A 161653-nucleotide genomic window follows, 5' to 3' on the forward strand; every position below is an offset into this window, starting at 1 on the left:
CCCCCGCCCCTGATGCCGACCGAGGACGAGATCGACGTGTCGACGCGCGCCGATCTCGACCGCTGGGAACGCGACGAGGGGATCGGGTTCGTCGGCCGCGACGGGCCGCGCCTGTTCCCGGTGACCCACGACGAGGCGACGCGGCGCCTCGACCACTTCCTCGCGCACCGCCTCCGCGACTTCGGCCCGTACGAGGACGCGATGCTGCGCGGCGACCCGTACATGGCGCACTCGATGCTGTCGGCGAGCCTGAACCTCGGCCTCCTCGACCCGCTCGACGTGGTCCGCCGGGCCGAGAGGGCGTACCGCGACGAGGGCGCGCCACTGTCCAGTGTGGAGGGTTTCTGCCGCCAGATCATGGGGTGGCGCGACTACGTGTGGCACTGCTACTGGCATTTCGGCGAACGCTATCCGCGCACGAACGCACTCGCCGCGCGGCGGTCGCTGCCGTCGTGGTTCTGGGACCTCGACGCCGACCACGTGAGCGCGGCCTGCCTCGGCGACGTGCTCGCCGGCGTGCGCGACCGGGGCTGGGTGCACCACATCCCGCGGCTCATGGTGCTGGGGAACCTGGCCCTGCAACGGGGCTGGGACCCGGCCGCGGTCACCGAGTGGTTCACACGGTCCTTTGTGGACGGTTACCCGTGGGTGATGGTCCCGAACGTGGTCGGCATGAGCCAGTACGCCGACGGCGGGCGCATGACCACCAAGCCGTACGCGGCCGGCGGCGCCTACATCAACCGGATGAGCGACTACTGCCGCGGCTGCCCGTACGACCCGAAGCACCGAACCGGCGACGACGCGTGCCCGTACACGGCGGGGTACTGGGCCTTCCTGCACCGCAACCGCGACGCGCTGACCGGCAACCACCGCATGCGGCAACCGCTGGCCGGGCTCGACCGCCTCCACGACCTCGACGAGGTGGTGGCGGCCGAGAAGCGCCGCCGCGTCTACTGATGCGGGCCGGGCCTACCGGTGCGGGCCGAGGTGGCTGCGTTCGCCGTCGTGGTCGAGGATGCACAGGATCTCGGCCGGGCCTCCGGTGGCGCCGAACGCGTGCGGCACCATCGTCGAGAACTCGGCGGCCTCGCCGGCCCGCACCAGGATCGTGCGCTCGGCCAGCCGCAGCACCACGGTTCCCGACAGCACCGTGAACCAGTCGCGCCCCGGATGCACCCGGAGATCGGTCGGCACCGGGCGGGTGACCCGCAGCTTCGCCACCGTCATGCCCGCCGGGGCGCCCTCGCGCGACAGCAGCCACGTGGTGATCCCGCGCTGCTCGTTGTGGTGCGGGCGGATCACCACGTCCTCGTCGCGACCGGACTCGACCAGCTGGTCGAGGCTCGTACCCAGCGCCCGGGCGATCGGGGCCAACTGGTCGAGCGCGATGCGGCGGTGCCCGGTCTCGATGCGGCTGAGCGTCGACGGGCTGAGGTAGCTGCGCGCCGCGAGCTCGTCCAGCGACCAGCCGCGGGCCACCCGCAGGCTCCGGATGCGCTGGCGGACCAGCGCGTCGAGCTCCCCGTCTTGCGTCATACGCAAGATGCTATGCCGACGGCGCAAGACAGCGCTAGCGTCGTGGCATGGGACACGACCACGGGCACAGCCACGACGCCAGCCACGACGCCAGCCACGGCGCCGGCCACGGGCACGCCTTCGCCGACATGCTCGACCTCGACGCCGAGGTCCTCCACGACCACCATCACGAGGTGATCGCCTGGGCCGGGTCGCTCGTCGGGGCCCGGCCGCGGATCGTCGACCTCGGCGCGGGCACCGGCACCGGGACGCTCGCCCTGGCCCGCCACCTGCCCGACGCCCACCTGACCGCCGTCGACCTCGACGCCGACCTGCTCGCCCGCGTCGACCGGCGCGCCGCGGACGCCGGCGTGGCCGACCGCGTCCGCACGGTGCGGGCCGACCTCGACAGCGACTGGCCCGACCTGGGCCCCGTCGACCTCGTGTGGGCCTCCGCGTCGATGCACCACCTCGCCGACCCGGGCCGCACGCTGACCCAGGTGCACACCGTCCTGCGGCCGGGCGGCGCCGTCCTGATCACCGAGCTGGACTCGTTCCCCCGCTTCCTCACCGACCCGGCCGGCGTCGCCCTCGAGGACCGCTGCCACGCCGAACTCGCCCGCCGGCGGCTGGAGCACGGGATGCACATGGGCCTGAACTGGGGCACCCTCCTCAAGGCCGCGGGCTTCGAGGTCGAGTCGGAGCGCCGCTTCGACATCGAACTGCGCCCGCCGTTGCCCGCCCAGGCCGTCCGCTACGCCCGGGTCTCCCTGCAGCGGATGCGCCACGGCCTCGCCGACCACCTGGGCCCGGACGACCTGGACGCCCTGGACCGCCTGTCCACGACGGTGGCCGAGCCCGACCTGACCGTGCGCACGGTCCGCACCGCATGGGCCGCCCGCCGCCCCTGACCGGCCCCGACCGCCTGCCCGGTCACATTTCCCGGGGCACGCCCGTCCCAGGGTCCGTGTACACCACGATCACCATCATCGCCGCCATGTTCACCGGCACCGCGGCCGTCACGTACCTCATCGGTCACGAGTACCCGAAGACGCAGGCCGACCTGAAGCGGATCCCGCGGTCGTGGGTGCCGGTGCTCGGCTCGCTGCTGGCGGCCGGCGCGGTGGGGCTGGTCGCCGGGTTCGCGGTGCCGCCGCTCGGGGTGCTCGCGGCGGCCGGCCTGGTGCTGTACTTCGTCGGCGCGATCGTGGCGCACCTGCGGGTCGGGTCGCGGCGGCTGGTCGGACCGGCCGTGTTCCTCGCGACCGAGGTGGCCGCGCTCGCCGTCAACCTCACGAGGTAGCGGGCCATGAAACCACGGTGATACCGGCGCGATCCGGGCCGGTCGCACAGTCGTCGGCATGACACACGCGGCCATCGAGGTGACCGGTCTCCGCCGGTCCTTCGGAACCCAGGTGGTGCTCGACGGCATCGACCTGCGGATAACCGAAGGCACCATCTTCTCCCTGCTCGGCCCCAACGGGGCCGGCAAGACCACCCTCGTCCAGATCCTGTCCACGCTCATCCGGGCCGACTCGGGCACGGCGCGCGTCGCCGGACACGACGTCGTCCGCGACGCCGACCGCGTCCGCGCGGCCATCGGGGTCACCGGGCAGTTCTCCGCCGTGGACAACTTCCTCACCGGCGAGGAGAACCTCCTCCTCATGGCCGACCTCAACCACCTCGGCCGCGCCGAGGGACGGCGTCGGGCGGCGGACCTGCTCGACCGGTTCGACCTCGCCGATGCGGCGCGGAAGGGCGCCGTCACCTACTCCGGCGGCATGCGCCGCAAGCTCGACCTGGCCATGGGCCTCATGGGCGACCCCCGCGTCATCTTCCTCGACGAGCCGACCACCGGCCTGGACCCGCGCAGCCGCCGCGACATGTGGCAGATCGTCCGCGACCTGGTGGCGACGGGCGTGACCGTGTTCCTCACCACCCAGTACCTCGACGAGGCCGACCACCTCGCCGACCGGATCGCGCTGCTCGACCACGGCCGGCTGGTCGCCGAGGGCACCCCGGCCGAGCTGAAGAGCCGGATTCCGGGCGGGCACGTCGAGCTGCGGTTCGCCGACGACGACGCGCTCGTGGACGCCGCGGTGGCCCTCGACGTCGACCCGGGCGACGCGCGGGAACTGGTGCTGCGGGTGCCGTCCGACGGCAGCGTCCGCTCGCTCAAGGCCGTGCTCGACCGGCTCGACGCCGCCGCCGTCGAGGTCGACGGGCTGACCGTGCGCACCCCGGACCTCGACGACGTGTTCTTCGCCGTGACAGGAAAGGCCCGCCCGGAACTGGAGACGACCCGATGAGCACCACGACCTATGCCATCCGCGACTCGGCCACGATGCTGCGCCGGCAGCTCAAGCACCTGTCGCGCAACCTCTCGCTGATCCTGCTCCTGCTCGCCGTGCCGATCATCTTCCTGCTCGTGTTCGTGTTCGTGCTCGGCGACACCCTCGGCAACGGCCTCGGCGGCGGTTCGGGCGGCCGCAGCGCCTACGCCAACTACGTGGCGCCCGGAATCCTGCTCATCACGATCACCGGTGCTGTGCAGGGAACGGCGATCGGCGTGGCGATGGACATGACCGAGGGCATCATCGCCCGCTTCCGCACGATGGCGATCGCCCGGGTGTCGGTGCTGACCGGGCACGTGCTCGGCAGCATGCTGATGACCCTGGCGCAGCTGGCGGTCGTGGTCGGCGTGGCGCTGCTCGTCGGGTTCCGGCCCACGGCGTCGGCCGTCGAGTGGCTGGCGACGCTGGGGCTGCTCGCGGTCACCACGTTCGCGCTGGTCTGGTTCACCGTGGCGTTGGGACTGTCGGCGAAGAGTGTCGAGGTGGCGAGCAACACCCCGATGCCGCTCATGCTGCTGCCGTTCTTCGGCAGCGCGTTCGTTCCGACCGACTCGATGCCGACGGGCCTGCGGCTGTTCGCCGAGCACCAGCCGTTCACCCCGATCATGGAGACGCTGCGCGGCCTGCTCCTCGGCACGGCGATCGGTGCCAGCGGCTGGGTCGCGCTCGGGTGGTGCGCCGTGATCGCGCTGGTCGGGTACCTGTGGTCGAAGCGGCTCTACAACCGCGACCGCACCCGCTGACCGAGCAGGTCCAGCGCCGCGGCGCGCAGCCCGTCGCGGTCGAGGCCGGCGTACGAGGACACCGCGTCCCCGTACGCCGGTCCGTCGGCGCGTTCGGCGTCGGCGCGCGCGGCCGCCGCCGACATGGTCGGCTGGAAGTTGCGCAGGAACCGGAAGCGCTCGGCCAGCGCGATCATCCGGACCGCCGACCGCGGATCGCGCTCCAGGTCGGCCATGCCGACCGCGAGCAGCAGCGTGCCGCAGGCCGCCTGCTCCACCAGGAACGGCGGCGGGTTGACCGGCGGGTCGGTCAGCATCCGCGTGAGCCGGTCGGGCAGCGCGTCGGCGGTCTCGCGGGTCAGGTCTCCGTGCCCGTGCCGCGCGTGCGCGACGACCGCCGCCGACCGGGCCTCCACCAGCCACGGGTCCAGCTCGACCGGGATCGGCGGGGCGGCGGCCGCGCTGCCGCTGCGCACCAGGTCGAGAACCCGCCGCCACAGCCGCAGGCCGGCGTCGACCTCGCCGCGGGCGAGCAGCAACTCGGCCCGCAGCGCGAGGTCGTAGCCCATCGACCGGGCCTCGTCCTCGCTGATCGTGTGCTGGGGCAGCCCGTCGAGCCACCGCTCGGCCTCGTCGGTGTCGCCGACCTGCAGGTTGGCCAGGACCAGCCAGGCGCGGCTGCCGAACGCGTCGGTCCAGGCGCCGAGCCGCTCGAGCACCGGCATCGAGGCGGTGAGGTGGTCGCGGGCCTCCGCGCCGAGCTCCACCTGCAGGCACAGCTCGGCCGCCCGGCTGTGGAGGAGCGCCCGCAGCCACGGCACCTCGCGGTCGGCGAGCACGTCGAGCGACCGCCGGGCCGCCTTCAGCGCCGCGTCGACGTCGCCCGCGGCCTCCCAGTGGTAGGTGGCCAGCGCGTTCGCGGCGGCCGCGACCAGCGGCTCGGTGCTGTCGCACAGCCGGGCCATCTCCGCCGCGTCGGCGAGCACGCCCAGCACCCAGCCGCCCGCGCGGACCACGGTGTCGGGCGGGGCAGTTCCGAGCCGGCGCAGCGCGACCGTCGCGCGGATGGGCCGCGTCCCCAGGTTGCCGTACGTGTACACCACGGCCATCGACAGCGCGGTGCGCGTCGCCTCGACCAGCTCCGGCTCCGGCCGGTAGTGCGACAGCGGCCAGGAGGTGTCGTTCACCAGCGCCGTCAGCCGGAGGTAGTTGCTCTCGACGGCCCACAGGCTGCTGAGCACCGCGGTGGCCGCCGCCACGGTCGGCACGTCGTCGCGGGCCAGCGCCAACCGCACCGCCAGCACCAGGTTCTCCTGCTCCGCCCGGATCGCGGCGGCCGGTCCGTACGGGTCCGGGCCGTGCAGGTCGGCGTGCCGGGCGACGCCGAGGTCGCGGGCCCACCCGAGGAACGCGGTGGTCACCGCGTCGGTCTCCCCCGCGGCGTCGAGCCGCGCGGCGCTGAACTCCCGGACCGTCTCGAGCATGCGCATCCGGGTGCCCGACGGGGTGTCGAAGACCTTGACCAGCGAGTGGTCGACCAGGTGCTCCAGGACGGCCAGCGGGTCGTCGTCGCCGAGCAGGCGGCGGGCGGCCGCGGCGGTGAACCCGTCGACGAACACCGACAGGGCCCGCATCGCCCGCTGGCCGGCCGGGTCGAGCAGGTTCCAGCTCCAGTCGACCACCGCGTGCAGCGTGTGGTGGCGCTCCGGCAGGTCGCGCGGGCCGCCGCGCAGGACGCCGAACCGGTCGTCCAACCGCTTCGCGAGCTCGGCCGCCGACATCGTCCGCACCCGGGCGGCCGCGAGCTCGACGGCGAGCGGCAGTCCGTCGAGGTGCCGGCACACCTCCTCGACGGCGTCGGTGGGCAGGTCGACGCCCGGCCGGGCCGCCCGCGCCCGCTGGCCGAACAGCTCGACGCTCGTCGCGAGGCTCAGCTCCGGCAGGTGGTGCACCGACTCCGACGACAGGCCCAGCGGCGTGCGGCTTGTGGTGAGGACCCGCAGCTCCGCGGTCATCGACACCAGCGACCGGACCAGGTCGGCGACCCCGGCGACGACGTGCTCGCAGTTGTCGAGCACCAGCAGCGCCGGACCGGCCGCGAGCGCCGCCGCGAGGTCGGCGATCCCGCCGGGGGTGCGCCGGCCGCCGACGCTGAGCGCCGCGGCGACCTCCCGCTCCACGTCGTCGTCGGCCGTGATGCCCGCCAGCTGCACGACCGTGACCGTCGGCACCCCGGACCGGCGCGCGACCACGTTGGCGAGGCGGGTCTTGCCGAGCCCGCCGGGCCCGACGACCGAGGTCACCCGGGACGTGCGCAGCAGCGCCTCCACCGCGGCGACGTCCCCGTCGCGGCCGAGCAGCGGGTTCGGCTCGTGCGCCACCCCGTGCCGCACGGCCGGTGCCGCTCCGCGCAGCAGCCGCCGGTGCTCGTCCCGCACCGCCGGACCGGGGTCGGTGCCGAGCTCGTCGCGCAGGCTCCGCCGGTACGCGTCGTAGCGGGCCAGCGCCGTGGCCGGGCCGACCGTCGCCGCCTCGCACCGCAGCAGCTCGACCAGGACCTCCTCGTCGCGGGGCCGCTCCGCGGCGAGCCCGGCCAACGGCTCCACCGCCTCGGCCGGTCGGCCCAGACGGGCGAGGGCCAGGGCGCGGGCGCGCACGAGCGTCCCGTGGACACCGCGGCGTCCGGACCGCAACGCGCCGACCGGGCCCCCGTCGGCGGACCCCGCGCCGTCCCACAGGCCGAGGCCCGCCTCGGCGTGCGAGAGCGCGGCGGCGTGGTCGCCGGCCCGCGAACACCGGGCGGCCGCGGTGGCGCGCAGCTGGATGGCCGAGCTGTCGACCTCGTCGTCGGCCAGCGCCAGCCGGTACCCGGTCGGCGTACGGACGATGACGTCGGCGCCGAGCTGCGCACGGGCCCGGGAGACGAGCAGCTGCAGGGCCTTGGGCGGGTTCTCCGGCCGCCCGTCGGGCCACAGCGCCTCGATGAGCCGTCCGGTGCCGCAGCCGGTGCGCAGGTCGGCGGCGAGCATCGCGATGAGACCCCGCAGCCGCGGGCCGGCGAGGTCCCGACCGCGGAACGACACCCGGGACAGCAGCACGAGGTCGGGCGTCACGCCATCAGCGTATAGAGCGTCACGGGGTCCAGAAGTCGGCCGGGATGCCGTCGACGTTGGCGGCGGCCTTCTCAAGCTGCTCGACCATCGGCAGGAGCGCGACCGAGGCGGGATGGCCCTCGGCCGCCATCGCCCGGATCACCCCGGCCTGCCGGCGGGCGCGCTCGGGGATCGCCGTGGCGAACACGTGACGGTCGCCGTCGTAGCCGTAGGCGTCGAGGAACAGGTGGACGCGGCGCCGCGGCCGGTTGTCGTTGGTGAGGGGCACCCACAGCATCATCGAGAACGCGAGGTCGGACTCCCGCGGAGACGGGCTGGCGATGTCCCAGTCGACGAAGCCGACCAGGCGGTCTCCGTCCATGACGGCGTTGTACGGTGACGCGTCCTGGTGGCCGACGACCCAGCCGGGCTGCAGCGTGGTACCGGTGAACCACCGCGCGTCGGCCGGCGGCTCGAAGTCGGCGGTGAGGTCGTGTACCCGGCGCATCCACTCGCCCACCTGCACCAGCGTCGAGTCGGCGTAGACCCAGGCGGGCCACGCCTCGGGGACGCCGAGGGTCTCGCCGGGCAGGTAGGTGAGCATCTCGCGCCCCCGCTCGTCGAAGCCGAGCGCCCGCGGCGCGCCCTCGAAGCCGTGCTTCTCCAGGTGCCGCAGCAGCGCGTGCACCGACGGCGTCCACGGGGCGGCGGGCTTGTGGACGACGTCACCGATCCGCACGGCACCCGTGGTCCTGCCGCCGGGCAGGGTCTCCTCATGCATGCGTGGTGTCTACAGCGCCCGCACCGTCCGACAACACCGAATATCCGGGTTCCTGCCGGCTTTCCGACAGCGGCTCCGACAGCGGGTCAGGCCGCCAGCGACACCGCGAGCGCGACCGCCACGACGCCGGACGCCAGCGCGAGCACCACTGCGACCATCAGGGTGACCCGCTGGCGCGGGCTGAGGACCCACTTCTCCATGAGGACACCGGTGGTGGGCTCGCCGGCGGTCAGCGGGGCGAGGGCCATGAACGTGTCGTCGAGGTCGGAGCCCGCCGGAAGCAGGGTGCCGTCGTCGGACATCAGCACGGGCGCGGCGCGTCCGATGATCACCGGTTCGTCCCCCATGAAACGACCGTAACCGACACTCGCGTGCTAAGGAAGCGGCGGCCGGGGCGCGACGCCCCGGCCGCCCAGACCAGTCGGATCAGCGCGGTCAGGCGACCGCGGACGCGTCGGGCGCCGTGGTGACCGGTACCCCGCCCGTCATCTCGAGGACGAAGTCGCCGACCTCCTCGTTGCCGAGCCGCGTGTACACGCCGGGGAACCCGGTCGCGCCGCAGCCGAAGCCCCAGCTGGTGATGCCCAGCTGGATGAAGTCCGGCGAACCGGTGGCCTTGAAGAACAGCGGCCCACCGCTGTCGCCCTGGCAGCTGTCGCGGTTGGTCAGACCGGCGCACAGCATGGTCTCGTCGACGTCCACGTCGACCGCCCCGTACGCCGTGCGGCACTCCGGCCGCGACACGATCGGCACCTTGGCCTGCTGCATGCGGTCGGGGAAGTTGCTGACACCGCTACCGGCGCCCGGACCGACCGGCTGCGCGATCGTGTTGCCCCACCCGGTGACCGTCGGCCGGGTACCCGGCCGCTCCAGGGTGTCGGTGCCCGGGGTCACCAGGAGCACCGGGGTGACCGTCGTGACCGGAGCGGACAGCGCGATGATGGCGACGTCGTGCGAGAACGTGTCCGGGTTCCACTGTGGATGGATGGCCACGCCGAAGGCCTCGCGCCGCTCACCCTGGCTGCTGGTGAGCACCGTACGACCCACGACCACCCGCAGGTCCTCCAGCGGAACCTGGTCGGGCTCGTCGCCGAAGAACTCGACGCAGTGGGCGGCGGTGAGCACGTACCACGGCGAGATCAGGCTGCCGCCGCAGAACTGACGCTGGTAGTCGTTCGTTCCGCCCGGCTCGTACAGGAGCGCGGCCTGGAACGGGTAGACGCCGTCGGACACCGGCGTGCCGCCGACGATCCGGCTCGACGGTCCCGATCCCGGGATGCGCTCGAGGCCCTTGGGTCCGGTCTTGATCGGCAGGCGCTTCTCGGCGGCCTGGGCGGGCAGGCTCGGCACCAGAACCATGGCCCCGACGGCCAGGGCGGCGACGAGTGTTGCCGTGATACGTCCTCGCATGGGCGGCTCCCCCAGATATGTGGATATTGCAGCGGAATCACCATGCCACGGACGCGGTGATCGACGTCGATTCGACAACCCCATCGACACCCTTGCATTGCGTAGTCGCTGCCCGGAGATCAAGCCACTGCGCGGAGATCCGGACGTGGACCGTCCGGATCCGGCGGTACGGTGCCCGTCATGGCTATCGCACGGTTCCCGAGTCTCGTCATCGACTGCGCCGACCCCGCCGAGCTCGCGAGGTTCTACGGGACGCTGCTCGACTGGAAGGTCGAGTCCTCGTCCGACGACTGGGCCGAGGTCCGCGCGGACTACGGCCAATGCATCTGCTTCCAGCAGGTGGCCGACTACAGCCCGCCGACGTGGCCGACCCAGTCGGCTCCCCAGCAGATGCACCTCGACGTGGTCGTCGACGACCTCGACACCGCCGAGGCGGCGGTGCTCCAGCTCGGCGCGACCAAGCACGACCACCAGCCGGGCACGTCGTTCCGGGTCTTCCTCGACCCGGCCGGCCACCCGTTCTGCCTCTGCGTGTCCTGACCCGTTTGCCGCGGTCGGCAACGGGCAGTACCCGGCATGAGGCTGCCGGTCGAGTACGTCCTGCCCCTGCGGTGGTCCGAGGACACGGGCCTGCCCGAGCTGACCGCCTACCTGCGGTGGTTGTGCGGCAGGGTCGACGTCACCGTCGTCGACGGGTCGCACGCCGGGCTCTTCGACCGGCACGCCCGCGCGTTCGCCGGGCTGGCCCGGCACGTGCCGCCCGACGCCGACCTCGGCTTCGCCAACGGCAAGGTCGACGGCGTCACCACCGGGCTGCGGATCGCCCGCCACGAGACCGTCGTGATCGCCGACGACCCTTCCACCGCATGGGCGGTTACGCCGGCGACGTGCTGTTCGAGAACCTCGAGCTGATCCGCACCGTGCGGGCGCACGGCGGGCGCGAGGCCCGGCCGGTGGACCTGTTCGTGCGGCGGATCCCCGGCTCGCCGGAGCGGTTCTGGAACCAGCGGGTACGCCAGGCCTACGACGACCTCGCCCAACCGGCCCGCCTCGCGGCCGTGCTGGCGCTGCTGCCGGTCAGCGTCGCGGCGGGGGTCGCGGCCGTGCGGCACGACCGGCGCTGGTGGTCGGTGCCCGCCGGGCTCGCGGTGGCGGCGGTGGTCGCGGCCGAGGTCGGTCGGCGGCGGGGCGGTGGACGCGTCTTCCCGCGCACCGGCGCGGTGTTCGCACCGGTGTGGCTGGCGGAGCGGGCCGTCTGCGGATGGCTCGCGGTCGGCACCCGGCTGACCCCGGCGCGTGGCGCGGGTCACGCCGCGGTGTGGTCACGGCGGGCTTCCCGCCGGCATCTCATGCGCGGAAGGGAGCCGACGCATGAACCTCGCACTGTGGATCGCCACCGGGCTGCTGGCCACGATCCTCCTCATCAGCACCTCGAAGATGGTCGTTCCCCGGGAGCGCATCGCCGCCGTCGGGCACGCCGGCGAGTGGGTGCTGGACTTCAGCCCGGGCGCGCTGCGGGCCATCGGGACCCTGGAACTCCTCGCCGCGGCCGGGCTGATCCTGCCGGCGGTGCTCGACATCGCGCCGGTGCTGGTGCCGGTGACCGCGGTCTGCGTGGCGCTGCTGTTCGCCGGCGCGGTGACGATGCGCCTGCGCCGGGGCGAGCGGGTGACGATCGTCGCGGACCTGGTGTACCTGGCCCTCGCCGTGTTCGTGGCGTGGGGCCGGTTCGGTCCCGAGCCGTTCGGCGGCTGACGCTGTTACCGTCGGTGGGCATGCGGGTCGCGGTGGTCGGTGGGGGCGTGGTCGGGCTGTCGACGGCCGTGGGGCTGGTCGACCGCGACGTCGAGGTGGCCGTCTACGAGCGGGGCACCCCGATGGGCGAACGATCGGCCGGCGAGACCCGGATCTTCCGCCTCGCGCACGCCTACCCCGAGCTGGTCGACCTCGCCGCGCGGGCGCGCCCGGCGTTCGAGGCGTGGAGCGGGCGGGCCGGCGCGCCGCTCGTCGACCACGTCGGCACGGTGGTCAGCGGCGACGACGCCGGCGCGCGGGCGGCCGCGATGGCCGCGGCCGGCGCCGACCACGAGGTGGTCGAGCCGGGGTCGCCGGTGCTGCGCCTGCCCGGCGCGGTCGTCGGTCCGGCGCTCGTCGACCCGGCCGGCGGGGTCATCCGCGTCGACCGGGTCGCCGCGTTCCTCACCGGCGCGGTCGGCGACCGGGTGCGGCGGGCGCACGTGCACGGCATCGAGGAGACCGCCGACGGCGTGCGGATCCGGGCCGGCGACACGGTCGACGTCGTCGACGCGGTGGTGATCTGCGCCGGTGCCGGCACGTCGGCGCTGGCGGCCACGGTCGGCCTCTACACGCCGCCATTGCTGGAGCACCACGTCCGGTTCAGCTTCCCGGTGCGCGCCGGCGGCCCCTTCCAGAGCTGGATCACGTCGGCCACCTACCAGCACGCGTCGACGCCCGGCACCTGGACCGTCGGCGCGCAGGTGACCCGGGCCGCGGTCGCCTGGGAGGTCGGGCCGGAGGCGGCGGAGAACGCGTCACGCGCCGTGGTGACCGCCTACGTCGCCGAGAACCTGCCCGCCATCGAGCCCCGCGTGGTCGGCCGGCTGTACTGCACCCACGACCCCGACCTCGGCGACGGCTTCCGCTTCCTGCGCCAGGGCCGGATCCTCGCGGTGTACGGGGGCAACCTGTTCAAGTTCGCCCCGGTGCTCGGCACCATGCTGGCGCGGGCGGTCGTCGACGGTGACACCCCGGAGGCCACCGGTCAGCTGCGACCGGTCCCATGACGAGAGGAACCCATGGCGTACCGCACGCTCGCGCACGGACAGCGCGCGCAGATCCACCTCGGCGGCCCCGCGACAGCGCGGGCCGACCTGCTGTTCGAGACCGACGAGCTGCTGCTCGAAGCGCCGAACTGGTCACCGAAAGGGTTGTTCCTCAACGGGAACGGCCGGCTGTGGCGCCTGGACCCCGACGCGCCGGAGCTCGAACCGATCGGGTTCGACGGCCTGCCCGACATCAACAACGACCACGTGCTCGACCCGGACGGCGAGCACATCTACCTGTCCGCCAACGACGGGCACATCTACCGCGGCGCGCTCACCGGCGGTGCCGTCGAACGCGTCACGCCCGACGACGGCCACTGGCACTTCCTGCACGGCGTCTCGCCCGACGGCAAGCGCCTGGCCTACGTGGAGCTGACGGACTTCAGCGACCCGGGCCGGCTCGCCGTCCTCGAACCGCCGGGTCGACCGTCCATCATGGACACCGGCCCGAAGCACATCGACGGACCCGAGTGGTCGCCCGACGGCGCCTGGATCTACTTCAACACCGAGGGCTTCACGGACAGGCCCGGGCACGCCCAGCTGGCCCGCGTTCCCGATGCGGGTGGACCGGCGCAGCGGCTGGTCGCGAGCGACACCGTCGACTGGTTCCCCCACCTGTCGCCCGACTCGCGGTACGCGTCGTACATCGCGTTCCCCGCCGGAACGCTCGGCCACCCCGCCGACCTCGACGTCGAGGTGCGCGTGGTCGCGACGTCGGACTGGGCGACCCCGCTGCAGAACTACCCGCTGTTCGGCGGCCAGGGGACGATCAACGTGAACAGCTGGTCACCGGACAGCACGCGGTTCGCGTTCGTGTCCTACCCGCGCGCGTGAGCCGGCGCGCGGACTCAGCCCACCCGCGCGCGTGAGCCGGGCCAGACGCCCGCGTCGACGAGCGTGAGCACGAGCGCCGCGATGTTCCACGCGTCGTCGGCACCGTTGTGGTGCCGGCCCTCCAGCGGCAGCCCCGCGTGCGCGAGCGCGCGGGCCATGCCCATGGGCCGCCGGAGGTTGTGCGCCTCGGCGTAGCGCGCCTTCGCGTTGACGTGCCGCGGCGCGAACGGGTACGGCACGCCGGCCGCGGCGCACTGCCGCTCGAACTGCTTGCGGTCGTAGTCGCCCCAGCTGGCCCACCGCCGCGACCCGGCCCCGTACCGGTCGACCAGCAGCGCGCACGCCTCGGCGAAGCCGACGCCGGTGTCGACCTGCTCCTGGGTGAGGCCGGTCAGCTCCGTGCAGAACGCGCTGACCCGCGACCGTCGCGGCCGCACCAGGATGTCGGCGCGCTCCACCCGGGTGTGCGCGTGGACGTCGACGACGCACAGCCCGATCTGGATGATCTCGTTGACCTGCCCGGCCGGCGGCGTGCCGTCCCAGCACGTCGCCTCCACGTCGATGACGGTGAGGTAGCGGTCGGTTCCGGACATGCGCCGCAGCCTATCGGCGTCGCGTCAGCGCCGCGTCGTAGTTTCCGCGGGCGCGGTGGACGTTCGGCAGGTTCTCGGTGGTCCACGTGGCCAGGTGGGCGAAGAGCGGGCCGAGGCTCCGGCCGAGGTCGCTGATCTCGTACTCCACCCGGGGCGGCACCTCCGGGTGGTAGGTCCGCGTCACCAGTCCGTCGCGTTCGAGCTGGCGCAGGCGCTGGGTGAGCACCTTCGGCGTGATCGTGGTGATGCGGCGCTCGAGCTCGACGAAGCGCTGCCGCCCGTACTCGTTGAGCACCCACAGGATCGGGGTGGTCCAGCGACTGAAGACGATGTCGACGACCGGCGCGATCGGGCACGCCTCCTCCGGGTCCACCATGGATAGTCACTTTCCCCTAGGTACCTACTGTCTTGGGGATAGTAGCGTCGCCGACCATGTACGTGATCTCAGGAGCAACAGGAAACGTGGGACGGCCGCTCGTGCGGGCGCTCGCCGCATCGGGTGCGTCGGTGCGGGCCGTGTCGCGGACCGCGCCGCCGACCCTGCCGGACGGCGTCACCCACCACCGCGCCGACCTGACCGACCCGGAGAGCCTGCGGCCGGTGGTGGCCGGCGCCGAGGCGGTCTTCCTGCTGGTGTCCGGCGCCGGCGCGCACCTCGACGCGCCGGCGATCCTCGACGTCATCAAGGCCGGCGGCGCGCGGCGGGTGGTGCTGCTCTCCTCGCAGGCGGCCGGCACGCGGCCCGGGTCGCCGTCGCACGCGCCGCTGCGCGCGTGGGAGGACACCGTGCGGGGTTCGGGTCTGGACGCGGTGATGCTGCGCCCGGGCGGGTTCGCGTCGAACGCGTTCGCGTGGGCCGACGCCGTGCGACGCACGCGCACGGTCACCGCGCCGTTCGGCGACGTCGGCCTGCCCGTGGTCGATCCCGACGACATCGCCGCGGTCGCGGCGGAGGTGCTGCGTGACGGGTGGCACGCCGGCCGGGTCTACGAGCTGACCGGTCCGCAGCCGTGTACGCCCCGGCAGCGGGCCGCGGCGATCGGCGCGGCGCTGGGCGAGCCGGTGCGGTTCGTGGAGCAGACGCCCGCCGAGGCCCGCGCGCAGCTCCTGACGTTCATGCCCGAGCCGGTCGCCGACGGCACGCTGGCGATCCTGGGTTCGCCGACACCGGAAGAGGTGCGGGTGAGCCCACACGTGGCGGAGATCCTCGGGCGGCCGGCGCTTCCCTTCACCGGCTGGGCGGAGCGCAACGTCGAGGCCTTCCGCTAGGTGTGTCACATTCCGGCCGCGGGCGGCATCGTACTGGCATGACCAAGGCCGCGACCGACGCGTTCGTCACCCATCGCAACCTGCTGTTCACCGTCGCCTACGAGATGCTCGGCTCGGCCGCCGACGCCGAGGACGTGCTGCAGGAGACGTGGTTGCGGTGGGTCGGCGTCGATCTCGACGAGGTGCGCGACCAGCGGGCCTACCTGGTGCGGATCACCACCCGCCTGGCGCTGACCCGGCTCCGGACGCTGCGCCGCCGCAGGGAGTCCTACATCGGGCCGTGGCTGCCCGAGCCGCTGCTGACCTCGCCCGACGTGGCCGAGGACGTCGAACTGGCCGACAGCGTGTCGATGGCGATGCTGCTGGTGCTGGAGACGCTCGGCCCGACCGAGCGGGCGGTGTTCGTCCTGCGGGAGGTCTTCGACCTGCCGTACGAGGAGATCGCGGCCACGGTCGCCCGGAGCGCGGCGACCGTGCGCCAGATCGCCCACCGGGCCCGCGCGCACGTCGCCGCGCGCCGGCCGCGTGGAAGCGTCTCGCCGGCACAGGCGCGGGCGGCGCTGGAGGCGTTCCAGCGGGCGACGGAGACCGGCGACCTGCGGCACCTGCTCGACATTCTGGCGCCCGACGTCGTCCTGCTCGGAGACGGCGGCGGGGTGGTGCAGGCCGTGCAGCGGCCGATCGTCGGCGCCGACAAGGTGTCGCGGCTGCTGCTGGCCGGGTTCGGCAAGGTCGCCGGGCTGGCGACGATCGAGCCGGCGCAGGTCAACGGCTGGCCGGCGCTGATCCTGCGGATGGGCGGCGCGATCGACACCGTGCTCGCGGTTCGCATCGACGACGGTCGCATCTCCGGGTTGTACGCGGTCCGCAACCCGGAGAAGCTGTCCCGGATCGGCACTGAGACGGCCGTCAGCCGCTGATCACCGGAGCGACACCGTGACACCGTGTTCGGCGAACAGGCCCAGCAGGGCGTCGAGGGTGACCGCCGGTCCCAGCCGGCGCCGGTCGTAGCCGTCGACCAGGTGGGCGCGGGCGACCGCGGAGTCGTGCCACACGAGCGTGAACGGGTCCCCGCCCAGGCAGTCGTCGAGGGCGTCGAGGTTCCAGCCGAAGTAGCCGCCGGGACCGTCGACCGCCTCGCCGAGCGCGCAGTAGAACCCCTCCACGTCGGTGACGTACCGGCCGTCGAGGTCGTAGGTCGTGCCGGGTGGACGGTCGGTGCCGCCCGTCCAGTGCCCCAGCGCCACCCCGGCCCAGTGGTGACGAAGGTTCCGGTCGTACCCGGCCCACAGGTTCGGCTCGGTGGGCCGACCGGCCCGCCACCTGTCCAGGATCCCCGCCAGCCCGGCCGGCAGCGGCTCCCTCGGTACACTGTGGACGGTCACGTCGAGCAGTCCGGCGCCGGCACCCGACGGCCCGGCCGCAACGACCGTGCCGGCGACCTCTGCGTCGATCACCCGGTTCGCCGACCCGTCGCCGGCGACGAGATGGACCTCCGCGCGCAGATACCGCCGGTGCGGGCTCACCCCGTCGATCGCCTTGCGCAGATGGGGTTCCGGCCGGCAGCCGAGCAGCCGCACCGTCGGCACCGGTGCCGGTGCCTGTTCGCGGAACACCCCGGTGACGTCGTGGCAGGTGCCGTAGGGCGTGTCATCGGGCGCGAGGAGCGCGAACCGCGGGATACCGGAGGGCCGGGCCACCGCGTCGGTGCGGTCGTCGACGACCAAGAACCCGTCGAGGTCGAGGTCGACGGTGCCGGGCACGGTCGCGCTGGGCCGCCGGCCGAGCACCGTGACGTCGGCGAGGACCTCTCCCGCGAACACCGACGGGTCACCGACCACGAGGTCCCCGAGCCACCCGTCCACGGCGAGCGGACCCTCCGGCACACAGCCGACGAGCGTGAAGCGTTCCCGTGCCCGCGGCGGCAGGTCGACGAACAGCCCCTCGATGTCGAGGCACAGCCCGAGGCTTACGTCGCCCTCGAAGAAGCGGCCGGCGCCCAGGTCGCCGGTGAGCAGCCACCTCGGCGCCTCGGCGTGGTCCCAGGCCCATCGACGCATGGACGGACTCTAGCGTCAGGAGATGGCGTACCGCCGGCCTCCGTTGTCGCCGGACACCGCGGGACCGTCACGCGGGGATCCGCGGCGCGAGCTGCACGGGGGTGAGGCCCGCCGGGACGTCGAGCGGGGTCGGCCGGCACACCAGGCCGGCGCCCGCGCACGTCCAGACGTGCCGGAAGTCGTTGCCCGCGAGCATGGCGGCCGTGACGCCGTCGCGCCAGATGAGGTCGACCACCGGACCCGGCAGGCCGGTGACCGGCTCGAACCCGGCCCGCCCGCTGAGCATCGCCGGTAGCGGCGCGACGTACACCGCCCCGAACGGACCAGGCACCGCGGTGTACCGGCCACCCGGCGACACGGCCGCCCAGCGCCCGCGCAGGGCCACGTCGTCGACGACCACCCCGAAGCCGCACCGCAGCGCCGGGCCGACCGGCCGGAAGAGGTCGGGCACCCGCAGGATGCAGTCGAGCGTTCCGTCGCGCTGGTGGATGACCACCTCGCCGTTCGCGGCGCCGAGGTAGGTCCCCTCGAACGGGCTCGGCGTCTGCAGGTACGGCCGGCCGGGCATCCAGCGGTCGTACCGCCAGTGGCCGCCGTCGTCGCGCACGCTGACGAGGGCGGTGACCGCGTCCCAGTTGACGATGCGCACGTGCGCCGGCAGGTCGGCGGCCGACGCCCGCGTCGCGTCGGGAAGCGACCGCACGGCGACGCCGCCCGCGGTACCCGGCGGTCGGGAGTCGACGAGCACCTGCGTACCCGTGCCGTCGACCCAGAACTCCCCCGGGCCCAGGTCGAAGACGTCGCCGCCCCGCAGGTACAGGACGTTGCCCCGCTTGACCACCCACCCCGACGGCACCTTGACCGCGGCGCTCACCGGTCCGCCCGGGGGCAGCGGGGTCGCGGCGCCCTCCCGGTCGACGAGCACCGGGGTGCGCGTGGCCGCCCGCGGCGCGTCGTACACGACGTCGGTGGGGCGGCCGGTGGGCTCGGCCGGCGGCGGCCCGGTCTCCTCGGCCGGCGCCGTCGGCACCGCCAGCCGGTAGTGGACGCCCGTGCCGTCGGCCGGCCGCAGGATCGCGGCGCCCAGGCCGGCGAGCAGCACCGCGGCGGCGGCCAACACGGTGAACCGGCCCAGGACCGGACGCACCCCGTACCGCGGCCCCGCCAGCACCTCGCCGTCGAGGTCGGCGTAGACGGTGACCGCGCCCACGCGGTGACGGCTGAACGGACGCGTCCAGGGCCGACCGGTGCTCAAGAGGATCTCGCGCTCGCGCCCCGGCGACAGGTGCAGGTGTTCCGGCTCGGTCGGTACCGGCCCGGCCGACGACCAGTCGTCGACGGCGAACAGCCGCATCCGTGCCGCGACGGGACCGTCGTTGCGCACGCGCAGGGTCACGACGCTGGCGGGCGGCCGCCCCGTCGTGACCGCGTCGACCACGGTCATCGACACGGCGGTCATCGACAAGGTAGGGCCGCCGACGGCGCGCACGCCACCGGAGACCGTGAGATCGTCTGGGGACATCGGGCCCACCCCCGACCTCACCATACGCCGGTTCACCGGTCGTCACGCCCGGCGAATGATCTCCACCAGCATCATCCGTGGCCGCGTGGCGGTGTTCGGGGCGGCGGCGTGCAGGGTCCGCGGGTGCATGAGCACCGCGTCGCCCGCGTCGCCGGTCAACTCGCGCAGCGCCACGCCGGGGCCGGCGTCGGCGGCGACGGGGCGGCCCGCCCACAGGTCGCGCAGCCAGGGATGCGCGTCGGCGAGGGCGGTGCGCACGTCCGCCGGGCGCCAGGTCCCGGTGGCGGCGATGTGTCCGTTCACCAGCCGATGGGACCCGGTGAGCACGGCCGTTCCACCCCCGTGCTCCGCCACGGGCGCGAGGAACACGAACACCGTGACGCCGGGCAGGTCGTGGTCGGGTCCGAAGGAGTCGAGGTGCCACCCGGCGGTGGGCGCGCTCCACCGCGTGTCGGGGTCGGGGAACGTGAGGAGCGGCAGCCCCCACCGGTCCGGCGGCTGCCAGCCACCCGCGCCGAACAGGTCGTCGAGGGCGGCCCGGACGTCGTCGGAGGCCATGGCGGCGAACGTGCCCGACCGGCGCAGCGCCTGCAGCCGCCGGGGTGTGCCGGGCGGCCAGGTCTCCGGGCGGTGCGGGTCGATCCCGCGCTCGGCGGACAGGAACTTCCAGAAGCCGTCGTGCATCGCGGCGACGGACTCGCCGGGCACCGCACCCGGTAGGCGCACCACGCCGTGGCGCTCGAACTCCTCACGCTGGGACAGGGTGAGCATGCGTGTCTCCCTCCGGCCCCCGGGGAACACCGGCCGGAGCGAGGCCGCCCGAGCCGGGCCACCACGAGGGCGACTCGACTTCGGGTGCATCGACAGCTGCCCGAACGTCCGACCACCGTAGAACACCGGCCACGGCCGCACACCGCCATTTACGCCGGCGGCGACCCTCCCGGCGCGGCGAGCGCCGCCACCAGCTCGTAGACGTTGCCATCGGGTCCGCGGAAGTGCTGCCAGGTCGGGCCGGGCCCACCCACCAGCTCGACGCCCGCCGCCCGGAGCCCGGCCACCGCGGCGGGCAGGTCGCGCACCGTGAACCCGGCCACCGGGCCGGTGTCGAAGTGGGCCTTGCCCGGGTACGCGGGGTCGAAGACTTCGACGTTGTTGCCGTCGGGCAGCGTGAACACCCAGAAGCCGGGCTCGGTGTGCGTCGCGCGCAGTCCGAGCACGTTCGCGTAGAAGTTGGCCAGCGCGCGGGCGTGGGGGGTGCGGGTGCCGAGCCATCCCAGTGCCATGACGTCCATGGCAACCATCGAACACCAGCGGCTTGCTGTTGGGAAGATATCTTCCTAACATGGCGTGCATGCCTCCCCGCAAGCCCGGAACGCTACTGCCGATCGAGGTGGAGATCCTGACCACCGCCCTCGCCGTGCACCGCGCCGGCCGGTCGACGTTCCACGGGTTCGGGCTCGCGCAGGCCATGCGGGAGCAGCGCGGGTCGCGGTCGCTGACCGCGCACGGCACGCTCTACAAGGCCCTCGGCCGGCTCGAGGAACTGGGCCTGCTCGCCTCCACCTGGGAGGACGGGCCGGCCGCCGAGGGGCGGCCCCGGCGCCGCCTGTACGAGCTCACCGGCAGGGGTGTCCAGGTCGCCGACCGGGCCCGTGCCGACCTGGCCGCCGGCCGGGTTCCGCGCTTCGCGCCGGGGGCGGCATGAGGCCGGGCCGCATGACGCCGGAGCGGGCCGCCGACCTCACCACCCGGTGGGTCCGGTGGTACACGCGGCGGCTGCCCGCACCGGTCGCCGAACGGCGGATCGACGAGATCCGCGCCGACCTGCACGACCACATCGCCCACGAACGGGCGTGCGGCACCAGCGACCGGCGCACCGCGCTGAGCGTCCTGTCGCGGCTGGTCCGCGGCGTGGCCGCGGACACCGTCTGGCGCCACCGCGTCCGACCCTGGATCGGAGACCTCATGAAGACCATCGCCATCGCCGTGGTCGTGATCGCCATCGGCGTCGCGGCCATGGCCTACGCGCAGGAGGACGACTCGCCGGGCCTCGGGATGATCGGCCTGGTGCTGATCCTCGGCTCGATCGGTGTCACCGCGCGCAGCGTCTACCGGCGGCGCAAGGGTGCCGGTCGCCGGTGAGTCACCGGACGGCGGCGACGGCCTCCACCTCGACGAGCTGGTCGCGGTAGCCGAGAACGGTGACGCCGAGCAGCGTGCTGGGCGCGTCGTGGTCGCCGAAGTGGCGGCGTACGACGTCCCACGCGGTGACCAGGTCGTCGCGGTCGCGCGTGGCGACGTACACCGTCGACTTGACGACGTCGGCGAGCCCGACGCCGGCCGACGCCAGCGCGACCCGCAGGTTGACCATCACCTGCTCGGCCTGGCCGGCCACGTCGCCGACCGCGACGGTGTCGCCGTTGGCGTCGAGAGGGCAGGCGCCGGCGGTGAACACGAGGCGCCGCACGTCGTCGGCCACGGCGGCGTAGGCGTAGGGCGCCGTGTCGGTGAGCTCTTCCACCCGGATCAGGTCGACGGTCATCGGCGCATGATCGCAGACCCGGTCACCGGACCGCGAGCGCATTCCTGACGGCCGTGAGCGCGGCCAGCGGGTCCCCTGCCTTCGCCACGGCGCGACCGATGACGACGTGGCTCGCCCCGGCACCCACCGCGGCCACCGCCTCGGCGGGTGTCGCCACCCCCGGCGTGACGACGAGCGGATCCGGCCCGAGGACGGCCCGCAGCGACGGGGCGGAACGCGCGGCGGCGACCACACCGTGGCAGCCGGCGCGGTGCGCCAGCCGGGCCAGCCGCAGCGTCTGCTCCCCCACCGTGGCGTCGACACCGACCGCCGCGAGGTCGGCGTCACCGAGGCTGGTCACGACCGTCAACGCGAGCACCCGCAGCCCCGGGACGTCGGCGGCCGCGCCGACCGCGGCGTCGAGGACCGCCGGTCCGCCCGTGGCGTGCACGGTGACCATGGACACACCCAGCCGGCCGGCGGCGCGGACCGCTGCCGCGACGGACGCGGGGATCTCGAACAACTTGAGGTCGAGGAAGACCTCCTTCCCCTTGCCCACCAACGTGTTCACGACGGCCGGACCGGCGGACGTCAACAGCTCCAGGCCGACCTTGTACGACGGCGCCGCGTCACCCAGCCGGTCTACCACCGCCACCGCGTCGGCGGCGTTGTCGAAGTCGAGCGCCACGATGACGGCGCTCACGCCCGGACCGCCGCCTCCAGCCCGGCCCTGGTGAGCGCCGGCCGCAGCACCAGGGACTCGGCGGCCAGGTTCGCTGCCCCGCCCTGTTCGCGGTCGATGGCGCAGACGACCAGGTCGACGACGGCGCCGGCCGCGCGCAGGTCGCGGCACGAGGCCAGGAGCGCGCCTCCGGTGGTCACCACGTCTTCGACCACGACGACCCGGCGGCCCGCGACGGCGCCGCCCTCGGCGAGCTTCGCGGTGCCGTACTCCTTGGCCTGCTTGCGGACGAAGACCGTCGGCAGGCCGGTCAGCTGCGACATGACCGTGGCGATCGGGATGCCGCCCAGCTCCATGCCGGCGAGCACGTCGCATTCGTCGGGCAGCAGCGCGACCATCGCCTCCGCGACGTCGCGCAGCAGGGCCGGCTGCGCCTCGAACAGGTACTTGTCGAAGTACTCGTGGCTCACCTGGCCCGACCGCAACCGGAACGTGCCGGTGAGGTGGCAGGCCTCGTAGACCCGGCGGGCGAGGGCGCTCACCAGTCGAGCGGTTTCGCGGCGAGGCGGGTGTCGTACCACGACCGGACCGCGGCGACACTGTCCGCGGGCAACGGTTCCGCGACGGCGCGCAGGCTCGACTCCAGCTGCGCGACCGACTTGGTGCCCGGGATCACCGTGCTCACCGCGTCGTAGGCCAGCAGGAACCGCAACGCGCCCTCGACCGGACCGACCCCGGCGGGCAGCAGCGCCCGGAACTCCTCGACGAGCGCGGCCCGCACCGCGATGTCCTCGCGCGACCACCGCGCGCGGACGTCGGTGAACTGGCTGTCGGCGGTGTAACGCCCCGACAGCCACCCGGACTCCAACGGCACCTTGATGATGGTGCCGACACCCTTGTCGCGCGCCCGGCCCATCGCCGCCCACGGCTCCTGGTACAGCGCCGACAACCGGACCTCCAGCGCCGTCGACGCGCTGGTCTCCAGCACCGTGTCGATGTCGGCGCCCCGGTCGACGGACGAGCCGTAGGCGCGGATGGTACCCTTGTCGACCAGCCGCTGCAGCACCTCGTAATGGTCGCCGCGCGAACCGTCGAGGATCTCCGGCGGCGGGTTGTGCAGCACGACGACGTCGACGTGGTCGACGTTCATCCGGCGGGCGCTGCGCTCGACGGACGCCTCGATCGCGTCGGCCGACCAGTTGGTCTCCCCCTCCGGGGTGTAGCCGAACTTGGTGCAGATCACCGGCCTGCGGTCCGTTGTGGACAGCGCGCGGCCGATGTTCACCTCGCTGGCGCCGTCGGCGTACCCGGGCGCGGTGTCGATGAACGCCACTCCCGCGTCGAGAGCGGCGTGCACGATGCGCACCGCCTCGGCCTCGTCGGGCCCGTCGGGCCAGTTCGCCGACCGGCCCAGCTGCCAGGCGCCCAGCCCGATGGCGCTCACGTCGATACCGGTCGAACCGAACGGTCTGCTCTCCACGGCACCACCCTATCGACGCCGGGGTGCGCCGGTGCCGGCGAGGTCAGCTCCGCAATTCGTTCACCGCAACCAGTTCCGCCGCTGGTTCCGCCGCTGGTTCCGCCGCTAGTTCCGCCGCGACCGCGTCGGCGCCCAGGGCGACCATCCACGACAGCGGCGCGTCGGGCAGGAACGCGGTCATCACCGCCGTCAGTTCGGCGCGCTGCGCGTCGGACAGCGACGGCGCGCCGGCCGCGAGCCGCCGGACGGTCTCGCGGTACATCATCAGGTAGCGGCGCTGGTCGGCCAGCATTCCGACGTCGCCCGGCCCGCCGTGGCCGGGGAGCAGCCGGAAGCCGGCCAGCGCGGCGGTGAGCGTGTCGAGCGCCTCCAGCCACTCCCCCGTATGGCCGTCGGCGGTGTACGGGTGCGTGCCGTGGAAGGCGAGGTCGCCGATGAACGCCACGTCGCCGAGCGTCAGGTAGGAGTCGGCGTGGCTCTCGGCGGCGCCCACGACGCGCAGCGTGAAGCGCAGGCCGCCCAGGTCGACGGCGTCGCCGTCGGCGAGACGGTGGTCGGGGACGCGGTGCCGGTCGGGCCACTCGGCGCCGTACACCGGTTGCCACTGCTCGCGTTTGGCGTCGGCGATCGCGGCGATCGTGTCGGCGACGTCGGCCGAGGCGTAGACGGGAACGTCGTCGCCGGCCAGCGTCGGCAGCCCGTTGAAGTGGTCGGGGTGCGCGTGCGTGACGAACACGCCGAGCAGCGGCTTGCGCAGGGCCGCCAGGCGGGCGGCGAGCGCGTTCACGTCGGACTGCAGCAGGTTGGCGTCGACCAGCACGACGCCCTCGTCGGCCTCGACGAGGTAGCTGTTGACGAGCAGACCCGCCTCGGCGGCGGTGTAGGTGTGGATTCGCACGTCTCCGACGCTAGAACCGATACGGGGCGCCGGACAGAAGGCACTTCGCGGTGCCCATGGTTCTCAGCCCAGCGCCAGCCACGTGACGCCGGCGGCGCGCAACCGGCCGGCCGCCGTGCCGTCGTCGTCGGCCCGGCCGGTGGCGGCGCGCACGAGGATCATCGGGTCACCGGTCCAGGACCCCGTCGGGACGAGCAGGCCGGTCACCACGGCGAGCGCGCCGCCGTCCGTCCACGGTGGACGGTCGAGCGCGTCGGCGAGGTCGAGCCCGTGCACCACCAGTTCCACGACGCGCGTCACCATGAAGTCGGCCAGCCGCATCGCGTCTCCGTGGCGGGTGCGCACCACGCGGTCCGGATCCTCCCGCGCCACCGCGGCGTGGGCGTCGCGCCAGGTCCGCCCGAAGCGGGCGGCGAGCGCCGCACCCGATCCGGCCCGCGCCGCGGCGGAGACGGCGCCGTCGATGCGTTCGCTGTTCGTCGCCGGCGAGAACCGGACGTCGGGACGGTAGTAGCCGGCCGCGTCGGTGTCGGCGGTGGGCGGCGCCGGCTCCGCCAGCATGAGGATGACGCGGTCGGTGGCCATGCCCACGTGGGCCAGCAACGCGCGGACCGTCCACGGTGGACACCGGGTCGGCCGGTCGTACCCGGCCTCGGTCACCGACTCCAGGGCCGCGGAGAGGTTGGCCGCCTCCGCGGCGAGCGCCGTGTTCTCACGCATGCTGCCGGTCCGCGGGACACCCGGCGTCGTCGTTCACGACCCCACGCTATCCGTTCGGCGGGCGTCCGCCGCGGCGAGGGCGGCGCGCATCGCCGCGCGCTCCGCCTCGTCCCACGGGCCCGAGTGGGTGAGCGGGATCTCGGTCATGAACCGCCGTTCCGGCTGGGGGATCCGCGCGGCGACCAGGTCGGGGTCGGTGGCCGCCGCCGCGTACAGGGCCGGCCCGTCGGCGTAGAACAGGTCGAGGACCACCAGCCGCCCGTCGGCGGCGCGCATCACGTTGGCCGGGTTGGTGTCCAGCGGTCCGCACCATGGAAGGTCGCGCCGCGCCCGCTCGTGGACCCGGTGCACGACACCGACGAGGTCGGCCACCTCCGGGGTCCGCTCCCCGATCGCCCGGTGGAACGCGGCGGCCTCGTCCGCCGGCACCGGCCGCAGCCACTCCAGCACCTGGAGGTCGCCGCCCCCGGCGAGCCGCCGGTGCTCGAACAGCACCGGAACCTGACGGGTGTGCGCCGCCTCCCGGTACAGCGCCGCCGAGTACGGCCCGGTCGGGTCGAACGGGCTGATCCGCGCGACGGTGGCGCCGTCGGGCGAACGCAGGGCGACCGCCCAGTCGCCGGCGCCGCACGGCGTCCAGCCGTCGTCGCGGAGGGCGTGCTCGACGTCCCGGTGGGTCCGTGTCTCCGCCATGCGCGTCACCCCGGTTCGCCCGGCGTTTCCCTCGGCATGGCGCGGCTGTTGTACAGGTACCGGCCGTCGTCGATGAAGACAAGCTGGGGGTGCACGCCCTCGTCGGGTTCGGCGCCGACGAAGCGGTCGTCGCCGAGCGGGACGTACCGGGCGGTCTTCGGCTCCTCGCCGATCTCGACGAACATGCCCTTCGGAATCGTGGTGACGTCGAGGCCGCCGTCGGCGGCGACAATCTCGTACGTGCCGGCCGGCGAGGAGTAGCGGCCCACGTAGGCGGCCGGGTCGACGGGCACCGGCTCGGCCGGCGGCCGCACCCGCGGCGGCAGCCGGAGGTCGGCGGACTCGGCCAGCACCGCGGCGAGCACGTCGTCGATGAGCGCGCCACCCGCGCCGCCGTTGACGGTCACCGCCACCACCACGTCGCGGTCGGGCACGACGCGCCAGCACGTGCCCTGGCCGATCGTCCCGCCGTCGTGGCCGACGACCGGCACGCCGTCCCACTCGAACAGCATGAAACCGAGTCCCCACCGGGCCGTGTAGCGCTCGCCCAGCCACGGCAGCGTGACCTGCGGTTCGCACATCGCCGCGAACGTACCGGCGGGAAGGACCCGGGTGCCGTCGGCGGCGACGCCGTCGGCGAGGAACATGCGGCCGAAGCGCACCAGCTCGCGCGGTGCCGCGCAGGGCGTGGCACCGGCCGGCGCGTTCGAGCGCGGGATCTGCCACTGCGACGTGACGCGCTGCGGACCACCGTTCGTGCCGGGCAGGTGCCCGACCGCGGCCCGGAACAGGATCGCCTCCTCCGCGAACAACGCCATGTGGGTGGCACCGAGCGGACCGATGAGCCGCTCGCGCAGCACCGACTCCCAGGTGCCGCCGCGCAGCCTCGAGACGAGCGCGCCGAGGACGTTGTACCCCGCGTTGCAGTACGAGAACAGCTCGCCCGGCGGGTGCACCTGCCGGGCACCGGTGCGCATGAACGCGAGCAGCCGGTCGACCGCGTCGTCGCCGCGGCCGGTGTCCTCGAACAGGTCGCCGTCGAACCCGCCGGTGTGCGACAGCAGCTGGCGCACGGTGACCGACGCGCTCGCCGCGGCGTCGAGCACGCCGAACTCCGGCAGGTACCGGCGCACCGGCGCGTCCAGGTCGACGAGCCCCTCGTCGACGAGCTGCATCACCAGCGCCGCGGTCCACACCTTGGTGACCGAGCCGATCTGGAACAGCGTGTCCGTGGTGGTACCGACGCCGGTGCCACGGTTGACCACCCCGGTCGCCGCCTCCACGAGCACGTCACCGACGCCGACCGCGATCGCGGCGCCGGGAACGTCGTGACGGGTGGCGGCCCCGTCGAGCCAGCGCTGGAGGTTCGGAAGGGCAGACATGTCAGCCAACGGTACCGTCGACAGCGTGAAGATCGTCGAAGTCCGCCGGTTCCCGGTCAAGTCGATGCGCGGCGAGGTGGTGCCGTCCGCGGAGATCGGTGCGCGCGGCCTCGCCGGTGACCGGTGGTGGGCGGTCCGCGACCCCGACGGGAAACTCGGCAGCGGCAAGAGCACCCGGCGGTTCCGGCGGATGCCGGGGCTCTTCGGGTTCCGCGCGTACGCGGCGGACCCGGCTCCGATAGTCGAGCTCCCCGACGGCAGGCGCTTCGCCGCCGACGACCCGGCCGGCCACCGCGCGGTCGGCGAGGTGCTCGGTCGCACGGTGACCCTCGCGCCGGAGACCGCGGTCAGCCACTACGACGAGGGACCGGTCAGCCTGCTCACCACGGCGTCGGTGCGCGCCCTCGAAGCCCTCACCGGCGGAGACGTGGAACCGCTCCGGTTCCGGGCGAACCTGCTGATCGACGTCCCCGGCGACGGGTTCCCGGAGGACGACTGGCCCGGGCGCCGGCTGCGCGTCGGCGCGGAGGCGGTGCTGCGGATCGTCCGTCCGCTCACCCGGTGCGTGATGATCGACATGGCCCAGGGACCGGCGCGCGAGCGCAACGACCTCCTCAGGACGCTCGCCCGGCACCACGACCTGACGCTGGGCGTCTTCGCCACGGTGGAGCGGCCCGGCCGGGTCGCCGTCGACGACACGTGCGCATGGGAGGTCGGTCGGGACGGTCGATGAGCCGCCGGTGTCGGGGTGCGGACGGGCGCGGTGCCGCAGCTGCTCGGCCCGCGCGGACGCGCCCTCGGCTACCGGGTCGCGCGGCTGGAGACAGCGGTGTTCATGCGCGAAGCGCAGGCGCTGTACCGGTCGCTGGGTTTCCGGGAGCGGCCCGTGTTCGAGGGCTCCGAGGCCGGCCTGTCCGGCCTCGACGCGCTGATGCTCTACATGGAGCTGCGGCTCAGCGCACCGCCTCCAGCAGCGCGGTGAGCCGGGCGCGGGTGTGCGGGTCGTCGAGGGTCTCGCGGATCCACGCCTCCGAGCCGGCCCGGTCAGGGTTGCGGGCGTTCGGCTGCAGCCAGTCGGTGGCGGCGGCCTCCGTGATGTGTCCCAGCTGGGCGATGAGCATCGAGAAGCGACCCGGCCGGTCGACGGCCGCCGGCCCACCCGCGCCGGTGTAGGCCGACACCAGCGCCCGCGCGCGGCCGGGGTCGGAGCGCCCGAACTCGAACAGCACGCACCCGAGCTCCTGGTGCGGGTCGGCCGGGCCGCTGTTCTCCCAGTCGATCACGCACAGCCCGCCGTCGGCGGTGGGCAGGACGTTGTCGGCCCACAGGTCGCAGTGACAGGCCCGCAGGTCCGCCGGCGGCTCCAGCCACGACTCCATCGCGACCAGTTCGTCGCGCAGCTCCGCGAGCCGCCCGGCGAACGGCGCGCCCTCCGCGCGCAGCCGCGCCACCAGCCGGTCCCAGCCGTCGGCACCCAGCGGCTCGGTGTACCAGGGGTGCACCGGACCGTCGGCCGGAAAGTCGACCCGATGGATGGCGGCCACCGCGGCACCCACCGCTTCCGGGTCCAGCAGCGGGTCGGGCCGGCCGAGGTCGACCCACCCGTACACCCGCACCTGCCGGTCACCGAGCCGGGCGAAGATCCGCCCGTCGGTGGTCCGGCGCACCGGCGGCACGGGCACGCCCGCGGCGTGGGCCGCCTCGTGGAACCGGGTCGACGCGTCGACCTCGCCCTCGTCGGTCTCCCGGAAGGGGACCTTCACCGCCCAGCGGCCGTCGGCCGTGACCAGCCGCCACACCTCACCCTGTTTGCCCTTGGCGACCGGACCGTCGGACAGCGCCACCGCCCGGCCGAGCCCGAAGCGGTCGGCCACCTCGGCGGCCAGTGGGGCGGTCACCGCGACCCCTCGGCGTAGGGGCCCTCCCCCAGCGCGTGGTCGAGCCGGTTGAGGACCTCGGCCACCGTGAACTCCCAGCCGACCAGGCGGTCTCCCGTCCAGTTGATGCCGACGAGGTACCCGTCACCGGCGAGGTCGGGCAGCGCCCGCTCGCGCCACACGTCCAACGGCATGGAGACCGCGCGCAGGCCGCCGCCCCACGTGTCGGCGGCCCGCCGCGCCCTCGCCTCCGAGGACCAGTACGGGAACGCCCGCTGGCCGCCACCGGTCTCCGGCGCCGGGCTGCCCCCGTCGTCGCCGACCCACCACACCTGACGGTGCTCGGCGACCTCGCGGAAGAACGCGGCGGCCTGGCTCCCACTCTGGCTCACGAACGGTGACGCTAGCGCGGTCGTGGGTCATGCTGTCAGGGTGGGTGGCGCCGTCATCGAGCTGGGCCTCGCCGAACCGTGGGAGGACGAACCACCTCCCCCGCGGCGCTGGCCGCCACGGCTTCCGCGCTGGCTGCTGCCCGCGGTGGTCACCGCCGCGACGCTCCTGACGCTGGGCGCGGCCGCCGCGCCGAAGCGGTGGGACCCGGTCCTGTCGCAGCGCGACCCGAACACGGCGCTGCGCTTCGCGTCCGACGACACCGCGTTCCTCACCACCCAGCGCATCCGCAGCGGCCGCCTGCAGGCCTTCCGACCCGGCCGGTCCGCTCCACTGTGGACGGTCAACTTCCCGAACGGGTTCCCGTCGCCGTACCTCGTCGGCGACCCCGGCCTGGTGACGGTGTCGGTGTTCGACTCCGACCCCGACGGACAGGGCGCCCGCGACGCCGTACAGGGGCGCGACGCCCGCACCGGCCGGCTGCTGTGGACCCGCACCGGCCGCGACGTGCTCGTCGTCGGCGCCGACACGACCGTCCTGGTCGACCGTGGCTCCGACCGCGTCGCGCCGGCCGGAGCCACGGTGGGCACGCCGGCCCAGACGATCGAGGCCGTCGACCGGCGCACCGGCGAGACCCGGTGGAGCCGGGTCGTCGACGCCGCAACGGTGGTCCGCACGCGCGAGGCGTCCGACGGCCGTCCCGACGCCGTCGTCGAGCTCGCCACCGACGGGCGGCTGCGGATCAGCGACCCGTCTACCGGCGACCCCATCCGCGAGCACCGGCTCGCGCTCACCGGCACACCGCTCAACGTCGAGGTCAAGGGCGGGCTCGCGATCGTCTTCCAGCAGCGGAGCGAGCTCGACGACCTGACCGTCGCCTACGACCTCGCGACCGGCGTGGAACGCTGGCGCCACAACTCCCGGTTCTCCACCTTCTGCGGCGACCGCTACCTGTGCACGGCGACGCCCGAGCAGATGATGGTCGCCGACCTGGCCGCCGGCGAGATCCGGTACCGGGGCCGCGGCGACCGCTTCCTGGTACGCGGCGACCGCCTGGTCGTGTCGTGGCCGGCCGTCCGGCCCCGGTCGGGCGCCACCGAGGTCCGCGACCTGCGCACCGGCCGGAGGCTGCACACCTACCCGGGCTGGGCCTACGCCGGCTCCGACCGCACCGGCACCCTGCTCAGCCAGGAGACCTCCGGCGGGGGCCTGATGCTCGCCGCGCTCGACGTGGCCACCGGCCGGTTCAGCGTGATCGGGCGCGACACCCGGTGGACCGGCACGGCCACCTGCGTCCGGGGGGTCCGCTACGTCGGGTGCACGGGGCTCAACGGCGTCCGGATCTGGCCGCTGCCCCGCTGACCCCGTCCCAGAAGGCGGCGTACCGCCCGTCGGCCCGGAGCAGATCGTCGTGGTGACCGTCGGCCACGATGCGGCCGCCGTCGAGGAGGACCACCCGGTCGGCGCGGGTCGCGGACCGGACCCGGTGCGCCACCATCACCACGGTGCGGCCGGCCAGCAGACGCTCGACGCCGTCGTGCACGGCCGCCTCGTTGACCGGGTCCAGGGCCGACGTCACCTCGTCGAGCAGCACGATCGGCGCGTCCTTCAGCAGGGCCCGCGCGATCGACACCCGTTGGCGCTCGCCGCCCGAGAGCAGCGTGCCGCCCTCGCCGACGGCCGTGTCCCAGCCGTCGGGGAGGCGCTCGAGCACCTCGTCGAGGCCGGCGGCGGACGCCGCCGCGCGGACCTCGGCGTCGGTGGCGCCGGGACGCCCGAGGCGCACGTTCTCCGCGATCGTGCCGTCGAACAGGTACACGTCCTGGAAGACGATCGCGACGCGGTCCATCAGGTCCGCCGACGCCATCGCCCGGACGTCGACCCCGCCGACGCGCACCGCGCCCGCGGACACGTCGTGGAACCTCGCGACCAGCCGCAGCAGCGTGGACTTGCCGGCACCCGACGGGCCCACCACCGCGAGCCGCTGGCCCTGCGGCACCCGCAGCGTGAGGCCGTCGACCACGGTGCCGAAGGAGACCGCGTCGAACTCCAGGTCGTGGGCCACCGGCCGCACCGGGTCGGCCGGCTCCGGCAGCGGCGCGGTGCGCAGCACCGCGTCGAGGCGGGTCAGCTCGGTGCGGGCGCCGCGCAGGCGGCCGGCGAGGTCGGTCAGCGACAGCAGCGGGTCGGCGCACCGGGCGGCCAGCACCAGCACCGCCAGCACCTCGGCCGCGCCGACCCGGCCGTCGAGGGCCAGGTAGGCGCCCAGGGCGAGCAGCGCCGTGAATCCCGCCTGGACGGTCAGCGTCAGCCCGACGACGCCGGGCAGCGCCGACAGCGTCGAACGGCGGGACGCCCGCTCGACGTCGCGCAGCGCGCCGTCGAGGAGCGCGAACCGCTCCCCGGTGCGGCCGCCGGCCCGCAGCACCGGCTGGGCCTGCACGTACTCGATCACGCGGGCGGTGGCCTCCCGGTCGCGGTCGGCGCGGTCGGCGTCGGTCGCCGCCGTCGCGCGTCCCGAATGGACCTGCACCGCCGCGACCACCGGCACCGCGACGGCCGCCGCGAGACCCAGCCGCCAGTCGAACGCGGCCATGACCGCGACGATCGTCAGCGGGGTCACCGACGCGGAGACCAACGGGCCCAGCAGGTGCGCGATCACGCCCATCGCCTGCAGCACGCCGCGGCCGGCCAGCACCGACACCTCGCCGACCCGGCCGGCCGTGTACCAGCCGACCGGCAGCCGGGCCAGGTGGTCGCCGAGCCGGTGGTAGACGCCGCGCAGCAGCGTGGTGCCGACGCGGAAGCCGAGCAGGTCGGCCCCGTAGCGCAGGACCGCCGAGACCGACACCGCGGCCCCGAACGCGGCCAGCCACGGCCACGCGTCACCCGGCGTGCCACCGAGCAGCGCCCGGAGCACGGGCACCAGCAGCGCGTACGACAGCCCCTCGGCGACCGCGGCGACCGTCATCAGCGCCAGGGCGCGCCGCACCGGCCGGGCGAAGCCCGGCCCCAGCACGCGCAGCAGCAGGCGGATCACCGTGCCGCTCCGTGCAGGTGGGTCCGCCACAGCGCGGCGAACCGGCCGTCGCGGGCGATCAGGTCGTCGGGCCGGCCGCGCTCGACGACCGCGCCGTCCTCCAGTACCACCACCGTGTCGGCGCCGACGACCGTCTCCAGGCGGTGCGCGATCACCAGCACGGTGCGGCCGCCCGACAGCACGGACCGCACCGCCCGTTCGGTGACCGGGTCGGCGAACGCGGTCGCCTCGTCGAGCACGAGCACGGGGGTGTCGGCGAGCAGCGCCCGCGCGACCGAGATCCGCTGCGCCTCGCCGCCCGACAGCGTGACCCCGTCACCGAGGACCGAGTCGTAGCCGTGCTGCAGCGCGAGGATCCGGTCGTGGATGCCGGCCGCGGTCGCGGCGCGCACGACGTCGGCCCGGCCGCTGTGCGGCACGGCGAGCGCGATGTTGTCGGCGACCGACGCGCGCAGCAGCCGCACGTCCTGGAACACGAACGAGATCGTGCGGTACAGGTCGCGCTCGTCGACCTCGCGCAGGTCGACGCCGCCGAGCAGGATCCGGCCGGCGGTCGGGTCGAAGAACCGCGGCAGCAGCCGCACCAGCGTCGACTTCCCGCTGCCCGACGCCCCGACCAGCGCGGTGACCGTGCCGGGTTCGAGGGTCAGGTCGACGCCGCGCAGCACCTCCCGGCCGGAGTCGTAGGAGAACCGGACGCCGCGCAGCTCCACGCGGTGCCCGTCGGGCGCGGTCGGCCGGTCGGGGCGCGGCAGCGGCGGCACCGCGAGCACGTCGCGAATCCTGCCCACCGCGCGGCTGGCGGCCTGAACGTCGTCGAAGCCGTGGCCGAGCGCCGCCACCGGCGCGGTCAGGCCCAGCCCGAGCAGGATGAACGGCACCAGGTCCGCCGGGGGCAGGCTTCCGTCGGTGACCAGCACAGCGCCGCCGGTCAGCACGACCAGGAGCACGACCGGCGGCGACAGGGCGACCTGCATGCCCGCCGCGATCCCGGAGATCCCGCCGACCCACCGGACGAACGTGCCGACGAACCCGTCGACGGCCACGCGGTAGCGGCGGTGCGCCCGGTCGGCGCCACCGAACGCCTTGACCACCGCGATGCCCTGGACGAACTCCACGACCGAGGTCGCGACGGCGCCCATGGCCGCGTCGACGTCGCGCTGCTCCCGCGCCCGGGCCGGGGTCAGCATCAACGGGACCAGCGCCACGGCCACCAGCACCGGCGCGAGCGTCACCAGCGTCAGCCGCCAGTCGACGGTGACCAGGTACCCCAGCGACACCAGCGGAACGACGAACGCCGACACGAGCTCGCCCGGCGTGTGCGCGATGAACGGGTGCACCGCGCTCACATCCTCGCCGACCACCGTCGCCAGCTCGCCGGTGCGCCGCCGGGAGTACCACCCGAGCGGCACCCGCCCGAGCCGCCGCGCCAGCGTCCGCCGGAACGCGAGCTGCACCCGCCCGTCGAGCACGTGTGCCGTGCCGGACGCCGCGCCCGCGCACACCAGCCGGACGAGCAGGCCCACGGCGCCGGCGGCCACGGCCGTGCGCACGCGGGTCCCGTCGAGGGGGCCGGGCGCCAGCATCGCGCGTCCCAGCTCGACCACCGCCAGCAACGGAACGAGGCCCGCGACGCCCGCGACCACCTGGAGCACGACGACGGCCGCGAACCGCGGCAGGAAGGGCCTGAGCGTCATCAGTCGCCCACCGCCCGGCGCAGCGCCGCGCACAGCTCGGCGATCTGACGCTGCGAGATCTCCGCCGACAGGATCGCCTGCGACCCGTGGAACGTGCCCGCCCACTGGTGCAGCTCCACCGGCACGCCCGACTGCAGCAGCCGCAGCGCGTACAGGATGTCCTCGTCGCGGTTGGTGCACAGCTCCGCCGTGGTGACGTAGGCCGGCGGCAGGCCGGACAGGTCGACGGCCCGCGCCGGCGCCGCGTACGGCGACACGGGCGCGCCGTCGGCGGTCGGCCCGAGGTAGTACCGCCACAACGCCGCGACCTTGGCGGTGTTCATCCAGGGCGTGTCGGTGAACGTGCGCGCCGACCACGTCTCCATGCGGTCGTCCAGGGCGGGCTGGCTCAACAGCTGGAACCGGATCGGCGGGCCCTGCTCGTTGCGGGCCAGCAGCGCGAGCGCGGCCGCGATGCCGCCACCGGCGCTGTGCCCGCCGACCGCGATCCGGTCGGGGTCGACGCCCAGATCGGCGGCGTTCTCCGCGACCCACGTGAGCACCGCGTACGCGTCGTCGAGGCCGGCCGGGAACGGGTTCTCGGGTGCCAGCCGGTACCCGACCGAGACCACCGTGACGCCCGACCCGTCGGCCAGCCGCGCCGCCCACGGGTGCTCGGTGTCGAGGTCACCCATGACGAACCCGCCGCCGTGCAGCCACACGACCGCGCCCCGCGCGTCGTGCGGGCGGTAGATCCGCACCGGCACGTCCGGGTCGGCGGGCACGGTGCGGTCCTCGACCTTCAGGGTGGACAGGTCGGGCGCCGGCACCGACCCGGCCAGCGCCCGGAACTGGGTCCGCGCGGCGACCGGATCGGACAGGTCGGTGTGCGGGAACAGCACGGCGAACGCTTCGAGTTCGGGATCCATGCCGACCATCCTGGCCGGTCCGTTCCCGGCGGTCAGCCGACATCCGTCGCGCATCGCCGGGCGTTCGCGCGACGTTCGTCGCCTATCCTCGGTGCCATGGAGGCACTGGCCGAGCGGCTGTCGCAGCTCGACTCGCAGGCCGAGGGCGCGATCCGGGTCGTGATGTTCTACGACACGCTGATGCGCCGGCGGGTCGACCTGCCCGCGCTCACCCGGGCGTCGGCGGGCCTGGCCGAGTGCGTCGCCGGGGTGCGCCTGCACGGCACCGGCCGCGAGATCCGCATGTCACCCGACGGCCGCCCGGCACCGGCGGCCCCCGCGTCGACCAGCGCACCGGTGACCCTCGACGACGAGGAGATCGGCACCGTGTGGCTGGAGCGGCCGGGCGTGGCCCGCCCGCTCGACGAGATGGTCGTCGACCGGCTCGCGATCGCCGTCGCCGCCGTCGTCGAGCGGTACGGCCCGGCCCGGTCGACGATGGCCGACCCCGCCCTGGTCGAGCTGGTCGTGAGCGCCGACAGCGACGAGGCGGCCCGGGCCCGGGCGCTGCGGCTGCTCGGGTTCCCGGCCGACGTGCCGGTGCGCGCCGTCGCCGTGCGGTCCGCGCGCCCGCTCGACCGGGTCGCCACCCTGGTCTGCCCGGCCCGGGTGGTGAAGGCCGCGCCGCTCGCCGACGTCGGCGTCATCCTCGCCACCTCCCTCGACCCGGCCGCGTTCCCGGCCGACGTCCACGCCGGCATCGGCACCGCCGGCCCGCCCGACCGGTCGTGGCGGGAGGCGCGCACCGCGCTGCGGTTCGCCGGTGACCGGGAGCCGGTCGTGCACTTCGACGCGCTGGGTGCCCTGGCCCTGCTGGCGTACGTCCCCCCGGACCTTGCCCGCGACAACCCCGACGTGACCGCGATCGCCCGGCTGGGCGGCGACGACCTGCGGACCCTCGACGTCTACTGCGCGGCCGGGTCGCTGCGCCGCGCCGCCGACCTGCTGCACCTGCACCACAGCAGCGTCGCCCGCCGGATCGAACAGCTCGGCCGGGCGCTGGGCGTGGACCTCACCGGGCCGGACGGCATCATGCGGGCGCGGATCGCCCTCGCGGTGTGGCACCTCGTCTCGTGAGGTGTCTCAGCACTTCTTCAGGTGCTTCAGCAGGAACTCGGCCGCGTCGGCGTGGGCGCGGTGCTGGTTCTCGCTGCGCCCGAACACGTGCCCCTCGTCGGGGTAGATGTCGTAGCGGACGCCGATCCCGCGGCCCCGCAGCCGGGCGACGATCTGGTCGCTCTCCGGCCGCGGAACCCGCGGGTCGTTGGCGCCCTGGATCAGGAACAGCGGGGCCCGGATCCGGTCGGCGTGGGTGAACGGCGACCGCCCGGTCAGGAACTCCGTGTCGGTGTCCGGGTCGCCGACCATGATCGCGACCTGGGTGCGCCAGGTCGGCGGTTGGGACCGCGTGAACGTCACCAGGTTGCTCGGCGCGCACCAGGCCACCGCGGCGGCCCAGTCGTGCTCCGGCAGCCGCGACACGCAGCTGAGCACCGCGAAGCCGCCGTACGAGCGGCCGAGCAGCCCGAGGCGGCCCACCCACGGCTGGTCCTTGAGGTACCGGGCGGCGTCGTCGAGGTCGGAGAGGTCGATGCCGCCCCAGTCGCGGTGGACCGCGCGCTGGTAGGCCAGCCCGTACCCGCTGGAACCGCGGATGTTCGGGGCGAGCACGGCCACACCCCGGCTGGCGAGGTACTGGAACAGCCCGTCGTTGGAGTACGTGGGCCGCTCCTGGGTGGGCGGTCCGCCGTGGATCGCGACGACGACGGGCACCTCGTCGCCGGGTGACGGCGGTCGGTACAGGTACGCGGGGACCGTGGTGCCGTCGCGGGCCGGGTACCGCACCAGCACCGGCTCGACGAACACCGACGCGTCGACGGCCGGGCGGGCGTCGGTGAGCCAGGCCTGTTCACCGGAGTCCAGGTCGACCGACAGGACGTTCCACGGCACCGTCGGCGTCGACATCCGGACGACGACCCGCCGGCCGTCGGCCGTCAGGCGCAGCTGCGCGGCGTGGCCCGGCGGCAGCGCCGGCACCGGCCGGTCGCGGCCGGTCGCCAGGTCACGCACCTTCAGCTGGGACGCGCCGTCGACGTTGACCAGCCAGGCCAGCGTGCTCCCGTCGCGCGACAGCGCCACCTCCTCGACGTCCCACACAGGTTGGTCGATCCACGTCAGCTCGCGGGTGGCGACGTCGAGCACCGCGAGACCGGCCAGGTCGCGGCCGAGGTCGGTCAGGACCAGCACCCCGTCGCCGCCCGGCAGCCACGGCCCGATCTGGAACGTGGCCGCGGTGTCCTCCGGCGTCAGCCGCTCGATCCGGCCGTCGTCGACGTGCACGACGTGGACCACGCGGTCGGTCGTGGCGCCGCGCCACTCGGTGACGGTCAGCCGGGTGCCGTCGGGCGACCAGTGACCCGCGTAGACCCGCCCACCGCGGTCGAAGACCCGGCGGACCTCGCCCGACACCAGGTCGCGGACGAGAACGTCCTGGTCGGCCGGGTTCCGGTCGTTGCCGGCGTAGGCGAGCAGCTTGCCGTCGGGCGAGAACGGGTCACCGATCGCCGGGTGGAACGCCGACCCGGGCGCGTCGGTGAGCGCCGTCCGGACGCCGGTCTCCACATCGACCAGGTACAGCTGGTACGCCTCGTTGCCGCCGGTGTCGGCGATGTGCAGCAGCGACCGGCCGTCGGGATGCCACGAGACCGCCCGCGCCGTCGAACCGGAGTAGGACGTCAGGTACCGGGGGCCGCCACCGGACATCGGCCGCACCGCGAGGTTGAACTGGCCCAACGCGTCGTCGACGTACGCGAAGAACCGGCCGTCGGGCGACACGGCGAGGGTGTCCTTGAACCGCACCGTCGGCTCGAAGTCACTCAACACCAGATCGGTCCCCATCTACTGATGATGACAGCCCGAGCACGGAGCGGAAGCAATCCGGAAGGAGTGCTTTGTCGGGTTGCGGATCCGTCGACCCCGCTCGCCGCCGTGGCGGTGCCGCGGCCACGGCCACGGCCGAGGCCGAGTCGGCGCGGAGGGGGCGGCGTGGGCGGCGTCCCGGGAACCTGACGAGGCGCTACTAGGCTCTCGACGTGACTTCGAGGGAGATCGAGGCGGCGGCGGACCGCCTGATGACCGCCGCCGCCGGTGCACGCCTTCCGGCGGTGGAGGCCCTCCTCGCCCTCGGCGTCGACGATCCCGACGCGCGGCAGGAGATCGTCGACGCCGTCTGCGCGTGGTTCCAGTCCGACGATCCGGGCTCCGACGATCCGGGCTCCGACGAGCGCCGGGCGGCGCTGCGCCTGCTCGCCGACCGGCTGCGCGGCGACGACCCGTGGGAGGAGATCGGCCTGGACCTCTCCGGGGCGACGCTGGTCGACGCCGACCTCAGCGGCTGCCGGCTCGACGGGTCCACGTTCGCCGACGCCCGGTTCCACGGCACCACGGCGTTCGACGGCGCCACCTTCGACGACGACACCGCGTTCCACCGCGCCGTCTTCCACGGCGACGCGACCTTCACCCGCGCCCGGTTCGACGGCGACGCCGAGTTCGGCCGCACCCGGTTCCGCGGCCGGGCCGACTTCAGCGGCGCCGCGTTCGCCGGCGCGGCGTGGTTCGGCCGCGGCGCCCACACCTGGTGGGACGACGACGAGGACTGGGACACCGTCGAGGAGATCGTCCCGGCGCCCTGGGACGAGCTCAACGAGGACGACCCGGAGTGGCCGGTCGCGGTGCTCATCGAGGACTACCAGGACTGGGAGGAGGGCGGCGACGGCGCCCGGTTCGCCGGCGACGTCTCGTTCCGCGACGCGCGCTTCGACGGTCCCGCCTGGTTCTACTACGCCCGGTTCGGCGCGACCGCGACCTTCGCCGGCGCCTGGTTCGCCGGCCGGACCCACCTCGACCAGCCCGCGGTCGACCTCGCCGGCGCCCGCTGGGGCGGCGACACCGACGACGGCGAGACCGTGTGGCCGCTCGGCTGGACCACCGACCTGTCCGGTGACGTGGTGCCCGACGCGTCCGTGCTCCCGTACGCCCGGCAGCCGCTCCCCGACGGGCTGGCGGTCCTCGACCGGCTCGGCGACGACCGGCCCGAGCTGCGCCAGCGGATCCTGGTCACGATGTGCGCGTTCCTGCGGGTCCCGGTGCCGTTCGACCTGCGCGCCACCGCCCGCACCCCGGCGCAGGAGGACCTGCTGCGCGTCCGGCGGGACGTACAGCGGACCATCGCCGCGCGGCTACGCCCCGGCGACCGGTTCTGGCCCGACATGAACCTGTGGCTGTGCGGCGCCACCCTCGTCGACCTGGACTTCAGCGGCTGCCAGGCCGGCTACGTCGACTTCGACGGCGCCCAGTTCCACGGCACCACGCGGTTCGACGGCAGCCGGCTCGACCGGATCTCGTTCACCGAGAGCGGGCGGTCCGGACACGCCACCTTCCACGGCGACGTCGTGTTCGCCACCGGCCGGCCCGAGCACGTGGTGGTGCACGGGTCCGTCAGCTGACCGCCGCCGCGCCGAGGACCCACGGGCGGGTCTGCGCGATGAAGTCAGACGGGAAGCCGGCGGTGAAGCCGGTCGACGCCGCCAGCCGGTCGGCCAGCTCGGGCGGGAGCGTCACCGTCGTGCAGCCGAGGTTGTCGCGGAGCTGGTCGACGGTGCGGGCACCGATCATCGGCAGGACGCCGGCGCGCCGCCGGGTCCACGCGAGAGCCACCTGGGCCGGCGTGGCACCGAGCTCGGCGGCGACCTCGTCGACGACCCGGGCCACCCGCAGGTCGTCGGCGCCGATCGCGGTGGGGCCCAGCCGCCCGGTCCCGCCTCGCGTGTACTTGCCGGACAGCACGCCGCCGCCGAGCGGGCTCCACGCGGTCACCGCGAGACCGTAGGACTCTGCCATCGGCAGCAGCTCCCGTTCGGCGTCGCGGTTGACCAGGCTGTACGGGACCTGGAGACCGGCGAACGGGGTCCAGCCGCGCCACTCGGCCAGCGTGTTGCCCCGGGAGACGACCCAGGCCGGCGTGTCGGAGACGCCGACGTAGAGGACCTTGCCGGCGGTGACCGCGTCGTCGAGGGCCCGCATCGTCTCCTCGACCGGGGTGTGCGGGTCCCAGATGTGCACCCAGTAGATGTCGAGATGGTCCGTGCGCAGCCGGCACAGGCTCGTCTCCAGGGACAGGCGCAGGTTCTTGCGGTGGTTGCCGCCGCCGTTCGGATCGGCCGCGTCGCGGGTCACCGAGTATTTGGACGCGACGACGAAGCGGTCGCGGCGACCGGCCAGCAGCTCGCCGAGGATCTCCTCGCTGGCGCCGCCCCGGTAGTTGATCGCGGTGTCGACGACGTTGCCGCCGGCCTCGGCGTAGGCGTCGAGGATGCGGCGGCACTCCTCGAGCGGGGCGCCGACGCCGCCCTGCTCGCCGAACGTCATCGCGCCGAGCACCAGCTCGGAGACCCGCAGCCCGGTCCGGCCGAACGTCGTGTACCGCATGCTCATGCGAACGAGTCCGCGACGTGGGCGGCCAGCTCCTCGGCGGAGACGTCGCGCAGGTGCCGGTTCACGGCCCACCGGTGGCCGGACGGGTCGAGGAACTGCGCGGTGCGGTCGCCCCGGAACGCGTCGTGCGGGGGCTCGAACGCGGTCGCCCCGGCGGCGGTCGCGCGGTCCCAGACCGCGTCGACGTCGGCGACCTCGGGATCGTCCACCACGAGATGGACGGCGATCTGTGTCATGCCCCGACCATACAACGTGTCTGGTCACGGCGTCCAGACTGCCCATACGGTAGGCTGCGCCGGTGACCGCCCGCCGCGACGCCCTCCACCAACCCGCCGCCGAGCTGCGCGAACGCATCCTCGAAGCACTCCGCGACCTGCTCCGCGAGCGCACCTTCGACAGCCTCAGCGTGGCCGAGATCATCGCGGCGGCCGGCGTGTCGCGGGCGAGCTTCTACTTCTACTTCCCGGGCAAGCAGGCGGCGCTGGCCGAACTGGTGCGCCGCGCGGTCGGCGCCGGCCACGAGGCCGCCCGGCCGTGGGTGGAGACGCGTGCCGACCCGCGCGAGGCGCTCCGCCTCGGTGTCGACGCCGGTGCCGGCCTGTGGCTCGACAACGCCCCGGTGCTGCGGGCGATCGTGGAGAGCTGGGCGTCCGACCCGCAGCTGCGGGAGCTGTGGCTGGCACAGATGCAGACCTTCACCGACGCGGCGGTCGCCCGCATCGAGGCCGACCCCGCGGTGACGGCCCGCGTCGACCTCCCGGCCCTGGCGGCGTCGCTGACCTGGACCGGCGAGCGGCTGTACTACCTGGCCGCGTGCGGCGTCCCGCCGTTCGACGACCGCGCGGTGCTGGTCGACACGCTGACCCACCTGTGGGTGTCGGCGCTGTACGGCTGAGTCAGGGACGCCCGAGGAGCGCCCGTTCGACCCGGGCCAGGACATCGTCGAACGGCCGCGACGCGACGACCGGTACCCCGTACCGGCGGGCGGCGGCGGTCAGCCACGCGTCGTGGAGCGCGCTCACCCGGGCCCGCTCCCGTTGGGGGCCGGCGGCGGGCTCGCGGTCGAGGAGATTCCCGACGATGCGGTCCTCGTCGGGCTCGCTGATGACGACCGCGCGGGCGCCGGCGAGGCCGTCGACGAGGTCGAGGGTGAGGTGGTCGCCCTCGATGACCGCGGGCGCGCGGAACTCGAGATGATCGGCGATCACCGCCCGGAACCCGGGTGCGAGCGCGGCCGCGACGGCAACCGCGTGGGCGACGATCTGCTCCGGGGTCCCGCCGGCGGGCCAGGTGTGCAGGTGCGGGTGGGTCTGCGGCGTGGTCAACGCGGTGAGCGCGGTCACCAGGTCGTCGGTCTCGATCAGGGGAACGCCGAGGCGGACCGCGAGCGGCCGCGCGACGCACGACTTGCCGACGCCCGAGGCGCCGCAGATCACCGTCACCGTCGAGCCATCCATCGCCGCCCATTCTGGCGGACCGTCACTCACACCGGTGAGCAAGGACGCAGCGACCGGCCGCCCTCGGACCGGTCCGAGGGCGGCGCACCTATGCTCGGGGGTCTGCCCGGGGCCCGAGCATCGGGCTTCAGCGGAGAAAGGGTGCAAAAAGACGGCATGGAGCCCGACGACGACGAGGAGCGGCCGACCGACGGCCCGGACGCCTGGCAACTGGCCGGCCTGCCCGGTGGGCTGCTCCAGGCGAGCTACCTCACCAGCCGCTTCTCCGCCCAGTACCGGCTGATCGTCGACGTGCTGCTCGGGGAGCAGGAGCACACGCTCACCGGGGTCGCGGCCACCGACCTGCCCGACCTGCTGCGCCGGCGCCTGAAGACCCTCGGCGTCGACCAGGGGCTGCTCGACGACCCCGCGTTCCGGCTCAAGGAGCGGATGGGAAGCCTCGAACGGTGGGGCGTGGTCTACCGGTTCCAGGACAAGGCCGTGCGGGACGCGGAGTTCGTGCTCGACCGCGACCGGTACCAGCTCACCGAGACCGTCGCCGAGTTGCACCGGGCGATCACGTCCCTCGGCGACGACACCGCCGCCGCGGCCGCCGCGACGCTCGCCCCCGGCATCCTCACCGCGAACCTCACGCTGCTGCGCGACAGCGCCGAGACCGACCCGGCCGGGGCGGCGGCCGCCTGGTCGGTGATCGCGACGACGCACCAGTCGATGGTGAAGGCCGCCGCCGGCTGGCAGGCGCGGCTGGCCGGTGCCCTCGCCGGCGCGCCGACCCAGGAGAAGATCACGACCGTCCAGGACACGCTGCGGCGCTACGTCGACATGTGGGGTGCGGGCATCGACACCCACTCCGAGGCGATCACGGCGCTCGCGGCGCGGCTCGCCGGCCTGCCGGCACCCGTGTGGCGGCGCATCGCCGTGCACACGCTCGGCGCGAACGCCGACGACGCGGCGATCGACAGCCTCGTCGAGACCCACGTGAACACGCTGTCGACGCTGCGGCGCTGGTTCGACGGCCCCGACTGCCAGGCCCGCCGGCTGCGCCGGCAGATGCGCGACACGATCGGTCCGTTGCTGCGCGGCCAGCGGACGATCGCGGCCGTCGGTGGTCACGTGTCGCGACGGGCGGAGCTGGTCGACCTGGCCAGCCGGCTGGAGTCGGCACCCGACGACGACGCGGCGTGGCGCCTCTGGTGCGCGTCCACCGGGCTGTTCGCGGCCCGGCACCTGCCGGGCGCCGGCAACCCGCCGGCGGGCAACGCCGGTGCGGTGTCGTTCTGGGACGCCGACCCCGTGCCCGTCGAGGCCCGCCTGCGCAAGCAGGGCCCGAAGGCGACCACCGGCTCCGCCGCGCGGATCCCCGACCGGGCCGGCGCGAAGCGGGCCGCGCGGCACCGGGCGGCCGAGGTGGCGGCGCGGGCCGCGGTGACCGAGGCGGCCGTGCTCGCGCGGTCGGGGCAGCCGCTGTCGCGGTGGCAGGACCTCACCTCCGACGAGCTGCAGATGCTGCTCGTGCTGCTCGGTGCGGTCGCGGCCGCGCGGCCCGACCGCGCCGGCCGGCGGTCGGCCACCACGGGGGACGCGCGCTGGCTGGTCCGCAGCGACCCACCCGCGGACGGGGCACCGGCCGCGGTCGTGCGCACCCCGGACGGCCGGCTGGTGCACCCCGATGTCGTGCTGCATGTAACGCCCGCGGGGAGCACCGCGGGGAGTCGCGCGTGAGCACCTCGGCCTCGGCGCGCGAGGCGCAGCAGGCGTTCCTCGGGCTGCTCGCCGAGCCGCTCGTCACGCCGTACATCAACCGGGTGCTGCACCGGCACGTCCTGCGGCACCAGCGGCAGATCGCCGAACACGCGCGCCGGGCCGGGTACCGGATCCAGCGGGTCGGCCGCGCCGTGCGGCTGATCCGGGTGCCCGTCGCCGGTGCGGTCACCGCGCCACCGCGGCCGGCGGACGCGCCCGGTCGCCGGTTGCTGTCGCTGGTCTGCTGCCTGGCCGCCTGCTGTGAGGACGTCTCGGGGACCGTGACGCTGCAGCGGCTGTCCGACATGGTCCGCGACCTCACCTCGGCGCGCGGGGTCACGGTCACCGGGTACGACCCCGAGCAGAAGCCGCAGCGCCGCCTGCTGCGCGACGCCGCCGCCCTGCTGGCCGGATGGGGCGTGCTGCGCCGGCGGACGACCGACGAGAAGATGCTCAACGACTGGACCGAGGACGGTGCCGGCCCCGGCGCCGGCTACGAGGTCGACCGCGACGCGCTGCTGCTCATGACCAGCCCCGACGTGCTCGCCGCCGCGCTGCACCCGCCGGAGGCCGACGCCGAGCAGCTGGCCGCCACCCGCACCCAGCGGCAGCTGCGCGCCCTGCTGGAGACGCCGGCCGTCGAGTACGCCGAGCTGACCGACGCCGACGCCGACGCGCTGCGGCAGGCCCGCGGGCTGCGCAGCGCCGACCTGGCGCAGCTGACCGGCGGCACCGTCGAAGCCCGCACCGAAGGGCTCGTCCTCGTGCTGCCCGACGACCCCGACCGCCTGCCGACCGTGGCCGACTGGCCGCGCGCCCGCGCCGCCGACTGGGTGGCGCTGCTGATGGCCGACCTCGCCGGCCGGCACGGCACCCGCACGCCGACCGGCTCGGTGGTGCTCACCGACGCGCAGGTCGACGACGTCGTCGACGACCTCACCGGATGGCGCGGGGAGTACATGTCCAAGGAGCAGCGCACGGTGCCGGGCACGGTCCGCGCCGACGCGGAGACGATCCTCACCGAGCTCGGCCTGCTGCGGATCGGCGACGACCGCTCCTGGACGCTGTCGCCGGTGGCCGGCCGCTACCGCGACCCCGACGTCACGCTCGTAGAACCTGTGGAGCCCACCCGATGAAGACGCCCGGCCCGACCGCCACCGACGAGCAGCTCGCCGCCTGGCGCGACGCGGTGAGCACCGCCGGGCTGCCCGAGCCGGCCCGCGACCGCTGGCAGGTGCTCCGGGCCGGCGTCGTGGGGCTCTGGGAGTTCGACGTCGCCGAGTACTGGTTCGCCGACGGGCGGGCCCAGTTCGTCGGGCAGAACCAGTCGGGCAAGTCGACGCTGATGGCGCTCACGACGCTGCTGATGCTCGCCGGCAGCCTCGACCGCAAGTACGTCGACACGTTCGGCCACTCCGACAAGGAGTACCGGTACTACGTCGAGCCGGTGGCCGACGACCGCGACCGCCGCGACGCGACGGCGTCGACCAACCGGGGCTGGGCGTGGGTCGAGTACGGCCGGGTCGGGCCGCTGGGACCCGAGTTCTTCACGACGCTGCTCTACGCGCAGACCAAGCGCGGCGTGTCGCAGATGACCCGGTCGTGGGTGGTCTGCCAGGGCGCGGCCCGGGTCCGCGCGGGCCTGGACCTCGCCGCCGGCCAGGCGGTGACCGAGCCGCGCGACCTCGAAGGCGTCGCCGGCGTGACCGTCTACGCCAAGGGACGCCCGTACTCCGACCGCCTCGCCACCGACCTGTTCGGCTTCGACGACACCGACCGGTACGCCACGGTCATCGAGATGCTGAAGGTGCTGCGGACCCCGCACCTGGGCCAGAAGCTCGACCCCGACTGGTTCACCTCGCAGATCCGCTCGGCGCTGCCGCCGGTGGCGAAGAACGAGGTCGCCGAGCTGGCCGAGGGCTGGCAGCAGCTCGAACAGCTGGCCCGCGACCGCGACTCGGCCGAGGAGGCCCGCAAGGCGATCACCGTCTACCTGACCCGGGCGTGGCGGCCCTGGGCCGACGCCGTGCTGCGGCTGCGCGCCGACACGCTGCTCGCCGCCGACGCCGCCGTCGACGGTGCCCGGGCCGACCTCGACGCGTCGGCCGCGGCCCTGGACTCGGCCCGGGAACGCCTCGACGAGGAGACCCGCACCACCCGCGACCTGGAGCAGGCGCTCGACCGGACCCGCAACGAGCTGATGCAGCTGCTCCGGTCTGCGGCGTACACGAGCGCGGTCGAGCGCGCCAACGACGCGCGCCGCCTGCGCGCCGAGGCCACCGCGGCACGCGAGCGCGCCGACCGGGCCGCCGTCCACCTGACCCGAACCCGGGAGGACCTCGACACGGCCGCGGCCGACCGTGAACGCGCCGCGGGCGACCTCGACGCGGCCGACCGGGACCTGGACGCCGCCGCCGCCCGCACCGTGACCACCGCGACGGCGGCCGCGCTGGGCCACCAGGAGCAGGGAGACCAGGTCGCCACCTGGGCCGCGGCCGGCGACGTCGACCGGTTCGACGCGGCGATCACGGCCCGCCGCGGCCAGGTCAACACGCTGCGGCGGTCGATCCGGGCGGCGGCCACCGCCGTCGCCGCCTGGCAGACGCTGGACGACCTGGCCCAGCGGGCCCGGGAGCAGCTCGACGAGCGCACCGCGGCGGCGCGGACCACCGAGGCCGACCTCGGCCGGGCCCTGCAGACCCTGTCGGACGACCTCGAACGCTGGGCGGTGGCCGTCGGTGCCGACGCCGCTCCCCCGGTGCCGACCCGCGACGCGTGGATCGCCGCGGTCACGGCACAGGCCGGCGCGCCCCGGCCGCGGCAGGTGCTGTCGGGCCTGCTGAACCGGGAATGGCTGGAACCGGCCGTCGCGCCGCTCACGGTACGCGCGGCCGAGCTCCGCGCCGAGGCGAAGACCGCCGCGACCGCCGCTGCCGCCGCCGACGAGGACGCCGACCTGCTGGAGCGGGCCGACGACCCGGTACCCGATGCGCCGGTGCGCTGGGGTCGCCGGGAACGGCCACCCTTCCCGGGTGCCGCCGGTGCTCCGCTGTGGAGGCTCGTCGACCCGGTGCACGGGCTCGACCCGGAGGTGCTCGACCGGGTCGAGGCCGCGCTGGCAGCGGCGGGCCTGCTCGACGCGTGGGTCTCCCCCGACGGCGGCTGGCTGGCCCACCGCGACGGCGACGAGGCCGTGGTCGTACCGGGCGCGGCGCCGATCGCCGTGGCGGCCGGCGCCGCGCCGACGACCGCCTCGACCGCGACGGCGGCCGCCGGCGCGGGACCTGCCACGGCGGCCACCCTCACGCGCGTCCTCCAACCGGCAGCCGACGCGGGTGAGCTGGCGACGGCCGTGACCCGGATCCTCGGCGGCATCGGGTGGGGCGACGCCCCGGACCCGCCGACGGCACTGGCCGCCGACGGGCGCTGGCGCACACCCACGGCGGCCGGGCGGGCCGGTGCGGCACCGCACGGTGCGGAGCTGATCGGCACGGCCGCGCGGGCGGCGGCCCGGCGCCGGCGGATCGCCGACCTGCGCGCGCAGGCCGCGCAGCTGCGGGCCGGGTCGGCGCGGCTGGGCGCGGAGGCCCAGACGGTCACCGTGCGGATCGCCGACCTGCGGGCCGCGGCCGACCGGGCGCCGACGGACGCCGACGTGGTCGCGGCCGGTGCCGCCCACGCCGCGGCGACCGCGGAGGCCGACCGGGCGGACGGCGCGTACACGCGGGCGCGGCGGCAGGAACAGGAGGCGCGGCGGCGGTCGGACGCGGCGACCGGGGAGGTCACGCGGTACGCCGCCGAGCACCGGCTGCCGGTCGGTGACGACCACCTCGACGGGCTCGGCGCGGCGCTCGACGAGGCCGCGGCCGCGTCGGGCGGGTTGCGGCTCGCGCTCCACGGGCATCGCGCGGCCGCGTCGGCGGTCGCGGCCGCGGCGCGGCGGGTGTCCGTCGAGGAGGGGCGGGTCCGGGACGCCGGGCGCGCGGCCGACCGGGAGACGCGGGCCGCCACCGCCGCCGAGGACAACGCCACGCTGGCGGAGCGGTCGGTGGATACCGACACGCAGAAGTTGTTCGCCGACGCGGAGCGGTTGAACCGGCAGGTGGAGGAGTTCGGGCCGTCGATCTCGGCGTCGAAGCGGGAAGGGCTCGCGCGGTCGGGGCTCGTCGGGCAGGCGACGTCGGTGTGGGAGCGGTGCCGCGACGACCTCGCGGCGGCCATCGCCCGGCGCGGTGCCGCCGCGGCGTCGTGGTGGGTTCCGGTCGACGCGGGACTGGCCGCCTCGCGGGGCCTGGCCGGACCCGACGGCCGCGACCTCGACGCGGCGCTCGCGTTCGCGCGGTCCGCGGCCGACGGGTTGAAGCCGCCGGCATGGCCGGACGGGCTCGACGAGAAGGCGAAGCGGGCCGAGGCGGCGCTGTCGCGCATGCTCGGCGGGACGCTGGTCGACCTGCGGTCGGTGCTGGAGACGTCCGGCGGCCGGTCGGTGATCACGACCGAGGCCGACGAGCAGCACCCGTTGCCGTCGGTGACGCTGATCGTCGACGCGTCGGGGACCCAGCACGACCCGGCCGACGCGGTGCGGCACCTGCAGGCGCTGGTCGAGGAGCTGTCGCGCACCCACGACGAGAAGCTGCACCGGATGTACACCGAACTGCTGTCCTCGACGTTCATCGACCACCTCGCCGACCGGATGAAGAAGGTCATCCGGCTCCTCGACGTGGTCAACGACGTGCTGCGGCGGCACCCGACCGGCGCGAACAGGACGACGCTGCGGCTGCGCCGCGTACCGGCCGAGGGGCAGGGGCCCGGATTCCGCATCCTCAAGGCGCTGCAGGAGGGGTCGATCGAGTCCGACAGCGCCCAGCAGCAGATCCAGCTGTTCCTCGGCGCGCGGCTGCGCGAGGCGCAGGACGCCGGCCTCGTCGGCACCGAGGACTGGACCGACCGGCTGGCCGAACTGCTGGACTACCGCACCTGGTTCGACGTCGTCGCCCAGTACAAGGTCGGCGACGGCGACGACGAGACCCGGTGGCGCGACCTGACGAAGAAGGTCCACGGCGTCGACTCCGGCGGCGGCAAGGTGGTGACACTGCTGCAGCCGTTGCTGGCGACGCTCGTCGCGCTGTACTCGGAGTCTCCTGATTCGCCGCGGCCGTTGTGGCTCGACGAGGCGTTCGAGGGCGTCGACCCGGCCAACCGGGCCACCATGATGCGCATGCTCACCGACTTCGACCTCGACTTCCTGCTCGCCGGTCCGGCGCCGCTGGTCGCCGTGGCGCAGGTGCCGGCGGCCGCGGTGTGGGTCATCACCCGGGCACCGGCACCGGTCGCGGGCGTCGACCTGTCGCTGATGCTGTGGGCCGGACGGACGCTGGAGCAGGTGCCCGTCGGCGACTACGCTTCCCGCGTGCTGACGCCGCGCCGCCCCGCCGAGGACACGGGTCCGGACCTCTTCACCACGATCACCGAACCGGTGTGACCGCCGCGGTCGACCGCTGGGCGGCGCTGCCCGGACCGCGGAAGCTGCTGACCGCGGCCCGGCACCTGTTGCAGGAGCGGCGTTCCGGGCCCGGGGTGACCGTGCGCGTCGACCTGGCCCTGGGCCGCCTGCGCGCGGCGCTGGGGCGGGCCGGCGACGACCTGCTCGACCTGCTGACCCGTACCGGTGGCCCGGTCGAGGACGTCCGCGCGCGCCGCGGCGCCGCCCGACCTGACAGCCGCCCGGTGCGGTGGATCCGCTCACCGGGCACGTATGAACATCATTCTCCGCTGATGATGTTCGTACGCGCCCGGTGACGGGTGGCGCACGAGGGACGCCGCGGTGGTCGTGGTCGGCAGCGACCCGGACGAGCGCCGACCTCGGCCGTAGCCAGCAGGGCGCTCATCGCCGGGTCAGCCGAACGGTGACTCGCGCGGCGGCGCCGGTACCCGGGCGGACACCCCGCCGTTGTGCCCGGCGGTCTGCGCGGGACCCAGCTTGTTCAGCTCCAGCGAGAACGCCTCCGCCGTCGCGCCCAGCTGGTGCTGCACCGCCTGCATGGTCGCGAGGATGCTGCGCGCCCACGCGGTGAGCCGTTCGGTCTCCTCGCGGTCGGGGCTGTACGACTCGCCCGCCCGCTGGCGGTAGGCCTGCCCGGCCCGGTCGGCGTCGCGGCGGGCCTGGGAGACGATGCTCTCGCCCTGGGTGCGGGCGTCGGCCTGCACGTGCCGGGCCTGCGCCTGCGCCTCGGCGATCAGCTGGTCGGCGTAGGCCTGCGCCCGGGCCATCACGGCGACGGCCTCGGCCGGAACGGCGTCGGCCTGCGCCGGGCGGCCGTGCTCGGTGTCGATGCCCCGGGAGCGGTAGTAGTCGCGCAGGCGCTGGATCTCGTTCTGCGCGTCGGCGTAGGCCCGCCCCCACCGCTCGAGCTCCTCGGCCACCTGCGAGCGCATGTGGTCGACGTCCTCGGGACGGTAGCCGCGCCGGCCGAGGCCGGTCTCGCGCAACGGCATGCGGCGGACCTCGTCGGGAGACATCGGCCGCCAGTGGTTCGGTGTCGTCATAGGGCCGAGACCTCCCTGGTCCTGGTTGTGGTCGCGCGGTAGGGCTCCGCCTCGAAGTCCTCGGTGCGGATCCGGTCGGCCGGAATACCCGCGGCGGTGAGCCGGGCCACGGCGTCACTGACCATCGAGTCGGGACCGCAGGCGTAGACGTCGTGGTCGAGCCAGTTGTGGTGGCGCAGCGCCGCCTCCGTGACCATGCCCCGCTCGCCGGGGTGGTACGGGTCGTGCGAGAGCACCGGCACGACGGTCAGCCAGGGCAGCTGCTGCTCCATGCGGCCGAGCGCGGGCGCGTCGTACAGGTCGGCCGCGGTACGGGCGCCGGTGAACAGCGTGACGCGGCGCGGCTGCTCGGCCGCGGCCAGCTGCTCCAGGATCGCCTTGAGCGGCGCGAGCCCCGTGCCGCCGGCCAGGAGGAGCAGGTGCCGTCCGCTGTCGCGGTCGAGCGTCAGGCGGGCGCCGACCGGTGCGCCGAGCCGCAGCGTGTCGCCGGTGCCGACGCTGTTGACCAGCGCGTTGCTGACCTGTCCGCCCGGCACCGCCTTGATGTGCAGGTCGAGGGTGCCGTCGGCGCGCGGGGCGTTGGCGATCGAGTAGGTGCGCCAGAGCCGGGGACGGATCGACGTCTCCACCGCCATCGACTGGCCGGCCCGGTAGGTGTACGCGGGCTCCGGACGCAGCCGCAGCAGCGCGATGTCGTAGCCGCGCCGTTCGTGCGCGACGACCTCGGCCTGCCACCACGGCGGGCTGACGCCCTCGGCGGCCTTCGCGGCGTCGCCCATCACGGTGGCCACGACGGTGTACGCGGCGGTCCAGTCGGCGGCCAGCTCGGGGGTCCAGTCGGCGCCGAGGAACTGCTGGAGGGTCGCGAGCAGCGCCTCGCCGACGAACGGGTAGTGCTCCGCGCGCACCTGGAAGCGGCGGTGGTCGCGGCCGAGCTGCTGGATGACGGGCGTCACGTCGGTGAGGTCGTCCACCTCCGAGACGATGCGGCCGAGCGCCGCGACCAGCCGGTCGGACTGGGTCGCCATGGAGACCGGGAACATGTCCCGCAGCTCCGGGTGGGCGAGGAACAGCCGGGCGTAGAAGAACTGCGGGACCTGCGTCCCGTACGCCGCGACCGTCGCCCAACTGGCCCGCAGCCGTTCGGTATCCATCAGCTGGCCTTCTGAACGGAGAACATCCGCGGGATTCTTGCGGCAAATCCGGCATCGATCAAGGACACGATGCGCGAAATTCGCCCTCATTCAAGCGCAATACCAACATAAGCCCACGTCAACCCGCTCCCGCGGCCCACGGACCAGCCACAACCCCCGACCGTGTGACCTTCATCACCGCATGTAACTGTTTCGATCACGAGCGCCGCAGCGATACAGCGCGAACCGCAGACTTGCGTACATGCTGCTGCGACCGGCCGACGAGCTGCTCGAACGGGCGGCCGCGATCCTCGCCGACGAACGGGCGCGCCTCGCCCCGCTGCTGCCGCCCCACGAGCTCGCGCTCACCGGCGGCAGCTCGGTGCCCGGCGCGCTCACGAAGGGCGACGTCGACCTGCACCTGCGGGTCGACCCGGCGCACTTCGCGACGACCGTCGCCGCGGCGCGCCGGGTCTACCGGGTCGTGCTCCCCGACATCTGGACCGGCACGCTCGCCACGTTCGAGGTGCCCGGTGCCGCGCTGCCGACCGGCGTCGCGGTGACGCCGGTCGGCTCCGAGCACGACGTGCGGTTCCGGGTCTGCTGGCGGCTCCTGTCGACCCGGGCCGACCTGCTCGCGGAGTACAACGCCATGAAGCGGGCCGCCGGCGCCGACTACGAGGTCCGTAAGAGCGCCTTCTTCGACCGGCTCGTCGCGATGAGCTGATCGGCCAGCCAGCGCACCGCGTCGCCGCTGCCGGCGAACGCGCCCGTCAGGTGGTCGGTGGTGGGCACGTCGGTCCAGGTGACGTCGGCGCCGAGGGCCAGGTAGGCGCCGTGCAGCCGGCGACCGACGGCGTACGGCACGATCTCGTCGTCGGGCACGTGGTACAGGTACACCGCCACCCCGGGGCGGCGCTGGCCGTTGCGTTCGCGTTCCAGCAGGACGCTCCAGGCCGGGTCCTCCCAGGCGTTGTCGCGGCCGGTGTGGTGGCGCAGCGGCTCGGGGTGCTCGACGATCAGGCCCACCACGTCGCGCTGGGCGGCCAGGTCGGCGGCCCGGCGGCCGTCGGCGGTGAGCACCGCGTCGAGGGCCGGGTCGCGGTGGGCGTGCGCCAGCCCGACGACCACGGCCAGCCCGAGGCCGGAGAACGGTCCGCCGTCGATCGCCTCGGCGACGGCCCGCAGGTCGGCCGGCACGCCGCCGGCGGCGACGCCGCGCACGTCGAGGTCGGGCGCGTAGCCGGGCTGCAGTTCCGCGGCCCAGCACGCGTTGCGGCCGCCCTCGGAGTAGCCCCACAGCAGAACGGGCGCGTCGCGGTCGAGGTCCGCGGTCAGGCCGCGGGCCGCCCGCACGATGTCGAGCATCGCGTGACCGCCGGGGAGGCCGGCGCCGTATGTGTGCGGGCCGGGCATGCCGTGGCCGTCGCCGTCGGTGACCGCGACCGCCCAGCCCCGGGCCAGCAGCGGGTCGAGCAGCGCCACCTCGGCCTCCCGGCCGTGCAGCATCAGGTGACCGGGTGCGGCGTCGCGGCTGAGCCCGTGCACGCCGACGCCGTAGCTGACGATCGGCCGCGGGCCGGGTCCGGGCCGCGCCGTGGCCGGCACGAGCACGGTTCCGGACACCGCGATCGCCTGGCCGCGGGCGCCGGTCGAGGCGTAGACGACCTGGTGCGCGTCGACCGCGGTCTCCAGCGCCAGCGTGACGCGGCGGGCGCGCAGCAGCCCGCCGGGCGGGCCGGGGTCGGCGACGGGCGCGTAGAAGGGGTCCTCACTGGGAATCATCGGTCGCTCTCTTTCACTGTCGGGGGGAGGTGAGCAGGGCGGTCAGCACGGCGAGAACGGCGAGCCCGCCCGCGATCGCGAACGCCGGGTGGAAGCCGGCCAGCAGCGCCTCGTTCATCGACGCGGCCGTCGGCGCGCGGTCCTCGGTGACCCGGGCGGCGACGGCGGCCAGCGCCGCGACGCCGAGCGTGCCGCCGACGGCCTGGAACGTGCTCAGCAACCCGGAGGCGATGCCGGCGTCGGGTTCGGCCACGTCGGTCATCGCCGCGGCCGCGTTCGCGACGAACGTGACGCCGACGCCGGCGCCCAGCCCGACGAGGCAGGGCAGCAGCAGCGCGACGTAGGAGGTGTCCCGGTCGAGGAGCACCAGGGCCAGCGCGGCGACGGCGGTGGCGGCGGTTCCGCCGAGCACGAGCGTCCGCGGTCCCACCTTCTGCACCAGACGGCGGGTGAGCACCGCGAACAGCAGCACCCCGACGCCGAGCGGCAGGAACCGCAGCCCGGCCTCGACCGGCCGCTGGCCGAGGACGTCCTGCAACGCGCGGCTGAGCAGGAAGAACGACGGGTACAGGCAGGCGAACAGCAGCCCGGCGACGACGTACGCGCCGAGCCGCACCCGGTGCCGCAGGAGCCCGAGCGGCAGCATCGGCTCGTCCACCCGCAGTTCGATCACGACGAACGCCGCGAGCAACGCGACGGCGGCGACCAGCGCGACCACCGACCACGGCTCGCCCCAGCCGTCGGTGCCGGCGCGGATGACCCCGTAGACCAGCGCCGTGAGCCCGGCGGTGCCGACGAGCGCTCCGGGCACGTCGACGCGGCGCCGCACCCCGGTCGACTCCGGCAGCACCCGCGGCGCGGCGGCCAGCAGGACCACCCCGATCGGCACGTTGACCAGGAACACCCAGCGCCACGACGCGGCCTGGGTCAGCAGCCCGCCCAGCACGAGGCCGAGGGTGATGCCGAGCCCGGCCATCGCACCGTAGGCGACCATCGCCCGGGTGCGCTGGCGGCCCAGCGGATAGAGCGTGGTGATCATCGACAGCGTGGTCGGTGTGGCCAGCGCCGCCCCGACGCCCTGGCCGACGCGGGCGGCGAGCACGAGCGCGGGGTCACCGGCCAGCCCACCGACCAGCGAGGACAGCGTGAACAGGCCGATGCCGGCCAGGAGCGTCTTCCGCCGCCCGATGAGGTCGCCGGTGCGACCGCCGACGAGCAGCAGGCCCGCGTAGGCGAGCGTGTAGGCGTCGATCATCCAGGCCAGCCCGGCGTTCGACAGGTCCAGGTCGCGCTGGATCGCCGGCAGGGCGAGGTTCACGATCGTCACGTCGAGCGTCGCCATGAGTTGGGCGACGCAGATGAGCGGAATGGCGAAGGCGCTGAGTCGCCGGGTAGGCGTCAGCGCGTCGACGGTTGTCACGAGGTCCTCCGTGGTTCAGGTGCGGTGCACCGACCACGGCGTTCCATCCCGTTCCACGGAGCCCGTTGTCCAGAACCCGACGCCCACCCCAGCCCTGCCCCACCGCCAACCAGCACCTCTCCTACCGCTCGCGGTGGCGCCGTTGTCGAGGCCCGCGCCGATCTTGCACTTGTGGCCGCTCTTATTTGCGGAAATGTCATGTTTTGAGGGCGGCCACAACTGCAAGATCGACGGAGAGGGGCGGCGTCAGCACCACCGGGGCGCTGACCGCACACGTCGGCGGGGCGCCGTGCGCCCACCCCGCCGCCCCGCCGTCCCACCGCCGCCCCACCGCCGACCGGTCCGCCGCCTGCCCCGCCGCCTGCCCCGCCGCCTGCCAGCCCCTGCCGCTCCCCGACGCCGCCTGTCCGCCCCCCAACCCTCCGCCGGCGATCTTGGAAACCTCTACATCGAAATCGATGCACAGCTGTCCAAGATCGCGGCGGAGGGAGCAGCGGGCGGGCGGCGTCGGGGAGCGGTAGGGGGGGCCGAGCGGCGGGCGGCCACGAACGGCCGCGGGCGGGCGGCGCAGGCGAGCGGCGCAGGCGAGCGGCGCAGGGTGATGGTGTCAAGCCGGGCGGTAGCTGCAGCGGACGCCCGTCGTGACGTGGGAGCGCAGCTCCTCGGCGATCACCGGGTCGCACCGGCCGACGCGGTCGAGCGCGCGGCGGATCGCCTTGCCGACCGACACCCGTGCCCGCTCCGTACCGCCGGCGAACTCACGGGTGCGCCCCCGCAGGCCGGTGGACGCGGCCAGCTCGTCGAGCAGCCAGGCACGCTCGTCGCGCAGGCGCTCGGCCCGCAGCAGGTCGTTGGCCTGCTCCAGCGCGTCGATCTCCGCCTGTAGGTGCGCCAGCCGGCGCTGGTAGGCGCGCCGGGCCACCTCGTCGAGGACCGGCTGGGCCGAGGCGGCGGCCTGCTCCGCGGTCACCCCTCCGGCGACGCGGTCGAGGGCCGCGCGACCGACCGCGAGCTCGACGGCCGGGATCTCCGCTCCCGGGTTGGCGATGAGCACCGCGAGGTACGCCATGCCGACGCTGTCGGGCACGACGGCCGCCCGCCGGCCCAGCTCGATCCGCCACCGGCCGCCGTGCCGCCGGCAGGTGACCGCCCGCGCCGGCGGCTGCGCGGCCGCCGGGTGCGTGGCGGCCGGGACCGCGTCGGGCAGCGCCATTCCCAGGTCGGATGCCTCCTGGCGGGCGGTACCCAGCTCGCGGCGCGCCTCGGCGGCGTCGCCGGGACCGGACCGCCGCGCCAGCGCCTGGGCCAGCCGGCTCCGGCTCAACGCGACCGCCGGGAAGTGACCCAGCGCCCAGTTGTCCCGGACGGCGGCCCGCAGGTGGCGCACGGCCACGTCGAGGTCGCCGGTCGTCAGGGCGGCCACGCCGAGCGCGTGCCGGGTCGACCCGAAGCAGGTCACGCCGAGGCTCGCGACCATCGGCAGGTGCGCGAACGGGGCGAGCAGCCGGTACGCCGAGGCCGCCGTGCCGGCGTCGTCGAGGGCGGCCGCCGCCTCGACCGCGCCGTACATCGTGACGAGCCAGCTGCTCGACCGGGGCAGCGCGCCCAGGTCGTCCCCCACGAGGCGCGCGAGCGCACCGGTCGCCTGCCGCCGGTCCCCCGACAGCGCGCAGACGGCCGCGAGCGCCGCGAGGTGCGAGTTGTCGACGGCGCTGAACGTGGGCGAGTGGACCTGGTGCGTGAGCATCGGGATCAGCTCGGCCGACCGGCCCTGGAACCAGCGCAGCGCGATGAGGTGCGCGCCGTACCAGCCCGTGACGTCGACGTCGCCGGCGCGGTGGCCCTGCTCGGCACACGCGACCGCCAACGCCTCCGCCTCGGCGAAGGCGCCCTCGCGCAGCCGCAGCATCACGGTGACCGCCCGCTCGACGAACCGGATCGCGAGGTGCTCGGCCCGCGCCAGCTCCGCCTGCAGGTCGGCCAGGGCTCGTTCGGCGTGCGGGTGGGCGGTGAGCAGCAGGTCGACGGCGTGCCAGAGCAGGCCGGTGAGCTGGTCGGAGCGCCGCTTCGTGACGAGGCTCTGCGCGATCAGGTCGCGGCTGAGGGCCAGCCTCCGTTCGCCGTGCTCGGGGCCGAGCAGGCAGTGGTGGGCGAGGCTCAGCGCCTCGGCGAGGGCGACCGGGTCGCCCGCGGCGCGCGCCTCGTCGAGGCGGCCGAGCACGTCGTCGGAGGTGCCGGCGCGGTAGTCGGTCTCGGCGGCGAGCCGCACGCGCAACCGCAGCGCCAGCGTCGACGCGGGGTCGACCACCGACAGGGCGTACCGCAGGCGGCTCTCCACCAGCGCCGCGGCGGTCGCGCTGCGCTGCTCGTGCACCCACATGCCGCCGAAGCCGAGCGCGGCGAGGCCGGTGCGCTCGGCGTCGCCGTCGGCGTCCGCGGCGCGGAAGGCCGCGTCGAACCGGACGCGGCTCGCGGCAAGATCTCCGTGGACCTCGAGCGCGCGCACCGCACCGGCCAGTGTGGACAGCTGGCTGACCTGCGGCAGCGTGTCGGCGTGGACCATGCACGGATAGTGCCATCACATTCACCGGCGCGCCCCGTCATGATCACGACAGGACGGGCACGCAACCGGTTGCGACCGTCGCTGGTCGCGGACAAATGGGCTGCGCGTTGATCCGTTCCAGGGCAGGCTGGCCGGAATGGACGATCCCGTCGCGTATGTGCGCAAGCTCCTCCGGGGCCTCCCGGTCCCCTGGTACCTGTGCGGTGGCTGGTCCGTCGACGCCTGGCTCGGCCGGCGCACGCGCGACCACTTCGACGTCGACATCGCGGTCCTCCACCACGACCAGGCCGCCGTGTTCCGGCACCTCGAGGGCTGGGCGCTGGTGGGACACGACCCGAACGTGCCCGACGACACGTCCGAGCCGTGGACCGGCCGGCACCTCGACATGCCCGCCCACGTCCACGTGCCGACCGCGGCGAGCCCGCTCGCGCAGCCCGGCACGGTGCGGCACAGCGCGGTCGAGTTCGAGTTCCTGTTCAACGAGCGGGCCGGCGACGACCTGGTGCTCGGTCACGGAGTCACGGTGCCGGTGGCGCTGGCGGTGAGCGAGACCCCGACGGGCGTGCCGGCGTTCACGCCGGAGGTCGTGCTGTTCTACAAGGGCGTCGACCACGTCCGTCCACGCGACCAGGCCGACTTCGACGCGCTGGCGCCCACGCTCGGCCCGGAGCGGCGGTCGTGGCTGCACGACGCGCTGCGCCGCACCGACCCGGGTCATCCGTGGCTCGCGCCTATCGCAGAATGAATGACATGGATCCCGTTGACCTCGACCCGTTCCCGGTGGTGTGGGAGCGCTGGAGCGTCCTCGCCGCGGTCGACGCGGCCGCTACCCGGGGTGAGGACCACAACCCCGACGGCGCCAGCGGCACCTACTACTTCCCCGACGTCGTCGGCCTGGGCTCGTACGACCACGGCGGCTCGTGGGCGCAGCTCGTTCCGGTCGACGACGGCCGGGCCGTCCTGTTCGGGTACGACCGCGACTACACGCGGCCGGAGCCCACGGCCGGCGACGCCGCGCCGGAATGGGCGCGGGCGGTGGTCGACGACCCCCGCGTGTGGGAGGAGACCAAGTACCACCTGCACCGCGACCGCCAGGCCCCGCGCTACCTGTACTGGTACGACGGCGCCTCCTGGTTCCGCGAGCGGGCCGACGGGGACGACGGCCGCATCGACGAGGTGTTCGACGCCGAGCAGACGCCCCTCGTCCTCCACGACCTGCTCACCCAGGACCTCGAGTACGACCCGGCCGACGACGACGAGGACGACGAGGTCCGCGCGGCCATCGGGCGGCTGGTGGACGCCGCACACGCCCGTCGCGTCGACGCCGCCGCCGTGGCCGCGTTCCTCGGGCGCGCCGACGTCGACGTGGCACCGGCCGTCGCGATGGCGCGGCGGCTGGGGATCGCCGCAGCCCCTTGATCCACGCGGGCGGAGCGCGCAGTCTGGGGTGACCCCGACCGAAGGGCACCGCCATGCCAACCGTCGAAACAGTCAAGGGACCCGTCGAGGTCGACGCGCTCGGCCCGACGCTCATGCACGAGCACGTGTTCGTCGTGTCGACCGAGCACCTCAACAACTACGGCACCGGCTCGTGGTGGGACGAGGAGACCCGCGTCGCCGACGCCGTCGCGAAGCTGAACTCGGTGCGCGCCAAGGGGATCAGCACGATCGTCGACCCCACGGTGTGGGGGCTGGGCCGGTACATCCCGCGCATCCAGCGCATCGCCGCACAGGTCGACGTGAACATCGTCGTCGCCACCGGGCTGTACGCGTACGAGGAGCTGCCGCACCAGTACGAGCACCGCGGTCCCGGTCTGCTGCTCGACATTCCCGAGCCGATGGTCACCGACTTCACCCGCGACATCGTCGACGGGATCGCCGACACCGGCGTGAAGGCCGCGTTCCTCAAGTGCTGCGTCGACGCGGCCGGGCTGACCCACGGCGTCGAGCGGATCGCGCGGGCGGTGGCCCGCACGAGCGTCGACACGGGTGCGCCGATCACCGTGCACACGTCGTCGCCGGCGCAGAGCGGCCGGCTGGCCGTCGACCTGTTCCGCAAGGAGGGGGTGGACCTCACGAAGGTCGTCGTCGGGCACGCCGGTGACAGCAACGACCTGGACTACCTGATGGAGCTCGCCGACACGGGTGCCACGCTCGGCATGGACCGGTTCGGGCTCGACCTGTACAACCCGACCGCCGACCGGGTCCGCACCATCGCCGCGCTCGCCGACCGCGGCTACGCCGACCGGATGGTGCTCTCCCACGACGCGTCCTGTTACATCGACTACTTCGGCGACATGCACGACGCCGTGCACGAGGCGGCCGCGCCGAACTGGCACTACGAGCACATCAGCGACGACGTGCTGCCGGCGCTGCGCGAGGCGGGCGTCACCGAGGCGCAGGTGCGGCAGATGCTCGTCGACAACCCGCGCCGGTACTTCTCGTGACGTCGCCGTTCGACACCACCGGAACCACCGTCGGCTCCGACGGGATCCGGCGCTACGACGGGCTTCCCGGCAGTCTCGTGGAGCTGTTGCGCGGGGCGGTAGCGCGCAGTGCCGGCAGCGGGGCCGGGCGCGAGGCCGTCGTCGAGCTCGGCGGCGTCCGCCTCACGTTTCAAGAGCTGTGGGACGCGGCGGCGCGCGTTTCCGGTGGGTTGCGCTCGGCGGGCGTGCGGGGCGGCGACCGGGTGGCGATCCGGCTCGGCAACGGCGCCGACTGGGTGGTGGCGTTCTTCGGGACCGTGCTCGCCGGCGCGATCGTGGTGCCGGTCAACACGCGCTTCTCCGACGAGGAGGTGGCGTACGTCGTCGGTGACAGCGGCGCCGCGTTCACGTTCGTCCCGGGAGAGCCGCTGCCGGACGGCGAGCCGTACGTCGCCGACGACCCGGCGCCCGACGACCCGGCCGCGATCTTCTATACGAGTGGTACCACCGGTTTCCCGAAGGGCGCGGTGACCACGCACGCCAACTTCCTGTCCAACTGCGAGACCTGCCGGCGGGTGCTGGGCCTGGAGCGGCACGAGCCGATCCGCACGCTCGTGTCGGTGCCGCTGTTCCACGTGACCGGCTGCAACAGCCAACTGCTCGTGGCGGTGTACCTCGGCGGCACCACGGTGGTGATGCCGCAGTTCGAGGTGAACGCGTTCCTCGACGCGATCGCGGCCGAGCGCATCGACATCCTCACGACGGTGCCGGCCATCTACTGGCTGGCGATCAGCCAGCCGCGCTTCGCCGACGTCGACGTGTCGGGGGTGCGCAACCTCTCCTACGGCGGCGCGCCGATCGCGCCCGACCTCGTGGGCCGGCTCGTGAAAGCCTTCCCCCGGGCCCGGGTCGGCAACGGGTTCGGGCTCACCGAGACCTCGAGCGTCACGTCGTACCTGCCGCACGCGTACGTCGAGCACGCCGACTCCGTCGGCTTCGCCGCGCCCGTCTGCGACGTGCGCATCGACTCGCCGTCGCCGGACGGGGTCGGCGAACTGCTGGTGCGCGGTCCGAACATCGTCGCCGGTTACTGGAACAAGCCGGCCGAGACGGCGGAGGCGTTCGTCGACGGCTGGCTGCACACCGGCGACCTCGCCCGCATCGACGACCGGGGCCTCATCTACATCGTCGACCGGCTCAAGGACATGATCAACCGGGGTGGCGAGAACGTGTACTGCGTCGAGGTCGAGAACGCGCTCGCCGGTGCGCCGGGCGTGTTCGAGGCCGCGGTCGTGGGCGTGCCCGACGACATGATGGGCGAGAAGGTGGGTGCCGTCCTGGTTCCGGCTCCGGGCGCCGGCATCGACGTCGCGGCCGTACTGTCCTATCTGGACGGTCGCGTCGCGCGGTTCAAGGTGCCGCAGTACGTCGCTGTCCGCGCCGAACCGCTCCCCCGCAACCCGGGCGGCAAGATCCTCAAACGCAGGGTCCGCGACGAGACCGACTGGGGCGACCCGCTGCGCTGACCCACTCCCGCTGATCTACGCCCACCGACGTACACCGACCCACGCTCCCCGACGGACGCCTCCGCGCCGGCGCCGCACCACCCTTGGTCCCATCCGGATCGAGGAGGGCGACGTGCGGCGACTGACGGTGGCGGGACTGGTGGTGGGCGCGATCGGGATCGCGGTGCTGTGGGCGGCCGGGGTGGAGTTCCCGTTCTACCCGCCGCCGGGGCTGCTGATCCTGGGCGCGGGTGCGGCGTTCGTGGCGCTGGCCCGGTGGAGGCGGGCGCCGGCGGTCGGTGCGTTCCTGGGGTTGTTCGTGCTCGCCGGGTTCGTGCTGTCGAGCGTGGTGAGCGGCGCGGGCACCGGAAACCTGACCGGTGACGCGGGCGCGGGCGGGGTGGTCGGATCGGTCGTGCAACTGGCCGGCGCGGGGCTCGCGCTGGTGGCCGGGGTGCTGGCGGTGCGCCGGTCCCCCGCGTCGTGAACGCGGAACCGGCCGGCCCTGAACGCGGGCCGGCCCTGGACGCGGAACTGGCCGCCCCGATCCGGGGCGGCCAGTTCCGTCATGGGCGGTTACCCGCGCAGCAGGGCCAGGATCTGGTTGAGCAGCCCCACGAGCTGGGTCAGCGGCCCGCCACCGTCGAGGATTCCGACGATCGCGCACAGCAGGTTGCCGAGCAGGTTTCCGGCACCCGGAACCGCGGTGATGTTCAGGACGACGCGGTCGAGGTGCACCACGAGCCCGAGCAGGTCGAGGTCCAGCGGCCCGAGAACCAGGTCGAGAACCTCACACCCGATCGCGTTGACCTGGTTGACCTCGAAGGTCTGGTTCTGCGACACGGCACGCGAGGTGCCGTCGGCGCTGACCAGGGTGCCTTCGAGCAGGCCGTTGGCGAGGGTGCGGTCACCGTCGGCGGTGAACTCCGACGGCACGAACGTACCGGTGAACGTCCCGGCGCCGGCGGCGTCGGTGAACGTGCCGGTGACCTGCGACGTCATCGAGCCCAGGGGGCTCGCCTTCGCGGTCGGGGCGGCCGGTGCGGCTGACGCGGGCGACGCGAACACTGCGAACGTCCCGGTCAGGAGGAGGGCAAGGACAGCCGCGGTGAGCTGAACTAGCCGGCCGGATCGGTTCATCTTTCCTCCTTCAGCTGTTTTTCGGTCCGTTCAGTCGTGCCCGCCCTCCGGATGACGAAACGAGACAAACAGGTGCGCAATCCCATAGATCATCCGTGTTGCGTTCTCCAAGATCAAAACGATGGCCGCGAATGCCGGTGGAGTTCCGACGGCGCTCGCCGCGGTGTCCACGAGGGACCTCCTCGTCACGTGGTCGCGGCCCGCCCGCGACCGGCGACCTCCGGTGGACGAGCGCGAACCGGTCCTCGCGCACGCGGGCCGACCGGCAGAATGGGTCGATGACGTCCGATGCGTTCTGGATCCGGGTCGTCAGCCTGGCCTCGGCGGTCGTCGTCGCCGGCACGGCGCTGTACCTCGTGATCTGGTCCGGTCGCGACGACCCGCCCGTGGACCCGCCCGTGGACCCGACGGCGGTCGCCCGCGACCGCGACGAGCTCGAGCGGATCTGCGGCGCGGGCCGCCGCGGGTTCGGTGGCGCTCCGGCATACGGAGGCGCGGGACCGCACGCGATCGTGGTGTTCGGCCCCGCCGGCACCGGTTTCACCGGGGGTCATCCGTCCTTCGACCAGCACGACCCCGACCGGTGGAACGTGCCGAAGGTGGACACCGTGCAGCTCGTCGGGTGCCTGACCCCGGGCGGACCGACCTCCGCTCCGCCGTGGACGTGCGAGGACACGGCCGGCGGCACGTTCACCCTGTACCAGGGTCGCCATCGGCTCGACGTCTACGCGGTCTCCACGGCCCGCCCGGTCAGGACCCTTCCCATCGACGGCAGCCTGGGCTGTCCCACCGGCGCGTCCATGGGGGCCGTCCAGGCCGTGCAGGCCGACCCTCCGTTGTTCGGCCGTATCACCCTGCCCGACTACGAGAGCTACACCACCGCGCTGGACCGCCTGATCAACGCGACGGTCGGCTGAGCGCGGCCCGCCACGGGTGGTCGGGGTGCACCAGGGCCAGGGCGTCGTCGAGCCAGGCCCTGCGCCGCGTGTCGAGCAGGGGCAGCACGCCGGCGAAGTCGGCCTCGTCCTTGTCCCGTCGGGCCTTCGCCTTGAACAGGAGCGCGATCTCCGGTGCCAGGTAAGGGATCCCGTCGGCGTCGTGCTCGACGAGGTCGGCGAAGGGCATGCGGATGCGGGGATCCCGGCGGCAGATCCAGACGTCGCCCTCGTGCGGCTCGCGGAAGACGTCGAACCGCCACCGGCCGACCGACGGCTCCCAGGCCCAGGTCTGGTGCTCCTCGCGCAGGGTGCGTTCGGTGGCCGGGTGCACCACGCCGTCGCACGGCACCCAGAAGTCCAGCTCGCCGAAGCGGGCCGCCACGTCGGGCCACCGCGCGGCCGGGACGGTGAACTCGAGGTCGCCGTGCGGACGGGTCTGCCCGCCGCGGAACAGGTCGAGCGCCCAGCCGGCGGCCACGCACCAGGGCAGATCGATGCCCGCGAGCCGGGCGGCCACCTGCCGGGGCGACCACGCGTCCCAGGCGTCGATGTCGGGGGTCACCGGCACAATGGTGTCATGGCGGACCAGTGGCACCAGCCCATTCGGCACGTCCGGGGCGCCGACCTCAGCGGCGACACCGGGCAGACGGCCGGGATGACCCGGCTCGAGGCGATCTCCGGGAAGACCGTCGGATCGTCGCGGCTCTGGATGGGGCGCACGCACGTCGCCGCTGGCACGTCGTCTGGCGACCACCACCACGGCGACACCGAGACCGCCATCTACGTCGTGTCGGGCCGGCCGGTGTTCGTGTTCGCGGAGGGTGGGGCGGAGGTGCGCGTCGAGACCGGTCCGGGCGACTACATCTTCGTGCCGCCGTTCACGCCGCACCGGGAGGAGAACCCCGGCGCCGAGGAGGCGGTCGTCGTGATCGCGCGCAGCAGCCAGGCGGCGGTCGTGGTGAACCTGCCCAGCCTGTGGGCCTGACCCCTACGCGTCGGTGACGCGGGCGACCACCGTGCCGAGCAGCGCGGCCACCGCGACGAGCAGCACCTTGGTCACCGCGCCCATGCCCTGCAGGCGGGGATGGGTCAGGCGCCCGAGCGCCCCGATGCCGACACCCACGAGGAGGGCCGCCGTGATGCCCGACACGATCATGGCTGGTCCTGCCTCCGGGTGAGCCGACTGGTACACCCCTGGCCTGCCCAGCGCGGCCGCCCGCAAACCTGCATGCTGGCTGGATGCTCACGGAGATCTGCCGCGACCTCGACCACGACCTGCGCACCCGGCCGGAGTTCGCCCACACCTCCCACTTCCGGGTGGAGGTCGACGGTCGCGTGCTGCACGACGCGCACTACCACGGTCCCGATGTCGCCGATGTGTTCTCCGTGACCAAGACCGTCGTCGCGACGCTCGCCGGCATCGCCGTGCGCGACGGCCTGCTGCCCGACCTCGACCGCCCGGTGGCGACGATCCTCGACGTCCCCGACCGCGGGCAGACCCTGCGGCACCTGCTCACGATGACCCGGGGCGCGCGCACCGACGGACCGTACGAGATCGACGAGGTCATGGCGCTGCCCGGCGGCTGGGTCGACCGGGTCGCCGCAGCCCCGCAGGTGTCGCCGCCCGGCGCGGCGTTCCGGTACGACAACGGGGCCGCGCACCTGTTCGGCGCCGCGCTCGCCCGGCTCGTCGGCCGGCCGCTGTCGCAGTACGCCGCCGAGAGGCTGTTCGCCCCGCTGGGCATCACGCGGTGGCACTGGCCCAGCGACCCGGACGGCGTCGACTACGGCTTCGCCCACCTGCGGCTGTCGGCGGCCGACCTGGCGGTGCTGGGCAACGCCTGGATGCGCGGACGGCTCGTCGACGCCGGGTTCGCCCATGCGATGGTCACGCCGCGCAGCGAGGGCGGGCCGCCGGAGGGCCACCGCTACGGGTACCTCACCTGGATCGACGGGCACGGCTTCTTCGCCGGCGGCTGGGCCGGCCAGCACGTCACGGTCGTGCCGGCGGCGCGGGCCGTCGTGGTCACGACGGGGGACCCGCGGTTCGACCCCGGCCCGCCGCCGACCGACGCGCTGGCACCGGGCTGGCGGCCCGCGCGCGACCTCGTCACCGGGCGTCTGGTCCCCGCGCTGCTGGACGCCGCATGACCGCAACCGACCGTGAGGAGCCATATTTCACAACGCCATCCGGCGTCGGACATCCGGTGCGTCGGGACGCGTGAGTGAATGCGGCACAGTCTTCTTCGCGGAGAACGGGGCCTCTACTCTGGTGACCCCACGGACACCCTCCGTGCCGTCGGTTACGGCGAAGTCCCGACGTACGTTCAACGAGAACGAGGCCGAGACATGAAGAAGCTCCTCAAGCCAGCCGCCATCGGACTCCTCATTTTCATGATCGCTTTCCGGCCCAGCGAGTCGGCGCAGGCCGTCAAGAACATGGTCGGCGTCCTGGGCGACGCCGCGAACGGCGCCGTGCAGTTCGTCACCGGGGTCCTCGCGTAGCAGCCGCCAACGCCTCCGCGGCGCCGTCGGCCAGCGAGACGACGAGGTCGGCCGCCGACGGCACGTCGGTGATGAGGTCGACGGACTCGCCGGCCCATCGCGGCAGCGCGGGGATGACGCCCCGCGCGACATCGTCCTCATAGGACAGTCGGGCACCGGGGTCGGCGGCGAGGTCGGCCTCGCGGCCCCGCCAGCGGTCGAGGTACGGATGGCCGAGCGTGCGGGCCGTGTACCGCTCCGGCCACGCCGATCCGCGGGCGAGGTCGAGCACCCGGTTGCGTTCGGTGTCCTCCGCGCGTCCCGCGACGATCGCCTCGACGGTCGCGGGGTCGACCAGGGCCTCCGCGGTCGCCTGGAACCGGGTGCCCACCAGCGCTCCGGCCGCGCCCAGGGCCAGCGCCGCGGCCACGCCCCGCCCGTCGGCGATCCCGCCGGCCGCCAGCACCGGGGTCGGCGCCACCAGATCGACGACGACGGGCACGAACGGCAGCGTCGACCGTCCGCGCCGGGCACCGTGCCCGCCGGCCTCCGTGCCCTGCGCCACGATCACGTCGGCGCCCACATCGACCGCCCGCCGGGCCTCGTCCAGGTCGGTGGCCTGCACGATCAGGATCGCGCCGACCGCGCGCACCGCCCCGGCGAACGGCGCCGGGTCGCCGAAGGACAGCATGACCGCCCGGGGGCCGTACTCCAGCGCGTGTCGGACCGCGTCCACGCCCGCCGCCCAGGCCAGGAACCCCACTCCCCACGGCAGGTCCGGCCGCGCGGCGGCGAGCGGCAGTTCGCGGTCCATCCACTCCGGGTCGCCCGGACCGGCGCCCACCATGCCGAGCCCGCCACCGCGCGACACGGCCGCCGCCAGCGCACCGCCGGCCGAGCCGCCCATCGGCGCCAGCGCGATGGGGTGACGCACGCCGAGCAGCTCGGTGAACCGCGTTCGCAGAACCATGCCAGCGATCGTGCCATTGCCGCGGCGGGCACCGTCAGCGGTCCATTGCGCATCGACGCGGGTCTCACTACAGTATCGACACGACCCGATTCATGAAACGTTTCATCGACCGCCCTCGACGGAACGGCGGGTCGCAACTCCATACCCCCACGACAGGAGCACTCCCCATGCCCCTGACACATCGTCGTGCGTGGCGCACGGCGTCCCTCGTCGCCGCTCTCGTCGCGGCACTGCTCGTCCCCTCCCCCATCGCCGCGCAGGCGGCGCCCGCCGGCCTCGACGGGGCGCACTGGATCTGGTACCCGGAAGGCGATCCGCGGGTGTCCGTGCCCGCCGCCACGCGGTACCTGCGCACGCGGTTCACCGTCCACAGTGGAGCCGTCAGCGAGGCGCAGTTCGTCGTCACCGGTGACGACACCGTCGACGTCTGGGTCAACGGGAAGCCGGTCGGCGGGTCGCCGCGCGTCGGCGACTCCTGGCGCCGGGCGCTGTACCTCGACCTGCGCGCGCACCTGACCACCGGCACGAACACGATCGCGGTCGCCGCCCGCAACACCGCCGCCGGGCCCGCCGGGTTGCTGGGCCGCCTCCGGGTCGTGGCGGCCGGCGGCACCACCGACCTCGTCACCGACGCGACGTGGAAGGCCGGCCAGAACGCGGTATCCGGTTGGGAGCAGCCCGGGTTCGCCGACTCCGGCTGGCCGGCGGCCCGCGACTCCGGCGCCTACGGCGTCTCACCGTGGAGCTCCGACGTCACCGCGCCGGACCCGGACGCCCCGTCACCGCTCACGGTCGTGTCCGCGACCGTCGAGCGGAAGACGGCACCGCTCGGCGTCGACGCGCCGCGGCCGCGCTTCGGATGGAAGCTCGCGTCCACGGCGCAGGGCCAGCGGCAGGCCGGCTACGAGCTCACCGTCTCCACGACGGCCGCGCACACCGGCGACGTGTGGACCACCGGCCGGGTGTCCGGCGCCCAGCAGGTCGACGTCGTCTACGGCGGACCGGCGCTGACCGGCCTGACCCGCTACTACTGGCGCGTGCGGGCCTTCGACGCGGAGGGCCGCACCGGACCCTGGAGCGCCACACAGTCCTTCGAGACCGGTACACAGTGGACGGCCGAGTTCATCGGGCGGAGCACCGCCGGCCTCGACCTCGCCGGCGCGAGCTGGATCTGGTACCCCGAAGGCGACCCGGCCGCCGGCGTACCCGCGGCCACCCGCTACTTCCGGCGCACGCTCGGCCTCGCCGGCGCGCCGGCGTCCGGACAGCTCGTCGTCACCGGCGACGACACCGCCGATGTGTGGGTCAACGGCGTCCAGGTGAGCGCGTCGCCGCGGGTCACCGACTCGTGGCGCCGGGCCGCGGTCGTCGACCTGCGCGGCCGCCTCGTGGCCGGTACCAACACGATCGCCGTCGCGGCGGACAACACCACGCAGTCGCCGGCCGGCCTCGTCGCGAAGCTCACGGTGTCGGGCGGCACGACCGTCGTGACCGATGCCGCGTGGAAGGCGTCGCAGAACGCGCCGGCCGGCTGGACCGCGCCGGGGTTCGACGACAGCGGCTGGCCGGCCGCCCGGGCGGTCGCCACGTACGGCAGCGGACCGTGGGCGTCGGGCGTGGCGGTCAGCGGGCCGGCTCCCCTGCTGCGCAAGGGTTTCACGGTCGACCGGCCGGTCCGCGACGCGCGGCTGCTGACCACCGCGCTCGGCCTGCACGAGACCCGGCTCAACGGCGCGAAGGTCGGCGCCGACGTGCTCGCACCCGGCTGGACCGACTACGCGAAACGGCTGCAGTACACGGTGCACGACGTCACCGGCCAACTCCGCCAGGGCGCGAACGCGCTCGGCGCCTGGCTCGGCAACGGCTGGTACTCCGGCAGTCTCGGCTTCGCGGGCAACCAGCGCTACGGCACCCAGCCGTGGTACAGCGCGCTGCTCGTGGTCACCTACACCGACGGCACGACGGCGACGGTCCGCACGGACAGCACGTGGCGCACCACGAGCGGCCCGATCCGTGCCGACGACCTGTACCACGGCGAGACCTACGACGCGCGGCTCGCCATCGCCAACTGGGACCGGCCCGGGTACGACGACAGCACCTGGGAAGCCGTACAGCTGAGAACCGGCCCCAGGCCGACCCTGGTGTCCCAGGTGGACAACGGCGCCACCGTGCAGCGCGAGTTCACCCCGGTGTCGGTGACCCAGCCGCAACCGGGCCGCTGGGTCTACGACCTCGGGCAGAACTTCAGCGGCTGGACCAGGATCGCCGCCAGCGGCACGGCGGGAACCACGCTGACGATCCGGCACGCCGAGGTGCTCAACCCCGACGGGACGCTCTACACCGCGAACCTGCGCGCGGCGCAGGCCACCGACCGGTTCACGCTGGCCGGTACCGGTGCAACCGAGACCTACGAGCCGCGGTTCACCGTGCACGGGTTCAGGTACGTGGAGGTCACCGGCAGCACCACCGCGCCGACGGTGACCGGACGCGCCGCCTGGACCACCGGCGCGCAACCCGGCACGCTCACCACGAGCAACGCGCTGGTGAACCAGTTGCAGCACAACATTCTCTGGGGCGAGCGGTCGAACATGCTCACGATCCCCACCGACTGTCCACAGCGCGACGAGCGCCTCGGCTGGACCGGCGACATCGCCATCTTCGCCGCGACGTCGACGTTCAACCTGGACATGCAGGCGTTCCTCGACAAGTACACCGACGACCTCGTCGACGCCCAGCGCGCCGACGGCGCGTTCACCGACGTGGCGCCGAACGTGTGCTGCGGAGCCGGCGCGGCCGGGTGGGGCGACGCCGGGGTGATCGTGCCGTACACGCTGTGGCAGCGCTACGGAGACCTGCGCGTGGTCGACGAGAACTTCGCCGCGATGGCGCGGTGGGTCGACTACCTGCGGGCCACGTCGGGTGCCGACCTCATCCGCGACCAGACCACGTACGGCGACTGGCTCAACGTGAACGACAACACCGCGCAGGACCTCATCTCGACGGCGTTCTTCGGGTGGTCGGCGCGGCTGGTGTCGCGGATGGCGGCCGCCACCGGTCGCGGCGCGCAGGCCGTGTCGTACGGTGCGCTGGCCGACCGGGTCGCGGCGGCGTTCGCCCACCGGTTCGTGGCGGCCGACGGGACCGTGAGCGGCAACACGCAGACCGGGTACGTGCTGGCGTTGGCGTTCGGCCTCACCGGCAACCGCACCCAGGCGGTGGCCGACAGGCTGGTCGCCCGGGTGAACGCCGCCGGCGGGCACCTCACCGTCGGGTTCCTCGGCGTGGAGAACCTGCTGCCGGTGCTGGCCGACAACGGTCACGCGGCGACCGCGTACCAGATCCTGCTGCAGCCCGGGTTCCCCGGCTGGGGCTACATGAACAGCCGTGGCGCCACGACGATCTGGGAGCGGTGGGACGGCATCCGGCCCGACGGCTCGTTCAACGACCCCGGCATGAACTCGTTCAACCACTACGGAATGGGCTCGGTCGGCGACTTCCTCTACCGCAGGGTCGGCGGGGTGGAAGCGGCCGCGCCGGGCTACTCGGCGCTGCGGATCGCACCGCTGGTCGGCGGCGGCCTCACGTCGGCGGCCGCCCGGTTCGAGACCCCGCACGGGCTCGCGGTCAGCGACTGGGCCGTGTCCGGCGGCGTCGTGACGCTGCGGGTGTCCGTACCGGCCGGGGTCGCGGCGACGGTCACCGTTCCGGGTTCCGGAAACGTGACCGCGCCGGCGCAGGCGGTTCCCATGGGTGCCCGCACGTACCACGTCGGGTCGGGCGCCTACACGTTCACGGGCTGACACCGTTTAGCAAGAGCCGTTGCGCAAGAGCCGTTGCGCAACGGCTCTTGTTATGCGACGGTGGGACCATGCCGAAGAAGGACGTGGTACAGGTTCGCGACTCCCGGGTGCTCGCCGCGGCGTCGCACCCGCTGCGGCGACGGCTCATGGACGTGCTGAAGGTCGACGGACCGGCCACCGCGACCATGCTGGCCGGGCACACCGAGCAGGCGGTGGCCAACGTCAGTCACCACCTGAAGGTCCTCTCCGGCGCCGGCCTCGTCGTCGAGGTGCCGGAACGGGCGCGGAACAAGCGGGAACGGTGGTGGGCGCTCGCGTCGACCGCCCTGCGCTGGAACAACTCCGACTTCGCCGACGACCCGGTGGGCCAGGCCGTCGCCAGCGCAGCGGCGTCGCTCAACCTCGACCGGCACACGAGCCTCGTACGGGCCTGGCACGCCGTGTCCGACGAGCGACGGGAGTGGGCCGACGCGGCGTTCTCCACCGACAAATGGTTCTCGATGACGCCCGAGGACCTCGCCGCCTTCGAAGGCGAACTGCAGGCACTCGTGAGGAAGTGGGCCACCCGTACGGTCACGGAGGATCCGCGCCGCGAACCGGTGTTCTTCTTCGCGCACGGGGTCCCGGGAAGGCCGTGACGTGACGACGACCCTGGCGCCCCGCGCGGACACCGACCCGGTCCGCGGCCGTGGCTTCCGGCTGCTGTGGGCCGGGCAGGCGGCCAGCGGTCTCGGTACCAGCGTGACCTGGGTGGCGCTGCCGCTGGTGGCGATCACGGTGCTCGACGCGACCGCGTTCCAGGTGGCCGTGCTGTCGGCGGCCGCGTGGCTGCCGTGGCTGCTGATCGGCCTGCCGGCCGGAGCGTGGGTCGACCGGCTGCCACCGCGGCCGCTGATGGTGTGGTGCGACGTCGCGTCGTTCGTGCTGTACCTGAGCGTGCCGGTCGCGGCGGTACTGGGCGGGCTGACGCTGCCGCACCTGTTCGCCGTGGCGTTCGGCACCGGCGCCGCGAGCGTGTTCTTCATGACCGCGTACCAGGTGTTCCTGCCGACACTGCTACCACCGGCCGACCTGCCCGCCGGCAACTCCCGGCTGCAGGGCACCGAGGCGGTCACGCAGGTCGGTGGACCGGGCCTCGCCGGTCTCATCGCCGGCGCGCTCGGCGCCGTGTGGGCGCTGTTCTTCGACGCGGTGACGTTCCTCGTCTCGGCCCTGTGCCTGACGGCGATCCGGGCACGGCCGCCGGTTCGGCCGCGACCGGTCGAGCGGCCGCCGTTGCGCCGCGCGGTCTCCGACGGGATCCGGTTCGTGGCACGGGACCCGTTCCTGCGGCTGTTCGCGGTCTACGGCGCGGCGAGCAACCTCGGGCTGGTCGCGTACCAGTCGATCCTCGTGGTGTTCCTGGCCCGCGACATCGGCCTGACACCCGGGGTCGTCGGCGCGGTCATGGCGGCGATGAGCGTCGGTGGAGCGGTCGGCGCGTTCGTGGCGCCGGCGCTGGGGCGGCGGCTCGGCACCGCGCGGGCCATGCTCGTCTGCCAGCTCGTGGCGATGCCGTCGGCACTGCTGATCCCGTTGACCGGCACCGGAACGCGGCTGCTGGCGGCCGTCGCCGGCGGGGTGCTGGTCGGCGTCGGTGTGGTGGCCGGCAACGTCGTCAAGGGCAGCTGGCGGCAGGTGTACACGCCGCACCACCTGCTCGGCCGCGTCGTGGCGAGCATGCACCTGGTGAACTTCGGCACGATGCCGCTGGGCGCGCTGGTCGGAGGCGCGCTGGCGAGCTGGCTCGGGGTGCGGTCGGCGATCTGGTGCGCAGCCGGGTTCCTGGCGCTGACCTGTCTCACCCTGCTGTTCAGCCGGCTACGGGTGCTCCGCGACCTGCCCGCGTCAGCAGCGCCGCCGCGGTGAGGCCGCACACCGCCGCGCCCACGGCCCACGCCGTCGCGGTGCCCGCCGCCGCCGCGACCACGAGCAGCCCGGCCACGCCGAGCGCGGTGCCCAGTTGGGCGCTGGTGTTCAGCAGCCCCGTCGCCGATCCGCCGAGCGCGTCGGGAACGTCGGTGCCCACCGCGGTCGCCGCGACCGACGCGATCCCGAGGCCGGTGCCGGCCACCGCCACCCCCGCGACGATGCCCGCGACGCTGCCGGACGTGGCCGCCAGCACCACGTTCCCGGCGGCGATGCCGCCGAGTCCCAGCGCGGCCAACGGTCGCGGCGCGAGGCGGGCGCCCAACGGCGTCGACAGGGCCGAACCCAGCACGACGCTGAGGCTGAACGGCAGCAGTGCCAGGCCCGCGCCGACCGCGGAGACCCCGAGCCGTTGCTGCATCAGGAGGGTGGCGAGCACGCCGGCGCTGCTCGTCGTCGCGGTGTTGACGAACGACACCACGGTTCCGGTGCGCAGGTTCGCGTCGGCGAGCGCGGCGCGCGGGACGAGCGGGTCGCGGGCGCGGCGCTGCGTCGCCACGAACGCCGCGCCGAGCGCCAGGCCGACGGCGACGAGCACGCCACCCGGTGCCCGCCGGTGGGCGTCCTCGGCCAGCGACGCCCCGAGGATCAGCGCCATCACCGCCGCGATCATCAGGACCGCGCCGACGGGGTCGAGCCGCGTCGCGTCGACCTGGGTCCGTGACCGCGGCACCAGCGCGCGGACGGCCACCACGAGCAGCAGCGCCACCGGCACGTTGACCCAGAACACCGCCCGCCAGCCGAAGACGTCGGTCAACGCGCCGCCGACCAGCAGCCCCAGGGCACCGGCGGCGGCACCCGTCGCGCTCCACGCCGCGATCGCCGCCCGCCGCCGGGTGTCCCCGCCGTCCGCGTCGCCGCGCGCCGCGTCCAACAACAGGCGCAACGCCGACGGGACGCTGACCGCGGCCGCCGCGCCCTGCAACGCCCGCGACGTGACCAGCTGGACGACCTCCTGCGCGGTCGCGCCGACCACCGACACCACGCCGAACGACACGATGCCGGCGAGGAGCACGCGGCGGTGGCCGTACCGGTCGCCGAGGCGGGCGCCGAACACCAGCAGGCCGCCGAAGAACATGGCGTAGACGGTCGCCACGACCGGGGTCGCCCGCGGGGAGGCGGACACGCCGGTCAGCATCGCCGGGATCGCCGTGATGGCGCTGGTCACGCCGAGCACATCGACGAACTGCACCGCACACAACGCGACGACGGGTCCGTACCGTCTCATCCCCCGACGCTACTTCACCGGTGAAGAAGTCGCATATCCTGGCGCCGTGCCCCGGAACCGCCGTCTCACCCTGCGTGACGTCGCGGCCGAGCTCGGCGTCTCGGCCAAGACGGTCTCCAATGCGTTCAGCCGGCCCGACCAGCTCTCGGCCGCGCTGCGCGAGCGGATCCTCGCCACCGCCGACCGGCTCGGGTACGCGGGGCCCGACCCGGTCGCCGCCGGGCTCGCGTCGGGACGCGTCGGCGCGATCGGGGTCGCCTACGCCAACCGCCTCTCCTACGCGTTCGACGACCCGGTCGCCCGCGAACTGCTCGCCGGAATGACGTCGGTCGCCGAGTCGGCGGATACGGGTCTGCTCCTGCTACCCGGTCGGCGGTCCGCGTCAGCGGTCACCCGGGCCGCGGTCGACGGGCTGATCGCGTGCTCGCTGGCCGACGACGACCCGGTCCTCACGGCGGCGCTCGCCCGCCGGTTGCCGCTCGTGGTGGTCGACCAGCCCCGCCCGGCCACGCTCGGACCGGGCGTGCCGTGGGTCGGTGTCGACGACCGCGCCGGCGCGGAGCGGGCCGCCGACCATCTGCTCGGTCTCGGCCACCGCCATCTCGGGGTGGTGTGCTTCGGCCTGTGGCGCGCACCGACGGCCGGCCTCGTCTCCGCCGCCGAGCAGCAGGCGGCCACGTACGCCGTGTCGCGCGACCGGCTCGCCGGCTACCGCGGCGCCGTCGAGCGTCGCGGCCTCGATTGGACGCACGTGCCGGTGCACCAGGGCACCGACAGCACCCCGGACGAGGGCGACGCCGGCGCCACCGCGGTCCTGCGTCTGTCGCCCCGGCCGACCGCGCTGCTCTGCATGAGCGACCGCCTCGCCGAGGGCGCGCTGCGGGCCGCCCACCGGCTGGGTCTGCGCGTCCCCGACGACCTCTCCGTCGTCGGCTTCGACGACGCGACACCCACCGCCGCGAACCTCGGCCTGACGACGGCGCACCAACCCGTACGCGCCAAGGGCGAGCGGGCCGCCGCCGTTCTCCTCACCCTTCTCCGCGACCAGGTGCCGGATCCGACGCCACCCTTGCCCGCGACGCTCGTGCTCCGGGGCTCCACCGCTGATGTGCCGCGCCGGTCATGACGCGGTGGACCAGTTCTGCACGTCGATCCGGCTGCCGCCGACCCGCGGCGTGTAGATGCTCAGGATGTTCTGCGTCGCCAGCAGCGGGTGGTCGATCAGCGGGTCGGACATGTACAGCGCGCCCGACCGGTTGCGCACCGCCCAGTCCGACCAGCCCGACGCCTTCGACGCGGTGGCGATCTGCAGGACGTTGGTGCCCGAATGTCCACTCACGACATAGAGGTTGTCGCGGGAGTCGACGGCGATGTCGCCGCGGCTGAGGCCCTCGGTCCAGCCGAGGTAGCGCTGGTTCCACACCGTGGAGGCCTTGTCGCGCCAGTAGTGCACGAGCACGGCGCTGTCGCGGGCGGTGTTGAAGTCGGTGACGCTCGGCGTGTTCGCGCGCAGGTGCGACTGCAGCACGTGCACGGTGCCGGCCGAGTCGACCACCTGCGACTCCTGGTTCATGAGGCCGCGGTTCTGGCTGTTCGGCCATACCTTCACGGCCGTACCGTTCGACGCCACCGGTTTCGGCAGCACCGTGCCGGTGTTGTTGCGCCAGGTGCGTCCCTTGTCGGTGCTGTAGGCGTAGAAGAGGTCGTGGTTGGTGCTGCCGTTCGAGGTCTCCCGCACGGTCCAGGTGGCGTGCAGCACGCCCGCGCGGTCGTACTCGATGCCGAACAGGTACGGATTGTTGTCGTACGACGTCCCGTCGATGAACTCACCGAGGTACGACCAGCCGCCGTTGGCGTACTCGTACAGCACCTCGTCGCCGTTGCCGCTGACGCCGGTGCGGATCGCCAGCTGCAGCGTGCCGTCCGGCGCGGCGAAGAACTGCGGGTAGGTGACGGTCGGCATGGCGGTGCCGGCGAGGCTGTTCTGCACGGGGCCGAAGGCGCTCGTCGACCAGGCGGCACCGGGGGTCGACCGGCGGTACTTGAACTGGTTGGAGTGCATGTCGAAGGCGAGGTGCACGGTTCCGTCACGCGGTGAGACGCCGATGCAGATGACGTTGTGCGAGTCGGTCGACGTGCTCCGGTAGTCGGTCAGCCGCAGGTTCTGCCAGGCACCCGAGGGCAGTTGGCGGCGCGACAGGTTCACGTAGCCGCTCTGGTCCCAGAACGCGGCGTACTGCCAGCCGCCGACGGTGGTGATGCCGTCCTGCTGGAACGACTCGCCGTTCATCAGGCCGGAGTAGCTCACCGCGGTGCGGCCGCTGGTGGTCAGCACGCTGGTGCCGAGGTGGGTGACGGTCGGGCTCGCCGCGGCGGCGGCGGTCGCTGTGGTCGCGACGGTCGCCAGCATGGCGGCGAGCGCGGCGCCGACGTTTCTGCTGGAACGTTTCACACCGCACACGGTAGCGTCGATGGCTATCGATATAAAGGGGTCAGCGGCCGACCGTGGTCAGCAACTGGTGCAGACCGGTGAGGTGCAGGATCTGGCGCACCTGCTCGGACATCTCGCCGACGACGAGCGGGGTGCCCCGCTCCGACGCCCGCCGGTACGCGGCGACCAGCGCGCCGACGCCCGAGGAGTCCCAGAACCGCACCCGCGACATGTCGACGACCACCCGGGTGGTCGCCGCGTCGTCGATGACCTCGGACAGCGCGCCGAGCAGCCCGTCGGCCACCACGAGGTCGACGTCACCACTCAGAGCGATCGTGGCGACACCGTCGCCGTCGACGGTGCGACTCACATCCACGGAGTTGGGTTCCTTCCTGTCCTGCGCGGAGCGCGGCCAGGACTGAGGAACCTTGATATCAGAGATCGCTGTCGACGCCAACCGACCTGCGTTGGTTCACCCGGCGCCGGGACCGGCGCGCGTCGGCCCGTCCCCACCGGCGGGTGCCGGGCCGGCGTTCGCGCGTCCGCGCCGACCGGCGGTCACCGGCCGTGTGCCGGGCGGCCCGGCGCGGGTACTGCGCCTGCGACCCGTCCACCGGCCGGGCGAGCCGGACGGCGACGGTGGCGCTGCCGAGCAGGCACAGGATGGTGGTGGCCACACCCACGGTGACGGCCGCCGCCGTAGCCGGGGTGGCACCCCGGTCGGTCAGTAGGAGCCGTCCGACGACCACCGGCACCGGTGCCACGGCGAGCAGCAGTGCCGCCGTGACCCATCGGCCGGCGCGATGCCATGTATTCACGAACCCGTTCCCTCCCCGCAGCCACTCTGCGGGGCGTTCGCGGGGTGGCCGGCGGACCACTTGTCCGCTTCCGGGTCACCCACGGTGATCCTCCCGACAGGTGGATTCGAAAAAACACCCCGGGGCGGGTGCATGATTATGCAGTGGACCGTATACACTTTCAGGCGTGTCCAAGGTCCTCAACTCCCTGCCTGTCGGTCAGCGGGTCGGTATCGCCTTCTCCGGTGGCCTCGATACCTCGGTAGCCGTCGCGTGGATGCGCGCGAAGGGCGCGGTGCCGTGCACCTACACCGCCGACATCGGCCAGTACGACGAGCCCGACATCGCGTCCGTGCCCGACCGCGCCACCGCCTACGGCGCCGAGATCGCGCGCCTGGTCGACTGCCGCGCCCTGCTCGTCGAGGAGGGGCTCGCGGCGATCGCCTGCGGCGCGTTCCACATCCGCTCGGGTGGCAAGACGTACTTCAACACCACCCCGCTCGGCCGGGCCGTCGCCGGCACGCTGCTCGTGCGCGCGATGCTCGAAGACGACGTGCAGATCTGGGGCGACGGCTCCACCTTCAAGGGCAACGACATCGAGCGGTTCTACCGCTACGGCCTGCTCGCCAACCCGTCGCTGCGCATCTACAAGCCGTGGCTCGACGCCGACTTCGTCACCGAGCTCGGCGGCCGGCGGGAGATGTCGGAGTGGCTGCTCGCACACGGTCTCCCCTACCGCGACAGCACCGAGAAGGCCTACTCCACCGACGCCAACCTCTGGGGCGCCACCCACGAGGCGAAGCGGCTGGAGCACCTCGACGCCGGTATCGAGCTGGTCGACCCGATCATGGGCGTGCGGTTCTGGGACCCGTCGGTGGAGATTCCCACCGAGGACGTCTCGGTCACGTTCGAGCGGGGCCGGCCCGTCGCGATCAACGGCAAGGAGTTCGCGTCACCGGTCGACCTGGTGCTCGAGGCCAACGCGATCGGCGGCCGGCACGGGCTGGGCATGTCCGACCAGATCGAGAACCGCATCATCGAGGCCAAGAGCCGCGGCATCTACGAGGCGCCCGGCATGGCGCTGCTGCACATCGTGTACGAGCGGCTGGTCAACGCCATCCACAACGAGGACACGCTGGCCAGCTACCACCTCGACGGCCGGCGGCTGGGTCGCCTGCTGTACGAGGGCCGGTGGCTCGACCCGCAGGCGCTCATGGTCCGCGAGTCCCTGCAGCGCTGGGTCGGCACCATGGTCACCGGCACGGTCACGCTGCGCCTGCGCCGCGGCGACGACTACTCCGTCCTCGACACGTCCGGGCCGGCGCTGAGCTACCACCCCGACAAGCTGTCGATGGAGCGCACCGAAGACTCGGCCTTCGGCCCCGTCGACCGCATCGGCCAGCTGACCATGCGCAACCTCGACATCGCCGACTCGCGCGCCAAGCTCGAGCAGTACGCCGGCATGGCCATGGTCGGCGGCAGCCCGCACCCGATGCTGGTCGGCGCCGCCCAGGTGGCGTCCACCGGCCTGATCGGCGCCATGCCCGAGGGCGGTGCCGAGGCCATCGCCGCCCGGGGCAACGGCACCGGCGAAGACGATTCGCTCCTCGACCAGGCCGCCATGGAGGCCGGCACCGACTGACAGCCCCACCCACGGACGGCCGGCCGCCCTGCCACGGGTCGGCCTCCCACGCCCGCCGCGGCGGGGTGCCGTTCGGCATCTGGTCGGGCGGTCCTCCGGGGCCGACCGTGGGTCCATGAGAGCTGTGAAGACGTTCGGAGCGGTGGGCTGGGCGTTGGCCTACGGGCTGCTGGCCCTCTGGTGGGCCGTGGGCGGGGGCGGGTTCCCGTTCGGGGACGGCGATCCCGATCCGGCCATCGCCAAGGGCATGTCCATTCTCGGGTGGGTGCGGCAGGAGAGGGCGGCGCCGGTCGTCGCGGCGGTGGTGTTCGGTGCGGGGGCCGTGGCACTGTGGCTCGCGGTGCGGGTCCGGCGGCAGCGGCCGGGTGGTCGGCTCGTCGAGGGGACCGCCTGGGGCGTCGCCGTGTTCCTCGGGGTGCTGCTGCCCGACTACCGGCCGCTCGTGGCGCTCGGCCACGTTCCGGTGCTGCTCGTCGGGATGCCGTTCGGGTGGCCCGACGGGGTGACCATCGCGTCGCAGTTGCCGTGGCCGGTGGTCAACCAGCTGGTGTGCATGGGTGGTGCGTGGCTGTTCGCCACGGTCGCGGCAGCGCACCGGCGCCTTCGGCTGGGCCGCGAGGTCGACAGCATCTCGCGGTGGGGGGTCGCCGCCACGTGGACCGCGGTCGCGGTGCCACTGGTCTACGCGGCGACCCGGTACGCGTGGGCGCTCGGCATCCCGGTCGGGTTCAGCGCGGAGCAGCTGCGGGCGATGGACCGGGAGATGCCCGGCATCTGGTGGGGTGGCGCCGCGATGGGAACTCTCGCCGTGCTGGGATCGGTGCTCACGGTCGGGCTGGTGCGGCCGTGGGGTGAGACGTTCCCGCGCTGGATCCCGCTGCTGCGTGGGCGGCGGGTGCCGGTACCGGTCGCGGTGGTGCCGGCCATGGTGGTCGCGATGGCGGTGACCTCGGCGGGGCTCATGTTCACGCGGCACGTCATCGCCGACCCGAGCAGCATCAACCTCGGTATCAACGGGCCGGCGGTGCTGTGGCCGCTCTGGGGACCGGCCCTCGCGGTGGCGGCGCTGGCCTACCGGCGTCGGCGCACCGGACCGGTGGGCGGGCACCCGTAGGCGGCGCCCAGGACCCCGTGCTCCGCGCGGGACGGGCCGGTGGGCGGGCACCCGTAGGCGCCCACCCACCGACCGGTCACGCGGCGTCGCGCAGGCCGGGGACCGTGACGACGACCAGCTCCGTGTCGTCGGCGCGGCCCGGGATGCGGCCGTCGTTGCCGGGGAAGTTGTTGTCGTTGGCGACCAGCACCCGGTCTCCGCGCAGCGGAAGCACCGACTCGACCGACCGCAGCGGGAACGAGAACAGCGGGCTCGACGAGCAGCAGCCGCCGGACGTCGAGGACCTGGGCGTCGCCGACGACGAGGTCGGCCGGGTCGACGCGGGACGTCCACGTGCGGCCGGTGTACGCACCGCGGCGCACGTCGATCTCGTGGACGACGCGCCGCCGCTGGTCGGGGTCGCCGGCACCGTCGCGGTCTCGCCGGGCGCAAGGTCGGGAGACTGCGGCGACTTTCCGACGTCCGGCAATGGGACCGGCGCGCGCAGCACCTTGCGGTCGGCGTCACGGACACCGTTCGAGATCAGGGGTTCGGGTCCGACGCCGAAGCCAGGCGGCGACGACCACCGGAACGGAGCGCTGTCGTGCAGAGGACCGCTGATCTTGGCTGGCCCGTTGCCGGGGCTTGATCCCGTCGCCACCCCCGTTGATCATCTTCACTGGCGAGAAGATGAAGTGACACTTGAGGTTTCCGCCAGGTAACTGTTCACCTGGTTGTGGTGGCTGTTCGTCGGGCACTTGTGGTCGCTGTGCCGCCAAAGGTGTCCGGCGGGGGCCGGAGGCGACCGTGTCGGCCGGTGTCGGCCGGTGTCGATGGAGGAGGTCGTGGCGATGGTGGACCTCCGTACACGTCATGGCATGTCTGGAAGTCCAAGATCGGGCCGGGAGAACACAGCCACCGGCGCCCACCACCACCTGAATAGTGACTCCGCCAGTAAAGTCGATCATGAGACTGGGTGGCCGGCGGAAACCTGATGCCGAAAGCTCTTTAGCAGCCGGTCGGGTGCCGCGTCACCCCGGCGGACCGGGATCACCGCCGAGAAGCCGGGTATGGGCTGGCCCGGGAACAGCGGCGTCACGCCGTTGACCGTCGTCGGCGGCGTCGCGGCCGTCGTCGGCGCACACTCGAGGGCGCACACTCGGGGGCGCGACGCTACGCGGCCAGCCCCAACCCGTGCAGTTCCCGGGCCTCGCGCGCGTACCGCACCAACGCGTGGCACGTCTGCGGACCCGCGACCCCGTCGACGGCCAGCCCCGCGCCGGCCTGGAACCGGCGCAGCGCCGGCTTCACGGCGGCATCCGGAGCGGACGGCGGCAGCGCGCCGATCTCGACGAGCAGCGCACGCACGGTGCGCGGGTCGGCCGGCGGAACATCGGCGGCCGACGCGGTGACCGTGCCGGCCAGCACCGCACCGACCACGCTGAGCGTGCGACGAACGGACATGGTGACCTCCCTATCGGTCCAGTGTGGCCGCCGACACTGGCACCGCCCTCAGGGAAATCCTGTGAATCCACCCTGAGAATGAGTGGGTGACGGAACCTCTGCTCGGAGACGACCTGCTGTGGCGGTCCGACGTGGTGGCGAACTGCGCGATGAACCGGTCACGCCAGGCGTCGACGTGCACCTGGTGTGCGCGCCCGTCGACCGGTTCGAGCCGCGCCAGCGGTTCGACCTGATCACGTGCGTGCACGGCCTGTACTACGTCGGCGACAAGCTCGGCCTGCTCGCCCGCGCCGCCTCGTGGCTCACCCCGACCGGCCGGGTTCCGGTACGAGCGGCGGCGGATCAGCCGCACCGGCCCGGCGACGGTCACGCCGCCCTACACGTACCTCGGTGCCGACGACTGGGCCGGCCCGAACTACACCGGCCAGCCCGCCGTCACGTCCCACTACCGGATGCCAGCGCCCGCACGGCGTCCGCGACCGTCAGGGTGACGCGGGCGGCGAAGTCCAGGTCGAGGGTGTCGAGCGTGTCGGTCGGCCGGTGGTAGTGCGGGTTCCGGAACTCGGCCGTGTCGGTGAGCATGATGCCCTTGCGACCGCTGAGCCAGTAGGGGTAGTGGTCGCTGCGGCCGGCGTTGTCGTTGTCGGCCGGCAGGTCGACCGGCAGCACCGGCAGGCCGTGTGCCCGACCGGCCGCCGCCAGCGCCGCCGCGTACCCGGCCGACGCGCCGTTGCCGACCGCCGCGATGAAGTCACCACGGCTGATCTCCGCGGGAAGGTCGACGCCCGCGGGGAAGCGCTGCGAGCCCGGGTTCCGGTCGCGGTAGCCGATCATCTCGAAGACGATCGCGCCGTCGACGTCGTCCGCGAGCCCGGCGACGTGCGCCCGGCTGCCGGTCAGGCCCGACTCCTCGCCGCCGAAGAAGCAGAACCGCACCGTGCGGGCCGGCCGGTCGCCGGACGTGAAGATCCGGGCGACCTCCAGCAGCCCCGCGACGCCGCTGGCGTTGTCGTCGGCTCCCGGGCTGCGCTCGACCGAGTCCCAGTGCGCGCCGACCTCGACGACCGGCCCGGCACCGGTTCCGGCCACCGACGCCAGCAGGTTCACCTCGTGCGCACCGGCGCCGTACGGCTCCCGCGTGACCTCGTACCCGTACGAGGCCAGGGTGTCGGTGATGTACGCGAGCGATTCGGCCACGGCGACGGGGTTCGTCTCGTGCCGCGGCCCGTACGCCGTCAGCCGCTCGATGTGGTGGCGCACAGCCCCGACCGGGAAACCCATTGGAACTCTCCTCGCGGTCCGCCGTAGGTTCGCCGGATGACGACCTGGATCACGCGCTTCGACGCGCCCACCGACGGGCGTCTCCGCGTCGCCGTCAAGGATGCCATCGACGTCGCCGGAACCGTCACGACGGCCGGATGCGCGGCGGTGCGCGACCGGGCGACGCCCGCGGCCGCCGACGCGGCGTGCCTCGCGGGGGTGCGCGCCGCGGGCGCCGCGATCGTCGGCAAGACCACGCTCACCGAACTGTGCGTCAGCCCGGTCGGCGACAACGCCGAGTTCGGCACGCCGGTCAACCCGCTGGCGCCCGACCGGATCCCGGGTGGCTCGTCGAGCGGCAGCGCCGTGGCGGTCGCGAACGGCGAGGCCGACCTCGGCATCGGCACCGACACGGGCGGATCGGTGCGGATCCCGGCCGCGTGCTGCGGCATCGTCGCGCTGAAGACCACCCGCGGGCTCGTGCCGACCGCGGGCGTCGTGCCGCTGGCGCCCACCCTCGACACGGTCGGGCCGATCGCGCGCGACGTCGCCGGCGTCGTCGCCGGCCTGCGGCTACTCGCTCCACACCGGACGGTCACGCCGCGTCGGGCTCGGGCCATCGGTCGCTTGCGGGTGGACGGCGTGGAGCCGGCCGTCGAGGCCGCTGTCGACGGTGCGCTGGACCGCGCGGGGGTGCCCGTCCGCGACGTGACGCTGCCCGGATGGGACGCGGCGCACCACGCCTTCGACACGATCGTGATCGGTGAGCTGTGGCAGGCGCACCACGACCTGCTCGACGTCGAGGGCGTCGGCGAGTTCGTCAACTCGGGCATCCGGGCGGGCCGCGGCGTCGACGCGGAGAGCCTGGCGGCCGCGCGCACGGCCGGCCTGGCGTGGCGGGCGGAGCTCACCGCGCTGTTCCGCGACGTCGACGTGATCGCCCTGCCCACGCTCGTCGCGGAGCCTCCACCACTGGCCGGCTTCACGTGGTTCCCGCTCACCCTCCTCACCGCGCCGGTCAACCTCGCTGGCGTCCCTGCCCTGTCGATGCCGGTGCCGTCACCGGGCTTCGCGGTTCCGGTCGGCCTGCAGCTGATCGGCCCGGCGCACGGCGAGGACCTGCTGTGCGCGACCGCGCTCGCCCTCGAGGCCGCGCTGGGCTGACGGGCGTTGGGCCGACCGCACCCGCCACGCCGGCCGACCGGCGCGCCCGCTGGACGCTGTGGGACGACGTCCGGCACCCCACGGAGATGCGGCCGCGTGTCCCCCGTGCGAGCTACCCGCAGGTGTCCACCGCACGGTGACGACCGGCGGCCGTGAAATCCCTAGCGTCGGACGCATCGACAGAGGAGGAAGTCAATGCGTCTGGTCAAGCAGCTCGCGGTCGTCGGTCTCGCCGCGTTTCTCGGCAGTCTCGCGGTCAACGCGGTCGATGGGAACCCGGGCCTCACGCTGGTGCTCGGGGTGGCGGCCGCGGTCCTTGCGATCGTCGCCTACCGGTGGATAGTGCGGCGGACGGAGCGGCGCGAGGTCGGTGAGCTGTCCCGACCGGGCGCGGTGCGCGCGACCGGACTGGGCGCGCTGCTCGGCATCGGGCTGTTCGCGGCGGTCATCGGCGTCATCGCCCTGCTCGGTGGGTACACAGTGGACGGTCGGGGTCCCGTGGGAGGCGCGGTGACCGCGCTGGGCTTCATGGCGGCCGCCGCCACGACCGAGGAGCTCATCTTCCGCGGCGTGCTGTTCCGGATCGTCGAGGAGCGCCTCGGCACCTGGGGCGCGCTGCTGCTCACCGGTCTCCTGTTCGGGCTCATGCACCTGGCCAACCCCGACGCCAGCCTGTGGGGCGCGCTGGCCATCGCGGTCGAGGCCGGCGGGATGCTCGGAGCCGCGTACGTCGCCACCCGCCGCCTGTGGCTGCCGATCGGCCTGCACTTCGGCTGGAACTTCGCCGAGGCCGGCATCTTCGGCACCGTGGTGTCGGGCACCGGGGAGAAGGAAGGGCTGCTCGACGGCACCATGTCGGGGTCCATGCTGCTCACCGGCGGGGACTTCGGCCCGGAGGCCAGCCTCGCCGCGGTGGTCGCCGGTCTCGTGATGACGGCCGCCTTCCTGACACTCGCCCGCCGGCGCGGTCACCTGACGCCGGTCCGGCGCCGCGCCCGGGTCGCCGGCTAGGCTCCCCCGGTGATCCGGTTCCGGCGGTTCCCGGACGCGTGGCGTCGGTTCGACGTCACGGTCCGGGACCTGCCGTTCGCGGTGCTGCTCGCCGGGCTGTCGCTCGTGCCGTGGCTCACCGGCTACGGGACCCGCCTGGGCGACCTGCCGAACCGGCCGTTCGACGCGTACACGGCCGGGGTGGTGGCGCTGGAGTGCATGCCGCTCGCGGTCCGGCGGCGGTGGCCGGCCGTCTGCCTGCTGCTCGTGTCGGTCGGGTTCGCGGTCGACCAGATCCGCGGCTACCACACGGCCGCCGGCACGGCGCTGCCGATCGCGTTGCTCAGCGCGGGCATCCACCTCGACCATCACCGGCGCGCCACCGCGGTGCTGCTGTCGGTCGCGTACGTTCCGCTGGCGCTGGCGCTCGACGGGGCCGGGTCGCCCGAGGGCCTCTGGGGCTTCACGACGTTCTACGTGATGCTCGCGATCGCCTGGGGCATCGGCGGGTGGGTGCGCCGGACGCGGGCCGCGGAGGCCGAGCACCGGCGCTACGTCGCCGAGACCACCCGGCTCGCCGAACGCACCCGGATCGCCCGGGAACTGCACGACGTGGTGACGCACCACGTGACGGCGATGGTCGTGCAGGCAGAGGCCGCGCGGTACCTCACCGCCGCCCCCGAACGCCTCGACCAGACGCTGACCGCCGTCACCGACACCGGCCGGCGGGCCATCTCGGACCTGCGGCACCTGCTCGACCTGCTGAACCCGGAGCATCACGCGGAGCCGGTCGGCGACCTGCACGCGCTCGTCGAGCAGACCCGCAACGCCGGTCAGCCGGTGGAACTGGCCGAGGACGGCGGCCCGTCGGGCCGGGCCGGCAGCGCCGACGCGGTGGCGTACCGGGTGGTGCAGGAGGCCCTGACCAACGCCCTCAAGTACGCACACGGCAGCCGCACCGTGGTGCGCGTGCGGCACGGCGCGAAGGAGATCGACGTGGAGGTCAGTACCGACGGCGGTGGGTCGCGCGCCGCGTCCCCGGGCGGGAGCGGGCGCGGCCTCACCGGTCTGCGCGACCGGGTCGAGGTTCTCGGCGGTGAGTTCACCGCGGCGCCGCGGCCCGGCGGCGGGTTCGTCGTACAGGCCCGGATCCCGTCGTGATCCGGGTCCTCGTCTGCGACGACCAGGCGCTGATCCGCACCGGGTTCGCGACCATCATCGACGCGCAGTCCGACCTGGAGGTCGTCGGCGAGTGCGCCGACGGGCGCGCGGCCGTCGACCTCGCCGCAAAGCTGCGCCCCGACGTGGTGGTGATGGACGTGCGGATGCCCGTGCTCGACGGCATCCAGGCCACCCGGCTGCTCGCCGGCGCCGGGGTGGCCGAGCCGGTGAAGGTGCTCGTGGTGACGACGTTCAACCTCGACGAGTACGTGTACGAGGCGCTGCGCGCCGGCGCCAGCGGCTTCCTGCTCAAGGACGCGCCGCCGGCGCAGCTGCTGCACGGCATCCGCACGGTGAGCACCGGCGCGGCCCTGCTCGCCCCCGAGGTGACCCGTCAGCTCGTCGGCCGGTACGCCGCGCGGATCCGGCCCACGGACGGCGGCGCGTCCGCCGACACCCCGTTGACGCCGCGGGAGCTGGAGGTGCTGCGGCTCATCGCCGACGGCCGGTCGAACAGCGAGATCGCCGCCACGTTGGTGATCAGCCAGGAGACCGTGAAGACGTACGTGTCGCGCATCCTCACCAAGCTCGACCTGCGCGACCGGGTGCAGGCTGTCGTCTACGCCTACCGCCGCGGGCTCGTCACCTGACGGGCGGACGACGAGCCCGACGGCCCCGGGAGGGCGCCGGTGTGACCGGCTACTCGCCCGGAGCCAGCGCTGCCGCGAGGATCCGCGCCGTGTCGGCGATCAACGCGTTGGTGACCGGCGCGTCGGGGGTGTCCTTCGACGACAGCACCGACAGCACGACCGGGGTGCCCCGGGTGGTCCAGGCGACGCCGACGTCGTGGGCCGACGCGTAGGCGCCCGTGCCGGTCTTGTCGCCGAGCACCCAGCCCTGCGGCAGGCCGGCCCGGAACCGCTGCGCGCTCGTCGTGTTGCCCTTCAACCACGTGACGAGCTGCTCGCGGTCGCCGCGGGACAGTGCCCGCCCCAGCATCAGCCGCTCGTACGTGCGCCCCATCGCGTCGGGCGTGGTGGTGTCGCGGAGGTCGCCGGGAACGGCCGCGTTCAGCTCCGTCTCCCAGCGGTCGAGTCGGCTGACGTCGTCGCCGATCGAGCGGAGGAAGCGGGTGAGCCCGGCCGGGCCGCCGACCTGCCGGAGCAGCAGGTTGCCGGCGGTGTTGTCGCTGTACTGGATGGCGCCGCGGCACGCCTCGCCCACCGTGATGCCGGAGTCGACCCGCGGGCCGGAGACCGGCGAGTTCGGCAGGATGTCGGCCGGCGGGAAGTGGACGACCGCGTCGAGCGGCGCGCAGCGGTCGTGGTCGCGCAGGACCGCCGCGGCGACGACCGTCTTGAACGTCGAGCACATCGCGAACCGCTCGTGCGCCCGGTAGGCCACCTCCCGGCCGGTCCGCACGTTGCGGGCGAACACGCCGAGGCGTGCTCCGTGGGTCCCCTCGAGCTCCTGCAACTGCTCGTCGACGCCCACGGTCCCGGCGGACGCCGGGGACGCGGCGAGACCCGCGACGGCGACCGACGTGGCCACGCCGGCCCTGATCAGGCCGCGACGGGTGACAGAACGGGTATGAGTCATGCGCGACAGCAAACCCGGCCGGTCCCGATCATGTCCAAGATGCAATGTTGAACCGGCTATGACTAATTGATATGACTGCAGGGTGGACCTGCTCGCGCACCTGGCCGCATTCGTCGCGGTGGCCGACGAGGCCAGCTTCTCCCGCGCGGCCGACCGGCTCGGGATCGCGCAGCCGCTGCTGAGCCGGCGGGTGCGGACGCTCGAGGAGCACTTCGGTGGCCCGCTGTTCGACCGGTCGCCGCGCCGGGTGTCGACCACGGACTTCGGACAGCTGCTCCTGCCGTACGCGCACGACGTGCTCGACCGCACCCAGCGGCTGCGCCAGGTGGCCCGGTCGGCCCGGGAGTCGGCGGCACGGGCGGTGGGGGTCCCGGCGGACTGCGACCCGGCGGCGCTGGCGGCGGTGATCCGCGCCGGCGCCGAGCACGACGTGACGCTCGGGCTGAGCGAGCTCTCACCCGAGGCCCGGGAGGCCGGGGTCGCCGACGGATCGCTGGCGTTCGCGCTGGTGCGGGTGCCGCCGGAGAGCGCGCCGCTGCGGGTCCCGTTGGGGCTGGCGTCCGCGACGGCGCGTGAGCGTCCGATCCACCTCGAGGACCTGCGGCCCCGGCGCGGGTCGGGCCGGCCGGTGCCCGTGCTCGTCACCGCCGAGGACGACGTTCCGCACGCCCGCGACCGGCTGGCCCGCGCCGCCGCCCGGGCCGGCCTGCCGGAGTCGCGCTTCCGTCCGGCCGGAACGAACGGCACAGCCGCGGCGGCGCTCGCGGAGACGCTCGCCGGCCGGTCCCTCCTGCTCTGCGCGGCACCGTTCGCCCGGCGGCACGGTGCGGCCTGGGCGCCGCTGGCCGACACCGCGCTGCACCGTGGCTACGCGCTCACCGCGGCGGCGACCCAGCGCGCCGGCGTTCCGGGCTGGCTGGTCCGCCCGCTGGCGGTCGCGGTCGGCGCGCGACGGACCGCGACGCCGCCGCGTGACGCCGTCCGCGCTGATGCCCGCGACGCCGGCTTCCGCCTGGCGGCCCGGGGATGAGCGCCGTGCCGGCGTTCGTCGCCAGCGACGGCGGCCTGCTCGACGTCGCCGAGGCGATCGCCGCCGAGTGGGCCGCGCTCGGCGTCCGTGGCTCGTTCCTCGCCGAGGACGTCGACACCGGCGACCGCCTCGGCTTCGACGTCGACGAGCCGGTTCCGTTGGCGTCCGTCGTGAAGGTGCCGCTCGCGCTCGTCGTGCTCAGCGGCACCGACCTCGCCCGCACCGTCACGGTGGACCCGGCCACCAGCAGCGTCGGACCGACCGGGCTGGCCGCGTTCCGGTATCCGGCCACGGTGGCGGTCGGCGACCTCCTGCTGCTCATGCTCTCGGTGAGCGACAACGCCAGCGCCGACGCGCTGTTCGACCTCGTCCCACCGTCCGAGGTGGACGCGCGGCTGCGAGCCTGGAACTGCACGGGCATCCGGGTACGGCACCGGATGAACCGCATGTACGAGTGCGCCGTGGGCGTGTCCGACAACGACTTCGGGCTCGCGCTGGAGCTCGCCGTCCGCGACGAGCGCACCATCGAGCTGCTGGACCCGGAGCGCGCCAACCTCGGCACCGCCGCCGCCCTCGTCGACCTGCTGCGCCGCGTGTGGCGCGATGAGATCGCCGATCCCGGCGCCACCGCCGGGCTGCGCCGCCTGATGGGCCAGCAGGTCTTCACCCAGCGCCTGTCCAACGACCTCCGCGCCGACACGATCCGGGTCAGCGGGAAGACCGGTTCGTTCCTGCACCTGCGTCACGAGATCGGGGTCGTGGAGGCGGAGACGGGCGACCGCATCGCGATGGCCGCCCTCACCCGTGCCGACCGCAGGGCCCGCCAGGCCCCGGACATCGACGTCGCCATCGGCGCCGCCGCCCGCGACGCCTTCGAAGCGCTACGCCGCCGTAGCGGTTAGCTCTCCGCGATCTTGGACACCTATGCGTCGGAATCAATGCAAGTGTCCAAGATCGCGGGGAAGGAGTCAGCGGGCCAGGCCGGCCATCAATGCGGCGAGCTGGGGGTGGTCCAGGCTCTGGTCGGCGTCGGACAGGGCGGTGTCGGGTTCCGGGTGGACCTCGATCAGCAGGCCGTGGCTGCCCACCGATCGGGCGGCGAACGACATCGGGGCCACGTACCGCCGGTTTCCGGTGCCGTGGCTGGGATCCACGATGATCGGCAGGTGGGTGCGCTCCTTCACCACCGGAACGGCCGAGAGGTCGAGCGTGTTGCGGGTGGCCGACTCGAATGTGCGGATGCCGCGCTCGCACAGGATCACCTGCTGGTTGCCCGCCGACAGGATGTACTCGGCCGCCGCCAGCCACTCGTCGATCGTGCTCGACAGGCCGCGCTTCAACAACACCGGCCGGTCGACCTTGCCCAGGGCCCGCAGCAGGTCGAAGTTCTGCATGTTGCGCGCGCCGACCTGCAGCAGGTCGGCGGTGCGGGCCATCCGCTGCACCTGCTCGACCGCCATCACCTCGGTGACGATCGGCAGCCCCACCTCGCGGCCGGCCTCGGCGAGCAGCGCCAGGCCGTCCCACCCGAGGCCCTGGAAGGCGTACGGGGACGTGCGCGGCTTGAACACGCCACCGCGCAGGACGTGCGCACCCGCGTCCCGGACCGCCGCCGCCGTCGAACGGACCTGCACCGCCGACTCCACCGAGCACGGGCCGGCCATCACCACGAAGCCCTCGCCGCCCACCAGCACGTCGCCGACGCGCACGAGCGTGTCCTCGGCGCGCGCGTCCCGGTCCACGAGTCGCTTGGGGCGACGGCTCGGCGCGGCCGACGCCGGCGCGAGCACGACGGCCTCCAACGCCTCCGCCGACGCCTGCGGCACCGAACCCGGCTGCGGGTCGGTGCGCGTGACCTTCGCCGGGTAGCTGCCGAGCACCTTGACGTACAGGGCCGCGCTGCGCAGCTCGTCGAGCATGAGCTGCGTGCGCGGGTCGGCGACGTTGCCCTCGAAGTCGACGAAGAACAGGTACTCGAACGGCCTGCCGGGACGCGGCCGCGACTCCAGCTTGGTGAGCGAATGCCCGCTGCCCGCAAGGATTTCCAGGCACCGCAGCAGCGCGCCCTCCTCGTGCCGCGTGGTGAGCACGAGGCTGGTCTTGCTCGGCACCCGCGCGTCGACCTCGATCGGCTTCGCCGCCAGCACCACGAACCGGGTGTAGGTCTCCTCCGCGTCGGCGATGCCCGGCCGCAGCACGGTGAGCCCGTACGCGTCGGCCGCCTCCGGCGAGCCGATCGCGGCGTACGACGCGTCGGCGCGCTCCGCGACGGCCCGCATCGCCTCGCCGCCGTCGGCGATGTGCACGGTCACCGCGCCGGGAAGCGTGCGGAGGAAGGCCGCGCACTGCTCCAGTCCGCGCGGATCCGTGAGGACGTGCGTGAGCGCGCCCAGCGGCACCTGGCTGATCCCGGCGAGGCAGTGGTCCATGCGCCACGTCTCCTCGCCGACGACCGCGACGTCGTGGTGCTGCAGGAGGTCGTAGACCTGGTTGATGCTGCCGGCCGTGGTGTCCTCGATCGGGAGGACCGCGAGGTCGCACGCGCCCGACTCCAGCGCGGCGATCACGGCCGCGAAGCTGCCGTACCCGGTGTAGGCGGTCTTGTCGCCGCGCCCGGCGAGGTGTTTCGCGGCGGCGAGGTGGCTGTAGGAGTGCTCGGCGCCGGGGAAGCCGATCCTCGTTCCGGGTGCCGCGATCAGGTCGGCCGACTGCTTGTCGACCGCGTGACCGATGATCTCGCGGAACACGCGGCGCACGAGGTCGCCGGAGATCCCGTGCAGGCGGGCGGTCGCCTCGACGCCCTCCAGCACGGCGCGCTCGCGCTCGACGTCGCGCACCGGCGTCGACGAGTCGGCCTTGGCCTGCCCGACGGCGGTCACCGTGTCGAGCCGTCGCGCGATCAGCTCCACGAGGTGCCGGTCGATGTCGTCGAGTTCCGCGCGCAGCTTGGCGAGTTCGGGTGTGCCGGTCATGTGACCTCTTTAGCACGTCGCGCCGATCACGCGACCCCGACACTCACATCGTGGTCAGCCGACGGCGGCGGTAGTAGGCCACGGTCACCGCGGCGAGCAGCGGCCCCCACAGCAGCATCGGCGCGTAGCAGACGGTCATCACGAGGCCGGCGAACCCCTGCGGGGCGTCCGGGTTCCCGTTGTTCTCCGGTCCGTTCCACAGCACCGCGCCCGTGACGGTCGCCGCCGTCACCGCGGCCGCGCCCAGCGCCGCCGGGACCACCGCGGCGAGCACCGGCACGGTACGCCCGCCCAGGACGGGCAGCCAGCCCGGGAACCGTTCACCCCACGGGCGCACCAGCCCGAGGGTCAGCAGCGCGACGCCCTCGGCGACGAGGCTCAGCACGATGACGTACGGCGTGATCCAGCCGGGCGCGGCGAAGTCCTCCGCCAGCTGCCCGGAGAAGCCGACCGGAACGCCGAGCCCTTGCGCGATGCGCCACAGCGCCGACGGGACGAGCGCGAGCGGCACGAGGTGGGCCGCCCGGACGGCCCATCGAGGAGAGGAGGTCATGCCCCGAGCGTCTCCGCCCGCCCCGCGTCACGGCAGATGCCGTTCGGCACTAGGCGTGACCGCCAGGTCGGACAGGTGGTCGGTGGCGCCGATCACCTCGATGCGGGTGATCCGCCCGTCGCGGACGACCACCGAGTACACGGCGTACACCGTGCCGCCCGGTGCGTAGGCCGCGCCGACCCACCCGTCGAGGTCGGCCCAGCGGGTCTCGCGGGCGCGGCCGTTGAAGATGCGGGCGACCGCGTCGGCGCCGCGGGCGCGCCGGGTGAGCAGCGGTGCGCCGTGGTCGCCCTGCGGTGCTGCGGCGGCGACCACCTCGGCGTCGGCGCGCAGCTCGACCTCCGGGTCCAGCAGCTGCAGCAGCGTCCCGAAGTCGCCGTCGCGCGACGCGCGCAGGAACGCCTCGACGGCCTCGCGTTGACGGGTGCGTTCGGCTGCGACGTCGACCGCCCGCACCCGGCGCCGGGCCCGCGACGCGAGCTGGCGCGCGGCCTCGGGCGTGCGGTCGACGATCGGCGCGACCCGGTCGAACGACAGCCCGAACACGTCGTGCAGCACGAACGCCAGCCGTTCGAGCGGGGCGAGCGTGTCGAGCACCACGAGCATGGCCGCGCCGACCTCGTCGGCCTCGACCGCGCCGTCCTCGATGCCGTCGTCGGCGGGCTCCGGCGCGTCGATCGACAGGTCCTCGTACCGCCATGCGCCGGTGCGCAACTGGTCGAGGCTGATCCGCGACACCACCGTCGTCAGCCACGCCTCGAGGTTGTCGATGCCGGCCGGATCCGTGCGCTGCAGCCGCAGCCACGCTTCCTGCACGGCGTCCTCGGCGTCGTGGTACGACCCGAGGATCCGCAGCGCGATCCCCCGCAGCCGCGGGCGTTGGCGGGTGAACTCCGCCACCACATCCGATGTCGTCACGTTTTCGCGCACCCCTCCGTCGAACCGGATGAGAGCCAACCTACCGAGGATCGGGGAACGACATGTCCGTACAGGACCTTCGCGGCGCGGTGCGGGGCCGCGTCCGGCTTCCGGGCGACGAGGGCTTCGACGAGGTCCGCCGGCCGTGGAACCGCGCCGTCGAGCAGCCGGCCGCCGCCGTGGTCGAGGCCGCCGACGCGGCCGATGTCGCGGCGTTGGTGCGCTTCGCGCGCGGGACCGGCGTGAGCATCGCCACGCAGCCCAACGGACACGGCGCGTCCGGTCGTACGGACGGTACTGTCCTGCTGCGCACCGGTCGCCTCGACGGTATCGACGTCGATCCATCGATCCGCCGGGCGCGGATCGGTGCCGGCGTGCGGTCGGGCGCGCTGCAGGCGGCCGTGGCTGCGCACGGGTTGACCGCGCTGCCGGGAAGTTCGCCGGTGGTCAGCGTCACCGGCGTCGCGCTCGGCGGCGGGCTGTCGTGGTTCGGCCGGGCTTTCGGCTGGGTCGCCGACGCGGTCACCGCGTTCGACGTCGTCGACGCCGACGGCGAGGCCCGGCGCGTCACCGACGGCGACCTGTTCTGGGCCCTGCGCGGCGGCGGTGGCGACTACGCGATCGTCACCGGGCTCGAGGTCGCGTTGCGCGCGGCGCCGTCCGTCGTCGGCGGCCGCATGCTGTGGGATGCGCGGCAGGCCCGCGCCGTGGCCGATGTCTTCCGCGACGTGACCGCCGACGCGCCCGACGAGCTGACCGCGTGGTTCGCGCTGATGCACTTCCCCGGCGCGGAGCCGATGGTGGCCGTGGACTCCACGTACCTCGGCGACGAGGAGACCGCCCGCAAGCTGCTGGCCGGCTTCGACGCGCTCCCCACGCCGATCGCCGACACCCGCCGGCCGATGGCCGTGTCGGAGCTGGGCGGCATCACCGCCGAGCCGACCGACCCGAGCGCCGGGATGTCCCGAGCGGAACTGCTGACCGACCTCGACGACGCGCTCGACGTGCTGCTCGCCGAGCCGGTCGCACCCCTGATGGCGGTACAGGTGCGACATCTCGGCGGCGCGCTGGCCCGGCCGAGCGACAGCCCGCACGGCGCGCTGGCCGAGCCGTACCTGGCCTACCTGTTCGGACTCCCGTCGCCGGCCGTCGCCGGACGGCAGCGTGCGCTGGCCGCGGCCCTGCCCGCGAGCGGGCGCAAGCCGGTGACGTTCCTGTCCCCCGACGAGTCGCTCGCCGACGCCCTGGAACCGGCGGCGATCGAACGTCTGCGCTCGATCAAGGCGGCGGCCGACCCACGCGGCCTGTTCCGCGCGAACTTCAGCACCGTCGACACCGGCGACCATTGACATGGAATGATGTGCCACCTAGCGTCTCCGTCCTGGAACGGCGTTCCATGTGCTCGATGACGGAGGTCCCGCAATGAGGCGCACCCTTCTCGCCCTGTGCGGCGTCGCCGCGTTGACGCTGTCGGTCGCCACCGGTTCGGCCGCCGAGCCCACCGGTGACCCCGCCGCCACCGCCGTGCCCGTCGGGGTCGACGGCCCGCCCGCCCCCGACACGGCCCGCGACGGCGGCGACCCGGGAGCCGCGTTCATCGGCCAGCAGAAGTACTCCACGGTGTACGAGGGCGTGCCCGGCGAGATCGCCGGCAACCCGTTCGCCGACGCGGTCGACGGGCTCGACGGGGACGGCAGGCCGACCCGGCAGGTACTGCTCTCGTGGCAGGCCAACGAGGACGTCGCGGCGGCCGACAGCGAGCGCACGCTCGTCCAGTCCTTCGACCGCGGCCACAGCTTCCCCACCGGCCACGCCGACGGCATCTCGGGCTTCTACCGCAAGCTGCGCGACGGCGACATCCTCGGCGTGGAGTTCATCCCGCACAAGGTGCTCGGCCCGAACCGCGTGCAGCTGCTGCAGAAGCGCTCGACGGACGGCGGCCGGACCTGGAGGACCGAGCACCCGGTGTTCACCACCGACCGGACGTTCGACAGCACCGCCTTCGACCGCGGCATCCGCGCGCACCGCGACATCCTCGAGGACCCGCAGGGCAACCTGCTGCTGACGTACTACACCAAGAGCCAGGGCGAGTCCGCCGGCGCCGCGGAGATGGCGATCAGCCGCGACAAGGGCCGCTCGTGGCAGCGGTACGCCACGCTCTTCCCGCCGATCGGCAACCGGTCGTTCAACGAGGTCGGCGTCAGCTGGGCGGTCAACGGCGACCTCGTTGCCGTGTCCCGCAGCCACGTCGGGTCGGCGCTGAGCCAGATGTACACCGCGCGGTCCACCGACAAGGGACGCACGTGGTCGGCTCCGGTGCCGGTGCGGATCGCCACCGCGTCGGGCGAGCCCGCGCCGCAGACCGGCGTGATGCCGGTGCTGCACCTGCTGCCCAACGGCATCATGACGCTGACGTTCGGCCGGCCCGACAACTGGGTCGCCATCTCTCCCGACGGACTCGGGAACAGCTTCGAGCAGGCGCAGGTGACCTACCGGAACTTCCCCGAGCAGGACACCGGCGCGTTCCAGCGGACGCACGGGTCGTCGGGCAACGGCGCGCACGCTGTCGTGGGTCCCAACCGGATCCTGCAGGTGGGCGACAACTGCGCGCCGAGCTGGGGCTGCCCGGCGACCGACGCCGGGTTCCAGATCGACGGCGAGTACCGCGTCTGGAAGAAGTTCGTCGACATCGACGCACCCGGCGTCGGACGGATCGACCTGCTGTCGAAGTTCCACAGTGGAGCGGTCAGCATCGAGACCGACATGAAGGGCACCAACCGCGACCTGCCCGAGACGCGGCCGGTCGGCGCGATCGACGGCAGCACCGACTGGGCCGCGTCGGCGGTGCGCGAGACCCGCGACGGCACCGGCCGGTTCACGCTGAACCTCGACCGCACCTACACCCTGACGAAGGCCGGCCTCAGCCTCCACCCGGGGCTGCCGTCGTCGGCCGTGGTCGAGGTGTCCACCGACCGTACACAATGGACGAAGGTCGTCGACACCGGCACGGTCACCAGCTACGCGTTGACGTACTTCCCGGTCGACAGGGTGGCGGCGAAGTACGTGCGGGTCACCGTGAAGGACCCCAACCGCGGCCTCGCGCTGCTCAACGAGCTCGAGCTGCACTCCACGGTGGACTCGTTCGAGAACGACGCCGTCGGCTACGTGCCGCGCGGCTACACCAACGCGATCGGCGCCACCGTCACCAACCGCGACACCGGCGGCGACGGGCACGCGCTGCGCCTCGCCGACGCGTGGAACGACCGGATCGCCCAGGCGACCTGGAAGAGCGCGCCCGCCCCGACGCAGAAGCTGGCCTTCCGCGTGCAGTCGGTCGGCTACGCCCGTTCGCTGAGCTTCGTCACCAACGGCACCAACGCGTCGGGCGCCACGGTGGCGGCGTTCCAGATCGCGATGCAGGCCGACGGCCGGCTCGCCTGGTACGGCGCGGCCACCCGCGTCTGGACGAAGTTCACCACCGTCGAGCAGGCGGTGCCGCAGAAGACGTGGGCGGGTATCGAGGTCCGGGCGACCCTGACCGGCGCCGAGGTGTTCCTCGACGGCACCCCGGTCGGCACCGTGCCGCCGACGAACGCGGGTGTCGCCGCGCTCACCGGTCACACGTTCTCCACCAGCGGCACGGCGCCGACCTACGACAACTTCGTCATCGACGACGTCGAGCAGACCTAGGCCCCGGCAGCGGGGTCGTGTGTAAGGTGCGGCGGTGGCGACGATCCGGGTGGAGACCGTCGTCGGGCGGTCCGCCGACGAGGTGTGGGATGCCGTAGCCGACGTGGGCGCGGTGCACCGGCGCCTGCTGCCGGGCCGGGTCGCCGACGTGCGGCTCGACGGCGACACCCGCGTGCTGACCATGCCCGACGGGTCGCGGGTCACCGAGCTGATCCTCGCCGTCGACCACACCCTGCGCCGGATGGCGTACTCGGTCGTCGAGGGGCAGCGGCTGCCGCTGACCTACCACCACGCCGCGTTCGAGGTGGTACCCGACGGTGACCGCAGCCGCCTCGTCTGGGTCACCGACGTGCTGCCGCACGGCCTGGCTCCGGCGGTGCGGGCGCGCGTCGAACGCGGCATCGTCGAGATGGCGGCGACACTGGAGGCGGCCGGTCAGAACGGTTCCGCGTAGACCACCACGTTGGTGACCCCGAGCGCCGTCGCGGTCTGCCGGAGCGACTCGTCGAAGCGATCCCGGCGAGGTTGGACTGGTGTGCGGCCTGCAGGAAGGCGGTGTCCTGCTGGGAGGGCGCCGCCTGGACGGGCGCGGCGGGAACCGCGACGAGCGCGGCCATGCCAGCGGCCATGCCCGCGGCCACGCGTCCCGGACGCGTGGGTCCGGACCCGCACACGCGAGGTGACCTGCGGGTTTGTCCGCTGTTCAGCGTGTCGTGGCCGCCCCGACGGCCACACTTGTCATAATGACGAGGAAGAGGCCCTTCCACGTATGAGGTGGAAGGGCCTCTCAAGTTCCGCGGCTCCAGCGATCCGAACTCTCGTTCCGCTCTCAGCCTCTCACCTTCGCCTCTCAGCATCGCCTCTCGACGTTGCGGACCTTCGACATCGCGGGCTCTCCACCGTGCGATCCGCTCTCAGCAGGACGGCTCCTCCGCCCGGGTCTGATTTCTCAGCCCCGGACCGATTCCTCGGACCGCGAGCGCAGCGCGCTCGATGAATACTCTGCTCCATCGATGATTCGCTCCGTCGATCCGCGAGGTCGATCCGCGAAGTCGATCGGCGAAAGCGGTCTGATCGCTCAGCCCACCGGTTCTTCGGAACACACCACGGTTGTCTTTCGGTCAGTCTGGGCTTTCACCGGTGCACACGGTGTCCACCTTCCCAGGAGGCGCCTTTCCCGGGAGCGACTTACCAGTTGGTGGACCGCTTGCGAACAGCACAACCACTTACCCGCTCGCGCAGGCTCGAAGTTCTGAAGTTCGCCGACCTACGGTTCCCCCTTGCGGGTTCCCCCTCGATCCGGTTACCCGTCTCTGGTGGCGTGTGAGATTTCTACCGCCGTAACACGCGCCACACAAGGGTTCCGGCGAAGCAATCTCAAGAATCTTTCTCCGTCCACAGAAACGGTGGTGTTACCCCCAGGTTTCGACGAGTTATCCACCGGTTCATCCACACGACCCCGCCGTCAGCCCTCGGAGCCAGCGGGGCTTCGCTGCCGAACCGTGACCTCGGACCGGCGTTCGTCGGCGGCCGCCAGCCACACGTAGACCCAGGTGCGCCGCGACCGGCTCAGTGGGTGAACGGCTCCAGGCAGCCGTACTCCGCGGCCGCGCCTCGCACCTGCACCAGCACGCGCTCCGGCCGCACGTCACCGACCACGCAGCCCCGGCCGCCGACCCGCACCCCGAACACCGCGCCGGCCGCCTCCCGCATCGACCGGACGGTGATCGCCTCGGAGCCGACCCCCAGGTCGAGGAACGCCTGGCGGGTCGACGCCGGCCTGAAGTCGCCGGCGGCGCGCAGCGCCTCGAGTGTCGGCCGCACCCGGGCGGCGAGGTCCTCACCCGCCGCCTGGTCGTCGGCCGACGGGTCGTTCCCCTGCTTCCAGGCGTTGTTGTCGACGTGGTTCGGCGGCCCGTCGCCGGGCGGTGTCGCGGCACCCGCGTCCGGCGCACCCGACGACGAAGAGGCGCCGCTCGGCGACGACGAGGCGCCGGTCGACGACAGCGGACCGCTCGCCGTGGGACGTGGCCCGTCGCCCGCGCGCGGCTTCGTCTCGGCGTCGCGGTTCACCATCAGGAGGACGACGTTGGCGAGCACCATCGCGGCCACGACCACCGCCACCGTCCACCACCTCGACCGTGTCATCAACCGCCGAGCGTAGCCGCGCGGTGCCACCGGACCTCGCCGTCGTGCCACTCGTCGGTCGCGGTCAACCCCACGGCCGTCGCGACGCTCGCGGAGGCGCGGTGGTCGGGGTGGATATGGGCGATGATCGTCGGGACCCGCTGAGCGTCGAGCCATTCCACGAGTCCCCTGGCCGCCTCGGTGGCGATGCCCCGGCCCTGCCAGGGAGTGCCGACCACCCAGGCGATCTCGGCACCGTCGCTTTCGACGGTCGCCTGGACGTACCCGGTCAGGCAGTCCTCGTCGCGCAGCCGGATGACCCAGTTCAACCAGGAGACACCCGGATCGTCCGGACCCTGCACCATGCGCTCGTACCGGGCCCGGAGCACCTCCGGCGACACCGGTTCCCCGCCGATGAAGGTGTGCAGGGCCGGGTCGGAGAGCACCTCCGCCATCTCCCCGGCATGGTCGACGCGCAGCGGCAGCAGGTCCAGCCGCCCGGTGGTGATGGCCTCGGATTCCATGCGCCCTTCCTACCGCACCCCGCGCGCGGCCGGGAGCCGCGGTCCCCCGGTGCGGCCGTCACCGCGTTCGGGAGGACGGCGCGCGGCGGGCGGCCGGATCGCTCCGACCGCCCGCCGCTCTCCGGCGGCGCGCCACCCGTCGCCGGTGCCCGGCGGCCAGCCACCAGTGGCCGCCGGGTTCGGAATGCCTACTTCAGCTTCGCCGGTCCGGCGGCGACCGCCTCGGTCTTCGCGGCCGAGGTGCGGGCCGCGGCCTTGTCGTCGCCGGTGGTCGGACGGTCGGCGGCCGACTTCGCGCCGGCGCGTGCCGCCGCCGCGGCGGCCGGGGCCTGGTCGCCGGTGACGCCGCCGCGGATGCGGTTGCTCGGCGCCACGACCGCGGCCGGGTTGTTGCTGGCGAGCTGCAGCTGGCCGTTGATGATGTTGTCGTCCAGCGACACCCCGCCGGAGGTGTTGGAGATGCTCACGTCGCGGCCGTAGTAGCTGCCGGAGGCGCAGCCGTCCAGGGTCCCGTTCGGGCCGAGCTGCACGCCGCCGAGGTTGCCGGCGAACGTCGCCTTGCCGCGCACGGCGCTGCCGCACACGACGCTGCCGGTCGCGTTGTTCAGCACCGAGAGCGCACCGTCCACAAAGGAGTCGTGGACGTCGGTGTAGTAGGCGCCGCTGCTGTTGACGTTGCCGGTCACCTGGGTGTTGGCGTCGAGCCGGACCTCGCCGACGTTCACCGCGACGTTGCCGGTGATCGACGTGTTCTCCACGTACAGGAAGCCCTCGATGGTCTGGTTCCCCTTGGGGCGCAGCGTCACCGTGCCGCTGGTGCCGTTCTTGAGGAAGACGCCGAAGCCGCCGGCGGCGAGCACGATCTGCCCGCCGACGGTCGTGCCCGACGTGTCGAGGTAGCCGTCGGCGGCCACCCGGATCTCGCCGCTGATGGTGCCGTTGTTGACGACCAGGTTGGCGCCGGCGGCCACCTGGACGTTGCCGGTGATCGTGGTCCCCTCGAGCGCGCAGGACTCACCCGGCGGAACGTAGAGGTCGTTCGGCACGGTCACCGCCCCGCCCGTCCCGATGCAGTAGGTGATGAGATCGGCCTGCGCGGCCGGTGCGGCCGCGCCCACGACGGACGCGGTGACGACCGCGGTCAGCGCCGCGAGCCTGGCGACGGTTTTGCTCTGCATCAAGGTCTCCCAATCAGAAGAAGGCGTGGACGCTGCGGGTACCGATGTCCGACGCGGCGGCGGCCCGGACGATGGCCCCCTGGTCGCGGCGGGTGATGAGGCCGGCGGTGACCAGCGGCGCGGTGACCGACTGGACGTGCCGCACGAACGTGGGGTGGTCGGGGTACTCCCCGTTCTCGGCGACCAGGTCGTTGATGGTGCAGCCGTTGCCGGTGTCCTTGTTGGAGACGCCGGTGTCGTGACCGCGGATGACCACGGTGGCCCGGTTGTCGGAGTTGGGGCACGCGTCCGACCCGGGTTCCACGACGGTGAACGAGACGGTCTTCTCGGCCGCGACGTTGCCGGCGTTGTCGGTGGCCCGGTACCGCACCGAGTGCGGCCCGGCGGTGCCGACGGCGATCGGTCCACTGTAGACGGTCCAGGCACCGGCATCGAGCGCGTACTCCACGGTGCGCACGCCGGACTGGCTGTCGGTGGCGGTGACCGTGACGGTCGCGGTGTCGATGTAGCTGCCGTTGGCGTCGCGGCTCCCGGTGACCGTGGCCGTCGTCGCCGGTGGCACCACGTCCTCGGCCGGCGGCTGCACGACCGTGAACGACGTCGACCCGATCGGCGAGACGTTCCCGGCGACGTCGGTGGCCCGGTACCGCACCGTGTGCGCCCCGAGTGCGCGGACCTCGACCGGCGCGGTGTACGCGACGAACGCCGCACCGTCGAGCGAGTACTCCACGCCGGCGACCCCCGACCCGCTGTCGGTCGCGGTCACCGTCACCGTCGCCAGGCCGATGTAGTCGCCGTCCGGCTCGCGGTTGCCCGACACCGACGAGGTGACCGTGGGTGGCGTGGTGTCCTGCGGTTCCGGCTCCACGACCGTGAAGCCGGCCATGCCCTCCGGCGACACGTTGCCGGCGTTGTCGACGGCCCGGTAGTGCACCATGTGCTCGCCCGGGTCGTCGACGACGATCGGCGCGGTGTACGGCAGGAACGGCGCCCCGTCGACCGAGGCCTCGATGCCGGCCACGCCGGAGCCGCCGGTGTTGTCGGTCGCGGTGACGGTGACCGTCGCGCTCCCGACGTAGCGGCCCTGCGCGTCACGGTCGCCGGTGACGGCCGCGGTGACCGTCGGCGGCGTGGTGTCCTGCTGCTGCGGCTCGACGACGCGGAACTGCACCGAGCCGACCGGCGACACGTTGCCGGCGTTGTCGGTGGCCCGGAACTGCACCGAGTGGTCACCGATGCCCGACACCACGACCGGTGCGGTGTACGGGGTCCAGCTGGTGTCGTCGACCTGGTACTCGACGCTCGCCACACCCGAGCCGCCGGCGTTGTCGGTCGCCTGCACGGTGACCGTCGCCGAGCCGACGTAGTTGCCCTGGGCGTCGCGCTGCCCGCTGACGGTTCCGCTCACGGTCGGCGCGGTCTCGTCCTCGACGGGGTCACCGCTCACGGTGAACTCGCCGACCATCGAGCCGTGCCCGGGGATCGTGCAGAAGTACCGGTACTTCCCCGGCGTCAGCGTGACGGTCGCGGTGTGCCGGCCGTTGTTCGCGTCGAACGGGTTGGCGAGGATGTTCAACGAGACGTCGTGGTTGTAGCCCGGCGTCGAGGTGTCGAACGTGAGCGTGTGCGACATCAGGATGGTGTTGCCGGTCGCCTCGCTGTTCTCGAAGACGATCGTCGTCTCACCGGGTTGCGCGCTGGTCGGCGCGCTCTTGTACCGCGTGATGTCGTTGTCGGCAGTCCAGGTCAGGGTCTGCGCCGCGAGCCGCGGGGGCGCCCCCGGCGCCGCGGAGACCGCGGGCGCCGGGGACACCACGAACGCTGACAGGACCAGCAGTAGAACGGCGACGAGCTGTTTCACAGTTGCCTCACGCGAACGTTGCGGATCTCGATCAGGTCGGCGTTCCCGTGGTTCTGCAGCCCGACGAAGCCGCTGGCGAACTGGCGGAGGTCGGTCGGCGGGTCACCGGCCCGCGAGGACTGCTTGCCGGGCGTGTTGTCGAACTCGTTGATCACCACGCCATTGCGGACGATCGTGTAGTGCTGGCCGACCACGCGGATCTCGTAGTCGTTCCATACACCCTTGGGCGTGGCGCCACCCTGCTGCAGCGACAGGACCGGGTCGAAGTTGTAGACCGAGCCGGTCTTCTGCGGCTCGCCGGTCTCACCGTCGTAGATCTGGATCTCGTGTCCACAGTAGATGGCCACCCAGGCCTGCGACGTCTGCGCCGAGCCGACCGTGCCGCAGCTGCCCGGAGGCCGCTGTGCCAACGGGATGCGCGGGTCGGGGAACCGCACGAACGCACCGCTGTTGGCGCGCGTCGTGCCCGCCGAGGAGTCCTTGAACTGGAACTTCAGCGAGAAGTTCCCGTACTCCCTCGCGCCGTACCAGAGCATGCCCAGCCCGCCCTGCGAGAGCAGGGACCCGTCGGGCTGCAGCGTGAACGACCCGGACGGTGCCTGGATCCAGCCGGCCAGCGACTCCGGTGTGCCGTCGAAGATGCCCTCGTACCCCACGTGCCCGGTGCGGCCGATCGGCGACGACGCCGCCGCGCGGGTCAGCGCTCCGGCCTCGCGTCCATTGAGGACACCGTCGCGCTGGAGCTGGCCGGCGACGGCGTCGACGTGGCGCACGAAGCTGTCGTGGTCGGCCCACGTGCTGTCGTCGTCGATCAGGTCGTCGACGGCGCAGCCGCCACCCACGACCCGGTTCGCCACCCCGGTGTCGGTGTCGCCGATGGTCACGGTGGTTCCGCGGTCGGGCACCACGCAGCTGACGGTCACCGTCGTGCTCACCTCGGCGACCTCACCGTCGGCGTAGGTCACCGTGAGCCGCGCGGTGTAGGTCCCGACCTTGGCGTAGGTGTGACGCGGGTTCGCCTCCGTCGACGTGGCACCGTCGCCGAAGCTCCACTGCCACGACACGCCACCGGCACGCGACCCGTTGAACTGGTACGTCAACGGCTTGTTCTGGACCGCGACGGCGGTCGCCGCCGGTGCCGGGGTGGCCGGGCCACCCTGGTACGCCACCCGGATCAGCTTCTGGTTCGGGTGCAGGCTGAAGAAGCCGCCGCCGTAGTCGAGCAGGTAGAGCGCGCCGTCGGTGCCGAACTTCGCGTCCATCCAGCCCTGCACCGTGGTGCTGGTGCCGCCGAACGGAACGATGGCCCGCAGCGACTCGGCGAACACCGGCGGCTGCGCCGTCGCCACCCCGGCCGGGTCGACCGTCACCGCCACGCGGTTCTGCGGACCCGACTGGTCACCGATGAACCACTTGTTGTCCCAGTGCGCCGGCCACGCCACGCCGCTGTTCACGTTGACCAGCGAGCGGTGGTAGGTCGGGCCGCTCATCACGGCCTGGGAGCCACCGGTCAGGTACGGCTGCGTGTAGGTGGCGTCGGCCGCGTTGTAGGTCGGGATGTTGCTGCCGGGACGGTTCGGGAAGACCGGGCCGCCGCCGTCGGGTGAGTACCAGATCATGTTGTTCTTCACCGGTGGCAGGTCGACCAGACCGGTGTTGCGCGGAGAGGTGTTCTTCGGCGCGTTGCAGTCGTACCAGCCGGTGAGCACCGTCGCGTCGGTGTTGCTGCGGTCGCGGTAGGGCTGCTTGTTGCCCATGCAGAACGGCCAGCCGTGGTTGCCGGCCTCGGTGATGACCGTTGCCGTCTCGTACTTCGCCGGTCCCAGCTCCGGGTTCGGCGACCCGGCGTCCGGGCCGACCCAGGCGGCGGTGAGCCACTTGTTCTTCGGGTCCCACTGCAGGCGCGAGATGTTGCGCACGCCCATCACGTAGATCTCGGGCCGGGTCTTGTCGGTGCCCGGCGGGAACAGGTTCCCGGACGGGATCGTGTAGGTGCCGTCGGCCTCCGGGTGGATCCGCACGATCTTCCCGTTGAGGTCGTTCGTGTTGCCGGACGTGCGGCGCGCGTCCTGGAACGAGATGCCGGCGAACTCCTGGGTCCAGTTGTTGCCGGAGTAGCCGCCCGACCCGCCCGACGAGTTGCTGTCGCCGGAGCCGATGTACAGGTTGCCCTTGTCGTCGAACGTCATGCCGCCGCCGGCGTGGCAGCAGCTGTGGATCTGCACCGGCCACTGGATGAGGTCCTTGCGGGTCGCCTGGTCGATCGTGTTGTTCACCTTGTCGTAGGTGAACCGCGAGACGGTCCGCTGGCCGACGCGCGTGGTGCGGTCGATCGACGCGTGCGGCATCCAGTAGACGTAGATCCAGTTGTTCTGGGCGAAGTTCGGGTCGGTGACGATGCCGAGCAGGCCCTCCTCGTTCTTCACCAGTTCGTCGCCGCTGCCCCGGTTGCCCATGACCTGCAACGTGGTGAGCAGCTTGACGCCCTTCGTCGCGGGGTCGAAGCGGTGGATCGTGCCGCAGCCGAGACCCACGTTCGGGTTGCTCCAGTCGACGACCGGCCCGCTCGGGCAGGCGGCCTTGCCGACGTAGAACACGCCGCCGTCGGGCGCGACGGTCAGCCCGTGCGACTCGCCGATCTGGTCGAGCTGCCCGGCCTGGTTCGTGGCGGTCAGCCGCTCGATCTTGTAGTTCGACGCGATCGTCGCCTGGCAGTCACCGCGCTCGATGCCGGTGGTCCAGCGCAGCGCGCCGGCGAGGTGGGTGCGGAACGCGGCCTCGTCGTAGCTGCCGACGGTGTGGCCCATGCCGGTGTAGAACGAGCGGCCGCCGTCGTAGTCCCTGCACCACGAGACCGGGTGGAACGCGCCGTTCGCGCCCTGGCCCGCGTTGTGCTTCCACTCCTCGACCTGCGCGACCGTGTGCACGGTGCCGATGGGGTTCGGGTCCCAGTTGTACCAGCGGTCCGAGCGGGTCAGCTTGAGCGGCAGCGTCGCCGTCGCCGGGTGCTGACGGTCGAGGATGTCGACGACGCTCTGCTGTACCGACGGCACCGGGGGAGGCGTCGGGTCACCGGCGAACAGCCGCAGGTCGGCGAGCTGGATGATCGGCTCGCCCGCGTTCGCGGTGATGTTCAACCGGTAGTGCGCGTACGTCGTGGTGTTGGCGAACGTGAACCGGCGGATCTGGAACGGGTGGTTCGGGAACGTCTCGCCGGTGCGCCGGTCGAGGTCGGTCCAGTCGGTGCCGTTCTGGGAGCCCTGCAGGGTCCAGTCGCGCGGGTTGCGGCCGGCGAAGTCGTTGGCCGAGGTGAGCGCGTAGGCGTTCACGGCGGCGGGGTTGGTGAGGCGGTAGGCCACCCAGCCGGTGTTGGCGAACGTCAGCCACTTGGTGGCCGAGTTGTTGTCGATGAGCTTCTCTTTGGTCTCGTTCGGCGGGTTCTCCGCGCTGGCCGTCACGGCGGCGACGGGTAGCGGGTTGTCGACCGAGCCGACCGGACGGGTACCGATGAGCCCGGTGAACCAGGTCGAGTCCGGCTGCGCCTTCGCGGCGTCGCCGATGCCGAGGAAACCGTTGCCCGCGCGGACGTAGTTCTGCAGCGCGGTCTCCTGGTCACCGGTCAGCGGGGCGCCGGCGGCCGACAGGAACACCACGCCGCGGTACTTCGCGAGGTTCGTCGGGGTGAACACGGCCGGGTCGTCGGAGACCGTCACCGCGACGTCGTTGTCGGCGCCGACCTCGGCGATCTCGTCGGCCGCCTTCTGCACCGGGTCCTGCTGGTCGCCGACCGGGCCGTGGAACGCCAGCACCTGCACGCCGGCGTCCTGCGCGCCGGCGGGTTCGCGCACCGGTGACGGCGCGGCCGACACGGGCGCCAGCGGCAGGCCGACGGTGAGAGCGACAACGGTGGCGACGGCCAACGCGGGCCGCCACCTTCTGCGTCGGAAGCCTGATAGCGGGGTCATCCGTGGCTCCTTCGTTGGGGAGGGTTCAGTCGCCGTGGACGTGCTGGTGGTCGGGGTCGGGACCGCGCACCTCGGGCGGGGCGACGAACTGCGGTTGCGTCGCGCCGTGAGCAGCCTGCTGCGCGGCGACGTGGGTGTGTCCGTGGTGCTTGTCGATGGCTTCCTGAGCGCCCGCCGGCATGCTGCCGTCGGCGTTGCGGACCAGGAAGATGCCGACCATGCCGGTGTCGGAGTGCGACTGGATGTGGCAGTGGTACATCCACGCGCCGGGTCCGACGCCCTCGCCGGCCAGCACCTGGAACCCGAACGAGCTGCCGGGGTTGAGGTCCTTGTTGTCGACGACCTGGCTGGGGTCGGTCGGGCCCTCGAGCATGCCGGTGCGGTTGTCGGCCCAGCGGTGGGCGTGCAGGTGGAACGTGTGGAACTGGCTGCCGTGGCCGATCGCGATCCACTCGACCCGCTGGCCGAGGTTCGCCTCGAACTGCGGCGCGTTCGGCGCCACCCTGTTGTTGATGGTCAGGTCGTTGAAGACGACCGTGAACTGCCTGTCGGGCAGGATGTCGCCGCGCCGGCGCACGATCAGCGCGCCGTAGAGGCCGCGGATGAGCCCGCCGGTGCCGTGGTCGGTGCCCATCGCGTGGTCGTGGTAGTGCCAGTAGCCGGCGCTGCCGGGCATGAATCGCCGGCCGGCGGCCGCGAACATCTCGCGCGAGCGCCAGACGTAGGTCCGGGTCTCACCGGGGTTATTGAAGGAGTTGTGCAGCGGGCTGCCGTCGGAGTCGACGCTGTAGTCCACCCCGTGCGGGTGGATCGACAGCCGCTGGTTGGTCGTGTTGACGAGCGTGACCTCGAGCGTGTCGCCCTCGTACATCTCCAGCACCGGGCCGGGCACGGTCGCCTGGCCCGGCGCGAGCCCGTAGCCGAACAGGTTGCCGGGTAGGGCCTCCGCGTAGATGGTCACCTTGCGCGTGGCGCCCGCGGCCTTCGCGGGCGGCGGGTTCCCGGTGACGACGGTTCCCAGCGCCGCCGCCGGGAGTGTGGCCGCGGCGGCGCCGGTGACGAGCACCGACCGCCGCGAGAGGAGCCTGCGTAACAGATCGGCCATGGATCCCCCTTCGGGACACCGGTGGATGAGCAGGCCGCGTTTCGCGCGCACGGTTCAGCCCGCGGTCATCCCGTTCGAGGGGAGGGGATCCGAACTGCGCATGCCGGCGGTAGCCGCGCCGTTGGTGAAAGGCCTACGAGGAACTTTGGGGGTTCTGGGAGAAACTTATGTACTGATCGATCAAAAGTAAAGAGCTCCATCAATAAAGTCCGGCATCAGCACGATCGACGCCGATGCCTGCGTTCGACGCGCTTCGACAGCCGTTCGACACGGCACTCTACAGATGAGCCTCGATGAGCCGCGTCGACACGCGTCGACCAGCACGAATGCCTCTACGGGCAACGAGGTCTGGTGGACCAGACCATTCAGGTCCGATCAGCCGGAGACGCGGCCGGAGCTCAGCCGCACCACGTCGTCGGCGACGTCGATGATGCGCTGGTCGTGGGTCGCCACGAGCACGAGCGTCCCGGCGGTGGCGGCCGCCCGCAGCGCGTCGACGACCATGCCCACGTGCTCGTCGTCCTGGTGACCGGTGGGCTCGTCGAGCACCGCCACGGTCGAGCGCAGCACCAGTGCCCGGGCCAGCGCCGTGCGCTGCCGTTCGCCCTGCGACGTCTGGTGTACCGGCCGGCCCGCGATGCCGGCCAGCCCGAGGCTCTCCAGCAGGTCTGCCTCGGGCGTGCGGCGGCGGATCCGGGCCGGCAGCAACGCGTTCTCCGCGACGGTCAGCTCGGTGGCGAGGGCCAGCCGTTGGGGCAGCAGCGACACGGCGGCCCAGTCGCGCACGCGGTGCGCGGCGACGCCGTCGACGCGCACGTCGCCCTTCGAGGGCGTCATCACGCCGGCGACCAGGTGGCACAGCGTGGACTTGCCCGACCCCGACCGGCCGGCGAGGACGGCCAGCCGGCCGGCGTCGAGCCGCAGGTCGATGTCGTGCAGCACGATCGTCGAGCCGCGGGTGTGGGTGACGCCGGCGACCTCCACCAGACTCATGACTCGGGCCTCAGTTCCACGTGACCGTCCCCCACCGTCACCACGACCCGGCCGGCCGGGAACACGGCCAGCGCGTCCGCGGGTAGCTGCAGCCGGCCCTGTCCGTCGATCGTCAACGCGTGCGCGCTGCCGGCGTCGGTCTGCGACGTGGTGCCCGACAGCACGCCCCGGCTGAGGTGCAGCACCGTGTCGGCGTAGGCGACCGCGCGGGCGTCGTGGGTCGCCATCACCACGCCGGCGCCGGCGGCCGCGCACGAGCGCAGGTGCGCCAGCACGAGGTCGGCGGTGGCGTCGTCGAGCTCCGCGGTCGGCTCGTCGGCCACGATCAGCGCCGGCGGTCCGACCGCTGCCGCCGCCACCGCGAGGCGCTGCTGCTCGCCGCCGGACATCGCGGTGAGCCGGGCGCCGGCGCGGGCGGTCAGGTCGAGGGCGCGCAGCGCCGTGTCGGGGTCCGCGGGGACCCGGCGCAGCCGCGCCACCTGCGTCAGCTGCCTGCGCGCGGTCAGCTGCGGGAAGAGGCCGTGCCCCGGCACCTGGGCGATCCACCCGATGTCGCGGCGGCGGATGCGGTGCAGGTCCCGCCGGCCCAGCGTCGCGACCGGCCGGCCGCGCCACCGCAGGTCTCCTCCGGCGGGACGCTCGCGCAGCGCGAGGATCGCCAGCAGGCTCGACTTCCCGCTGCCCGACGGCCCGGTGATCGCGGTGACCGCGCCCGGCCGCACCACCACGTCGACGCCGCGCAGCGCCTGGGTGGCACCGGTCGGCGCCGGGTACAGCTGGAGCAGCTCTCCCCCGGTCAGCAGGTCATCCGTCGCCACGGAACGCGTCCTCCTCCCGCGCCGACGAGCGCATCACGGCCAGCCCGGCGGCGATCAGCGCCGCGAGCACGGCGACGCCGGCGGTGACGGCGACCGCCGCCGGCGGCACGGCCAGCCGCAGCTCCGGCACCTGGCCGGGGTTCGGGTCGAGCAGCCGGGCCGCGAGCGGCGCCAGCCCCGCCAGGGCGCCGACCGCGCACACCACCGCCACCACGACGAGCGTCACCAGCTCGGCCGCCCGCGCGCCGACGATCCGCGCCCGGCCGACGCCGACGCGGGCCAGCATCAGGTCGCCGGGCCGGGCGGCCACGGCGGTGCGGTCGGCGTGCAGCGCCAGCGCGACCACGGCCAGGAGCGCCAGGTACGCCGCGATCGCCAGCTCGTAGCCGCGCGACTGGCCGGCCGCCACGTACAGCGGATCCTGCCGGTACCGCGCGATCGTCACGGTCTGCTCGACCTTCACCGCGCGCGGCGCGGTCACCTCGTCGATGCCGAGGAGACCGGCCGAGCTCCACACCTCGGTGGTGAAGAAGCCCCCGGTGAATCCGTTCTCCGGGCGCAGCCGCGGGTCCTCGCGGCCGAGCTGGGGGAACATGGCCGCGCCGGGTACGACGTACATGGCCCGGTTGCCCATCCCGGGGAACGCCGGTAGGTGCGCGACGACGCGCAGCCGCCCGTTCCATCCGGGAAGCACGACCGGCATCTCGTCGAGCTTCGCCACCGACGGGTCACCGACGACGATCGCCGGCACCACCGGGCCGGACGACGGTTTCCTCAGCTCCTCGACGGCGCGCCGGGCCGCGGCCAGGTCGTCGCCGCGCCCCCACCGGGCCACCGGCAGCAGCGTCTCGGGCTCGACGATCACGAGGTCGCGCAGCCCTTCGTCGTAGGGGGTGTAGGCGTCGAACCGCCAGACCAGGGCGGCGTGGCCGGGCAGCGGTGGTGTCCGAACGCCGGGCACGAGGCCGCTGGGCGGTGGCGCGTCTCCGGGCTTCGGCTCCGGCGGCTGGGGCACCGCCTGTTCGTCGAGCGCCCATGACCCTTCGATCCGGGCGATCGCGGCGGTTCCGGCGGCCGTGTCCACCCGGTCGGCGATGTTCACGTCGACGGTGTGCACCGCCGACACCGTGAACGCCAGCATGCCGAGACCGGTGGTCAGCAGCATCACGGTGAGCACCCGCTCGCCGCCGGCGGCGAGGCGCCGGCGCAGCAGCCACCAGGTCACCGCCGGCCGCGCGGTGTCCGTCGCGGTCCGTCTCCTTCTCAGGGACGCGAACCGCACGAGCAGCGTGCCACCGACGACCCCGGCGGCGGCGAGAACGAGCAACGGGACCACGAGGTCGACGCCGCGCGCCTGCGTGGTCCCCCACAGGCCGACCGCGGCAACCGCGGCCGCCACGACCACGAGCAGACCCCACGGCCGGGGCCGGCGCGGAGCGACCGGCACCGCCGGCCGGACCCGGCGCGCCGCCGACCCGGCCGCCACCACCGCGACGACCACCGGACCCACCAGCGCCGCGACGACGGCCGCGACCAGCGCCGGTCGCAGCGACGTCGCGGTGACCGCGCCCGGCGGCCCCAGCCGGTCGACGAGCAGCCACGCCAACGCCCAGCCGGCGGCCGCCGCCGGCACGGCGGGAACGAGGTGCTCCAGGAACCACAGGGTGCCCACAGTGGACGGTGACAGCCCCGACCCCACGCTGTGCCGCAGCTCCACCCGCCGTCGGCGCACCGCGAGGAGCCCGATCGCGAGCACCGAGGCGACCGCGATCAGCAGGGCCGCCCAGCCGGCCACGCGGGTGCGCTGCTGCACGGTCTCGGCCGTGCGGGCGGCGTCGACGACCACCTGGGCCACGCCGCTGGCCACCCGGGGCGTGACGGTGGCCTCGGGGTCGGTACTCACCCGGCCGAGGTAGCGGGTGCGCATGCCGGCGATCCCGCGGGCGGCCTCCCGCGCCTCGGTCATCGTGGCGCCGGGGACGAGCGCCGCGTCGGCCCACCACAGCATGCGGTCGCCGCTCGCGTCGGCGAGCTTCTCGATGGTCGCGATGTCGCCGATGACGAGGTGCGCCTTCAACGTCCGGGTCGACGGGTCGGGTGGGAAGTCGCCCTGCTGCCGCGCCCACGACTGCGGCGCGCCGGGCTTGTCGGCCGGAACCCGGCTCCCGGTGACCGCGTAGACGCCCGCCACCTTGACCGCGACCCCGGGTGGAGCGGCGGGGGTGGTGTCGATCGCGTAGGTGACGGTGTCGCCGGCACGCACGCCGAGGTCCGCGGCGACCGGCTGGGGCAGCCAGACGCCCTCGGCCGCCGCGGCGCCGACGGCCACGAGACGCGCGGCCGGGTTCTCCACGGCGAGCAGCCGCGCGATCTCGGAGCGCCCACCGGACGTCACCGTCGACCGCCACCGGCGCGACTTCGCGATCTCCGCGCCGACCGACGCGCCGCCGAGCGTCGGCGCCGACAGGTGCGGCACGGCGCGCAGCTCGCGCAGCGCGACCTCCTGGTCCTTGCTCTCCGGTGACGTGGAGGCGGTGAGCCGCACCGCCACGTCCTCGTTCTGGCCGGCCGTCTGCGGGATCGCCGCCCGCCGCTGCGCGAAGACCGCGTTGTCGGAGGCCTCGTCGAACATCGGCGCCGACGCGGCGGCGAGGGTGGCGACGGTGAACACCGCCAGCACGAGCATGGCCCACGGACCCTGCCGTAGCCAGCCGGTCACCCCCGCCGCCACCAGTGGCCAACGCACGCCTGTGGAACCTCCCCCGCGATCGACCCCATATCCTGCCCCGCAACCGTTCCCAGGTCCACTGAACGATGGTCTACATCAGGAACGGCAGCACCGCGTCACGGAAGTCGTCGGGGGCGAGGCTGTGGATCCGGTGGCCGACCGGGATCGTCACGAACCGGCCGTCCGGGAGCTCGGCGGCCACCTCGGCGGTGCGTCGCGACGCGAGGTGGCTGCGCGGCCCGCCCGAGAGGACCAGCGCCGGAGCGGTGATCGCGGGCAGCCGCTGCCACCAGGACGGGTCGGGCCGGCGGAGCTCGCGGATCGCCGAGGTCAGTGCCCGCGGGTGGTACCGGCCGCGGCGCAGGAGGCTGCCGGCGAACAGCGCGGCGACCCGGGTCGGCGACAGCTCGGCGGCCAGCTCGCCGTCGCGCGACGGGGCCGGCGGGTCCTCGAGCACGAGCCGGCTCACCGGCCGGTCCATCGCGACGAGTGACGCCGTGTGCGCTCCGAGCGAGTGTCCGACCAGCGCCGGACGGTCGAGCCCGAGCGCGTCGAGCAGCCCCGCGACCGCGTCGCGGTGGGTGGCGAGCGTGTAGGCGCGCAGCCGGGTGCTGCCGCCGTGCCCGGGCAGGTCCGGGGCGATGGCCCGCCATCCCGCGCCGGCGAGCGCGGCCGCGAACCGGTCCCAGGTCGACGCGTCGCTGCCCCCGCCGTGCAGCAGCACCGCCACGGGTCCCCGCGGGTCACCGGTGGACCGGTAGCTCACGCGCATGCCGTCGAGGTCCACCGTTCGAACGTCGGTCACCGGTCAACGATCACACAGTCCGGCGGACCCGGGAGCGCCCGCGGTCCGTACCACCGGGCATGGTGACCACCACCGCCGCCATCGGCCCCGACCGCACGGACCGCCCGCACGTCCGGCGCCGCGTGGTGCTCGGCGGTGCCGGTGTCGTGCTCGCCGCGGTCGTGGTGCTGACGGTCACCGCGCGCGACATCCGCGACAACGCCCGCTCCGCCGACGTGCTCGGGCTCGACCTCGGCTGGGCACCGTGGCTGGTGCCGGTCGCGGGCACGGCCGGAACGCTGTCGGCGGTCGCGGTCGTCGGGATGCTGCTGTCGGCCGCGTTCCTCACCGGTGGACGCATGTGGGCGACGCCCGTCCTCGTGTGGACGGCCGTGACGGCGGTCCGCGTCTGCGTCGGTACGGCCGAGGTGTTCGGGATGCCGGTGCTGGACGTGCTGAGGCCGCGGAGCCTGTGGTTCTTCGTCACCGAGGTGGCCGTCGGGCAGGCGCTGCTGACCACGCTCGTGCTGACCCTCGTGGTCGCCGCCGGCTGCCGGTTCCTCCGCGGCGCCGACGCGGCGGCGGTACTGACCGTGCTCGCGGTCGTGGCGGTGCTGCCGCCGGTGGCGTCCGGGCACGCCAGCAGCGCCGGCAACCACCAGGTGATCACGTCGGCGCTGATGCTGCACGCGGCGTCGGCGGTGGTGTGGACCGGCGGACTGGTCGCACTCGTGCTCGGCGTCCGTCCATCGAGGACGGACCTCGCCGCCGCCACGACGCGCTTCTCCCTCGTCGCCGGGTGGTGCTTCGCGATCACCGTCGCCACCGGGGTGGTCTCCGCCGCGGCCCGTCTCGACCGGTGGTCCGACCTCGTCTCGACCCGCTACGGCGTGGTGCTCGCGGCCAAGGTGGGCGCGCTCGCGGCTCTCGGCGCGTTCGGCTGGTGGCACCGGCGCCGGTCGCTGCCCGCGCTCGCCGCCGGGCACACCCGGGTGTTCCTCCGCGTCGCGGGCGCGGAACTGCTCCTCCTCGCCGCGACGATGGGCCTCGCGGCGGCGCTGTCGCGGACGGCGCCGCCGAACGAGCTCGGCTCGATCGTGTTCGACGCGCCGCTCACGCCGGCGGTGCGCTGGATCCCCGAGCCCGTGCTGCTGGCCGTCGCGGTGGTCGCGGTGGTCGCCTATCTCACGGCCGCACGTTTCGCGGCCGCCCGCGCCGCGGCCGGTCCGCCCGCGGCCGGGCGTCCGGCCGGCGCCGGCTGGTCGCACCGGCGGACGGCCGCCTGGGTAGCGGGGTGGTCGCTGCTGGTCGCGGCCGGCACGGTGCAGTTCGCGCAGGTGGACCCGTCGGGGACGGTCACCGTGCTGCAGCCGCTCGTCGCGGCGTTCGCGGTGCCGGCGCTGCTCGTGCTGGGCGCGCCGGTCCGGCTCGCCCGGGCCACCGGACGGGCCTGGGCCGACCGGGTCGCCGACGCGACCGAGTCCCGGCCGATGCGGCTGCTGCGCCAGCCCGGCGTCGCGCTGTCGCTGTACCTGGCCGCCGGGTTCGGGACGTTGCTCGCGGTCAGCGGGAACTGGGCCGCCACGCGGCACGGCGTGCACCTGCTGCTGACCCCCGCCGTCGCCGCCGCGGGGTGTCTGTTCTGGTCACCGGCCGTCCGGCGGCCGGCGACGGGCATGGTGGTCGTGCGTCCCTCGGCGCCATCGGCGGACAGCGCCGAACGTTCACCTGGACGTGGCTGAGCGCTCACCGGCCATGGGTAGCTTCTGACGACCCACGGCAGAGGGAGTGACCATGACTGACGACACCAGCGCGGAGCGGTCCGGGATGATCGCGTTCGGCGACCTCGAGCTCGGCATCCGGCGCGAGGTCGAGGTGGTGCGGGAACGGTTCCCCGACACCGATCCCGCGATCGTCGACGGCACCGTGCGCGAGCTGTTCGCCGAGCTGCGGACCGACGCGACCGTCGAGGCGCACCTGCTCGCGGTGACCCGGAACGAGGCGATCCGCCGGCTCGAGGAGGCGGGGCACACGTTCCGGCCCGCCGACCTGGCGGAGACCACACCGGATTCCTGACCCGTTCGCATCGACGACGCTGATCCGTCACGTCGCGTTCGCCGTTCTCCGCGAGGTTCAGTCGCATGAGCCACGGTCACCACCACAGCCACGACGCGCCGTTCGCGCCGCAGGACGTTCCGGCGGTTCTGGACACCTCGGTTCCCGACAGCGAGCTGTCGCCCGCCGAGCTGGGCCGGCGCGGGTTCCTGCGCGGCGCCGGCCTGCTCGGCGCCGGTGCGGCCGCCGGCGGCGTGTTCGCCGGCGTGGGCGGGTCGGCCGCGTCGGCGGACCCCGGTGGTGGCGACCGGGGCCACGGCGGGCAGCTGCGGTGGCTGGCCGGCGACCACCACATCCACACGCAGTACAGCTCCGACGCCGTCTACCGGGTGATCGACCAGGCCAGGCACGCCGCCGCGTACGGGCTGGACTGGATGGTGGTCACCGACCACGGCAGCGTGGCGCACGCGAAGATCGGCGTGGAGAAGGTCAACCCGGGCATCGTGGCGGCCCGCGAGGAACTGCCGGGCATGCTCGTCTTCCAGGGCCTGGAGTGGAACATCCCCGCCGCCGAGCACGGCACGGTGTTCGTCACGCCCGGGCGCGACGAGGTCGCGGTCCTCAAGGAGTTCGAGAACGCCTTCGACGGCTCGGTGACCGGCACCAGCGGCTCGTCGCAGGCCAACGAGGCGCACGGGATCGCCGGTCTCGACTTCCTGGCCGACGCCGTGAAGCGGCGCCGCGTCGAGCACGCGCTGTTCCTCGCCAACCACCCGGCCCGTCGCGGCGTCGACTCGCCGCACGAGTTCCGCGGCTGGCGGGACGCCGCGCCGGGCATCGCGGTCGGCATGGAGGGCGCACCCGGTCACCAGGCCGCCGGCATCCCGGCGCCGCACGGGCCCGGCAGCGGCCGCGGCTTCTACGACAACGCCCCGTCGGCCGCGTCGTTCCCCGGCTACCCGCTGGAGAGCTACCGCACCTGGGGCGGGTTCGACTTCTTCACCGCGACCGTCGGCGGCCTGTGGGACAGCCTGCTCGCCGAGGGACGGCCGTGGTGGGTCACCGCGAACTCCGACGCCCACTTCGTCTACCTCGACACGGTGGCCCGCGGTCCGGGCAGCGACTTCGCCGCCAACGGCTTCTACAACGACCCCGTCCACGGCGGCACGCCCAACAGCACCGCCGGTGACTACTGGCCCGGCTACTACAGCCGGACCCACGTCGGCGCCACCGGCGCGAGCTACCGGGCGGTGATGGAGGGCCTGCGCGACGGCCGGATCTGGGTCGACCACGGTGGCCTCGTCCGCAACCTCGACATCCGGGTGAACCGGTCCACCACGCTCGGGGGCACCGCGACCGTGCGGCGCGGGTCCACTGTGGACCTGACCATCGGGATCGACCTGGCCCGCACGCCGAACTGGGCGCAGTTCGTGCCGGTGCTCAAGCGGGTCGACGTCATCGCCGGTCCGGTCACCGGACCCGCCGCCGACCGGGACGTCTTCGCCGCGCCCGGCACGAAGGTGGTGAGGTCGTTCGAGGTCGCCGCCGGCTCGAAGCGGGTCACGTTCACGCACCGGTTCCCGCGCGTCGACGGTCCGTTCTACGTGCGGGTGCGCGGAACCGACGGCAACCGCACCGCGCCGGGCTTCCACGGCGCGGCCGTCGACCCGGCCGGACCGGCGATGGACGTGGTCGGCAACGCCGACCCGTGGGGCGACCTCTGGTTCTACGCCAACCCGATCTGGGTCCTCCCCCGATGACGCCGGTCTACATAGGACTCGACGCCGGCCACGGCACGGTCGCGGAGGCCGAGCACTGGCTCGACGACGTGCTGGCCGCCACCGGCCTGGACCTCGTCGACGGCGTGGTCGCCTGCACCCACCTGGTCCGGACGCCGTGGCCGCACGTGGCGGTCAGCCTCGCGGTGCCGGGGCCGAGCGTGCCCGACGGCCTTCCCGGGGTGCCCGACCCGCTGGCCCGCGCCGCCGAGGTGGCCCGGGCCGCGCACGCCTCGGGCCGCTCGGGACGCGCGTCGCACTTCCCCGGCCGCGACCGCCTCACCGGGACCCGCACCGTGGCCGACCTGCTGGCCGCCAGCGCGATCGAGGCGGTGGTGGTCCTCGGCGCCCCACCACCGCGCCCGGAGACGCCGGTGCAGACCAGGGACTTCGTCCGTCCCCAGTGGACGGACGGCCGGCTGACGCTGGTGACCACCCCGGCCGCCGACGGCCACCTGGCCCCGTTCGAGGTCCCCAACCCCACCCCGTGCTGCGCCCAACACGCCTGACCTTCTCCCGCCCTCCCGCCCCCGGGCGGCCGGTTGGCGGTTTTCGGACACGCAGAGCCCGACGGAGCACCGAGCCGGCACCCAGGAGCCCGATCTTGGACGCCGATGCACCGCATCGCATGTACAGACGTCCAAGATCGCGAACGAGGTACCCCTGGCCGCCCGAAATGCTTCTCTTGCCCTGTCTTGCACGCGCGCTCCCACCACCACCCAACAGGTGCCCTTCCCCCGAACACCGATCCTGACAATCGACAACCCCGTAGACCACCGGCGCCGCACACAGGGAGCAACCACCGGGCCGGACCGGCCGGATCGACCCCGCCCAACGGCCCGGCCCCGTCTCGCCGTCGCCCCAGCCGTACTCCAGCCCACCCGGGCCGCCCCGACCCTGCCCTGCTCGCACGCGCCGCCGCGCGCCCCGCACGCCGCACACCCCGCGCGCCCCGCGCCGCCGCGCCCACCGCGCCGCGTGCCCGCACTGCTTGCCCACCCCGCCGCGCCACCGCGAACCCCACCGAGCCACCGCGCACAGCGCCGGTTGACACATCGGCCGGGCCTGGTCAGAATCGGGCAAACGCATAGACCTGAATCGATGAGCACCGCGCCCCGGAGTGTTGTGAACGATAACATCGCCGGGGTGGCCGGTTCGAGGACGTAGTCGGGCCGGAGGTGGGAGCGGGCACGTCGCGGGTCACCTTCCGCCAAGGAGACACCCCATGCCCGCCACCCATACGCAGGGGTACGGGCGGCACGGTCGGTCGATCGGCGCGTCACTCGGCGCCGTCCTCATCGTGCTGCTCGCATCGCTCACGTTCGTCCCGAAGCCGGCCGCCGCCGCCACGGTCGACACCAACGCCTGGTACGTGCTGGTGAACCGGCACAGCGGCAAGGCCCTGGACCTGTACAACTTCGCCACCACCGACGGCGCCCCGATCGTCCAGTGGGCGCGCAACGACGGCAACCAGCAGCAGTGGCAGTTCGTCTCCTCGGGCGACGGCTACTACCGGCTGAAGTCCCGCCACAGCGGCAAGGTGCTCGACATCTTCGAGCGCTCCACCGCCGGCGGCGCCAACGTCGTGCAGTGGGCCGACACCAACGGATGGAACCAGCAGTTCCGGCTCGCCGACTCGGCCGGCGGCTACGTGCGCCTGATCAACCGCAACAGCAACATGGCGCTCGAGGTGTGGGAATGGTCCACAGCCGACGGTGGACGCGTTTCCCAGTTCGACGACCTGGGCGGCAACAACCAGCAGTGGCAGCTCGTCCAGATCGGCTCCACCCCCGGCAACCCCGGTACCGGCTGCGGTTCCGGTTCGTTCAACGCCGAGGTGACCGTCAGCGGCAGCACGTGGACCGCCCGCAACGGAAGCTCCACCGTCTACACCGGCACCAGCATGCTGTCGGCGATGCAGGGCGCGGTCAACAGCCTCACCGCGGGCCGCACCAGCAAGCAGCGCGTGGTGGTGCGCGGGTCCGGCTCGATGAGCGCCGCGTCCCGGCTGTCGCTACCCAGCTACACCGTGCTCGACGTCTGCGGGACGATCAACGTCACCGGGTCCGGATCCGGCGACATGGCACCGGTCTACTCGCGCGGCACCACCCAGGTCGAGGTCCAGAACCTGAACATCACGGGCACGCCGGTCTACGGCATGTTCTTCCGCAACGTGAACAACCTGACGCTCGGCCGCATCGACCTCCGGGTCGGCAGCGGGCTCGGGGTGCGCATCGACAACCACGGCGGCGACCGCGCGGTGAAGGTCCGCAACATCTCCATCGGCACCGTGTACGCGCAGGGCACGAGCTCGCACGGCGTGGAGACCTACGGCGTCGACGGCATCACCATCGGCACCGTGACCGCCCGCAACGTCGGCGAGTCCGGCCTGCTGTTCAACGACACCATCAACGCCACGGTCGGCACCGTCGACGCGCAGAACGCCGGCGCCGGCACCGGGTACGCCGCGTTCCGCATGGCCAACCGCAACGGCCGCGTGGGCAGCGGCTACCCGACCAACATCCGGGTCGGCACCGTCATCGCCAGCGGTGGCGGCCGGGGCATCTTCTGCGTGTCCGAGAGCGGCGGCGCGGTGATCGACCGGGTCACGATCTCCAACACCGGCAACAACTCGGTGCTGATCGAGAACTGCTACAACGTGACCATCGCCGGCGTGTCCGGCACGATCACCGGTGGCGGCGAGGTGCGGGTCGCGGCGCGGTCGGAGTTCCCGATCTCGTCCGGGATCACGTTCCAGAACCTGACCGTCACGAACACGAACATCACCCAGAGCCCGTGCGGCGGCGCCAACAACGTCGTCCGCAACGTCACCCGGGTGAACTCGGCGCTGAACTGGTGCTAGCCGACATGGGGAGCTCCGGACGGAGCTCCCCATGTCACGGCATCGCGTCGCGGCGCAGGCTCACCCGCCACCACGTCCCGTTGAACAGCGCATCGACCCTGATCTGCTCGTCGTCGACACCCTCGACGCCGAAGCCGGCCCGCCCGGGTTGGGGGTTCAGCGTGAACCCCGCCTCGGTGAACCAGTTCAGGGCGTCGGACCGGGCGTCGGAGGGCCGCCGCGCCTCGGCGATGACCACCCACTCACCGATCTCGTCCACGGAGCAGATTGTGTATCACGGCACCACGTGGCGGGTCCACCGGAGTCCGTCGGTCGAGCGGTAGACGGCCTCGTCGTCACGGGCGACGTAGACCCCCGGCACGGTCGTGGTGACGAGGCCGGTGGTCCTGTGGTCGCGGGTCAGCTTGTCGCCGAGCCCGGTCACCGCACCGCCCTTCCGGTAGGTCCGACCGTCGTCGCTGCTCGTGTACCGCTCGAACGGCGCCGCGTAGTTGCGCAGGTACCGGTCCGTCGACATCAGCACCACGTGCGTGCCGTCTCCGGCGACGTAGGACTCGGCGACGCCGAGGGCGCCGTCGGGGAGCGTCCGGTCGGGGTCGACCCGCTCCCAGGTCCGGCCGCCGTTGACCGTGCGGTAGACGCGCTTCTTCGACTCCGTCGGGGAGACCGTCGGGTTCGGGCCGGTCGGTCGCACCGGGTAGGAGTCGCTGACGATGGCGTACCCGGTGACACCGTCGACGGAGACCGGGGCGAAGAGGTCGTCCGGCGGGGTGTGCGTGGTCCAGGTGCGGCCACGGTCGGCGGTGGTGGCGACGAGGAACCTGTTGGTCGCGGGGTCGGAACCGATGAGCCAGAACCCCGCCGACTGCGGCAGCTGCCTGATCGTGAACATCCTGAGGTCCGGCTGCTTCCGCAGCGGCGCCGCGCGCGCGTTCGCCGGGTCGAAGGCGATCAGGCTCGCGCACGGGTCGTCCCTGACCTGCCGGCACTCGATCCAGCCGCCGGCCGGTACGGCGTCGACCGGTGCGGTGACCTCGCGCACGTCCACCCAGGTCCGGCCGCCGTCGGTGCTGATCCTCCGCTGGGACAGCATCTTCGGGCTTTCCGGGTCGGCGTCGACGTAGTCGGGGTTGGGCGTCGTCACCATATGGTGGAGCACCCCGGCGGCGGGCACCTCCACCTCGTAGTTCAACGCGTCGCCGAAGGGCTCCTGGCGGACGGTCCAGGTCGCGCCGCCGTCGTCGGAGCCGACGAGGCGGTAGGAGCACTGCTCCTTCACCCTGCAGACGGTCTTCACCGCGTACAGGTGGTCGGCGTCGGTCGCCACGGCCGTCACGAGTCCGCCGTCGGTCAGCCACCCCGGCGGCGGCTCCTCCCCCGTCGCGTCCGGGCGCGGGTCGCGGGCCACGCGGTTGTCGCCCGCCGATCCCAGCAGGTCGACGCCGACGAGCGCGACGACGAGGGCGGCGGCGATGCCGGCGGCCGCGAACGTCGCGACGCGTCGACGCTGCCGGCGCCATCCCGCGGCGTAGACCGCGTCGGCGGAGAGCCGGCTGGCCGGCATGGCGGTTCCGGCCGCGTCCTTGAAACGATCCTCGATCCGGTTCACCGTGTGCCCTCCACCGTCGTCAGGTCCCCGTTCTCGGCGAGCAGGTCCCGCAGTTTCGCGAGCCCGCGCGCGGCCTGGCTGCGAACCGTCCCGGGGGAACATCCGAGCGTCTGCGCGGTCGCCGCCACGTCGAGGTCCTGGTAGTAGCGGCATACGAGGACCGCACGCTGGCGCGGCGGCAGCCGGCGCAGCGCGGACAGGAAGGCCGCCCGGTCGTCGGTCCCCTCGCCGGCGACCGCGAGGTCGGGCGGATCGGCGACGGACCGTTCGCGCCGGCGCCACACCTTGCGCAGGTCGGAGAAGTACGCCCGCATGAGACACGTGCGCACGAACGCGTCGAGGGCCTGCCGGTCGCGGACCTTGCGCCAGTTCACCGCCAGCCGCATGAACGCGCTCTGGGTCAGGTCGTCGGCCCAGTGCCAGTCTCCGCACAGCATGTAGGCGGTCCGGCGCACCGTGTCGCGCCGGGCCACGAAGTACTCACGAAACTGTCTGTGCTCTTCCGGGTCCTCGCTCGGCATCGCACCTCCTCGTCACTAGGTGCGCGACGGCCCTTCATTGTGTTGCATGTACATCCATGAGAGTTCTGCTGGCGTACGCCGGCTTCGTGCTCGCCGGCCTGTCCGCGGGTGTCAGCGGGGTGCTGCTGCCGGCCCAGATCGACGACTACGGCGTCGACAAGGCGGTGGTCGGGCTGACGTTCTTCACCGGCGCGGCCGGCTTCTTCCTGGCCGGTGCCGCCGCCGGCCCGCTGCTGCACCGGTTCGGCGTCCGCGCGACGCTCGCGGCCGGCGGCGCCGCGGTCGTCCTGTCGTGGCTGTACCTCGCGACCAGGCCGGTGTTCCTGGTGCTCGTGCTGGTGCAGCTGGTGCTGGGGTTCGGCATCGGTGTCCTGGAGTCGGTGCTCAACGTCTACCTGGCCGGCCTCCCACGGTCGACCGTGCTGCTCAACCGGTTGCACGCGTTCTTCGGCGTGGGCGCGCTCCTCGGTCCGCTGCTCGCCGCCTGGATGCTCGGCTTCGCCCGCTGGCCGATGGTGTACCTGGTACTGGCGCTGGTGGCGGTCCCGGTGATCGCCGGCTACCTGCTGACCTACCCGCGTCAGGAGCCGCCCGGCGAGGAGCGGCCGGCGTTGCTGCGTCACGCGGTCCGGGTTCCGGCCGTGCTGTTCGCCGGCGCGTTCCTCACCGTCTACGTTGGACTGGAGATCGGCGTCGGCAACTGGGCCTACAGCCTTCTCACCGAGGAGCACGGCCAGGGTCCGCTCGCGGCGGGGTGGTCGGTGAGCGGCTACTGGTTGGGGTTGACGCTGGGCCGTTTCATCATCAGCCCCGTCGCGGGCAGGGTCGGTCTGTCGGCTGCGGGCACGTCGTTCGTCTGTCTTTTCGGGGTGACGGGCACAGCCCTGCTCGGATGGCTGGCGCCGGCCGGGGTGGTGGTGACTGTGGCGCTCGTGCTCATGGGGTGCTTCCTGGGCCCACTGTTCCCCACGGCGATCGCGGTCGTTCCCGACGTGGTCGAGCCGCGGCTGGTCCCCACGGCCATCGGTGTGGTCAACGGCTTCTCCGTGGTGGGTGGTGCGCTGTTCCCCTGGTTCGCGGGCGCGCTGGCCCAGGGCATGGGCGTGTGGACGCTGCTGCCGTTCACCACCGTGCTCGCCGTCGCCCAGCTGCTGCTGTGGCGTGCGGTCGTCACGCGGATGCGCATTCCCCAGCGCCCGTCGGAGGCGGCGACGTAGCCTGGGTCTGCGACCGCGACCTGACAGCAGGGGGTGTTCGATGACTCTGCTCGACGAGCCCCGTCGCGACGGCGACCCGGGCGCTCCGCCGGTCGGTCGGCGGTCGGCCGTCGGTGACGTCCTCATCTCCGCGGGCAACGCCGAACCGGCTCTCGCGACGCGCACCGGTGAGCGCGGGGTCTACGCGGCCCTCGGCGTCACTGTCATCGCGGTCGGTGTCATCGCGGCGGCGACGTCGATCAGCGCGCTCGCCACCGCGACCGACCTGTCGTGGTGGCTCATCGTGCCCGTCGGCGTGTTCTGGGGTCTCACGCTGTTCGCGTTCGACCGCGGCGTCATCCTCGGCGCGCCGCGGCGGGTCGACACCGGCGGCCTGTCCTCGGTGGTCCCGTACGTGGGCCGGATGCTGGTGAGCGTCTTCATCGGTGTCGTCGTCGCCGACTTCGCCTGCATGGTGCTGTTCGCACCCGACATCGAGGCGCGCCTCGCGGAGACCAACGCCAGCCGGTACACCGCCGTCGTCGAGACCGAGCAGCGGGCCGTGGAGAGCCGGCTCGTCGTCGAGGAGGAGGCGGTGCGGCAACGCACCGAGGCGCTGCGCGTCCTGGAGGCCGAGTACGCCGCCGCGCAGCGCGCCGCCGACCAGGAGATGCAGGGCACCGGCGGCACCCGCCTGATCGGGCAGGGCCAGGTGTGGCAGCGAAAGCAGGCGCACGCCGACACGGTGCGGGCCAACCGCGACAAGGCCGTCGCAGACCTGGCGACCGCACAGGCCACATTGGACGAACGCCGGGCCGAGGTGTCGGCCGAGGCCGACGAGACCGCCGCCGCGGCACAGACCCGGGCCGCCGACGTGCACGGCGCGACCGGTCTGCTGTCGCGGCACGAGGCGATGGTCGACCTGGTACGCCACGACACCGGTGCGCTGATCCTGCTCCTGATGGTGACGATCGTGTTCCTCGCCGTCGACCTGCTGCCGGTGCTCGGCAAGCTGATGACCGGCAACACCGTGTACGAACAGGAACGGCGCGAACGGGCCCGCGACATCCTGCACCAGCTGGAGATCGAGCGGGAGATCCGCAGTGCCCAGCACGACGAGCGCGTCACCGAGGACGCCACCCTCCGCGCCGACGTCGAGCGGGCCCGTAGCCTCGCCGAGCGGCGGGTGGCCCAACAGGCGCTGGAGTACGAGACCGAGTTCAAGCTCGCCCGGCTCCAGCGCCAGCACAACGACCGCATGACGTCCCTGATGCGGTGAAGCGCTGACGCGCCCCGCGGGTCAGCGCGGGGCGCGTCAGCCTTACCGGCCCGTCCGGGCGACGCTCGGTCGATGCGGCCGAAGGGCGTAGGGTCACGCGGATGGAGCTCCACGTCGCGGTCACCGGGGCCGGCGCGGGCATCGGTGCGGCCACCGTCGGTGCGCTCGTGGCCGCCGGTGCCCGGGTCAGCGCCGGCGATCTCGTCGGCGACGCGGCGCGCTCGGTGGCCGGGGCCGCGGCCCGGCGCGGTCCGGGCGACGCCGCGGGCTTCGACCTCGACGTGACCGGCACCGCCAGCTACCGCGCGTTCCTCGCCGCGGCGCGCGAGCGGTTCGGTCCGCTGGACGTGCTCGTCGGCAACGCCGGGGTCATGTGGGTCGGGCCGTTCGCCGCGGAGCCCGAGGAGGTGACCCGCCGGCAGCTCGACGTCAACGTGCACGGCGTCATCCGCGGGGCGCGGCTGGCCGTGCCGGACATGGTCGCGCGCGGACGCGGTCACCTCGTCACGATCGCGTCCGCGGCGAGCCGGGTGGCCCCGGCGGGCGAGGCGACGTACGCCGCCACGAAGCACGCCGTGCTCGGGTACTGCACCGCGCTGCGGGCCGAGCTGCGGGGCACCGGCGTGCGGGTCTCGGTCGTCCTGCCGACCGTGGTGGAGACGGAGCTCGCGGCGGGCACCGCACACGGACGGGTGCGCCGCCTGCGTCCCGACGATGTGGCCGCGGCGGTACTGGCCACCGTCCGACGGCCGCGACCGGAGGTATGGGTGCCCCGGCGGGTGGCCGCCCTGGTGCGCCTGCGCGACGTGCTGCCGGGCCGGCTGCGGGAGGCGATGGTGCGGGCGATGGTCCCCGACCAGGTGGCCGCGACCGACCCGGCCGTCCGCGCGGAGTACCACCGGCGGGTCCTGGGGAATGTCAAGGATGATTGACATCATGTCCGCTCCGACATACCTTGGCTGATGTCAAGGCTGCTTAACATCGGAGCGCTCATGTCGTACGAGGAGAAGGGCTCGTGGGTGTACCTGATCGTGGTCACGGGCACCTGCGCCGCCTACGTCGCCATGGTCCTGAGCCGGGCCGACGGTGGCCCGCTCACCGACGTGGCCTACCGGTCGCCGATGCTGTGGAGCATGGGTGTGGCCATGGTGCTGGCGATCATCGTCCGGATCCTGGTCGAGATGGTCCGGCCCAGTGAGACGTACCGCAAGGACGTGCGTGACCGCGACATCGGCCGCTTCGGCGAGTACGTCGGCGGAAGCGTGCTGGCCATCGGCATGCTCGTCCCGTTCGCGTTGACCCTCCTCGCCGCCGACCACTTCTGGATCGCCAACGCGATGTACGCGGCGTTCGCCGTGGCCTCCCTGGTCGGCGCCGCCGCGCGCGTGGTCGCCTACCGCCGGGGCATGGGCGCCTGGATGAGCCGGACCGGCTGACCGCGTGGGCAAACCGACCCGGGTGACCAACTCGATCCGCCGGCTGCGGTTCGAGCACGGGGAGATGACGCAGGCCGAACTGGCCCGCCGCATCGACGTCACCCGCCAGACCGTGATCGCGATCGAGCAGGCCCGGTACTCGCCGTCGCTGGAGATGGCGTTCCAGATCGCGGCCGTGTTCAAGGTCCCGATCGACCAGGTCTTCCACTACGACGACGCGGGTGTCCCCAAACCGACAGAAGGCTGACCTGCGTACTCCGCGAGCCATGTGAATCCCCGTCGAAATCCGCGCAACCAACGACGCAACGATTTCGTACCCGTCGATGTAGATCGACAGGTCGCGCTTTCCGGGGGATACATGGCAGAGGTAGAGCATTTCACGTACGGGTCGGTGAATCCCGTACTCGCGTTCGTGCTGTCGTTCCTGGGCTCGCTGCTCAGCCTGGTCCTGGCGCGCCGGGCCCGCGACGCGCGCGGTTTCACCAGGGTGCGCTTTCTCATCCTGTCGGCGCTGTCGCTGGGTGGCACCGGAATCTGGCTCATGCACTTCATGGCAATGGTCGGTTTCGATGTTCCGGAATCACCGGTGCGGTACGACCTGCTCATCACCGTGTTGAGTTTCGCGATCGCGGTCGTCATCGTCGCTGTCGGACTTTTCACGGCGGTCTTCACCCGACCCGGTGCCCTGAAGATCCTCGCCGGCGGCTTCGTCACCGGCGTCGGGATCGCCGCCATGCACTACACCGGCATGCTCGCCATGGACGTCGGCGGGAGGATCTCGTTCGACCTCGGCTACGTCGCCGCGTCGGTGGGCATCGCGGTCGTCGCGGCGACCACCGCGTTGTGCTTCGCCGCCGTCGTGCGGGGCGCGGCCGCGACGGTCGGCGCCGCCCTGCTCATGGCGGTCGCGGTGTGCAGCATGCACTACACCGGCATGCGGGCGATCCAGGTCCGGCTCACCGACCCCGGTGCGCGCGTGCACGGGCTGGAGGCGTTCGAACTGCTCGCGCCGATCGCTGTCATCGCGTGTGTGATGATCATGGGACTGGCGTACGCGGCCGTGAGCACGACGCCCCACACGGAGCGTGCCGCCGTCACGGGCCACCTCGAACGGACCCGAACAGGGTAGGGCGCCGCACCCGCAAATGGCCGACGAGCTGGACGAGCGCGATCGCGGCCAGCCCGGCGAGCCACAGCCGCATCGACCACGGGAACCCCGACCCGGACCCGCACGCCGGCGACCGCGGCGGGATCCAGCCCCACGGGTCGGCGACCACCTCGACCGTGTCGCGGGTGGGTTCCCCGCACATGCGCGCCCAGCCGAGGTCCTCGCCGTCCACCGCCGCCCGCGGGTCCGTCACGCACCGCGGCATGTTCTGGCCGCACACCTGACGGGTGGCGGTGACCTCGGCGGTGACCCGCTGACCGAACCAGACCAGGTGGTTCCCGCCGTACCCGGCCGCGGCCACGAACCCGACCACGCCGACGAGCAGACCCAGGAGCGGCCGCGCCCACCAGCCGGCCCGCTCGTCCCGCAGCTGACCGGCGCGCACCGGCCACGCCGCCGCGACCACGTGCCCGACGACCCCGGCGAACGCGAACGGCAGGGCGACGTAGAACCAGAACACCGACAGCCGCCCCTGCAGGAACCCGGCGAGGAGCGCCGACGCGGCGGCGGCGGCGAGCCAGCCCAGGGCCTTCATGGTGCCCATTGTGAGGCTTTCGTCGAAGCATGGACATCTTTTGTTGATCGCAGCGGTACCGTACGGTGGCCCTGATCGACAGCCGTCAACGTGCAAGACCGGAGGCAGGGGCACCATGACCGAGTCCGAGCAGCCCACGTCCGTCACCCGCCGCACCGTCCTCGCGGCCGGAGCAGGCGCCGCCGCCGCGACCACCGCGGCCCTCGCGGGCGCCGCACCCGCCGCCGCGGCGCCCGACCCCGACGCGGAAAGGGGCGGCGGCACCAGCGACCGCGTTCCCCGCGACCGCATCAGCGTCCAGCTGTACACCCTGCGCGACCAGCTCCAGATCGACCTGCCGGGCAGCCTCGCCGAGCTGCGCCGGATCGGCTACACCCGGGTCGAGCACGCCGGCTTCGTCGGTCGCACCGCGGCGCAGTTCCGGGCCGCGCTCGACACCGCCGGGCTGCGCGCCACGTCGGGACACGTCGGCATTCCGCAGCCGTTCGACGCCGCCACCTGGCAGCGCGCGCTCGAGGACGCCAACATCGTCGGCAACCGGTACGTCGTGCACCCGTTCTTCGGGCTCGACTCCGCCGGTCAGCCGATCCGCGACGCCGCCGTCTACCGCGCGTTCGCCCGCGACCTCAACCGGGCCGGCGCGCTGGCGAAGCGGGCCGGGCTGAGCTTCGGCTACCACAATCACCAGCTCGAGTTCGTCCGCCAGAACGACGGCAGGCGGGGCTTCGACATCCTCACCGCGGAGACGGACTCCGACCTGGTGCACCTGGAGGTCGACCTGTTCTGGGCCTGGCGCGGCACCGCCGACCCGGTCGACCTCATCCAGCGCCACCGCGGGCGCATCCGGCAGGTGCACGTCAAGGACATGGACGTCAACGCGAGCTTCGCCGACCCCGGCGCGGGTCTCATCGACTTCGGCCGGATCTTCGAGCACGCCCGCACCGCGGGGCTGGTCGAGTACATCGTCGAACGCGACGACGCCGGCAGCCCGCCCCGCACGCCCGCCCAGGCGCTGGACACCGCGCGCAACGGCTACCGGTACCTGGAGTCCCTACGGTTCTAGGTGCTCCAGGAAGTCCTCGCACTTCGCCGCCAGCTCGGAGCGGCCGGCCGCCCGGTGCCGGTCGCGGAGCGCGGTGAGGCGGGCGCGTGCCTCGTCGACCCGGCCCAGTCCCCACGCCTCGAGGTTCGCGGCGGTGAACTGGGTCTGGGTCGCGACGCCCGGTTCGTCGAGCCGGAGAAAGCCGTCGGCGGCGGTGTCGGCGAGGTCGAGTGCCCGCGCGGCCAGCTTCTCCGACCGGTCCTCCGAGGGCCAGTTCAGCACCAGGTGCGTGGTCTGGCGCAGCGTCTCGTAGTACTCGTAGCCGGGTTCGGCCGACTCGGCGGCCACCGAGTCGAGCATCTCCAGCGCGCCCGGCCAGTCGGGTTCGTCGCCCTGCACGAGTGTCCACGCGTGGCCGCGCACGGCGCGGATCTCTGCGTCGCGGTCGCCGACCGTGCGCCACAGCGCGGCGGCCCGGTCGAACGTGCGCCCGGCCTCGTCGGACATGCCGGCGCCGTCGAGCGCGTTCGCGGCCGCGTGCACCAGGGCCGCGTGCTCGCGCTGGTCGGGCCGGTCGGCGACCATACGGGCCGCGGCGATCAGCTCCTCGGCCGCCGCGCGGAACTCGCCGAGGTCGGTCAGGCACTCTCCATACACCTGACGCACGTGCACGATCTCCTGCTCGTCGCCGCGCCGGTCGACGTCGGGGAGCATCGACTCCAGCAGCGCCGCCGCCTCCGCCGGCCGGCCGCCGCGGCGGAACGCGAACACCGCGACCATGCGGGCGCGCGCCGCGACGACCGGGTCGCTGTCGTCGAGCAGGTGCGCGGCGGTGAGCGCCGACCCGACGGCGTCGCCGTCGCGCCCGCCCAGCATCACGTAGATCTCGGCCAGCAGCGCGGCGATCCGGCCGCGGGTGTCGGCGTCGAGCCGGTCGCCACCGACGGCGCGGGCCCGCTCGAGGTGCGCCTCGGCCGCGCGCGGGTCGCCGCCGCGCATCGTGACCTCGGCCAGCAACTGCAGCGAGTCGGCCGCCCGGTTCACCGCCCCCGCGGCGAGGAACTTCTCGGCGGCCCGCGGTAGCACGTCCAGCGCCTGTCGCGGGTCGCCTTCCGCCAGCGCGACCTGCGCCCTGATGTGCAGCAGCGAGCCCTGTTCGAACGGCAGCTCCGACGCTTCGGTCAGCAGGTCGGTGAGCACCCGGTCGAGTTCGGCGCGCGCCGGGTCGTCGGGGTCGCGGCCCTCCGGCGCCCGCGCCCAGCCGAGAAACAGGCTCTGCACGTGGCAGAACCGCGCCACCCACAGCGTGTTCCGGGTGGCCTCGCCCGCCTCGTGCAGCGCGGTCACCTCGGCCAGGACCTCCGCGGGGTCGGTGCCCGGCGGCGGTTCGGCGCCGCCGATGAGCGCGCCGAGCCCGGCCCGCGCCCGGTTGACCGCCTCGCGTCCGGCGTCGCCGGCGATGCCGAACTCCCGCGCGACCGCGAGGAAGTCCGCGCCGACGCCGACCGGGTCCTCGTCGGCCCGTTCCAGCACGCGGCTCTCGGCGATCCGCGCCCGCACGAGCGGCGGCAGGTCGGCACCGGTCGCCGCGACGCGCTCCCACGCCGCGTGCGCCCGCGGGTCGTGTGCCTCCGACAGCCGGGTCGCCTCGGCGATCAGCGCCTCGGCGTCGTCGGGGGCCGGGCCGTCGGCGGCGCGCTCGTCGGGTTTCTCCCGGACCGGCGACGGGACGGCCGTGCCGGCGCGCAGCCCGAGCGGCAGCGACCCGAGCAGCGGCTCCTGCGCGCGGCGCGCCGCGGACCGCTCGCTGACCGACGTGGTGCCGTTGCGCTTGTCGAACGTGGCGACGATCGTGTCGACCTCGGCGTCGACGGCCGGCAGCAGCGCCGCCACCGTGGTGGTCGGGGTCTCGCCGCGCGGCGTGGGCAGCTCCAGGTCACCCTGCCCGAGCGCGACCAGGCGGCGCAGCAGCACCACGACCGCCTCCAGGTAGAACAGGCGGTACCGCACCGGTTCGTCACCGCCGAGGGTGAGCCAGGTGGCGTGGTCGGCGAGGATCTCCAGCGCCCGGCCCTCGTTGCCGGTGAGGGCCGCGAACTCCAGGTGCTCCCCCACGCTCGAGCGCAGGTTGGGGTTGCCCCGCACCATCCGGTAGCCGCGCAGGTGGTTGGCGCGTGCCTCGTCGGCGCGGCCGAGGCGCAGCAGGGGCAGGAGCGTCTTGGCCAGCACGCGGTGCGGCTCCTCGGCGCAGACCAGGTGCCCGTCGGTCACCGCCTGCCAGGTGCGTACCGCCTCGAGGTCCTGCTCGCGCATGGTCAGCCAGTCGCCGCGGTTGTGGCGTTCGCACGCCTCGCAGTCGGCCATGTCGTCGCGTTCGGCGGTGACCCACCGGTCGAAGTGCGTGGCGGCGGCCTCCGTGTCGCCGAGGTGGGCGGCGACGTAGTGGCGGCACGCGTGGACGGCCTGCGTGCCGTAGCCGGCGAGCCGGTACCGGCGCTCCATCTCGTCGAGCCAGCGCTCGATCGTGGCGAGCGGCACGTTCGGTTGCCAGATCAGCCCGGCGCTGACCCACTTGAAGTGCCAGTGCAGGCCGTGGGCGGCCTCCTCGTCGAAGTCCTCGGGCCGCTCGTCCCACATCTTCAGGACCCGCGCGAACGGCACGAGCATGCGGTCGGAGGTGCCGTCGTACTCGTAGGCGGTGATGAGCGCCTGCAGCGCGTGCACCAGCATCGGCCGGTCGCCGGTCTGCGCCGCGAGTTCGACGAGCTGTTCGGCCCGGGCGCTGCGCGCCGGCCCGTAGGGCCTCGTGGCGTTGTCCCGCAACGCCTCGTGCACCTGTTGCGCGTCCACTTACGCCTCCCTGGTCCGGGTCTGGTCGGCCGCCCATGTGAGCAGGTCTCCGAGGGCGCGGTTGAGCAACGCCGACTCGGTCGTCCGAAGTGGACGGTGGGTCATCAGGAGGGCCTGGCCGTACAACGCGTCGACGGCGGTGTCGCGCAGTTCGGGCTCCGTGAGGGCGGCGACCGTGCGCACCACCGGGTTGTGGTCGTTGAGCACGAGCTGCGCGCGTGGCGCGGTCGAGCGCAGGTTCGACAGGATCTCCGTCCACAGTGGATCGGCCTCCGCCTCCGCCTGCGCCCGCGAGCGCTCGTGCAGCGCCTCCCGGCTGTCGAGGTAGAGGGCCGGCACGGTCACCGGGTGGAACGCTCGCAGCACCACGTCGCAGTCGAGCTTGTCGAGCCGGGCCCGGGCGGCGGCGAGGAACGCGGCGACGGCGAGCTCGCGGTCGGCGGGCACGGCGTCGAGGTGCGCGACCACCGCGTCGGCGGCGAGCGGGACGACCGACGTTCCCGGTGCCACCGTCGGCAGTTTCTCGACGAGCTCGGCGTCGTAGGTGTAGCCGCCGTTGACCACGCCGAGCCCCTGCGCCGACGCGATCGCGGACACCTGGCGGAACTCCTCGACGGTGCGGGCCAGGTGCACCACCGGGTGCCGGCGGGCCAGCTCCGCGAGGCTGAGCGTGCCGGCGGTGGTCTCGAACCGCAGCCACGGCAGCATGGTGCGCAGCAGTTCGTCGTCGTGCACGGCCAGCGCCTTGACGCCGAGTTGGTGCACGGACAGGAACCGTTCCAGCCGCTCGGGGTCGGTGGCGGCGAGCCCGGTGAGCCAGCCGCGGATCCGTTCGCCGAGCGCCTCCCGCACGGCGGCGAGGGTCTCGTCGTCGTACAGGGCCTCGCGCGACGCGGTGGGACGCAGCGCTTCCGCGTCGAGCACGCAGCGGGCGAAGAACGCCCACTCCGGCAGCAGCTTGCTGGCCGACTCCGAGAGCAGCATGCCCTTGAGGTACACGCGGTGACCGCCCCGCTCCAGCGGGTTCGACGCGACCGGCAGGACGTACGCGGCCCCCCGCACCCCGACCAGCGGCAGGTCGAGGTCGACGACGTCGAGCGCGGCGAACCCGAGCGTCTCGTAGCCGTAGGTGAGCAGGGCGGCCCGCCGCGCGTCGGGCGTGGGGTGGTCGCGGTCCCATACCGCCGGGGTGCGGTTCACGGTCGTGGTGACGCCGTCGGCGACCACCCGGATCTCGTGCCGCAGCAGCGCCCCGAACGACCCCGCGAGCTCGGTGACCCGCTCGGCGGTGAACCACGGTTCGGCACCGTGCCGCGCCGTGACGGTGACCGTGGTGCCGGCCTCCGCGCGGGCGTCGGCGGGCAGCGTGCGCACGGTGTACGCCCCGTCGGACGTGGCCCGCCACTCCACCGGGGTGGCCGCCGGATCGACCGCCGACCGGCTGACCACCGTGATCTCGTCGGCGACCACGAAGCACGCCAGCAGACCGATGCCGAACTGCCCGAGGAACTCCCGCCGGGCCACCTCCACCCCGGCGAGGTCGTCCCGCTTGGAGCTGCTGCCGATCGTGGCGAGGAACCTGTGCACGTCGGCCTCGGTCAGCCCGATGCCGGGGTCGTCGACCCGCAACGCCCCGGGCAGCACCGTCAGCCGGATCTCCGACGGCGCGTCGGGCTCGGTGCGCTGGCGCGCGGTGACCGCGTCGACCGCGTTCTGCAGCAGCTCCCGCACGTACACGCGGGGACTGGAGTACAGGTGGTGGGACAGCAGATCCACCAGCCCGCGAAGATCGACCTGGAACGTGTGTGACGGCGGCTCCTGCACCCGCACATGCTACGGAACGCGTCCGCGTCACGGTGACCGCCCTAGATCCTCAAAAGCGGAATTTGCGGTTCCCCCAAAGCAGAACCCGCGATTGGGGGGTTCCACCCACCCCGGGGCCAGGACCGCCAGCCGCCGCTGCACCCACCCGGGCCCGGGGGCGACGACCGCCAGCCGTCGCCCCCGGCCACGACCAGCGGTCTCCGCCCCCGAGGCGGTCAGGTCCAGCAGCTGCCGCTCCACGTCCGCGCCGACCAGGTCCTGGCCGACCACGTGCGCGCCGACCACGTACGCCCGTCCCACACCGCGTCGCTCCACGTGCGCGAGCTCCACAGCGCGCCCGTCCAGGTCGTCCCGGTCCACAGCGCGCTGCTCCACGTGCGCGAGGTCCACGAGTACCCCGACCACGACGAGCCCGACCAGGTGCGACCGTTCCACACCCCACCCGACCAGGTGCGCGCCGTCAGCGCCGCCGCGCTCCACACCCCCGGGTTCCACGAGGAGCCCATGATGTCGCGCTCGCCCCGCAGCTCGACCCCGGTGACCGGGTCGGCGATGTGCGCGGACCCGCGCGCGCCCTCCAGCGTCCCGGTGCCCCGCGACGCGGGCCAGGTCTGCACGTACGCCGGCGTCGGGGCGGCGGCCGCGGCCGCGATGTTGAGCTGCCCTTCGCCCGCCGAGATCGGGTCGGCCGTCGGCATCTTGTCGGTGGTGGTCATCAGCAGCCGCTTGACCTGGTCGGGCGTGAGCGTGGGCCGCTGCTGCAGCAGCAGCGCCGCCGCACCGGAGACCACGGCCGTCGCCTGCGACGTGCCCGACCCGCGGAACAGCCGCTGTGCCGGGTCGCTGGGCAGCCGGCCGGTCGGGTAGTTGATGTCGATGTACGAGCCGGGCACGCGCAGCGACACCACGGACTTCCCGGCGGCGAGCAGGTCGGCGTGCCGCGTGGCGCTGCCCCGGGTGCTGAAGTCGCCGACGATGTCGTCGGTGCGCACCGCGGTGCCGCGCGGATCGGCGCCGCCCACCGCGATCACGTACGGGTTGGCCGCCGGCATCGAGACCCGCGTGGCGGTGGGACCGTCGTTCCCGACCGCGACCACCACCACGATGCCGAGCCGCCACGCCGCCTCGACCGCGTGCGACAGCGGGTCGAGCCGCGGGTCCTGCGCCGAGTCGGTGCCGAACGACAGGTTCAGCACGCGGATGTTCAGCCCGGCGTCGTTGCGGTGCGCCACCACCCAGTCGATCGCGGCGATCACCTGCGAGACGTCGACCGCGCCGTCGGCGGCCGCCACCTTCACGTTGATCAGCGTGGCGTCGGGCGCGACCCCGGTGAAGTTCCTCGGGTCGCTCTCGTAGCCGGCCCTCACCGCGGTGTCGCGACCGGCGATGATGCCGGCCATGTGCGTGCCGTGCCCGAACGTGTCGAGGTGCCGGGTGACCACCGCGGGCGCCTCCAGCGACAGGTCGGGCCCGTTGACCACCTTGCCGGGCGCGTTGAGCCCCTCGACCGGCGAGATCCCGGAGTCGATCAGCGCCACGCCCACGCCCTTGCCGGTGACGGTGCGTCCGGCCGCGTCCTTCATGGTCCAGACCCGCTGTGCCCCGTTGCCCGCCTCGATGCTGTAGAGCGAGTTCTCGTCGGTGTCGGCACGCCACCGGGCGGCCTTCAGCCGCACGGAGCCGTCGGGTGTCACCGTGCGCACGCCCGACGCCGTCGCCAGCCCGCGCAGGCCGCTCGCCGGCACCGTCGCGGCGATGCTGTCGACCAGGTCGAGGCGGCGCGTGGTGGTGCCGCCGACCGCGGCGACCGCCCGCTCCGCGGCCGCCGCGTCGGTGTAGGCCACGATCACGTCGGTGTCCGCGCGTGGTCCGGCCGCGACCGTTCCGGCAGCCGCCGGGATGGCAGGCGCCGTCGTGAGCGCTGTCGTGAGCGCGGCCAGCGAAGCCACCGCCGGGACCGCGAGATGGCGCACCCATCGCCCTGGTCTCAACACCGCCATGAACCTGCCTCCCCGTGAACCGGCAACGGGGTCCATCGTGCGACCGCGGGCCGCACGCCGTCGTCGCCCCACGGGGGGATCCCTCGTCGTACCCGGACGACGCGGCGGGAGCGGGCCCGGGTGCCGTCAGGTTGCCGGGGTCGCCGGCACCGCGACGGACACCGGAGCAGGACGGTGCGGCGCGGTCACACCCGCTTCACGTAGCGGTGCGCCGGTACCGCGACGCCGCCGGGCGCGTGGTGCTCGAACGGCCCCTCGTCGGCCCAGCCGTGGCGCTCGTAGAAGCGGCGGGCCCGCGTGTTCCCGGCGACGACGGCGAGCCAGGCCCGGCCGTGGCCACCGGCCGCCACCTGCCGCTCCGCCTCGGCGAGCAGCACGGCCGCCACACCCGTACCCCGGTGCCCCGGCGACACGTAGACCTGCTCCACCTCGTCGCCGACCACCATGACGAACCCGGCGACCTCCCCGTCGACGGTGGCGACCGCCGTACCGTCGACCCGCTCCGCGGCCCGCCGCGTGAACGACTCCCCGGTGCGCACGGCGACCAGCTCGTCGGGGACGTTGCCGAGGTGGCCGTCGCGCCACCCGTCCCACCAGATCCGTGCGATGGCGTCCGCGTCGCCGGGCCGCGCTGGCCGCACCTGCGTCACACCGGTCACGGCACCCACCGTAGAGCACAATGGGTCGGATGCGGCGCAACGCGTTCGGCCAGCTGTACCACGCCCCCTGGGGCAGGACGGCGAGCCGGCTCACCCACCGCGTCCTGCGCGGGATCGAGCGCCTCGCCGCGCGGGGTCGCGGTCCGCTGGCGCGGCTCGCGGTCCGTTACCTCGTCCGGGGCATGGTGACCGGCCACAGATACACCGACGCCGAGCCGGTCCTGCGGACCCTGTACGACGCCCGGGACCCGCGCGTGGCCGAGCTGGCCCGGTCCGGCCTCGACCGCGCATGGTCGGCCGGTGGCGACGCCCGCACCGGCGTCTGGCAGGGCATGTGGCTGCTCGCCCGGGGCGACGGGCACCACTGGGGGCGGCTGGACCACCTCGACGGACCGCTTCCCGCGCCGGCCCGTGACCTCATTCTCGCCCCCGACCCGGCCGCCCGCCACGAGCCCCGGGTCCGCCTCGTCGCGGCGCTCGACGACGGGGCGGGAAGGGCCGGGCTCGTCGTCGAGGCCGCGGTCGGCCACGGAGACCGAGAGCTCGCCGACGTCCTCGCCCGCACCGACCAGCCCGACCTGCTCGACGCGGTCGAGCGGGCGTTCGTCTCCGGTCTCACGTCCTCCGATCGTCCCCTGTGGACGAACGAGCTGTTGCTGGCGGTCCTGCGTGCCAACCCGATGCTCCCCCGCCGACCCACCGAGGCCGGCGACGACACCGACGCGGCGCTGCTCGCGGTCGTCATGGACCGGTTCGACCTGCTCGACGGTCACGACGACTGGCAGCTGTACCAACGGATCGAGGCCGCGCTACGCACCGACCCGCCGACCGACGTCGCCGACCGGCTCCGCCGGGCGCTGCGCCGACCGGGGCCGATGGCCGAGGTCGTCCGCCGGTCGGCGATGGGCGGCAACGAGGAGGCGCTCGCGGCGTGGGCGGAGACCGGTGGGCACACCGACGACCCGCGCTGGCGCGCCGCGCACCTGTTCTGGACCCGCGACTGGCCAGGGTACGACCGGCACGACCCCGACGGCCGGCTGCTCCGCGAGTTCCTCGACGGCCCTCCCTACGAGGACCGGAGGATCACGGGGATGGTGTACATCGCCCACCGGTTCCGTGAGATCGCCGAGGAGGAGGGTCGCCCGAACCCGTTCCCGCCGCCGCCACCGCGCCCCGCGCGTCCCGGATCAGGGGACGACGACGGGCGCGGCGGCGGAAGCTGGCCGACCAGCTACACCGGCGACACGGGCTTCGGCGGACATTTCTGAGACCTCATCCGCCCGCGCTCGTGGCCCGCGGCGCGGCGCCGATGAGCCGCTGCAGCAGGATGAACGCGAAGAGCAGCCCGCCGATGACGATGCGGGTCCACCACGAGTTCAGCGTGCCGTCGAACGTGATGAGGGTCTGGATGACGCCGAGCACCAGCACACCGAGCACCGTGCCGAACACGTAGCCGGAGCCACCGGTGAGCAGCGTGCCGCCGATGACCACGGCCGCGATCACGTCGAGTTCCAGGCCGATGCCGATGAGCGGGTCGCCCGAGAGCGTGTAGAGGCTCAGCAGGACGCCGCCGATCGCCGAGCAGAGCCCGCTGATCGTGTAGACCGCGATCTTCGTGCGCCCGACCGGCAGGCCCATCAGCAGCGCCGACTGCTGGTCGCCGCCGATCGCGTACACGTTGCGTCCGAACCGGGTGTAGGCGAGGACGGCCGCGGCGACCAGCACGACCGCGAACACGACGAGCACGGCCGGCGAGATGAAGTTGTCGCCGATGTGGATGCGCGCCTGCGCGGTCTTCACCCACGCCGGGTCCTTGATCGGGATCGACTCCTTGCTGATGAACGTGCACATGCCCCGCGCGAAGAACATCCCCGCGAGCGTCACGATGAACGGCTGGATGTCGAAGAAGTGGATGACACAGCCCATGAGGAAACCCAGTGTGGGACCGATGAGCAGCGCCACCACGAGCACGAGCCAGGCCGGTACGGTGCCGCCCTCCAGCATCCACGCCGACACCATCGCGGTCATCGCGACGACGGAGCCGACCGACAGGTCGATGCCGCCGGTCAGCAGCACGAACGTCATCCCGACCGCGACCACGAGCAGGAAACCGCGGTTGATGAAGATGTTCAGCAGGACCTGCGGGTCGGAGAACGCCTGGTACTGCGAGATGCCGATCGCGTACATCACCAGCAGCAGCGCACCGGTGGCGAGCACCGGCACGAGCCGGCGCGGCACGTGGAACCCCTTCGTCTGCCGCGCTGCCTCGACGGTCGTCACGCCGTACCTCCGAAATCCCGCACAAGAGCCCGGCACAGCCGCCTGCACTGCGTTTCGGCGCTCATGCCGGAACCTCCACCTTCTTGGTGAGCTTGTCGGTGGGCGCCGGCGCGGTCGGTGGTCTCCGGCGACGGCGGCCCAGCGCCGCGCGGAACTTCGGCGCCTGGATCAGGCACACCGCGATCACGACCATCGCCTTGAACAGCAACGAGGTCTGGGTGGAGATGTTCATCGCGTACACCGTGGTCGTCAGGGTCTGGATGAGGATCGCGCCGATCACGGTGCCGCTGATCGAGAACCGGCCGCCGACGAGCGACGTGCCGCCGATCACCACCGCGAGGATCGCGTCGAGCTCGATCCACAGGCCGGCGTTGTTGCCGTCGGCGCTCGACACGTCGGAGGTCACCATGAGCCCGGCGATCCCGGCGCACAGACCGCTGAACGCGTAGACGAACAGCATGAAGCGACGGGACCGGATGCCGGCGAGCCGGCTCGCCTCGGCGTTGCCGCCGACCGACTCGATGATCATTCCGAGCGCGGACCGGCGGGTCAGCGCCCACGTGAGGGCGGTGACCGCCGCCGCGATGAGGATCGCGAACGGCACGGCCAGCACGTACCCGGCACCGATCATCTTGTACGGCGAGCTGTTGATCGTGATGATCTGGCCCTCGGTGATCAGCTGGGCCAGGCCGCGGCCGGCGACCATCAGGATCAGCGTCGCGATGATCGGCTGGATGCCGATGCCGGCCACCAGGATCCCGTTGCCGATGCCGAGCAGCGTGGCCAGGAGCACGCCCAGCACCACCGCGACCAGCACCCCGCCGACCGCGTTCTGGTCGGGCTGGTTGCTGATGTGCAGGCAGGCCATCGCGCCGGAGATCGCCACGATGGAACCGACCGACAGGTCGATGCCGCCGGTGGCGATGACGAGCGTCATGCCGAGGCCCACCAGGATCAGCGGCGCGCTCAGCCGCACGATGTCGACGAGGCTGCCGTAGAGGTGCCCGTCGCGCACCTCGATCGACACGAAGCTCGGCCGGTAGACCACGTTCGCGACGACCAGCACGAGCAGCACCACGACCGGCCAGAACAGGTGGTGCGCCGAGAGCGTCTTCCAGCGTTCGCTCATGAGCGGGCCCCGCTCGCGATGACCTCCATGACGCGGTCGGCGTCGAGGGTGTCGTCGTTGATCAGCTCGCCGACGACCCTGCGGTCACGCATCACCACCACCTTGTGGCTCAACCTCAGTACCTCTTCCAGCTCCGCCGAGATGAACAGCACCGCCATGCCACCGTCGGACAGTTGGACCACCAGCTTCTGGATCTCGGCCTTGGCGCCGATGTCGATGCCGCGGGTCGGCTCGTCGAGGATCAGCAGCCGCGGTTCGGTGATCAGCCAGCGCGCCAGCACGACCTTCTGCTGGTTGCCGCCGCTGAGGTTGCGCACCGGCAGGTCGGGGTTGGCGGGGCGGATGCTCAACGTCTGTATCCACTTGTCGACGAGCTCGTCCTGCCGGCGCCGGGGCAGCGGCCGGGCCCAGCCGCGGGCGGCCTGCATGGCGAGGATGATGTTCTCCCGCACGGTCAGCTCGCCGACCAGGCCCTCTGCGGCCCGGTTCTCCGAGCAGTACGCGATGTCGCGCTGGATCGCCGCCACCGGGGTGCGCAGCGCCGCCGGACGGCCGTCGACCTTCACCTGTCCGGTGTCGGCCTTGTCGGCGCCGAAGAACAGCCGCGCCAGCTCGGTGCGGCCCGACCCGAGCAGACCGGCGAGACCCACGACCTGTCCCTTGTGGATGGTCAGGCTGAACGGCGCCACCGAGCCCTTGCGACCGAGAGCCTCGGCTTCGGCCACGACCTCGTGCTCCTCCAGGGCCGCCGGCGGGCGCTTGTCGGCCTCCTCGATCCGGTCGAGCACCTCGAGCTCTTTGCCGATCATCTTCTCGACCAGCGCGAGCTGCGGCAGGTCGCGGGTGGCGTACTCCCCCACCAGCCGGCCGTTGCGCAGCACGGTGATCCGGTCGGACACCTCGTAGACCTGGTCGAGGAAGTGGGTGACGAACAGCATCGCGATGCCGTGGTCCTTCAGGTTCCGCATGACCCGGAACAGCTGCGCGACCTCGCCGGCGTCGAGGCTCGACGTGGGCTCGTCGAGGATCAGCACCTTCGGGTCGAGGTCGATGGCCCGCGCGATCGCGACCATCTGCTGCACCGCGAGCGAGCAGGTGTCGAGCCGGCGGTTCACGTCGATGTCCAGCTCGAGGCGCCGCACCAGGTCGCGGGCCCGCTTGCGCAGGTCGCCCCAGCGGATGCGACCGAGGCTGCGCGGCTGGCGACCGAGGTAGATGTTCTCCGCCACCGACAGGTTGGGGCAGAGGTTGACCTCCTGGTACACGGTGCTGATCCCGGCCGCCTGCGCGCGCAGCGGACCGGAGAACCGCACCTGCTCGCCGGCGAGCACGATGCTGCCGGCGTCGGCCTCGTAGACGCCGGTGAGCACCTTGATGAGGGTGGACTTGCCGGCGCCGTTCTCGCCCATGAGGGCGTGCACCTCGCCCGGGAACAGCTGGAAGTCCACCCCGGTGAGGGCGGTGACGCCGGGGAACGTCTTGCCGATCCCGGTCATCGTGACGATCGGTGCCGACGCTGCGGGTGCTGCCGGCTCGGCGGGCTCGACCGGAGTCGGCTCGACCATGGGGGGACCTCCAGCCCGGGTCCGGTGCCGCCCGCCGTGGCGGGCGGCACCGGGTCGTTCGAATCAGTACTTACGGGTGGGCAGGGCGGCCTTCGCCTGCTCCTGGGTGAAGGTGGTCTCCTGGGTCTCGATCCGCGCCGGGACCGACTCACCCTTGTTGACCTTCTTCACCAGCTCCATCAGCTGTGGCCCGAGGAGCGGGCTGCACTCGGCGATGAAGTTGAACTTGCCGTCGGCAAGCGCCTGCATGCCGTCCTTCACCGCGTCGATGGTGATGATCTTGATGTCCTTGCCGGGCACCTTGCCGGCCGCGGTGATCGCCTCGAGCGCACCGAGACCCATGTCGTCGTTGTGCGCGAACAGCACATCGATCTTCGGGTTGGCCTTGACGAACTGCTCCATGACCTGCTTGCCGCCGGCCCGGGTGAAGTCACCGCTCTGGGACGCGATGACCTTCAGCTTCGGGTCCTTGGCGATGGCCTCGGCGAAGCCCTTCTTGCGGTCGTTGGCGGGCGCGGAGCCCGTGGTGCCCTGGAGCTCCACGATGTTGACGTCACCCGTGGCGCTCTTCATCTCGTTGACCAGCCACTCCCCGGACAGACGCCCCTCCTTGACGAAGTCGGAGCCGAGGAATGACTTGTACAGCGTCTTGTCCTGGGTGTCCACCGCCCGGTCGGTCAGGATCACCGGGATGCCGGCGTCCTTGGCCTCCTTGAGCACGGTCTCGAAACCGGTCTCCACCTTCGGCGAGAACGCGATGACGTCGACCTTCTGCTGGATGAAGTTCCGGATCGCGGTGATCTGGTTCTCCTGCTTGCCCTGTGCGTCGTCGAACTTGAGCTCGATACCGGCCTCGGCGGCCGACTCCTTGATCGACGTGGTGTTGGCCGTCCGCCAGCCGCTCTCGGCACCGACCTGCGAGAAGCCGAGCACGATCGGCTCGTTGCCCGACCCGGCGTCGCCGCCGTCGCCGCCGGTGTCGCTGTTGTTGCAGGCCGCAAGGCTCAATGCGAGCAGGCCGACAGCCGTACCCGCCCAGACCTTCCTGAGCATTCCTAACTCCCTGTTCAGTTCAGTGGGTGGTGTGGGCGGTCGTGCGACCGCCGTCGCTGCGAACGGCCGGTTCGTCGCCGGGGCGACTGTGAGCGCTCACAGCGCGTGAGGGTTTCCTCCTTCTTCCGCAGTGTGTCCTTGTGGGTGGGTGACCGCGGCGGTTACGCCGCGCTGCGGGAACTGACCCGCGGGATGAGCGTCGGTGTCAACAGGATCCGCACGGGGTCGGAGCCGGGGGGCCGGCCGAGCATGCGGACGAACAGGTCGATGCTCAAGCGGCCCATCTCGGTGAAGTCCTGCTTGACCGTCGACAGTGGAGGGATCATGTAGGCGGCCTCGGGAACGTCGTCGAACCCGACGACGCTCACGTCGGCCGGAATCCGGCGGCCGGACTCGAACAGCGCCCGCAGCAGGCCGAGGGCCATCTGGTCGTTGCCGCAGAACACGGCCGTCACCGCCCGGTCGGCGGCCAGCACGCGCCCGAGATCGTAGCCGGACCGCGCGCTCCAGTCGCCGGTGAGCGCGTCGGGTGTCGGCGCGCCCGCCTCGGTGAGCGCCCGTCGCCAGCCCTGGCGCCGCTCCCGCGCGTCGGGGTAGCCGACCGGGCCACCGATGTGGTGCACGGTGCGGTGCCCCTGCGCGAGCAGGTGGCGGGTGGCGACGACCGCGCCGGCGACGTTGTCGACGCCCACGAACGGCACCGCCGCGCCGCTGCCGACCCCGACCGCCACCGTGATGACGCCCGACGGCACGGCGACCAGCGCGTGCACCGCCTCGTCGTGCGGCACCACGCCGACGATCCCCTCGACCGACTGCTCCTCGAGCCGGGAGACCGCGTCGCGCACCGCCCGCTGGGTCAGCGTGTTGATGCTGGCGACGCTGACGAAGTAGCCGGCCGCGCGGGCCGCCTGCTCGACGCCGTACACCATCGACGCCGGCCCGAAGAGGGTGCTGTCGACGGTGACGATGCCGATCGTGTTGGACCGCCGCGTCACCAGGGTGCGGGCCGCCGAGTTGGGCTGGTAGTTCAGCTCACGCATGGCGTCGAGCACCCGCTGCCGGGTCTCGGCCCGCACGTTGGCGTGCGAGTTGACGACCCGCGAGACGGTCTGGTGGGAGACCCCGGCAAGCCGGGCGACGTCCATCATCACCGGCGCGCGTGGCCGGCGGCCGTCGACGGCTGAGACCGGGATACGCGGTGGTAGAACACCGTCCATGCGCACCTCCGGCTGTTTCGACGTTGTTACCGCCCCGTCAGTGTTAGCGTTCACACGTCGACCCGTCAAGACACCGTCACACACTTGAAATCGACGGCGGCGAACCCTTTTTGTGGATCTTGGAGCCGGGCGGGTCGCGCGGCCCCAAGATCCACATCTGACCTCAGCCGAGCAGGAAGACCGTCGCGGCGCCGGTGGTCAGGCGCCCGCCCTCGTGCCGCAGGTAGGCGCCCGTGCCGACCGACTGCAACGTGACCCCGGCGCCCGACGCCACCCGGCGGAAGCTCGCCTGCCCGGCGAACGTGCCGCCGCTCTCCTGCGGGTCGATACGCACCGTGGTCCCGGAGATCCGCGCGTAGCGGTTCGGGAAGTTGACCGACTGGATCGACTCCGTGCCGGCACCGGCGAGACCGGGCACGAACCGGAACTGGGTGTCGGCGAGCTGCCGCACGCCCGCCTCCACCCGCAGGACATAGTCGTAGTGCCGCAGGTGGCTGGCCGGCGCGTCGGCCGGGGACAGCCGCACGATCGGCCCGCCCCTGCCCACCGGCACCCCGAACAGCGGGGTCCCGTCGGCGTGCCAGTAGAGCCTCTGCACGCGGGTGTGCCGGTTCGGGTCGTAGAGCGGGTCGCCGGTGATGTCGCGGTAGTCGCGGGCGTGGTAGACGAGCACGTCGGTGACGCCGTCCTCGGCGACGGTGAACGTGTTGTGACCCGGTCCGTACTGCGACGTGTTGGCGTTGGTGACGAACACCGGGTCCGGCGACTTCACCCAGCTCGACGGCGCCAGCAGGTTCGACGACGCCGACGCCGTGAGCAGCCCCATGCAGTACCGGGAGTCCGTGGCGCTGGCCGAGAACGTCATGAACACCCTGCCGTTGCGGACGATCACCGCCGCGCCCTCGTTGACCCGGAACCCCTGGACCTCCCAGCTCCGCGTCGGCGTGGCGATCCGCACCGGCTTGGTGCGCAGCGCCAGCGGGGAGCTCATCTCGGAGATGTACAGGTTGGAGTTCGTCGCGATCTCCGGCTCGCTCTGCGCCCACACGTAGTACCGCCGCCCGTTGTGGGCGAACGTCGTCGCGTCGAGGGCGAAGCTGTCCCACTCGGTGACGATCTGACCGCGCAGCGCCCAGCCGGCCGCGTCGAGCGGGTCGGCCCGCGCCGACTCCAGCACGTACATCCGGATCCGGAAGACGTTGTCGGAGTCGCCCGCGGCGAAGTAGATGTACCAGCGGTTGTCGATGCGGTGCAGCTCCGGCGCCCAGATGTGCCCGCCCATCCGGCCCGACGACGGTCGGCGCCACACGACGGTCTCGGCCGCGGTCGACAGTCCCGCGATCGTCGACGCGCCGCGCACGACGACGCGGTCGTACTCCGGCACCGAGCCGGTGAAGTAGTACATCCCGTTGGTGCGCGGGGTGATGAACGGGTCGGCCCGCTGGGTGACGAGCGGGTTCACGGTGGTCACCCCGTAGATCTCCGCGTCCGTCCGCGGTGGGGCCGCCGCACGCGCGACCGCACCGCCTCCGACGGACGCCGCCACAGCGGCACCGAGACCGCCGCGGAGGAGGTTGCGTCGACTGGTCATGGCTCTACCTCGTCCGGATTCGAAGGAACGTGACGGAGTTCGGCGGGAACGTGTGCGTGAACCGCGACCCGACGCGCACGGTGCCCGTCACCGGCTGGATCGGCTCGGCCGAGCGGGTGTTCTGCTCCCCCGGGTCACCGGTGATCACGGTCGTCCGCGCGGTGTCGCGCACCCGCTGACGACCGAGGTCGATGCGTGTCGTCGCCGGTGCGTCCTGCGCGTTGACCACCTTGACGATCAGCTCGCCGGTGCGGTCGTCGCGCGTGACCACCTGCGCGAACGGCTGCGTCACCTGGTCGTCGACGAAGCTGCCCCACTCCTCGTTGTTGAGGAACAGCCGCACGGTCGTCCCCCGGACCTCGACGCGGATGTCGTAGGCGACGCCGGCCTGGATGGTGTTCGGCTTGGCGATGACGATCGACTTGCTGCCGCCGGCGCCCTTCTGGATCGCGCCCTGGGTGTTGTTCCAGCCGCCCAGGTTCCACCAGTACAGCTCGCCGCTCTCCTGTACGCCGAACGCGACGAGGAAGCCCTCGGCGCCGTCGAGCTTCGTCGCCTTGAGCGTCAGGTCGTAGTCGGTCGCCGTGATGTTGCCGGCCCTGACGAGCGTGTCGAGCGCGGCCGTGTCGGACTGCTGGTACTGGCCGTCGACGACGCTCCACGCGCCGCGCGGTTCGACCGCCGACCACTGTCCGGCGCCGTTCGCGAAGTCGTCGCTGAAGAGCACGCCGCCGTCGGTGCCGGTGACCTTCACGTCGTCGTAGCGGGCGGCGGTCGCCCACGTCGACAGCCCGACCGCGCCGGTGATGCCGCGCGGCGGAACCACCGGCGCGGTGAACCGGCTCGGCACGGTGCGGTCGCCGACGTTGTTCATGAACAGCTTCTGCACCTGGTAGCTGGTGGTGCCCCAGGACTCGTCGCTGTCGAACCAGATCAGGTCGGGCCGCCACTGCACGTGGTCGATGTTCGCGAGAAGCGGCGCGTAGGCGGCCAGCCGCACCACGTCGGCGTTGCGTTCCAGGCCGGTCATGTAGTGCGCCTCGGCGAGGGAGTTGAAGAACTTGTTGTCCTGCGAGGCGAACTCACCGAGGAACACCTTGGGACCGTTGCGGTCGTAGCTGTCGTAGCGGTGGTTGTTCTGCAGGAACCAGCCGGGGGTGTTGTAGTAGTGCTCGTCGACCATGTCGACGCCGGCCTCGCGGTTCAGGGTCCAGAGCCGGTCGAACGTGGCGCCGGTGTCGTCCGGCCCGGAGTTGCTGATCACCGTGATGTCCGGGTACCTCGCCTTGATCGCCGACCGGAACCGCAGGAAGTTCGCGAAGAACTCGTTCGGCAGGTTCTCCTCGTTGCCGATCGCGATGTGGGTCAGGGCGTACGGCTTCGGGTGCCCCATCCGCGCGCGCAGCCCGCCCCACGTCGACGATGCGGGGCCGTTCGCGAACTCGATGAGGTCGAGGGTGTCCTGGATGTGCCGCTGGAGCAGGGCCTCGTCGGCCGTGGCCCGGTTCTGCCCGCACCCGGTCACCAGTGCCGGCACCACCGGCAGCGGCATCGCGCCGACGTCCTCGGAGAACTGGAAGTACTCGAAGTAGCCGAGGCCGTAGGACTGGTTGTAGCCCCAGAAGTTGCGGTTGGTCGCGCGCTGTTCGACCGGACCCACGGTGTCCTTCCACTGGTACGACCGCGACCGTTCCCAGTTGGACGAGGCGTCGTAGCCGTACATGCTGTTGGTGTTCACCAGGCAGCCGCCGGGGAAGCGCACGAAGCCCGGCTTCAGCGCGGCGATCTTCTCGGCGAGGTCCTTGCGGAGACCGTTGGCGCGGCCCTTGAACGTCTTCTGCGGGAACAGCGACACCATGTCCAGCCGCAGTGTGCCGGTGCCGGCCGCCCGCACCGAGAGCCGGCCGACGTCGGAGTCGCGGCGGGCGGTGAGCGTCCCGGTGTACCGGGACCAGGTGTCGCCGCGCACCACGCGGGTCAGCGGCGTGGCGAGCGGATCGCCCTGCGCGTCGTGCACCGTGACCGACAGCGGCGTGCCCGCCGCGGCGTCGGTGCGCGCCCACACCGAGAAGTCGTAGCGGTCGCCCGCCTGCACGGCGACGCCGGTGTTCCAGCCCGCGTTGGTCACGCCGTACCAGCCACCGTCCGGGTTGGACAGTGCGAGGTTCAGGTAGGTGCGGTTGCGCTCGTGCAGCCGCGCGGCGTCGTCGACCGTGGTGGCGGTGCCGGCGCCGCCGTCCACCCCGTTCGGGGTCCACGCGGTGAGCCCGGTGTAGGACTGGTTGTCGATCGGCAGGAACTCGAACGACCGGTTGCGCACGAGCTCGGCGTACAGGCCGCCGTCGGCGGCGAAGTTGATGTCCTCGAAGAAGACCCCGTACATGGAGTCGGAGATGTCGGCGCCGGCAGCGCGTGGGTCGACGGTGATCGTGTAGTCGGGAGTCGGTTCGGGCGCCCGTGCCTGCGCCGGCACGGCTCCGACCGAGCCGACCAGTGCCACGATCGCCAACCCGACAAGTGTCCTGGCCCGGGGCATGGCGGATCCTCCGGAGTGGGTTGTGAACGCTAACAAGCTGGGTCAGTATCCGCTAGCCATCGCCAGAGGTCAATGTGTAAGGTGCTGGTGAACCCGTGGGCGGGCAGTTGCACAACTCTGCAAAACCGGCCCGTTCGCTTGCCCGGCCGGCCTGTCCGTGTGAGGGTCGCCGCGTGAATCTGCTCGAGCCGGTCCCGTCGCTCACCCGGTGGGGCCTGTCTCCCGACGCCGACCTCGTCTACCGGTCGCTGGCCGCGATCGGTCCGGGCACCGTCGGGTCGCTGTCGGCGGGTCTGGGGATCACGAGGCACCGGGTGTCGATGGCGATCGACGAGCTGCACGTCACGGGGGCGGTGCGCGGGCCCCACGTCCCCGAATCGCCGCCGGCGGCCCGACGGTGGCAGGCCATGCCGGTCGCCGACGTGGTCGCCGCGCTGCGGCAGCGCCGGCTGCGCACCGTCGACCTGCGCTACCAGGCCGGGTTCCACCACGCGTTGTTGCAGGGCTCGGTGCTGCCGACGCCGACCCCGCCGCCCGCACACGGCCGGGTCCTGCTCACCTCCGGCGAGATCAGGGCCCGGATCGCCACCCTCGTCGCGGCCGAGCGGCACGAGCACCTCGCGGTGAACCCCGAGCCGAGCTTCGCCGAGGAGGACATGGCCGAGGCGCTGCCGCTCGACCGCGCGCTCGTGGCCCGCGGGATCCGCCTGCGCACCTGCGGCGTGCCGCCGCTCGACGCCGACCGCAGTTCGGCCGTCGCCCACCAGCTGGCCAGCATCGGCGCCGACTACCGGGAACGCACCGACGTGCCGGTCAAGCTGATGGTGTTCGACCGGCGGATCGCGCTGCTGCCGGTCGACCCGTTCGACCCGTCGGCCGGCGCGCTGGAGATCGACCATCCGGTCATCGTGGCCGGGCTCGTCGCGCTCTTCGAACAGTTGTGGGGCGCGGGGCGCGACCCGCGCCGCGGTGGCGTGCCGCCGATCGTGCTGTCGCCGCGGGAGCGGTCGATCGTCGCGCTGCTCGCCACCGGCCTCACCGACGCGGGTGTCGCCACCCGGCTGAACATCAGCCGGCGCACCATCGCCTACACGCTCCGCGCGCTGATGGACCGGATCGGCGCGGAGAACCGTTTCCAGCTCGGGCTCATCCTGGGCTCGATGCATCTGCTCACCCCGCCCGGCCGTCCGGCCGGTGCGGCAGACCATGGGGGAAATCAATGAGACGGACCGGGATGCTCCTGGTCGCGGCGTTCGCGGCCATCCTGTCGGTGGTGACGGCCCAGGGTGCCGCCTCCGCCGCCGGCGCCGACACCTGGGACCCGCGGTACCCGTGCACCAGCGGCGCCTTCGACCTCGGATCGCTCACCGCGCGGCCCGCCGAGCCACCGATGGACCAGGCGCTGACGATCGTGAGGCTGTACGGCTCGCTGACGTGCGACGTTCCCGTGCCGGGGGCGAAGTACGCGCTCGCCGTGTACCCGGTGGGCGCCGCGTTCGGGGTGGTCGACACGGCCGCGGCGGTGCTGCCCTACGAGCCGACCAAGGACCCGCAGACGTTCCGGGTGGAGGGCGGGATCAGCCCGCAGCAGGGCGTCGCGGTCTGCGCCGCCTCCGACGTCGACCTGCGCATCGCCTGTGTCGAGGTACGCGTGAAGATGTCCGGCGTCGTGGGGTCCGTCTCCGCCCGGTCCCTCGCCGTGTCCGACCCGCTCGTCACCCGTCCGCTGCTGATCAGCAGCCGCGACGTCGACCCGTCGTGCGGCACCTGCTGGCGCATGAAGAAGCCGTGACCGTCCGGCCGGTCGTGACCTTCACGGCCGGCCGGCACCCGCTACCCTGGCCACGCTGACGGACCGGACGGCGGGAGGACCGGTGGGAGTCACGCCGGTGGCTCCATCATCGTCGCCAGCCTCGACAAGCTGTACTGGATGAAGGAGCCCGACGTCGTCGTCCGCCCGCCGGCCCGCGAGCTGCACCTGGCCGGCCGCTTCGCCGAGGAGCACGGCCTGGTCGTGAGCATCGGCTTCTAGCCCTTCACCGCGCCCGAGGTCATGCCGGCCACGATGCGGCGGTTGAAGAACAGGAACATGACCAGCGGCGGCACCGTGATCAGCAGGATGTTCATGAACAGCAGGTTGTACTGCGTCGTGTACTGGCTCTGGAAGTTGTAGAGCGTCAGCTGCACGGTGGCGTTCTGGTCGCCGGGCAGGAAGTACAGCGGATACGTGAAGTCGTTGAAGACGGCCACCGACTGAACCACGATCACGGTGATCGCCACCGAGCGCAGCAGCGGGAAGACCACCCGGAAGAACAGGCGCACCGGGCCGGCACCGTCGATCGTGGCCGCCTCGTCGAGCTCGCGCGGGATCGTCGAGATGAAGGCCCGGAACAGCAGCACGCTGAACGACAACCCGAAGGCGATCTCCACCAGGATGAGGCCGGGCATGGTCTTGAACAGTCCCAACCCCTCCAGCACCCAGATCGTCGGCACCACGGCCGGCGGGATGATCAGTCCACTGAGGACGAGGAAGTTGATGGGACCCGTCCAGCGGCTGGCCCGCCGCTGCAGCACGAACGCCGCCATCGCCGACAGCACGACCATCCCCGCCACGCTGCACACGGTGAGGATCGTGCTGTTGATGAACGCGATGACGAGCATGTAGTCGCGGGCCCGCACGACCTCCGCGAAGTTGTCGACCACCCGGAACTCGGTGGGCCACGAGAAGTCCAGCAGCGACGCCTGCTGCTGGTTCTTCACCGCGGTGAGCACGATGAACGCGAACGGCACGATGAACACCACGACCGACAGCAGGATCGACACGACGCTCAGCGCGTAGCTGCGGCGGCGCGGCCCGCGCCGGGTGGCGCCGACGGCGGCGGTCACCGGTCCACCTCCCTACGGTTGAGGAACCAGAACAACGGGACCACGATCGCGGTGACGGTGAGGAACAGCAACACGTTCCCCGCGGTCGACAGCCCGTAGAACCCGGCCTGGTACTGCTTGTAGATGACCGACGCGATGACGTCGGAGGTGAACCCGGGCCCGCCCCGGGTCATCGCCCAGATCAGGTCGAACGACCGCAGCCCGCCGATCAGCGACAGGATGACGACGGTGACCGTCGCCGGGCGGGCCAGCGGCAGCACGATGTGCCGGAAGCTCGCGAACGAGCCGGCGCCGTCCACCCTGGCCGCCTCGAAGTAGTCCTGCGGGATCGACACGATGCCGGCGATGTAGATGAGCGTCGCCAGGCCCACGCCCTTCCACACGTCGACGAGCGCCACCGACAGCAGCGCGTACTTCGGGTCGGTCAACCAGCCCGGTCCGTCGATCCCGACCACGGCGAGCGACTCGTTGATGAGCCCGCGTTCGGGGTTCATGAGGATCGTGAACGTGATGCCGACGCCGATCGTGCTCACCAGTACCGGGAAGAACACCACCGACCGCAGGTAGCCGCGGGCGACAATGCGCGAGGTGAGCAGCACGGCCAGCAGCAGCCCGAGCACCACCTTCAGGGCCGAGGTCACCACCGCGTAGATCAGGGTGTTGGTGAAGCCCTTGACCAGCGCGGGCTCCTGGAAGAAGTTGGTGAAGTTCTCCAGGCCGATGAACTCGTACTCGAAGATGGTCCAGCGGGTGAGGCTGAAGAAGAACGACGCGAACGTCGGCACGATGAACAGGGTCACGTAGACGACCGCGGCGGGCAGGTAGAACCAGTACGGGTACGGGCTCGTCCGCCGCGGGCGGCGACCCCCCGGGGAGTCCGGGGCGGACGCGTCCCGGACATCCCTCTGCTCGACGGTGACAGCCATGGGACCTACCAGCCCGGCAGACCGAGCTGCTGGGCCTGCTTCTGTACGTCACGGTCGTAGAGCTCGGCCGCGTCGCCCGACTTGCGGATGCCGGAGCCGACCTCGACGCAGATCTGCTCCAGGGCCGGGCCCTTCACCGGCGAGAGGAACTCCAGCGCGGGCGTGGTCTTCGAGGCGTCGAAGTACGGCTGCATGTCCTTGACCGCCTGCGGCACGTCGGCCGGAAGCGTGCAGCCCTTCACCACGTACGGTCCGCTCGGCGCGGTCGTCTTCCCCATCACGTCGCAGCCCTCCGGCGAGGCGACGAACGCGAGGAACTTCTTCGCCGCGTCGAGCCTCGCGCCGGTGGTGGTCTTCGGAAGGTAGATGCCGCCCGGCATCCACACCGTGAGGCCGTTCTTCGCCGCGTCCTCACCGGGCAGCGCGAAGAAGCCGACGTCCTTGGCCTTGTCGGGCGAGTTGGCCACGATCGTCGCGACGGTGAAGGTCAGCATCGGGTAGTGCGCGCCGGTGCCGTCGGCGATCATCTTCAGCCCGTTCTCCAGCTGTGCCGAGGCGAAGTCGGAGTTCTGGTAGCCGGCGTCGTGGACCTCCTGCAGCCGCTGGAAGCTGCGCAGCGCCGCCGGCGTGGACGCCACCTTCACCTTGTTCGCCGTGTACTGCTCGGCGAAGTCGGGCTGGACGCTCGCCACGTTGTGGTAGTCGGCGAGGTAGATGAGCTGCGAGGTCCACGTGGTCTGGTAGGTCTGCACCACCGGCGCGATGTCGGCGGCCTTGATCCTGGCGTTGTTCGCCATGAACTCGGCCCACGTCTTCGGCACCTGCAGTCCGAGCCGGCTGTAGACGGCCCGGTTGTAGTAGACGCCGCCACCGACGGTGCCCCCGGTCGGCACGCCGTACACCTTGCCGGCCGCGGTCACCGTCTTCGCGAACGTCGGGTCGATGGTGCCCACCAACGCCTGGTCGTCGAGCGGGGTGAGGTTCTGCTCGGGCTTGAGCGCCTGGAACAGCGAACCCGAGTTGTAGGCGAAGATGTCGGTCATGTCCCCTGTGGACAGTCGGGTCTTGACGATGTTGTCGCCCTCGCCGCCCTGCGGACGGGTCTCGACCTTCACGGAGAGGTCCGGGTACTTGGCGGTGAACGCCTTCGCCAACGCCTCGGCCGTCTTCACCGTCGAGGGTTCGTTGTCGACGAGGTAGGACAGCGCGGTAGCGTCACCGTCGCTGTCTCCGAGACTGCCGGGCGTGCAGGCGCTCGTCGCGAGCAGCCCGACGACCGCGGCCGTCAACCAGAACCGTGCCATGGTGGGTCCTCCGGGTGGTGGGTTAGAAGGGGGACGGTGGTGCGGGTGGCTCGGGGTCGTCGGCCGGGGCGCGGTAGGCACAGCCGAACCGGTGCTCGCCGGAGCCGACCTCGACGGGTGTGAACGACGGGTTCGGCAGCTGCACCACGGCGGTGACGCCGGGCGGCACGGTGATCTCGACGTCGAGGCGGTCGTCCGCGCGACGCCAGGCCACGGCGACGCGGCCGTACGGGCTGTCGAACGTCGCCGACGCGTGGGTCAGGCCGCCGCCGGGCAGCGGCCGCACCGACACCCGCCGGTAGCCGGGCGCGGCCGGCGCGAGACCGGCGACCACACGGTGCAGCCAGTCGGCGACCGCGCCGAACGCGTAGTGGTTGAACGACGTCATCTCGCCGGGGTTGACGGTGCCGTCGGGCAGCAGGCTGTCCCACCGCTCCCAGATCGTCGTGGCGCCCATCGTCACCGGGTACAGCCACGACGGGCACTCCCGTTGCAGGAGAAGGTGGTACGCGCTGTCGACGGCGCCGACCGCGGTGAGCGCGTCGCAGATGAGCGGCGTGCCGGCGAAGCCGGTGCCCACGTGGTGGCCCTCGGCGGCGACGAGCTCCACCAGCCGGCGGCCGGCCCGTTCGCGCTGGGTCTCCTTGGCCAGCAGGTCGCCGGTCAGGGCCATCGCGTAGGCGGTCTGCGCGTCGCTGGCCAGGCGCCCGTTCGGCGTGACGAACTCGTCGTCGAACGCCTCGGCGACCGCGTCGGCCAGTTCGGTGTAGCGGCGGTGGTCGGCCTCCTCCCCGAGCAGCTCCGCGATGCGGGCGAGCGTGCGGCTGCTGCCGGCCAGGGCCGCGGTGGCGACGAGGCTCTTGTCGGTGCGCGCGTCGCCCGGCCGGTCCGGTGGCGCCGCCGGGTCGAGCCAGTCGCCGAACTGGAAACCGGTGTCCCACAACCGGTTCTCGCCGGCGATCTCCGCGATCTGGTCGACCCAGGCGCACATGCTCGCGTACTGGACGCGCAGCAGCTCCCGGTCGGCGGTGCGCTCGTGCAGCACGGCCGGCGCCGTGACCGCGACGTCGCCCCACACCGCGGCCGGGTGCGGGTCGCCGAGGAGCCCGACCCACGGCACGTAGAACGGCACGGTGCCGTACTCCGACTGCTCGGCGGCGAGGTCGGCGAGCCAGGACGTGAGCAGACCCGTGCAGTCGTAGAGGAACGCGGCGGTCGGCGCGAACACGGCCAGGTCGCCGGTCCAGCCGAGGCGTTCGTCGCGCTGGGGGCAGTCGGTCGGCACGTCGAGGAAGTTGCCGCGCATGCTCCACACGACGTTGTCGTGCAGCCGCTCCAGGTCCGGTTCCGAGCAGGAGAACCAGCCGGTGCGGGTCATGTCGGTGTGGCAGACGACCGCCTCGACGTCGTCCGGATCCAGCTCGCCGGGCCAGCCCTCGACCTCGGCGTAGCGGAAGCCGTGCACGGTGAACCGCGGCTCCCACTCCTCCTTCTCCCCCGTGCCGCGCAGCGTGTACCCGTCGGTGGCCGCGGCCGACCTCAGTGGACGGACGCACAGGTCGCCGTCCTGCAGCACCTCGGCGTGCCGCAGCCGGACGGTCGTGCCGGCCGGGCCGGCCGGCCGGATCCGCAGCCGCCCGGTGAGGTTCTGTCCGAAGTCGACGATCGTGCGGCCCGTCGGTGACCTGCCGATCGACACCGGCCGGAGCACCTCGGTGCGGCGCACGGGCGGGCCGTCGGGAGCCACGAGCACGGCCGGGTCGAACTCCCGCTCCCGCGCGGCCACCCAGCCGGCGTCGTCGAAGCCCGGCGACGACCAGCCGGACTGTTCGCGCCGCGCGTCGTGGTGCTCGCCGTCGTACAGGCCCGTGGCGACGACCGGGCCGGACGCGGTGCGCCACCGCCCGTCGGTGCCGACCACCACGGTGCTCCCATCGACGCACGACACCTCGAGCTGAGCGAGCAGGCCGGTGCGGTCGCCGTACAGGTCGCGGCGGCCGCCCCGGAACCCGAGCCGTCCCCGGAACCAGCCGTCGCCGAGCCAGCCGCCGATGGCGTTCGCGCCCTCGCGCAGCAGGCCGGTGACGTCGAACGTCTGGTAGCGCAGGCGGTGCCGGTAGCTGGTCCAGCCCGGCGACAGCACGTGGTCGCCGACGCGCTCGCCGTTGACCTCCAGTTCGTAGACGCCGTGCGCGGTGGCGTAGAGCCGCGCGTGCACCGGTGCGGCCGGCAGGTCGAAGCCGCGACGCAGCAGCATGGCGGGCCCGTCGACGTCCGGTCCGGGCGGCTGCGCCGCGCCGATCATGCGCGCCGTCCAGTCGCCGGGGCTCAGCAGGCCGGCCTCGACCACGAGCGGGTCGCTCCAGGGTGACGGCTCCCCGGCTCCCCGACCACGCACCCGCACGCGGACCGTGCGCCGTTCCCGCGACGCCAGCGGCCCGGCCGGCCACGGCACCAGCACCTGGTCGGGGCCCTCCACAGTGGACTCGTGGGTCTCCACCGCCACGTCGTAGGAGGACTGGATCCAGTCCGGCGCGGCCGTCTCCACCCGCCAGGACAGGCGCGGCGAGGCGGTGCCGATCCCCAGCGGATCGCGGTGGTGTTCGGCGCGTAGACCGACGACGCGAGGTGACACGCGATCCTCCACAGTTCCGTGTGTGAAACGATTCATTCAATGGGTCGAGGGACCCCGGGCAGGCTTCGCGATGGAGTTGGCGGACGGCCGCAGCGCGCCGAAGGGGTGGCCGACGGGTACCTGATTACGGCAACGTTTCGTAGAGCGTTCCCCATTGTTGTGACACGATTCGACGTCTGTCAAGAAGGGTTCCCGGCCATATAGCCTGTAGATCGATCAACGCGTGTAGAGCGTTCTACACAGAACCCGGGAGTCTCGATGTCACAGCGCCGCGTCACCATCGCCGACGTCGCCGAGCACGCGAACGTCTCGACCGCCGCGGTGTCGAAGGTGCTGCGCAACGCGTACGGCGTCAGCCCGGCCATGCAGACGCGGGTGCAGGAGGCGATCGCGGCGCTCGGGTACCGCCCGCACGCCGCGGCGCGCGGGATGCGCGGCCAGACCTACACCGTCGGGGTCCTGGTGCCCGACGTGCGCAACCCGTTCTTCCCGGAGCTGATCGAGGGCATGGTCGAGCACCTGGGCGCCACCAACTACCAGGTGCTGCTCGGTCCCGGTGGCAGCGAGCCCGAGTCGCAGAGCCGCAGCATCGACGCGATGGTCGACCGGCGGATGGACGGGCTGATCCTCATCGCGCCGATCGTCGGCCGCCGCGCGCTGGAGGAGACCGCCCGCGCCGTGCCGACGGTGGTCATCGGCCGGCACGGCCGGTCGGCCGACTACGACGCCGTCGTCGACGACGACCAGGTGGGCGCCGGCCTCGTCGTCGACCACCTGGCCGACCTCGGCCACCGCCGCATCGCGCACATCGAGCACCGGTACACCCGTCGCGGCAGCCCCACCACGATGCCGCAGACGGTGCGGGCCGAGGGCTACCGCCGGGCGATGGAGCGGCGGGGCCTCGGCGGGTACGTCGACGTGGTCGCCAGCACCTACACCGAGGAGGGCGGCTACACGGCGACGAAGGAGCTGCTCGCCCGGCCGGTGCGCCCCACGGCCATCTTCGCCGGCGCCGACGCGGCCGCGATCGGCACCCTCAATGCCGTACACGAGGCGGGCCTGTCGGTTCCCGGCGATATCTCGGTCGCCGGCTACGACAACACGGCGATCGCCGCCCTCGGCCCGATCTCGTTGACCAGCGTCGACCAGGACGGCCACCTGATGGGCGTCAACGCGGCGCGGATGCTGCTGGAGCGGGTGGAGGGAACCCGCGAGCGGTCGGCCCTGCTGACCCTCTCCCCCACCCTGGTGGTCCGCCGCAGCACCGCCCCTCCGCCCACTTGAGGCGCGCCCAGCAGCGCGCCGGTGAGCGCCCGGTCGTCGCCGCCCCACCCGTCCCACCCCGCCGGGGGAACCACCGCCCCCGCGGAGCGCCGGAAGGCATGAGGGAGAATGGCGCCATGGTCGTGGGGCGGCGGGACGGTCGGCGGGAGCTCAGCTCCGAGGAGCTCGAGCGGGACATGGAGCGGGACACGCCGTTCCGGCGCTTCCGGCAGCGGCTGCAGGGGCGGCGCGAGGCGGCCCGCCAGCAGCCCGAGCCGGCCGACGAGCCGCAGCTGTGCGAGCACCTCGTCGCCGCGCCGGCACGCGACGTCGGCAGCCCGTCCACGTGCGAGGAGCACACCGACGAGGACGGGCCCGTGGTGCACCTGCGCACCTGTCTGGCCTGTGGGTACGTCGGCTGCTGCGACTCGTCCCGGGGCCGGCACGCCACCACGCACTTCGAGAAGGAGGGCCACCCGGTGATGCAGTCGGCCGAGCCGGGCGAGTCGTGGCGCTGGTGCTACGTCCACGAGCTACTCGGCTAGCACCCGCACCTCCGCCGCCGGTGGAAGCGCCGGTGGAAGCTTTGCCCACCAGTGGTTGTAGCGCCGGTACACCGCCGGGTCGCGGTCGGCGAGCACGGGCAGCAGCGCCGCCGCCTCGGCGGCAAGGCCTTTCCACGCCCGGGAAGACAGCGGGTGGAACGCGGTCGCCTCGATGCCGCCGTCGACGGGGCGCCACACGCCGGCGACACGCCCGTCGACCAGCACCGTCGGCAGCACGTCGCCGTTGACCCGGATCACCAGTGTCCGGTACTCCGGCGGGATGATCCGGCTCCGGTCGGCGTAGGCGAGCAGCGTGCTGTCCCACATCGGCAGCAGTCGCGGCGGCGCCGGCGTCCGCGCCGGCGGGATCGCGGCGCCGGCCACGTCGTAGAGCTCGGCGCCGTCGTCCGCTTGTGTGAGGACGCGCACCGCACCGCCCGGGAACCGGACAGCTTCGCGCACAAGCGTGCGGGGCAGAAGGCTGAACTGTGCGATGTCCGCGATCGTCGCGGGTCCGAAGCCGGCGAGGTAGCGCAGCACCAGCCGGCGTACCGACTCCTCCCGGTCCCCCGCCGGAAGCGGCGATGCGAACGAGCGGAACGCCGCCCGCGTACCGAACGACCACGGCCCGCCGGTCGGCGTGTGCAGCAGCGGCGCGTACGTCCGCAGGGCCCAGTAGACGCCGGGATGCCGGCGGCCGAGCCGCTCCTCGAACATGTCCTCGATGTGGACCTTCGTGCGGGGCTCGGCGGCGGTGAACGCGAGCAGGTGCCCGAGGAGGTCGTCGGCGTCCGCTGTGGACAGTCCGCTGTCGGTGAACCGCCTGTCGCCGAGCCGCGGGCCGCGCAGCACGGGCACCATCGCGTTGTGGAACGCCGGGTAGTCGCCGGCGTGCACCGCGTGCAGCGTGACGCGCATCAGCGTCGCCTTCACCACCGTGCCGTCGGCGAACGCGGCGTCGAGGTCGGCCGGGTCGAAGCCGGTGACGCGGTTCCACAGCGCCAGGTACGGCGACGCCGGCTCCTGCGCCTGCAGGGCGACCACGCGCCGCACGGCCTCACCGACGCCGAGCGGTTCCCGGCGCAGCAGCAGCTGCCGGGCCAGCGTGGCCCGGTTGAGCTGACCGGCGGTGACGGGCTTCACCGTGCAGAGCTTAGAGTCTTCCGATGACGTCCGGACCGTTCAGCGGCACCACCCTGGCCGACACCGTGCAGCGCCTGCGGTCGGGTGCCACCGATCCGGTGGACCTCGTCGAGGAGGTGCTCGACGCGGTGGCCGCCGCCCAGCCGGTGCTGAACGCGTTCGTCACCGTCGACGCGGAAGGCGCGCGGAAGCAGGCCCGCGCGGCCCGCGACCAGCAGCCGACCGGTGCGCTGCACGGGGTTCCGGTGGCGGTCAAGGACATCGTCGACACGGCCGGCGTGCTCACGACGATGGGCTCGCGGCACTTCGCCGGCCACGTGCCGGAGCGTGACGCGGTCCTCGTGCGGCGCCTGAGGCGGGCCGGCGCCATCGTCGTCGGCAAGACCACCACGCACGAGTTCGCCTACGGGCCCACCGGCGACGACACCGCCAACGGGCCCTGCGGCAACCCGCACGACCCGTCGCGGATGGCCGGCGGCTCCAGCGCCGGCTCGGCGGCGGCGGTGGCGGCCGGGCTCGTGCCGCTCGCGGTCGGCACCGACACCGGCGGCTCGGTGCGGATCCCGGCGGCGCTGTGCGGGGTCACCGGGATCCGGCCGGGGATCGGGCGGATACCGACCGACGGCGTGTTCCCGCTGTCGTGGTCGCTCGACACCGTCGGGGTGCTCGCGACCGACGTCGCCGGCACCGCGAGCGGGTGGCGCGTTCTCGCCGAGGGCGGCGACGTCGAAGGCCCGCCGGTGACGGGGCTGCGCGTCGGGCTGCCCACCGGCGACTGGTTCGACCGGCTCGACCCGGTGGTCCGCGCGCGGTTCGACGCGTTCGTCGAGGCGCTGGGCCGCGCCGGTGCCGCCCTCACCCGGGTCGCGGTGCCCGACGCCGCGGAACTGCACGACGTCTACGTGACGGTGCAGTCGGCGGAAGCCGTGGCGGTGCACCACGAGCGGCTGGCAGAGAACGCGGACATGTTCGGGAACGAAGTTCGCCGGCGCCTGAATGCCGCCACGCGCGTCCCCTCGTATCTGTACGCGCGGGCGCTGCGCCGCCTGACGGCCGCGCGCGCGACGGCCGCGCGGCGGTTCTCCGGGCTGGATGTGCTGCTGCTGCCGACGGCGCCGATCACCGCGCCGCCGCTGCACGCGCGCGACACCGACGTCGGCGGCGGGTGGACGTCGCCGCGCGAGGCGTTGCTGGCGCACAACACTCCGTGGAGCGTGCTCGGGCTTCCCGCGTTGTCGATGCCGGTCGCGGGCGACGGGCTGCCCGTGGGCGCGCAGCTCGTCGGCCCGCCGGGTGCCGACGCCGACCTTCTCGCCGTTGCGCAGGCGATCGAGGAGGCGACGGGATAGCGTGGGGCGCATGGAGTTCCGCACCCTCGGAAAGACCGGCACGCTCGTATCGACGTTGTGCCTGGGCACGATGACGTTCGGCAACGAGACCGACGAGAAGGGCGCGCACGCCCAGCTCGACCGGTTCGTCGACGTCGGCGGCAACTTCCTCGACACCGCCGACGTGTACACCCGCGGCGTGTCCGAGGAGATCGTCGGCGCGTGGCTGGCGCAGCGCAACGGGATCCGCGACAGCGTGGTCATCGCCACCAAGGGCCGCTTCCCCATGGGCGACGGCCCCAACGACGCCGGTCTCACGCGCACGCACCTCAGCCGCGCGCTCGACGCGAGCCTGCGCCGCCTCGGCACCGACCACGTCGACCTGTACCAGGCGCACGCGTGGGACCCGCTGACGCCGCTGGAGGAGACCCTCCGCTTCTTCGACGACGCCGTGCGCGCCGGGAAGATCCGCTACGCGGGGGTCAGCAACTTCACCGGTTGGCAGCTGCAGAAGGCCGCGCTGCTGACCAGTTTCCACGGGCTCGCGCCGATCGTGACGCTGCAGCCGCAGTACAACCTGCTCGCCCGCGACATCGAGTTCGAGATCCTGCCGGTGTGCGGGAACGAGGGCATCGGCGTGCTGCCCTGGTCGCCGCTCGCCGGTGGCTGGCTCACCGGCAAGTACCGGGCCGACGAGGCGCCGACCGGTGCCACGCGCCTCGGCGAGAACCCGAACCGGGGCGTGGAGGCGTACGCGCGGCGCAACAACGAACGCACGTGGCAGGTCGTCGAGGCCGTGCGGGAGGTGGCATCCGCCCGGGGCGTGTCGATGGCGGTCGTCGCCCTGGCGTGGCTCGCCGACCGCCCGTCGGTCACCTCGGTGATCCTGGGCGCACGGACGCTGGAGCAGTTGGACGACAACCTCGCCGCGGCGGGCGTGCACCTGTCCGCCGAGGAGACCGCCCGCCTCGACGACGCGAGCGCCCCGCTGGTGGCCGACTACCCGTACGGCGAACCCGGCGTGAACCAGCGCGCCCGCGCGATCCCGTAGGCCCTACCGCCCGGCGCGTCGCCGGGTGTTCAGACCAGGTGGGCGCGGCGCCAGATGCGGCGGGACGGGCCGTCGATGAGGCCGAGGGACGTGAGGTACTCGACCGCCTTCGAGGCCGACCACTTCAGGGTTTCGCGGAAGTGCGGGTTGGCCAGCGCGGTCCGGCGGCCCACCGACGGGTCGACACCGACGCTGCGGTACACGTCGGGGTGTACGAGGCGGCTCACCACCGACGCCGCGGCCCGGGCGATCACCATCCGGGAGTACGCCAGGCGTACCGGGCCGACCGAGGCGACCTGGCGCTCCAGCTCCTCGCGGGCGTAGCGGACGTGCCGCGCCTCCTCCACGACGTGGATGCGTGACACCATGCGGATCAGCGGCTGCAGCGACTCGTCGGTGGAGATCTCGCGCTGGAACGCGTCGAGGATCTCCTCGGCGATGAGGATCGCGGCGTACATGTGCGGACCGGTGGCCGTCGCCTTCAGGAAGCGGCCGAGCGTGTGGTCGCGCCACTTCGCCCTCGTCGGCTCGACGCCGAGGCGCTCGATCAGGCGGCCGAACATGATGGAGTGGCGGCACTCGTCGGCCACCTCGGTGAGGGCGTACTGGGCGTGCCGGCTCGTCGGGTCCTGGTCGTAGTACTCGCGGATCAGCATCTGCATGAGCACGGTCTCGAACCAGATGCCGGCACTCGCCGCGCTCGCGACCTCGTGCTTGGTGAGCTCGATGCGTTGCTCCTCCGACAGCGAGGCCCACAGGTCCGTGCCGTAGAGGCTGCTCCGCGACGGCGCCAGCCAGTACCGGCCGGGCTCGAACGGCGCCTCCCAGTCGATGGTCACCACCGGGTCGTAGGACCGGCGGGTCGACGCGGTGAGCAGGCGTTCTGCGGTCTCTTCACGTCCCACGGCGCGGCCTCCCACGAGTTGATGTATCTCCAAGTATCTGTTACCAAGGGTATCGTGAACCGGGAACAGAGGGAAGACGGCCGCCGCAGCCGCTGGTCGGCCCACCGCGAGCAGCGCCGCGCGGTGCTGGTCGAGGCCGCGGTGGAGGCGCTGCTGCGCTACGGCGCCGACGCCGACATGGCCCGGGTCGCGGCGGTCGCCGGCGTCAGCAAACCGGTGCTGTATCGCTACTTCGCCGACAAGGCCGAGCTGTGGCTGGCGGTCGGTGAGCACCTGGCGCGGCTGGTCGTCGACCAGATCACGCCCGTGGTCGCGCAGGTGCGCGCCGAGCGCGACCTCGTCTCCGCCACCATCGACGCCTATCTCACCGCGATCGAGACGAACCCCGACCTGTACCGGTTCCTCGTGCACCAGTCGGGCGTCCCGGGCATGCCGCACCTCATCGCCACCGCCGCGCGCACCGTCGCCACCGAGCTGGCGCGCGCGGTCGGCGACCGGTTGCGCGCGCTCGGGCTCGACGCCGGCCCGGCCGAGCCGTGGGCGTACGGCATGGTCGGGATGGTGCAGTCGGTCGGCGACTGGTGGATCCTGCACGACCGTCCGATCAGCCGCGCCGCGCTCACCGAGTACCTCACCACGCTGCTGTGGCACGGGCTCGACGGCGTGCGGGCGTCCGCCGACCTTCCGCTTCCACTGCAAGGGGACGCACGTGA

149 protein-coding genes and 1 pseudogene (1 of these 150 cut by a window edge) are annotated in these 161653 nt (G+C 73.3%); 70 read left to right on the forward strand and 80 right to left on the reverse strand.

Annotation, left to right across the window (positions count from 1 at the left end):
* Positions 1-957: the 3' portion of a cryptochrome/photolyase family protein gene (locus Voc01_RS07880; RefSeq protein WP_203926621.1), read on the forward strand. The gene continues 504 nt to the left of window position 1, outside the view; the window shows 957 of its 1461 coding nt (coding positions 505-1461); its start codon lies beyond the left edge, outside the window; its stop codon occupies positions 955-957.
* Between the two features lie 12 nt (positions 958-969).
* On the opposite strand, the gene Voc01_RS07885 is transcribed toward Voc01_RS07880, so the two are convergent.
* A complete protein-coding gene (locus tag Voc01_RS07885; RefSeq protein WP_203926622.1) occupies positions 970-1536 on the reverse strand; it encodes a helix-turn-helix transcriptional regulator in 567 nt (188 codons plus the stop codon).
* A gap of 47 nt (positions 1537-1583) precedes the next feature.
* On the opposite strand from Voc01_RS07885, the gene Voc01_RS54015 reads away from it, so the two are divergent.
* Genes Voc01_RS54015 through Voc01_RS07905 form a run of 4 tightly spaced genes read left to right on the forward strand, consistent with a single transcriptional unit; the run spans position 1584 to position 4612 of the window.
* Positions 1584-2426, forward strand: coding sequence for a class I SAM-dependent methyltransferase (locus tag Voc01_RS54015; RefSeq protein ID WP_203926623.1), 843 nt, complete (start codon positions 1584-1586; stop codon positions 2424-2426).
* Complete coding sequence (locus Voc01_RS07895; RefSeq protein ID WP_203926624.1) at positions 2405-2818, forward strand: DoxX family protein; 414 nt, start codon at positions 2405-2407, stop codon at positions 2816-2818. Before Voc01_RS54015 ends, Voc01_RS07895 begins: the two co-directional genes overlap by 22 nt.
* Before the next feature lie 58 nt (positions 2819-2876).
* Complete coding sequence (locus Voc01_RS07900; RefSeq protein ID WP_203926625.1) at positions 2877-3824, forward strand: ATP-binding cassette domain-containing protein; 948 nt, start codon at positions 2877-2879, stop codon at positions 3822-3824.
* Complete coding sequence (locus tag Voc01_RS07905; protein WP_203926626.1) at positions 3821-4612, forward strand: ABC transporter permease; 792 nt, start codon at positions 3821-3823, stop codon at positions 4610-4612. The genes Voc01_RS07900 and Voc01_RS07905 overlap by 4 nt, the downstream gene beginning before the upstream one ends.
* On the opposite strand, the gene Voc01_RS07910 is transcribed toward Voc01_RS07905, so the two are convergent.
* The 4 genes from Voc01_RS07910 to Voc01_RS07925 all read right to left on the reverse strand — a co-directional run bounded on the left by Voc01_RS07910 (position 4588) and on the right by Voc01_RS07925 (position 9874).
* Positions 4588-7704, reverse strand: coding sequence for an ATP-binding protein (locus tag Voc01_RS07910; RefSeq protein WP_239160035.1), 3117 nt, complete (start codon positions 7702-7704; stop codon positions 4588-4590). The two genes, Voc01_RS07905 and Voc01_RS07910, sit on opposite strands and share 25 nt — an antisense overlap.
* 19 nt (positions 7705-7723) lie before the next feature.
* A complete protein-coding gene (locus Voc01_RS07915) occupies positions 7724-8464 on the reverse strand; it encodes a phosphotransferase (RefSeq protein ID WP_203926627.1) in 741 nt (246 codons plus the stop codon).
* Positions 8465-8550: 86 nt separating this feature from the next.
* On the reverse strand, positions 8551-8811 hold the full coding sequence (locus tag Voc01_RS07920) for a hypothetical protein (protein ID WP_203926628.1): 261 nt from the start codon (positions 8809-8811) through the stop codon (positions 8551-8553).
* A gap of 88 nt (positions 8812-8899) precedes the next feature.
* A complete protein-coding gene (locus Voc01_RS07925; RefSeq protein ID WP_203926629.1) occupies positions 8900-9874 on the reverse strand; it encodes a S1 family serine peptidase in 975 nt (324 codons plus the stop codon).
* A gap of 180 nt (positions 9875-10054) precedes the next feature.
* Here Voc01_RS07925 and Voc01_RS07930 point away from each other — a divergent pair, with 180 nt between their 5' ends.
* The gene (locus Voc01_RS07930) at positions 10055-10414 is read left to right on the forward strand and encodes a VOC family protein (protein ID WP_203926630.1); all 360 of its coding nucleotides are present in this window, start codon (positions 10055-10057) and stop codon (positions 10412-10414) included.
* 36 nt (positions 10415-10450) lie between these two features.
* Positions 10451-10786: a hypothetical protein gene (locus Voc01_RS07935; protein ID WP_203926631.1), complete on the forward strand. Its 336-nt coding sequence runs from the start codon at positions 10451-10453 to the stop codon at positions 10784-10786.
* A gap of 109 nt (positions 10787-10895) precedes the next feature.
* Here the strand turns inward: Voc01_RS07935 and Voc01_RS07940 are convergent, their stop codons facing one another.
* A complete protein-coding gene (locus tag Voc01_RS07940; RefSeq protein WP_203926632.1) occupies positions 10896-11153 on the reverse strand; it encodes a hypothetical protein in 258 nt (85 codons plus the stop codon).
* Between the two features lie 92 nt (positions 11154-11245).
* Here Voc01_RS07940 and Voc01_RS07945 point away from each other — a divergent pair, with 92 nt between their 5' ends.
* Genes Voc01_RS07945 through Voc01_RS07955 form a run of 3 tightly spaced genes read left to right on the forward strand, consistent with a single transcriptional unit; the run spans position 11246 to position 13551 of the window.
* On the forward strand, positions 11246-11629 hold the full coding sequence (locus Voc01_RS07945) for a DoxX family protein (RefSeq protein WP_203926633.1): 384 nt from the start codon (positions 11246-11248) through the stop codon (positions 11627-11629).
* Between the two features lie 20 nt (positions 11630-11649).
* A complete protein-coding gene (locus Voc01_RS07950) occupies positions 11650-12678 on the forward strand; it encodes an FAD-dependent oxidoreductase (RefSeq protein ID WP_203926634.1) in 1029 nt (342 codons plus the stop codon).
* A 12-nt stretch (positions 12679-12690) separates the two neighbouring features.
* Positions 12691-13551 (forward strand): TolB family protein, encoded by an 861-nt coding sequence (locus tag Voc01_RS07955; RefSeq protein ID WP_203926635.1) that lies wholly within the window; start codon positions 12691-12693, stop codon positions 13549-13551.
* A gap of 14 nt (positions 13552-13565) precedes the next feature.
* On the opposite strand, the gene Voc01_RS07960 is transcribed toward Voc01_RS07955, so the two are convergent.
* Both Voc01_RS07960 and Voc01_RS07965 read right to left on the reverse strand, forming a co-directional pair.
* Positions 13566-14144, reverse strand: a complete 579-nt coding sequence (locus Voc01_RS07960) for a 3'-5' exonuclease (RefSeq protein WP_203926636.1) — start codon at positions 14142-14144, stop codon at positions 13566-13568.
* 10 nt (positions 14145-14154) lie between these two features.
* A complete protein-coding gene (locus Voc01_RS07965) occupies positions 14155-14520 on the reverse strand; it encodes a winged helix-turn-helix transcriptional regulator (RefSeq protein ID WP_203926637.1) in 366 nt (121 codons plus the stop codon).
* 56 nt (positions 14521-14576) lie between these two features.
* Between Voc01_RS07965 and Voc01_RS07970 the strand changes: the two genes are divergently transcribed.
* Both Voc01_RS07970 and Voc01_RS07975 read left to right on the forward strand, forming a co-directional pair.
* Positions 14577-15413, forward strand: a complete 837-nt coding sequence (locus Voc01_RS07970) for an SDR family oxidoreductase (protein WP_203926638.1) — start codon at positions 14577-14579, stop codon at positions 15411-15413.
* A 38-nt stretch (positions 15414-15451) separates the two neighbouring features.
* Positions 15452-16333 carry an RNA polymerase sigma-70 factor gene (locus Voc01_RS07975; protein WP_203926639.1) on the forward strand — a complete coding sequence of 294 codons (882 nt, stop codon included), beginning with the start codon at positions 15452-15454 and terminating at the stop codon, positions 16331-16333.
* Here Voc01_RS07975 and Voc01_RS07980 read toward each other — a convergent pair whose 3' ends face one another.
* From Voc01_RS07980 to Voc01_RS07995, 4 genes are all read right to left on the reverse strand, one after another.
* Entirely contained in the window at positions 16334-17473 is a 1140-nt protein-coding gene (locus Voc01_RS07980) for a barstar family protein (protein WP_203926640.1), read from the reverse strand.
* A 67-nt stretch (positions 17474-17540) separates the two neighbouring features.
* On the reverse strand, positions 17541-18995 hold the full coding sequence (locus Voc01_RS07985) for a hypothetical protein (protein WP_203926641.1): 1455 nt from the start codon (positions 18993-18995) through the stop codon (positions 17541-17543).
* Between the two features lie 42 nt (positions 18996-19037).
* Entirely contained in the window at positions 19038-19766 is a 729-nt protein-coding gene (locus Voc01_RS07990; protein WP_203926642.1) for a phytanoyl-CoA dioxygenase family protein, read from the reverse strand.
* 149 nt (positions 19767-19915) lie between these two features.
* Positions 19916-20278, reverse strand: a complete 363-nt coding sequence (locus Voc01_RS07995; protein WP_203926643.1) for a VOC family protein — start codon at positions 20276-20278, stop codon at positions 19916-19918.
* Between the two features lie 68 nt (positions 20279-20346).
* On the opposite strand from Voc01_RS07995, the gene Voc01_RS08000 reads away from it, so the two are divergent.
* Entirely contained in the window at positions 20347-20700 is a 354-nt protein-coding gene (locus Voc01_RS08000; protein WP_203926644.1) for a helix-turn-helix transcriptional regulator, read from the forward strand.
* Positions 20697-21137, forward strand: a complete 441-nt coding sequence (locus Voc01_RS08005) for a hypothetical protein (RefSeq protein ID WP_203926645.1) — start codon at positions 20697-20699, stop codon at positions 21135-21137. The genes Voc01_RS08000 and Voc01_RS08005 overlap by 4 nt, the downstream gene beginning before the upstream one ends.
* A gap of 1 nt (position 21138) precedes the next feature.
* On the opposite strand, the gene Voc01_RS08010 is transcribed toward Voc01_RS08005, so the two are convergent.
* The 8 genes from Voc01_RS08010 to Voc01_RS08045 all read right to left on the reverse strand — a co-directional run bounded on the left by Voc01_RS08010 (position 21139) and on the right by Voc01_RS08045 (position 27371).
* Positions 21139-21537, reverse strand: a complete 399-nt coding sequence (locus Voc01_RS08010) for a RidA family protein (RefSeq protein ID WP_203926646.1) — start codon at positions 21535-21537, stop codon at positions 21139-21141.
* A gap of 22 nt (positions 21538-21559) precedes the next feature.
* Complete coding sequence (gene pyrF, locus Voc01_RS08015) at positions 21560-22219, reverse strand: orotidine-5'-phosphate decarboxylase (RefSeq protein ID WP_203926647.1); 660 nt, start codon at positions 22217-22219, stop codon at positions 21560-21562.
* Positions 22216-22743, reverse strand: coding sequence for an orotate phosphoribosyltransferase (pyrE, locus tag Voc01_RS08020; protein ID WP_203926767.1), 528 nt, complete (start codon positions 22741-22743; stop codon positions 22216-22218). Before pyrE ends, pyrF begins: the two co-directional genes overlap by 4 nt.
* The gene (locus tag Voc01_RS08025) at positions 22737-23678 is read right to left on the reverse strand and encodes an aldo/keto reductase (protein ID WP_203926648.1); all 942 of its coding nucleotides are present in this window, start codon (positions 23676-23678) and stop codon (positions 22737-22739) included. The genes pyrE and Voc01_RS08025 overlap by 7 nt, the downstream gene beginning before the upstream one ends.
* A gap of 43 nt (positions 23679-23721) precedes the next feature.
* Positions 23722-24576, reverse strand: coding sequence for an MBL fold metallo-hydrolase (locus Voc01_RS08030; RefSeq protein WP_203926649.1), 855 nt, complete (start codon positions 24574-24576; stop codon positions 23722-23724).
* A gap of 63 nt (positions 24577-24639) precedes the next feature.
* Positions 24640-25296, reverse strand: a complete 657-nt coding sequence (locus tag Voc01_RS08035) for a maleylpyruvate isomerase N-terminal domain-containing protein (protein WP_203926650.1) — start codon at positions 25294-25296, stop codon at positions 24640-24642.
* 33 nt (positions 25297-25329) lie between these two features.
* Positions 25330-25989 carry a hypothetical protein gene (locus tag Voc01_RS08040; protein WP_203926651.1) on the reverse strand — a complete coding sequence of 220 codons (660 nt, stop codon included), beginning with the start codon at positions 25987-25989 and terminating at the stop codon, positions 25330-25332.
* A 5-nt stretch (positions 25990-25994) separates the two neighbouring features.
* Positions 25995-27371 (reverse strand): serine hydrolase domain-containing protein, encoded by a 1377-nt coding sequence (locus Voc01_RS08045; protein ID WP_203926652.1) that lies wholly within the window; start codon positions 27369-27371, stop codon positions 25995-25997.
* 25 nt (positions 27372-27396) lie between these two features.
* Between Voc01_RS08045 and Voc01_RS08050 the strand changes: the two genes are divergently transcribed.
* Positions 27397-28104, forward strand: a complete 708-nt coding sequence (locus Voc01_RS08050; RefSeq protein WP_203926653.1) for an MOSC domain-containing protein — start codon at positions 27397-27399, stop codon at positions 28102-28104.
* A gap of 15 nt (positions 28105-28119) precedes the next feature.
* Positions 28120-28353, forward strand: a complete 234-nt coding sequence (locus Voc01_RS08055) for an N-acetyltransferase (protein WP_203926654.1) — start codon at positions 28120-28122, stop codon at positions 28351-28353.
* Here Voc01_RS08055 and Voc01_RS08060 read toward each other — a convergent pair.
* On the reverse strand, positions 28325-29269 hold the full coding sequence (locus Voc01_RS08060; RefSeq protein ID WP_203926655.1) for a phosphotransferase enzyme family protein: 945 nt from the start codon (positions 29267-29269) through the stop codon (positions 28325-28327). The two genes, Voc01_RS08055 and Voc01_RS08060, sit on opposite strands and share 29 nt — an antisense overlap.
* On the reverse strand, positions 29266-29640 hold the full coding sequence (locus tag Voc01_RS08065) for a DUF2750 domain-containing protein (protein ID WP_203926656.1): 375 nt from the start codon (positions 29638-29640) through the stop codon (positions 29266-29268). Before Voc01_RS08065 ends, Voc01_RS08060 begins: the two co-directional genes overlap by 4 nt.
* A gap of 40 nt (positions 29641-29680) precedes the next feature.
* Between Voc01_RS08065 and Voc01_RS08070 the strand changes: the two genes are divergently transcribed.
* Positions 29681-31000, forward strand: coding sequence for an outer membrane protein assembly factor BamB family protein (locus tag Voc01_RS08070; RefSeq protein WP_203926657.1), 1320 nt, complete (start codon positions 29681-29683; stop codon positions 30998-31000).
* Here the strand turns inward: Voc01_RS08070 and Voc01_RS08075 are convergent.
* Genes Voc01_RS08075 through Voc01_RS08085 form a run of 3 tightly spaced genes read right to left on the reverse strand, consistent with a single transcriptional unit; the run spans position 30966 to position 35283 of the window.
* Positions 30966-32678 (reverse strand): ABC transporter ATP-binding protein, encoded by a 1713-nt coding sequence (locus Voc01_RS08075; RefSeq protein WP_203926658.1) that lies wholly within the window; start codon positions 32676-32678, stop codon positions 30966-30968. The genes Voc01_RS08070 and Voc01_RS08075 overlap by 35 nt on opposite strands.
* Positions 32675-34375, reverse strand: a complete 1701-nt coding sequence (locus tag Voc01_RS08080) for an ABC transporter ATP-binding protein (protein WP_203926659.1) — start codon at positions 34373-34375, stop codon at positions 32675-32677. Before Voc01_RS08080 ends, Voc01_RS08075 begins: the two co-directional genes overlap by 4 nt.
* Positions 34375-35283 carry an alpha/beta hydrolase gene (locus tag Voc01_RS08085; RefSeq protein ID WP_239160036.1) on the reverse strand — a complete coding sequence of 303 codons (909 nt, stop codon included), beginning with the start codon at positions 35281-35283 and terminating at the stop codon, positions 34375-34377. Before Voc01_RS08085 ends, Voc01_RS08080 begins: the two co-directional genes overlap by 1 nt.
* 96 nt (positions 35284-35379) lie before the next feature.
* Here Voc01_RS08085 and Voc01_RS08090 point away from each other — a divergent pair, with 96 nt between their 5' ends.
* A complete protein-coding gene (locus tag Voc01_RS08090) occupies positions 35380-36399 on the forward strand; it encodes a helix-turn-helix domain-containing protein (RefSeq protein WP_203926661.1) in 1020 nt (339 codons plus the stop codon).
* 6 nt (positions 36400-36405) lie between these two features.
* Here the strand turns inward: Voc01_RS08090 and Voc01_RS08095 are convergent, their stop codons facing one another.
* On the reverse strand, positions 36406-38220 hold the full coding sequence (locus Voc01_RS08095) for a S9 family peptidase (protein WP_203926662.1): 1815 nt from the start codon (positions 38218-38220) through the stop codon (positions 36406-36408).
* Between the two features lie 194 nt (positions 38221-38414).
* Here Voc01_RS08095 and Voc01_RS08100 point away from each other — a divergent pair, with 194 nt between their 5' ends.
* Positions 38415-39827 carry a pentapeptide repeat-containing protein gene (locus Voc01_RS08100; RefSeq protein ID WP_203926663.1) on the forward strand — a complete coding sequence of 471 codons (1413 nt, stop codon included), beginning with the start codon at positions 38415-38417 and terminating at the stop codon, positions 39825-39827.
* On the opposite strand, the gene Voc01_RS08105 is transcribed toward Voc01_RS08100, so the two are convergent.
* Complete coding sequence (locus Voc01_RS08105) at positions 39820-40815, reverse strand: aldo/keto reductase (protein WP_239160037.1); 996 nt, start codon at positions 40813-40815, stop codon at positions 39820-39822. The genes Voc01_RS08100 and Voc01_RS08105 overlap by 8 nt on opposite strands.
* Complete coding sequence (locus tag Voc01_RS08110) at positions 40812-41051, reverse strand: VOC family protein (protein ID WP_239160038.1); 240 nt, start codon at positions 41049-41051, stop codon at positions 40812-40814. The genes Voc01_RS08105 and Voc01_RS08110 overlap by 4 nt, the downstream gene beginning before the upstream one ends.
* A gap of 62 nt (positions 41052-41113) precedes the next feature.
* Here Voc01_RS08110 and Voc01_RS08115 point away from each other — a divergent pair, with 62 nt between their 5' ends.
* Positions 41114-41710 (forward strand): TetR/AcrR family transcriptional regulator, encoded by a 597-nt coding sequence (locus Voc01_RS08115; protein ID WP_203926664.1) that lies wholly within the window; start codon positions 41114-41116, stop codon positions 41708-41710.
* Between the two features lies 1 nt (position 41711).
* Here Voc01_RS08115 and Voc01_RS08120 read toward each other — a convergent pair whose 3' ends face one another.
* Positions 41712-42272 (reverse strand): AAA family ATPase, encoded by a 561-nt coding sequence (locus Voc01_RS08120; protein WP_203926665.1) that lies wholly within the window; start codon positions 42270-42272, stop codon positions 41712-41714.
* A gap of 156 nt (positions 42273-42428) precedes the next feature.
* Here Voc01_RS08120 and Voc01_RS08125 point away from each other — a divergent pair, with 156 nt between their 5' ends.
* From Voc01_RS08125 to Voc01_RS08140, 4 genes are read left to right on the forward strand one after another with little or no spacing between them, the layout of a single operon-like run.
* A complete protein-coding gene (locus Voc01_RS08125) occupies positions 42429-43994 on the forward strand; it encodes a DUF2397 domain-containing protein (RefSeq protein ID WP_239160039.1) in 1566 nt (521 codons plus the stop codon).
* The gene (locus Voc01_RS08130) at positions 43991-45151 is read left to right on the forward strand and encodes a TIGR02678 family protein (RefSeq protein WP_203926667.1); all 1161 of its coding nucleotides are present in this window, start codon (positions 43991-43993) and stop codon (positions 45149-45151) included. Before Voc01_RS08125 ends, Voc01_RS08130 begins: the two co-directional genes overlap by 4 nt.
* Complete coding sequence (locus tag Voc01_RS08135; protein ID WP_203926668.1) at positions 45148-49497, forward strand: SbcC/MukB-like Walker B domain-containing protein; 4350 nt, start codon at positions 45148-45150, stop codon at positions 49495-49497. The genes Voc01_RS08130 and Voc01_RS08135 overlap by 4 nt, the downstream gene beginning before the upstream one ends.
* Positions 49494-49814 (forward strand): hypothetical protein, encoded by a 321-nt coding sequence (locus Voc01_RS08140; RefSeq protein ID WP_239160040.1) that lies wholly within the window; start codon positions 49494-49496, stop codon positions 49812-49814. The genes Voc01_RS08135 and Voc01_RS08140 overlap by 4 nt, the downstream gene beginning before the upstream one ends.
* Before the next feature lie 96 nt (positions 49815-49910).
* Here Voc01_RS08140 and Voc01_RS08145 read toward each other — a convergent pair whose 3' ends face one another.
* Both Voc01_RS08145 and Voc01_RS08150 read right to left on the reverse strand, forming a co-directional pair.
* Complete coding sequence (locus tag Voc01_RS08145; protein ID WP_203926669.1) at positions 49911-50561, reverse strand: DivIVA domain-containing protein; 651 nt, start codon at positions 50559-50561, stop codon at positions 49911-49913.
* Complete coding sequence (locus Voc01_RS08150; protein ID WP_203926670.1) at positions 50558-51715, reverse strand: globin domain-containing protein; 1158 nt, start codon at positions 51713-51715, stop codon at positions 50558-50560. Before Voc01_RS08150 ends, Voc01_RS08145 begins: the two co-directional genes overlap by 4 nt.
* A 241-nt stretch (positions 51716-51956) precedes the next feature.
* On the opposite strand from Voc01_RS08150, the gene Voc01_RS08155 reads away from it, so the two are divergent.
* Positions 51957-52421: a GrpB family protein gene (locus Voc01_RS08155; RefSeq protein WP_203926671.1), complete on the forward strand. Its 465-nt coding sequence runs from the start codon at positions 51957-51959 to the stop codon at positions 52419-52421.
* On the opposite strand, the gene Voc01_RS08160 is transcribed toward Voc01_RS08155, so the two are convergent.
* From Voc01_RS08160 to Voc01_RS08170, 3 genes are all read right to left on the reverse strand, one after another.
* Positions 52370-53479, reverse strand: a complete 1110-nt coding sequence (locus tag Voc01_RS08160; protein WP_203926672.1) for a lipase family protein — start codon at positions 53477-53479, stop codon at positions 52370-52372. The genes Voc01_RS08155 and Voc01_RS08160 overlap by 52 nt on opposite strands.
* 13 nt (positions 53480-53492) lie before the next feature.
* Positions 53493-54899: an MFS transporter gene (locus Voc01_RS08165; RefSeq protein WP_203926673.1), complete on the reverse strand. Its 1407-nt coding sequence runs from the start codon at positions 54897-54899 to the stop codon at positions 53493-53495.
* 607 nt (positions 54900-55506) lie between these two features.
* The gene (locus Voc01_RS08170; RefSeq protein WP_203926674.1) at positions 55507-57462 is read right to left on the reverse strand and encodes a hypothetical protein; all 1956 of its coding nucleotides are present in this window, start codon (positions 57460-57462) and stop codon (positions 55507-55509) included.
* A 136-nt stretch (positions 57463-57598) separates the two neighbouring features.
* Here Voc01_RS08170 and Voc01_RS08175 point away from each other — a divergent pair, with 136 nt between their 5' ends.
* From Voc01_RS08175 to Voc01_RS08195, 5 genes are all read left to right on the forward strand, one after another.
* Complete coding sequence (locus tag Voc01_RS08175) at positions 57599-58207, forward strand: nucleotidyltransferase domain-containing protein (RefSeq protein ID WP_203926675.1); 609 nt, start codon at positions 57599-57601, stop codon at positions 58205-58207.
* A gap of 5 nt (positions 58208-58212) precedes the next feature.
* Positions 58213-58881 (forward strand): hypothetical protein, encoded by a 669-nt coding sequence (locus Voc01_RS08180; RefSeq protein ID WP_203926676.1) that lies wholly within the window; start codon positions 58213-58215, stop codon positions 58879-58881.
* Between the two features lie 53 nt (positions 58882-58934).
* Positions 58935-59909 carry a phosphotriesterase family protein gene (locus Voc01_RS08185; RefSeq protein WP_203926677.1) on the forward strand — a complete coding sequence of 325 codons (975 nt, stop codon included), beginning with the start codon at positions 58935-58937 and terminating at the stop codon, positions 59907-59909.
* Entirely contained in the window at positions 59906-61414 is a 1509-nt protein-coding gene (locus Voc01_RS08190; protein WP_203926678.1) for a class I adenylate-forming enzyme family protein, read from the forward strand. The genes Voc01_RS08185 and Voc01_RS08190 overlap by 4 nt, the downstream gene beginning before the upstream one ends.
* 112 nt (positions 61415-61526) lie before the next feature.
* A complete protein-coding gene (locus tag Voc01_RS08195; RefSeq protein ID WP_203926679.1) occupies positions 61527-61880 on the forward strand; it encodes a hypothetical protein in 354 nt (117 codons plus the stop codon).
* 89 nt (positions 61881-61969) lie between these two features.
* Here the strand turns inward: Voc01_RS08195 and Voc01_RS08200 are convergent, their stop codons facing one another.
* The gene (locus tag Voc01_RS08200) at positions 61970-62533 is read right to left on the reverse strand and encodes a hypothetical protein (RefSeq protein WP_239160041.1); all 564 of its coding nucleotides are present in this window, start codon (positions 62531-62533) and stop codon (positions 61970-61972) included.
* Between the two features lie 278 nt (positions 62534-62811).
* Here Voc01_RS08200 and Voc01_RS08205 point away from each other — a divergent pair, with 278 nt between their 5' ends.
* On the forward strand, positions 62812-63450 hold the full coding sequence (locus tag Voc01_RS08205) for a hypothetical protein (protein ID WP_203926680.1): 639 nt from the start codon (positions 62812-62814) through the stop codon (positions 63448-63450).
* Here the strand turns inward: Voc01_RS08205 and Voc01_RS08210 are convergent.
* Positions 63431-64033 (reverse strand): nucleotidyltransferase domain-containing protein, encoded by a 603-nt coding sequence (locus Voc01_RS08210; protein ID WP_203926681.1) that lies wholly within the window; start codon positions 64031-64033, stop codon positions 63431-63433. The genes Voc01_RS08205 and Voc01_RS08210 overlap by 20 nt on opposite strands.
* Positions 64034-64048: 15 nt before the next feature.
* Here Voc01_RS08210 and Voc01_RS08215 point away from each other — a divergent pair, with 15 nt between their 5' ends.
* Entirely contained in the window at positions 64049-64456 is a 408-nt protein-coding gene (locus Voc01_RS08215; protein WP_203926682.1) for a cupin domain-containing protein, read from the forward strand.
* Between the two features lie 3 nt (positions 64457-64459).
* Here the strand turns inward: Voc01_RS08215 and Voc01_RS08220 are convergent, their stop codons facing one another.
* A complete protein-coding gene (locus Voc01_RS08220; RefSeq protein ID WP_203926683.1) occupies positions 64460-64627 on the reverse strand; it encodes a hypothetical protein in 168 nt (55 codons plus the stop codon).
* 83 nt (positions 64628-64710) lie between these two features.
* Between Voc01_RS08220 and Voc01_RS08225 the strand changes: the two genes are divergently transcribed.
* Positions 64711-65622: a serine hydrolase domain-containing protein gene (locus Voc01_RS08225; RefSeq protein ID WP_203926684.1), complete on the forward strand. Its 912-nt coding sequence runs from the start codon at positions 64711-64713 to the stop codon at positions 65620-65622.
* 198 nt (positions 65623-65820) lie between these two features.
* Positions 65821-65976 (forward strand): hypothetical protein, encoded by a 156-nt coding sequence (locus tag Voc01_RS08230; protein ID WP_203926685.1) that lies wholly within the window; start codon positions 65821-65823, stop codon positions 65974-65976.
* Here the strand turns inward: Voc01_RS08230 and Voc01_RS08235 are convergent.
* Positions 65957-66925 carry an NAD(P)H-dependent flavin oxidoreductase gene (locus Voc01_RS08235; RefSeq protein ID WP_203926686.1) on the reverse strand — a complete coding sequence of 323 codons (969 nt, stop codon included), beginning with the start codon at positions 66923-66925 and terminating at the stop codon, positions 65957-65959. The two genes, Voc01_RS08230 and Voc01_RS08235, sit on opposite strands and share 20 nt — an antisense overlap.
* A gap of 167 nt (positions 66926-67092) precedes the next feature.
* Between Voc01_RS08235 and Voc01_RS08240 the strand changes: the two genes are divergently transcribed.
* From Voc01_RS08240 to Voc01_RS08250, 3 genes are all read left to right on the forward strand, one after another.
* Entirely contained in the window at positions 67093-70725 is a 3633-nt protein-coding gene (locus tag Voc01_RS08240) for a family 78 glycoside hydrolase catalytic domain (protein WP_203926687.1), read from the forward strand.
* 68 nt (positions 70726-70793) lie between these two features.
* On the forward strand, positions 70794-71363 hold the full coding sequence (locus Voc01_RS08245; RefSeq protein WP_203926688.1) for an ArsR/SmtB family transcription factor: 570 nt from the start codon (positions 70794-70796) through the stop codon (positions 71361-71363).
* A 1-nt stretch (position 71364) separates the two neighbouring features.
* A complete protein-coding gene (locus Voc01_RS08250) occupies positions 71365-72633 on the forward strand; it encodes an MFS transporter (protein WP_203926689.1) in 1269 nt (422 codons plus the stop codon).
* Here the strand turns inward: Voc01_RS08250 and Voc01_RS08255 are convergent.
* On the reverse strand, positions 72578-73921 hold the full coding sequence (locus Voc01_RS08255; RefSeq protein WP_203926690.1) for an MFS transporter: 1344 nt from the start codon (positions 73919-73921) through the stop codon (positions 72578-72580). The two genes, Voc01_RS08250 and Voc01_RS08255, sit on opposite strands and share 56 nt — an antisense overlap.
* Positions 73922-73967: 46 nt before the next feature.
* Between Voc01_RS08255 and Voc01_RS08260 the strand changes: the two genes are divergently transcribed.
* Positions 73968-75047 (forward strand): LacI family DNA-binding transcriptional regulator, encoded by a 1080-nt coding sequence (locus tag Voc01_RS08260; protein WP_203926691.1) that lies wholly within the window; start codon positions 73968-73970, stop codon positions 75045-75047.
* Here Voc01_RS08260 and Voc01_RS08265 read toward each other — a convergent pair.
* From Voc01_RS08265 to Voc01_RS08275, 3 genes are read right to left on the reverse strand one after another with little or no spacing between them, the layout of a single operon-like run.
* Positions 75042-76373, reverse strand: a complete 1332-nt coding sequence (locus Voc01_RS08265; protein WP_203926692.1) for a BNR repeat-containing protein — start codon at positions 76371-76373, stop codon at positions 75042-75044. The two genes, Voc01_RS08260 and Voc01_RS08265, sit on opposite strands and share 6 nt — an antisense overlap.
* Positions 76374-76413: 40 nt before the next feature.
* On the reverse strand, positions 76414-76728 hold the full coding sequence (locus Voc01_RS08270; protein WP_203926693.1) for an STAS domain-containing protein: 315 nt from the start codon (positions 76726-76728) through the stop codon (positions 76414-76416).
* Between the two features lie 58 nt (positions 76729-76786).
* Entirely contained in the window at positions 76787-77170 is a 384-nt protein-coding gene (locus Voc01_RS08275) for a hypothetical protein (RefSeq protein ID WP_203926694.1), read from the reverse strand.
* 166 nt (positions 77171-77336) lie between these two features.
* Between Voc01_RS08275 and argG the strand changes: the two genes are divergently transcribed.
* Both argG and Voc01_RS08285 read left to right on the forward strand, forming a co-directional pair.
* Positions 77337-78791, forward strand: a complete 1455-nt coding sequence (gene argG / locus Voc01_RS08280) for an argininosuccinate synthase (RefSeq protein WP_203926695.1) — start codon at positions 77337-77339, stop codon at positions 78789-78791.
* A 115-nt stretch (positions 78792-78906) separates the two neighbouring features.
* Positions 78907-79905: a hypothetical protein gene (locus Voc01_RS08285; protein WP_203926696.1), complete on the forward strand. Its 999-nt coding sequence runs from the start codon at positions 78907-78909 to the stop codon at positions 79903-79905.
* Positions 79906-79981: 76 nt separating this feature from the next.
* Here the strand turns inward: Voc01_RS08285 and Voc01_RS08290 are convergent, their stop codons facing one another.
* Positions 79982-80545, reverse strand: a complete 564-nt coding sequence (locus tag Voc01_RS08290; protein WP_239160042.1) for a hypothetical protein — start codon at positions 80543-80545, stop codon at positions 79982-79984.
* Between the two features lie 512 nt (positions 80546-81057).
* Positions 81058-81348 carry a peptidoglycan-binding protein gene (locus tag Voc01_RS08295; RefSeq protein WP_203926697.1) on the reverse strand — a complete coding sequence of 97 codons (291 nt, stop codon included), beginning with the start codon at positions 81346-81348 and terminating at the stop codon, positions 81058-81060.
* Positions 81349-81434: 86 nt separating this feature from the next.
* Here Voc01_RS08295 and Voc01_RS08300 point away from each other — a divergent pair, with 86 nt between their 5' ends.
* The gene (locus Voc01_RS08300) at positions 81435-81581 is read left to right on the forward strand and encodes a hypothetical protein (RefSeq protein WP_203926698.1); all 147 of its coding nucleotides are present in this window, start codon (positions 81435-81437) and stop codon (positions 81579-81581) included.
* 202 nt (positions 81582-81783) lie between these two features.
* Here Voc01_RS08300 and Voc01_RS08305 read toward each other — a convergent pair whose 3' ends face one another.
* The gene (locus tag Voc01_RS08305) at positions 81784-82629 is read right to left on the reverse strand and encodes a M20/M25/M40 family metallo-hydrolase (protein WP_203926699.1); all 846 of its coding nucleotides are present in this window, start codon (positions 82627-82629) and stop codon (positions 81784-81786) included.
* Positions 82630-82665: 36 nt separating this feature from the next.
* Here Voc01_RS08305 and Voc01_RS08310 point away from each other — a divergent pair, with 36 nt between their 5' ends.
* From Voc01_RS08310 to Voc01_RS08325, 4 genes are all read left to right on the forward strand, one after another.
* Positions 82666-83772: an amidase gene (locus tag Voc01_RS08310; RefSeq protein ID WP_203926700.1), complete on the forward strand. Its 1107-nt coding sequence runs from the start codon at positions 82666-82668 to the stop codon at positions 83770-83772.
* A 195-nt stretch (positions 83773-83967) separates the two neighbouring features.
* On the forward strand, positions 83968-84783 hold the full coding sequence (locus tag Voc01_RS08315; protein WP_203926701.1) for a CPBP family intramembrane glutamic endopeptidase: 816 nt from the start codon (positions 83968-83970) through the stop codon (positions 84781-84783).
* Positions 84784-84792: 9 nt separating this feature from the next.
* Positions 84793-85923, forward strand: a complete 1131-nt coding sequence (locus Voc01_RS08320) for a sensor histidine kinase (RefSeq protein WP_203926702.1) — start codon at positions 84793-84795, stop codon at positions 85921-85923.
* Positions 85920-86573 carry a response regulator gene (locus tag Voc01_RS08325; protein WP_203926703.1) on the forward strand — a complete coding sequence of 218 codons (654 nt, stop codon included), beginning with the start codon at positions 85920-85922 and terminating at the stop codon, positions 86571-86573. The genes Voc01_RS08320 and Voc01_RS08325 overlap by 4 nt, the downstream gene beginning before the upstream one ends.
* A 49-nt stretch (positions 86574-86622) precedes the next feature.
* Here the strand turns inward: Voc01_RS08325 and bla are convergent, their stop codons facing one another.
* Complete coding sequence (gene bla / locus Voc01_RS08330; RefSeq protein WP_203926704.1) at positions 86623-87522, reverse strand: class A beta-lactamase; 900 nt, start codon at positions 87520-87522, stop codon at positions 86623-86625.
* A gap of 82 nt (positions 87523-87604) precedes the next feature.
* Here bla and Voc01_RS08335 point away from each other — a divergent pair, with 82 nt between their 5' ends.
* Together Voc01_RS08335 and Voc01_RS08340 are read left to right on the forward strand one after the other, a co-directional pair.
* Positions 87605-88552: a LysR family transcriptional regulator gene (locus tag Voc01_RS08335; RefSeq protein WP_203926705.1), complete on the forward strand. Its 948-nt coding sequence runs from the start codon at positions 87605-87607 to the stop codon at positions 88550-88552.
* Between the two features lie 5 nt (positions 88553-88557).
* Positions 88558-89454: a serine hydrolase gene (locus tag Voc01_RS08340; protein WP_203926706.1), complete on the forward strand. Its 897-nt coding sequence runs from the start codon at positions 88558-88560 to the stop codon at positions 89452-89454.
* A 66-nt stretch (positions 89455-89520) separates the two neighbouring features.
* Here Voc01_RS08340 and Voc01_RS08345 read toward each other — a convergent pair whose 3' ends face one another.
* Genes Voc01_RS08345 through Voc01_RS08355 form a run of 3 tightly spaced genes read right to left on the reverse strand, consistent with a single transcriptional unit; the run spans position 89521 to position 92995 of the window.
* Positions 89521-91524: a bifunctional 3-deoxy-7-phosphoheptulonate synthase/chorismate mutase gene (locus Voc01_RS08345; protein ID WP_203926707.1), complete on the reverse strand. Its 2004-nt coding sequence runs from the start codon at positions 91522-91524 to the stop codon at positions 89521-89523.
* A gap of 43 nt (positions 91525-91567) precedes the next feature.
* The gene (locus Voc01_RS08350) at positions 91568-92077 is read right to left on the reverse strand and encodes a hypothetical protein (RefSeq protein WP_239160043.1); all 510 of its coding nucleotides are present in this window, start codon (positions 92075-92077) and stop codon (positions 91568-91570) included.
* A 27-nt stretch (positions 92078-92104) separates the two neighbouring features.
* Positions 92105-92995, reverse strand: a complete 891-nt coding sequence (locus Voc01_RS08355) for a sigma-70 family RNA polymerase sigma factor (protein WP_239160044.1) — start codon at positions 92993-92995, stop codon at positions 92105-92107.
* A gap of 62 nt (positions 92996-93057) precedes the next feature.
* On the opposite strand from Voc01_RS08355, the gene Voc01_RS08360 reads away from it, so the two are divergent.
* From Voc01_RS08360 to Voc01_RS08370, 3 genes are all read left to right on the forward strand, one after another.
* Positions 93058-94344, forward strand: coding sequence for an FAD-binding oxidoreductase (locus Voc01_RS08360; RefSeq protein ID WP_203926708.1), 1287 nt, complete (start codon positions 93058-93060; stop codon positions 94342-94344).
* Positions 94345-94417: 73 nt separating this feature from the next.
* Complete coding sequence (locus Voc01_RS08365) at positions 94418-96685, forward strand: discoidin domain-containing protein (RefSeq protein ID WP_203926709.1); 2268 nt, start codon at positions 94418-94420, stop codon at positions 96683-96685.
* Positions 96686-96719: 34 nt separating this feature from the next.
* Complete coding sequence (locus Voc01_RS08370; RefSeq protein ID WP_203926710.1) at positions 96720-97139, forward strand: SRPBCC family protein; 420 nt, start codon at positions 96720-96722, stop codon at positions 97137-97139.
* A gap of 1115 nt (positions 97140-98254) precedes the next feature.
* Here Voc01_RS08370 and Voc01_RS08375 read toward each other — a convergent pair.
* From Voc01_RS08375 to Voc01_RS08420, 10 genes and pseudogenes are all read right to left on the reverse strand, one after another.
* The gene (locus Voc01_RS08375) at positions 98255-98833 is read right to left on the reverse strand and encodes a hypothetical protein (protein WP_203926711.1); all 579 of its coding nucleotides are present in this window, start codon (positions 98831-98833) and stop codon (positions 98255-98257) included.
* Positions 98833-99336: a GNAT family N-acetyltransferase gene (locus tag Voc01_RS08380; RefSeq protein ID WP_203926712.1), complete on the reverse strand. Its 504-nt coding sequence runs from the start codon at positions 99334-99336 to the stop codon at positions 98833-98835. The genes Voc01_RS08375 and Voc01_RS08380 overlap by 1 nt, the downstream gene beginning before the upstream one ends.
* A 188-nt stretch (positions 99337-99524) precedes the next feature.
* Positions 99525-100514, reverse strand: coding sequence for a hypothetical protein (locus tag Voc01_RS08385; RefSeq protein ID WP_203926713.1), 990 nt, complete (start codon positions 100512-100514; stop codon positions 99525-99527).
* Positions 100515-100830: 316 nt separating this feature from the next.
* A pseudogene (locus tag Voc01_RS08390) lies at positions 100831-102375 on the reverse strand (OmpL47-type beta-barrel domain-containing protein); the annotation flags it as partial.
* Complete coding sequence (locus Voc01_RS08395) at positions 102372-106340, reverse strand: ThuA domain-containing protein (RefSeq protein WP_203926715.1); 3969 nt, start codon at positions 106338-106340, stop codon at positions 102372-102374. The gene Voc01_RS08395 and the pseudogene Voc01_RS08390, both read right to left, overlap by 4 nt.
* A 25-nt stretch (positions 106341-106365) precedes the next feature.
* Complete coding sequence (locus Voc01_RS08400; RefSeq protein WP_203926716.1) at positions 106366-107445, reverse strand: multicopper oxidase domain-containing protein; 1080 nt, start codon at positions 107443-107445, stop codon at positions 106366-106368.
* Between the two features lie 375 nt (positions 107446-107820).
* Positions 107821-108438 carry an ATP-binding cassette domain-containing protein gene (locus tag Voc01_RS08405; RefSeq protein ID WP_203926717.1) on the reverse strand — a complete coding sequence of 206 codons (618 nt, stop codon included), beginning with the start codon at positions 108436-108438 and terminating at the stop codon, positions 107821-107823.
* Positions 108435-109256 carry an ATP-binding cassette domain-containing protein gene (locus Voc01_RS08410; RefSeq protein ID WP_203926718.1) on the reverse strand — a complete coding sequence of 274 codons (822 nt, stop codon included), beginning with the start codon at positions 109254-109256 and terminating at the stop codon, positions 108435-108437. The genes Voc01_RS08405 and Voc01_RS08410 overlap by 4 nt, the downstream gene beginning before the upstream one ends.
* Positions 109243-112002 (reverse strand): hypothetical protein, encoded by a 2760-nt coding sequence (locus tag Voc01_RS08415; RefSeq protein WP_203926719.1) that lies wholly within the window; start codon positions 112000-112002, stop codon positions 109243-109245. Before Voc01_RS08415 ends, Voc01_RS08410 begins: the two co-directional genes overlap by 14 nt.
* A gap of 73 nt (positions 112003-112075) precedes the next feature.
* A complete protein-coding gene (locus tag Voc01_RS08420) occupies positions 112076-112789 on the reverse strand; it encodes an alpha/beta fold hydrolase (RefSeq protein ID WP_203926720.1) in 714 nt (237 codons plus the stop codon).
* A 59-nt stretch (positions 112790-112848) separates the two neighbouring features.
* Here Voc01_RS08420 and Voc01_RS08425 point away from each other — a divergent pair, with 59 nt between their 5' ends.
* From Voc01_RS08425 to Voc01_RS08445, 5 genes are all read left to right on the forward strand, one after another.
* Positions 112849-114510, forward strand: coding sequence for a cytochrome c oxidase assembly protein (locus Voc01_RS08425; RefSeq protein WP_203926721.1), 1662 nt, complete (start codon positions 112849-112851; stop codon positions 114508-114510).
* 52 nt (positions 114511-114562) lie between these two features.
* Positions 114563-114844 (forward strand): hypothetical protein, encoded by a 282-nt coding sequence (locus Voc01_RS08430; RefSeq protein ID WP_203926722.1) that lies wholly within the window; start codon positions 114563-114565, stop codon positions 114842-114844.
* 65 nt (positions 114845-114909) lie between these two features.
* A complete protein-coding gene (locus Voc01_RS08435; RefSeq protein WP_203926723.1) occupies positions 114910-116583 on the forward strand; it encodes a PHP domain-containing protein in 1674 nt (557 codons plus the stop codon).
* A complete protein-coding gene (locus Voc01_RS08440) occupies positions 116580-117110 on the forward strand; it encodes a hypothetical protein (protein ID WP_203926724.1) in 531 nt (176 codons plus the stop codon). Before Voc01_RS08435 ends, Voc01_RS08440 begins: the two co-directional genes overlap by 4 nt.
* 716 nt (positions 117111-117826) lie before the next feature.
* Positions 117827-119464, forward strand: coding sequence for an RICIN domain-containing protein (locus Voc01_RS08445; protein WP_203926725.1), 1638 nt, complete (start codon positions 117827-117829; stop codon positions 119462-119464).
* A 34-nt stretch (positions 119465-119498) separates the two neighbouring features.
* Here Voc01_RS08445 and Voc01_RS08450 read toward each other — a convergent pair whose 3' ends face one another.
* The 3 genes from Voc01_RS08450 to Voc01_RS08460 are packed head-to-tail and all read right to left on the reverse strand — an operon-like array spanning position 119499 to position 121594.
* On the reverse strand, positions 119499-119723 hold the full coding sequence (locus tag Voc01_RS08450) for a hypothetical protein (RefSeq protein WP_203926726.1): 225 nt from the start codon (positions 119721-119723) through the stop codon (positions 119499-119501).
* A 15-nt stretch (positions 119724-119738) separates the two neighbouring features.
* Positions 119739-121073 (reverse strand): sialidase family protein, encoded by a 1335-nt coding sequence (locus Voc01_RS08455; protein WP_203926727.1) that lies wholly within the window; start codon positions 121071-121073, stop codon positions 119739-119741.
* Positions 121070-121594: a SigE family RNA polymerase sigma factor gene (locus Voc01_RS08460; RefSeq protein ID WP_203926728.1), complete on the reverse strand. Its 525-nt coding sequence runs from the start codon at positions 121592-121594 to the stop codon at positions 121070-121072. The genes Voc01_RS08455 and Voc01_RS08460 overlap by 4 nt, the downstream gene beginning before the upstream one ends.
* 56 nt (positions 121595-121650) lie before the next feature.
* On the opposite strand from Voc01_RS08460, the gene Voc01_RS08465 reads away from it, so the two are divergent.
* The 6 genes from Voc01_RS08465 (at position 121651) to Voc01_RS08490 (ending at position 126634) form a co-directional block, all read left to right on the forward strand.
* A complete protein-coding gene (locus Voc01_RS08465) occupies positions 121651-122811 on the forward strand; it encodes an MFS transporter (RefSeq protein WP_203926729.1) in 1161 nt (386 codons plus the stop codon).
* Between the two features lie 40 nt (positions 122812-122851).
* The gene (locus Voc01_RS08470) at positions 122852-124069 is read left to right on the forward strand and encodes a DUF4407 domain-containing protein (protein ID WP_203926730.1); all 1218 of its coding nucleotides are present in this window, start codon (positions 122852-122854) and stop codon (positions 124067-124069) included.
* A gap of 101 nt (positions 124070-124170) precedes the next feature.
* A complete protein-coding gene (locus Voc01_RS08475) occupies positions 124171-125001 on the forward strand; it encodes an SDR family NAD(P)-dependent oxidoreductase (RefSeq protein WP_203926731.1) in 831 nt (276 codons plus the stop codon).
* Positions 125002-125031: 30 nt separating this feature from the next.
* A complete protein-coding gene (locus Voc01_RS08480; RefSeq protein WP_203926732.1) occupies positions 125032-125505 on the forward strand; it encodes a hypothetical protein in 474 nt (157 codons plus the stop codon).
* 4 nt (positions 125506-125509) lie between these two features.
* The gene (locus tag Voc01_RS08485) at positions 125510-125752 is read left to right on the forward strand and encodes a helix-turn-helix transcriptional regulator (protein WP_203926733.1); all 243 of its coding nucleotides are present in this window, start codon (positions 125510-125512) and stop codon (positions 125750-125752) included.
* Between the two features lie 111 nt (positions 125753-125863).
* Positions 125864-126634: an MHYT domain-containing protein gene (locus Voc01_RS08490; RefSeq protein ID WP_203926734.1), complete on the forward strand. Its 771-nt coding sequence runs from the start codon at positions 125864-125866 to the stop codon at positions 126632-126634.
* On the opposite strand, the gene Voc01_RS08495 is transcribed toward Voc01_RS08490, so the two are convergent.
* Complete coding sequence (locus Voc01_RS08495; protein WP_203926735.1) at positions 126600-127208, reverse strand: hypothetical protein; 609 nt, start codon at positions 127206-127208, stop codon at positions 126600-126602. The two genes, Voc01_RS08490 and Voc01_RS08495, sit on opposite strands and share 35 nt — an antisense overlap.
* Before the next feature lie 115 nt (positions 127209-127323).
* Here Voc01_RS08495 and Voc01_RS08500 point away from each other — a divergent pair, with 115 nt between their 5' ends.
* Positions 127324-128271: a sugar phosphate isomerase/epimerase family protein gene (locus tag Voc01_RS08500; RefSeq protein WP_203926736.1), complete on the forward strand. Its 948-nt coding sequence runs from the start codon at positions 127324-127326 to the stop codon at positions 128269-128271.
* Here Voc01_RS08500 and Voc01_RS08505 read toward each other — a convergent pair.
* The 4 genes from Voc01_RS08505 to Voc01_RS08520 all read right to left on the reverse strand — a co-directional run bounded on the left by Voc01_RS08505 (position 128260) and on the right by Voc01_RS08520 (position 135583).
* On the reverse strand, positions 128260-131100 hold the full coding sequence (locus Voc01_RS08505; RefSeq protein WP_203926737.1) for an ATP-binding protein: 2841 nt from the start codon (positions 131098-131100) through the stop codon (positions 128260-128262). The genes Voc01_RS08500 and Voc01_RS08505 overlap by 12 nt on opposite strands.
* Positions 131101-132924, reverse strand: a complete 1824-nt coding sequence (locus tag Voc01_RS08510) for an HSP90 family protein (RefSeq protein ID WP_203926738.1) — start codon at positions 132922-132924, stop codon at positions 131101-131103.
* 215 nt (positions 132925-133139) lie between these two features.
* Positions 133140-134873, reverse strand: a complete 1734-nt coding sequence (locus Voc01_RS08515) for a S8 family serine peptidase (RefSeq protein ID WP_239160045.1) — start codon at positions 134871-134873, stop codon at positions 133140-133142.
* 236 nt (positions 134874-135109) lie between these two features.
* Positions 135110-135583: a GNAT family N-acetyltransferase gene (locus tag Voc01_RS08520; protein WP_203926740.1), complete on the reverse strand. Its 474-nt coding sequence runs from the start codon at positions 135581-135583 to the stop codon at positions 135110-135112.
* Positions 135584-135612: 29 nt separating this feature from the next.
* On the opposite strand from Voc01_RS08520, the gene Voc01_RS08525 reads away from it, so the two are divergent.
* Positions 135613-136851: a hypothetical protein gene (locus tag Voc01_RS08525; protein WP_203926741.1), complete on the forward strand. Its 1239-nt coding sequence runs from the start codon at positions 135613-135615 to the stop codon at positions 136849-136851.
* A 4-nt stretch (positions 136852-136855) separates the two neighbouring features.
* Here the strand turns inward: Voc01_RS08525 and yjfF are convergent, their stop codons facing one another.
* The 7 genes from yjfF to Voc01_RS08560 form a co-directional block, all read right to left on the reverse strand.
* Entirely contained in the window at positions 136856-137863 is a 1008-nt protein-coding gene (yjfF, locus tag Voc01_RS08530; protein ID WP_203926742.1) for a galactofuranose ABC transporter, permease protein YjfF, read from the reverse strand.
* Positions 137864-137924: 61 nt separating this feature from the next.
* Positions 137925-138992 carry an ABC transporter permease gene (locus Voc01_RS08535; RefSeq protein ID WP_203926743.1) on the reverse strand — a complete coding sequence of 356 codons (1068 nt, stop codon included), beginning with the start codon at positions 138990-138992 and terminating at the stop codon, positions 137925-137927.
* Positions 138989-140557 (reverse strand): sugar ABC transporter ATP-binding protein, encoded by a 1569-nt coding sequence (locus Voc01_RS08540; RefSeq protein ID WP_203926744.1) that lies wholly within the window; start codon positions 140555-140557, stop codon positions 138989-138991. Before Voc01_RS08540 ends, Voc01_RS08535 begins: the two co-directional genes overlap by 4 nt.
* A 63-nt stretch (positions 140558-140620) precedes the next feature.
* On the reverse strand, positions 140621-141610 hold the full coding sequence (locus Voc01_RS08545) for an ABC transporter substrate-binding protein (protein ID WP_203926745.1): 990 nt from the start codon (positions 141608-141610) through the stop codon (positions 140621-140623).
* A gap of 161 nt (positions 141611-141771) precedes the next feature.
* The gene (locus Voc01_RS08550) at positions 141772-142827 is read right to left on the reverse strand and encodes a LacI family DNA-binding transcriptional regulator (RefSeq protein WP_239160046.1); all 1056 of its coding nucleotides are present in this window, start codon (positions 142825-142827) and stop codon (positions 141772-141774) included.
* Positions 142828-142990: 163 nt separating this feature from the next.
* Positions 142991-144418: a family 43 glycosylhydrolase gene (locus tag Voc01_RS08555; RefSeq protein ID WP_203926746.1), complete on the reverse strand. Its 1428-nt coding sequence runs from the start codon at positions 144416-144418 to the stop codon at positions 142991-142993.
* A gap of 4 nt (positions 144419-144422) precedes the next feature.
* Positions 144423-146954, reverse strand: coding sequence for an alpha-L-arabinofuranosidase family protein (locus tag Voc01_RS08560; RefSeq protein WP_203926747.1), 2532 nt, complete (start codon positions 146952-146954; stop codon positions 144423-144425).
* 173 nt (positions 146955-147127) lie between these two features.
* On the opposite strand from Voc01_RS08560, the gene Voc01_RS08565 reads away from it, so the two are divergent.
* Positions 147128-148177, forward strand: coding sequence for a helix-turn-helix domain-containing protein (locus tag Voc01_RS08565; protein ID WP_203926748.1), 1050 nt, complete (start codon positions 147128-147130; stop codon positions 148175-148177).
* On the forward strand, positions 148174-148746 hold the full coding sequence (locus Voc01_RS08570) for a hypothetical protein (RefSeq protein ID WP_203926749.1): 573 nt from the start codon (positions 148174-148176) through the stop codon (positions 148744-148746). The genes Voc01_RS08565 and Voc01_RS08570 overlap by 4 nt, the downstream gene beginning before the upstream one ends.
* Positions 148747-148982: 236 nt before the next feature.
* Here the strand turns inward: Voc01_RS08570 and Voc01_RS08575 are convergent, their stop codons facing one another.
* From Voc01_RS08575 to Voc01_RS08590, 4 genes are read right to left on the reverse strand one after another with little or no spacing between them, the layout of a single operon-like run.
* Positions 148983-149840: a carbohydrate ABC transporter permease gene (locus Voc01_RS08575; RefSeq protein ID WP_203926750.1), complete on the reverse strand. Its 858-nt coding sequence runs from the start codon at positions 149838-149840 to the stop codon at positions 148983-148985.
* A complete protein-coding gene (locus Voc01_RS08580) occupies positions 149837-150766 on the reverse strand; it encodes a carbohydrate ABC transporter permease (protein WP_203926751.1) in 930 nt (309 codons plus the stop codon). Before Voc01_RS08580 ends, Voc01_RS08575 begins: the two co-directional genes overlap by 4 nt.
* A 5-nt stretch (positions 150767-150771) precedes the next feature.
* Positions 150772-152070, reverse strand: a complete 1299-nt coding sequence (locus Voc01_RS08585; protein ID WP_203926752.1) for an ABC transporter substrate-binding protein — start codon at positions 152068-152070, stop codon at positions 150772-150774.
* A 22-nt stretch (positions 152071-152092) separates the two neighbouring features.
* Complete coding sequence (locus Voc01_RS08590; RefSeq protein WP_239160047.1) at positions 152093-154705, reverse strand: glycoside hydrolase family 78 protein; 2613 nt, start codon at positions 154703-154705, stop codon at positions 152093-152095.
* Between the two features lie 258 nt (positions 154706-154963).
* Between Voc01_RS08590 and Voc01_RS08595 the strand changes: the two genes are divergently transcribed.
* On the forward strand, positions 154964-155989 hold the full coding sequence (locus tag Voc01_RS08595) for a LacI family DNA-binding transcriptional regulator (RefSeq protein ID WP_203926754.1): 1026 nt from the start codon (positions 154964-154966) through the stop codon (positions 155987-155989).
* A 98-nt stretch (positions 155990-156087) separates the two neighbouring features.
* The gene (locus tag Voc01_RS08600) at positions 156088-156513 is read left to right on the forward strand and encodes a UBP-type zinc finger domain-containing protein (RefSeq protein ID WP_373873799.1); all 426 of its coding nucleotides are present in this window, start codon (positions 156088-156090) and stop codon (positions 156511-156513) included.
* On the opposite strand, the gene Voc01_RS08605 is transcribed toward Voc01_RS08600, so the two are convergent.
* Entirely contained in the window at positions 156502-157656 is a 1155-nt protein-coding gene (locus Voc01_RS08605) for a winged helix DNA-binding domain-containing protein (RefSeq protein ID WP_203926755.1), read from the reverse strand. The genes Voc01_RS08600 and Voc01_RS08605 overlap by 12 nt on opposite strands.
* 23 nt (positions 157657-157679) lie before the next feature.
* Between Voc01_RS08605 and Voc01_RS08610 the strand changes: the two genes are divergently transcribed.
* Together Voc01_RS08610 and Voc01_RS08615 are read left to right on the forward strand one after the other, a co-directional pair.
* Positions 157680-159005, forward strand: coding sequence for an amidase (locus Voc01_RS08610; protein WP_203926756.1), 1326 nt, complete (start codon positions 157680-157682; stop codon positions 159003-159005).
* 10 nt (positions 159006-159015) lie between these two features.
* On the forward strand, positions 159016-160035 hold the full coding sequence (locus tag Voc01_RS08615) for an aldo/keto reductase (protein WP_203926757.1): 1020 nt from the start codon (positions 159016-159018) through the stop codon (positions 160033-160035).
* Between the two features lie 29 nt (positions 160036-160064).
* On the opposite strand, the gene Voc01_RS08620 is transcribed toward Voc01_RS08615, so the two are convergent.
* Positions 160065-160940 (reverse strand): AurF N-oxygenase family protein, encoded by an 876-nt coding sequence (locus tag Voc01_RS08620; protein ID WP_203926758.1) that lies wholly within the window; start codon positions 160938-160940, stop codon positions 160065-160067.
* Positions 160941-160994: 54 nt separating this feature from the next.
* Between Voc01_RS08620 and Voc01_RS08625 the strand changes: the two genes are divergently transcribed.
* On the forward strand, positions 160995-161653 hold a 659-nt coding region (locus Voc01_RS08625), incomplete at its 3' end, for a TetR family transcriptional regulator (RefSeq protein WP_239160048.1).

This window comes from Virgisporangium ochraceum (assembly GCF_016863655.1).
GTDB classification, from domain to species: domain Bacteria; phylum Actinomycetota; class Actinomycetes; order Mycobacteriales; family Micromonosporaceae; genus Virgisporangium; species Virgisporangium ochraceum.

What these genes read in the sequence shown, in the direction of transcription:
- Voc01_RS07925 (WP_203926629.1), bottom strand. Translation starts at nt 9,874, where the DNA reads ATGCGAGGACGTATCACGGCAACACTCGTCGCCGCCCTGGCCGTCGGG.
- Voc01_RS08550 (WP_239160046.1), bottom strand. Translation starts at nt 142,827, where the DNA reads ATGGACGGTGTTCTACCACCGCGTATCCCGGTCTCAGCCGTCGACGGC.
- Voc01_RS08310 (WP_203926700.1), top strand. Translation starts at nt 82,666, where the DNA reads ATGACGACCTGGATCACGCGCTTCGACGCGCCCACCGACGGGCGTCTC.
- Voc01_RS08395 (WP_203926715.1), bottom strand. Translation starts at nt 106,340, where the DNA reads ATGACCCCGCTATCAGGCTTCCGACGCAGAAGGTGGCGGCCCGCGTTG.
- Voc01_RS07995 (WP_203926643.1), bottom strand. Translation starts at nt 20,278, where the DNA reads ATGGCACTGGGATGGCTCGGCACCCGCACCCCCCACGCCCGCGCGCTG.
- Voc01_RS08425 (WP_203926721.1), top strand. Translation starts at nt 112,849, where the DNA reads ATGGTGACCACCACCGCCGCCATCGGCCCCGACCGCACGGACCGCCCG.
- Voc01_RS54015 (WP_203926623.1), top strand. Translation starts at nt 1,584, where the DNA reads ATGGGACACGACCACGGGCACAGCCACGACGCCAGCCACGACGCCAGC.
- Voc01_RS08380 (WP_203926712.1), bottom strand. Translation starts at nt 99,336, where the DNA reads ATGGAATCCGAGGCCATCACCACCGGGCGGCTGGACCTGCTGCCGCTG.
- bla (WP_203926704.1), bottom strand. Translation starts at nt 87,522, where the DNA reads ATGACTCATACCCGTTCTGTCACCCGTCGCGGCCTGATCAGGGCCGGC.
- Voc01_RS08010 (WP_203926646.1), bottom strand. Translation starts at nt 21,537, where the DNA reads ATGACCGTCGACCTGATCCGGGTGGAAGAGCTCACCGACACGGCGCCC.
- Voc01_RS08580 (WP_203926751.1), bottom strand. Translation starts at nt 150,766, where the DNA reads ATGGCTGTCACCGTCGAGCAGAGGGATGTCCGGGACGCGTCCGCCCCG.
- Voc01_RS08110 (WP_239160038.1), bottom strand. Translation starts at nt 41,051, where the DNA reads ATGACACAGATCGCCGTCCATCTCGTGGTGGACGATCCCGAGGTCGCC.
- Voc01_RS08150 (WP_203926670.1), bottom strand. Translation starts at nt 51,715, where the DNA reads ATGGATACCGAACGGCTGCGGGCCAGTTGGGCGACGGTCGCGGCGTAC.
- Voc01_RS08230 (WP_203926685.1), top strand. Translation starts at nt 65,821, where the DNA reads ATGAAGAAGCTCCTCAAGCCAGCCGCCATCGGACTCCTCATTTTCATG.
- Voc01_RS07980 (WP_203926640.1), bottom strand. Translation starts at nt 17,473, where the DNA reads ATGCGTCGATGGGCCTGGGACCACGCCGAGGCGCCGAGGTGGCTGCTC.
- Voc01_RS08440 (WP_203926724.1), top strand. Translation starts at nt 116,580, where the DNA reads ATGACGCCGGTCTACATAGGACTCGACGCCGGCCACGGCACGGTCGCG.
- Voc01_RS08525 (WP_203926741.1), top strand. Translation starts at nt 135,613, where the DNA reads ATGCGGCGCAACGCGTTCGGCCAGCTGTACCACGCCCCCTGGGGCAGG.
- Voc01_RS08540 (WP_203926744.1), bottom strand. Translation starts at nt 140,557, where the DNA reads ATGGTCGAGCCGACTCCGGTCGAGCCCGCCGAGCCGGCAGCACCCGCA.
- Voc01_RS07970 (WP_203926638.1), top strand. Translation starts at nt 14,577, where the DNA reads ATGTACGTGATCTCAGGAGCAACAGGAAACGTGGGACGGCCGCTCGTG.
- Voc01_RS07950 (WP_203926634.1), top strand. Translation starts at nt 11,650, where the DNA reads ATGCGGGTCGCGGTGGTCGGTGGGGGCGTGGTCGGGCTGTCGACGGCC.
- Voc01_RS08345 (WP_203926707.1), bottom strand. Translation starts at nt 91,524, where the DNA reads ATGACCGGCACACCCGAACTCGCCAAGCTGCGCGCGGAACTCGACGAC.
- Voc01_RS08470 (WP_203926730.1), top strand. Translation starts at nt 122,852, where the DNA reads ATGACTCTGCTCGACGAGCCCCGTCGCGACGGCGACCCGGGCGCTCCG.
- Voc01_RS08090 (WP_203926661.1), top strand. Translation starts at nt 35,380, where the DNA reads ATGGAGGCACTGGCCGAGCGGCTGTCGCAGCTCGACTCGCAGGCCGAG.
- Voc01_RS08500 (WP_203926736.1), top strand. Translation starts at nt 127,324, where the DNA reads ATGACCGAGTCCGAGCAGCCCACGTCCGTCACCCGCCGCACCGTCCTC.
- Voc01_RS07930 (WP_203926630.1), top strand. Translation starts at nt 10,055, where the DNA reads ATGGCTATCGCACGGTTCCCGAGTCTCGTCATCGACTGCGCCGACCCC.
- Voc01_RS08085 (WP_239160036.1), bottom strand. Translation starts at nt 35,283, where the DNA reads ATGGATCCCGAACTCGAAGCGTTCGCCGTGCTGTTCCCGCACACCGAC.
- Voc01_RS08045 (WP_203926652.1), bottom strand. Translation starts at nt 27,371, where the DNA reads ATGTCTGCCCTTCCGAACCTCCAGCGCTGGCTCGACGGGGCCGCCACC.
- Voc01_RS07955 (WP_203926635.1), top strand. Translation starts at nt 12,691, where the DNA reads ATGGCGTACCGCACGCTCGCGCACGGACAGCGCGCGCAGATCCACCTC.
- Voc01_RS08555 (WP_203926746.1), bottom strand. Translation starts at nt 144,418, where the DNA reads ATGACCAGTCGACGCAACCTCCTCCGCGGCGGTCTCGGTGCCGCTGTG.
- Voc01_RS08285 (WP_203926696.1), top strand. Translation starts at nt 78,907, where the DNA reads ATGAGAGCTGTGAAGACGTTCGGAGCGGTGGGCTGGGCGTTGGCCTAC.
- Voc01_RS08475 (WP_203926731.1), top strand. Translation starts at nt 124,171, where the DNA reads ATGGAGCTCCACGTCGCGGTCACCGGGGCCGGCGCGGGCATCGGTGCG.
- Voc01_RS08350 (WP_239160043.1), bottom strand. Translation starts at nt 92,077, where the DNA reads ATGACCTCCTCTCCTCGATGGGCCGTCCGGGCGGCCCACCTCGTGCCG.
- Voc01_RS07960 (WP_203926636.1), bottom strand. Translation starts at nt 14,144, where the DNA reads ATGTCCGGAACCGACCGCTACCTCACCGTCATCGACGTGGAGGCGACG.
- Voc01_RS07985 (WP_203926641.1), bottom strand. Translation starts at nt 18,995, where the DNA reads ATGTCCCCAGACGATCTCACGGTCTCCGGTGGCGTGCGCGCCGTCGGC.
- Voc01_RS08495 (WP_203926735.1), bottom strand. Translation starts at nt 127,208, where the DNA reads ATGAAGGCCCTGGGCTGGCTCGCCGCCGCCGCCGCGTCGGCGCTCCTC.
- Voc01_RS08460 (WP_203926728.1), bottom strand. Translation starts at nt 121,594, where the DNA reads ATGCCGAGCGAGGACCCGGAAGAGCACAGACAGTTTCGTGAGTACTTC.
- Voc01_RS08430 (WP_203926722.1), top strand. Translation starts at nt 114,563, where the DNA reads ATGACTGACGACACCAGCGCGGAGCGGTCCGGGATGATCGCGTTCGGC.
- Voc01_RS08220 (WP_203926683.1), bottom strand. Translation starts at nt 64,627, where the DNA reads ATGATCGTGTCGGGCATCACGGCGGCCCTCCTCGTGGGTGTCGGCATC.
- Voc01_RS08180 (WP_203926676.1), top strand. Translation starts at nt 58,213, where the DNA reads ATGGATCCCGTTGACCTCGACCCGTTCCCGGTGGTGTGGGAGCGCTGG.
- Voc01_RS08105 (WP_239160037.1), bottom strand. Translation starts at nt 40,815, where the DNA reads ATGAGCATGCGGTACACGACGTTCGGCCGGACCGGGCTGCGGGTCTCC.
- Voc01_RS08615 (WP_203926757.1), top strand. Translation starts at nt 159,016, where the DNA reads ATGGAGTTCCGCACCCTCGGAAAGACCGGCACGCTCGTATCGACGTTG.
- Voc01_RS08200 (WP_239160041.1), bottom strand. Translation starts at nt 62,533, where the DNA reads ATGAACCGATCCGGCCGGCTAGTTCAGCTCACCGCGGCTGTCCTTGCC.
- Voc01_RS07905 (WP_203926626.1), top strand. Translation starts at nt 3,821, where the DNA reads ATGAGCACCACGACCTATGCCATCCGCGACTCGGCCACGATGCTGCGC.
- Voc01_RS08375 (WP_203926711.1), bottom strand. Translation starts at nt 98,833, where the DNA reads ATGACACGGTCGAGGTGGTGGACGGTGGCGGTGGTCGTGGCCGCGATG.
- Voc01_RS08175 (WP_203926675.1), top strand. Translation starts at nt 57,599, where the DNA reads ATGGACGATCCCGTCGCGTATGTGCGCAAGCTCCTCCGGGGCCTCCCG.
- Voc01_RS07975 (WP_203926639.1), top strand. Translation starts at nt 15,452, where the DNA reads ATGACCAAGGCCGCGACCGACGCGTTCGTCACCCATCGCAACCTGCTG.
- Voc01_RS08490 (WP_203926734.1), top strand. Translation starts at nt 125,864, where the DNA reads ATGGCAGAGGTAGAGCATTTCACGTACGGGTCGGTGAATCCCGTACTC.
- Voc01_RS08185 (WP_203926677.1), top strand. Translation starts at nt 58,935, where the DNA reads ATGCCAACCGTCGAAACAGTCAAGGGACCCGTCGAGGTCGACGCGCTC.
- Voc01_RS08255 (WP_203926690.1), bottom strand. Translation starts at nt 73,921, where the DNA reads ATGAGACGGTACGGACCCGTCGTCGCGTTGTGTGCGGTGCAGTTCGTC.
- Voc01_RS08480 (WP_203926732.1), top strand. Translation starts at nt 125,032, where the DNA reads ATGTCAAGGCTGCTTAACATCGGAGCGCTCATGTCGTACGAGGAGAAG.
- Voc01_RS08365 (WP_203926709.1), top strand. Translation starts at nt 94,418, where the DNA reads ATGAGGCGCACCCTTCTCGCCCTGTGCGGCGTCGCCGCGTTGACGCTG.
- Voc01_RS08215 (WP_203926682.1), top strand. Translation starts at nt 64,049, where the DNA reads ATGGCGGACCAGTGGCACCAGCCCATTCGGCACGTCCGGGGCGCCGAC.
- Voc01_RS08305 (WP_203926699.1), bottom strand. Translation starts at nt 82,629, where the DNA reads ATGGGTTTCCCGGTCGGGGCTGTGCGCCACCACATCGAGCGGCTGACG.
- Voc01_RS08040 (WP_203926651.1), bottom strand. Translation starts at nt 25,989, where the DNA reads ATGGCGGAGACACGGACCCACCGGGACGTCGAGCACGCCCTCCGCGAC.
- Voc01_RS08080 (WP_203926659.1), bottom strand. Translation starts at nt 34,375, where the DNA reads ATGACGCTCAGGCCCTTCCTGCCGCGGTTCGCGGCCGTCGTCGTGCTC.
- Voc01_RS08560 (WP_203926747.1), bottom strand. Translation starts at nt 146,954, where the DNA reads ATGCCCCGGGCCAGGACACTTGTCGGGTTGGCGATCGTGGCACTGGTC.
- Voc01_RS08005 (WP_203926645.1), top strand. Translation starts at nt 20,697, where the DNA reads ATGAGGCCGGGCCGCATGACGCCGGAGCGGGCCGCCGACCTCACCACC.
- Voc01_RS07885 (WP_203926622.1), bottom strand. Translation starts at nt 1,536, where the DNA reads ATGACGCAAGACGGGGAGCTCGACGCGCTGGTCCGCCAGCGCATCCGG.
- Voc01_RS07900 (WP_203926625.1), top strand. Translation starts at nt 2,877, where the DNA reads ATGACACACGCGGCCATCGAGGTGACCGGTCTCCGCCGGTCCTTCGGA.
- Voc01_RS08245 (WP_203926688.1), top strand. Translation starts at nt 70,794, where the DNA reads ATGCCGAAGAAGGACGTGGTACAGGTTCGCGACTCCCGGGTGCTCGCC.
- Voc01_RS08145 (WP_203926669.1), bottom strand. Translation starts at nt 50,561, where the DNA reads ATGACGACACCGAACCACTGGCGGCCGATGTCTCCCGACGAGGTCCGC.
- Voc01_RS08120 (WP_203926665.1), bottom strand. Translation starts at nt 42,272, where the DNA reads ATGGATGGCTCGACGGTGACGGTGATCTGCGGCGCCTCGGGCGTCGGC.
- Voc01_RS08125 (WP_239160039.1), top strand. Translation starts at nt 42,429, where the DNA reads ATGGAGCCCGACGACGACGAGGAGCGGCCGACCGACGGCCCGGACGCC.
- Voc01_RS08360 (WP_203926708.1), top strand. Translation starts at nt 93,058, where the DNA reads ATGTCCGTACAGGACCTTCGCGGCGCGGTGCGGGGCCGCGTCCGGCTT.
- Voc01_RS07920 (WP_203926628.1), bottom strand. Translation starts at nt 8,811, where the DNA reads ATGGGGGACGAACCGGTGATCATCGGACGCGCCGCGCCCGTGCTGATG.
- Voc01_RS08135 (WP_203926668.1), top strand. Translation starts at nt 45,148, where the DNA reads ATGAAGACGCCCGGCCCGACCGCCACCGACGAGCAGCTCGCCGCCTGG.
- Voc01_RS08205 (WP_203926680.1), top strand. Translation starts at nt 62,812, where the DNA reads ATGACGTCCGATGCGTTCTGGATCCGGGTCGTCAGCCTGGCCTCGGCG.
- Voc01_RS08170 (WP_203926674.1), bottom strand. Translation starts at nt 57,462, where the DNA reads ATGGTCCACGCCGACACGCTGCCGCAGGTCAGCCAGCTGTCCACACTG.
- Voc01_RS08600 (WP_373873799.1), top strand. Translation starts at nt 156,088, where the DNA reads ATGAGGGAGAATGGCGCCATGGTCGTGGGGCGGCGGGACGGTCGGCGG.
- Voc01_RS08535 (WP_203926743.1), bottom strand. Translation starts at nt 138,992, where the DNA reads ATGAGCGAACGCTGGAAGACGCTCTCGGCGCACCACCTGTTCTGGCCG.
- Voc01_RS08570 (WP_203926749.1), top strand. Translation starts at nt 148,174, where the DNA reads ATGAGACGGACCGGGATGCTCCTGGTCGCGGCGTTCGCGGCCATCCTG.
- Voc01_RS07935 (WP_203926631.1), top strand. Translation starts at nt 10,451, where the DNA reads ATGAGGCTGCCGGTCGAGTACGTCCTGCCCCTGCGGTGGTCCGAGGAC.
- Voc01_RS08435 (WP_203926723.1), top strand. Translation starts at nt 114,910, where the DNA reads ATGAGCCACGGTCACCACCACAGCCACGACGCGCCGTTCGCGCCGCAG.
- Voc01_RS08385 (WP_203926713.1), bottom strand. Translation starts at nt 100,514, where the DNA reads ATGCAGAGCAAAACCGTCGCCAGGCTCGCGGCGCTGACCGCGGTCGTC.
- Voc01_RS08155 (WP_203926671.1), top strand. Translation starts at nt 51,957, where the DNA reads ATGCTGCTGCGACCGGCCGACGAGCTGCTCGAACGGGCGGCCGCGATC.
- Voc01_RS07945 (WP_203926633.1), top strand. Translation starts at nt 11,246, where the DNA reads ATGAACCTCGCACTGTGGATCGCCACCGGGCTGCTGGCCACGATCCTC.
- Voc01_RS08445 (WP_203926725.1), top strand. Translation starts at nt 117,827, where the DNA reads ATGCCCGCCACCCATACGCAGGGGTACGGGCGGCACGGTCGGTCGATC.
- Voc01_RS07915 (WP_203926627.1), bottom strand. Translation starts at nt 8,464, where the DNA reads ATGCATGAGGAGACCCTGCCCGGCGGCAGGACCACGGGTGCCGTGCGG.
- Voc01_RS08000 (WP_203926644.1), top strand. Translation starts at nt 20,347, where the DNA reads ATGCCTCCCCGCAAGCCCGGAACGCTACTGCCGATCGAGGTGGAGATC.
- Voc01_RS08160 (WP_203926672.1), bottom strand. Translation starts at nt 53,479, where the DNA reads ATGATTCCCAGTGAGGACCCCTTCTACGCGCCCGTCGCCGACCCCGGC.
- Voc01_RS07990 (WP_203926642.1), bottom strand. Translation starts at nt 19,766, where the DNA reads ATGCTCACCCTGTCCCAGCGTGAGGAGTTCGAGCGCCACGGCGTGGTG.
- Voc01_RS08405 (WP_203926717.1), bottom strand. Translation starts at nt 108,438, where the DNA reads ATGAGTCTGGTGGAGGTCGCCGGCGTCACCCACACCCGCGGCTCGACG.
- Voc01_RS08035 (WP_203926650.1), bottom strand. Translation starts at nt 25,296, where the DNA reads ATGCGTGAGAACACGGCGCTCGCCGCGGAGGCGGCCAACCTCTCCGCG.
- Voc01_RS08545 (WP_203926745.1), bottom strand. Translation starts at nt 141,610, where the DNA reads ATGCTCAGGAAGGTCTGGGCGGGTACGGCTGTCGGCCTGCTCGCATTG.
- Voc01_RS08225 (WP_203926684.1), top strand. Translation starts at nt 64,711, where the DNA reads ATGCTCACGGAGATCTGCCGCGACCTCGACCACGACCTGCGCACCCGG.
- Voc01_RS08465 (WP_203926729.1), top strand. Translation starts at nt 121,651, where the DNA reads ATGAGAGTTCTGCTGGCGTACGCCGGCTTCGTGCTCGCCGGCCTGTCC.
- Voc01_RS08585 (WP_203926752.1), bottom strand. Translation starts at nt 152,070, where the DNA reads ATGGCACGGTTCTGGTTGACGGCCGCGGTCGTCGGGCTGCTCGCGACG.
- Voc01_RS08295 (WP_203926697.1), bottom strand. Translation starts at nt 81,348, where the DNA reads ATGTCCGTTCGTCGCACGCTCAGCGTGGTCGGTGCGGTGCTGGCCGGC.
- Voc01_RS08595 (WP_203926754.1), top strand. Translation starts at nt 154,964, where the DNA reads ATGTCACAGCGCCGCGTCACCATCGCCGACGTCGCCGAGCACGCGAAC.
- Voc01_RS08315 (WP_203926701.1), top strand. Translation starts at nt 83,968, where the DNA reads ATGCGTCTGGTCAAGCAGCTCGCGGTCGTCGGTCTCGCCGCGTTTCTC.
- Voc01_RS08610 (WP_203926756.1), top strand. Translation starts at nt 157,680, where the DNA reads ATGACGTCCGGACCGTTCAGCGGCACCACCCTGGCCGACACCGTGCAG.
- Voc01_RS08400 (WP_203926716.1), bottom strand. Translation starts at nt 107,445, where the DNA reads ATGGCCGATCTGTTACGCAGGCTCCTCTCGCGGCGGTCGGTGCTCGTC.
- Voc01_RS07965 (WP_203926637.1), bottom strand. Translation starts at nt 14,520, where the DNA reads ATGGTGGACCCGGAGGAGGCGTGCCCGATCGCGCCGGTCGTCGACATC.
- Voc01_RS08240 (WP_203926687.1), top strand. Translation starts at nt 67,093, where the DNA reads ATGCCCCTGACACATCGTCGTGCGTGGCGCACGGCGTCCCTCGTCGCC.
- Voc01_RS08235 (WP_203926686.1), bottom strand. Translation starts at nt 66,925, where the DNA reads ATGGTTCTGCGAACGCGGTTCACCGAGCTGCTCGGCGTGCGTCACCCC.
- Voc01_RS07895 (WP_203926624.1), top strand. Translation starts at nt 2,405, where the DNA reads ATGGGCCGCCCGCCGCCCCTGACCGGCCCCGACCGCCTGCCCGGTCAC.
- Voc01_RS08095 (WP_203926662.1), bottom strand. Translation starts at nt 38,220, where the DNA reads ATGGGGACCGATCTGGTGTTGAGTGACTTCGAGCCGACGGTGCGGTTC.